The sequence below is a fragment of the Streptomyces sp. NBC_00239 genome, from assembly GCF_036194065.1.
GTDB lineage: Bacteria > Actinomycetota > Actinomycetes > Streptomycetales > Streptomycetaceae > Streptomyces.
In genome coordinates this window covers 8,068,420-8,296,125 of record NZ_CP108095.1, presented here as the reverse complement: position 1 = coordinate 8,296,125, position 227,706 = coordinate 8,068,420, and the positions used below count along the sequence as shown (strand labels likewise).

General features: G+C 70.7%; 208 protein-coding genes and 18 pseudogenes (2 of these 226 cut by a window edge). 98 read left to right on the top strand and 128 right to left on the bottom strand.

All coding sequences use genetic code 11. From position 1 onward, the window contains the following. The 5 genes and pseudogenes from OG764_RS36750 to OG764_RS36730 form a co-directional block, all read left to right on the top strand. Window positions 1-2,009: the 3' portion of an MMPL family transporter gene (locus OG764_RS36750; protein WP_328972670.1), read on the top strand. 256 nt of this gene lie to the left of the window's left edge; only the last 2,009 of its 2,265 coding nucleotides appear in the window; its start codon lies beyond the left edge, outside the window; its stop codon occupies window positions 2,007-2,009. 646 nt (window positions 2,010-2,655) lie between these two features. Further along, window positions 2,656-3,426, top strand: a complete 771-nt coding sequence (locus OG764_RS36745) for a VOC family protein (RefSeq protein WP_443056162.1) — start codon at window positions 2,656-2,658, stop codon at window positions 3,424-3,426. 96 nt (window positions 3,427-3,522) lie between these two features. Then, on the top strand, window positions 3,523-4,674 hold the full coding sequence (locus OG764_RS36740) for an FUSC family protein (protein ID WP_328972668.1): 1,152 nt from the start codon (window positions 3,523-3,525) through the stop codon (window positions 4,672-4,674). Beyond that, on the top strand, window positions 4,616-4,909 hold the full coding sequence (locus tag OG764_RS36735) for a Scr1 family TA system antitoxin-like transcriptional regulator (RefSeq protein ID WP_328972667.1): 294 nt from the start codon (window positions 4,616-4,618) through the stop codon (window positions 4,907-4,909). Before OG764_RS36740 ends, OG764_RS36735 begins: the two co-directional genes overlap by 59 nt. Beyond that, window positions 4,858-4,980 (top strand): annotated as a pseudogene (locus OG764_RS36730) (transcriptional regulator); the annotation flags it as partial. The gene OG764_RS36735 and the pseudogene OG764_RS36730, both read left to right, overlap by 52 nt. Here OG764_RS36730 and OG764_RS36725 read toward each other — a convergent pair. Then, window positions 4,961-5,193: pseudogene (locus OG764_RS36725) on the bottom strand (hypothetical protein); the annotation flags it as partial. The pseudogenes OG764_RS36730 and OG764_RS36725 sit on opposite strands and share 20 nt — an antisense overlap. 92 nt (window positions 5,194-5,285) lie before the next feature. Here OG764_RS36725 and OG764_RS36720 point away from each other — a divergent pair. Then, window positions 5,286-5,447 carry a hypothetical protein gene (locus OG764_RS36720; RefSeq protein WP_037789996.1) on the top strand — a complete coding sequence of 54 codons (162 nt, stop codon included), beginning with the start codon at window positions 5,286-5,288 and terminating at the stop codon, window positions 5,445-5,447. A 280-nt stretch (window positions 5,448-5,727) separates the two neighbouring features. Here the strand turns inward: OG764_RS36720 and OG764_RS36715 are convergent, their stop codons facing one another. The 5 genes and pseudogenes from OG764_RS36715 to OG764_RS36695 form a co-directional block, all read right to left on the bottom strand. After that, window positions 5,728-7,005 carry a peptide ligase PGM1-related protein gene (locus OG764_RS36715; protein WP_328972666.1) on the bottom strand — a complete coding sequence of 426 codons (1,278 nt, stop codon included), beginning with the start codon at window positions 7,003-7,005 and terminating at the stop codon, window positions 5,728-5,730. A gap of 136 nt (window positions 7,006-7,141) precedes the next feature. Further along, window positions 7,142-7,357 carry a hypothetical protein gene (locus tag OG764_RS36710; protein WP_328972665.1) on the bottom strand — a complete coding sequence of 72 codons (216 nt, stop codon included), beginning with the start codon at window positions 7,355-7,357 and terminating at the stop codon, window positions 7,142-7,144. A gap of 279 nt (window positions 7,358-7,636) precedes the next feature. Further along, entirely contained in the window at window positions 7,637-8,683 is a 1,047-nt protein-coding gene (locus OG764_RS36705) for a fatty acid desaturase family protein (RefSeq protein WP_328972664.1), read from the bottom strand. Between the two features lie 934 nt (window positions 8,684-9,617). After that, window positions 9,618-10,745: pseudogene (gene tal / locus OG764_RS36700) on the bottom strand (transaldolase); the annotation flags it as partial. Window positions 10,746-10,875: 130 nt separating this feature from the next. Continuing rightward, the gene (locus tag OG764_RS36695; RefSeq protein ID WP_328972663.1) at window positions 10,876-11,205 is read right to left on the bottom strand and encodes an STAS domain-containing protein; all 330 of its coding nucleotides are present in this window, start codon (window positions 11,203-11,205) and stop codon (window positions 10,876-10,878) included. Between the two features lie 464 nt (window positions 11,206-11,669). Here OG764_RS36695 and OG764_RS36690 point away from each other — a divergent pair, with 464 nt between their 5' ends. Together OG764_RS36690 and OG764_RS36685 are read left to right on the top strand one after the other, a co-directional pair. Then, the gene (locus OG764_RS36690; RefSeq protein ID WP_328972662.1) at window positions 11,670-12,845 is read left to right on the top strand and encodes a PP2C family protein-serine/threonine phosphatase; all 1,176 of its coding nucleotides are present in this window, start codon (window positions 11,670-11,672) and stop codon (window positions 12,843-12,845) included. Window positions 12,846-12,994: 149 nt separating this feature from the next. Beyond that, a complete protein-coding gene (locus OG764_RS36685; protein ID WP_328972661.1) occupies window positions 12,995-13,282 on the top strand; it encodes a hypothetical protein in 288 nt (95 codons plus the stop codon). A gap of 91 nt (window positions 13,283-13,373) precedes the next feature. Here the strand turns inward: OG764_RS36685 and OG764_RS36680 are convergent, their stop codons facing one another. The 6 genes from OG764_RS36680 to OG764_RS36655 form a co-directional block, all read right to left on the bottom strand. Beyond that, on the bottom strand, window positions 13,374-14,213 hold the full coding sequence (locus tag OG764_RS36680; protein WP_443056161.1) for a phosphatase PAP2 family protein: 840 nt from the start codon (window positions 14,211-14,213) through the stop codon (window positions 13,374-13,376). Window positions 14,214-14,374: 161 nt separating this feature from the next. Then, a complete protein-coding gene (locus OG764_RS36675; protein WP_328972660.1) occupies window positions 14,375-15,328 on the bottom strand; it encodes a YihY/virulence factor BrkB family protein in 954 nt (317 codons plus the stop codon). A gap of 74 nt (window positions 15,329-15,402) precedes the next feature. Further along, window positions 15,403-17,163, bottom strand: a complete 1,761-nt coding sequence (locus OG764_RS36670; RefSeq protein WP_328972659.1) for a diacylglycerol kinase family protein — start codon at window positions 17,161-17,163, stop codon at window positions 15,403-15,405. 361 nt (window positions 17,164-17,524) lie between these two features. Then, on the bottom strand, window positions 17,525-17,974 hold the full coding sequence (locus OG764_RS36665; protein WP_328972658.1) for a PRC-barrel domain-containing protein: 450 nt from the start codon (window positions 17,972-17,974) through the stop codon (window positions 17,525-17,527). Between the two features lie 250 nt (window positions 17,975-18,224). Beyond that, on the bottom strand, window positions 18,225-18,497 hold the full coding sequence (locus tag OG764_RS36660; protein ID WP_443056160.1) for a DUF4190 domain-containing protein: 273 nt from the start codon (window positions 18,495-18,497) through the stop codon (window positions 18,225-18,227). Next, window positions 18,494-18,682 (bottom strand): hypothetical protein, encoded by a 189-nt coding sequence (locus tag OG764_RS36655; RefSeq protein WP_328972657.1) that lies wholly within the window; start codon window positions 18,680-18,682, stop codon window positions 18,494-18,496. The genes OG764_RS36660 and OG764_RS36655 overlap by 4 nt, the downstream gene beginning before the upstream one ends. A gap of 101 nt (window positions 18,683-18,783) precedes the next feature. On the opposite strand from OG764_RS36655, the gene OG764_RS36650 reads away from it, so the two are divergent. Then, window positions 18,784-19,407, top strand: a complete 624-nt coding sequence (locus OG764_RS36650; protein ID WP_328972656.1) for a TetR family transcriptional regulator — start codon at window positions 18,784-18,786, stop codon at window positions 19,405-19,407. An 18-nt stretch (window positions 19,408-19,425) separates the two neighbouring features. Here OG764_RS36650 and OG764_RS36645 read toward each other — a convergent pair whose 3' ends face one another. The 3 genes from OG764_RS36645 to OG764_RS36635 form a co-directional block, all read right to left on the bottom strand. Then, window positions 19,426-19,611 carry a hypothetical protein gene (locus OG764_RS36645; protein ID WP_328972655.1) on the bottom strand — a complete coding sequence of 62 codons (186 nt, stop codon included), beginning with the start codon at window positions 19,609-19,611 and terminating at the stop codon, window positions 19,426-19,428. A gap of 399 nt (window positions 19,612-20,010) precedes the next feature. Then, on the bottom strand, window positions 20,011-20,961 hold the full coding sequence (locus tag OG764_RS36640; RefSeq protein ID WP_328972654.1) for an ADP-ribosylglycohydrolase family protein: 951 nt from the start codon (window positions 20,959-20,961) through the stop codon (window positions 20,011-20,013). A 382-nt stretch (window positions 20,962-21,343) separates the two neighbouring features. Beyond that, a complete protein-coding gene (locus OG764_RS36635) occupies window positions 21,344-21,679 on the bottom strand; it encodes a hypothetical protein (RefSeq protein WP_328972653.1) in 336 nt (111 codons plus the stop codon). A 411-nt stretch (window positions 21,680-22,090) separates the two neighbouring features. Here OG764_RS36635 and OG764_RS36630 point away from each other — a divergent pair, with 411 nt between their 5' ends. Continuing rightward, a complete protein-coding gene (locus tag OG764_RS36630; RefSeq protein ID WP_328972652.1) occupies window positions 22,091-22,495 on the top strand; it encodes a hypothetical protein in 405 nt (134 codons plus the stop codon). 360 nt (window positions 22,496-22,855) lie between these two features. Here OG764_RS36630 and OG764_RS36620 read toward each other — a convergent pair whose 3' ends face one another. Continuing rightward, window positions 22,856-23,635 carry a hypothetical protein gene (locus tag OG764_RS36620; protein WP_328972651.1) on the bottom strand — a complete coding sequence of 260 codons (780 nt, stop codon included), beginning with the start codon at window positions 23,633-23,635 and terminating at the stop codon, window positions 22,856-22,858. A 47-nt stretch (window positions 23,636-23,682) separates the two neighbouring features. On the opposite strand from OG764_RS36620, the gene OG764_RS36615 reads away from it, so the two are divergent. The 5 genes and pseudogenes from OG764_RS36615 to OG764_RS36595 all read left to right on the top strand — a co-directional run bounded on the left by OG764_RS36615 (window position 23,683) and on the right by OG764_RS36595 (window position 26,682). Then, the gene (locus tag OG764_RS36615) at window positions 23,683-24,195 is read left to right on the top strand and encodes a GNAT family N-acetyltransferase (RefSeq protein ID WP_328973288.1); all 513 of its coding nucleotides are present in this window, start codon (window positions 23,683-23,685) and stop codon (window positions 24,193-24,195) included. A 47-nt stretch (window positions 24,196-24,242) separates the two neighbouring features. Beyond that, window positions 24,243-24,491, top strand: a pseudogene (locus tag OG764_RS41855) (IS982 family transposase); the annotation flags it as partial. 575 nt (window positions 24,492-25,066) lie between these two features. Continuing rightward, window positions 25,067-25,240: a hypothetical protein gene (locus tag OG764_RS36605; RefSeq protein ID WP_328972649.1), complete on the top strand. Its 174-nt coding sequence runs from the start codon at window positions 25,067-25,069 to the stop codon at window positions 25,238-25,240. Between the two features lie 110 nt (window positions 25,241-25,350). Next, complete coding sequence (locus tag OG764_RS36600) at window positions 25,351-26,397, top strand: YihY/virulence factor BrkB family protein (RefSeq protein WP_328972648.1); 1,047 nt, start codon at window positions 25,351-25,353, stop codon at window positions 26,395-26,397. A 39-nt stretch (window positions 26,398-26,436) separates the two neighbouring features. Continuing rightward, entirely contained in the window at window positions 26,437-26,682 is a 246-nt protein-coding gene (locus tag OG764_RS36595; protein WP_328972647.1) for a hypothetical protein, read from the top strand. A gap of 399 nt (window positions 26,683-27,081) precedes the next feature. Here the strand turns inward: OG764_RS36595 and OG764_RS41850 are convergent, their stop codons facing one another. The 3 genes and pseudogenes from OG764_RS41850 to OG764_RS36590 all read right to left on the bottom strand — a co-directional run bounded on the left by OG764_RS41850 (window position 27,082) and on the right by OG764_RS36590 (window position 29,105). Continuing rightward, window positions 27,082-27,345 (bottom strand): transposase, encoded by a 264-nt coding sequence (locus tag OG764_RS41850; protein WP_443056270.1) that lies wholly within the window; start codon window positions 27,343-27,345, stop codon window positions 27,082-27,084. Then, window positions 27,302-27,458, bottom strand: a pseudogene (locus tag OG764_RS41845) (IS256 family transposase); the annotation flags it as partial. The pseudogene OG764_RS41845 and the gene OG764_RS41850, both read right to left, overlap by 44 nt. 78 nt (window positions 27,459-27,536) lie before the next feature. Continuing rightward, entirely contained in the window at window positions 27,537-29,105 is a 1,569-nt protein-coding gene (locus OG764_RS36590) for an MFS transporter (protein ID WP_328972646.1), read from the bottom strand. A gap of 86 nt (window positions 29,106-29,191) precedes the next feature. Between OG764_RS36590 and OG764_RS36585 the strand changes: the two genes are divergently transcribed. From OG764_RS36585 to OG764_RS36575, 3 genes are all read left to right on the top strand, one after another. Further along, a complete protein-coding gene (locus tag OG764_RS36585; protein WP_328972645.1) occupies window positions 29,192-29,851 on the top strand; it encodes a TetR/AcrR family transcriptional regulator in 660 nt (219 codons plus the stop codon). A 245-nt stretch (window positions 29,852-30,096) separates the two neighbouring features. Further along, window positions 30,097-30,378 (top strand): hypothetical protein, encoded by a 282-nt coding sequence (locus OG764_RS36580; protein WP_328972644.1) that lies wholly within the window; start codon window positions 30,097-30,099, stop codon window positions 30,376-30,378. Window positions 30,379-31,057: 679 nt separating this feature from the next. Next, window positions 31,058-32,137, top strand: coding sequence for an RICIN domain-containing protein (locus tag OG764_RS36575; protein WP_328972643.1), 1,080 nt, complete (start codon window positions 31,058-31,060; stop codon window positions 32,135-32,137). 149 nt (window positions 32,138-32,286) lie between these two features. Here the strand turns inward: OG764_RS36575 and OG764_RS36570 are convergent, their stop codons facing one another. From OG764_RS36570 to OG764_RS36555, 4 genes and pseudogenes are all read right to left on the bottom strand, one after another. Next, window positions 32,287-33,036, bottom strand: coding sequence for an alpha/beta fold hydrolase (locus OG764_RS36570; RefSeq protein WP_328972642.1), 750 nt, complete (start codon window positions 33,034-33,036; stop codon window positions 32,287-32,289). 122 nt (window positions 33,037-33,158) lie between these two features. Beyond that, the gene (locus OG764_RS36565; RefSeq protein WP_328972641.1) at window positions 33,159-34,343 is read right to left on the bottom strand and encodes a zinc-dependent alcohol dehydrogenase; all 1,185 of its coding nucleotides are present in this window, start codon (window positions 34,341-34,343) and stop codon (window positions 33,159-33,161) included. A gap of 226 nt (window positions 34,344-34,569) precedes the next feature. After that, window positions 34,570-36,036: an aminotransferase class I/II-fold pyridoxal phosphate-dependent enzyme gene (locus OG764_RS36560; protein ID WP_328972640.1), complete on the bottom strand. Its 1,467-nt coding sequence runs from the start codon at window positions 36,034-36,036 to the stop codon at window positions 34,570-34,572. 42 nt (window positions 36,037-36,078) lie between these two features. Further along, window positions 36,079-36,462 (bottom strand): annotated as a pseudogene (locus tag OG764_RS36555) (alpha/beta hydrolase family protein); the annotation flags it as partial. A gap of 164 nt (window positions 36,463-36,626) precedes the next feature. Here OG764_RS36555 and OG764_RS36550 point away from each other — a divergent pair. The 4 genes from OG764_RS36550 to OG764_RS36535 all read left to right on the top strand — a co-directional run bounded on the left by OG764_RS36550 (window position 36,627) and on the right by OG764_RS36535 (window position 39,684). Then, a complete protein-coding gene (locus OG764_RS36550; RefSeq protein ID WP_328972639.1) occupies window positions 36,627-36,905 on the top strand; it encodes a GlsB/YeaQ/YmgE family stress response membrane protein in 279 nt (92 codons plus the stop codon). A gap of 381 nt (window positions 36,906-37,286) precedes the next feature. Next, window positions 37,287-38,489 (top strand): amidohydrolase, encoded by a 1,203-nt coding sequence (locus OG764_RS36545; protein ID WP_328972638.1) that lies wholly within the window; start codon window positions 37,287-37,289, stop codon window positions 38,487-38,489. A 306-nt stretch (window positions 38,490-38,795) separates the two neighbouring features. Then, complete coding sequence (locus OG764_RS36540) at window positions 38,796-39,125, top strand: plasmid stabilization protein (protein WP_328972637.1); 330 nt, start codon at window positions 38,796-38,798, stop codon at window positions 39,123-39,125. 106 nt (window positions 39,126-39,231) lie between these two features. Next, window positions 39,232-39,684 (top strand): SRPBCC family protein, encoded by a 453-nt coding sequence (locus OG764_RS36535; protein WP_328972636.1) that lies wholly within the window; start codon window positions 39,232-39,234, stop codon window positions 39,682-39,684. Between the two features lie 347 nt (window positions 39,685-40,031). Here OG764_RS36535 and OG764_RS36530 read toward each other — a convergent pair whose 3' ends face one another. The 3 genes from OG764_RS36530 to OG764_RS36520 form a co-directional block, all read right to left on the bottom strand. Next, complete coding sequence (locus tag OG764_RS36530) at window positions 40,032-41,147, bottom strand: glutamate--cysteine ligase (RefSeq protein ID WP_328972635.1); 1,116 nt, start codon at window positions 41,145-41,147, stop codon at window positions 40,032-40,034. Window positions 41,148-41,579: 432 nt separating this feature from the next. Next, window positions 41,580-41,810: a DUF5133 domain-containing protein gene (locus tag OG764_RS36525; protein ID WP_328972634.1), complete on the bottom strand. Its 231-nt coding sequence runs from the start codon at window positions 41,808-41,810 to the stop codon at window positions 41,580-41,582. A gap of 219 nt (window positions 41,811-42,029) precedes the next feature. Then, a complete protein-coding gene (locus tag OG764_RS36520; RefSeq protein ID WP_328972633.1) occupies window positions 42,030-42,485 on the bottom strand; it encodes a DUF3592 domain-containing protein in 456 nt (151 codons plus the stop codon). A gap of 271 nt (window positions 42,486-42,756) precedes the next feature. Here OG764_RS36520 and OG764_RS36515 point away from each other — a divergent pair, with 271 nt between their 5' ends. Continuing rightward, a complete protein-coding gene (locus OG764_RS36515; RefSeq protein ID WP_328972632.1) occupies window positions 42,757-44,328 on the top strand; it encodes an alpha/beta hydrolase in 1,572 nt (523 codons plus the stop codon). A gap of 11 nt (window positions 44,329-44,339) precedes the next feature. Here the strand turns inward: OG764_RS36515 and OG764_RS36510 are convergent, their stop codons facing one another. Both OG764_RS36510 and OG764_RS36505 read right to left on the bottom strand, forming a co-directional pair. Then, window positions 44,340-44,456 carry a two-component response regulator gene (locus OG764_RS36510; protein ID WP_328972631.1) on the bottom strand — a complete coding sequence of 39 codons (117 nt, stop codon included), beginning with the start codon at window positions 44,454-44,456 and terminating at the stop codon, window positions 44,340-44,342. Between the two features lie 19 nt (window positions 44,457-44,475). Further along, window positions 44,476-45,978, bottom strand: a complete 1,503-nt coding sequence (locus OG764_RS36505) for an alpha/beta hydrolase family protein (RefSeq protein WP_328972630.1) — start codon at window positions 45,976-45,978, stop codon at window positions 44,476-44,478. Window positions 45,979-46,241: 263 nt separating this feature from the next. On the opposite strand from OG764_RS36505, the gene OG764_RS36500 reads away from it, so the two are divergent. From OG764_RS36500 to OG764_RS36490, 3 genes are all read left to right on the top strand, one after another. After that, window positions 46,242-47,390, top strand: coding sequence for a sensor histidine kinase (locus OG764_RS36500; protein ID WP_328972629.1), 1,149 nt, complete (start codon window positions 46,242-46,244; stop codon window positions 47,388-47,390). Continuing rightward, entirely contained in the window at window positions 47,387-48,049 is a 663-nt protein-coding gene (locus OG764_RS36495; protein ID WP_328972628.1) for a response regulator transcription factor, read from the top strand. The genes OG764_RS36500 and OG764_RS36495 overlap by 4 nt, the downstream gene beginning before the upstream one ends. Before the next feature lie 271 nt (window positions 48,050-48,320). Further along, on the top strand, window positions 48,321-48,647 hold the full coding sequence (locus OG764_RS36490; protein ID WP_328972627.1) for a nuclear transport factor 2 family protein: 327 nt from the start codon (window positions 48,321-48,323) through the stop codon (window positions 48,645-48,647). 70 nt (window positions 48,648-48,717) lie between these two features. On the opposite strand, the gene OG764_RS36485 is transcribed toward OG764_RS36490, so the two are convergent. From OG764_RS36485 to OG764_RS36460, 6 genes and pseudogenes are all read right to left on the bottom strand, one after another. After that, the gene (locus OG764_RS36485; protein ID WP_328972626.1) at window positions 48,718-49,242 is read right to left on the bottom strand and encodes a hypothetical protein; all 525 of its coding nucleotides are present in this window, start codon (window positions 49,240-49,242) and stop codon (window positions 48,718-48,720) included. A 139-nt stretch (window positions 49,243-49,381) separates the two neighbouring features. After that, window positions 49,382-49,624, bottom strand: a pseudogene (locus OG764_RS36480) (serine/threonine protein kinase); the annotation flags it as partial. A gap of 98 nt (window positions 49,625-49,722) precedes the next feature. After that, window positions 49,723-50,568 carry a MerR family transcriptional regulator gene (locus OG764_RS36475; protein WP_328972625.1) on the bottom strand — a complete coding sequence of 282 codons (846 nt, stop codon included), beginning with the start codon at window positions 50,566-50,568 and terminating at the stop codon, window positions 49,723-49,725. Window positions 50,569-50,810: 242 nt separating this feature from the next. Then, entirely contained in the window at window positions 50,811-51,137 is a 327-nt protein-coding gene (locus OG764_RS36470; protein WP_328972624.1) for a hypothetical protein, read from the bottom strand. A 355-nt stretch (window positions 51,138-51,492) separates the two neighbouring features. Beyond that, the gene (locus OG764_RS36465) at window positions 51,493-51,927 is read right to left on the bottom strand and encodes a hypothetical protein (protein WP_328972623.1); all 435 of its coding nucleotides are present in this window, start codon (window positions 51,925-51,927) and stop codon (window positions 51,493-51,495) included. A 220-nt stretch (window positions 51,928-52,147) separates the two neighbouring features. Then, entirely contained in the window at window positions 52,148-52,621 is a 474-nt protein-coding gene (locus tag OG764_RS36460) for a hypothetical protein (RefSeq protein ID WP_328972622.1), read from the bottom strand. A 620-nt stretch (window positions 52,622-53,241) separates the two neighbouring features. On the opposite strand from OG764_RS36460, the gene OG764_RS36455 reads away from it, so the two are divergent. Next, the gene (locus OG764_RS36455) at window positions 53,242-53,388 is read left to right on the top strand and encodes a hypothetical protein (protein WP_328972621.1); all 147 of its coding nucleotides are present in this window, start codon (window positions 53,242-53,244) and stop codon (window positions 53,386-53,388) included. Window positions 53,389-53,827: 439 nt separating this feature from the next. Here OG764_RS36455 and OG764_RS36450 read toward each other — a convergent pair whose 3' ends face one another. The 3 genes and pseudogenes from OG764_RS36450 to OG764_RS36440 all read right to left on the bottom strand — a co-directional run. After that, window positions 53,828-54,208: a toxin Doc gene (locus OG764_RS36450; RefSeq protein ID WP_328972620.1), complete on the bottom strand. Its 381-nt coding sequence runs from the start codon at window positions 54,206-54,208 to the stop codon at window positions 53,828-53,830. Between the two features lie 4 nt (window positions 54,209-54,212). Then, the gene (locus OG764_RS36445; RefSeq protein WP_328972619.1) at window positions 54,213-54,464 is read right to left on the bottom strand and encodes an antitoxin MazE7; all 252 of its coding nucleotides are present in this window, start codon (window positions 54,462-54,464) and stop codon (window positions 54,213-54,215) included. Window positions 54,465-55,020: 556 nt separating this feature from the next. Then, a pseudogene (locus OG764_RS36440) lies at window positions 55,021-55,271 on the bottom strand (helix-turn-helix domain-containing protein); the annotation flags it as partial. 261 nt (window positions 55,272-55,532) lie between these two features. Between OG764_RS36440 and OG764_RS36435 the strand changes: the two are divergent. The 3 genes from OG764_RS36435 to OG764_RS36425 all read left to right on the top strand — a co-directional run bounded on the left by OG764_RS36435 (window position 55,533) and on the right by OG764_RS36425 (window position 57,175). Further along, the gene (locus tag OG764_RS36435; protein ID WP_328972618.1) at window positions 55,533-56,384 is read left to right on the top strand and encodes an aldo/keto reductase; all 852 of its coding nucleotides are present in this window, start codon (window positions 55,533-55,535) and stop codon (window positions 56,382-56,384) included. 87 nt (window positions 56,385-56,471) lie between these two features. Then, window positions 56,472-56,831, top strand: a complete 360-nt coding sequence (locus OG764_RS36430) for a hypothetical protein (protein ID WP_328972617.1) — start codon at window positions 56,472-56,474, stop codon at window positions 56,829-56,831. Next, window positions 56,828-57,175, top strand: coding sequence for a flavodoxin (locus tag OG764_RS36425; RefSeq protein ID WP_328972616.1), 348 nt, complete (start codon window positions 56,828-56,830; stop codon window positions 57,173-57,175). Before OG764_RS36430 ends, OG764_RS36425 begins: the two co-directional genes overlap by 4 nt. Window positions 57,176-57,318: 143 nt before the next feature. Here the strand turns inward: OG764_RS36425 and OG764_RS36420 are convergent, their stop codons facing one another. From OG764_RS36420 to OG764_RS36410, 3 genes and pseudogenes are all read right to left on the bottom strand, one after another. Beyond that, a complete protein-coding gene (locus tag OG764_RS36420) occupies window positions 57,319-58,002 on the bottom strand; it encodes a maleylpyruvate isomerase family mycothiol-dependent enzyme (protein ID WP_328972615.1) in 684 nt (227 codons plus the stop codon). Between the two features lie 143 nt (window positions 58,003-58,145). Continuing rightward, window positions 58,146-58,403, bottom strand: a pseudogene (locus OG764_RS36415) (hypothetical protein); the annotation flags it as partial. Window positions 58,404-58,623: 220 nt separating this feature from the next. Continuing rightward, entirely contained in the window at window positions 58,624-59,787 is a 1,164-nt protein-coding gene (locus OG764_RS36410; protein WP_328972614.1) for a hypothetical protein, read from the bottom strand. 246 nt (window positions 59,788-60,033) lie between these two features. Between OG764_RS36410 and OG764_RS36405 the strand changes: the two genes are divergently transcribed. After that, window positions 60,034-60,606: an HAD domain-containing protein gene (locus OG764_RS36405; protein WP_328972613.1), complete on the top strand. Its 573-nt coding sequence runs from the start codon at window positions 60,034-60,036 to the stop codon at window positions 60,604-60,606. A 217-nt stretch (window positions 60,607-60,823) separates the two neighbouring features. Here the strand turns inward: OG764_RS36405 and OG764_RS36400 are convergent, their stop codons facing one another. Further along, window positions 60,824-61,270 (bottom strand): DUF1772 domain-containing protein, encoded by a 447-nt coding sequence (locus OG764_RS36400; protein ID WP_328972612.1) that lies wholly within the window; start codon window positions 61,268-61,270, stop codon window positions 60,824-60,826. A gap of 91 nt (window positions 61,271-61,361) precedes the next feature. Between OG764_RS36400 and OG764_RS36395 the strand changes: the two genes are divergently transcribed. Both OG764_RS36395 and OG764_RS41840 read left to right on the top strand, forming a co-directional pair. Then, complete coding sequence (locus OG764_RS36395) at window positions 61,362-61,940, top strand: TetR/AcrR family transcriptional regulator (RefSeq protein ID WP_328972611.1); 579 nt, start codon at window positions 61,362-61,364, stop codon at window positions 61,938-61,940. Between the two features lie 189 nt (window positions 61,941-62,129). Continuing rightward, a pseudogene (locus OG764_RS41840) lies at window positions 62,130-62,393 on the top strand (hypothetical protein); the annotation flags it as partial. A gap of 133 nt (window positions 62,394-62,526) precedes the next feature. On the opposite strand, the gene OG764_RS36390 reads toward OG764_RS41840, so the two are convergent. Together OG764_RS36390 and OG764_RS36385 are read right to left on the bottom strand one after the other, a co-directional pair. Then, a complete protein-coding gene (locus OG764_RS36390; protein WP_328972610.1) occupies window positions 62,527-62,880 on the bottom strand; it encodes a hypothetical protein in 354 nt (117 codons plus the stop codon). Window positions 62,881-63,156: 276 nt separating this feature from the next. Further along, entirely contained in the window at window positions 63,157-63,759 is a 603-nt protein-coding gene (locus OG764_RS36385; RefSeq protein ID WP_328972609.1) for a DUF6000 family protein, read from the bottom strand. 293 nt (window positions 63,760-64,052) lie between these two features. On the opposite strand from OG764_RS36385, the pseudogene OG764_RS36380 reads away from it, so the two are divergent. Continuing rightward, window positions 64,053-64,241, top strand: a pseudogene (locus OG764_RS36380) (transposase); the annotation flags it as partial. A gap of 155 nt (window positions 64,242-64,396) precedes the next feature. Here OG764_RS36380 and OG764_RS36375 read toward each other — a convergent pair. Beyond that, a complete protein-coding gene (locus tag OG764_RS36375) occupies window positions 64,397-65,602 on the bottom strand; it encodes a hypothetical protein (protein ID WP_328972608.1) in 1,206 nt (401 codons plus the stop codon). 68 nt (window positions 65,603-65,670) lie between these two features. Between OG764_RS36375 and OG764_RS36370 the strand changes: the two are divergent. Next, a pseudogene (locus OG764_RS36370) lies at window positions 65,671-66,096 on the top strand (IS5 family transposase); the annotation flags it as partial. Between the two features lie 168 nt (window positions 66,097-66,264). On the opposite strand, the gene OG764_RS36365 reads toward OG764_RS36370, so the two are convergent. The 6 genes from OG764_RS36365 to OG764_RS36340 all read right to left on the bottom strand — a co-directional run bounded on the left by OG764_RS36365 (window position 66,265) and on the right by OG764_RS36340 (window position 75,850). Next, complete coding sequence (locus OG764_RS36365) at window positions 66,265-68,880, bottom strand: hypothetical protein (protein ID WP_328972607.1); 2,616 nt, start codon at window positions 68,878-68,880, stop codon at window positions 66,265-66,267. A 402-nt stretch (window positions 68,881-69,282) separates the two neighbouring features. Next, on the bottom strand, window positions 69,283-71,319 hold the full coding sequence (locus OG764_RS36360) for an FG-GAP repeat domain-containing protein (protein ID WP_328972606.1): 2,037 nt from the start codon (window positions 71,317-71,319) through the stop codon (window positions 69,283-69,285). Beyond that, the gene (locus OG764_RS36355) at window positions 71,316-72,623 is read right to left on the bottom strand and encodes a VCBS repeat domain-containing M23 family metallopeptidase (RefSeq protein ID WP_328972605.1); all 1,308 of its coding nucleotides are present in this window, start codon (window positions 72,621-72,623) and stop codon (window positions 71,316-71,318) included. Before OG764_RS36355 ends, OG764_RS36360 begins: the two co-directional genes overlap by 4 nt. A 170-nt stretch (window positions 72,624-72,793) precedes the next feature. Continuing rightward, a complete protein-coding gene (locus OG764_RS36350) occupies window positions 72,794-74,161 on the bottom strand; it encodes an FG-GAP repeat domain-containing protein (protein WP_328972604.1) in 1,368 nt (455 codons plus the stop codon). A gap of 334 nt (window positions 74,162-74,495) precedes the next feature. Then, a complete protein-coding gene (locus tag OG764_RS36345; RefSeq protein ID WP_328972603.1) occupies window positions 74,496-74,663 on the bottom strand; it encodes a hypothetical protein in 168 nt (55 codons plus the stop codon). A gap of 170 nt (window positions 74,664-74,833) precedes the next feature. Beyond that, window positions 74,834-75,850, bottom strand: a complete 1,017-nt coding sequence (locus OG764_RS36340) for a helix-turn-helix transcriptional regulator (RefSeq protein ID WP_328972602.1) — start codon at window positions 75,848-75,850, stop codon at window positions 74,834-74,836. An 83-nt stretch (window positions 75,851-75,933) separates the two neighbouring features. On the opposite strand from OG764_RS36340, the gene OG764_RS36335 reads away from it, so the two are divergent. Then, window positions 75,934-76,212, top strand: a complete 279-nt coding sequence (locus OG764_RS36335) for a hypothetical protein (protein ID WP_328972601.1) — start codon at window positions 75,934-75,936, stop codon at window positions 76,210-76,212. Between the two features lie 688 nt (window positions 76,213-76,900). Here the strand turns inward: OG764_RS36335 and OG764_RS36330 are convergent. Further along, window positions 76,901-79,381, bottom strand: coding sequence for an NACHT domain-containing protein (locus OG764_RS36330; protein WP_328972600.1), 2,481 nt, complete (start codon window positions 79,379-79,381; stop codon window positions 76,901-76,903). 308 nt (window positions 79,382-79,689) lie between these two features. Between OG764_RS36330 and OG764_RS36325 the strand changes: the two genes are divergently transcribed. Further along, window positions 79,690-80,214: a GNAT family N-acetyltransferase gene (locus OG764_RS36325; protein ID WP_328972599.1), complete on the top strand. Its 525-nt coding sequence runs from the start codon at window positions 79,690-79,692 to the stop codon at window positions 80,212-80,214. Window positions 80,215-80,302: 88 nt separating this feature from the next. On the opposite strand, the gene OG764_RS36320 is transcribed toward OG764_RS36325, so the two are convergent. Genes OG764_RS36320 through OG764_RS36275 form a run of 10 tightly spaced genes read right to left on the bottom strand, consistent with a single transcriptional unit; the run spans window position 80,303 to window position 91,453 of the window. Beyond that, complete coding sequence (locus tag OG764_RS36320; RefSeq protein WP_328972598.1) at window positions 80,303-81,778, bottom strand: ABC transporter ATP-binding protein; 1,476 nt, start codon at window positions 81,776-81,778, stop codon at window positions 80,303-80,305. Further along, window positions 81,775-82,584, bottom strand: a complete 810-nt coding sequence (locus OG764_RS36315) for an ABC transporter permease (protein WP_328972597.1) — start codon at window positions 82,582-82,584, stop codon at window positions 81,775-81,777. Before OG764_RS36315 ends, OG764_RS36320 begins: the two co-directional genes overlap by 4 nt. Further along, window positions 82,581-83,528, bottom strand: a complete 948-nt coding sequence (locus OG764_RS36310) for an ABC transporter permease (protein WP_443056157.1) — start codon at window positions 83,526-83,528, stop codon at window positions 82,581-82,583. The genes OG764_RS36315 and OG764_RS36310 overlap by 4 nt, the downstream gene beginning before the upstream one ends. Beyond that, window positions 83,525-85,090: an ABC transporter substrate-binding protein gene (locus OG764_RS36305; protein ID WP_328972596.1), complete on the bottom strand. Its 1,566-nt coding sequence runs from the start codon at window positions 85,088-85,090 to the stop codon at window positions 83,525-83,527. The genes OG764_RS36310 and OG764_RS36305 overlap by 4 nt, the downstream gene beginning before the upstream one ends. After that, a complete protein-coding gene (locus tag OG764_RS36300) occupies window positions 85,087-85,899 on the bottom strand; it encodes a class I SAM-dependent methyltransferase (RefSeq protein ID WP_328972595.1) in 813 nt (270 codons plus the stop codon). Before OG764_RS36300 ends, OG764_RS36305 begins: the two co-directional genes overlap by 4 nt. After that, window positions 85,896-87,170 (bottom strand): MFS transporter, encoded by a 1,275-nt coding sequence (locus OG764_RS36295; protein ID WP_443056156.1) that lies wholly within the window; start codon window positions 87,168-87,170, stop codon window positions 85,896-85,898. The genes OG764_RS36300 and OG764_RS36295 overlap by 4 nt, the downstream gene beginning before the upstream one ends. Then, complete coding sequence (locus OG764_RS36290; protein WP_328972594.1) at window positions 87,167-88,225, bottom strand: dipeptide epimerase; 1,059 nt, start codon at window positions 88,223-88,225, stop codon at window positions 87,167-87,169. The genes OG764_RS36295 and OG764_RS36290 overlap by 4 nt, the downstream gene beginning before the upstream one ends. Beyond that, window positions 88,222-89,343, bottom strand: coding sequence for a PLP-dependent cysteine synthase family protein (locus OG764_RS36285; RefSeq protein WP_328972593.1), 1,122 nt, complete (start codon window positions 89,341-89,343; stop codon window positions 88,222-88,224). Before OG764_RS36285 ends, OG764_RS36290 begins: the two co-directional genes overlap by 4 nt. Further along, on the bottom strand, window positions 89,340-90,173 hold the full coding sequence (locus OG764_RS36280) for a Rossmann-like domain-containing protein (protein WP_328972592.1): 834 nt from the start codon (window positions 90,171-90,173) through the stop codon (window positions 89,340-89,342). Before OG764_RS36280 ends, OG764_RS36285 begins: the two co-directional genes overlap by 4 nt. Beyond that, window positions 90,170-91,453, bottom strand: coding sequence for an ATP-grasp domain-containing protein (locus tag OG764_RS36275; protein ID WP_328972591.1), 1,284 nt, complete (start codon window positions 91,451-91,453; stop codon window positions 90,170-90,172). Before OG764_RS36275 ends, OG764_RS36280 begins: the two co-directional genes overlap by 4 nt. Window positions 91,454-91,635: 182 nt before the next feature. Here OG764_RS36275 and OG764_RS36270 point away from each other — a divergent pair, with 182 nt between their 5' ends. Then, complete coding sequence (locus tag OG764_RS36270) at window positions 91,636-92,226, top strand: GNAT family N-acetyltransferase (protein ID WP_328972590.1); 591 nt, start codon at window positions 91,636-91,638, stop codon at window positions 92,224-92,226. 384 nt (window positions 92,227-92,610) lie between these two features. On the opposite strand, the gene OG764_RS36265 is transcribed toward OG764_RS36270, so the two are convergent. Next, entirely contained in the window at window positions 92,611-92,739 is a 129-nt protein-coding gene (locus OG764_RS36265) for a hypothetical protein (protein ID WP_328972589.1), read from the bottom strand. A gap of 241 nt (window positions 92,740-92,980) precedes the next feature. Between OG764_RS36265 and OG764_RS36260 the strand changes: the two genes are divergently transcribed. After that, complete coding sequence (locus OG764_RS36260) at window positions 92,981-95,563, top strand: tetratricopeptide repeat protein (protein ID WP_328972588.1); 2,583 nt, start codon at window positions 92,981-92,983, stop codon at window positions 95,561-95,563. A 282-nt stretch (window positions 95,564-95,845) separates the two neighbouring features. On the opposite strand, the gene OG764_RS36255 is transcribed toward OG764_RS36260, so the two are convergent. Further along, a complete protein-coding gene (locus tag OG764_RS36255) occupies window positions 95,846-96,697 on the bottom strand; it encodes a LysR family transcriptional regulator (RefSeq protein ID WP_328973285.1) in 852 nt (283 codons plus the stop codon). Window positions 96,698-96,792: 95 nt separating this feature from the next. On the opposite strand from OG764_RS36255, the gene OG764_RS36250 reads away from it, so the two are divergent. Continuing rightward, a complete protein-coding gene (locus tag OG764_RS36250; RefSeq protein ID WP_328972587.1) occupies window positions 96,793-97,524 on the top strand; it encodes an SDR family NAD(P)-dependent oxidoreductase in 732 nt (243 codons plus the stop codon). A 265-nt stretch (window positions 97,525-97,789) separates the two neighbouring features. On the opposite strand, the gene OG764_RS36245 is transcribed toward OG764_RS36250, so the two are convergent. Continuing rightward, window positions 97,790-98,695, bottom strand: a complete 906-nt coding sequence (locus OG764_RS36245) for a S41 family peptidase (RefSeq protein WP_328972586.1) — start codon at window positions 98,693-98,695, stop codon at window positions 97,790-97,792. Between the two features lie 57 nt (window positions 98,696-98,752). On the opposite strand from OG764_RS36245, the gene OG764_RS36240 reads away from it, so the two are divergent. Next, entirely contained in the window at window positions 98,753-99,295 is a 543-nt protein-coding gene (locus tag OG764_RS36240) for an ArsR/SmtB family transcription factor (RefSeq protein ID WP_328972585.1), read from the top strand. Between the two features lie 624 nt (window positions 99,296-99,919). Here OG764_RS36240 and OG764_RS36235 read toward each other — a convergent pair. Next, window positions 99,920-101,170: an esterase/lipase family protein gene (locus OG764_RS36235; RefSeq protein ID WP_328972584.1), complete on the bottom strand. Its 1,251-nt coding sequence runs from the start codon at window positions 101,168-101,170 to the stop codon at window positions 99,920-99,922. Window positions 101,171-101,923: 753 nt separating this feature from the next. Between OG764_RS36235 and ligD the strand changes: the two genes are divergently transcribed. Beyond that, window positions 101,924-102,265 (top strand): non-homologous end-joining DNA ligase LigD, encoded by a 342-nt coding sequence (gene ligD, locus OG764_RS41835; protein ID WP_443056155.1) that lies wholly within the window; start codon window positions 101,924-101,926, stop codon window positions 102,263-102,265. On the opposite strand, the gene OG764_RS36225 is transcribed toward ligD, so the two are convergent. The 4 genes from OG764_RS36225 to OG764_RS36210 all read right to left on the bottom strand — a co-directional run bounded on the left by OG764_RS36225 (window position 102,234) and on the right by OG764_RS36210 (window position 108,154). After that, window positions 102,234-103,217 carry an alpha/beta fold hydrolase gene (locus OG764_RS36225; RefSeq protein WP_328972583.1) on the bottom strand — a complete coding sequence of 328 codons (984 nt, stop codon included), beginning with the start codon at window positions 103,215-103,217 and terminating at the stop codon, window positions 102,234-102,236. The genes ligD and OG764_RS36225 overlap by 32 nt on opposite strands. Before the next feature lie 1,545 nt (window positions 103,218-104,762). After that, the gene (locus OG764_RS36220; protein WP_328972582.1) at window positions 104,763-105,854 is read right to left on the bottom strand and encodes a polyprenyl synthetase family protein; all 1,092 of its coding nucleotides are present in this window, start codon (window positions 105,852-105,854) and stop codon (window positions 104,763-104,765) included. A 494-nt stretch (window positions 105,855-106,348) separates the two neighbouring features. Continuing rightward, complete coding sequence (locus tag OG764_RS36215; protein ID WP_006376607.1) at window positions 106,349-107,080, bottom strand: DUF7873 family protein; 732 nt, start codon at window positions 107,078-107,080, stop codon at window positions 106,349-106,351. Window positions 107,081-107,299: 219 nt separating this feature from the next. Continuing rightward, a complete protein-coding gene (locus tag OG764_RS36210; protein WP_328972581.1) occupies window positions 107,300-108,154 on the bottom strand; it encodes a hypothetical protein in 855 nt (284 codons plus the stop codon). A gap of 425 nt (window positions 108,155-108,579) precedes the next feature. Between OG764_RS36210 and OG764_RS36205 the strand changes: the two genes are divergently transcribed. Further along, window positions 108,580-109,320 (top strand): class I SAM-dependent methyltransferase, encoded by a 741-nt coding sequence (locus OG764_RS36205; RefSeq protein WP_328972580.1) that lies wholly within the window; start codon window positions 108,580-108,582, stop codon window positions 109,318-109,320. Window positions 109,321-109,991: 671 nt separating this feature from the next. Here the strand turns inward: OG764_RS36205 and OG764_RS36200 are convergent. Both OG764_RS36200 and pip read right to left on the bottom strand, forming a co-directional pair. After that, entirely contained in the window at window positions 109,992-110,732 is a 741-nt protein-coding gene (locus OG764_RS36200) for an SDR family NAD(P)-dependent oxidoreductase (protein WP_328972579.1), read from the bottom strand. Between the two features lie 105 nt (window positions 110,733-110,837). Further along, window positions 110,838-111,800 (bottom strand): prolyl aminopeptidase, encoded by a 963-nt coding sequence (gene pip, locus OG764_RS36195; RefSeq protein WP_328972578.1) that lies wholly within the window; start codon window positions 111,798-111,800, stop codon window positions 110,838-110,840. Between the two features lie 422 nt (window positions 111,801-112,222). Between pip and OG764_RS36190 the strand changes: the two genes are divergently transcribed. The 5 genes from OG764_RS36190 to OG764_RS36170 all read left to right on the top strand — a co-directional run bounded on the left by OG764_RS36190 (window position 112,223) and on the right by OG764_RS36170 (window position 117,903). Then, complete coding sequence (locus tag OG764_RS36190) at window positions 112,223-112,894, top strand: formylglycine-generating enzyme family protein (RefSeq protein WP_328972577.1); 672 nt, start codon at window positions 112,223-112,225, stop codon at window positions 112,892-112,894. 397 nt (window positions 112,895-113,291) lie between these two features. Continuing rightward, window positions 113,292-113,951 (top strand): hypothetical protein, encoded by a 660-nt coding sequence (locus OG764_RS36185; RefSeq protein WP_328972576.1) that lies wholly within the window; start codon window positions 113,292-113,294, stop codon window positions 113,949-113,951. 63 nt (window positions 113,952-114,014) lie between these two features. Beyond that, on the top strand, window positions 114,015-114,638 hold the full coding sequence (locus tag OG764_RS36180) for a flavodoxin family protein (protein WP_328972575.1): 624 nt from the start codon (window positions 114,015-114,017) through the stop codon (window positions 114,636-114,638). A gap of 41 nt (window positions 114,639-114,679) precedes the next feature. Then, a complete protein-coding gene (locus OG764_RS36175; protein ID WP_328972574.1) occupies window positions 114,680-115,573 on the top strand; it encodes an SDR family oxidoreductase in 894 nt (297 codons plus the stop codon). 92 nt (window positions 115,574-115,665) lie between these two features. Next, a complete protein-coding gene (locus OG764_RS36170) occupies window positions 115,666-117,903 on the top strand; it encodes a catalase (protein ID WP_328972573.1) in 2,238 nt (745 codons plus the stop codon). Window positions 117,904-117,982: 79 nt separating this feature from the next. Here OG764_RS36170 and OG764_RS41830 read toward each other — a convergent pair. Continuing rightward, a pseudogene (locus OG764_RS41830) lies at window positions 117,983-118,081 on the bottom strand (IS5 family transposase); the annotation flags it as partial. A gap of 20 nt (window positions 118,082-118,101) precedes the next feature. Further along, on the bottom strand, window positions 118,102-118,917 hold the full coding sequence (locus tag OG764_RS36165) for a sulfite exporter TauE/SafE family protein (protein WP_328972572.1): 816 nt from the start codon (window positions 118,915-118,917) through the stop codon (window positions 118,102-118,104). 153 nt (window positions 118,918-119,070) lie between these two features. Between OG764_RS36165 and OG764_RS36160 the strand changes: the two genes are divergently transcribed. Next, a complete protein-coding gene (locus OG764_RS36160) occupies window positions 119,071-119,241 on the top strand; it encodes a hypothetical protein (RefSeq protein ID WP_328972571.1) in 171 nt (56 codons plus the stop codon). 143 nt (window positions 119,242-119,384) lie between these two features. Here OG764_RS36160 and OG764_RS36155 read toward each other — a convergent pair whose 3' ends face one another. After that, a complete protein-coding gene (locus tag OG764_RS36155) occupies window positions 119,385-119,858 on the bottom strand; it encodes a hemerythrin domain-containing protein (RefSeq protein WP_328972570.1) in 474 nt (157 codons plus the stop codon). 388 nt (window positions 119,859-120,246) lie between these two features. Between OG764_RS36155 and OG764_RS36150 the strand changes: the two genes are divergently transcribed. After that, window positions 120,247-121,494 (top strand): PP2C family protein-serine/threonine phosphatase, encoded by a 1,248-nt coding sequence (locus OG764_RS36150; RefSeq protein WP_443056154.1) that lies wholly within the window; start codon window positions 120,247-120,249, stop codon window positions 121,492-121,494. Between the two features lie 379 nt (window positions 121,495-121,873). On the opposite strand, the gene OG764_RS36145 is transcribed toward OG764_RS36150, so the two are convergent. From OG764_RS36145 to OG764_RS36135, 3 genes and pseudogenes are all read right to left on the bottom strand, one after another. Next, complete coding sequence (locus tag OG764_RS36145; protein ID WP_443056153.1) at window positions 121,874-122,440, bottom strand: SPW repeat protein; 567 nt, start codon at window positions 122,438-122,440, stop codon at window positions 121,874-121,876. A gap of 232 nt (window positions 122,441-122,672) precedes the next feature. Then, window positions 122,673-123,272: a hypothetical protein gene (locus tag OG764_RS36140; protein ID WP_443056152.1), complete on the bottom strand. Its 600-nt coding sequence runs from the start codon at window positions 123,270-123,272 to the stop codon at window positions 122,673-122,675. A 161-nt stretch (window positions 123,273-123,433) separates the two neighbouring features. After that, a pseudogene (locus OG764_RS36135) lies at window positions 123,434-123,685 on the bottom strand (deoxyxylulose-5-phosphate synthase); the annotation flags it as partial. Window positions 123,686-123,811: 126 nt separating this feature from the next. Between OG764_RS36135 and OG764_RS36130 the strand changes: the two are divergent. The 5 genes from OG764_RS36130 (at window position 123,812) to OG764_RS36110 (ending at window position 126,922) form a co-directional block, all read left to right on the top strand. Then, complete coding sequence (locus tag OG764_RS36130) at window positions 123,812-124,042, top strand: DUF6480 family protein (RefSeq protein WP_328972568.1); 231 nt, start codon at window positions 123,812-123,814, stop codon at window positions 124,040-124,042. Window positions 124,043-124,421: 379 nt separating this feature from the next. Further along, window positions 124,422-124,622 (top strand): hypothetical protein, encoded by a 201-nt coding sequence (locus OG764_RS36125; protein ID WP_328972567.1) that lies wholly within the window; start codon window positions 124,422-124,424, stop codon window positions 124,620-124,622. A 234-nt stretch (window positions 124,623-124,856) separates the two neighbouring features. Then, window positions 124,857-125,597 carry a class I SAM-dependent methyltransferase gene (locus OG764_RS36120; protein WP_328972566.1) on the top strand — a complete coding sequence of 247 codons (741 nt, stop codon included), beginning with the start codon at window positions 124,857-124,859 and terminating at the stop codon, window positions 125,595-125,597. A 294-nt stretch (window positions 125,598-125,891) separates the two neighbouring features. Further along, a complete protein-coding gene (locus OG764_RS36115; RefSeq protein WP_328972565.1) occupies window positions 125,892-126,269 on the top strand; it encodes a profilin in 378 nt (125 codons plus the stop codon). A 77-nt stretch (window positions 126,270-126,346) separates the two neighbouring features. Then, entirely contained in the window at window positions 126,347-126,922 is a 576-nt protein-coding gene (locus tag OG764_RS36110) for a DUF2231 domain-containing protein (RefSeq protein ID WP_328972564.1), read from the top strand. A 60-nt stretch (window positions 126,923-126,982) separates the two neighbouring features. Here the strand turns inward: OG764_RS36110 and OG764_RS36105 are convergent, their stop codons facing one another. From OG764_RS36105 to OG764_RS36080, 6 genes are all read right to left on the bottom strand, one after another. Next, a complete protein-coding gene (locus tag OG764_RS36105) occupies window positions 126,983-127,249 on the bottom strand; it encodes a DUF4235 domain-containing protein (protein ID WP_328973282.1) in 267 nt (88 codons plus the stop codon). 585 nt (window positions 127,250-127,834) lie between these two features. Next, a complete protein-coding gene (locus OG764_RS36100; RefSeq protein ID WP_328972563.1) occupies window positions 127,835-128,077 on the bottom strand; it encodes a hypothetical protein in 243 nt (80 codons plus the stop codon). A gap of 101 nt (window positions 128,078-128,178) precedes the next feature. After that, window positions 128,179-128,502, bottom strand: a complete 324-nt coding sequence (locus OG764_RS36095; protein WP_328972562.1) for a plasmid stabilization protein — start codon at window positions 128,500-128,502, stop codon at window positions 128,179-128,181. Window positions 128,503-128,666: 164 nt separating this feature from the next. Beyond that, entirely contained in the window at window positions 128,667-129,110 is a 444-nt protein-coding gene (locus OG764_RS36090; protein ID WP_328972561.1) for a DUF2267 domain-containing protein, read from the bottom strand. A 39-nt stretch (window positions 129,111-129,149) separates the two neighbouring features. Further along, on the bottom strand, window positions 129,150-129,545 hold the full coding sequence (locus OG764_RS36085) for a DUF2267 domain-containing protein (protein ID WP_328972560.1): 396 nt from the start codon (window positions 129,543-129,545) through the stop codon (window positions 129,150-129,152). Between the two features lie 96 nt (window positions 129,546-129,641). Further along, the gene (locus OG764_RS36080) at window positions 129,642-130,076 is read right to left on the bottom strand and encodes an Hsp20/alpha crystallin family protein (protein WP_328972559.1); all 435 of its coding nucleotides are present in this window, start codon (window positions 130,074-130,076) and stop codon (window positions 129,642-129,644) included. A 129-nt stretch (window positions 130,077-130,205) separates the two neighbouring features. Here OG764_RS36080 and OG764_RS36075 point away from each other — a divergent pair, with 129 nt between their 5' ends. Beyond that, a complete protein-coding gene (locus OG764_RS36075; RefSeq protein ID WP_328972558.1) occupies window positions 130,206-130,868 on the top strand; it encodes an HSP18 transcriptional regulator in 663 nt (220 codons plus the stop codon). A 63-nt stretch (window positions 130,869-130,931) separates the two neighbouring features. Here OG764_RS36075 and OG764_RS36070 read toward each other — a convergent pair. Next, window positions 130,932-132,070: pseudogene (locus OG764_RS36070) on the bottom strand (RNA-guided endonuclease InsQ/TnpB family protein). Between the two features lie 132 nt (window positions 132,071-132,202). Beyond that, window positions 132,203-132,652 carry an SRPBCC family protein gene (locus OG764_RS36065; protein WP_328972557.1) on the bottom strand — a complete coding sequence of 150 codons (450 nt, stop codon included), beginning with the start codon at window positions 132,650-132,652 and terminating at the stop codon, window positions 132,203-132,205. A gap of 419 nt (window positions 132,653-133,071) precedes the next feature. On the opposite strand from OG764_RS36065, the gene OG764_RS36060 reads away from it, so the two are divergent. Further along, window positions 133,072-133,347, top strand: coding sequence for an isoamylase early set domain-containing protein (locus tag OG764_RS36060; protein ID WP_328972556.1), 276 nt, complete (start codon window positions 133,072-133,074; stop codon window positions 133,345-133,347). A gap of 67 nt (window positions 133,348-133,414) precedes the next feature. Then, window positions 133,415-133,753 carry a PRC-barrel domain-containing protein gene (locus tag OG764_RS36055; RefSeq protein WP_328973281.1) on the top strand — a complete coding sequence of 113 codons (339 nt, stop codon included), beginning with the start codon at window positions 133,415-133,417 and terminating at the stop codon, window positions 133,751-133,753. A 196-nt stretch (window positions 133,754-133,949) separates the two neighbouring features. On the opposite strand, the gene OG764_RS36050 is transcribed toward OG764_RS36055, so the two are convergent. After that, window positions 133,950-134,429, bottom strand: a complete 480-nt coding sequence (locus tag OG764_RS36050; RefSeq protein WP_328972555.1) for a DUF6296 family protein — start codon at window positions 134,427-134,429, stop codon at window positions 133,950-133,952. 367 nt (window positions 134,430-134,796) lie between these two features. Here OG764_RS36050 and ppk2 point away from each other — a divergent pair, with 367 nt between their 5' ends. Beyond that, complete coding sequence (ppk2, locus tag OG764_RS36045) at window positions 134,797-135,783, top strand: polyphosphate kinase 2 (RefSeq protein WP_328972554.1); 987 nt, start codon at window positions 134,797-134,799, stop codon at window positions 135,781-135,783. A gap of 166 nt (window positions 135,784-135,949) precedes the next feature. Here the strand turns inward: ppk2 and OG764_RS36040 are convergent, their stop codons facing one another. The 4 genes from OG764_RS36040 to OG764_RS36025 form a co-directional block, all read right to left on the bottom strand. Then, window positions 135,950-137,275: a diacylglycerol/lipid kinase family protein gene (locus OG764_RS36040; RefSeq protein WP_328973280.1), complete on the bottom strand. Its 1,326-nt coding sequence runs from the start codon at window positions 137,273-137,275 to the stop codon at window positions 135,950-135,952. Window positions 137,276-137,321: 46 nt separating this feature from the next. After that, entirely contained in the window at window positions 137,322-137,483 is a 162-nt protein-coding gene (locus OG764_RS41825; RefSeq protein ID WP_443056150.1) for a hypothetical protein, read from the bottom strand. A gap of 190 nt (window positions 137,484-137,673) precedes the next feature. Next, window positions 137,674-138,099 carry a DUF6325 family protein gene (locus OG764_RS36030; protein ID WP_328973279.1) on the bottom strand — a complete coding sequence of 142 codons (426 nt, stop codon included), beginning with the start codon at window positions 138,097-138,099 and terminating at the stop codon, window positions 137,674-137,676. A 57-nt stretch (window positions 138,100-138,156) separates the two neighbouring features. Beyond that, window positions 138,157-138,522 (bottom strand): amphi-Trp domain-containing protein, encoded by a 366-nt coding sequence (locus tag OG764_RS36025; protein ID WP_328972552.1) that lies wholly within the window; start codon window positions 138,520-138,522, stop codon window positions 138,157-138,159. Window positions 138,523-138,759: 237 nt separating this feature from the next. Between OG764_RS36025 and OG764_RS36020 the strand changes: the two genes are divergently transcribed. Next, window positions 138,760-139,206: a DUF7144 family membrane protein gene (locus tag OG764_RS36020; protein ID WP_328972551.1), complete on the top strand. Its 447-nt coding sequence runs from the start codon at window positions 138,760-138,762 to the stop codon at window positions 139,204-139,206. Between the two features lie 404 nt (window positions 139,207-139,610). After that, on the top strand, window positions 139,611-141,224 hold the full coding sequence (locus OG764_RS36015; RefSeq protein ID WP_328972550.1) for an MFS transporter: 1,614 nt from the start codon (window positions 139,611-139,613) through the stop codon (window positions 141,222-141,224). A gap of 26 nt (window positions 141,225-141,250) precedes the next feature. On the opposite strand, the gene OG764_RS36010 is transcribed toward OG764_RS36015, so the two are convergent. The 7 genes and pseudogenes from OG764_RS36010 to OG764_RS35980 form a co-directional block, all read right to left on the bottom strand. Further along, entirely contained in the window at window positions 141,251-141,664 is a 414-nt protein-coding gene (locus OG764_RS36010) for an SHOCT domain-containing protein (RefSeq protein WP_328972549.1), read from the bottom strand. A gap of 121 nt (window positions 141,665-141,785) precedes the next feature. Then, the gene (locus OG764_RS36005; protein ID WP_328972548.1) at window positions 141,786-142,622 is read right to left on the bottom strand and encodes a class II glutamine amidotransferase; all 837 of its coding nucleotides are present in this window, start codon (window positions 142,620-142,622) and stop codon (window positions 141,786-141,788) included. Window positions 142,623-143,140: 518 nt separating this feature from the next. After that, window positions 143,141-143,782 (bottom strand): HAD family hydrolase, encoded by a 642-nt coding sequence (locus tag OG764_RS36000; protein ID WP_328973278.1) that lies wholly within the window; start codon window positions 143,780-143,782, stop codon window positions 143,141-143,143. Between the two features lie 181 nt (window positions 143,783-143,963). Then, a complete protein-coding gene (locus tag OG764_RS35995) occupies window positions 143,964-144,647 on the bottom strand; it encodes a GAP family protein (RefSeq protein WP_328972547.1) in 684 nt (227 codons plus the stop codon). A gap of 125 nt (window positions 144,648-144,772) precedes the next feature. After that, window positions 144,773-145,189: an SHOCT domain-containing protein gene (locus OG764_RS35990; protein ID WP_328972546.1), complete on the bottom strand. Its 417-nt coding sequence runs from the start codon at window positions 145,187-145,189 to the stop codon at window positions 144,773-144,775. A gap of 28 nt (window positions 145,190-145,217) precedes the next feature. After that, window positions 145,218-145,334, bottom strand: a pseudogene (locus tag OG764_RS35985) (class II glutamine amidotransferase); the annotation flags it as partial. 334 nt (window positions 145,335-145,668) lie between these two features. Beyond that, complete coding sequence (locus OG764_RS35980) at window positions 145,669-146,997, bottom strand: hypothetical protein (protein ID WP_328972545.1); 1,329 nt, start codon at window positions 146,995-146,997, stop codon at window positions 145,669-145,671. Between the two features lie 233 nt (window positions 146,998-147,230). On the opposite strand from OG764_RS35980, the gene OG764_RS35975 reads away from it, so the two are divergent. Both OG764_RS35975 and OG764_RS35970 read left to right on the top strand, forming a co-directional pair. Then, window positions 147,231-148,193, top strand: a complete 963-nt coding sequence (locus OG764_RS35975) for a hypothetical protein (protein WP_328972544.1) — start codon at window positions 147,231-147,233, stop codon at window positions 148,191-148,193. Window positions 148,194-148,394: 201 nt separating this feature from the next. Next, window positions 148,395-149,474 (top strand): carboxylate-amine ligase, encoded by a 1,080-nt coding sequence (locus OG764_RS35970; RefSeq protein ID WP_328972543.1) that lies wholly within the window; start codon window positions 148,395-148,397, stop codon window positions 149,472-149,474. Between the two features lie 406 nt (window positions 149,475-149,880). Here OG764_RS35970 and OG764_RS35965 read toward each other — a convergent pair whose 3' ends face one another. After that, entirely contained in the window at window positions 149,881-150,156 is a 276-nt protein-coding gene (locus OG764_RS35965; RefSeq protein ID WP_328972542.1) for an isoamylase early set domain-containing protein, read from the bottom strand. A 321-nt stretch (window positions 150,157-150,477) separates the two neighbouring features. Between OG764_RS35965 and OG764_RS35960 the strand changes: the two genes are divergently transcribed. The 4 genes from OG764_RS35960 to OG764_RS35945 all read left to right on the top strand — a co-directional run bounded on the left by OG764_RS35960 (window position 150,478) and on the right by OG764_RS35945 (window position 155,272). Continuing rightward, on the top strand, window positions 150,478-150,903 hold the full coding sequence (locus OG764_RS35960; RefSeq protein WP_328972541.1) for a hypothetical protein: 426 nt from the start codon (window positions 150,478-150,480) through the stop codon (window positions 150,901-150,903). A 111-nt stretch (window positions 150,904-151,014) separates the two neighbouring features. Further along, on the top strand, window positions 151,015-151,638 hold the full coding sequence (locus tag OG764_RS35955; protein WP_328972540.1) for a hypothetical protein: 624 nt from the start codon (window positions 151,015-151,017) through the stop codon (window positions 151,636-151,638). 256 nt (window positions 151,639-151,894) lie between these two features. Next, the gene (locus tag OG764_RS35950) at window positions 151,895-152,533 is read left to right on the top strand and encodes a hypothetical protein (protein WP_328972539.1); all 639 of its coding nucleotides are present in this window, start codon (window positions 151,895-151,897) and stop codon (window positions 152,531-152,533) included. 564 nt (window positions 152,534-153,097) lie between these two features. Then, window positions 153,098-155,272, top strand: coding sequence for a LamG-like jellyroll fold domain-containing protein (locus tag OG764_RS35945; RefSeq protein ID WP_328972538.1), 2,175 nt, complete (start codon window positions 153,098-153,100; stop codon window positions 155,270-155,272). Window positions 155,273-155,420: 148 nt separating this feature from the next. Here the strand turns inward: OG764_RS35945 and OG764_RS35940 are convergent, their stop codons facing one another. Together OG764_RS35940 and OG764_RS35935 are read right to left on the bottom strand one after the other, a co-directional pair. Beyond that, window positions 155,421-157,784, bottom strand: a complete 2,364-nt coding sequence (locus tag OG764_RS35940; protein WP_328972537.1) for an Orn/Lys/Arg decarboxylase N-terminal domain-containing protein — start codon at window positions 157,782-157,784, stop codon at window positions 155,421-155,423. Window positions 157,785-157,985: 201 nt separating this feature from the next. Next, the gene (locus tag OG764_RS35935; RefSeq protein WP_328972536.1) at window positions 157,986-158,675 is read right to left on the bottom strand and encodes an HAD family hydrolase; all 690 of its coding nucleotides are present in this window, start codon (window positions 158,673-158,675) and stop codon (window positions 157,986-157,988) included. A gap of 243 nt (window positions 158,676-158,918) precedes the next feature. Here OG764_RS35935 and OG764_RS35930 point away from each other — a divergent pair, with 243 nt between their 5' ends. Both OG764_RS35930 and OG764_RS35925 read left to right on the top strand, forming a co-directional pair. Next, window positions 158,919-159,932 (top strand): SPFH domain-containing protein, encoded by a 1,014-nt coding sequence (locus tag OG764_RS35930; protein WP_328972535.1) that lies wholly within the window; start codon window positions 158,919-158,921, stop codon window positions 159,930-159,932. Continuing rightward, window positions 159,929-160,825 (top strand): hypothetical protein, encoded by an 897-nt coding sequence (locus OG764_RS35925; protein ID WP_328972534.1) that lies wholly within the window; start codon window positions 159,929-159,931, stop codon window positions 160,823-160,825. The genes OG764_RS35930 and OG764_RS35925 overlap by 4 nt, the downstream gene beginning before the upstream one ends. Before the next feature lie 110 nt (window positions 160,826-160,935). On the opposite strand, the gene OG764_RS35920 is transcribed toward OG764_RS35925, so the two are convergent. Continuing rightward, on the bottom strand, window positions 160,936-162,231 hold the full coding sequence (locus OG764_RS35920; RefSeq protein ID WP_328972533.1) for an MFS transporter: 1,296 nt from the start codon (window positions 162,229-162,231) through the stop codon (window positions 160,936-160,938). Window positions 162,232-162,386: 155 nt separating this feature from the next. Between OG764_RS35920 and OG764_RS35915 the strand changes: the two genes are divergently transcribed. Continuing rightward, complete coding sequence (locus OG764_RS35915) at window positions 162,387-163,835, top strand: hypothetical protein (protein WP_328972532.1); 1,449 nt, start codon at window positions 162,387-162,389, stop codon at window positions 163,833-163,835. A gap of 106 nt (window positions 163,836-163,941) precedes the next feature. Here the strand turns inward: OG764_RS35915 and OG764_RS35910 are convergent, their stop codons facing one another. The 4 genes from OG764_RS35910 to OG764_RS35895 form a co-directional block, all read right to left on the bottom strand. After that, window positions 163,942-164,382, bottom strand: coding sequence for an alpha/beta fold hydrolase (locus OG764_RS35910; RefSeq protein ID WP_328972531.1), 441 nt, complete (start codon window positions 164,380-164,382; stop codon window positions 163,942-163,944). 175 nt (window positions 164,383-164,557) lie between these two features. Further along, window positions 164,558-165,010 (bottom strand): iron chaperone, encoded by a 453-nt coding sequence (locus tag OG764_RS35905; RefSeq protein ID WP_328972530.1) that lies wholly within the window; start codon window positions 165,008-165,010, stop codon window positions 164,558-164,560. Between the two features lie 129 nt (window positions 165,011-165,139). Then, window positions 165,140-165,592, bottom strand: a complete 453-nt coding sequence (locus tag OG764_RS35900) for a pyridoxamine 5'-phosphate oxidase family protein (protein WP_328972529.1) — start codon at window positions 165,590-165,592, stop codon at window positions 165,140-165,142. 8 nt (window positions 165,593-165,600) lie between these two features. Next, window positions 165,601-165,957, bottom strand: coding sequence for a VOC family protein (locus tag OG764_RS35895; RefSeq protein WP_328972528.1), 357 nt, complete (start codon window positions 165,955-165,957; stop codon window positions 165,601-165,603). A 154-nt stretch (window positions 165,958-166,111) separates the two neighbouring features. On the opposite strand from OG764_RS35895, the gene OG764_RS35890 reads away from it, so the two are divergent. From OG764_RS35890 to OG764_RS35880, 3 genes and pseudogenes are all read left to right on the top strand, one after another. Next, window positions 166,112-168,931 carry an ATP-binding protein gene (locus OG764_RS35890; protein ID WP_328972527.1) on the top strand — a complete coding sequence of 940 codons (2,820 nt, stop codon included), beginning with the start codon at window positions 166,112-166,114 and terminating at the stop codon, window positions 168,929-168,931. 97 nt (window positions 168,932-169,028) lie between these two features. Continuing rightward, a pseudogene (locus OG764_RS35885) lies at window positions 169,029-169,202 on the top strand (antibiotic acetyltransferase); the annotation flags it as partial. Window positions 169,203-169,369: 167 nt separating this feature from the next. Further along, window positions 169,370-169,663, top strand: a pseudogene (locus OG764_RS35880) (MarR family transcriptional regulator); the annotation flags it as partial. 62 nt (window positions 169,664-169,725) lie between these two features. Here the strand turns inward: OG764_RS35880 and OG764_RS35875 are convergent. Further along, window positions 169,726-170,316 carry a TetR/AcrR family transcriptional regulator gene (locus OG764_RS35875; protein ID WP_328972526.1) on the bottom strand — a complete coding sequence of 197 codons (591 nt, stop codon included), beginning with the start codon at window positions 170,314-170,316 and terminating at the stop codon, window positions 169,726-169,728. 72 nt (window positions 170,317-170,388) lie between these two features. Between OG764_RS35875 and OG764_RS35870 the strand changes: the two genes are divergently transcribed. From OG764_RS35870 to OG764_RS35835, 8 genes are all read left to right on the top strand, one after another. Beyond that, on the top strand, window positions 170,389-171,219 hold the full coding sequence (locus OG764_RS35870) for a class I SAM-dependent methyltransferase (RefSeq protein ID WP_328972525.1): 831 nt from the start codon (window positions 170,389-170,391) through the stop codon (window positions 171,217-171,219). A gap of 181 nt (window positions 171,220-171,400) precedes the next feature. Beyond that, on the top strand, window positions 171,401-175,297 hold the full coding sequence (locus OG764_RS35865) for an nSTAND1 domain-containing NTPase (protein ID WP_328972524.1): 3,897 nt from the start codon (window positions 171,401-171,403) through the stop codon (window positions 175,295-175,297). Window positions 175,298-175,557: 260 nt separating this feature from the next. Beyond that, window positions 175,558-176,196, top strand: coding sequence for an RICIN domain-containing protein (locus tag OG764_RS35860; protein ID WP_328972523.1), 639 nt, complete (start codon window positions 175,558-175,560; stop codon window positions 176,194-176,196). 368 nt (window positions 176,197-176,564) lie between these two features. Further along, window positions 176,565-177,143: a snapalysin family zinc-dependent metalloprotease gene (locus OG764_RS35855; protein ID WP_328972522.1), complete on the top strand. Its 579-nt coding sequence runs from the start codon at window positions 176,565-176,567 to the stop codon at window positions 177,141-177,143. A 589-nt stretch (window positions 177,144-177,732) separates the two neighbouring features. Further along, window positions 177,733-178,173, top strand: coding sequence for a VOC family protein (locus OG764_RS35850; RefSeq protein WP_328972521.1), 441 nt, complete (start codon window positions 177,733-177,735; stop codon window positions 178,171-178,173). Between the two features lie 164 nt (window positions 178,174-178,337). Continuing rightward, complete coding sequence (locus OG764_RS35845) at window positions 178,338-180,389, top strand: MMPL family transporter (protein ID WP_328972520.1); 2,052 nt, start codon at window positions 178,338-178,340, stop codon at window positions 180,387-180,389. A gap of 64 nt (window positions 180,390-180,453) precedes the next feature. Next, window positions 180,454-181,596, top strand: coding sequence for a sensor histidine kinase (locus OG764_RS35840; protein ID WP_328972519.1), 1,143 nt, complete (start codon window positions 180,454-180,456; stop codon window positions 181,594-181,596). Beyond that, window positions 181,593-182,249, top strand: a complete 657-nt coding sequence (locus OG764_RS35835; protein ID WP_328972518.1) for a response regulator transcription factor — start codon at window positions 181,593-181,595, stop codon at window positions 182,247-182,249. The genes OG764_RS35840 and OG764_RS35835 overlap by 4 nt, the downstream gene beginning before the upstream one ends. Before the next feature lie 85 nt (window positions 182,250-182,334). On the opposite strand, the gene OG764_RS35830 is transcribed toward OG764_RS35835, so the two are convergent. Together OG764_RS35830 and OG764_RS35825 are read right to left on the bottom strand one after the other, a co-directional pair. Beyond that, on the bottom strand, window positions 182,335-183,054 hold the full coding sequence (locus OG764_RS35830) for a GNAT family N-acetyltransferase (RefSeq protein WP_328972517.1): 720 nt from the start codon (window positions 183,052-183,054) through the stop codon (window positions 182,335-182,337). Window positions 183,055-183,181: 127 nt separating this feature from the next. Beyond that, window positions 183,182-183,727, bottom strand: a complete 546-nt coding sequence (locus OG764_RS35825) for a TetR/AcrR family transcriptional regulator (RefSeq protein WP_328972516.1) — start codon at window positions 183,725-183,727, stop codon at window positions 183,182-183,184. 145 nt (window positions 183,728-183,872) lie between these two features. Between OG764_RS35825 and OG764_RS35820 the strand changes: the two genes are divergently transcribed. Continuing rightward, window positions 183,873-184,418: a cupin domain-containing protein gene (locus tag OG764_RS35820; RefSeq protein WP_328973277.1), complete on the top strand. Its 546-nt coding sequence runs from the start codon at window positions 183,873-183,875 to the stop codon at window positions 184,416-184,418. Here the strand turns inward: OG764_RS35820 and OG764_RS35815 are convergent, their stop codons facing one another. The 6 genes from OG764_RS35815 to OG764_RS35790 all read right to left on the bottom strand — a co-directional run bounded on the left by OG764_RS35815 (window position 184,419) and on the right by OG764_RS35790 (window position 190,884). Beyond that, window positions 184,419-185,648 (bottom strand): IS30 family transposase, encoded by a 1,230-nt coding sequence (locus OG764_RS35815; RefSeq protein ID WP_328967823.1) that lies wholly within the window; start codon window positions 185,646-185,648, stop codon window positions 184,419-184,421. It lies immediately after the preceding gene. 196 nt (window positions 185,649-185,844) lie between these two features. Beyond that, complete coding sequence (locus tag OG764_RS35810; protein WP_328972515.1) at window positions 185,845-187,275, bottom strand: DUF2252 domain-containing protein; 1,431 nt, start codon at window positions 187,273-187,275, stop codon at window positions 185,845-185,847. Between the two features lie 42 nt (window positions 187,276-187,317). After that, window positions 187,318-187,956 carry an HdeD family acid-resistance protein gene (locus OG764_RS35805; protein WP_328972514.1) on the bottom strand — a complete coding sequence of 213 codons (639 nt, stop codon included), beginning with the start codon at window positions 187,954-187,956 and terminating at the stop codon, window positions 187,318-187,320. 246 nt (window positions 187,957-188,202) lie between these two features. Beyond that, window positions 188,203-188,799 carry an RICIN domain-containing protein gene (locus tag OG764_RS35800; RefSeq protein WP_328972513.1) on the bottom strand — a complete coding sequence of 199 codons (597 nt, stop codon included), beginning with the start codon at window positions 188,797-188,799 and terminating at the stop codon, window positions 188,203-188,205. A gap of 32 nt (window positions 188,800-188,831) precedes the next feature. Next, window positions 188,832-189,416 carry an RICIN domain-containing protein gene (locus OG764_RS35795; RefSeq protein WP_328972512.1) on the bottom strand — a complete coding sequence of 195 codons (585 nt, stop codon included), beginning with the start codon at window positions 189,414-189,416 and terminating at the stop codon, window positions 188,832-188,834. A 61-nt stretch (window positions 189,417-189,477) separates the two neighbouring features. Then, on the bottom strand, window positions 189,478-190,884 hold the full coding sequence (locus OG764_RS35790) for an AbfB domain-containing protein (protein ID WP_328972511.1): 1,407 nt from the start codon (window positions 190,882-190,884) through the stop codon (window positions 189,478-189,480). Window positions 190,885-191,877: 993 nt separating this feature from the next. Here OG764_RS35790 and OG764_RS35785 point away from each other — a divergent pair. Further along, window positions 191,878-192,333: an SSI family serine proteinase inhibitor gene (locus tag OG764_RS35785; RefSeq protein WP_328972510.1), complete on the top strand. Its 456-nt coding sequence runs from the start codon at window positions 191,878-191,880 to the stop codon at window positions 192,331-192,333. A 674-nt stretch (window positions 192,334-193,007) separates the two neighbouring features. Continuing rightward, window positions 193,008-193,748: an alpha/beta hydrolase family esterase gene (locus OG764_RS35780; RefSeq protein ID WP_328972509.1), complete on the top strand. Its 741-nt coding sequence runs from the start codon at window positions 193,008-193,010 to the stop codon at window positions 193,746-193,748. A gap of 89 nt (window positions 193,749-193,837) precedes the next feature. Here OG764_RS35780 and OG764_RS35775 read toward each other — a convergent pair whose 3' ends face one another. From OG764_RS35775 to OG764_RS35765, 3 genes are all read right to left on the bottom strand, one after another. After that, the gene (locus tag OG764_RS35775) at window positions 193,838-194,062 is read right to left on the bottom strand and encodes a DUF3117 domain-containing protein (RefSeq protein ID WP_328973276.1); all 225 of its coding nucleotides are present in this window, start codon (window positions 194,060-194,062) and stop codon (window positions 193,838-193,840) included. A 461-nt stretch (window positions 194,063-194,523) separates the two neighbouring features. Beyond that, the gene (locus OG764_RS35770; RefSeq protein ID WP_328972508.1) at window positions 194,524-194,964 is read right to left on the bottom strand and encodes a hypothetical protein; all 441 of its coding nucleotides are present in this window, start codon (window positions 194,962-194,964) and stop codon (window positions 194,524-194,526) included. A gap of 127 nt (window positions 194,965-195,091) precedes the next feature. Beyond that, entirely contained in the window at window positions 195,092-196,054 is a 963-nt protein-coding gene (locus OG764_RS35765; protein WP_328973275.1) for a WGR domain-containing protein, read from the bottom strand. Window positions 196,055-196,213: 159 nt separating this feature from the next. Here OG764_RS35765 and OG764_RS35760 point away from each other — a divergent pair, with 159 nt between their 5' ends. From OG764_RS35760 to lysA, 10 genes are all read left to right on the top strand, one after another. Beyond that, entirely contained in the window at window positions 196,214-196,684 is a 471-nt protein-coding gene (locus OG764_RS35760; protein ID WP_328972507.1) for a protein kilB, read from the top strand. Window positions 196,685-196,754: 70 nt separating this feature from the next. After that, the gene (locus OG764_RS35755; protein ID WP_328972506.1) at window positions 196,755-197,483 is read left to right on the top strand and encodes a helix-turn-helix transcriptional regulator; all 729 of its coding nucleotides are present in this window, start codon (window positions 196,755-196,757) and stop codon (window positions 197,481-197,483) included. 38 nt (window positions 197,484-197,521) lie between these two features. Continuing rightward, window positions 197,522-198,025, top strand: coding sequence for a nuclear transport factor 2 family protein (locus OG764_RS35750; protein ID WP_328972505.1), 504 nt, complete (start codon window positions 197,522-197,524; stop codon window positions 198,023-198,025). A gap of 381 nt (window positions 198,026-198,406) precedes the next feature. Continuing rightward, window positions 198,407-198,541: a hypothetical protein gene (locus tag OG764_RS35745; protein ID WP_328972504.1), complete on the top strand. Its 135-nt coding sequence runs from the start codon at window positions 198,407-198,409 to the stop codon at window positions 198,539-198,541. A gap of 103 nt (window positions 198,542-198,644) precedes the next feature. Beyond that, window positions 198,645-199,535: a DUF692 domain-containing protein gene (locus tag OG764_RS35740; RefSeq protein WP_328972503.1), complete on the top strand. Its 891-nt coding sequence runs from the start codon at window positions 198,645-198,647 to the stop codon at window positions 199,533-199,535. After that, window positions 199,526-200,374, top strand: a complete 849-nt coding sequence (locus OG764_RS35735) for a hypothetical protein (protein ID WP_328972502.1) — start codon at window positions 199,526-199,528, stop codon at window positions 200,372-200,374. Before OG764_RS35740 ends, OG764_RS35735 begins: the two co-directional genes overlap by 10 nt. Before the next feature lies 1 nt (window position 200,375). Further along, window positions 200,376-202,358, top strand: a complete 1,983-nt coding sequence (locus OG764_RS35730) for a glycosyltransferase family 4 protein (RefSeq protein ID WP_328972501.1) — start codon at window positions 200,376-200,378, stop codon at window positions 202,356-202,358. Window positions 202,359-202,480: 122 nt separating this feature from the next. Then, a complete protein-coding gene (locus OG764_RS35725; RefSeq protein ID WP_328972500.1) occupies window positions 202,481-205,945 on the top strand; it encodes an ABC transporter ATP-binding protein in 3,465 nt (1,154 codons plus the stop codon). Window positions 205,946-206,693: 748 nt separating this feature from the next. Then, window positions 206,694-207,047, top strand: coding sequence for an SAV_915 family protein (locus tag OG764_RS35720; RefSeq protein ID WP_328972499.1), 354 nt, complete (start codon window positions 206,694-206,696; stop codon window positions 207,045-207,047). 14 nt (window positions 207,048-207,061) lie between these two features. Continuing rightward, window positions 207,062-208,396 (top strand): diaminopimelate decarboxylase, encoded by a 1,335-nt coding sequence (gene lysA / locus OG764_RS35715; protein WP_328972498.1) that lies wholly within the window; start codon window positions 207,062-207,064, stop codon window positions 208,394-208,396. Between the two features lie 343 nt (window positions 208,397-208,739). On the opposite strand, the gene OG764_RS35710 is transcribed toward lysA, so the two are convergent. Further along, entirely contained in the window at window positions 208,740-209,069 is a 330-nt protein-coding gene (locus tag OG764_RS35710) for an NHLP-related RiPP peptide (protein ID WP_328972497.1), read from the bottom strand. Window positions 209,070-209,100: 31 nt separating this feature from the next. Beyond that, window positions 209,101-209,433, bottom strand: a complete 333-nt coding sequence (locus OG764_RS35705; RefSeq protein ID WP_328972496.1) for an NHLP-related RiPP peptide — start codon at window positions 209,431-209,433, stop codon at window positions 209,101-209,103. Window positions 209,434-209,551: 118 nt separating this feature from the next. Between OG764_RS35705 and OG764_RS35700 the strand changes: the two genes are divergently transcribed. The 3 genes from OG764_RS35700 to OG764_RS35690 all read left to right on the top strand — a co-directional run bounded on the left by OG764_RS35700 (window position 209,552) and on the right by OG764_RS35690 (window position 216,028). Then, on the top strand, window positions 209,552-210,799 hold the full coding sequence (locus OG764_RS35700) for a putative peptide maturation dehydrogenase (protein WP_328972495.1): 1,248 nt from the start codon (window positions 209,552-209,554) through the stop codon (window positions 210,797-210,799). 106 nt (window positions 210,800-210,905) lie between these two features. After that, window positions 210,906-211,376, top strand: a complete 471-nt coding sequence (locus OG764_RS35695; RefSeq protein ID WP_328972494.1) for an effector-associated constant component EACC1 — start codon at window positions 210,906-210,908, stop codon at window positions 211,374-211,376. Then, a complete protein-coding gene (locus OG764_RS35690; protein WP_328972493.1) occupies window positions 211,373-216,028 on the top strand; it encodes a caspase, EACC1-associated type in 4,656 nt (1,551 codons plus the stop codon). Before OG764_RS35695 ends, OG764_RS35690 begins: the two co-directional genes overlap by 4 nt. 138 nt (window positions 216,029-216,166) lie before the next feature. Here the strand turns inward: OG764_RS35690 and OG764_RS35685 are convergent, their stop codons facing one another. The 8 genes from OG764_RS35685 to OG764_RS35650 form a co-directional block, all read right to left on the bottom strand. Continuing rightward, window positions 216,167-217,066 carry a GNAT family N-acetyltransferase gene (locus OG764_RS35685; protein ID WP_328972492.1) on the bottom strand — a complete coding sequence of 300 codons (900 nt, stop codon included), beginning with the start codon at window positions 217,064-217,066 and terminating at the stop codon, window positions 216,167-216,169. 232 nt (window positions 217,067-217,298) lie between these two features. Continuing rightward, complete coding sequence (locus tag OG764_RS35680; protein ID WP_328972491.1) at window positions 217,299-218,573, bottom strand: MFS transporter; 1,275 nt, start codon at window positions 218,571-218,573, stop codon at window positions 217,299-217,301. After that, window positions 218,570-219,109, bottom strand: coding sequence for an ArsR/SmtB family transcription factor (locus OG764_RS35675; RefSeq protein WP_328972490.1), 540 nt, complete (start codon window positions 219,107-219,109; stop codon window positions 218,570-218,572). The genes OG764_RS35680 and OG764_RS35675 overlap by 4 nt, the downstream gene beginning before the upstream one ends. Window positions 219,110-219,279: 170 nt before the next feature. Further along, on the bottom strand, window positions 219,280-223,449 hold the full coding sequence (locus OG764_RS35670) for an endonuclease/exonuclease/phosphatase family protein (RefSeq protein ID WP_328972489.1): 4,170 nt from the start codon (window positions 223,447-223,449) through the stop codon (window positions 219,280-219,282). 21 nt (window positions 223,450-223,470) lie between these two features. Then, window positions 223,471-224,154, bottom strand: coding sequence for a C39 family peptidase (locus tag OG764_RS35665; protein ID WP_328972488.1), 684 nt, complete (start codon window positions 224,152-224,154; stop codon window positions 223,471-223,473). Further along, window positions 224,151-224,897, bottom strand: coding sequence for a M15 family metallopeptidase (locus OG764_RS35660; protein WP_328972487.1), 747 nt, complete (start codon window positions 224,895-224,897; stop codon window positions 224,151-224,153). Before OG764_RS35660 ends, OG764_RS35665 begins: the two co-directional genes overlap by 4 nt. A 54-nt stretch (window positions 224,898-224,951) precedes the next feature. Beyond that, window positions 224,952-225,425 carry a hypothetical protein gene (locus OG764_RS35655; protein WP_328972486.1) on the bottom strand — a complete coding sequence of 158 codons (474 nt, stop codon included), beginning with the start codon at window positions 225,423-225,425 and terminating at the stop codon, window positions 224,952-224,954. Continuing rightward, entirely contained in the window at window positions 225,332-225,769 is a 438-nt protein-coding gene (locus tag OG764_RS35650; protein WP_328972485.1) for a hypothetical protein, read from the bottom strand. The genes OG764_RS35655 and OG764_RS35650 overlap by 94 nt, the downstream gene beginning before the upstream one ends. On the opposite strand from OG764_RS35650, the gene OG764_RS35645 reads away from it, so the two are divergent. Continuing rightward, window positions 225,761-226,243, top strand: a complete 483-nt coding sequence (locus OG764_RS35645) for a winged helix-turn-helix transcriptional regulator (protein WP_328972484.1) — start codon at window positions 225,761-225,763, stop codon at window positions 226,241-226,243. The two genes, OG764_RS35650 and OG764_RS35645, sit on opposite strands and share 9 nt — an antisense overlap. Before the next feature lie 251 nt (window positions 226,244-226,494). Here OG764_RS35645 and OG764_RS41820 read toward each other — a convergent pair whose 3' ends face one another. Next, a protein-coding gene (locus OG764_RS41820) for a carbohydrate binding domain-containing protein (RefSeq protein WP_443056269.1) crosses the window boundary here: on the bottom strand, window positions 226,495-227,706 show its 3' portion. 342 nt of this gene lie beyond the right edge of the window; the window shows 1,212 of its 1,554 coding nt (coding positions 343-1,554); its start codon lies beyond the right edge, outside the window; the stop codon is at window positions 226,495-226,497.

Genomic DNA, 227,706 nt, shown 5'->3' with positions numbered 1-227,706 from the left:
TCGACCACGGCAGCGCGCGCACCGCTCTCACGCGGCTGCAGACCGAGGTGAAGCGGCTGCCGCACGTGCTCGGCACGAGCGACCCGGCGGGGGCACTCGACGCCCGCGGGGACACCGCCGTGCGCGGCGGCCTTGTCTCGGCCGACGGGCGGATCGCAGTCGTCCGGGTGCAGTATCCCGACCAGAGCCGGCTGTCGGCCGAAGACCTCGACGCCCTCGTCGATCTCGGCGACCGGCTGCGCGCCGAGGTGCCCCTTCGCATCGAGATGGGCGGGAACCTCTTCTACGCCTTCTCCGACCCCGACGGCGGCGCAAGCGAGCTGATCGGCATCCTCGCCGCGGCCACGATCCTGTTCTTGGCGTTCGGTTCGCTCGTCGCCGCCGCGCTGCCGATCGGCATGGCGGTCTTCGGGCTCACCATCGGAGTTGCCACGATGACGGTACTGGCGGGGGTGACGGACGTCCCGACCTTCGCCCCGATCCTGGGCAGCATGGTCGGGCTCGGAGTGGGCATCGACTACGCGCTGTTCGTGCTCGCCAGGCACCGGGAGTACCTTGCGCGCGGGCTCGATCCCCACGAGGCGGCGGGGCGAGCGGTGGCCACGGCGGGCAGGCCCGTGGTCTTCGCCGGCGTCGTCGTCGTCGTATCGATCCTCGGCCTGGCGGTCGCGAACGTGCCGTTCATGACGGTGGGCGGGCTCGCCGTCTCGATCGTCGTTCTGACCATGGTGGTCGCGTCGGTGACGCTTCTGCCGGCCTTCCTCGGCGCCGCCGGCCCACGCCTGGCCCGGCCCGGCCGGATCGGCCGGGCTCTGCAGACCGGGAAGCTGGGCCTCGCACGGCGGCGGAACACGGTGGCGGGCACCGCTCCCGCCGCCGGTTGGCGGCGCTGGATCGGGCACGTCAGCCGGCACCCGGTGCTGTACGCGATCGGCGCGGCGGGGCTGCTGCTGACCGCGACGCTGCCCGTGCTCGGCCTGCGCGTCGGCCTGCCCGACGACGGCTCAATGCCCCTCAGCCGTACCGAGCGCCGCGCCTACGACCTCGTCGCCGAGGGGTTCGGCCCGGGCACCAACGGTCCCCTCGTCATCGCCGCGGACCCCGCCGGTGATCCGCGAGTGCTGGACCGCCTCGTCGGGGCGGTCGCGGCGGATCCGGGCATCGCATCCGTCGCGCCGACGCACATCGATCGGGCCACCGGCATCGCGACCCTCGTGGTGTTCCCGACCACCAGCCCTCAGGACAAGGCCACGGCCGACACCATCGCCCGGCTGCGCACCGGCGTGCTGCCCACGGCGATCGGGCACGGCCCGGCCAGGGCCCACGTCGGCGGCGCCACCGCGAGCCTGTCCGATGTGGGCCAACGCACCAGCCAACGCCTGCCGGTGCTCGTCGCCGCCGTGCTGGCGATGTCGTTCCTGCTGCTGATGCTGGTCTTCCGCTCGATACTCGTACCGCTCAAGGCGGTACTGCTGAACCTGCTGAGCATCGGCGCGGCCTACGGCATCATGGTCACCGTCTTCCAGTGGGGCTGGGGAGGCGCACTCATCGGGCTGGAAGCGACGGTTCCGATCGTGTCGTTCATCCCGATGTTCCTCTTCGCCATCCTGTTCGGCCTGTCGATGGACTACGAGGTGTTTCTCCTCTCCCGCGTGCGCGAGGAGTACCTGCGCACCGGCGACAACGGCACGGCGATCGTTGAGGGCATCTCACGCACCGCCCGGATCATCACTTCGGCCGCCCTCATCATGGTGGCGGTCTTCCTGTCCTTCGCCGTCGCCGAGGACCCCTCCACCAAGATGTTCGGGCTCGGCCTGGCCACCGCGATCTTCATCGACGCCACTGTTGTACGCATGGTGCTGGTGCCGGCGACCATGACACTCCTCGGCCGGACCAACTGGTGGCTGCCGAGGTGGCTGGACCGGATGCTTCCCCGCGGCCGGGTCGGCACCGACGCGGACGCGGAATCCACGGGTGAGACCCCTGGTCCACGGCTGGTCGACCGTTGACTCATCTCCGGCCCGCCCTGGGCGTCCGGCACCTCAGCGCGTCAGGCCAGGGCGCCGGTGCCCGTACCGATCTCCAGGACCTCGGTACGCGCCCGGGGTCCTCATGGGCGAGTGCCGCGGCCAGCAGCCGTGGGTCCGCCTGCGGTGGTAAACGCCCGGCAGGGCCACCAGGCCGCCGGGCAGCGTGGTCAGGAAAGAGCAGTACTGGGCGCCGTACCTCCGGTCTCGCTGCGGCTCGCCGGCGAGCCGCAGCGATTGCTTGAGGTACGGCACCTGCCCTGATCCGTGCACCATCCAATGGAGCGTCGATCTTCGGAGGATCAGACCAGATTGGCGCCAACATTCCTCAGATCGTACGTCGACCTGGACCAGCGGACACGATGATGATTAGGGATTCAAAATTTCGATGCGAACGGCCGACTGCGCGAGAAGCGCAGATTTGCCTCTCGTTGCGAAACGCTCATCAAGATGGCGCATCGAATGCGAATCGATTTCGAAATGGGTACGGGATGGCTTGGCAGGCCGGTGCGTGAGGAAGGGGTCGCCGGACGGGGTGCCCCAGCGCACCGCCCGAGCCCTCCGACCGAGCTACGGTGGGAAGGTCTCGTACGAGGTGAGCAGCAGGATAGGCGGGCGGCCCGTAACAGTGTCCACGTCAAGCGATGAAGCCCTCGGCGCACCCTGCTGGGTGAGTCTGACGACCGCGGACCTCACTTCCGCGCAGCGGTTCTACGGTGCCGTGCTGGGCTGGACGTTCCGACGGACCCGGCTCGGCGAGTGGTTCTCTTTCGCCTTTCGCGACGGTGCTCCTGTGGCCGGTTTCGTGGAGAATCCATCGCTGCCGGCTGCATGGACGCCGTATTTCGCCGTCGAGGACGCCGACGTCACCGCCGCACGTATCCGCGAGCGCGGCGCAACCGTCGCGGTCGGCCCGCTGTCCTTCCGTCGGGGCCGGGCCGTGCTGGCCGCGGACCCCGACGGGGCGGTCTTCGGGCTCTGGCAGGGCGGAATCTTCAAGGACTGGGGGGTGGGCCGCGGCACCGCTCCCGCCTGGCTGGAACTCCGCACCCGCGACGCCTTCGCCGCCGCCATCTTCTACGGGGAGGTCCTGGACTGGGCCGGCGGATCGCCCACATCCTGCGTACCGGCCTACGAACACGACCACGTCGTTCTGCGCCACGGAAACGAGACGGTGGCACGGATCAGTGGCGGAGCGGTGGACACCGACCCCGACCCACAGGTTCGCCCTCGGTGGCACGTCCACTTCCAGGTGCCCGACCTGGAGGCCGCGGTCGAGGCGGCCACCACTGCCGGAGGAAGCATCGCCTCTCCGGTGGAGACCTCAAGCGCCAGCCGATGGGCCACCCTCCGCGACCCGGAGGGCGCCCTGTTCACAGTGCTGGCGCCACAAGGATGACACCGTCCCTTGTACACCGGGATGCTGCATGGGGGCGAAGTCGAGAAGGTTCCGGGGTGAGCTGGCCGGGCAGGCGCGCATCGGAGGTGATCGATCTTGCCCAGAGGGACGGAAGCGGTGCGAAGGATCTGGTCGGCGGCCACGGAGCAAGCCGACTATCTGCGCCGCGCGGTGGGGGGAGCCGGGAGCGAGCGGGACCAGGTGCTACTCGTCGCCAAGACCGTGGTCGCGGCGATGGCGGCGTGGGTCCTGGCCCGCTACCTGTTGCCGCCTGCCGTGTCTACGTTCGCGCCGTTCACCGCGCTGGTGGCACTTCAGGCGACCGTGTACCGGTCGGTCCGGGACTGCCTCCAATACGTGGTGGCCATGGCAGCGGGAGTCACGCTCGCCGCCACCCTGGCGGCCGTGGCCGGTATCCACGGCTGGACGTTCGCCCTTCTCACCCTGATCGCGCTCTGCATCGGCAGGATCCGGCGCTTCGGCCAGCAGGGCATCCAGGTCGCCATCGTCGGCTTCTTCGCGTTCTCCTCCGGCCAGGGACAGATCGACTACATCGGCCACCTGGTCGCGTCCGTGGGCATCGGGGCGCTCTGCGGTCTCGCCGCCCATCTCGTCCTCGCTCCCGCCCGGCACACCCACCACCGTCAGCAAGCCGTCACCGATCTCTACAGCACGATGTCCCGGCGCCTCGACGACCTTGCCGACACCCTCGAAGCGAACGATCCCGACCGGGGTCACCTGCGTCAGTGGCGCCGCGACTGGCGCAGCCTGTCCGCCGAATGTGAGCGCATCCGCCACACCATCGAAACCGAGATCGAGAACGGCCGCATGAACCCGCGCCCGGCCATCAGCGGATCCGGTAGGGCCCTCCCCCGCGCTCGGGAGGCAATCACCGTTGCCGAACGCAGCATGGACCACCTGCGTTCCATGTCCCGGACCCTGGACTACGCCCTCGACAGCGGCGAACTCGGGAATCTTCCCGCCGCTTTCCGGCCCGGCTTCAGCGCTGTCCTGCGCGCTGTGGCCACGGTGATGGAGGAGATGGGCCGGGTGTCCCCCACCGATCCGGAGCTCCTCGACGCGCGGATCGACGAAGCGGCCGCCGAACTCGACCAGGTGCAACAGCAGGAACGGACCGCCCGGGAAGCCTCTCCGGCCGTATACGCCTTGCAGGGCACACTCCTCACGGATGCCGGCCGCCTCCTGGCCGATCTCCGGTCGGGCCGGCAGAGCCTCGCCAAGACCTGAGGACCTCCCTTTCCGCTTGTGGGCCGTGCTGGACGAATCGGTACTGCACCACGTGGCCGGCAGTCCGGACATCATGCGCGAACAGCTTGAGCACCTGAATCGCCTCGGCACCCAGCCGCCCCCGGAAAGGGCACGGTGTATCTGGAACGGTTCACCAGCGACCTGTACCCGGAGAGACGATCCGACGTACAGCACTACAGCACCATGTACGAGCACCTCCAGGCCAAGGCGCTGAACCCGGGCAGCACCCGTCAGTTCATCACCCAAGCCGCCAAGTCCCACGCCCGAACGAGTGGTGCCGGTTGATGACGTTGCGGCCCACGATCTCGCGCTCGACCCGGGCGGCCTGCTCCGCGTAGCCCGCTTCCCGCAAGAGTCGCGCCGCGTCGCCGAGTTCGAAGTCCGCGGCCCCGTCAGCTGATGGAACCCGTAGAGGTGGCCATGGGCCCGCTCCTTGGTTTCGATGCATCGGCTGCGAGGCGGCTCCGCCGAAGCGGTCTCGTGGAATGCAGGCGAGATCTCCTGCCCAGCCACCGGGATAAAAAACACATAAGAATCGCATGCATGTCCTGGATACGGTCGGGCAGACGGTGCTTCGGAGGTTGATAACTATGGTTCCCCTGCTTCTCGTTCTTCTGCTGGTCCTTCTCCTCTTCGGCGCGGGTTTCGCGGTGAAGATTCTTTGGTGGGTGGCTATCGCAGTTCTGATCCTGTGGCTGATCGGTTTCGTAGCACGGCCCAAGGGCGGTAGCGGCCGCTGGTACCGCTGGTAGCCGTACCCCGGCGCATTTCTGACGCTGCATGGCGGTGGCCGGACACCCCTTCTTCGGGGTGTCCGGCCACCGCCATGTCGTTGTCGACGAGCCGTCACCGACACGGAACGAATAGAGGCGCGTATAGGGGGGCATCCGGACGGCAGCCGGGACGGTCGCCGTGACACAGCAGGGACCCTGCTCACCTCCAATGATCGACGGCCGCCCCGCCTGACCGCACCCCTCACCACGACGCCGGTCCCGGCACCCAGGGGGTGCCGGGACCGGCGTCGTGGTGAGGTCAGCCACCCTCGAATTCGAGAACCTCGGCCAAGGCGCTCTCCTGCTCCTCGACATCCCCGGCACTCCTGGCAATCACCACATACCGCCAGGAGCGGCCGTCGGGCGGTGCGTCCGCGTAGAGGACCAGGCCCTCGCCACGGTCCGGGTCGAAGGCGAGGCGGGAGGCGCGCAGCCGGGCAAGCACGTCATCGAAGTCCATGGGAGTCCGTGTCCAGCCCTTCGACACCGACCATGCCGGGTGTGCGTTGGCAGATCCCTCGGTCAGCCGGGTGACCATGGCGTGCGGTGTGGTGGTGGCCGTACGGCGGATGTTGCTCTCACTCGCGTACGCGACCCCGTCCGTGTCCACCAGCGCGTCGAGCCCGAAGGGCCCGGCGTAACCGTGGTCGGCCAGGTAGCGGCCCAGGGCCGTGCCCCACTCCTCCAGTTCGCCGGCCACGTGCGCGCAGGACGGCGGCAGCGGAGAGGTGTATCCCGTGAAGGAGCCCTGAACCGTGCGCATCGCCCCGCTGAAGAGCGCGCGCGTCCCGGAGGTGGAGACCTCCACTTGGACACTGACCGGCTGGGCCACGTCGAGGTGCTCCTCCACCACCCACAGGCCTTCGGGCCCACCGACCGTATCGAGCGGCAGGCCCGCCCCACTCCTCAGGTCATCGCGGGAGACGAAGCGCATCCCGTGTCCTCCGGCCGAACGGTCGGGCTTCACCACGACACGCTCGTGGTCCCGCAGGAGAGCGCGCGCCACGGATTCGACCTCCGGGCGCCGGCACATCCACCCTGTCGGCAGCCGCATGCCCAGTTGCTCGGCCGTCTCGCGAAAGCCGGTCTTCGTGTTGAGCAGCATGGTCGTCTTCAGGGCGGCCTCTGCGGCTTCGACCGAGGGGTACGGGTAGACGTCGATACCGATGTCCCGGGCGAATGCGATCGCCGACGCGTCCAGCGCCGTCGGCAGCAGCGCCGCACCCCGGTTGCCGGCGAGCGCCCGGACGTGTTCGACGAGGCCGGCCTCGCGCACTGCCCGGGCCAGCGGAACGGCTCCGGCGGGAGGCACTTCGATCACCGCCACCGATTCCGGGGACACCCCCGTCAGATCGCACACGTAGCGCAAGAACTCCCGGCTCACCCGCACGGGTGTGACGAACACGTCTCCCGCCCGAAGCAGCCACGCCTTCCGCGGCGCCTGCTGGGCCCACGTCGTCAGGATCTGACCCTCGTCGAGGTCCACTGCCAAGTCCGAGAGGAAGTTCGCGAACACAACGATCGGGCCCGTCTGCATCACCGCTCTGCTCCTCTGGTTGCCGCACGGCCGTCCACGGTCAGCCTGCGATCCCCCGCTCAGCCCATTCCCCGCGCGGTCGGGCCCGGGGCGGGGAGCCGCATCCCCTGCACTGCGAGCAGAACGGGGAGCCAGCTCAGGGAAACGGTTCCCACGCCTCGGGGCCAGCCCCCCGCCACTCCACGAAGTCGGGGTCGGTGAGGTCGATGTCCTCGGCGTTCTCCATACCGGCCGCGGCGAGGAAGGCTCGAACATCGGCCGGGCGATGCGCCACTCCGATGGCAACACCGTCATAGCGGACTCGTCGCCATCCCTGCTGGTCGGGCGGGTAGATGATCAGCTTGGCGGCCATGGGCCCAGCCTCTGCCGCACCAAGCTCATCGGCACCCCTTCACGTCCAAATGGGTGAGGTCCCACCGGGCGGCTATCGCCCTGGCGCCGTCTGCGGTCGCTCCACGCCACGCTCCCACCTTCAGGCCGGCCCCCGCCCTCGAACCTCACGCATCTCGTCCCGCCTCTGCATGCGTGAGGGCGGGTGGCGCTCACTGACGGCTGACCGATCAGCCGGTGACGAGCACGGAGTCGTCGAGGGCACCTGCGCCAGGCAGATGGTGGTGGGCGGCAATCAGAGTCAGGTGGTCTCCGGCGCTCTGAGAGGGGCTCCGGCCGCGTGCAGGCTGGCGAGGGTCTGCCGGTAGGAGTTGATCAGGCTGGTCTCCAGGTAGCTGACCCCGAGCTCCTGGCAGTACGCGCGGACGATGGTCTGGGCCCTGCGCAGGTGGGGGCTGGGCATGCTCGGGAAGAGGTGGTGCTCGATCTGGTAGTTGAGACCGCCCAGGACGATGTCGGTGAACCGGCCGCCGCGTACGTCTCGGGAGGTGAGGACCTGGCGTCTGAGGAAGTCGGGCCGCTCGTCACCCCGCAGGACGGGCATGCCCTTGTGGTTCGGGGCGAAGATCGAGCCGAGGTAGACGCCGAAGAGGCATTGGTGGACGAGGAGGAAGACGGCCGCCTTGCCGGGTGGCAGCATCAGGAACACCGCGCCGAGGTAGGCGGCGATGTGCGCGGCGAGCAGAGCCCCCTCCCATGCACGGTGCTTGAGCGAGCGGTCGAACAGCGACCGAACCCCGGACACGTGCAGGTTGAACCCCTCCAGCAGGAGTAGCGGGAAGAAGAGGTACGCCTGCGAGCGGCCGAGCAGCCGCGGCAGTCCCCTGGCCACGCGAGCCTGGTCCTGCGTCCAGACGAGGATGTCCGGGTCGAGGTCGGGGTCGAGGTCCTCGTGGTTCGGGTTGGCGTGGTGGCGGGTGTGCTTGTCCTGCCACCAGCCGTAGCCCATGCCGATGCCGAGGTTGCCGGCGATGCGCCCGGACACCTCGCTGGCCTTGCGGAGTCGGAACACCTGCCGGTGGGCGAGGTCGTGCGCGAGCAGGGCCACCTGCCCGAAGACGAAGGCAAGGAAGGCAGCCACCAGCAGCGTCCACCAGCTGTCGCCGATCAGGACGAAGGCCGTCCACCCGGCGGCGTACAGGGCCGTCACGGACGCGATGCGCCATGCGTAGTACCCGGGGCGCCGAGCCATGAGACCCGCCTCTTGGATCTTCCGGGAGAGTCGGGCGAAGTCGCTCCCCGAATCAGCCCGTACGGGAGGAGGACGCACCGTCTGGGAGGAATGCATGATCAGGGGTCGCTTTCTGGTCGGTCTCGGAGGAGCGGCCACAACAGCTGCGGAACTCCCTGTCCCGGGCCCCGCCGGCCCGCGGGTGTCGCTCCCCTCGTACTGCGCATACCCGGGATATCGACATTGACGGACTCCCAGCCCTGCGCCATGGTCCCGACCTCGGGCAACCCGCCCGTCGGCCCGGGGACCCGGCCGGGCCGGCACGGTTGCGCTGCCGAGCGGAGCCCCTGTCGGGAGTCTCTGCCCCGACTCGCTCTCGTCCCGAGGGCTACGCGGTACCGCTTGCGGGCCCCGGTATGATCCAAAGGCCTCAGAGACGGCGGAGCCCGGGCACCGCGCGTACACGGAGGGGCGTCCACTCCCCTCTCACGGCAGGAGCGGCGACTCCCCGGGTCTACCGCGTGCTGGGGGGTTGAGGGCGCAACGCCTGAGTGACTGCCGCTGTGCGCAGCTCCTCCAAGAGCGCGAGTTGCTTCTCGGCGCGCTCCGCCAGGGCGTCCAGGTGTTTGGCGGAAAAGCGTTCGTCGGTGTCGGCGAGGGTCCTCAGGGTCCGCCAGCAGGCCTTCTTGCCCTGGACGCCGAGGAGCATGGACTCTGCTTCCAGGACGTCGCTGAGGGGCGAGCGGGTGAGGAGGTGCCCATTGGTCTTGAGGCGGCCCGCCTTCTCGGCGAGCCAGCCCATGGCCGCCTTGGAGTGGCTGATCGGGACGTCCAGATCGGTCATGATCTGTGCCAGCGCGTCACGGTCCTCGTCAGCCTGACGGGTCAGTTCGGTCAGTACCGTGTGCGCTTCTGCGCTCGTCTGCGCCTTTGCGGCGCGCCGGAAGAGCTCCAGGCCCCCGGTAGCGGCCGAATAGTGGTCGTTGAGGTAGATCGCGAGCAGCTGGGCGCTTTCGGATCCTCCCTGCCGGCTTTCGGTGTCGTCGCAGGTGTCGACGGCTTGGGGGTGCATCTCGCGTTCCACCGAGGCTCCCAGTTCCTTCCAGCTGTCCTCGAACTTGGTGAGTCCTTCGCGCTCGAGGGTGTCGGTGACGTCGGAGAAGTCGACGCCGACGCGTCGCAGAGCCTCGAGGTGGGAAGCGGCGGCCGCGTAGTCGTCCACGGTCGGGGGGTGGGCAGGGAGGGTTCCGTGGTCTGCGAACGCGGCCAGGGTGGCGCCGGGCATGGTGTTCACGCTGCCGGGGATGACGAGTTCGCTGACGTACATGGTGTCGGGGTACGACGGGTCCTTCACCCCGGTGGACGCCCACAGGAGCCGCTGAACGCGGGCCCCGGCCGCGGCGAGGCGCTGCCAACGCGGTTCCGCGGTCATCTCCTCGAATGCCCGGTGTGCCAGCCGCGCGTTGGCGACCGCGGCCTTTCCCTTGAGTGCCAGGGCCTCCGGGGTGCCGAGGGTGTTGAGGCGGCGGTCGACCTCGCTGTCGACACGGGAGACGAAGAATGAGGCGACCGAGTGGATGACCGACAGGTCGCGTCCCGCTGCCTGCGCCTGCTCCAGACCGGCCTGGTAGGCGTCCATCACGTCGCGGTAACGGTCCAGGGAGAAAATCAGCGTGCCGTTGACGCTGATGCCCTCGGCGATGACGGCGGTGATCGCCTTGAGCCCCTTGCGAGTGGCCGGGATCTTGACGAACAGATTCGGCCGGTCGACTGTCTGCCACAGCTTTCGGGCCTGGACAGCGGTGGCATCGGCGTCTTGCGCCAGGCGCGGGTCGACCTCGATGGAGACCCGTCCGTCGATGCCGCCGGTGCGCTGATGGACGGGGGCGAGGACCTCGCAGCCGCTTCGTACGTCGTCCGTGGTCAGGGCGAAGACTGCGTCGTCGACACTGGTTCCAGCGTCGCCGAGGCGGCGCAGCTGCTCGGTGTAGCGGTCACCCTTGGACAGGGCGGAGGCGAAGATCGTGGGGTTGGTCGTGACCCCCACCACGTGCTTTTCCGCCACCAGCTCGATGAGCTCTCCACCGGCCAGGAGCTCGCGGGACAGGTCGTCGAGCCAGACCGCCACTCCGGCCGCGGAAAGTGCTGCAAGGGGGGCGGTGTCGGCGGGCACAGACATGTGAGACCTCCAGATGGTGCGGCGCCGCTCGCGCTGAGTCGCTTCTCACCCGACGGGCTTGCCGGCGGCGGCACTCGACACCGTGGTTCCCTTCGCGCATGCCCGCCCTGCCCGGCTGCAAGCGCGAACGTCATGGGGTGAGGCAGGGGCGCAGGTTGAAGAGACTGCGGGTGCCGGTGAGGTCGAGGACGCGCAGTGCCTGGCGCGGGACGCCGCACAAGTGCAGCACGCCGTGCTCGGAGCGGGCGCGGTTGCGCAGGGTGAGGAGCATGTTGAGGCCGCTGGAGTCCATGTGGGTCACGGCCGACAGGTCGAGGGCAAGGGTCCGACCCTTCAGGGCCAGGGTGTCGGTGGCTCGGGTGACGTCGGGGCAGGTGGTCATGTCGAGTTCGCCTGCCAGCGTCACGACCGTCACGTCCGGTTGCACACGGACATCGAGGTTCAGCCTGATGGGGAGCATCACTGGTCCGCCGTTCGGGATCTGAGCCCATTGCGGTCGGCTCCCGGCGTGCGCGGAGGAGGCCGTCAAGCGTGCAGCCGTCGGAAGGCCGCTCACAGCCGAGCGAGACCACCCGCACCGCCGGTCACCTTCAGGCGTGCGGGGTCTCCCACCAGACCAGGCTGGTTCCCCTTGAGCGTGTCACGCCGGGGCCGAGAACACCAGACCGCCCTGTCCGCCCGGGGTCTCGTGGTGCAATGTGACCGTGCGACTTCGCCTTGGCGCGGGTCTTACCGATCCGGGATGGAGTCCCGGCCGCCATCACGCAATAAGGGGTCGTTGTGACCGCAGGAGAGCCGGACGGCGGGCAGGAGTCTCGTCACTCCACCAGCCGGAACCGCCGGGGCAGGGCGATGACGTTGGCGGGGACGTTGGAGGCTGCGGAGGCCGCGGCGCCCGTGGAGTCGCTCGATGTGGTCGCGCGCATGCTCAAGGAGCACCTCGGGGCTGCCTCGGTGTCGTTCTTGATCGCTGACTTCACCGGCAGTTCGGTCGTGCGGCTGGGGGCTGCGGGCAGCGTCGAGACCGGTGAGCCCGCCCGGCGCATTCGGCTGCGGGGCACCCTGTACGACGACGTGATCCGCAGCCAGCAGCCGAGGGTGGAGGACAGGGGCAGGGGCGAGCTGGTGCGGGTCGTCGCCCCGGTGACCAGCCGCGGGGATGCCATCGGGCTCCTTGAGCTGTTCCTGCCCGCCGCCCCGGGCGCGGAAGTGATGCGGGAGATCGGTGAGACGGCGCACGCGCTGGCCTACATCGTCATCGCCAACCGGTCCCACACCGATGTGTACCAATGGGGCCGACGTACGAAGCCGCTGAACCTGGCCGCGGAGATCCAGCACCGGCTGCTCCCGGCGTCGCTGGCATGTGAGGCGGCTCAGTTCGCGGTCGCAGGGGCTCTGGAACCCGCCGACCACGTCGGGGGCGACACCTTCGACTACGTGATCGACCGGGATACGGTCCAGCTGTCCGTCACCGATGCCATGGGACACGACGTCGACGCCGCGCTGCTGGCCACGCTGGTCGTGGGTGCCCTGCGGCGAGCACGGCGGGCAGGCGCCGACCTCGAGGAACAGGCCCGCCAAGCCGACCAGGCCATGCGCGATCACGGCCGTGGCGGTTACGTCACCGGTCAGCTCCTGCGCATCAGTCTGCTCGACGGCCGGGCCGAGTTCGTCAACGCCGGGCATCCCTGGCCGCTGCGGATGCGGAACGGGCAGGTACAGGAGATCGTTCCCGAAGTCGATCGACCGTTCGGCCTCAATGTCCATGGATCACCGGCCGGCACCTACCGGGTGCAGTCGTTGGACTTGCGACCGGGTGACCGACTGGTGATGTTGACGGACGGCATGCTGGAGCGCAACGCCGAGAATCTCGACCTGTCAGACCTGATCCTCCGCACCCGCTCCCTGCATCCCCGCGAAGCCGCCCGCACCCTCATCGGGGCGATCGTGGACGCCGGTGACGGCCATCTGGACGACGACGCGACCGTCATGTGTCTGGACTGGCGCGGCGTGGGCAACTCCCAGCGTGACGCGGCCACCGGCGCCGACCTCGCGGACGCCTCACGACCGTCGATCGGACAGCTCTACCCTGGCGCGTAGGGGGCGGCAGTGCAGGAATGCTCCAAGGGACCAGAGCGAAACGCCCCCGTGCCACCTACACGGGGACGCCCTTCTCATCGGGTGGCCCGGATCGGGGGTCGCTGACCGGTGGAGTTGCTGCCCGCCTGACCGGCTGCTTCCTCCCCTACGTGGCGCAGTTCGTCGGCGGTTTCCTGACCGGCGTGCTGCGCGTGCTCGGTCGTGGTGGAGACCGCTTCCTGAGCGGTGTCCTTCACCGATTCGACAGCTTCGGCGACCGGCTCCTTCATCTCCTCACGGACCTCCTCGGCAGCGTGGATGGCGGTCTGCTTGACCGGTTCCAGCAGCTCATCGGAGTGCTCACGCAGTTGCTGACCCGCGCGCTCCTCGACCTCGGTGGTGGTGTGGGCCCGATCGGCGTCTACACAGCACTGACGGAGGGGCGCGTACGGATGTGACGGGGAATCCGAAGGATCTTTCCCGGCCCCTCCGCAGCCCGACCTGCGCCGTGCCCGGGGCCCGAAGGCCCCGGTCGCCGGGGGCGGGGGGTCACCGGGCGTGGGGCGAGCGGTCCGAGGCGTCGGGGATACGGGACCCGCCGAGGTCCGCTTCCGGGTCGGGGGCGGAGATCTCGGGCTCCAGGCCCTCGGCGACGCCAGTGCGGCGGCGGCCGGTGTCGGCCCGCCAGGCTTCGAAGACGAGTGTCGTGGCGGTGACCACGACGAGCCCGAGGAGCCAGCCCCCGACGACATCGCTGACCCAGTGCACGCCCAGCGCGACCCGGGTGTAGCCGACGCCGATCACGCTCAGCGCCGCCAGGGCCCAGGGCAGGGGCCGCCAGGCAGGGGGCACCAGAGGAAGCAGGGCCAGGAGGAGGACCGCGCAGGAGACCATGGCGGTCATGGCGTGCCCGGAGGGGAAGGAGAAGCCGGGTGCCTGGGCGACGGGGTCGGGCAGGTGGGGGCGCGCGCGTTCCACCGCGTTCTTCGTGAGGAACCCGATGACGGCGCCGGCCGTTTCGGTGACCGCGGCCCAAGCCGCCAGGCGCCATGCGCGGCGCCCCAGGAGCCATACCACGAGGACGGCCACCAGGAGCCGCATGGTCACCGGGTCCCACAGCACACCGGTGAGGAAGTCCAGGACGCGCACCATCCCGGGGTCTTCCAGGGCGGCTCGGTGGAGCCGTTCGGCCGTGTCCCGATCGAGGCGGTACAGCGGCGGCCACCGGGATTCGACAAGGACCAGGGCGAGTACGAACGGTACGGTCACGACTGCCGTCGCGGTCGCCGTCAGCACGAGCCGCATCCCGAAGGCCGCGTCGGGCCCCGAGTGTCTGGCCAGGAACTCGCGGGCTGCGCGGCGTCGGGTGCGGGGTGGGCGCTGTGCCATGGGTACGCGTCTTTCGGTCGGCGTCGGCGGGTCTGGGACGGCCGGGAGCGGCGGGCCGTCAGGGTGTCGTCTGGGTCTGGGAGTGGGTGTCGAGGTCGGGCTCCGGGGTGGGTTCGGGCTGGGGTCGGGTTCGGGGGCGGCGCGCGTTCGGGCGCCCGGCGTCAGACTCCGGGGTCCCGTGTGACGGGATCCCGCACACCGGCCCGTACGGCTTCCAGTTGGGCGGCGAAGGACAGGCCGAGGAACAGGGCCATCGAGGTCAGGTAGGACCACAGCAACAGGGATATGAGCGCGCTGAGGGGGCCGTAGACGCTGGTGAAGGTGCTGCTGGCACCGACGTACAGGCTGAGGGCCCACGTCGCGGTGGTCCACAGCACCAGATAGACGACGGCGCCGAACGCGAGCCAGGTGTAGCCCGGCTGGTCGCGGCGCGGCGACAGGCGGAAGATCGCACTGGTGGCCAGCACGGCGAGCAGGATCCCGACCGGCCAACGCAGGATGTCCCAGGCGCGGATGGTGCCCGGTGCGACGCTGTAGACCTCGGCGAAGGCGTGGGTGAGGTCGGCGCCGAGCACGGTGAGGACGAAGCTGAGCCCGAGGGGAAGACCGGCGAGGGCCGCCATGACGAGGCCGCGCGAGTACTTGAGCAGGAAGGGCCGGTCGCGTTCGTTGCCGTAGATGCGGTTGGCGCCGCGCTCGACCTGGCACAGGCTCGTGGTGACGTTGGCGAGGGAGAACAGCAGGCCCAGCCAGAGGGCGGCCTGGCCGCCGTCGCCGGCCTGGCGGCGGCTCTCGCGCAGGGCTTCGTCGACCACTTGCCGGCTGGGGCCGCTGGTGATCCGTCCGATGGTGAGTTCGGCGACACGGCCCAGGTCCTCGGTGTGCAGGACGCTGGACAGGCCTATGGCGGCGATGGCCAGGGGCACGATGGAGAGCACGGTCTGGAGGGCGAGGGCGCGGGAGTGGCTGAAGCCGTCCGCGTAGCGGAAGCGCACGAACGAGTCGCGGGCCAGGCTCCATCCTCCGTAGCGGCGCAGGGCGGCCCAGGCCTCGTCCGCGGACAGTTCGTCGTCCACCACGTCGCATCTTTGCGGTACCCGGGTCGCGGTTCCCATCGGCTTCCTGACTGTGTGTGCCCGGCGCGTGGTGTGCCGGTGGGGGTCCAGTGGTGCGCGCTGCCGGTGCTCGGTCAGTGGTGGTGCGCGCTGTGTGCGGGGGTGTGTTCGTCGGGATCGCCCGCGGTCGTTCCCAGGGCCCTGGGGAGGCGGATGCGCAGCGCGCCCTCTTCCACCTCGGCGAACAGCCGGGAGCCTTCCGTCATGGTGTCGCCGTCGACCTCCCGGGCCTGGGCGCCGACGAAACGGATCTCGATCCGGCGGGCGCTGAAGTACTCCAGGGATCCACCGGCCACCGTCCGGCCGCCGGCCGACGCGGTGTCGTCCGCCGCCGGGGAGCCCGTACGGACGACCCGCGCGGCCAGGTGGGCGGCCGCGGCGAGCCACCCCGTCGCGCCGTGCGGGTCGAAGAGCACGACTTCCAGCCGTCCGCTGTCCGGCCGTGCCAGCGGCAGGAGTTCGAGACCGCCTTGGAGCGCGCCCACGTTGCCGACGACGACCATCCGCGCCCGGCGCCGACGGGCCCGGCCCCCGTCCAGCCGTACGGACAGGCGCATGGCCGGATCTCCCAGGTGGCGTGCGGCCGACAGGACGTAGGCCGGCCATCCGAGACGGGCCTTGAGCGCGGGCGAGGCGTCGCGGACCGTGGCGGCGTCGAATCCGGCGCCCGCCATCACCGTGAACCGCGTCGACGGGAGGCCGTCGCCCCATACCCGTCCCACGTCGATCGGGAACTCGCCCCCGGCGAGGGCCTCTTCGAGGGCGGTGAGCGGATCCAGCGGAAGGTCGAGGTTCCGGGCGAGGAGATTGCCCGTCCCGCAGGGCACGAGCGCCAGCGGTGTGCCGGTCCCGGCTGCCACGTCCGCGCAAGCGCGGACCGTGCCGTCACCGCCGCAGACGACGACCAGGTCGACTCCGGGCTGCGCGCACTCCTCGGACAGGGTCCCGCAAGGCTGTTCGACGGAGGTGTCGGTCCACCGTTGATCGGTGTACCCGTGGTGGTCGAGGGTGAGGCGCACCCGCTCGGCCAGGTCATCGCCGCAGCCGTGCGGGTGGCGGACCACGACGGCCCGGCGAGGAGGGACCCCGTCGCGGGCGGCGGGCACGCGGGGGGCGGAGAGCGCGTCGCCGTGGTGAAGCACGTCCGTGCCGATGTCCGGGCGGTCGTCGGTGTCGCGGGTCCGGCCGGTCAGGAATGCCGAGCCGACGACGAGCAGCGTCGCGACGCCGTTGAGCAGGCCGCCCGCCACGTCGGTGGGGTGGTGCATGCCCCGGTACATCCGGGACAGCCCGACCAACGGGGGGACGAGGAACAGGGCCGCTGCCACGACGTAGCGCCACGGGCCGCGCAGTCGGGTCCACACGAGCGTGGCCAGGGCGCCGTACAGGGCCACGGAGGCGCCGACGTGCCCGGAGGGGAAGCTGGAGGTGGGCGGCGCGCCGTCCAGACGGGGCACGTCGGGGCGCGGGCGTTCGACGAACATCGTCACGACGAGGAAGACGGCCGACTGCACGGCGACCGACCCGCCCAGGAAGAGCGCGTCGGCGCGGCGCGGCGTGCGGGGCAGCACGAGCAGCGCGACGAGGCAGACCAGCGTCACGCCGATGATGCCTTCCGTGGAGGCGAGGACGGACAGCCACTCCGTCACGGAGTCCGCCCACGGCGTGCGGCGGGCTGCGAGGGTGTCCGTGACCCGGTCCTCCGCCGACAGCGGCAGCTGGTCCGCCACAAGACCGGTCACCAGTAGGCCCAACACCACCATCGCGGCGGCTTGGGCCGGGACGAGCCACAGCAGTCGTGAGCGTCTCGCGGCCGTGCCGCTTTCCGTTGCCATGCCACTCTTGTTGCCCGTGGCGGCCCGATGATGCGCTCGGGGTGACGCGGACCTCGTGACGGGTTGCTTCGTCATGTGCCGAAACGATGGGCCGTTCCTGTCGGCATGAACGAGTCGCACACCGGGACACCGGGGGCCGGTACGCCGCGCGAAGGCACCGCCCCGGCCGCTCTCCTGGCGGCGTTCGCCGCATCCTGACGCCGCTCCTTCTCACCGCTCCCAGAGCAACGGGCCGTACGTGTCGGCGCGGTACGTGGCGGTCAGGGCCGTACGTGGCGGTCGGCGCGGTACGTGGCGGTCAGCGCCGTACGTGCCGGTCGGCGCAGTACGTGGCGCTCAGGGCAGTACGTGTCGGCGCCGGCTACGCCCCCGGCTGGGCCCGCCTCAGCCGCGAGACGCCGGTCTCCATGCCCGCCGTACCCTCACGGATGGCCTGTGCGCGGTCCATGCCGCTCCAGCCCGTGCCCTTCTCGGCGTTGACCTCGTCGCGGGAGTCCCTGATGCCGTAGTGCCCGAACAGTTCCTGCTCCTCCGCCACGGACAGCACGCTCCCGCAGTCCAGCGCGGCGCACGGAGCTTCCTCGATGAGGGCCACCGGGTACGGCACCACGAGGCGTTCGCCGTCGAGTTCCGCCTGGCGCAGGGGGACGAACACGCCGCCGAGCCCCGAGGCCCGGTCGACGATCCGGGCCCACTCCGGCCTCCCCGTGGTGTCGTCGACCAGGACGTACTCCACCGCCCCGATGTGCTGGCCCCGCTCCGTGTAGGCCCCGGACCGGGCCAGCACCGCCATCTGCTCCTGAGTGATCATTTCGCCTCCTGGCCGAACGCTTCGCTGTCCACGCTCGGCTACCCACCGCTCGGCCCCCGAAAAGGGCGGAGGGCGATCGAGTCCGTTCCGGAAGGCGGAGAGGTCCGGCCGGGAGCGGGCTTCCTCCTCGAACAGCCCGCGCCCGGCCCCGGGGACGCCCAGGGGAGATGACCTGCCTCCGCCGTGTACGCGACCTCGCCCGCCACGGACTTGGTCGTGCGTTCCGATCCTGCCACCGCGTCCCGGTGCGTCAGCTCAGGCTCCACGACCACGTGCCGTCCGCGGTGACGAGGCAGGCGAGGACCACGAGGTCGGCCACGCCCAGGGCGATGCCGAGACGTGCACGGCCCGGCCTGGACGTGTGCCGCCGCAGGGCCAGAAGTCCGAGCACGACTGCGGTCGGGCCGAGGAGGAGGTTCATGACGAGGAGTCCGGCCAGGCCGAGGACGAAGGCGGTGACGGCCAAGGCGTCCGCGTCACGGGTCCGGTCCGGGGTCTTCACGGAGGCGGTCGGCGAGTTCACCGCAGACCTCCCTCGTGGTGGCCGCGGCGTCCGGCGCCGCGGCCCGACAGGCGTTCCCGCGCGGCGAAGAGGGCGAGCCAGAGGGCGATCGCGGTACCGGCGACAAGGCTCACCGGCACCGGGACGTGGGCCACGGCGCCGAGGACGACGCCCATGACCAGCAGCGCGGCTACGAGGAAGAGCATGAGAGTTCCTCCTACTTATAGGTAACAGTTGTTCACTGACTACCCAGTCCAATACGGCTCATGCTGGCGGACGGCAACTGTGACGCGGTTGACTGCCCCGCATGAGCCCGAACACCGGTGTCCGCGAAGCCCAGCGCCGTCGCACTCGACGCGCCCTGCTCGACGCGGCCCTGTCGCAGATGGAGGAACGGAGCCTCGGCAGCCTCGGGCTCCGGGAGGTCGCCAGAGCCGCCGGGGTCACCCCCACGGCCTTCTACCGGCATTTCGCCGGCATGGACGAGCTGGGGACCGCCCTCGTGGACGAGGCCCTGGCCAGCCTGCACGAGACCGTGCGCGGCGTCCTCGCCGCCACCGACGATGCCGAGCGGCGCGGCGACGCGGCGGTGCGCCTCGTCGCCGATCTGGTCCGCAGCCGTCCGGCGCACGTGCGCTTCCTCGTCCGCGAACGGCACGGCGGGGTCACTGCGGTGCGCGAGGCGATCGCCGCGCAACTCGACGAGTTCGCAGCCGAGATCGGAGCCGCGCTGGCGGCCGATCCGGTCAGCGCGGGCTGGGACGCAGACGACGTGACGATGCTGTCCCGGCTCCTGGTGGACCACATGTTCATGACGGCCTCGGCATGCCTCGCCGCGTCGTTGCGCGGGGAGGACGGGTCCGCCGCCACCGCCACGGCCCGCGGCCAGCTGCGCCTGATCCATCTCGGGCGCGTGCACTGGCTCGCGTGACCCGGGCGCCGGCCACCGTTACGCGGCCGCCGCCTCCGCCGCTTCCGCGTCGCACGCCACGACGAGGAAGGCGTCGCGCTCCAGGTCCATCACGACGCTCGCCCGTTCGCCCCGCGCCCGGCACTTGGCCGCGTACTCCTCCGCCGGCCAGCTGCCGTACGGATCACTGGCGGGAAAGGACTCCAACACCTTGGCAGTACGCACCGCCGCCACCTCCTCAGCCACGAACCGTCCCTGCGGCTCGTCTGCCCCCGCCCGCAGGAGCCATGCGCGGTGACGGCGCGCGCACGGACCGGTTCGGACGCAGCAGAGTCGGGCAGGGAGGCTCGGGGACGAGGCGGGGCCGGCGGGGACGGGGCGGAGCCGGCAAGGACGAGGCCGGGTCGTACACCGAGACAGACAGCGGGCCCCGGCGCCCGGCAGCCGCAGGGTCCCTCCGTGGGTTCGACGCGGGTGGGGGCATGGGGAGCGACGAAGAGCCGGGGCGCAGGCGTGAGCTGATCCGACCGATCGGCGAACAGGTCGTCGTGGTGCGCACGCGGGGTAGTGGGCTCGGCACCAGGTTCGGACGAGACGACGGCCCGCCGCCATTTCTGCGGGCTATCACGCCCGTCTCGTCGACGGCCCCTCTCCGAGACGGTGTGCGAGGCGCAGCAGGTCTGGCAGGTACAGCACTCGTCCGTCGAATCCTGGGAGGGGGACATGGAGCGGCTTGGTCCAGCGGGCGGGGATCGCGTCCAGCCCGTAGTACGCCCCCGCGAGGCCTCCGGTCACCGCGGCGACGGTGTCCGTGTCACCGCCCAGGTCGATCGCCGCGCGTATCGCGTCTTCGAAACTACCGGTGGTGCGAAGGGCCCAGACGGAGGAGCCCAAGCAGGGCCAGACGGCACCGTTGAACTCGGTCGCCTGATCGGGGTGCCAGTCGGGCGAGAGGACGGTGTCGTAGCGGCTGCGGTGGTCGGGGTGGATGAGAGCCAGGATGTCCGGGAGGGCGGTGACAGGGTCGGTGTCCTCGAAGGTGACGCGGATGAGTTCGTGGAAGATCGCGGTGCCTTCCCAGGCCGCGCGGTCCCCATGGGTAAGGGCAGCAATACGGCGGGCCGCGTCCATGGTGGCTTCTTGGCCAGCGGCCGCGAAGTGGACTGCGGAGGTCGATGCCCGCATCAAGGAGCCGTTTCCCGCTGCTCGTTGGTTGACCTGGAAATGGATCGCGGCGGCGAGGTCCCAGCGCATGCCGTTGGTCAGGACATCTTCGGTCTGCAAGCCGATGTCCTTGGGGTCTGATGCTGCCCACCGCTGGAAGCGGGCGAAGATGTCCGGCAGATCCAGCCCGCCCCGCTCCAGCAGCGACTCCGCGACCAGGACGGCCATCTGCGTGTCGTCAGTGGCCTCGCCGGGGTCCCAGCCACCGCCTCCGCACATCTCGTCACCGGCACCAGGCGAGGGAAACCGCGCGGAGAACGCTCCCTGGCGACCGAACTCAAAGGGGCCGCCCAGGGCGTCGCCCACCGCTGAGCCGACGATCGCGCCAGCGGCCCGCTGGATCCACTTCATTCGCGCAGGTTATCTGCGCTGCGCCGATGGCCGCGAGGGACTATTCCTTCCTCGGCTCCCCGAACCAGATCGTCGCCAGGACAAGCGAAGCTCCGAGCCTTGAAGGGGCCGATGGTCGGGCCCTCGATTGTCGGCCTCATTTCGTAGTTCAGAGAACTGACCCGCCCGAACGACTGATTCCCGGCCCAGACCGGACGAGCCATGACCAGCACCGCCTTCCGTATCGCCCCCTCTCGCCAGCTGACGGCTTCTGCTCGCTGTGACTGAGCACGGGGTTGGCCCGAGCGGCCAACCGGCGTGCGCAGCCACGGGTGAGCGTCCCGACCGCTGGCGCGGCGCGCCTGCTCGGACGGATGTGAGCGTGGACGGCACAACCCGCAGGTCACCTCGGAGTGCTGGGCGGGTTCCATTGGGGCCACGCCGCGGCGGGTAGCCGGGGAGTGCGCCGCTGACGGCTTTCGCGTACGAGGAAGGTGACTCCCGAGAACAGTGCCGCGGTGAACGACAGGAACATCATCGCCGGCCTCCATGTGCTGTCGGAGCCCAGCACGCCCAGCCATATCGCCGCCGCACCCGCCCCCACGGCCGGCAGCAAGAGGACTCTGGCCCAGAGCGGCAGCCTGCCGGTCGTCACGACGAAGAAGTACCCCAGCACCGCTCCCGGCGTGACAGCCACGAGCAGGGCCGCAACTGCGAACACAAGCAAGGCGATCACCACGTCGCACCAACCTTCGGATCTCAGGGCAAAGCCGTGGCTTGGGCAGTCGGGACCGCATTGCCCGCTGCACGGCAGGTTCCTCACGAGGCATACTGCCAGAACAGTTGAACGTGTTCAATAAACTTCTCTGGGGGTGCGGGGACGTCCCGAGCCCCACCCCCTCTGTCGGCGGAAACGGGGCCTTCAAGCGCCGGCTTTGGGTAGACCCGCGCCCAGCGCTTGCCGGGGACGCGCCATCCCCAAAGGCATTGCGGGCGGTCTGGAGCAGCACCGGCTCACGCGTGGCACACCGCACATCCGTCCTCTGCCGCTACGTCCCGAGCCAGCACGCCGGGTCACCAAGGACTCCTGACGGAATAACTCTCTGGGGTCGGTTCCTCGGCGTGGGGTGCTGTCGGGCAGCATGGGGTGATGGACTTCGATCAGCCGCTGCCTCGCGAGGTGAAAGTCATCGATTCGCCCTCGCTGCTCAGGTTGGAGGAGCGGGCGTGCGACCTCCGTCTGAATCAGCGGTTGGACCCAGCGTGGGTGCAAGCGAATACGGCGCCAGACGGTACTCACTACCTGTGGCCAGCCCTATGGAACAGCATGTCCCACCGCCAGGACGTTCCACGGCAGCTGCGATGCGAGCTGTTGATCACGTTGCGTGCGGGAGACCGCGTGATGAGCCTTCTGGACGTGCTCCCCGACGACTTCACCCCGCTGCCGCGGGTGACCTCACGCGAGGAAGGCATGCAGGTCAGCCAGCTCTTTGACCGTGCTCCTTCGGTCAGGGAATGGCTACTGCGGGAGGGCGAGGGCTCGGGGCAGCCGTGACAGGCGTCGCCAGCAGCTGAGCGCGCATCCGAGGGTGAGGAAGCTTCGTGGATGTCGTCGCGGATCTCCCGGCGGATCCGCACGCGGCGGAACCAGTGCAGGTGGGCGAAGGCCCGTTCGACAACCCAGCGTTGGGTGGAACAGGAACACCAGCCGGTCCGGATGCCGCTTCCGCCCCGGATGCCGGGCCCGACGCTCAACCCTGGGCAGCAGCGGCTCGATCACCGCCCACAACTCGTCATCGACTTCCCACGGCTTCGGCCGAGCCGCCCCGCACCCCCGATCAACGCTCCCGAAGTGATCCAACCGCCCCGAAGATCATTTCGTTAGGAGCTATCAGACCGGGCTGCTGCTCCGGGGTCAGGTGCTCCGCTTCCCTGCGCTGGGAAGGCAGGCTTGCGCCGGCTGCCTGACGTGGGTACACAGCCCGCACCAGTCCCAGGCCCTCCACACGCCACCCGTCACCGCGTGCCGTAGCGCATCGACCGCGGTCGCCAGGTTCTCGGCCCGCTCCGTAAAGCAGCGCGCGACCCAAACGTCTTCTTCGCCCCACCACTTGTGAAGCTTCAGATGAATCGCCGTCCCGCTGCCGACCCACCACCTGTCGGCGGGCCCAGTTGCCTCGACGTCGAGGTCAGGGAGGCCGGCGTCGGCGACCGTCGGCTCCTGGCCGGGTTCGGTGGCAACGGCGAAGGTCACATGGGGCCAGTCTCGGACCTGTGACAACTGGGCGGGGGCCTCCAGGCGCTGGAGGATGCTGCTGTTGATGACCCGGGGGCGTCCCGCGAGCGTCATGGCGGTGCGCTCGTCTGGGAGGACGTCGACCGACCAGGTCTGGTCACCATCGTGGATGCCTGGGAAGGTCCAGCCGTCGATGGTGAGGTAGACGGTGGCTTCGCCGTGCAGCCCGTGTTCCATACCGTTAGAGCCGAGGAGCGGGTACCACAGGCCGCCGTAGCGTTCCTCGAAACGAATCATCGCCTCGATGGCCTCAGGCGGCGCTGGCGCCTCGTTCCCGCGAGACGTCTCCGCGCGCGCCAGTGCACGTATGCGGTCAGCGGGCATCCCAGGGCCGCGCCGTGCCCGCGCCAGGAGAGTCGCGACGCGGGGTGACAAGCAGGGGTCATCGACGATGTGCACGTCAATACGCTAGACGAGTGGATCCGATGTCGGGGATGATCAGTGGCATGCGGACGGTCCTGCGCGGAGCCCTGGTGACGCTTCGCCCGTCGACGGTGGGCGATATCCCGGCTCTGGCCGCGATCCGGACCACGCCTGAGGTGTACGCGCGCTGGCGGGGCGGCGACGACCTGACGGCCGCGGTGGCCGAGGACCTCGAAGATCCCGGGGTCCGGACCTTCTCGGTCGAGCACGGCGGCAGGGTGGTCGGCGCTATCCAGTGGGGTGCCGAGGACGATCCGGACTACCGGCATGCCAACATCGACATCTATCTCGACCCGGCGGTGCACGGGCTCGGCCTTGGCACTGACGCCGTCCGCGCCCTGGCACGCCATCTGTTCGATGATCACGGATACCGCCGACTGGTGATCGACCCGGCCGCCGACAATGCCGCCGCCATCCGGTGCTACCGCAAGGTCGGCTTCCGCCCGGTGGGCATCATGCGGCAGTACGAGCGCGGCCCGGACGGCAGCTGGCACGACGGGCTGCTGATGGACCTGTTGGCGGAGGAGCTGGAGTAAGTCTCGTTCGGCTCCACCAAGGCGGCGAGGACCTCAATGATCCGTGTGTGACGTCTGACCTTGAGACCCTTTCAACCGCACTCTGTGTGAAGATCGCCGTCGAGATCGCAGGTAAGCGGTGGATGGGGCGACCGCCCCAGCTCAGCGATTCCGAACTTGTCTCCCTGGCGGTGGCCCAGGCACTGCTCGGCCACCATTCCGAGGCGCGATGGCTGCGCTACACACGCAAGCACCTGCTTGGTATGTTCCCGTACCTGCCTCAGCGTGCGGGCTACAACAAACGGCTTCGCTCGGCGCGCTTCTGCGTGGTGGGCTACCACCTCGGCGACGAGACCCCGAGCGTGCCGTGGGCCATCGCGGGAGCCGTCGTCGGGGCAGCGGTCGCGCTGGCGATCCGAAAGCACTCGCCTCCGCGCAGGTGACCGGTGGCCGGCTTCCTACGGTGGCCGGCTTCCTACCGGGCGCCGCCAAGCGTGCCCGTACGCCGGTGAGGCCGTCGCCCGTCGCCCTCCTCGCCGCGCTGGAGGGGACGTGGTACGGCACCCCCCGTGTCAGGGCCTCTCGCAGGGCGTGGGCGGTGGCCTGCGACCTCCCTCTCTCTGAGTGGCATCGGGGTCAAGGTCGACAAGGCCCCCGCAAGTCCAGCGGCATCGCAACGCGTTCCGCGCGGCCAGATCTCCGTCATGCTCCACGACGAGGTCGCCGCACGGCAGCGAGACGGCGGCCCCCTGCTCTGGACCCGCCGACTCACCTCCCGCACCGGCGAACGCTGCACGCTCCATTTGAGCGGGGTCGCGGACAACGCGACGCGATCTACGTACAGGCTGCCGACGGGGGCCGCAACTGGCACAGGCGACACCTGCCTCCGTTCGTGACCGCGTTCGACGTGCGCTCCGGCCGGGAGCTGTGGCGGTGGGAACACCCCGAGATCAGCCACCGCCCCGCCGCCCTGGTCGGCAACCGGCTGGTCCTGGCGTTGCCCGAGCCCACCGCCATCGCGGTGGGCGGTGACTGGCGGGGATCACACCCGTCGCTCTTCGCGTAGAAATATCTTTTGGTCGTATCGGCGCCTACCCCTCCGGCCTCCGCGCAACCGCTCAGACCCGGGCCTCGCGGTCGATGCATAAGGCGGGGGTGATTGGACAGCCGCCGGATATGACACGCACACCGGATCCCGAACATGGTGACGAGCGCGAGCCCACTGCCGGCGTCGGCGGGCGAGGCAGGGCGGGCCCCGACGAGGAGGTCGAGGAGCGGGCTCCGGATCGGCTCTCCGACCTGCCGAAACGGTCGTGGATGGCCGTGCTGCGCGGCACGCTGAAGGAGTTCAAGGACGACGAGCTGACCGACCGGGCCGCGGGGCTGACGTACTACGCGGTGCTGGCCCTCTTCCCGGCCCTGCTGGTCCTGGTGTCGCTGCTGGGCGTCGCCGGGGAGTCGGCGACCAAGCAGGTGTTGGACAACCTGCAGAAGCTGACCCCCGGCTCGGCCCGCGACGTGATCAGCAACGCGGTGCAGCAGTTGCAGGGCAACAGTGGTGTCGGCTCGCTCCTGGCGATCGTGGGCTTGGCCGTCGCGATCTGGTCAGCCTCCGGCTATGTCGCAGCGTTCATCCGCGCCTCGAACGCCGTCTATGACATGCCCGAGGGCCGCCCGGTGTGGAAGGTCCTGCCGCTACGACTGGCACTGACCGTCACGCTCATGATCCTGGCCGTGGCCAGCGCCCTGATCGTCGTCTTCAGCGGCGGACTGGCCCGCCAGGCGGGCGCCGCCCTCGGCATCGGCGACACGGCGATGACGGTGTGGTCGATCGCGAAGTGGCCGGTCTTGGTCCTGCTCGTCACGATCATGATCGCGCTCCTTTATTGGGCTGCACCAAACGCCAAGGGCCGCGGGTTCAAGTGGGTCACCCCCGGCAGTTTCCTGGCGCTGGTGATCTGGATGATCGCCTCGGCCGGCTTCGCGTTCTACGTCGCGAACTTCGGCTCCTACAACAAGACGTACGGCACCCTCGCCGGAGTGATCATCTTCCTGGTGTGGTTGTGGATCACCAACCTGGCGATCCTCCTCGGTTTGGAGTTCGACGCCGAGCTGGCCCGTCAGCGCGCTGTCGCCGGCGGGTACCCCGAGGACGAGGAGCCGTACGTGGAGCCCCGCGACACCCGTAAGTGGAGCGATGAAGACCGCCGCCGCCTGGAGTGAGCAGGGCGTGCAAGGCTGCGGTCGGGCAAGGGTCACGGCATGGGAATCCTGACGGCGCTACGCGACGACGATCACCGACTGACCCGGCGGATGGCTGCCTGGGATTCCGGCTGGGCCCGCCGGCTCCTGCCGCCGGTCGAGGAAGCAGCAGAGCACACGAAGCTGTGGTGGGCCGCCGCCGTGGTCATGGCGGCGGGCGGCGGATGGCGGGGCCGCCAAGCCGCAGCCGCCGGCATCACGGCGATGGCGGTGGCGGAGCTGCTCTCTCAGTCGCCTTACCCGTAGTTCATGAACCAGTGAGTATCGAAAAAGCGGGCCATCGTGAAGGGGTGATGCGGATCGATGAGGATGCGGCAGACGAACTCAGCGGCTTGGCAGTCGAAGGCGACGTCCTCACCGTTCCACGGTGCTGCGTCGAAAGCCGCCGCCGAACATGCGTTTCAGCAGCGGTTGCGCGCAGATGCCACCGTGGCGTGGGCCGGGTGCGATCAGGATGGCCAGGGGCCTGCCGCGGCCGTCGCAAGCAAGGGGGATCTTGGTGGTCAGCCCCCGCGGGATCGGCCACGCCGTGATCATCCGGTTCGTCCACCCGACGCATCCCTCTTTTCAGCCGGTGGCAGCCGCATGCTGATGCGCTCGCACGATGGTGGAGTCGATCTGGACGAGCCAGTCGATGTCGCCGCATCAAGCCTGGGCCTGGATCTGCTGAAGGGCCTCGGCGAGAACGCCGCTCAACGCGCAGCGACGGAAGGGGGTGCAGACCGTTTTCCATGGCCCGTTACGGTCGGGCACGTCACGCCACGGCAGGCCGGTGCGGATCTTGCAGACCATCCCGTTGATGACCTGCCGGGCCGTTCGCCCTCGGTCGGCCAGCCACGGCCCGGGGGTATGGGCGGAGCGAGGGCGCCCGCTCCAGCACGGCCTTGGTGATCTCCGTCGGCAGCCCACCCTCACCGAGGGGCGGCCCCTGAAGCGTCGGCGCCGCTGAGCAGCCGCTCGACAACCTCATCGACCATCGCGTCCCCGGCCGCCGAGGCGACCGGTCCTGTCTTGCCTGCCATGACTCGTCCGATCCGCCTGGCCCGAGAGCCCGAGGCCGAGCCCCGGGCCAGGCTGTCATAGCACGGACTCACGAACTCTCAGACACGCTCCGCCTTGTCCCTCTCCGGCGTCTCCTCGGCGTTGGCGGTCGGCTGCTCAGCGGTCGGTCGCCGGCGCAGCCAGGCGAGGGCGGCCGCGGCGCCGAGCAGGGCGACCAGGGCGCAGAGTTGCGTTCCGTGGTTCATCGCGGTGGTGAACGCCTCGTCCGCGGCGGCGACCAGTCGGCCGGCCGGACCGGGAAGCAGCTCGGCGGCGAGCAGGTGAGCGGATGTCAGGTCCTCGGCGGCCGGGGCAGGCGCGCCCGGCAGGGTGGTGAGCAGTTGCGACCGGTACGAGGCGGAGACGAGGGTGCCGACCACTGCGATGCCCAGGGCTCCGCCCAGTTCGCGGACCACGCTGTTCACCGAGCTTGCCATGGGCGACTTCTCACGGGGCACGGCAGCCACGGTCGCCGTGCTGGCCGGCGCCATGACGAGGCCCATCCCCGCACCCACCGCTCCCATGGTGAGTGCGAGCACCGCGAACGGCGTGCCGGCAGTGACGAGGGAGAGGCAGCCCAAGCCGGCGGCCATGACGGCAAGTCCGGCGGCGATGGTGTTCCGGGGGCCGAACCGGGCGGTGATGCGGTCACTGGTGGCGGCGGTGGCCGCCATCGCCAGCGCGAACGGCAGAGCGCCGAGCCCGGCCTCGAACGGGCTGAATCCGTGGACGAGTTGCAGGTACTGGGTGTAGCCGAACAGCACGCCGAACAGGGCGAAGAAGGTGATCCCGAGGATGCCGCTCGCGACGCTGAACGTCCGGTCGGCGAACAGCCGCACGTCGACCATCGGGTGGGCGGTGCGCAGTTCCCAGCAGGCGAACGCTGCGAGCAGCACGGCCGCCGCGCCGGCTTCGACCGCGGTGGCGGCCGTCAGCCAGCCGCGTTCGGGGCCCTGGACGACCACGTCGACCAGGGCGGCCAGGCCGGTTGCCGAGAGCAGCAGACCTGGGATGTCGATGCGGCCGGTACGGCGGCCCGGCAGAGCGGGGACCAGGAGCAGGGTGGCAGTGAGCGCGATGGCGACCAGCGGCACGTTGATCCAGAAGACGCTGCCCCAGGCGAAGTGGTCGAGCAGCAGCCCGCCCGTGACCGGGCCGGCCACGATGCCGATGCCGGCGGTCGCGGACCAGACGGCGATGGCCCTGCCGCGCTCCTGGGGGCCGAACAGCGCCACGATGATCGAGAGGGTGGCCGGCATGACGAACGCCGCGCCCAGCCCCATCACCGCGCGGAACGTGACGAGTTGCCCGGCCGAGCCGGACAGTGCGGCCGACGCCGATGCCATGGCCAGCACCGTCAGGCCGCCGACCAGCGCGCGGCGGTGCCCGAACCGGGCGCCGAGACTGCCCGCTGTGATCAGCATCGCAGCGAACACCAGGGTGTAGGCGTTGTTGATCCACTGAAGGTCTGCGGTGGAGGCCGACAGTTGCTCGGCGAGTGCGGGCAGGGCCGTGTTGAGCACGGTGTTGTCGATGGTGGTGACGACCAGCGCCAGACAGAGCGCCGCGAGTGCGGGCCTGCGGCGCGGGTGACCCGGTTCCGGGTCGGGTGTGCCTTCGATGCTCATAACGTCCTTACGGTCGTAACCTTACGAGTGTGAGGTTACAGACGGGGACGCTACAGCGGTCGGCTAACACCTGTAAAGTTGCGGTCATGAAGAAGGCCCCCACAGCTACCGACTTCCCCGCCGGCCAAGGGGAGGACGCTTCGCCCCGGGCTCGCAACCGGCGCGGTCAGGGCCTGCTACTGCGCGAGGAGATCATCCGAGCGGCGACCGCCCTCATCGTGCGCACCGGCTCCGACCAGGCCGTCACCCTGCGCTCCGTGGCCCGCGAGGCCGGCATCGCCGCCCCCTCGATCTACGCGCACTTCCCCGATCGGAACGCCATCGTCGAAGCGGTCGTCGTTGAGGCGATCACTCAACTCCACCAGGCGGTCACCGCCGCCGTCACAGCGCAAGACGACCCGGTCGACGCGCTGCTCGCAGGCTGCGCCGCCTACGTCGACTTCGGCGTCCGCGAACCCGCCCGCTACCGCGTCCTCTTCGGCTGGGCCCGCCCCAAGCCCGAAGCCCCCGCCGCCGACATCCCCGGCCGCCAGGGACTCGACGCCTTCCAGACCCTCGTCGACAACCTCGACGCCTGCGTACGCGCCGGCCGCTCGTCCAGCACCGATCCCTTCACCGACGCCGTGACCCTCTGGACGGCCCTCCACGGCCAGGTGACCCTCCGCGCCGACCTCCCCGACTTCCCCTGGCCCCCCACCGACACCGTCGAACAGATGACCCGTCGCCTCGGCCGCATCAACCCCTGAGCGTCCCACGCGCGGAGAGAGATTCCACATACCGGTGCGCCGGAACACGGCAACAACAGCCCGAACGGACCAACACACGACGGCGCTGCTCCGCCCCAGCCCGAACGACAACCCGGGCACCCGACTCATCGCCCCGGACCGTCCCGGGGGACTGCCCGTTCCGAGCGGCACGGAAGGCCCGCTACGTCTCGGCCTTCGGCAGCGCCTCGCACGCCGCCCAGGCGTTCGACCAGGTGCGTAGGGATTTGACGGACGACTCAGAGAAGACCCTCATGTCGTTCCCGTCCATGGGTGACACCAGTACGGCCTTCCGGTTCACCCCCGGCAAGACCACGGTCAACGAGGACGACGAATCCATCGAGGAGGCCGAAGCAGGGGCCCTTGTCGGAACGGTCGTCGTCTTCGTCCGCTACACGACCGCGGCAGGCGACCTGGAGCCGTCGCTCACCGCGCTCGGACGGATGATGGCGGACCGGGCACAGCAGGCCCAGAACGGGAGCACCCCCTCCGCCACCGCGCCCTTCTGATCCCTGCGACGGTGTTGGTGCTCCCCCGGGGGGGCGGGAGGCAGCGGCCTCAGCCGCCTGACGAGCACCGCGCAGGGCGGCAACGTCCACGCTGCCACAGCCGAGGGCGTAAGGCACTCCCGGCTCGACACCCGCACCGGGACCTGGACAGCGTGGGAGGCACTGAGCGGCGCCAACACCCCGCTGCTCGACATCACGGCAAGCACCACCGCCGACCGACCACACCGACCCACTCCGGCATCACCCAGAGCCAGGACGGCAGCGGGCGCCGGCCGGGGCCCCGGGCGCGGGGGCGAGCTCGACGCCGCGCGGTCTGTGAACCGGAACTTGACCGCGCCCTGAACCAGCACGAACAGCCCCACCTCGTCCGGCACGGGCAAACCCGGGCACGGTCCGCCGCATTCCGTCAGCCGGCGGTCCGCACCCGGGTTCCCTGGCTGGTCTGGCAGTTCAGGCCAGGGGTTCAGCAGCAGACCCGTTCAAGCCTCACGCAAGGCCGCCACCGGCCAACGGACAGCCAGGCCAGCACCCCGTGCAGGCCAAGCGCCGAACCACAGAACGGGTTGCAACCCCCGTCACTGTGGCCGGATGACGTTTGTCCGGAACCGGGTGTACCTCGGCGCCCCCTTCACGGCTCTTGGCGCACGTAGCTGTGCTCGCCACCCCTTGAGGAGAAGCCGTGCGTTCGAGAAGGAAACTGTCGGTTCTGGCCGCTGTCTGCGTGAGTGCCCTGGCGGTCGGGGGGCTGGCACAGCCCGCACTCGCGGACGGCTCGGTCAACGGGCCCGTCGAGAACTGCAACGCCGCGGCCGCCGTGTCGCCGGGGTCTTTCGGCACCGGCGCGCTGTCGTGGTGCATTCTGGCGTCCCAGCAGAGCGGTCAGGCCAAGAAGCTGGCTCGCGAGGGGTTCGTCAAGGGCCTGCTCGAGATGCTGACGAACCACACCGGCGGCAATTACAACATCATGATTTTCGACGTCAAGGGCAAGAACGCCTTCGGGGACCCCTGGTTCGTCCACCCCTACACCGCGAACCTCAAGGACGTGGCGTACCAGGGCGACATCGACTACAACGACGCGACCTCGCGCGAGGACCAGACCTACCGGATCTGGATCTTCTCCGGTGGCGGCAGCTTCACCAACCACGGCGACGGCGGATGGATCAACTGGGGCTTCTACGGCCTGTGGGACCGCAACGGCTCCACCGTCGACTTCCGCCCCACGATGGTGCCGGCCACGACCCCCGGTGTCCCCAAGGGCGAGACGCCCGGTCCCGGCGACACCCCCATCACGCCGGGCGTACCCGCACAGCCCGGCCCCCGTCCCGGCTTCCGCGCCGACAGCGCGGCGACGACGCCCTCCGGATCAGGCCGCCCGCCCGTCGGAGTCCCCGTGCGCCTGAAGACCGTCAACAACCTCGGGGCTGCCGCGACGAACGCCGCCTCCGGCTCGACGGTGGTCGCGGGGAAGCTGGGTGACACCAACTCCACGTGGACGTTCAAGGAGGCGGGCGGCGGCCGTTACGAGATCGCCAACGGCCTCGGTCCGGTCCTCACCGAGAACACGAGCACCTACTTCGCGTCCATCACCACCTGGAAGGGCGGCGCCGCCCAGAAGTGGGAGGTCATCCCCATCAAGGGCGACACCTACCAGATCAGGATCAGTGACCAGGACTGCCTGACCTACCACGAGGACTACAAGAAGCTCGGCGTGTGGACCTGCGACGGTTCCCAGGGCCAGCAGTGGACCATCGCCCGCTGAGCAGCACCCTCACGGGGCCCGCAGCCGCGCCGCCGCGCGCCTTCGGGCCCCGGCAGACAACCGCTCAGCCGACCGGCTCGGCCGGCTCTCGACAACAAGACTTCGCGATCAACGCCGGTCCCGTGGCATGGGATTCACCAGCTTTTCTGTCACCCGTTCCGATGGGGAACCCCGTCATCCGCCTGGAGCGACGGCCCTGCGGCCGGGCCGTCTCCCGGCGGCTGCAAGAAGTTCAGAATCTCCTCCACGAACACCGTCGGCTGGGCGTTGTGGATCAAGTGCCCGGCCGGAATGGTGACGACTCGCCCTTGAGGGACGCGGCGAGCCAACTCGGCAATGCCCTCCTGGGACACATGGCTTCCCGGACCGCCAGCTACTGCAAGGGTATCCGCTGTGATCTTGCTGAGACTCTCCAGCCATTCCGGATCAGGCGTGTCGATCTGCCGCTTGACGGCCAACACCATCTCCCAGTCGAACGTCAGCTTCCCATCCGGCCTGATCGGCGTGGACTGCTCGCGGGGTCGTGGCACCGGGACATCCTCCAAGACGAGCCGGTCCACACGCCGCGGGTACTCCCCGGCGAACAGATAGGCAACGATCCCGCCCATCGAATGCCCCATCAGATCCACCCGGTCAAGAGCCAGCGCATCCAGAAAACCGAGCACGTCGTCCCGCATCAGCTGCAGCGAGTAGTCCCCCGGCCAGTCGCTTCGGCCATGACCGCGAAGATCAAGAGCATGGACCCGCCAGCTGCGGGCGAGGACGGGCGCCACGACGTCCCAGTCCGCAGCACCCTCGCCCAGTGCATGCAACAGGACGAGCGGCGGAGCTTCCGGCGGGCCCGAGACCTGATAGGCGAGCCGAATCCCCCCAACGTCAACCGAGCGGTGATCAACCATGTCCGAAACCTAGCGGGGGGACCACCGTCAGGGACGCGGCGTTCACCAACGGCCGAACGGGCACCACCTGTGCACCGCTCAGCGAGCCGCAGGCGCGACCGTAGCGGTGCAGGGCAGTCGGCTCAGGGCGTGAAGAGGACCTTGACGGCGCCGTCCTGCTTCTTCTGGAACATCTCGTACGCGGCGGGCGCCTGTTCGAGGGGCAACCGGTGCGTGGCGAATTCGTCGACGCCGAGGGGGTCCCCGTCGGTGAGCAGAGGGAGGATGTCGTCCACCCAGCGCCGAACGTTGGCCTGGCCCATGCGCAGCGTGAGTTGCTTGTCGAACATGGTCAGCAGGGGCAGCGGATCGGCCGCACCTCCATAGACTCCGGACACCGAGATCGTGCCGCCGCGGCGGACGAGATCGATGGCGGCGTAGAGCGCGGACAGCCGGTCGATTCCGGCGCGCTTCATCATGGCCGCGGCCAGGGAGTCCGGCAGGAGGGTGGTGATGGCCTGCGCGGCGGCGGCGACACGGCTGCCGTGGGCCTCCATGCCGACGGCGTCGATGACGGCGTCGGGGCCCCGGCCTCCCGTCAGCGTGCGGACGGCGTCAGCCAGGCCTTCGCCGTACTGCTGGATGTCCAGGGTGTGGATGCCGCGGCGGCGGGCCCGCTCCAGGCGTTCGGGGACGAGATCGATGCCGATGACCGTACCGGCGCCGCGGTGGGCGGCGATGCGGCAGCTCATGTCCCCGATGGGCCCCAGGCCGAGGACGGCGACACTGCCGCCCTGCGGAACGGACGCGTATTCGACGGCCTGCCAGGCCGTGGGCAGGACGTCGGACAGGTAGACGAAGCGGTCGTCGGGCGGCCCGTCCGGGACTCGGATCGGGAGCGAGTTCCCGAACGGGACGCGCAGGTACTGGGCCTGCCCTCCCGGGACTTGACCGTAGAGCTTCGTGTAGCCGAAGAGCGACGCGCCTGTGCCGTGCTCGTGGACCTGTGTCGTCTCGCACTGGGACTGCAGCCCCCGGTCACACATGAAGCACGACCCGCACGAGATGTTGAAGGGGATCACCACCCGGTCCCCCGGCTTCAGGGAAGTGACGTCCGGTCCCACCTCCTCCACGATGCCCATGGGCTCGTGGCCCAGGATGTCGCCGGCGTCGAGAAAGGCACCGAGAACCTCGTAGAGGTGCAGGTCCGAGCCACAGAGACCGGTGGTCGTGATCTTGACGATCACGTCGTCGCGGTGGCGGATCGTGGGATCGGGCACGGTGTCCACGCGTACGTCCCGCTTGCCGTGCCAGGTGAGTGCCCGCATGACGCCTCCTCGCAGACTGTGCTGCTCCGCTTCTGTCAGTCCCTGTTGTGGCCGTGCCCCCACCGTGCGCGTGCCCTGCACCGGGCCGGTGAACCGGGCCCTTTGGAGCTTTCCGCCATCCGATTCAGCGCAGCGGCCGACCGCGAGCATTTCGCTTTCCGATAGCTCCTGGAGACCGAGCGACGCCGGCTGAGAAGTGCGACGCCGTTACCCGTCCGCACCGTGATCACTCTTCGCGGAGCACGCGGACGCTCGTGACCTCCGTGTCGACCGCGTCCGGCACGACCATGCCGGCTTCCACCCCGGTCCGCAGGTAGCGCAGGACGTCTGCGGTGAGGCGTTCGCCGGGCAGGGCCGCGGGAATGCCTGGCGGGTAGGGCGTCAGCATTTCCGCGGCGATACGGCCTTCAGCCTTCTCCCACGGCACCTGGTCGGTGGGACCGAAGAAGGCGTCGCGGGGCAGTGCGGCCTGTTCCAGCCTCAGCCTCGGCGGCGGCGGGACCTCCACGGGCTGCCCCGTGCGAAGTTCCGCGGCGTGCGCGGCCAGGTCGGTCAGGGCCGCCAGCAGCACCTCCGCCGTATCGCTGTCGTCGGCGTGGGTCAGCTGTGCGCTGATGCGGCGGTGGTCGGCGATGTGGAGGTTGATGCGGTGCTTGTCCCTCAGCCAGTCGGCGGCACGGTAGCCGGTGACCTCCCACGCGCTGATGTCGATGATGATCTGGAGGGGGTCCATGTCCGCCGCCCGGCCCGGCCCGCAGAAGTCGTCGCGGCCGTGCACCTGCATGCCGTCGATGCGGGAGATCCGCTCGCGGGTCTTCTGAGCGAGGGCGAGTGCGTGGTCGTAGAGGGCCTCGCCCTGCTCGACCATCTGCCGACGCCAGCCGTCCAGCGCCGCGTAGACGAGTGAAGAGGGGCTGGTGGTCCCCAGCAGGTCCTCACGGCTCTTGAGCACCTCCGGTTTGACCAGGTCACCTTGGAGGTGGAAGACGGAGCTCTGTTCGAGGCCGGAACCCATCTTGTGCACGGAGGTGACGCACACGTCGGCGCCGGCGTCCATGGCCCAGGTCGGCAGGTCCGGGTGGAAGGGCAGGTGGGCGCCCCACGCCTCGTCGACGATCAGGGGTCGGTGTCGGCGGTGACAGACCTCGGCGATGGCGGCCAGGTCCGAGCAGGTGCCGTACGGGGTAGGTGTGGTCACGAGCGCGCCGCGGGCGTCGGGGTGCTCGGCGAACGCCGCCTCGAAGGCCTCGGCGGTCGGCGGATGGGCGAGATGACGCTCGGCATCCCACTGCGGATCCACCCAGACGGGCTGGATGCCCGAGAGGATCAGACCAGACACCACGGATTTGTGCGCGTCACGGCCGACCAGCAGCTTTTCGTGCGGTCCGGCGACCGACAGCATGGCCGACTTCACCGACAGGGAGCTGCCGCAGGTGGAGAAGAACGCGTGGTCCGCCCCGACGGCGTCCGCCATCAGCGCCTGTGCTTCCTCCAGGACGCCGTGGGAGGACGTACGGTCGTCCAGGCCGCTGGTGGCGAGCACATCGGACCGGAATACCGCTTCGCCGAGCACGGCCCGAACCCTGGGGTCGGCGCCCCGTCCCTGTTTGTGGCCCGGGGGCGTGAACGGGGTCTGCCCGCTCTCGTGGTAGGCGGCCAACGCATCGAGTACCGGCGCTTTCGACTGGTCCATGGCTCGCGCCTGCCCCGAGACCTTCGGCGAAAACGGGCATCGTCACGGGACCGGACCGAGATGCTGCTCCAGCCAGTCCGCGGCAGCGCGCCGGTAGAGACGCCGGTTGTCCGCCCGCGGGAGCGCGTGGCCCTCGTTGCGCGGAGTCAGCTGCCGTGCCGGCACGCCGTGGTCGCGGGCCGCGCGGACGACCTGCTCCGACTCCGTCTGCGGCACGTTGGTGTCGTGCTCTCCGTGGACGGCCAGCACAGGGGCGCGCAGCTGATCGATGCGGCTCATCGGGGACAAGGAGCGCAGCAGTTTCCCGTCGTGTTCGGGGTGCCCGTACTTGGCGGCTACGGACTGCGCGATCCACGGCTCCGTACCGGCGAAGAAGGTGGCGAAGTCCGACATCCCACAGACCGCGCCCCCGGTCCGGAAGAGGTTTCCGGATGAGAGCGGATTTGAACACCGGCCGTTCCTGTTCACCACCGTCGTGAGCGCGGGCCGGCGGCTCTGGGTCCTCGGCGCGCTACGCACGTTTGAGAGCGCGAGACGGGCGCAGAAGCAATGTGACCCTGTCCCCATCTCAGGAAGCAGGAGGACGCATCGTGGGCATCATCGCGTGGATTCTCATCGGTCTGTTTGCCGGCCTCATCGCCAAGGCGATCATGCCGGGCAAGGACCCGGGCGGCATCATCATCACCATGCTCATCGGTGTCGCGGGAGGCCTCCTCGGCGGCTGGCTCGGCAAGGTCATCTTCGGCGTCGATTCCATCGACGGCTTCTTCGACCTCTCCACCTGGATCGCCGCCATCATCGGCTCCGTCATACTCCTGGCCCTGTACCGCCTGGCCGTCGGAGGCCGGCACTCTCACCGGCATGCCTGATTGCGGCTGCGGTGTGTCGGCGTAGAACGCCACGCCTCTTGGACGCCGTCCCCCGAGGCGCAGGGCCGGCCGCCCCCTGGAGGCGTTCTCCCTCCGGGCCCGAGCGGGACAGTCGCGCACCCCGGTCGTCGAGCGCCCGGGCCAGGGCCGCTCCCAGCCCGCGCGCCGTTCCGGTCACCACGACCGAGCGGCCCCGCAGGGGGCTGGCTGTCCCTCCGCATGCCCACGTGGCGCCACCGCCCATCCGCAACCCTGTCGTCCCCGGTCCTCCTGTTTTCAGGATGGGCCTGCTGAGCAGTGACCCGCAGACCGGCCGGGCGCAAACGCGCGTAATCGGCCGCCCGCTGGACAGAAGCGGGCACAGGGCTGCGAGGAGGCGACATGGGCGACGTGCGCGATCCATCCGATGAGCTGTACCAGCGGCTACGGCGGGAGTGCGGCCGCCGGGCGGACGATCTGTGGGCCGTCAGCCGCGCCCTGCACGAGGACCCCGAGCTCGCCTACGAGGAGCACCGTGCGGCCCGGCTGCTCACTGACGAACTTCGGCGGGCGGGGTTCGCCGTCGAGCCGGGGACCGCCGGACTCGACACGGCTTTCGTGGCCCGCGCAGGAAGCGGGCGGGGGCGGTGCGTGGCACTGCTGTTGGAGTACGACGCGCTGCCGGAACTGGGGCACGCATGCGGACACAACCTGATCGCCGCGGCCGGACTGGGGGCCGCGCTGGCGCTGGGCAGCGTACTGGAGGAGTTCGAGGGCACGGTGCTCGCCGTGGGAACACCCGCCGAGGAACGGGGCGGGGGCAAGGTCACCCTGGCCGAAGCGGGGGTGTTCGACGGTGTGGATGCTGCGTTGATGTTCCATCCCGGCGTGCACGACTGGTCATGGGCGCCGCTGACCGCGCAGACGCAGGTGCGAGTGGGCTTCCACGGCCGGGCAGCACATCCGACGGGGGATCCCACCGGCGGGATCGATGCCCTGGCCGCCCTCATCCAGCTGTTCAACACCGTCGCCGTGGTGAGCAGGCGGTTGCCGTCCGGCTCTCATGTCCAGGGGATCGTGACCGACGGAGGCAGCGCGACCAACATCGTGCCGGCCTTCGCCGAAGGCCTGTTCGGCCTGCGTGCGGCCACGAGCGCCGCCCTTGATGCGCTGGTGGCCGAAATCGGCGCCTGGGCCGAAGGGGTGGCGGCCGCGACCGGCACCACGGTGGAGGTGACCCGCCTGGGCAAGGGCTACGCCCACTTCCGGGACAACGACGTCCTCTCGGACCGGTTCGGCCTGCACCTCGCACGCTCGGGCATCCGACTCACCCAGCCCGTCGGCGGGGTATTCCTTGGATCGTCCGACATCGGCGACGTCAGCAGCCGCGTCCCCGCCATCCATCCGTTCGTCGCCATCCTGGGCGACGAGGCCTCGGACCACACCCCCGCCTTCGCGCGCGCCGCCGCCTCACAACGGGGGCGGGAGGTCATGCTGGCGGCCGCCGAAGCCCTGGCCTGCACGGCGGCCGACGTCCTCGCCGACGCCGAAATCGCCGCCCGGGCCTGGGCCCGCCAGCGGGAGAAGGCGGCAGCGGGCCTCTGACGCCCGGGCCGCGGCCGCACTGTGACGTCTCCACCGGCCGTACGAGAGCGCGGCGGTCCGGGGCCGGCGACCCTGCCGCTCCCCTCCATGCCCTGCGGGCACGGTGCGAGCCTGGCAGAGGCCCCGGAGTAACGCGCCCCCACACATCCCACAGGACGATCGGATCCCGGTCTCCCCATGTGCCGCAACGAACGGCACGACCCGACCTCGCGACGCGAGCTCCTGGTCCGAATTGCGCGAGATGCGGCGTGATCGGGGTACGCGCACCATGACCGTGACACCACACCGTCGATGAAGGGTTCCGTCATGCCCCGAGGTTCCAGCCCCAAGCGCGAGCGTCAATACGAACACATCAAGGAGTCGGGCGAGAAGCGCGGCATGTCGGAGGGCCGCGCGAAGGAGATGGCCTCCCGCACGGTGAACAAGGAACGTGCCCGTTCCGGGGAGAGCAAGACCGCGAGCCGCAGTTCCACCCAGGGCAAGTCTGCCTCGCAACGCGGCGGCGAGAAGTCCCGTGGGGGCGGCAGCTCCGTCGAACGCACCAAGGACGACCTCTACCAGGAGGCGAAGAAGCGCAGCATCGAGGGTCGCTCCACGATGACCAAGCAGCAGCTCAAGAACGCCCTCAGCCACTGACCGCGGGACGCACCCTCGGGGTCGGGCCGCGCCGCCCTCCCCCGGCTCGGGTCCTTCTCGTGCGATGCGCCCCGCCCGTCCGTTCCGGTAACAAGCAGGAGTTCCCGTGGCCGTCCGTCATCAACTCATCCGGCGCCCCCCTCGAAGTGTGTGGGCCGTACTCGCCGACCCGACCCTGTACGGAGAGTGGGTAGTGGGCCCGTCCGAGTCCACACCGCTCGATCAGAGCTGGCCGGAGGTCGGATCCCGGCTCCGGTACACCGTACGGCTGGGCCCTTGGTCGACCGAAGGGGTGACGACCGTCCGCCACAGGGAACTCGGCAAGGAGCTGGAGCTGGAGGCGTCGTTCAAGGCCCTGGGCACCGCGAGGATCTTCCTCCAGCTCCGTCCGTGGGGCGCGGAGACCCTCGTCATCTGCGACGAGCACCCCCTGCGCGGCCTGGGAGGGGCCCTGCACAACCCCGTCACCGAAACGGCCCTCCAGCTCCGGCACCGGGGCATGTTGGCCCGCTTGGCCAAGGTCGTGGAACAGCGGCCCGCCGAGGTGCTCCGTGCCTGACACGGTGGTGATCGACGCCGGCCCCAACGGGTCGGTGGCCGCGAACCTGCTGCTCGACGCCGGGTGGAGCGTGGAGAACCTGGAGGCACGCCTCTCCCCCCGGCCCGCTCCGGGCTCCGGTTGGCGGCGAAGCTGCGGCGCTCATGAGTCGCCTGCGCCGCCGCGTCCTGCGTTGCGGGGAGCGTGTCGCGTCCGTCGTCGGACGCGGGGACACGGCGGTCGGGGTCAGGACCGCGGGCGAGCCTGGCCACCTCTTCGGTCAGGGCGCCGTCCACACCCTCGACGGAAACGTGCACCGGGTGCGCATCGGCCCTGGCCAAGGGCCCTGCCCGAGCCGCCGCAGCGCCTCAGGGCTTGATCGTCAACTCCGCACACCGAGTGACAACGGATGCGAGTTCCTGCCCGTCGGCGTGCAGCCGGCGCTGCGTGCGGGCGCCGTTCCCCCGTTCGTGAAGGTGCGCGATGCCCTCCCGGACCCGCTCGTCATCGCCCTGGTCCCTCAGCGCCTCGCGCACGTGCTGGTACAGGGCCTCGACTGCGTCCTCAGCAGACGTCTCCCGCATGGTTTCAGGGTGCAGCAGAGGTCCGTCCAGACCGGAACGGCCGGCCCGCCAGGACGCCAGTCGCAGCAGACCCGTACCGACCCTGGCCGGAGGCAGTCCGTCCTGCCAGGCGCGCGCCGCCGTCTCGACCAGGCCGCGGATGAGGGCGGCGAGCAGGACCGGCGTGGAGGCGTCCAGGCAGACGTCGGCGACCCGGACCTCCACGGTGGGGTAGGTGGCCGACAGGCGGGCGTCGAAGTAGATCATGCCCTCGTCGCGCAGAACTCCGGTGTCGATCATCGCGCGGACCTGCTCGTGGTAGCGGTCGGCGGAGCCGAAGACGTCGACGGGGCCGGCGGACGGCCACCGGTTCCACACCCGGCTGCGGTAGCTTCCGTACCCGCTGTCCTCGCCCTGCCAGAAGGGCGAGTTCGCGCTCATCGCCATCAGGACGGCCATCCAGGGCCTGATGCGGTCCAGTACCGCGACGCCCTCCTCGTCCGACGCGACCGACACGTGGACGTGGCACCCGCAGGTCAGCTGCTCCTGCGCGGTCAGTCCGAACTGCTCGCCCAGCCAGCGGTAGCGTCGTCCGACGTTCAACGACGGCTTGACGTGCAGCGGGGAGGTCGCGACCGCCGCCACCACGGCTCCGGCACTCGCCGCGTGGTGAGCCGCCTCGCGGCGGATGCGGACGATCTCGTCCTGGAGCTCACCCATCTCGGTGACGGGTTTCGTGGCGAACTCCAACTGCTCCTTTTGCAGTTCCTTCTCGAACTCGTGGTCCCGCCGACCGCTCGTGCCGGGGCGCTGCCAGGCCGAGCGATCCGCGGCCGCCAGCACCGCCCCCGACACAGCGAGAGGGGCACCACTGTCCACGTCCACGAGCAGCAGCTCTTCTTCCACGCCTACGCTTCGCATGTCGCCGCCTGTGCATCGAACCATCAGATGCTCCGCACCTGCCCTGCCCCGCCCCGCCCATGCCGCCACCCTGCGCGTTCTCCCCATTGGAGGCCTCCAACGCCAGAGGTACCGGGCAGAGCCGCGCCTCGGGGTCCCGATGTGCCGTGCAACGGCCGTAGGCGGACGGACACGGCGCCAGCCCTGCTGGTCGGGCGGGTAGATGATCAGCTTGGCGGCCCTGGGCCCAGCTGCTGCCGCACCAAGTGCATTGGCACCCCTTCGCGTCCGAACGGATGAACTTCGCGGGGCAGCTGTCGCCATGGGCACCGCCCCTGGCCGGTCCACGCCGCACCGACCGCCCTCAATCTGGAGCGCGCCCACGAACCACACGCATCCCGCCCCGCCTCTGCCCGCTTGAGGCCCGGTAGCGCCTGCCTGCGGCTGGATCGATCAGGCGGAGCCGAGCACGGAGTCGTCGAGGGTACCCGCGCCGGGCAGGTGGTGGCGGGCGGCAATGAGGGCGGCGTGCACGTCCGTCGTGCCGGTGGCCACGCAGAGCGCCCGCTCGACGGCCTCGATCTCCCTGTGCACGGGCGATCCGCCTTCAGCGGCGTCGAGCACGGACAGCGCCCAGTAGCGGTCGACGAGGCCGGGGAGCACGGCCGGGTGAGCCATCAACATCGGTGCTTGCCTTTCGCCAGCGGATCCGGATCGTGTCCGTCGCCTACCCTTCCGATCACCGTTGAACCCGTCCGCTGCCTGTTCTTCCGTGCATGACGCTGATCGACATCACCGGCCGCCACCAGGCTCTGTCAGCTGGTCTTGAGCCGTAGATGCTTCTTCATGACCCTGGTGTACGGCCCGGGGGTGTTTCGCGAACGTTTCGCACGTCAAGGCCCCTTACGCCAGGCCCCCTAGGGCGAACCCCAGCCCCATCGCGACGAACAACGCACCCAGTGCGCTGAACAGCCACCAGAAGGCGGTGCCCTCGGCCGGGAGGATCCAGCGTGACGGGTCTGCCCGGTCGTATCGGACCTCGACGCGGGCACCGACGGGAAGGGTCCTGTCCCTGGGTCGAGCGATGTTCGTCCTGGTTTCCATTGCGCGGCCGTCGCCCGTGCTCCAGGTGATGACCGGGTAGTACACGGTGGTTCCGACGCTCCGGCTGGTGCTGCCGGCATCCGAGGCCGGCGCGATCCGGGTCTCCTCAAGACGGGTCACCACGCCCCGCGCAGTAGCGCCCTGCCTCAGCAGGAACCGGACGCGTCGGATCTTGAGGGAGGCGACGACGCCGATGACCGACCCCGCGGCGGTGAAGACCGATGCGAAGAGCAAGAGGATCTGGGAAGCGGACACAGGGTCGTCTCGATTCTGGAGCCGAAGAACTCCTGACAGCATGCCAGTGCGGCGATCTCCCCTTACGGCAGGTGCGTGGCCGGGACGGCCCTCAGCGCAGCCCCGCCGACGGTCTCCTCCCGGAGGAGGACGCCGGACCGGGCCTCAGGTCCCGGATCAGGGGTGGGCGGGACCGGGGTCCTCGTGCCCTTGGGCGATGTGCCGTACCAGGGCGGGTTCCTAGCCTCGGGGCATGCGATCACACGAAGCGGACGATGCTCAAGGAGACCCCGTGACCACTGTCAGCCCCGCCGCACGCCGCGCCTCGGCCGTGGGCCTCACCCTCGCCGCCTGCCTCATGTCCTCCCCCGTCCTGGCCACGGCCGCCGGGACGCCCGCGCAGGACAGCTCCGGGGCCGGACTGGACCGGTACTACCGCCAGCACCTCGGCTGGGGCAGCTGCATCGAGGGCCCCGACGACACCACGGGCCGCGATCTGGACCGGGCAGGTGTGCAGTGCGCGGACGTGACCGTGCCCCTGGACTACGCCGACCCCCGGGGGCGCACGATCACCGTGGCGATCTCCCGGCTCAAGGCCACCGACACCCGCCACCGCATCGGCGCGATCCTCCTCAACAACGGCGGTCCGGGCGGTCCCGCGCTCCAGTCCCCGCCGCAGGCCCGCGCGTCGATGAAGGGGGTCGGCGCGCGCTACGACATCGTCGGCTTCGACCCGCGCTTCATCGGGCGCAGCACCGCGCTGGACTGCGGCTTGCCCGTCGGCATGACCTGGCTGTCCGCCGGCACCGGCCGGGCGGGCTTCGACCGCCAGGTCGCCCTGCAGAAGAGCCTGGCCGACAAGTGCCGGGCCACCGACGCCGCGGTGCTCCCGCACATCACCACCCGCAACACGGCCCGCGACATGGACGTCATCCGCGGCGCGCTCGGCGAGCGGAAGATCTCCTTCCTGGGCTACTCGTACGGCACCTACCTGGGCACGGTCTACACGCAGATGTTCCCCGGCCGCCACGACCGGATGGTGCTGGACGGGGCGATCAACCCGAGCGACTACCGCCCCCGGCTGCTGAAGGGCACCGAGCGCGAGAACGAGAAGGCGCTGTCCGACTGGGCCGCCTGGGCCGCGGAGCACCACGACACCTACGGCCTCGGCCGCAGCCGCGCCGAGGTGCTCTCCGCCGTCGACCGCATCGTCGCGGCGGCCGCGCGCGGTCCGCTGACCATCGGCGCCGGCGCCGATGCCTTCCGGATCGACGAGAGCCAGGTGCCGCTCCTTCTCTTCTCTGGCATCGCGGACGACACCGTCCCGGCGCGGGCGTCGTTCGGCGAGCTGATTTCCGTACTGGCCAATGCCGCGGAGGGCCGGCCGACGACGGTGCCGCCGATGCTGGTCCCGGAGCTCCGGTACGTGCTGCGCGGTGAGGGCGAGCCCACCGGCGCGCAGTCCGCCGTCATCTGCGGGGACGTGGCCGCCCCGCGCGATCCCGAGCTCTACTGGCGGGACATCGAGCGCAACCGCACCGCGCACCCGCTGTTCGGCGCTCTGACCAACAACATCAACCCGTGCGCCTTCTGGGACTCGCCGCGCGAAGAGCCCACCCGGGTGCGGCGCGATGCCCCCGCCCTGATCGTCGCCGCCACCGGTGACCCCCGTACGACGTACAAGGGAAGCGTCGAGCTGCACAAGCAGCTGCCGAGCTCCAGGCTGGTGACCCTCGAGGGCGCCAACCGGCACGCCCTCTTCGGGCACTACGGCAACGCGTGCGTGGACGACCAGGTCAACCGGTACCTGGCCACCGGCAAGCTGCCGGCGAGGGACCGGACCTGCGTCAAGCAGGCGGGGTAGCGGCCCGCGGTTCACGTTCCGAGTGCGCGGGCCAGCAGCATGCTGCGGTTGTTCGTCGCGGTCTTGGCGAACACCGACTTGAGGTGGTCCCGCACGGTGTACCCGCAGACCGGCATCTGGCGGGCCACCGTGTGGCTGTCCCGCCCTTCACGGGGTAGGCGTCGCAGTTCCCCGAGCCCCTGATGATGAGACCGTGCCGTAGGCCCGGAGGGTGTCGGCCGGGTCGCCGGGGCGGCCTCGCAGGGTGGCGTCCAGAAAGGCGAGGGTGGCCGCGGCGACGACGCGCGGGCTCTCGGTGCGGCCCAGGGTGCCGACGATCGAGGGCACCGGCGGCAGGTAGAGCGGGCCGTCCATGAAGGTGAGGTGCCCGGCGCCGGGGACGGTGAGCCGGTAGCTCGTCGCGGTGCTGTGCTCGAGGGCCTCGGTGAGCCGGGGCAGGTAGCGCGGGTCGGTGCCGGCGGTGATCTCCTGGGTGAGCGCGAGCGCCGGCTGCTCGAGGGCCGGCGCCGTGGGGCCGTGGGGGTAGCCGTCCAGGTCGACGACGGCGTCGAACCGGCGGTCCTGCCGGGCCGCCTGCAGGGCGGCGGCTCCGCCCAGGGAGTGGCCGGTAACCGCGGCGCGGCCGGTGTCCAGGCGTCCGGTCAGCGGGTCGGCGGTCTCACCGCGGTCCAGTCGCTCCAGCTGGGTGAGGACGAAGCCGAGGTCGGCGGCCCGGACGGCGGTCCAGCCGGCGGCCAGCTCCTCGTCCCTGTCGCGGTCCCCGGAGGAGGCGGTGGTGGCGCGGATCGTGCGGCCGTCGGCGAGGACGACGACGGTGGAGTCGTACGGGTGGTCGAGGGCGGCGACCAGGTAGCCGTGGCTGGCCAGCTCCTCCGCCCAGGCGGTGTTCTGGGTCCGCACTCCGCCCGACCCCGGGGAGAAGAGGACGACCGGGAACCGCTCTCCCCCGCCGGCCACCGGGGCGTCGACGACCGCGCGGCTGCGGGCCCTCGGGAGCCCGTCGACCAGGAATCCGGGCAGGCCGACTCCGCCGGCGAGGGCCTCGGAGACGGTCCGCGCCTCGTCTTCCGTGCGCCCCAGGTACTGGGCCCGGGGGACGCCCGCGGGGCTCTTCTGCGCCGGGTACCAGAGCTGGACCACGACCGTGCGCCGGTCGTCCGGATCGGAGGTGAAGCTCTCGGGGCGGAGCGGGTCGGTCCACTGCACCACCCGGGTGCCGACCGCGAAGTCGCCCGTCGGCTCGGGGAAGACGGGGACGGGGAAGGCCCAGGCGGCCACCGGGCCGGTGGCGATCAGGCCGGCGCAGGCCAGCGATCCCGGCAGGGCCAGCCACCAGCGGGCCCGCCGCGCCGGTCGGCCTGCACCGTGCCGCAGCAGGGGCGGGAGGGCGAACGCCGAGGTGACGGCGGCGCCGGCCAGGACCGGCAGCATCTGCCAGCGGATCCCCACGATGCCCAGCACGATCGCCGACGGTACGAGGACTGACACGGCAGCGAAGGTGACGGGCCGGCGGGCGGCCGGGGGGAGCCAGCGCGCCACCAGCAGCGCGACGGCGCCCAGCAGGACGAGGACTTCCGGAAGGGACAGGAACAGCCCCGGGATGGTTTCGGTCACCCGGCCATGCTCGGCGCCGGGCCCGCGCCGCCGCATCGGCCCCGGGTCGCCGCCGACTGCGACCGGCGTGGCAACCGGGGCGGGCCGCGGTACGACCGGAGTGGCAACCGGGCACCCCGGACCGGCGGCCGGCCTGCGACCGTGGGAGGTATCGGTCTCCTCCTGTGGTCGTACCCCGGCCCGGTGCGCTCCGACGCGGGGCTCATGTGCGGCGCGGGCCCGGCACCTAGGCTGCGGCTGTACGCGGTGGCGGGCCCGGCCGGGCCGCCACGACGACCGATCGGCGGAGAGGTGTGACGGTGCGTCACCGGGACCGGGTACCGCCCCTGGTGTGGGACTCGGTGCTGCCGGCGCTGCTCCTGCTCAACGTCGTGACCACGTACCCGGCCCGGGAGCTGCCGGTGGCGGCGGCGCTCACCATCGCCCTGGCGCTGCCCCTGGTGTGGCGGCGCCGGGCCCCGCTCGCGGTGTTCGCCGCCGTGGTGGCCGCGGCCTTCGTCCAGTGGCTGGCGGACGTCCAACTGCCCGCGGACATCGCCCTGCTGGTGGCCCTGTACACGGCGGCCGCGCACGCGGGCCGGCGCGGCACGCTGCTCGCCGCCGCCGTCGTGGAGGGCGGGGCCGTGCTGGCCTGCCTGCGCTGGGCATCGGACGGCGCGTTCCTGACCCCGTTCGTCGCGCTCTCCGCGACGGTGGTCGCCGCCGCCGTCCTCGGGGTGAACGTGCGGACCGGCCGGGCCTACCTCGCCGCCGTGCAGGAGCGGGCCGAACGGCTGGCCCTGCACCAGGAGCAGCAGGCGCGGCTGGCCGTCGCCGAGGAGCGGGCCCGGATCACCCGCGAGATGCACGACATCGTGACCCACAACCTGTCCGTCATGGTCGCGCTCACCGACGCCGCCGTCTACGCGCAGCACAGGTCCCCGGACCGGGCCACCACCGCGATGCTGCAGATCTCCGAGACGGGCCGGCAGGCCCTCACCGACATGCGGCGCTCGTTGGGCGTCCTGCGGGCCGACGAGCCGGACGCCGAGCGGCACCCGCTGCCCGGCATCGCCCAGCTGAAGGCGCTCGCCGACCAGATGGCCGCCGCCGGGCTGCCGACCGGCCTGGAGGTCCGCGGCGGTCACGCCCATGTGCCGGCCACCGCCCAACTGACCGTCTACCGCCTGGTGCAGGAAGCGTTGACCAACACCCTCAAGCACACCCCCGCCGGCACCCGCGCGACGGTCCTGGTCGAGTGCTCGGCCGGGAGCGTCGGTGTGGAGGTCACCGACAGCGGCCCCCGGCCGGCGCTTCCCGCCGCCGCACCGCCGGGCCACGGCATCCCCGGCATGCGCGAGCGCGCGGCCGCCTACGGGGGGACGCTGCGGGCCGGACCGCTTCCGAGCGGCGGCTGGGGCGTGCGGACCCGGCTCCTGCTCAACAGCGTCGGGACGGGCGCCGTATGACGATCCGCATCGTGATCGCCGACGACGAGGCGCTGCTCCGGATGGCCTTCGGCACGGTCCTGGAGGCCCAGCCCGACATGGCGCCGGTCGGCGAGGCCGCGGACGGCGCCCAGGCCGTCCGCCTCGCCCGGGAGCTGCGGCCCGACGTCGTGCTGATGGACGTCCGGATGCCCGGGACGGACGGGATCGAGGCGACCCGGCAGGTCGTCGAGGTCTCCCCGGGGAGCAGGGTGCTGATCCTTACCACCTTCGACCTGGACGCGTACGCCTTCGCCGCGCTCGGCGCCGGGGCCTCGGGCTTCCTGCTGAAGAACACCCGGCCCGAGGAGCTGCTCACCGCGATCCGCAACGTCGCGGCGGGCGACGCGGTGCTCTCCCCGCGGATCACCCGGCGCCTGCTGGAGGACTTCCGTCCGCACCTGGCCGACGGGGGCACCGCCGTCCGCGACGAGCGGCTGGACCGGCTCAGCGCCCGGGAGCGCGAGGTGCTCGTCGAGGTCGGTCGCGGCCTGTCCAACGCCGAGATCGCGGCCGTCCTGTACCTCGCGGAGGCGACCGTGAAGTCCCATCTGGGGCGGATCCTGCTCAAGCTGGAACTCCGCGACCGGATCCAGGCCGTGGTCTTCGCCCACGAGAACCGCCTGGTCCCCGCGGCCTGACGCCGGCCGAGGGCTCAGAGCAGCGGCCGGACCACGGCGCGGCCAAAACCGTTGCCGCTGCCGGGACGGCCAGAGCCGGATTCCGCCACCACGGTCGGCGAGCGGGACCGTCACCTGATCGCCCGCCGGCTCGGCCCCCGACGACGCGCTCACCCGCCTTCCCCGGACGGAAGATCGCACAGAACAGCGCCACCACGAGCAACGCCGACGGCAGGACAGGTAGTCCCGGATTTCCCTGGACGAGCGAGGGAACACTCTGCATGATCAACTGGTGATCACCCCAGAGAGCGTCGTCGAACGCCAGCTCGCCGCCTACAACAGCCATGACCTCGAGGCCTTCGCGGCGACGTACGCCCCCGACGTCTGCATCACCCGCCGCAGCAACGACCGCCTGCTCGGGCGCGACGCCGTGCGGGAGGCATACGCCGACCAGTTCGCCGCGGGCCGCTGCCGGGCCGAGATCGTCGGCCGACTCACCGAGGGCGACTGGGTGGTGGACCACGAGATCGCCCACGGCATCACGGACGACCCCCTCCGCGTGCTGGTCGCCTACCGGGTCCGCGACGGTCTGATCGACCGCGTCGACTTCCTCGGCTGACTGCCGGGCCTCCCCCGATCAGGCGCCCCTGAGCACAGCGCCTTGCGGTCGCGCCCCCAGATGCGCCAGCTCAGCGAGAGCGACGCCGGCGGTGGTACGCGAACGTCAGAGCCAGCAGCAGGGGGCCCCACAGGGTGAACAGACCGCTGACCGTCATCGCCAGCACGTCCCAGCCTTCGGCGTACGGGAAGCCGTCAGCACCGCCGAGGCGGAAGGCCCCGAACGCCCAATGGACCATCAGGGCGGTGAAGAAGAGGCCACTGACTGCCGCGGGGAGGATCGCTGCGAAGGGCGGTATGCGTCTGCCGCCGAGCTTGGGGATCCAGGCGGGCACTACCTCTCCCCACCGGCGGACCAATCCGAAGCTGAGCAGTGCGAATGCTTCGGACAGGACGCTGAGTCCCACGACGTAGGGGATGTTCCAGGGTGAGGGTGGCAGGACCTCCCCGCCCATGCCGTAGCCGAAGGCGATGGGCAGACGCCATAGGCAGACGGGCAGCGCGACCAAAGGCATCGCATGGGCCGCAACGGCTGCCCACCGGGGAACAGGCCGTTCTGTCGCTGTCGTGTCGATGTGCGCCGTGTGGGTTGTCATGCCCTCAATATTTCTGGGCGGCTCCCGGACCTGCATCGACTCCGCGGACGATCCGCCTCCCCCGGTAGGGCGAGGAGGGGGCGGTCCACAAGTGTGACTCCGCCCCTGCGATCACCCACGTCATCACCAGGTATGACGGAACGGGCGCGGTCCACGCCCCGCCGATCTTGCCGGCGGCTTCGATCTCCCGCCGGAAACGCGTCCGGAACTCCGCGTTCCCGGCGACATCGGGCCTGACCACCTTCACCGCCACGCGGCGCCCGCTCCGCGAACTGCCCAGGTAGACCTTGCCCATACCGCCTTCCCCGAGTACCCCGAGTACCCCGAGCAGCCGGTAAGGCCCTATGCTGCGCGGATCCCCGTCACCCAGACCTGTGACCATGCGCGCTCCCCCGCAGCCTCCCAAGCCCTGCCCCGAATGCATCCACGGCAGAGGCCCCCGTGATGCGCACTCTGATCCAAACGAAACGGCCTCAGGGGCTACGCGGCGGTGGACTCGTCTATCGGCCAGGCGATCTCCATACGGTTGCCCGGGGCGTCCGCTGTCCCAGTCCACCGGCGGTAGACCATCCGGACCGGGCCCGCGAAGGCGAAGCCGTGCTCGGTGATCCAGTTGGCGACGGCATCGTACGCGCCGAGAATCTGCGGGAACGCGGCGGCCGCTCCCTCAACCTCCGTGCAGGCGAGGGTGCTCTCGGGCAGCTCGCGCACGATCATGCCCTCGGGCAGGTCCATGGGCTGCGCGCCGTCCTTCCAGAACGGCAGGCACGCCTCGACGAGCGTCTCCGTCTCGTCGTCGCACACTCCGTGGAAGCGGACGAAGGCAGGCCCGGTGAAGGTGAGGGGGCCGCGGCCCGCAACCTCGTACATCTCCTGGTAGGCACCGCGGAGGAAGGCGTCAAGCCCGGAGTTGTCCAGGGTCGCCCCGCGGACGAGGATCCGTTCGGCGGCGCCCTGGCGGACGGTGACGCGGTGGGTCATCTCTGCTCCTTCGGTCAGTCGGCTCAACAGGCTGTGGACCAAGGAACGCTGTACGTCCAGCCGCCGTTCGGATGCCCGCAGATGGGACTGCACAGCGGCGATCAGCTGCTCCTCGCCGCCGCCGAGCAGTCGGCGCACCTCCTCGACCGGGATGTCCAACTGCCGCAACGCCCTGATCGACTGCGCCGTACGCACCTGGTCACGCCGGAAGTACCGGTAGCCGCTCACCGGATCGACGAACGCCGGCACCAGCACGCCACCGGCGTCGTAATGCCGAAGCGCGGTGACCGAGAGGCCGCTGGCCTGCGAGAACTGCCCGATCGGCAGCAGATTTTTCCTGTCCACGGCATTGACTGTGCCCTCTCACGTAACCCGAGAGTCAAGCCCGTCCACGAATGACGGCCTCACCGCCGCCGCGGTGGAGGAGATCGTGCCAGGGGTGACCGTGCGCGGCTGGTCGACTGGGGGTGGAGGCGCCCGAGTTGGCCTGCGACCTGGGCTTCTTCCCAAACCGGCCCCTGCGCCCGGTGACCTGTTGACTGCACGGTGAGGCTCCCCGATGTAAAGAGGGTGCCTTGGGGGCACGTTCACACCTCTCGGTGCCTCACGACGAGCACGGCAAGTGCAACTGCGATCAGTGGCCAGAGCGCGTACACGGTCCAGGAGCCGGGGACGGCGGCGGTGTATCCCAGGGATCCGGGATCCGGCTCCCAGTTCTGGACCAGGCGCTTCCAGGCGGCGGACACCATCGCGTGGTTGATGTCCGCCGACCAGCGCTCGCTCTCCGAGAACATGGGGGGCAGCATGAGAAGGGTCAAGACGGCGGTCACCATGGTGGCGGCGCCGTGGCGGAGCAGGACGCCGAGGCTCAGACCGATCAGGGCGCAGACCGGGGCCAGCGGCGCGGATGCCACCAGCGCCCGGAGTGCACCGGGGTGGGTGAGGGGGACCCCGGCATGCCGCCCGCTGAGGATGGCCTGGGAGACCAGGAAGGCGCAGCCAGACGGGGCAGCGGCCCGCCGGGTCGTCCACGATCAGCACCAGTCTTCCGGCCGAGCGCCCTTTCGGGACGGGACCACGGAGCCCGCGGGGGTCGTATGGGTCAACCTCGGCACGGCCGGCGGGTGGCCACCGGTGCGCACTGGGGGATGGTCGCTGCATCGCGTCCGACCACGACCACCAAGAGCGACGACACGTAGTCGGGCAAGGTCAACGATCCAAGCGGAGACGCTTTTGGTCTCGGGTGCCGGGCGGACCGCGGTCGGCCGGCTACGGGAGAAGCGGCGTGCCGTACTCCTGGTTCGTCAGATCCTTGACCATCCGCCAGCCGTCGCCGGCCTCTTCGAAGAGGAAGACTCGGCTGGACACGTAGGGGGTGTCCGGCTGCGGGTCAGTACCGGACCGGGTGGTCGAGTAGGGAGTGGTCAGCTCCGCGACCCACACTTTGGCCTGTGAATCCAGCATCTGCACGCGTTCGAGGCGGGCCTTCGACTTCGCCTCGCTCCACATCCGGTTGCGCGGCAGTGGGCCCTTGCGCCATGAGGCGCTGCTCGTGTCAGCTTTCTGCTGGAAGATCTCTTCGGCGGCCAGCCGGAGCGACTCGCGCTCGGCGTCCTCCCGCCAGTCCTGCACGGCGTACACGAGCCCGCCAACCGCAATCGCGCCGGCGACCACAGCCGCCGCCGTCTTGTGCTTCTTCAGCACGGTTTCCCCCTAAAATTGATAGTCGACGCAGCCTAAATGATCACTGCAACTACTTCGCGCGGGCTCTGACGCCCGGCAACCGGGCTCCGGGGGTTGCCTGGCGCCATTGCCCCCAGTCGGAACCAGGGTCTGCCCCGACGGGGGTTGGGTAGCTCTTGGACGGCCAGCAGGTCGGGTACCGCCCTCAGGCCGCGGCCGCGGGAACCAGCCGGGGGCGCGTTCAGACGCCTCTGCTTGAAGCCCCCTGCCGCGCCTTGGCTATTTCGGTCAGGTCTGCAACGTCGGCGGCTGGCGGCGGCATGATCTTCTTTGCCTTCCCGAACGACTTGAAGACCACGGAGATGTGCGCGGTCCCGAGCCACTGGGCCATCTTCACGGGCATGCCCTGCGCGTCGAGCCCGTCCACATCGGTGTCGCCGGAGGCACCGCCGACCGGTATGCCCATCTTGGTGAGCTTCTCGTTCATCAGACTGTTGTCCGCGCTGCCTCGGTAGCGCGTCGCAACGCGGCCGGCGATGGTCTCCTCGCCGTACTTCCTGATGTTCTTGAGCGTGCTCAGCTGCTTGAGGGAACCCACGAAGTCGGCGCTGCTGCCGCCACTCGTGCCGCCGTCCACGAGGGCCTTGGTGTCCATCTTCAGCCAGTAATTACCCTGGCAAGGCTTGTCGATCTGGTAGTAGAGGACGCTGTCCACCTGGCGGCTGGGTGATGACGCCGCCGGAGTCGAACTGCGTGTAGGCCGCGCCGAGGACGGCTGGAAGGACCGGCGCGGTGCGTCCTGCTCGCGACCAACGCGAGCAGGGCGCACGACAGGCCTGCCGACGAGCCCCTCCGCGTCCTGCCACGATGTGGAGGGGACTCGGCTCTCCCCTGCGGATGCCTCAGACAGCGGGATCTCGTACGCGCCCGGGCGGGCGCTGGTGACGGGATGAACGAAGCTGTGGTCTGTACGGATCAGCAGGCCCTTGCCCGACGGTGCGGTCTCGTACTGATCCGGCCCTGGATCTTCACCCGATAACGGTTCTGCGAGAGCTCCGCCGGGTCGAACCGGGTGACCAGCGCGGTCGGGTTCCGTGTCAGCGTCGCGAGGGCCGGGGACGAACATTCGAGCATCGCCACGACCTCGGAGGCCGGCGTCCGCTCGAGCCGCCACCAGGAGCTCCTTGGCCTGCTGCGAGGCGTCCGCGACCTGGGTCTGGGACAGGCCGCCGACCGCGCGGGCCGGCGGCAGCCCGATGGCGTCCTCGCCCTCCGCCCAGGCCGCCGCGGGCATCCACCACGACGCGGACGTGGAGAGTCCTCACGACGAGCGGTGTGCCCTGGGGCTGCCATCCCTGGACGAAGGCCTTCTGCCGCTCGGCCAACATCACGGAGCCGCAGCGCGGTGTCTTCCTGTACACCAACGTGACGGGCTTGGCCCTGATCCCGGTCGCGAACGCGACCGTGGTGTCCGGCCGCTAGGCCTTCGGGATCAGCGCCGCGGAAGACGGAGTGTCGAACAGGCAGCTCGTACGACGCGTCGCGACCTGTCCAAGTACTCTCGCCCCTCATCGACGTGACGCACATCGGGCACACCGACTGACTGCCGGCGGCCGCCGCTCGTTTCGGAAGGTGCTGTCCCGGTGCGGCCCTACGTGTGTCAAGCGAGGCTGCGGCGTGGTGGCCGAGCACTGCTCGACCGCCTGCCCGCCCCACATGCAAGGTGGGCCATGGACTGGGGGGGACGTGCCGACATGGGCAGCGCTCGCGCTCTCCATCACGGCGGTCATCATCACGTGGAAGGCTGGCGGGGACGGTAAGCGTGGTTGACGCTGCTGAATCCTCTGCCTCGGCATCCGTTCGATCCGCAGTCGCTGCCGAGCGCGCTGGAGCCTCAGCTACTCGACTGCTCCGCTGCCGTTCAGCGGCTCTGCCGCATCGCGCGCAGGCGGTCGGCGATCGCGTACGAGTCCAGGTGCAGGGTGCGGATGTCGTTGATCAGGTCGCGCCAGGGGTCGTACGTCTCGTCGACGCGTTCGCCCGAGGCTTCCAGGTAGGCGAGGGCGATGCCGTAGCCGTACGCCTCGTTGCGGGCGGGGAGGGGGCGTAGGAGTACGCACTCCTCCAGGAAGACCGCGGCGCGCCAGAACGCGTCGGGGTGGCTGTGGTCGAGGCGGGGCGGGTCGACGCGGTGGCGGGCCGCCATGCCGACGAGGACGCTGAGGTCGTTGACGGTGAGGTCGTTGGTGAGGATGTCTTCCTGGCGGGCCAGGAGCCATCGGAAGTCGACGAGCAGTTCCACAGGTTCAGGCCGCCCGGGGGGTCTGGCGGCCGGCGGCGCGGGGCACGCCCCCGAAGTCGGCGTCGAAGCGATCCAGGATCCCGGGTACACCGAGGACGCGACGGAAGGCCGCGGTGGCGGTCTCGAGCGCCTGCTCGTGCTCCTTCTCCGAGGCCACACGGGCGAGGTAACCCTTCATGGACATGCCCGCCCCGTCGGCCACGGCCTTCAGCTTGTCCCTGGTCACGTCGCCGATCTTGACGCTGGTATCTACCACGCCTTCGAGTATGCCGCGCGGTATACCGGCGCCGCCACCCCTTCACCGAAAACGCTCTGACCTGTACCTATCCCGCAAGCAAGGAACGAGGTGCTGCTGCCTCAGTGGCTGCGGCTGTGCCTGTGGCTATGGCAGGCGAAGGGGCGACCAGTACGCCCAGCGCAACAGTCAGAGCCGTGATACGGCCTACGTGTTTCGTTCTCGGAACTCCCAGAACAGACAGGATGGGCAGGCGGACGGATGTTGCCGTCGACCGCAGAGCACGGATGATCACTTCCGTCTGAGCGAAGCATACGAAGCTGCCGCGCCCCTGCTCACGTCCCTGCCACCAGGTGGGACGTGGTCGGCTTCCCGTACGACCACATCCCGGCCGACTCCCTGCAGATCGCCGGATACGCAGGACTGATCAACCTGCCCCGGGCCGCCCGGAGCCGGAGGCGCGGACGTGACGATGCGCCATCCCGAGGGTGTCGCTCAGCACTCGGCGATGTCGCCCCCGGACAGGCCGGCGCCCCGGCGCAGTCCGGCGAGACGATCCGCCAGGGCCTGCCGGGCCTATGTGCAGGGCGCGGGCGAGGGAATCGAGGACGGCGGGGCTGGCGCGGGTCTCCTTGCCGTGTTCCAGGCGCACGCAGAAGTCGATGCTGATGCCGGCGAGGGTGGCCAGCTCCTCGCGGGCAAGCCGGGGGTACGGCGGATGCCGGCGCCGACGGTGAGACTGACACGCTCGGAGCTGGTCTGGGTGCGGCGGGCGCGCAGGGAAGCGGCCCGCTCGGCGCCCTCGCTGTTCGCGCTCTCGGATGCCATGACCCCAGTCTCACCCGGCAGCCAGCCGCGCCTCAGACGGGAGGGGGGCCCTGTCATTACCCCGGAAGAGCCCGCCCTGCCCACACCCGAGAAATCCGGGCGACGGTTGATGAAGAAGACGCTGCCCCCTCGGTGTGTCCAGGCTTCGACCGGCACGACCTGGCGGGCCGGGCGAGAGTGAGAGGACAGTCATCCGCCCTGACCACCCGCCCCCACCCGCGCCCACCCGCGCCCACCCGCTCAGCGAAGGACATCCCGTTCATGCAGACCGTCACCCTCAACAACGGCGTCAAGATGCCGCTCCTCGGCTTCGGCGTCTACCGGATCCCCGCCGAGGACACCGAGCGCGCCGTCTCCGAAGCCCTGGCCACCGGCTACCGCCTGCTGGACACCGCCGCCGCCTACGGCAACGAAGAAGCCGTCGGCCGCGCCATCAAGTCCAGCGGCGTCCCGCGCGAGGAGCTGTTCGTCACCACCAAGCTGTGGGTCCAGGAGGCTCCCGCCCAGGAAAACACCCGCCGCGCGTTCGAGACGTCCCTGACCAAACTGGGCCTGGACCACCTCGACCTGTACCTGATGCACCAGCCCTTCGGCGACGTCTACGGCCAGTGGCGCGCCATGGAGGCGCTCCACCGCGAGGGCGCGGCGAAGTCGATCGGCGTCGCCAACTTCTACCCCGACCGGCTGATCGACCTGATCATCAACAACGAGATCGCCCCGCAGGTCAACCAGATCGAGACCCACCCCTTCTTCCAGCGCGCCGACTACCAGGACCTCATGCGCGAGCACACCGTGCAGATCCAGTCCTGGGGCGGGTTCGCCGAAGGCAGGAACGACCTGTTCACCAACCCCCTGCTCGCCGGGATCGGCAAGCAGCACGGCAAGTCCGTCGCCCAGGTCGTGCTGCGCTGGCTCACCCAGCGCGGCGTCATCGCCATCCCCAAGTCGGTGCGGGCCGAGCGCATGGCCGAGAACTTCGACGTCTTCGACTTCGAGCTCACCGACGAGCAGATGGCCCAGATCGCCACCCTCGACAGCGGCCGCTCCCTGTTCTTCGACCATCACGACCCCGAGATGGTCACCCGGCTCGCAGGACACCGCCTGGACAGCTGAAGGCCCTCTTGTCGGCCGCGGTGCCCCGAACGCCAGCGGCACCCGCCCGGCCCCGCACTCTTCACGGCGCACCGGGAGCCGTCCACCATGATCACGCCGCAGCACCGTGCCGCCCTGCCGAGCAGGCGCACCGTTCTGCGCGGCGCGCTGCTGACAGCAGCCGCCGCTTCGAGCACGACCCACCTGACGGGCTGCTCACCGTCCTCACCACCACCCAGCGCCTCCCCCGCCCCCTCCCAGTCCGCCGCGACGACCGGAGGCCCTGTGAAACGAGTCCTGCTGGCCTACTTCTCCCGCGCGGGCGAGAACTACTACTACGGCGGGCGTACCGACCTGAAGGTCGGCAACACCGAGGTGCTCGCCGAGAAGATCACCGACCGCATCGCCTGCGACACCTATCGGATCCAGGCCGCCGCCCCTACCCGTGGGACTACGACGCGACAGTGAAGCGCAACGTCCGCGAGCAGGACACCGACGCCCGACCGGCCATCGAAGGCCGCCTGCCCTTCCTCGACGGCTACGACACCATCCTCCTGGCCAGCCCCGTCTGGAACGTCCGGGCACCGATGATCATGACGACGTTCACGGAATCCCTCGACTTCCGCGGCAAGACCGTCCACCCGGTCACCACCCACGCCATGAGCGGCCTGGGCACCACCGAACGCGACTACGCCGTCTCCTGCCCCGGAGCGACCATCGCCGAGGGTCTCGCAGTACGCGGCGAAGAGGTCAAGGACGCCGGCACCGAAGTCGAGGCATGGCTGCGACGCATCGGGCTGCCCGCCCGGTGACCACTCTGCCGAGCACGCCCGGTAGGGAATGTCAGCGCCCTCCCCGTCTGACCAAAGTTCCGTGCAACCTGGGTCTGTTGAACGTGGGCAGCAATCGTTCCGAGCTCTGTCGAGGATGATCTTGTTGCAGTGGAGCGCAGGTGTCATCCCAGGGCGAGCCATCGGATGCCGAGCTGTTCGACCTGCGCACTCTCTGATTCGGCCAACGGCTCGCGGCCGGTAGCTTTGCGCAGGAAATGCGGTTGGCTCCAACCCAATACGTCGGCGGCCGCCATCTGTTCTGCGCCGAGAAGCAGCTCCAGCACGGCGCCACCGGCTGACGGGGTGAGCCAGGGTTCGCATCCGAGTGCGTCAGCCAGGTCAAGGCCGTGGACGGCGACTTCGACGACTCGGGTGAGCAGGAACTCCGACAGGAGCATGGCGTCACCATGGCGTGTCCACACGGTACGGCTGGCCGGCTGTACCCGGCACAGCCGGTCGACCCGCCGCCAGGTCGCGGTGAAATCCTCGGCGAAGGCGGCACCATCGGCCGGCTCTGCTGCCCGGCCCTGAGCCAGAGCGATCCGGGCACTGTTGGTCTGGGGTGAAAAGCGGTCGTCCGGGCGGTAGTAATCCGCAGCGGAAACACTGGCCTCACCCGGGGCCCGCGCGTCCAGCATGCCCGGAAGCCAATCGATCACGACGCACACGTGCCCGAGTAGGTCACGTACGGTCCAGGGGGTGCAGCGTGTCGGGAGGTTCCACTCAGCTTCGGACAGTCCTGACACAGCGTCAGCGAGGGCCCCGGATTCCCGACGAAATGCTTCGAGCACACGATCTTGATTCATGGCGGTGACGCTACCAACCGGGCGCAATCAGGCACCCGGTTGCCCTGACCCGGCGCTCAGCACGCGAGATTCTCTACTGCGCAGACGCGTCCGCCGACAAGGGTCGTCCCGTCAGAGCCGGGGCCGCCATGATCTGCGACCCGCGGCAGCGCTCCCCGCTTCTTCTTCCACTCCGACATCCCGGCCCGCTGCCGCACCGGCAACTGATCCTTGACGTCCTTCAGCGCCTTGGCCCGGGACTTCCCGAAATCCCGGGCCACCTGCTGCTGCGGAACCGAAGTCCCCTCGCGGAGCCAGGCGTTCTGGGGACGGGCTTCGGTCAGCATCTTGTCGAGCTGGGCCGGGCCGCAGGTCCTGTGCACCGGCGCCCAGATCGGCTTCAACTGCGAAGTCACCGCCAGCCTCGTCGCAGAAGGCGCCGCCCTCGGACACCGGATCGGCGTCAACCACACGATCCTCGGAGCCCGAGCTCACCTGTCCGCCGATGTCACCGTGGCCGCGACCATGGCCATAGCGCACTTTCCGCCACAAAGCGCAACAGGTTGTCGTCCCCAATGCGCCGGCCCCCTCGTCCTCATCGTGGTGAAGGGGCCGACAGCTTGTCCGGGGTCGCCATGCAGATCAGGATTCTTCCGTGGTCACGCTGTCGCGTTCAACGCCGTGCGGCTCGTACTGAAGCGTGTGCGTGCCGTCGGCGGAAATGTCGATGTAGTCGGGGCGTTCGCGCCGACGGGGAAGGAAGCTGTCGAGCCAGCTGCGCTGCTCGGCATCGGCGGGGTAGATGTCGACGGCCGCCAGCACGTCGAGCTGCTCCCGGGAGAGGAGCTCGGTCCAGTCCGACGGGTTCAGGGCGCTGCACCACAACTGCAGCTCCCCCTGCTCGATGACCACGCTGACGGGGGTGTTGCGCTGCCCGGGCTGGTAGCGGCGGTCCTGGAGGCCGGCGGCGGCGTTGCGGTTGAGGTAGACACGCGCGACGCGGGGGCCCGCCGCCCACGGGTGGTCCTGCGGCCGGTCGAGGATCTCGTCGGTCCAGGCTCGCAGTCCGAGGGGGTCACGGGCGTTCCGGCTGGGGCTCGCGTGCGGCAGGGCGGCGCGCAGGCGTGCGACGAGGCGTTCGCCGACGATTTCCAGGTTCCCGCCGCAGTGGTACAGGGACTGCTCGCTGCCGCGGAGGACGCCTCGCTCGATGTCGAACTCGACGTAGAGGTAGCGGAAGGCCTCGCGGGCGACGTCCTCGCTCCAGCCGAGGTCTGTCAGCAGGCGCACGGTGTTGCTCGGGCCAGTGCCGCCGTACCCCGCCAGGCACTCCTCCACGCCCAGGAGTTCGCCTTCGCCGTTGCGCAGCAGCAGGTTCGGAGGCGAGATGCGGGTGCCGTCGGCGAAGGCCCTCGGGTGCCGCCCGGACTCCATGAGGATGTCGGCCTCGCTCATGGCGACCATCGCTCCGGTGACGTAGCCGAAAGCCCCGCTCTTGACGTAGTCGGTGGCCTGCTGAGCAGAGAGGATGGGTACCAAGGGCGACTGATTGATGAGGGAGTAGGAGTTCTTCGCCGCCCGCTCGACCATGGCCGAGATCGCCGGATGGGTGACGCCGAGTTCTCGGGCGAGCGCCCGCATGCTGGCAGTGCCCCGTGCTTCCTTGCGGGCTTGCGCGTACGCGTTCACGTCGGCGACATCGCGATCCCGCTGACGCTCGGCGGCCCGCAGGTCCCGCTGCAAGTTCCCCACCTGCCGGTGGGTGGTGCGCATCTTGGCCATCAGGCGGTTCAACTCGGCTTCCATCATTGGAAAGTTAATCTTCCGTCAGATGGAAAGCAAGATTTCCACGCTGTGCACGCCGCAGCAGCGTTCACCACTCCCCTGCAGGACCAGCTACGGGTCCTGGGACCCGCCCACGAAGTAGAGCTTCCGGGGTCCCCTTCCCGTCGCCGTTCCAGTCGAGGAACACGATCACGTCGGCGAAGACGGCCGGTCAGCGCCTCCCCGGCGCGCCCGACGGTGTCGGCGACGGCTCGCTACGGTGGTGTCATGACCGGTTCTGCTGTCCAGCGCCCGCTGCTCTTCCTCGACGTGGACGGTCCGCTCATTCCCTTCGGCGCGACGGAGCCGTACCCGACTTACCCGGCGGGCTCGGAGCCGCCCGGGGGCGACGCTCACCCGCTGCTCACCCGACTCGACCCGGGACACGGGGCGCGACTGGCGATGCTGCCCTGCGACCTGGTGTGGGCAACGACCTGGATGGACGACGCGAACGAGCTGGTCGCGCCGCGCATCGGCCTGCCGCGGCTTCCCGTCGTGACGTGGCCGGAGCCGTCCGCCATCGACGGCCAGGACGAACGGCTCGGCCTCCACTGGAAGACCCGCACCCTCGTCGAATGGGCCGCCGGACGCCCGTTCATCTGGGTCGACGACGAGATCACCGGCATCGACCGGGCCTGGGTCGCCACACACCACCGGGGACGAGCCCTCCTCCACCGCGTCGACGCCCGCCAGGGCCTCACTGACACCGACTACGTCTCCCTCGACGCATGGCTTCGCGAGGCAGGTCCCAGCACCACGGTGCGGCACAGCCCGGCCGGCGGGACCCGATCGCGCGGGTGATGTCGGAAGAGGTCCCGGTCCTACCGGAAGGCGGCACCGCTCATCGGGCGCACGAGAAGACTTGGTCATCCGCGTGTCAACTTCCGTTGAGGCACTGCGGCCCCGTGCATCGAGTCCGCCGTAGACATGGGCCCTTGGGCAGTGGGGGGCGTCAAAGCCTGAGGCTTCACCGCGGCCTCGGTGCTGCCTGGGTCTCCCACCGGGATCGGCCCGCGGTTCAGACGAGGGCGGCGGCCAGCAGGGTGAAGGCGGCGATGATGACGGCGACGCGGGCGTAGTGGTAGCGGTCCCAGCGGTTCGACTGCTCCTTCCAGTCGGCGGGCCGGTTTTCGGGGGTCCACGTCTTGCTCCGGTTGTTGATCGGGACGAGCAGCAGGATCGACATGATCACGCTGAGGATCAGCAGCGCGCCGGCGGTGACGACGAGTCCGGCGCCGTCGTGGTGCCGTCCGGCGATGGCCCAGACCGCGACGAGGACGAGCGAGCCGATGTACCAGACCGGCATCACGGCGCCGAGCATCCGGCCCCCGTGTGCGCGGCCGAGTTGGCCACTGTCCTCCGGGAGCGCGTTGAAGATCCGGTTCATGACGAAGGCGACGGAGAACTCCACCCCCACCATCACGCCGACGACCACCGTGGTGAAGACCTCGAGTGCGTTGAGCATGATGACCCTTCCTGGGATCTAGCGTTGCTAGCTGATGAGGCAAAGCTAGTACTACTGCCGCTCGATTGTCTAGCGGTGCTAGAATCGATTCATGTCGGTACAGGAACGCAAGCAGCGCGAACGGGCGGACCGCGAGCGCCTCATCGTGGCCACGGCCCGCGAACTCGCCGAGCAGCAGGGCTGGGACGCGGTCACCACCCGCCGGCTCGCCGAGCGCATCGAATACAGCCAGCCCGTCCTCTACAGCCATTTCCGCGGCAAGCGCGAGATCATCGGCGCCGTCGCCCTCGAGGGCGCAGCCGAGATGGCCGCGGCACTGCGGGCCGCGACCTCCGCCGCGGACGGCCCGCGCGCCCGGGTCACCGCCCTCGCCCGCACGTACCTCGACTTCGCCGAACGCAACCCGGCGGTCTACGACGCCATGTTCCAGCTCGATGGCGGCCTGGCGTTCGCGCACGAGGACACCCCCGAGCCGCTGAAGGACGCCTTCGCCGCCCTGCTGGAAAGCCTCGGCGACGTCGCCGGGGACGGCATCCACCCGGGACTGTTCACCGAGGTGTTCTGGGCGGCCCTGCACGGACTGGCCACCCTGACCCGGGCAGGACGGCTGCCGTCGGAGGACGCCGAACGGAGGGTAGAGCTACTGGTGGACCGGCTCGCCGTCCTCTGACCACCCGCCCGCCAACCCAAGCGCTCAGCGCGCCGCCAGGCCAGGCACCAACTCGCCAGGTCACGCGCCGAGTCACAACGGCTGTGACTTGGCGTCGTAGTCGGCCCTGCCGGCCAACTACGACGCTTGGGGTTCAAGCCCTGGTAGCCGCGAGCGCCGTTGTCAGAGTCAGTTGGCAAGATCGCCGCTATGAACAACGCCCCGACCACTCCGCCGCGGCCGTTCGACGTCACCGCGGTCTTCCCTCAATTGGCTCCGCTGGCACGCACGGCGACCCGGTTGCACCCGCCCCGGGTCTCCGTCACCGCAGGACAGCTCCATCGGCGGACCGCTGCTATGGCCAGCCGACGAGCCGTGGCCGCACTGCAACGGACCCCATGTAGTGGACGGAATCAACCCGGCCCTGCCCCCGCGGACGTGAGGCTGGAACGACGGATCCGTGCCGCCTCGCACGGGAACATGGGATTTCCGGGGTGACGTAGAGCCGAGAACCCCTGTATGCCCACCTTGCGGCCTCCCCGGTGACTCAAGCGCCGACAGGCGACAATGCCCTCGATCGGCTCCCCCGCTCCCCCCGCTCCCCCGCTCAGTGGAACTCGTGGATCACCTGGATCTCGCCGACGATGTGCGCGTTGAAGTCGTCGAGGTCCTCGGCAGGAACCCAGAGCTCGAGGATCGTCTGCCCGCCGGCCTGCTGGACGGGGTACCGGCTCACGAACTCCGAGTCGATCTCGAAGCGGGTGACGAAGCCGGCGCCGTCGTGCTTCACGTTCCAGTCCCGCGCGATCCTGATCGCGTAGTCCTCGTTGAGGACCGGGTAGAAGATCGGCTGCTCGGGCAACCGCGGCGGCCACGCACGCCAGTTCAGCTCACGGACCAGGTCCAGCTCCTTGGGGCCGGTGGGGCGCCACAGGGTCGTCGTTGCTTGCCGGCTGGTCATGTCGATCGTCGCTCTCTGGATGCCGGCCGCGCGTACCGCGGCCCGGGAAGTCGGACCATACGGCACCGCGCACTCGGCACATACTCGGTTTCCGCACCCCGGACCGGACGGCTCCTGCGCCAGGGCCAGGGCCAGTAGAGATGTGCCGAGCCCTGCGGGTCGAACGAAACGGCTCGCCTACTACAACCCGATGGCCCTCGGCGCTACGGACTTCGAGAACCTGCACGTCGGGCCAGCCTGCTCGGCGACGCCAAGGCTGAACGAAACCAAAGGGGTTCAGGTGTTGGCGCATTCGTCGACGACGGTGCAGGCGAGGCGGATGCCGCCCAGGTAGGTGGAGATGCCATCATCGCCGTGCATGTGGGGCGCGTCCTGCCACCACTGCGGCCACAGACCGCCTTCCTGGAGGAACTGGCCGGCCCGGTCGCCGTGCAGGACGGAGTCGGTGTACGCCAGGGCGCCCATGGCTGTGGGCTGGTCATAGGCGAGGTCGGGCCGACGCAGGTAGCGATCCAGGTAAGCGGCGAGCAGGTCGGCGTCCCGTGCGGTGCCGAAACTCGCCAGCGCCACGCAGTAGGCCCCACCCGCGCAGCACACCTCGCTCTCCAGCAGCAGTGCTCCCAGAATCTCGCGGAAGTGGTCACGGCGCGAGACGGCGGCGAGCCATGCCGCGGTGCGCCGCTCTCTCCAACTGCCTTCGAAGAGGATGGTGAGTTCGGCGTCGGAGACGGCATGCGCATCAGCGGCCAGGGCGTGAACGAACGGCTCGTACTCCTCGCGCGACATACGAAGTACCGATCCGCCGAGCTTCAGGTAGCGGCGCGCGGGCGCGCAATAGCGGCGGAACAGAGCCTGTATCTCAGGGTCGTGGCGGATCACCACCCCATCCTCTCTCAACAAGCACGCAGATAAGGGTGCGGGGCGGAATACGCCTGCGGATCCCGGGACGGGGGAGACGCCGCCTGGGACCCGGGTCGGGGTGAGCGGGGGTGTGGGCAGCACCCCACAGAAAGGCCCCCCGAACTCGAACGACACTTCGGACAGTGGCACCGGCGGCGGGGACAAGGGCTCACCCCTCAGCCCCTTGACTGGCGGCCTCAACTGAGCCCCTGCCTGAGCACTCCCCCCGGGGGCGAAGGGGTCGCGCCAAGGCCTGTCTGATGATTGATCTTGTGGCAGGTCGAGGTGAGTTGACGGAGGCGGCGTGGGAGTGGATAGAGCCCTTGTTGCCGCAGGTGGATGGGCGTGGTCGGCCGTGGCGTGATCACCGGCAGGTGGTCAAAGGTGTGCTGTGGCGGTTGCGGACCGGGGCTCCGTGGCGTGACCTGCCCGAGTGGTGTGTGCCATGGCAGACCGTCTGGTCGTACGCCGCCGCGGACGACCACGGAGTCGTCGAAAATCCGGGATGAAGAGTGACATGGCGGCTCCTGGTGCCTGGTGCTCCTGGTGCGCGGATGGCGGAACACCCCAGTCGATCCCCCCAGGGCGCGCCGCGCACGCCCCGGGAGGCCGTGTGTCAGCTCGGGCGCTCGTAGTTGGTCAGGACGCAGCCCTCGACCTGGGCCTTCTCCAGCCGGTAGCCGGCCGGCGCGGTGAAGCCGGTCTCGCAGTTCAGGTACAGGAACTGGAGCTGGTACAGCCCGCGGCGGACGTTCGCGTTGTTGGTCTCCACGGCGATGTTCGTGCCGACCAGCAGCTTGCTCGCAGTGGCCTTGAGGCGCCCGTCGTCCTGCAGGTCGGCCAGCTGCGCCGCCTTGGCCTTGGTCTGGAGGGTCTTCATGTCGGAGACGGTGTCCAGCCAGTTCAGGTTGTGCGCGCGCTGCTCCCCGCCGAGCTGGCCGCAGACCGCTCGCTGCTTGACGCCCCAAGCGCTCGCGGGGCCGTCGACGACCGGCATGTAGTCGATCGACTGCACTTGCTCGTCGGTGACCTTCATGCTCGTGCAGTCGACCGTGTGCGGGCTGACGAGCGTCTTCAGCTCGGCGATGCTGCCGGCGCTCGGCAGGCCCAGGCTGCCGGTGGACGGCTGGCCCGGCTTCGCGGCTCCCTCGGTGGAGGGGTCGCGGACCGCCCCGCGGTGGGGGCTGCCCTGGCCGTCGGGGCTGTTGACGTAGTCGGTGAGGAAGCAGCCCTCGACCAGGGCCTTCTCCTTCTTGAACCCCTCCGGAATGAAGATGTCGGGGTTGCAGCTCAGGATGCGCAGGTCGGAGTTGGGCGGGTCGACCAGGGACACGGCGGTGGCGGTCTTGAGCGCGGTCAGGGCGAAGGTCTTGCCCACGACCGTGCGGCTGGCGAGGTCGGTGTCGACCCGGCCCTCGGCGAGCAGCTTCGCGGCGTTGTCCTTGGCGGCCTGCTGGAAGGCCTTCATGTCCGGGGTCGGGAAGAGGACGATCTCGCCCCGCGCCTTCTCGTCCGTGCAGACGCCGCGCTCCGTGATGCCCCAGTCCCCGGCGCCGATGAACCCGCTCAGCGGCACCCGGCTGTCGTTCGGGTCGGTGCTGAGGTTCTCGCAGGACGTGTACTGCTGTACGTGGGCCTGCGCCCCGGCCAGCGTGGCGGGCGCGGCGCCGGCGGCCGTGGGAGAGGCGGGGGCGGCGCCCCGAGCGCTCGCGGAGGGGCTCGCGGCGGGCGGGCCCGGCTTCGGGGAGTCCTCGCAGGCGGTGGCGAGGGTGGTGAGCGCGGCGAGGGCCGCGGTCGCGGCGGATATCCGCTGGAGGCGCATGGGTGTCTTCCGTCGGCTGGACAGGGCGCGGGGGATGGCGTGCCCATGCTAAGGCCTGTCTTGATCTTGTGGCAGGTCGAGGTGAGTTGACCGGAGGCGGCGCGGGAGTGGATAGAGCCCTTGTTGCCGCAGGTGGATGGGCGTGGTCGGCCGCGGCGTGATCACCGGCAGGTGGTCAAAGGTGTGCTGCGGCGGTTGCGGACCGGGGCTCCGTGGCGTGACCTGCCCGAGCGGTATGGGCCGCGGCAGACCGTCTACGAGCGGTTTGCCCGCTGGGAGGCGGACGGCACGTGGGCAAGACTGTTGGAGCACGTGCAGGTCCGTGACGACGCGGTGGGCCGGGTGGAGTGGACCGTCGCCGTCGACTCCACGATCAACCGTGCTCACGAGCACGCCGCCGGCGCACGTAAGAGGGGGCTGCGGACGGGGAGGAACTGGAGGATCCGGTCGGCTCGCAGGCGCGCCAGGCCCTCGGCCGGTCCCGAGGCGGGCTGGGGAACACCGTCGAACGCCTGATCAACAAGATGAAGGCCTGGCGAGGCGTCGCCACCCGATACGACAAAACCCGGACAGCTACCTCGCCGGCCTCCGCCTCCGCGCCGCAATGATCTGGATCGACGACCTACTCAAGACCACCGAATGATCACGACATCACACAGGCCCTAGTGGATGCCGCCGGTGTAGACCTGCCAGCCGGTGCCGATCCGGACGGGCTTCATGATGTCGTCCAGGGGGATCCGCCAGATCGTGCCCGAGGTGTCGCGGGCAACGAGGTCGTGCGACTCGTCACCGAAGTAGTAGGAGCCGCCGCGGCCGACGTGGTCGCCGGTGAGGTCGCCGATGTTGACCACGGCGTTGTACGACGCACCCCAGTTCTCCGCTCTGAGGGAACGGGCCCCGAACTTCCCGGAGCCGTCGCTGTTCATGCGCCACAGCTCGTTGCCCTTGTCCTGCAGGAGCAGACCACCGCCCCCCGCTCCTACGATTTTCTTGTAGTCCTTGAAGCCGGAGCCGAGGGAGACCCGCGGGGCGAGGATCCCGGAAGCGGTGGTGGTGTACAGGTACAGGACGCCGGTCTTGGGGTCGCGGGCGACCAGGTCGGGACGCCCGTCCTTGTTGACGTCGCCGGGCGAGGTCATGATGTCGTACGCGTTCCAGCCCTTGCCCAGGACCTTGTGGCTGGTCGTCGGCTTGAGGGCGGCCCCGCAGGCGGGGGTGTAGCGGCGCATCTCGCCGTCGGGGAAGCGGATCAGGGTGTCGTTGCAGCGGTCGCCGTTCATGTCGCCCATGGGGACCGGGCGGAAACCCTTGGGCCAGCCGGTCGTGGTCACGCTGCCGCTGAAGTTGTCGATGCCGGAGTGCCCGTACGCGGTGCGCAGGCTGGTGCCGTTCACGGACATGATGTCGCCGGTGCCGTCCGGGGCCTCGGTCTTCGCGCCGTAGTCGCGGAACACGGCTGCCCCGCCGGACATGGTGACGGCGCCCGACGCGAGGAAGATCGGGACCGTGCCGCCGGCCGGGGTGGCCTTCAGCGTCCATGTGAGCGGCCCGTTCGGGGTGATGGCCTTGTTGTTCGTACGGCCGTTCCAGGCTGCCGTGATTTTCTGGGCCTGGACGCTGCCGCCGAAGGTGCGGACCTCCTCGCCCCGCTCGGCGTCGGTCAGGGTCACCGACCACGAGGACACGGGCCGGTTCAGGGTCCACACAGGGGCCCAGGCAGTGCCGGTGGCCTTCCCGCCGAGCACGGCCGTCGCGGGAACGGCGGAGCCCGTCACGGCGAGGGACGCCAGGGTGTCCGAGGTGTGGAGGACCTGCCAGTCCCGCCTCCAGATCGCCGCGGCCGAGCCGCCGGTGCCGGCGGCGACGGCGGCGTTCTCCCCGGCGCCGTACCGCTGCTCGGGGTTCCGGGCGGAGCCGGGCAGGACGGCAGGGGCGGTCCAGGCGTTGTCGGAAGTGGTGCGCGTCGCGTGGCCGAGGACCCGCTGCGGGACGCCGCCGACGGTCGTGTCCTCCTCCCACAGCACGCGCACGGTGCCGTCCGGGCCGATGGCGGCGCTCTGCAGCCGGGTGTCGCGGCCCTGCAGGTCGAGGTACTTGTCCTTGGCCCAGGTGCCGGAGCCCGCGGTCAGGGTGGCCGTGGAGACGCCCGAGGTGACGCGCTCCGCGTCGCCGCTCCAGTCCTGCCAGGCCAGGGTCACGTCGCCGTCGGGAGCGATCAGCGGTTCGGGGGCGTCCACCGACTCGACGAGCGCGTTCGCCGGGACGCCCAGGACCGGACCCCAGTCCGCCGCGCCGGTCCTGCGGACCGTCGCGCGGATGCCGGCCTCGGCCGTGCCGTTCGGGATGCCTTCCAGCCAGGTCATCGCGAGGGAGCCGTCCGGTCCGGAGCCGAGGTTGGGTCCGCGGGTGGCCTTGCCGGGCGCGGACACCACCACGGGCGCGCCCCAGGCGGCCGCCGGTCCGGGCCGGGTGACGGTCTTGACCGTGTACCGGCCGTCAGCGCCGTCGGCCAGGTAGCCGATCACGGCCGTGCCGCTGGCGTCCACGGTCACGTCGGGGCTGCCCACCCGGCCGTCCGCGTCGGTGTCGATGTCGATGTCGACCGGTGCCGACCAGGTGCCGTCGGCCGCCTGGCTCGCGGTGGTGATCGTCCGCGCGGTGTTCTCGACCGCGTCGGCCGGGTTCGGGGACGACTCCCACACGGCGGTCAAGGTGCCCCGGGGGCCGGCCGCGAGGCCGACGGCCACGATGTCCTTGCCCGGAGAGGCGCCTTCGTGCTTCACGAGCGCGTGCTTGCTCCAGGTGCTGGAACCGGGCGCCAGGGTGGCGGCCACCAGGTCGGCGGGGCCGGACTCGCCGAGCGGGTCGTACCAGTGCTCGGCCCACAGGACCGTCACGCTGCCGTCGGTGCCGGACACCAGCCGGACCGTGGACTGCGGAGTGTGATCGGAGCTGAGCACGCGCGGGGCGCTCCAGTTCCGCTGGTGCGGCGGCCGGACGGACACGTACAGGTAGGGTCCGTACTCGTCGTCCGGGTCCTCGTTCCCCCGCCACACCGCGACGGCGGTCCCGTCGGAGGCGATCGTGATCCACCTGCCGACGGGGGAGGCAGAAGTGCCGGGTATTTCGGCGGGCCGATTCCAGGCCGGCGGCGCCACCGCGGCCGCCGCCGGACCCGCCGTGAGCAGCGGCTGCACGAAGCCGCCGGAGACGATCAATGCTGCGGTGGCCACCGTGGCGGCCAGCCGGCCGCCGTGGTCGCGGGCATGTACGCCCATCAGACAGGGTCCTTCCCCCGAAAAGCAGTGTGGATCAGGGGGTTGGACTGCCGACACGGACAGAGGGTTGTACGGAAGTCCCGGCTAGTGCTGCGTTCCTTCCGGCTCCGCGCGACCTGCTTCCCACCCACGCTCAACCGCCCCTGGAGCGCCTTGACCTGTCGCTGTCCGACCCGAACCACGGTCAGGGCCCCCGCCCGAGGGAATCGGAGGCCTGAATGTGCGGTGCACGCTTGAGGGAGTGCTCCGCACGATGCTCTGTCACCAGCCTCACGGCCTGGAGCGGCAGAGAAATCAGAACGGTTCGCTCATCCCGGGGCGGTGGTGTGTGACGCATACAGGCCCGCGGAGTCGGGATGCCGAGCCGGTCCTGAGCTTCTGGCTCAGGACCGGCTCGGCGGGCTACCAGTTCGACCCGATCTGGACGCGCGGTCCCAGGGTGTTCGCGCCCGTTCCCGGATAGAGGTAGAAGGGTCCGCCCGTTGTGGGCGGGGCCTGCACCGTGACGATGTCGCCCTTGCCGTCGGCGTTGAAGTCGGCACCGGCGAGCTGGCGCATGACCTGCCAGTTGCTGCCGATCTGCGCGCGGTCGCCGAATCCGCCGGCACCGGTGCCGGGGTAGGCCCACAGCAGGCCCTTGCGGTCGACGGCTACGAGGTCGGCCCTGCCGTCGCCGGTCAGGTCGCCGGGGCTGGCGAGTTCGTTCATCGAGTCCCAGCCGGCTCCGATCGGGGACGGATTGGCCAGCGTGCTGTTCCCATTGCCGAGGTATGCCATCAGCGCCCCCTCTGGGGTGATGGCGAGCAGGTCGGGCCTGCCGTTGCGGTCGACGTCGATCACGGTCAGGTCCCGCTTCCCTCCCCAGTCCGTGCCGATCTGCGTCCGAGCGCCCAGGCTGCCCTGCCCGTTGCCCGGGTACAGCTGGAGCGTGCCGGTCGCCTTTTCGACGGCGACCAGATCGGCGTCGCCGTCGCCGGTGAGATCGCCTGCGGCGAGCTTGCCCATGGTGCCCCAGCCGACGCCGATCTGCGTGCGCGTACCGAGGGACCCGTCTCCGTTGCCCGGGTAGAGCCACAGCTTGCCCGTGGCCGCCTCGACGCCGACGACGTCCGCGCGGCCCTCCCCGGTGAAGTCCGCGGCGGTGAGGTGGATCATGCCGGCGAGCGCGGGGGGCTCCGGCCAGGCGGTGTGGTAGGCCATGCGGTCTCCCGGACGCTCGTTGACCATCCACAGCTCGCCGGTGTCGGGGCGGTAGGAGAGGTTCTGGTTGTAGATCGCGGTGCGCGTCATCAGCCACACGGGTTCGTCCAGCTCGCCGTGGTAGAGGCAGCTCGGAAGATGCGTGTCGCCGCCGTCGACGTACTCGGGGCAGGGCGCCGAGAGCGTGAACCGGCCGTTGTTCATGGCCACGCCCTGGGTTCCCCCGATGGGTGACCTGTATGCGTCCTGAGCCTGGACGACCCCGGCGGTGGCCTTCAGCACCCCGGTCGTGGGGTCGATGGGCCAGCGTACGAGGGGTGATGCGGACCGGTCGAAGCGGTCGCCCACGTTCCCGGGGTCCATCTCCGCGGTGACCAGGGCCGGCTTGGACCCCGAAAGGTCGAGCGAGAGCGCGGAGATGCAGGGGCGCTGCGGCAGTGAAGCGGGCGAGTAGGTCCCGCAGCCGGTGCCGGCCCCTGTGTACTGGTAGCTGCCGATCCGGGGCAGCACGTACGTACCGGAGTCCGTGCGCCAGATCCTGGTGGTGTCGAAGACGTTCAGGGAACTTCCGAGGCTGGCGACGTAGAGGCGGGTGCCGGCCCAGACGACTCCGTTGGCGTGGCCGTCGCGAATCGCGGTGTAGCCGCTGCCGTCCGCGGTGAGCGCGACGAGTTGCACATTCCGGTAGCGCACGGCGGACGGGTCCGTGGCGTCGGCGACGCTGATCCGCTCGGTGCCGCCCGGCCCGTACCAGCTGGTCAGGACGGCTTTGCGGCTTCCCACAGTGCCGTGCGTGACCCCTTGCGGATACCAATACGTCGTGGCGTCGTCCGTCTCCGACCAGCAGAAGCCCTGGGCTCCGTCGATGTGGGTGTTGTGGCACAGCGGCCGGGCGGGGGTGGTGTGCGCCGTGTCGGTGAGCACATCGGCGAGGGTGGCGCGGGTGACGCCGGGGTGGGTGGTCGGATAGGCGTCCACCCTGGGCTCGTCCGTGCGGCTGAGGTCTTTGAGGCCCATCCCTGTGGTGGCGGTCTTGGTGATCGCGTTCGGGGTGGCGATCGAGGCGTCGGGGACGTGGGGGATGGCCGCCGCGGCCTGCGAGGCGGTCACGATGCCGACGACGGCGCAGAGGAGGGTGCCGAGGGTCGCGAGGGCTGTGGCCCGTGTACGCCGGGGGGAACGGGCCCCGCTCCGCATCGCTGTCCTTTTCGTCCTGGTCGTGGGCGGATTGCTGCTCATGAGGTGAAGTTCCAGCCGCCGCCGTTGTCGACGCGGGCGCCGAACTGGCCGTTGCCCAGGCCCGGGTAGATCCACAGGTGCCCGTCGTTCTCGCGGGCCACGAGGTCGGCCTTCCCGTCACCGGTGTAGTCGCCGGCGCCGCTCACGCTGGACATCACACCCCAGCCCGTACCGGCCTCGACACGGGATCCGAGCTGACCGTTGCCCAGACCGGGGTAGAAGAAGAGCTTGCCGCCGGCCTCCTCCACGGCGACGACGTCACCCTTGCCGTCGCCGTTCAGGTCGCCCGTGCCGGACACGGTGCTCATCGCGTCCCAGTTGGAACCGATGGCGACGCGGGTGCCGAAGTGCCCGTTGGTCTGCCCGGGGTAGAGGTAGAGCGTGCCGGTCTCCTCCTCGGTGGCCAGCAGGTCACCTCGGCCGTCGCCGTTCAGATCGCGGGCGCCGGCGATGCGCATGGTGTTCCAGCCGCCGCCGTTGTCGACGCGGGCGCCGAGGTGGCCGTTGGACTGGCCGGGGTAGACCCACAGCTTGCCGGTCGACTTCTCCACCGCCAGGACCTCGGCTTTGCCGTCGCCGGTCACGTCTCCGACGCCCGAGACCTGGTCGATGCTCCCCCAGCCGCCGTTGTCGATGCGCGTGCCGAGGCGGCCGTTGCCCAGGCCCGGATAGATCCACAGGGTCTTGTCGCCCGTTCCGGCGCGAGCCACCACGTCGGGCTTTCCGTCACCCGTCAGGTCCCCGACCGCCGACACCGGAGCCGGCGAAGGTGTCTCAGGGGAACCGCAGTTGGCGCTGGTGAACGTGCGGCTGGCACCCGTGAACGTCACTCCGTCGAAGACGGCGGGCCGGCCCTCACCGTTCAGCGTCTGTTCGAAGTGCAGGTGTGGGCCAGTGGACTTGCCGGTGTTGCCGACGCGGCCGATGAGCTGGCCGGCTTGGACGGTCGCAGCTGCGGATATCTCCGTACGGGACAGATGCGCGTAGTGCGTGGTCCAACCGCCGCCGTGATTGATCCGTACGTGGATACCGGCCCAGCCTCCGCTGTTGCCCGCGACCTCCACCGTTCCGGCGGCACTGGCGACCACGGGGCGGCCCGTGTCGTCACCCGGGTAGTGGTTGAGGTCGACCGAGTACTGGGGGTCGTGGCCGGGGTATGTGGCGGCTGACCAGGTCTCACCGCAGGGCGCGGGCAGTTGGAAGTCGGGGCGCTCGGCCGCCTGGGCGGCCGACGGGAAGGTGATGACCGTGGCGGCGACGGTGGCTGCGACGGCGACGGCGGACTGGAGCAGACGCTTGGACATGGGTGACTGACCACTTTCGGGCAGGGAGAAGTTCAAGAGGTGAGAGAGGACTGCTCGGCGCCGGGACAGGGACGCCGGGGCAGTAGGCACAAGGCTCGAAGGCAGGGGCCCGGGGCAAGGGGCCCGGCGAGGGGCGGGGGCCCTGGCGTGAAGCCGGGCCCCCGCTGCGGTCAGCCGGTGAAGTTCCAGCCGCCGCCGTTGTCGACGCGGGCGCCGAACTGGCCGTTGCCCAGGCCCGGGTAGATCCACAGGTGCCCGTCGTTCTCGCGGGCCACGAGGTCGGCCTTCCCGTCACCGGTGTAGTCGCCGGCGCCGCTCACGCTGGACATCACACCCCAGCCCGTACCGGCCTCGACACGGGATCCGAGCTGACCGTTGCCCAGACCGGGGTAGAAGAAGAGCTTGCCGCCGGCCTCCTCCACGGCGACGACGTCACCCTTGCCGTCGCCGTTCAGGTCGCCGGCCCCTCCGACCGTACTCATCGAGTCCCAGTTCGAGCCGGCATCGATGCGGGCGCCGAAGTGCCCGTTCGACTGGCCCGGGTAGACCCAGAGCTTCCCGGTCTCCTCCTCGACGGCCAACAGGTCGCCCCGGCCGTCGCCGGTCAGGTCACGGCTGCCGGCGATGCGGATGTCGCCCCAGCCGCCGCCGTTGTCGACGCGGGCACCGAGGTGGCCGTTGGACTGGCCGGGGTAGACCCACAGCTTGCCGGTCGACTTCTCCACCGCGGTCACATCGGACCGGCCGTCGCCGGTGACGTCGCCGACGCCGCTGACGCGCTCCATCGTCGACCAGCCGCCGTTGTCGATGCGCGTGCCGAGGTGGCCGTTGCCCAGGCCCGGATAGATCCACAGGGTCTTGTCGCCCGTACCGGAGCGAGCCAGCACGTCGGGCTTTCCGTCGCCGGTCAGGTCCCCGACCGCCGACACCGGAGCCGCTTCCTGGGCGGGGCTGGGGCTGTCGGCGATGCCCTTCGGGCCGATGAATCTCAGTGCCCTGCCGGCGCCGACCGGGCTGCTGTTGGTACGCCAGTCGAACCAGTCGTGGTTCCGGACGCCGCCGCTCTCGTTGCCACCCACCGTCTTGATCCTGCGGCCGTCGGCGGAGACCGCGACGACCAGGTTGACGTGCTGGGCCTCGCCGTCACTGAGGCTGCCGTCCGAGTCGTACAGGACGGCGTCACCGACCTCGGGAGTCGAGTGGAAGGTGCCGTTCTGGCTGCCGTACGTGTTGAAGCTGATGGCGGCGGCCGTGAGCGTGCCGGTGCCCTCGGCACCTGCCTGACCCCACACCCAGCGGGCGAAGTCGGAGCACCATGCGCTCGGATGGTTGCATCCGTAGTACGGCGAGCAGCCGTTGCCCACTTGGCTCAGTGCGATCGAGGCGACCGTGGGTGCGGTAGCGGACGCCGTCGTGGCCCCCGTCACCGTGAGGAGGGGCGCGGCAACGGCGGTGGCCAGGGCCAGACCGGTGAGCTTGCCGCGGAGCTTGTGGGAGAGCCGAGAAGGCGAAGGCGACGAAGAAGAGGAAATGGACATGCTTTAACCACCCCTGAATACGATTCGGAAGAAAATGTCGCGAGAAGCGGCCCAGAAATTCCCGGCGCGTGCGGAAGTCGCGGAGCCGGTCGCGGAGAAAGTCACTGGTGGCCGGCAGGCCTACTGCCGGGTTTCCAGGCCGCATCGAGCGGTCTCAGACACAGCGACGGAGCCGAAGAGTGAGTGCGAAGGCTGCGAGGGCACTGTGAGCGGCGTGGATCGCCATGCCCGGGTCGGGAAGCCCGCTCCGGGTCGACGCGTGGTCACGCCGTTGTCGGGAAGCGTCACGCCGTTGTCGGGAAGCGTCACGCCGTTGCCGGGGAAGCCTGGGTTACTAGCTCCAGCCCCAGTCGTCGCCCGTGGCGACTCCGCCTTCGGCCACGAACGGTGCGCTCACCACGGATTCGGCGCTGGTGGATTCTCCCTCGACGAACTCGGCGCCTACGGCACCGAAGGCCATCAGGGACAGTGCGCCGGAAGAAACGACGATCAGCGACTTCATAGCGTTCACTTCTTTTCCCACCCCTGGTCTGTTCTGTCTGCGCGGCCGCTCCGGGCTGCTGATGAATATCTTGTCCTCGATGGAAGTCCACGACTAGAGCATTCAGCTGGCACAAAAGGCGCCTGACACTTTCGTGTCAGGCGCCCTGTGGCGCGGCGGGGGGGGAGGGCTCAGAGCAGTCCCAGCTCCGCGGCGCGCTGGCCGAGCTGGAAGCGGCTGCCCGCCCCCAGCCTGTTCGACAGATCGGTGATCATGCGCCGCTCAGTGCGGAGCGAGACCCCCAGCTTGCGGGCGGCGGCCTCGTCGGTCATCCCGTCCGCGAGCAGCTTGAGCAGGGTGATCTCCTGTGCGGTCACCTCGGGACCGCCTCGGGCCGGCGCCTCGCCGAACGGGGTTGCGGACGCCCAGACCTGGTCGAACAAGGCGCAGAACCCGGCCAAGGCCCCGACCTCGTGGATCACGACCGCGCCTTTCGAGGAATCCTGCGGATCAAGCGGGACCAGGACCACCTCCCGGTCGATGATGTGCATGCGCATCGGCAGTGAGGGCGCCGTGCGGATTTCCGCGCCCGAGGCGGCCAGCCACTGCGCGTGCTCACGGCTCCTCTGATCGTTGACGACGCTGTCCAGATACACGGTCCTGAGCCCGACGCCCCGCTTCAGGGTCGCTTCCGCCAGCGGCTTACCCGCCTCCCGGTTCGCGGCGGGCTGGGGCCCGCCCGGGGCGAAGGCGAGGGCATCGCGCCGCGCCCGATAGGCAAGCTCTTCCAGCCTGGTGCGGATGGCGTCCAGCCCGACCAGCCGCTCCACACCTCCGGCGCGCTGTCCGACGCGCAGTACCGAATAGTCGGCGAGCAGCCCCGCGACGGCCACCCGGCTCTGCTCGATCTCCTGCTGCTTGCGCGCGAGTTCGGCTTGATGGCGGGCGAGCAGGGCTTCCAGCGCCAATTCCGGTGGCACCGCACGCAGGCAATTCGGATCGTTCAGCGAGGGCCGTAGCAAAGCGAGATCGGCGAGCCGGTCGAGCGCCGCGTTCACAGCGGACCGCTCCCGCCCTAGGACTTCACCCATGTGATCGATCCCCATGGAAGGATTTTCCAGGATGAGCCGGTATACCGCTTCCGTGTCGTCATCAAGTCCCAACGGCCCCAACACTGCCAGGTCCCCTTTCCGTATGTGCTCCACCATCCCCTGACACGTTTGTGCCAAGGCACGGACGTGCCGCGCGAAGTGCCACCGTCCGCACTCTGGACGTCTGCATAGTTCGCGGTGTGCATCTCGTCGAGTTCGTACTGACCAAACCCCTCATGGCACCGCAGGCTCTTGAGCGCGCCTCTCTGAACGCGCTGCGGTCCGTGTGTCTGCCCCAGGACGGGGTGGAGCACATTCGGATACATACGTCGCGGGCCGGCGCCCGCGGCGTCTTCTTCTGTCACGCGCCGGATCTGGAGCACGCCGTCAGTCGCACGTACGCGGTATGCCGTCGCGCCCTCGAGCTGTACCCGGAATTTCGCGACTGGGAAATCACACGGGTCACCAGCATGCTGTGAGCCCGGCCCCGTCAGCGGCCCGGCGGCTGCGGGCCCCCGCAGCCCCTCCAACCGGGTCGTCAGGGTGTGGGGCACCCCGCCCGGGCCGACTCCGCGTTACCGGGCAGCCAGGCCGAGTTGTCGTTCTCCTCGACGTCCGCCGATCTGGCCGGCCGGCATCAATGCCGCGACCGGCAGGGGCGTCCAGAGTGCGGGGACGACCGATTCCCCGCTCTTCCACCGTGCAACGAAGCCATTCTTCGGATCATGTTGAGTCCTCTGCTTGTCGACAGTGGTTCCTCGCTGCCTGTGCCCGACGCCCCATCAGTACGACGACGTAGCCACCGGGAATGTGAGGTGGCGTACGGGCCTCCGATTCGCTGAGGTGACTTGTGGTTCACGGTGAGGGCAACCCCGTCGACAGCGATCAAGCGGCCGTCTCGCGGAACATTTGGAGGAACCCGCCGCCGACCGGGCACAGCTGCTGGCCGTGCTCATCGGCTCCCTCACCGAAGAACTTGGTGCGGACGACCCGCTAACCGTAAGGGCCGCCCATCACAGAGCCATGTCCGTACGCCACGAGACCCGCTCCTGGCTCGAGCGGATCCTGCCGCGCATGCCGCGGGTCCTGGGCGCGGGTCCTGCGGCGAGGAGTGGCGGGAGGAGCGAAGGACGGGGCGGCGCTGCGCTGCATCGCGCGGGGCCCCGCTCACCGGGCGACCTCGCTCTCCCCTCTGCTCGCGTCGGCTGCTGAGCGAGTAGGTACGGATTCTCCGCCGGCCACCCGGCGCTGCAGTTCCGCGTGGCGGAACTGGTAGACCGCCCCGACCTGGCGCAGAACGCCTCGCTGTTCATGAGCGTCGGCCAGGAAGTGCATGAGCCGCCACGGCAGCCGTCCGCGCAGGGCCAGCCAGCAATGGGCGAGGCGGAACGTCCCGCTGGCTGCCTGGGTGAAGGCGATCGCGAGTCCCGAGATGACGCCCATGGCGGCACCGGGAACGAGGCCGGCGGTGAGCAGCACGGTGGGATCGGTGGCGAGCTGCAGTTCGGTGGTGACGGCCAGGCCGGTCACCAGATCGACGACGGTCCCGATGGCGAGCGTCATGGCAAGGAAGATCAATGCGAAGGTGCGGACGTCGCGACGCAATACCGCCCTGGGGTCTCCCGCCGCGGTCAGGTCCGTAGGAGCTCCAGTGAGCCCGGCGATGAGCGTGCCGACTGCTCCGGTGACGAGGCCGACCATGACCCCGGCAGCGAGCCCCGCGACGAGTCCGGCCGCCAGGGCGAGCGCGCACCCCACCGCGAGGCCGCCGGCCGCGCCGACGGGCGACCAGCGCAGTCTCTGTGCCGGCTCGTTCCGTCCCGCGCGCCAGGCCGTGAGTCCGACTGCCAGGCCGATGCCCACGCCGTTGATGATCCCGGACGGCAGTCCAGGGCCGATACCGGACATGAGGCCGGCGGTGGCCCCGCCGACGGTTCCACCGACCAGGCCGCCTTTGGCGCCGCTGGCGGGCCCGACCGCCAGTCCCACCCCCATTCCGGCCGCGATGCCTCCCGCCGGTCCGACGGCGAACCCGATGTCCAGCAAGCTCGCCAGCCCCGACAGCAGACCGCCCACGAGCCCTCCGGCCAGGCCACCGGCGAGTCCGCTCAGGGCGCCATGGCCGGGCCCGCTGACCCGTCGGACCGGCAGCGCGACCACGAATCCCAGGAGGATGCCACTTCCCAGACCGGCACCGAAGCCGATGCCGATGTCCGCCCCGAACCCGGCGACAAGCCCACCGACCAGGCCACTCGTGACCCCCATCAGAAGGCCGACGAGAGGCCCTGGGGCGGAGTGCCGCAGGTGCCACCACGCGAAGTCGGTGGTTCCCTGCAGTCGCGATTCCAGATGGGCGCCGAGGAAGGCCAGCCAGCGTTGAGCGTCCGCGGCCTGCCAGCGGGGGCGCTTCCGGGGATCCGGGTGGGGCCGGTAGGCCGCCGGGATGAAGGCGTTGAAGAGGTACTGCTGGATGCTGCTCGCCGTGGGGAAGCGCGTCGCGTCACACAGTTCGGCAGGATTCGGGAGGGAGCCGGTCTGTTCGCCGGGACGGGGGTTGTAGAGGGTGCGGGCCAAGAAGAGCATCAGCGGCGTGCTGAGAGCCTGGGCAAGAGCGGTGTCGCCACTGCCGAGGTGGCTCGTCACGGGCGCCCAGCGCGCGGCCGCGGCCGTGCCCGCACCGCCCGAGTCACGCAGCAAGTACTCGGCCGCCACCTCGTGGTTCACCGGCTGAAGCGCCACCCCCGCTGCCCCTGACAACTTCGACGGGACGGACGTGGTGGGGGCCAGCGCCTCCCGGAACTCGCGCTCCCTGCTGGACAGGACGATTTTCCCACCCGGGGACAGAGCGGCGTTGATCTGGCTGAGCGCCGCCGGGCGTACGGCTGCGGGAATCTCGTCGAGCCCGTCCAGGACGGGAAGCAGCAGGCGGTGCGCGATCAGTGCCTGTGCCCAGTTCATGCGTTCCAGGGAGCCGTGGACCGGTGCGCGCAGTGCTGTGTAGTCCTGGAGGAGTTGCTCACACATCCAGCTCTCCAAGTCCTGCTCGGACGGATTCCATGTGGAGAGGGAGAAGAGGACCGGCACAGCACCCCCGGGCGGTCGCTGCTCCAGCGACGAGAGGACCAGGCGAAGCAGCAGGACGGTCTTGCCGGAGCCTGGTGCGCCGAGCACGACCAGCCGACCGGTAGGGACTCTTTCCAGTACGTTGTCGATGGCGCCGTCGGTGCCCGCAAGTGCGGTGGGGCCCGATGCCCAGGCGCCTGGGTCGCTGTGCAGCCCGCCGGGCCATGCGGCGGCTGCCGACGTGATGTGCCGCCACTCCGCCACCAGGTCTCCGGGCGCCGGCTTCCAGGACACCGGCAACGTATAGGGATCGTTGAGCCGCCGAACGCGCGCCTCGGCTTCCCACTGACGGCGGACGGCGACAGCCAGCTCGTCGGCGATCTGCTCCAGTCCTCTGCCCGCGGCGGCTTCGACGCGGTCGGCCCGGAATGCCGCCCAGGCCAGGTAGGTACCGGCAAGCGTCGGAAGGAGACCCGCGGCTGCCGACGCCACTCCCGACCCGGTCACGACGGCGATCGCCAACGCCCCGCAGACTCCTGCCAGGAACAGCCCAAGAACGACCACACCCGTACGTCGTGTCGGCACCTCGAGGCTCTCCTCACCATGGCCGCGAAGGGCCACCGCCAAGTTTGTGATCAGCTACGAGTTTGGCCCCGACGTACGCGAGTCGGAAGGTGTTGCCCGGGAATCAGCCGGAAGTGATGGTGGCGGGCGTCCTGCTGGTCACGGTGAACTGGCCCGGATCCGGCGGGCGTTACGGCTGGGTCGTGTCCGGGCGATCACGGTCTCGGCGGAGGGGTGGACAGATGGGGGGCACCGAACCGTGCGTGGCTCACTGCCTGTAGGCGGAATTCGCTGGAGGCGCCCACACACGCCGTGGTGCAATGCGCTCCATGATTCCTGGAGATCTCGTGCAACTGCGTGCGCTGGCACCGTCCGACGCGGAGTCGTTGTGGCGGTGGAACAACGACCCCGACGTGATGCGTTGGATGGACTCGTATTACGACCAGCACCTGGAGGGGGTGCGCAAACGCCTCGATGGACGGGGACCGAACACGTACGGGGACACGCTGTACGGGATCGAGGTACGTGACGGGGAGACGCTGATCGGATTGGTGCGGCTGCGGGGTGCCGAGCCGGAGACGGGCTGCGCCGAGCTGGACGTCTACCTGGGCGAGAAGGATCACTGGGGCCGCGGGTACGCCACCGACGCGCTGCGCACCATGTGCCGGTACGGATTCGACACCATGCGGCTGCACAAGATCTCCCTCACCGTGGTCACGGAGAACCATGCGGCTCACCACATCTACCAGAAGGTCGGCTTCGTCGAAGAGGGCCGACTGCGTCAGGTGTTCCACCGGGAGGGCGTGTGGTACGACCAGTACGCCATGGGGATGCTGAAGGACGAGCTGCGCTGAGGGCTGGCCGGCGTCCATGTCCGGAGCCAGATGATCAGGGTGGCGGCCCGGCGCGTTCGGCATCGCGGCGCGTGGTCCGGCAGTGCCTTCAGCCCTTCAGCGAGGCGGAGAGGAGTTCCTTGGTGATGGTGTGCTGCGGCATCCCGATCAGCTGATCGGCCGGGCCGGCCTCGACGATCCGCCCTGCGTCGAGGACCGCGATCCGGTCCGCGAGGACGCCGGCGGCGGCGGGGTCGTGGGTGATGAACACCAGGCTGAGTTCATCGCTTTCCCGCAGGCGGCCGAGGGCGTCGAGGATCGTGGTCCGGGCGGTCGGGTCGAGGCCGGAGGTGATCTCGTCGCAGATGAGGACGTGTGGCCCGGCCAGCAGGGCCCGGGCCAGCGCTGCTCGCTGGAGTTCGCCGCCGGAGAGCTCTCCGGGGCGGCGCCCGGCGAGGCTCTCGCCGAGGCCGAAGTCGCCGAGGGTGTTCAGGGCCGTACGGCGTGCCTCCCCCGGTGCGGCTCCGCGGAGCCGTACCGCGGTGCGGGCGACTTGGTCCAGGACCGGCCGGTGCTCGTCGAAGGCAGCCTTCGCGTCCTGGAACACGTACTGGACGGCGGCCAGTTCGGCACGAGTGCGGGAACGGAGACTTCGCGGCAGCGGCATCCCGTCGAGCAGGACCGTGCCCTCGTACCCGCGGTGCAGCCCGGCCAGGCAGCGGCCGAGGGTGGTCTTGCCGCTGCCCGAACGGCCGACGAGCGCCAGGCACTCCCCCGCCCCGAGCGAGACCTCGATGTCGCTCAGCACCTCGGTCGCTCCCTGCGCGGTGCGGTGCCGTGCGGTCAGGTTCCGGGTCTCCAGACGCTTCGGGCCGCAGGGGCGGGGGGGTCGCGCAACGCGCGGCTTCTCCGGTACGCGACCGTCCAGGACGGTTGACGCGGGTCCGCGGTCCACGACCTTCCCCGCCCGCATCACCACGACCTCGTCGGCCAGCTCCCGTACGACGTCCAGGTCGTGGCTGAGCAGGATGACGGCGACGCCTTGTGCGGCGACGGCGGCCAGCTCCGCCACGATGCTCTGTTTCGTGAGGACGTCCTGGCCGGTGGTGGGTTCGTCGGCCACGATGACCCGCGCGCCCAGCAGCAGTGCCTGGGCCAGGACGACCCGCTGCTGCTGTCCGCCGGAGAGCTGGTGGGGAAAGCGGCGCAGCACGGCCTGTGGATCCGGAAGCTGAGCGAGCCGCAAGGCCTCTTCGACACGGCGCCGGCGTTCGATCCGGTCTCCTCCCTGGCGGGCGGCGACGTCGGTGAGGAGCGCGCCCACCCGGCGGGCGGGGTTCAGGACCGAGGCCGGGTGCTGGGGGACATAGCCGACCGGGCCCTCGGGTGTACGGACCTCGCCGTCGACGAAGGCGCCGGCCGGGTACTCGCCCAGGAAGGCAAGCCCCGTGGTGGTCTTACCGCTGCCGGACGGGCCTATGACAGCGGTGATCCTTCCCTCGCGCGCGGCGAGGCTCACACCGTCCATGATCGCCCGCCCGCCGATCTCCACGCGCAGGTCCCGTACCTCTGCGACGAGGGTCATCGCCTCGCTCCCTTCCGGATGGTGCGCCGTTGGAGGACGGCGTCGAACAGCAGGTTGGTGCCCATCGACAGGCCTGCGATGAGCAGGGCGGGCACGACCACGGCCCAGGGCTGGAGGAAGAGGCCGGTGCGGTTGCGGTCGACCATGACCGCCCAGTCGGCGGCGTCGGGCTGTACTCCCACGCCGAGGAAGGCGGCGGTCGCGACCAGGTAGAGGGCTCCGGTGAGCCGGATCCCGGCGTCGGCGGCGAGGGTGCGGCGCATGGAACGGGCCACGTAGCCGATGGCTGTCCGCCACCACGACTCCCCCTGCATGCGCAGTGCTTCGACGGCCGGCCGGGAGGAGATCTCGACGGCCGCCGCGTGCACGACGCGGGCGGCGTCGGGTACGGCGGCCAGGCCGACCAGGACGGTGAGCCCGGCGGGTCCCGGGGTGAGGGTGGCCGCGACGAGCAGCACCAGCAGGAGCGAGGGCACCGCGATGACCACGTCCAGGGGGCGCATCAGTGCTTCTTCCAGCCAGGTGCGGCGGGTGAGGGCTGCGGTGAGGCCCAGCGGGATGGCGACGAGGTAGGCGAGGGCGGTGGCCGCGATCGCCACGAGTACGACGGAGCGGCCGCCGAGGAGCACCTGTTGCCACACGTCGCGTCCGCTGGAGTCGGTGCCGAGCCAGTGCCCGTCGCCGGAGGCGAAGGAGACCGAGCGGGGGCCGGCCGGGCCCGCCACGAAGGGTCCCACCAGGGCGAGGAGGACGGGGAGGCCGATCAGTCCGAGGGCGAGGAGTGACCTCGACGGTTCCTGCTTCATGCCGCCACCTGGGACCGGGGTGCGAAGCGGCGGGCGGCCAGGTCGGCGGCGAGGTTGACCGTCACGGTGACGATCCCGAAGACCACGGCCATGCCCTGCACGACCGGGATGTCACGGGCGGCGACGGCCTCGATGAGTACGGTGCCGAGGCCCGGGATCACGAACAGGGCCTCCACGACGATCACTCCGCTGAGGAGCCAGTCGCAGGTACGGGCCAGTTGCTGGGTGGCGGGGGCGAGCGCGTTGGGCAGGGCGTGGGTCCAGGTGATCCGGGTGCCGGAGACTCCGTAGCGGCGGGCCTGGGCCACGTACGGCGATGCCATGGCGTCGATCATCCCGGCGCGCACGAGGCGGCTGATGGTGCACACGGGCCGCGACAGCAGGACGACGACGGGCAGGATCAGGACGGCGGGCTCGGTGAACACGTCTGCGCCGACGGCGGTGGGCGGCAGCCAGCCCAGCCACAGTCCGAAGACCGTGGCGAGCAGCACCCCGACGGCGAATTCCGGTACGGCGTGCACGGCGAGGGTCAGGGCGCTGACGGTCCGGTCCAGCGGGCCGCCCTCGCGGCGGGCCGCCAGAACCCCGAGGCCGATGGAGAGCGGGACGAGCAGGGCGAGGGTGGCGGCGGCCAGCAGCAAGGTGGGGCCGAGTCCGGCGGTCAGGTATCCGGTGACGGGCCGTCCGCTGATCAGGGAGGTGCCGAGGTCGCCGTGCAGGAGGCCGGCGGCCCAGTCGGCGAGGCGTTCGGGGGCGGGCCGGTCCAGGCCCATCGTCTCGCGGATGCGGGCGATGCGGGCGGGATCGGGATGGTCCCCGGCGAGCGCGACGGCCGCGTCACCGGGCAGCGCCTCGGTGAGGGCGAAGATGAACAGGACGACGGCCGCCGTCTGCCCCAGGCCGAGGAGCAGGCGGCGGCCGATCCACGAAAGGGGCGGTGTCACGCCAGCCAGATCTTGTCGAAGCGGGCCCAGTCGAGGGTGTTGGCGGGGGCCTGCTTCGACACCCCGTGCACCGTGGGCGCGGTGGCGATGATCCAGTCGGCGAAGCCCCAGATCAGGAAGCCGCCCTCGTCGTGCAGCCGGCGCTGCATCCGCTCGTAGAGGGCGCCGCGCTGCGTGACGTCGCGGGTGGACTGGGCCTGCCGGTAGAGGTCGTCGAAGTCCTTCTGCTGCCACTTGGTGGCGTTGGTGGTGGAGCCGGTCAGCAGCCGCTGGGAGATGTGGGACTCTATGGGCATGGCGCCCGAGCGGTAGGAGGCGAAGGTTCCGGCGTTGAGGATGTCCTTCCAGTAGGTGTCCTTGTTGCCGACCTTGATCTCGACGGTGACTCCGGCCTTGGCGGCCTGCTCCTTGAAGATGCCGGCGGCCTCGACGAAGCCCGTGGCGGCGGGCGCGGTGTCGAGGGTGACCTTCAGCCCCTCGGCCCCGGCCTCCTTGAGCAGGGCACGGGCCTTGTCGAGGTCCTGGGTGCGCTGCGGGAGACCGGCGGGGTAGTACTGGTAGCCCTTGCCGTACAGGTCGTTGCCGATCTCGCCGGCGCCGGAGAGGGCGCCGTCGACGAGTTCCTTGCGATCGGCGATGAGGAAGAAGGCCTGGCGGACCCGGGGATCGTCGAACGGCGGCCGGTCGGTCTTCATGACGAAGCCCTGCATCGCGCTGCCCGGGAGCCGGACGATCTCGATCTTCCCCTTGCCCTCGTGGGTGCGGGCGGTGGCCGGGTTCAGCTCGTGGGCGTACTCGACCTGGCCGCCGAGCAGAGCGCTGACGCGGGCCGACTCCTCGCCGGCCACGACGAATTCGAGCTCGTCCAGGTGGGGGGCGCCCTCCCAGTAGGTGTCGTTGCGCTTGACGACGAGGGAGCTGCCCGGCTTGAAGGAGACGAAGCCGAACGGTCCGGAGCCGATGGGCTCGTCGAAGGCGGTGGCGTCCCTGGGCACGATGTACGCACCGAATGCGGCGAGGACGTTGGGGAATTCGGCGTACGGGCGCTTGAGCTTGAACTCGACGGTGGCCGGGTCCAGGGCGCGGCTGGCGTCGAGGTCGATCGGCTCCAGGGATGCCTTGGCCCGGAAGGTTGCCTTGGGGTCCGCGATGCGGCGGTAGCTGTAGAGGACGTCCTCGGCGGTGACGGGCCTGCCGTCGTGGAAGGCGGCCTTGCGCAGGGTGATGCGCCAGGTGTCGAGGGCGTCGTTGGGCTCCCAGCGCTCGGCGAGCCTGGGGACGGCGGCGAGGTCGGCGCCGAAGTCGGCGAGCTTGTCGAAGAGGGCCTTGGCGCGGGCGGCGTCGACGAACAGGTTGGCGGCGTGCGGGTCGAGGGTCTCGTTGGCGCCGCCACCGGCGAAGGCGGCGCGCAGCTTGCCACCGCGCTTGGGGGCTCCTTCTGCGGCGTTCTTGGCGTCCGGGGTGGTGGCGCCGGTGCCGCAGGCGGCGGTGAAGGCGAGGGCGGTGGCGCCCGTGGCGATGAGGAAGCCTCTGCGGGCGAGGCTGGAGCGGGCGTCGTTCATGCGGGGGTGTCTCCGTTGCTGGGGTGGGGTGTGAGCCGGGCGACGAGATGGAGGCGGTCGGAACTCGTGGTCCCGTGCGGGGCCTCGCCTTCGCTCCACGGCGGTTCGGTGCGGGGTCCGGGTCCGTCGTGCAGTGCGAGGACCTCGAAGCCGGCGGTGGTGAGGAAGTGCCGCAGCTCCTGGGGGAAGAGGAGCCTCCAGGCGGAGTGCTGCTCGTCCGGCGGGGAGCCGTCGTCGGCGGTCCAGGTCCTTCGGCGGCGCAGGAGTTGTGCGCCGTGATCGATCCACAGGGTGGTGCGGGAGGTGTACGTGGTGCCGCGCCAGGTGAAGGTGTGGGTGCGCGGGCCGTCGAGGAGTTCGGTGGTGCCGAGGAAGAAGGCCCCGTTGCGCATCTCGGCGACGAGCAGCCCGCCGGGGGTGAGGTGGGCGCGGCAGCGGGCGAGGAAGGCGGTGAGGTCCTCGTTGGTGTGGCAGTAGAGCAGGGCGCTGTCCAGGCAGACGATCGCGTCGAAGGTCGTGCCGAGGTCGAAGTCGCGCATGTCGGCCAGGTGGTAGCCCGGGCCGGGGTGGTGGGTGCCCGCGTGGGCCAGCATGGTGTGCGAGGTGTCGATGCCGGTGACTTCGCGGCCGGCCCGGTGGTGGATCCAGGCGGCGTCCCGCCCGGTGCCGCAGCCGACGTCGAGCACGCGGGGTCCGGCTCCGTGGCGGGCCAGTGCGTCCTCGGTCCAGCGGGCGGCGAGGCGTTCGGGGTCGGGGAAGCGTTCCTCGTAGAGGGCGGGGTGGTCGGTGAGCAGGTTGCCGCTGGTCATCGGGGCTCGCTTCGGGGGTGTGCGGTGGCACGAGGGGGCGGGAGGTCCGGGGCCCGGTCGGCGGGCAGGGCCCGTCTTCGGTTCAGGTACGTCACGGCCGCGGAGGAGGTCAGGCCGAGGGTGAGGCAGCAGACGTACGGCAGCCAGGTCAGGCCGGTGTGGCCGGCGGTGTCCATGGACCAGCCGATGGCCACGCTGCCGGCGGCCGCGGCGACTCCGGAGGCCGCGTAGAAGAGGCCGTAGAACGTGCCGGTCAGGGTCGCGCGCCCGAAGGCCGGTATCAGCTCCATCACGAAGGGCTGGGCGACCATCACACCGAGGTGCAGCAGCAGGGTCCCGGCGAGCACCGGCAGGAGCCGCAGTGGGTGCGCGGCGGCGGTGCCCGCGACGAGCATCGGGGGCAGGAATCCGAGGCCCATGACGCCCAGGCCGGTGGCGATCCAGCGCCCCCTGCTCCCCCGGGCTTTGAGTGCGCGGGTGATGCGCAGCTGGAACAGCAGGTTGGCGATGGTCCCGGTGAGGAACAGCAGGCCGACCGAGCCTCCCCAGCCGGAGGCGTCGGTCGCCGCGCGGGGCAGCAGCAGGTACAGCTGGTTCTCCAGGCCGTACATGCCGACCATGGCGAGGGAGAACGCCAGGAACCGACGGTTGCCCGCGGTCTCGCGCCAGTCGGCGAGGACGCCGGTGTCGGGGGCCGGTACCTCACGGGCCGGCAGCACCAGCAGTTGAGCGAGGGTCAGGGCGGCGAACACGCCGGCCGCGGTGACGGCGGCCGCCCGGAAGTCCACGAGCAGCAACAGGGTGCCGAGCAGCGGGCCGAGCAGCGCCCCGGTGGTGGCGAAGACGTTGAACAGCGCGAACGCCTCCGCCTTGCGCTCCCCGGCCTCCTGGGCGACGTACGTCCGCACGGCGGGGTTGAAGAGGGCCCCCGCCAGCCCGCTGAGTATGGACGCGGCGATCAGCAGCGGCAGGCTGTCGCCGAGGGCGAACAACCCGAATCCCACCGTGCGCAGGGCGCAGCCCGCGATGATCACCCGGCGTGCGCCGAGCCGGTCGGCGGCCGAGCCGCCGATCAGGAACAGGCCCTGCTGGCTGAGGTTGCGCAGGCCGAGGACGATGCCGACGACGGCGGCCGAGAGCCCCAGGTCGTCGGTGAGGTGGGTGGCGAGGTACGGGATGAGCAGGTAGAAGCCGGTGTTGACGCCGAGCTGGTTGACCAGGAGCAGTCGTACGGCGAGGGGGAAGCCCCGCATCGCGCTGGAGATCCTCACCTGACGACCGCCGTAGGGGTGCGCCGGACTCCGAGTCCGGCCCGGTCGGCGGCCCGTACGGTGCCGTCCGCGCCGCCGATGCCGGTCCACGGGTCGTCGGCGAGCAGCAGGTGTCCGTCGAGATCGACCCAGCGGGCCCGGTCGGCGAGCTGCACGGCGGGAGCGATTCCCAGCGAGCTGGCGGTGAGGCAGCCGAGCATGAGGTCGGTGCCGCTGCCGCGCAGGGCCTCGTGGATGCGCAGGGCGGCGCGTATCCCACCGCACTTGGCGAGCTTGACGTTCACTCCGTGCACCTGTCCGGCGAGGGCGACGGCGTCCTCGTAGGAGACGGCGTCCTCGTCGGCGATGACGGGCACCGGGGACTCCTTGGCCACGCGGGCGAGCGCGTCGGGGCTGCCCGGCGCGATGGGCTGCTCCACGGCGGTGACGCCGAGGTCGGCGAAGCGCGGGAGCAGGTCGTGGGCCTGGCGTTCGGTCCACGCTCCGTTGGGGTCGAGGAGCAGGCCGGCGTCGGGCGCTCCGGTGCGCACGGCGTCCACCCGGGCTAGGTCCTCCGCCGGATCGGGCGATCCGGCCTTGATCTTGATGACGGTGAAGCCGCTCATGGCGAGGCGCGCGGCCTGCGCTGCCGCCGGTATGGGCGCGACGATGCCGATGGTTCGGGCCGTCTGTGCGGCCGGTGCGGTGTGCGTACCCAGCAGTTGGTGGGCGGGCCGGCCGGCCCTCTTGCCGACCAGGTCCAGCAGGGCCGCCTCCACTCCGGCGAGCACACCGGCCGGCAGTTCCGACAGGCCGGGCAGCGCGACGGCCATGTGCGCGTGCCACGCGGTCTCGGGGTCGGGAAGGCGTTCGACCGCGGGACGTGCCGTGGTGAGGTGCCGGACGATGCGGGGGGTGGGCAGGCCGAGGTAGTCGCTGCTGACGACCTCGCCCCAGCCGGTGAGGCCGCCGTGTTCGATCGCGACCCAGACCGCGTCGCGACGGGCCATCACCGAGCGGGAGATGCGCAGCGGTTCGGCCAGTTCCAGCTCGGTGGCGTGCCAGGTGAGTCTCATACGTCTTCTCCCCGTGTCGGTGCGGGCAGGTGCGGCCGGGCGGCCGCGCGCGGGGCGACGACGGTGCGGCATCGGGTCCAGCCGACTGCCTCGGTGGCGTGCGGGTGTGCGATCTCCAGGGGGCGCGCGGCCGGTTCGGCCCGGTCGAGGCCGTGCGTGTGGCAGAAGTCGTCGTCGTAGACGGTGCCGAGGTAGCGGTGCGGGCCGTCGGGGAAGACGGTCGCGACGACTGCGCCGGCCTCTACCCGGGCGGCCCAGGCGGAGACCAGGGCGACGGCGCCGGTGCTCCAGCCGCCGCTGACGAAACTGGTACGGGCGAGCCTGCGGCAGGCGTCGACGGCTTCGGCCGGGCCTACCCAGTGGACTTCGTCGAAGGCGTGGTGGGCGACATTGCGGGGGTGGATGCTGCTGCCGAGCCCGCGCATGAGGCGGGGGCGCGCGGGCTGGCCGAAGATGGCCGAGCCGACGGAGTCGACGCCGATCACCCTCAGGCGCGGCCAGCGGCGGCACAGTGGGCCGATGAGCCCGGCACTGTGGCCACCGGTTCCGACGCTGCACACCAGGACGTCCAGGTGGTCGAGCTGGGCGCAGAGTTCGGCGGCCATGGAGAGGTATCCGGCGGCGTTGTCGGGGTTGTTGTACTGGTCGGGCCAGTAGGCATCCGGGATCCGGGCCAGGACCTCGCGGAGCCGGGCGATCCGCGCCGCCTGCCAGCCGCCCTCGGGGGCGGGCCGCTCCACCAGCTCCAGCTGTGCACCGTACGCGCGGAGCAACTGCCTCATGGACGGTTCGAGTTCGCGGTCTCCGACGAGAACGACCGGATGTCCGAGGGCCTGTCCGGCGAAGGCGAGACCGACCCCCAGGGTTCCGGAGGTGGACTCGACAACGGTGGCGCCCGGGCGGAGTTCGCCGCGCTGTCGGGCACCGCGCAGCATGGACACGGCGGACCGCGCCTTCATCCCACCGGCGCCGAGGCATTCGAGCTTGGCCCAGAAGCCCGGGTGGGCGTAGGGCAGTTCCGTACGGATCCGTGCGAGCGGGGTGCGGCCGACCAGGGTCAGCAGCTCCGCGTCAGTGCTGTGCGCCGGCGGACGGTACAGCGGGGGCGCGAGGGTCACCGGTTGCCTCCGTAGCGGTGGATGACTCCCGGGCCGCCGTCGAGCCAGAAGAAGGGGTAGGGCTCGGCGGACACGGCGCTGACCCCGGCGCCCACGAAGCGCGGGAGGACCGCACTGCCGGTCTGCGCGAACATGACCAGGGGCTTGCCGGTGGCGGCGGCGTGGTCGAGCAGCGGCTGGAAGGTTCCGTTCCCGAGGGTCATGCCGGACGCGAGGACGGCGTCGCAGTGCGCCAGCTCCGCGAGGGCGTCGGTCCGTACCGGCTCGCCCCACTCGGTGGCGCCGCCCTTGAGGTCGCAGGGCACGTAATCGGTGCCGCGCTCGCGCAGTTGTTCCAGCAGGGAGTTGACCACCCCGATGACGAGCACCCGGCGGATCCCGGTCACCGGCAGCAGGTCGATCACTGCGCGGGCGCGGGCTCTGGACCGGTGCAGGGAGCTGCCGGCCGGCAGGGGGTAGGGGCGGGCGCCGTGATCGGGAGTGTGGGGGCGTACTCGGCTCAGGTATGCGTCGAGCGCAGCGATCCGTACGGGAAGCGTCGGGTGGTCGAGGAGCTCGGCCACCGAGGCTCCGACACAGTCGTCGAGTGCCGCCGCCGGCAGCGCGCCCGGCTCCACGGCGCAGGATCCGACGGCCGCGTCGAGGCGCAGGCTGAGCACCTCGTTGCGGTATCCGCTGCTGCGGCCTGCGTGCCGGACCGCCTGGGCGGTGGTGAAGGCGAGCGCGATGCGTTCCCGGGCGGGGTCGGGTCCGTAACTGCCGGTGCGGACCGCCTCGATGAGCTGGTCGACGGTGCGTACGGCGGGCTCGTGCAGGGCGGGTGCGGTCATGCGGGCACCGCCGACGGTTCGGCCGAACACTGTTCGTACGTGGGGTGCAGGTGCGCGATGAGCCGCTCGGCGGCCTCGCGGGCCCCGCTGCCCCGGGTGTCGGCCGTCATGATGTGGCCGAGGTACTCGTTGTTGCTGGTCGCGGCACGGACGGCACGGCCCGGCTCGGCGAGGGTGAGTTCCAGCACCCCGGGCTGCGACCGGACCTCGTCGGCGCCCTGGATGCCGGTGAGGGTGCCGGTGGTGTCGGGGAGCAGGAAGGCGATGGCGGCGCTGTGCACGCCGGTCGGGCGCGGCGTGAGGTCGGGCGTGCGGCCGAGGGCGACGTCCAGGCAGGCGGCGGCCAGGTCGATGCCCGTCACGTGCCGGACGAGTTCGGTGATCCTGTTGCCGGCGGGCCGGGGGTTGACCTCGACCACCTTGGGGCCTTCGGGCGTCAGTTTGATCTCGGTGTGGCAGACCACGTGGTCCAAGCCGAGGGCTTTCACCGCGGCCACGGCCGTGTCGACCGCTTCCCGTTCCGCCTCCGGTGCGATGCCCGCCGGGAACATGTGACCGGTCTCGATGAAAGCGGGCGCTCCGCCGATGCTCTTGTCCGTGACACCGACCACGCCCGTGGCACCGCCGGAGGAGACGGTCTCGACGCTGACCTCGGGGCCGGTGAGCAGCTCTTCGAGGAGGACGGAGGGCGTACGGTCCTGGCCGCGCGCGTTGACCGGGAACTCGGCCAGCGCCCGGCAGGCGAGTTCCAGCTCGCGCTCGTCGCGGACCTCGCGGACCAGCATGCCGGCGCACAGGTCCACGGGCTTGACCACCAGGGGATAGCCGATCTCCCGGGCGGCGGCCGCGGCCTGCGCGGTGTCCGTGCAGAGTGCGTAGCGGGGGCCCGGCACCCCGGCCTCGGCCAGTACCAGGCGGGTCAGGTCCTTGCGGCAGGCGCCCTCGACGGCTTCCACGGTCGGGCCGGGCAGTCCCAGCCGGCCTGCGATCCGGGCCACGGCCGGCAGGTAGTAGTCGCAGGAGGAGACGACCCCGTCGAAGCCGAGCACCGCGTGCAGGCGTTCCAGGTGGGGCAGCAGCTCGTCCATGTCGTTCGTGTCCGCGGTGATGACGTTGCGCGCGGCCAGCAACGGGTGCGGGCCTTCGGACCCGGCGGCCCGCAGGTAGTGGTGCAGGTCCCGGGTGACGAAGGTGAACTCGTGCCCGCCTTCTCCGATCGCCCTGGGCAGCAGCCTGCTCATCGACCCCACCCAGCTCTCGACAACCAGCAGATGCGCCAAGGGACTTCCTCTCGAAATGCCGCCACGACCGTGGGGCATACCTGCGAAGCGGGCCGCCTGACGGCAGACGTCCGCACCAACCGAGCAGGAAGCTACCGGACATCGTTTTCATTTCCAATAGCGCGGATTTCCGGTAGCCTGCCGCTCACGAGACCGGAGCGACGGAAGGGAGTCACCGAGCCATGAGGGACCTGACGCAGGGGCAGGAGATCGGACCGTACGTGGTACGACACGCCAGGCCCGAGGACGCACCCGGCGCGCGGAGCGTCATGCTCGACACCTTCTACCGGGAGTTCGACTACGGGTACGTACCCCAGTGGCACGACGACGTCGTCGACATCGACAGCACCTACCTCCGGCACCCACGCCACACCCTCGTCGTGGCCGTCCTGGGCGAAGAAGTGGTCGGCACCACCGCGCTGAACTCCCGCGGGCCCGCCCACCCCCCGCACCCGCGCCGGCTCACCGAGCGCTACCCCTCCGGACGCACGGCGCAGCTCCTGCGGGTGTACGTGCGCCCGGACCACCGCAGGCACGGACTGGCACGCGCCATGGTCAGGACAGCCTGCGAGTTCGCCGCCGGCGTCCCGGGCTACGACACGATCTACCTGCACACGAACGTCGACATCCCGGGCGCGGAAGCCTTCTGGCGCAGCATGGCCGACGAGGTCTGCGACGCCCGAACGACCGGCGAGCACGGCGGCTACGGGACGGTCCACTTCGAAATCCCGATCCCCGTGGCGGCCACCGCCGGCCGGCTCAGCGGCCCCTGACCTTCAATGGGGTGTCGTACGAGCCCGGCCATGGATCTGGGGCAGACCCGCACCACCCACCCGACACCTGCAACGCCGCCACGTCTGTGCTGGTCAGGTCCTTGTCCAGGGTTGTCTTGGACAACGAGATGGCAGCGACCGGGCGCCGGCAGCCGCGATGGGGTGGTTCAGAGTCGCCTCGGACCAAGGGTTCGCCGCCGTGCCCCCCCCCGGTGCCATCCTCGGCCGGCGACGGCTCAGACCGATCCTCGTCGCGGCCGATGACCGTGCCGACGATCGTGACCGGTGCCCCGGGGAGGTCTTGCGGCTCCAGGTGCGCCTGCTCCACGAGGTCGGCAAGTTCCTCGTCGGCTGGGCGGGCGGCGCGGGGGCGGGCCGAGGCTGTCACTCCTGGGTGTCGTCGCGGGCGGCCTTGCCCGCTTCGTTACGGGCACGGCGGACTTCGAAGGCAATGCTGATGGACGCGCCGATGAGGGCGAAGACATCGGCGGCGATCGAGATGATCTCGTTCATGTGGATCTGGCCTTCCGTCGGAGGCCGCGGTGTTGCGGCACAGGCCAGACCTTCGTGGGCAGTTGGGTTGTCCGGACCTCTTCGGCGGAACATCGCAGGTATGTTCCGGATGCAGAGGTGTTTGTCCAGAACACCATGGGCAACTGGTACAGGGGGGCGCCGGATGCCGGGCAGGGGTGCTGCAGGCGGGCGGCCGTGGGGGCCGATCCGCCCGGAGAATACGCAGGCCGGAAGACTGGCGATGTTCCTGCGGGCACGCGTGGACGAGTCAGGCAAGACGCTTGCGCAGCTGGCCGCCGAGGTGAACGTCTCCAAGTCTCAGGTCAGTACCTACCTGGCCGGGAAGGTCCCGACGCAGCAGTTCGTGGCTGCGTTGATCACGGCTACCGTGCCGCCCCAGTTACGCGAGCGGCGGCAGGGAGAGGCGGCCGGGATGCTACGGGACGCGATGCGCCCTCCACGCCACACAGGAGAAGTGCTCACCCCGCGGCTGCCGGGTGGTGTCGTGGATGTGGCCGCCGCGCAGGCGCGACAGATCGAGACCTACGACCGGCTGACCCGCTCGCTGGAACAGCAGAGCGAGCTGAGGCAGGCAGCCGACAACTCCGCAAAACTGATCATGGTGCTGCTGGGCATGATCTACAAGCTGCAGGAGCGTGTCACGGGGCTGACCGCAGAGCGCGACCAGCTCAAGAACGACGCCGCAGACACAGAGGTCAACGCAGCCGACGAACGGCTCAGCCGCGCCCTCAGCCAGAAGGAAGAAGCCCAGGAAGAGCTGGAGCGGGCCGAGGAGAAGAAGCGCCAAGCCGAAGCCCTCTCCTCCCGGCTGCAGGAGCAGATCGACCATCTCACCGATGAGCTCGACCGCCTGCGCGAACCCAACTCCCCCTCACACGAAAGCGTTCCGGCGCCGACGCAACCCGCCGGCGGACCGCACTCAGGAGCGGACAGGGCGCCTCGGGATGCCGAAGGCGACGACATCGACGCTGCCCTGGCCCGTGTGAAGGCCGTCAACGACACCGACGACGACACGATCGCCCGTATCAGCACCGAGCTCGGTCTCGACCCCGTCGCGCACGGCAGCATCCCGGACAATCCCACCACCGGCAAAAACGACACGGACAACCGCAGCCTCGAACAGCTGCGCGCCGCCGCGGAGACAGCGGAGGCGCGCGAAGACGCCGCCGAGGCGGCGGCCGCCTACGGCGCACTCGCGCGCGCCTCCACCCGGCTGCTGGGCCCCACCTACCCCGACACGTTCGCCAGAAGGTACAAGCACGCCTACTGGACCGGGAAGACCGGAGACGCCGCTGCCACCCGCGACCTCTATGCGGGGATCCTGCGGGACGAGACCACCGCCCTGGGCCCCGACCACCACGAGACCCTGGAAACCCGGCACGCCCTTGCCTCCTGGACGGGGGAAGCCGGAGACTCGGCCGCCGCTCGCGACCTGTACGCCGCACTCATCACCGACCGCCAACGCGTCCTCGGTGCCGACGACCGCAACACCCTTCTCACACGCCACAACCACGCCAACCAGACAGGGAAGTCCGGAGACCCGGCCGCCGCACGCGACCTCTACACCGCACTCATCACCGACAACGAACGCGTGCTGGGCCCTGAGGCTTCCGGCACCCTCAATGCGCGCCACAACCACGCGTACTGGACGGGCGAGGCCGGAGACCCCACCACCGCACGCGACCTCTGCGCCGCACTCATCCCCCACCACGAACGCGCCCTCGGGGCCGACGATCCCGACACCCTCACCGTGAGGGCTCTGTTCGCCCGCTGGACGGGTGAAGCCGGAGATGCGGCCACCGCACGCGACCTCTACACCGCACTCATCACCGACTACGAAGGCGCCCTCGGGCCCGACCACCTCGAGACCCTCACCACGCGCCACAACCACGCGGACTGGACGGGCGAGGCCGGAGACCCCACCACCGCACGCGACCTCTGCGCCGCACTCATCACCGACCACGAACGTGCCCTCGGGCCCGACAACCTCGAGGCTCTCGCCGCGCGCCACAACCACGCGTACTGGACGGGCGAGGCCGGAGACCCCGCCACCGCACGCGAGCTCTGCGCCGCGCTCATCACCGACCGCGAACGCATCCTCGGTCCCGACGACCCCGGCACACTCGCCACCCGGCGCGGCCTCGCCCGCTGGACGGGTGAAGCCGGAGACCCCACCACCGCACTCGACCTCTACACCGCACTCATCACCGACCACGAACGCATCCTCGGTCCCGACGACCCCGGCACACTCGCCACCCGGCGCGGCCTCGCCCGCTGGACGGGTGAAGCCGGAGACCCCACCACCGCACTCGACCTCTACACCGCACTCATCACCGACCACGAACGCGCCCACGGAGCCGGCGCCCCCGGCACACTCGCCGCCAGGGCGGGAATCGCCCGCTGGACGGGCCGCAGCGGCAACCCCGCGGACGCACGCGACCTGTGCAACGCGCTGCTTGCCGATCTCAACGGAAGCCTCCCTCCCAGCAAGGACGCCACCCTCGATGCCCGCCACGACCAGGCGCACTTCACCGGCGAAGCCGGAGCACCGGAAGAAGCACGCTCCCTTTTCGAGGCGCTCGTCCCCGACCTGGCCCGGCTCGTCGGGGCAGACCACATCAGAACCCTGTGGAGCCGCCACAAACTCGCCCGCTGGACCGGCAGATCCGGACACCCCGCCGCCGCACATGCCCTGTACGGCGACCTGATCAAAGACCAGACCCGGGTGCTCGGCGCCGACCACCCCCACACTCTCACCAGCCACCGCGAGCACTCCTACTGGGCGGACAAAGCCAGCCTCTGAACCAGCCCGACAGCCCCGCGCCGGCGCGAAGTCCCACCGCCACCCGCAGACGACCCCGCTGCCTCGGCCTCCCCAACAACCCCTGAACGCACCACAAGACACGCTCCGATCGCACATTGAAGTAACTGCCGGACTGCCCCGAGGGCGCAGCTACGCCTTGAACTGGATGCGACCGAGATTTCCACCCGGCGGCGAGCGCAGTAGTTGGCGGTTCTTGCTTCCGTAACGCTGCGTTGTGGTGAGCCGGGTCACGGTAGGTGGGACCGGGCCAGGCATGGGGAACTACTGGAGATGCGTCGCAATCCTGACGAGGTCGGAGACGGCTCTGGACCGGCTGTGCGGTGGCCAGGCGATCACGGTGGTGACTTTCGGCGCGTCCAGCACGGGCACGGCGGCGAGGTCCCCGTGCAGTTGGGCTCGGCACGACTCCGGTGAGACCGCGCAGGCCCGGCCGAGCGCGACGAGCTGCAGCAACTGGGCGTGGTCGCGGACCTGCGGGCCGGGGCCGGGTGGGTAGGTGCCATCGGGATTGGGCCAGCGTGGCAGGGGCAGGCCCGGCAGGTCGGTGATGTCGGTCATGTGCACATGGGCCCGAGCGGTGAGCGGATGTCCGGCCGGCAGGACCACCACCTGGCCCTCCGTGCTGAGCTCTTCGGCGTGGAGCCTGGCCGTGGAGTCGAACGGCCTGTGCAGCAACGCCACGTCGGCCCGGCCCTCGCGCAGCAGCCGTTCCTGCTCGGCCGGGCCGCACAGGATGACCTCGACGGGGACCGCGCCGGGTTCGGCGGTGTACGCGTCGAGCAGTTTCGCCAGCAGTTCTCTGGACGCGCTGGCTTTCGTCACCAGGACCAGGCCGGGTCGGCCGGTCGCCGAAAGGGCGGCCCGGCGGGTCCGGCGCTCGGCGGCGTCGACCGCGTCGAGGGCGGCCCGGCCCTCGGCCAGCAGCACCGAGCCGGCCTCGGTCAGCGTGACGGTGCGGCTGGTCCGGTCCAGCAGTACTGCCCCGAGCCGGCGTTCGAGCTGCTGGATCGCCCGTGACAGCGGCGGCTGCGCGATCCCGAGCCGCTGCGCGGCGCGCCCGAAGTGCAGCTCCTCAGCGACAGCGACGAAGTAGCGCAGTTCCCGGGTCTCCATCCGGCCACGGTACTCCGAATCCATACCCTGACGGTATCGTCGCCCACCCAATCGGTCTTGGACCCCCGCCGGAGACCAAGGGCAGCATGGTCTCCATGAGCGAACGAACGATTGCGCTGGTCACCGGCGCGAACAAGGGAATCGGCCACGAGATCGCCGCGGGCCTGGGCGCCCTCGGCTGGAGCGTCGGCGTCGGCGCCCGCGACGACCAGCGCCGCAAGGTCGCGGTGGAGCGACTGCGCGCGGCCGGCGTCGACGCCTTCGGCGTACCGCTGGACGTGACCGACGACGCGAGCGCGACCGCCGCCGCACGGCTGATCGAGGAACGGGCCGGGCGCCTCGACGTCCTCGTCAACAACGCCGCCATCACCGGCGATTGGCCGCAGGAGCCCACCCGGGTCGATCCCGCCACCATCCGAACGGTCGTGGAGACCAACGTTATCGGCGTCATCCGCGTCACCAACGCGATGATGCCGCTGCTGCGCCGCTCCGCCTCACCACGGATCGTGAACATGTCCAGCAGTGTCGGCTCCCTCACCCGGCAGTCAGGACCCGCCGCAGAGCATACGACGGGCCCGATCGCCGTGGCGTACGCGCCGTCGAAGACGTTCCTGAACGCCGTCACCCTCCAATACGCCCGCGAGCTGAGCGGCACGAACATCCTGATCAACGCCGGCTGCCCAGGCTACGTCGCGACCGACCTCAACGGCTTCCGCGGCGTACGCACCCCCGAACAGGGCGCGGCGGTCGCCATCAAGCTCGCGACCCTCCCCGACGACGGCCCGACCGGCCAGTTCTTCAACGACGCCGGCGTCGTGCCCTGGTGATGTGCACGGCGGTCATCACCCGCCAGGTGAGGCCGCTTCGCCCGCGCCTCTCGGACAGGTTCATCGGCACCGGCCGCTGCCCCGGCCGACGCTCCGCACCGCTACTGGTTCCAACTACCGCGTCCCGTCCCATGTGGTCAGTTCCGAGGACCGGGCCGTCAACGCCGATCTCGCCCAAGGCCGGCTCGTACGGAAGCGGGCCCGGCCTGTTCCGGGCCCCTTCGTGAGGCTGCTGCGTAGCACGCGTCACCTCCCCTCGACTGGGTCAGCCCGCGAGACGGGCGAGGGCCAGTGCGTGTGCGTGGTCGAGGGAGTCAGCAGCAGCGCAAGGGACGTCCGGCTGCACGCCGGTGCCTTCCCAGTTCGTCTGGGAGACGGGGTTGACGGCGCGGCCCGTGGGGACGGTGACTTCCAGGTGCGGGTGCACGGTCCAGCCCTTGCACGGATGTGCGCCGCCGCGAGTGCGCTCGCCGACCACTACGGCGCGGCCGAGCTGCTGGAGGTCGTACGCCAGCTCTTCGGCGGCAGAGAAGGTGCTGTCGCTGGTCAGCAGGTACAACGGCTTGCTGCCGCCGAAGCGCGCGCCGGGAACGTGCGGCAGGCTCCAGGATTGCTCGGTGCGGTCGCCGCGGCGCCAGTGCATGGTGTTGAGGTGGGTGCGCTCGTCGAGTAGGTAACTGCAGACGAAGGCGACCGTGTCCGGGTCGCCGCCCCGGTTGGCGCGAAGGTCCACGATCAGCGCCTGGGCGCGGGAGGCCAGGGTGAGCGCGGCGCCCAGCGGTTCGGCGGCCCACTCCAGTGGAAACAGCATCGGCGCCATCTCCACCAGGGCGACCCCGCCGTCGAGCAACTGCACCCGGGGCGCGCCGCCCAGCGAGGCGTCGAAGTCTCGGCGCATGGCGTCCAGGCTGGCCGCCCCCTGCTTCGGAGAGACCGGGTCGACGTGGTGCTTCAGTCTCAGGTGCCGGTCGTCGTTGACGGACTGCAGGTCCGCGGTGACCAGCCGGGCGAGCTCCTCGGCGCCGTCGACGTCGTAGGCGCCCTCGGCCAGGCGTTGTTGCAGCAGGCCGGCGAGCTGCTCGGCTACCTCCGGGAAGACGTAGTGCTCGGTCAGCAGCCGGACCGTCTCATCGATGACAGGGGCCGGCGAAAGCTTCGTTGAAGTAGTCATGACAGGGAGTAGAGCACTGCCCTTGCGAAAGCGTCAAAGAGTTTGGACACTTTCGGTATGGGTGATCAGCCTTCCTACCTGCCGCCTCATGAAGACGTCCTGGAGATCGGTGCGCCTGAGCAGTTCGCGGCACTCGCCCACCCGTTGCGTCAGCGGTTGCTCTTCGCCCTGGGCCACCGGCCTGCCACCGTCAGACTGCTTGCGGCGCAGCTCGACGCGAAGAAGGGCAACGTGGCCCACCACCTCCATGTGCTCCGTGATGCCGGGCTGGTCCGCGTCGTCGAGACCCGCCAGGTCCGCGGCGGCACCGAGCAGTACTACCAGCGCACGGCCCGTCACATGGTCGTCGCCGAACCTCAAGCGGCAGGCACCGCCGCGATGCTCGCCGCGGTCGCCCAGGAGCTGGACCCCTCTCCCGCTGAGACCCACCTGACACTGCGCCATCTGCGTCTCAGCCCCGCGAAGGCAAGAGAACTCGGCGAGGCCCTCACCAGACTGGTCGACGAGGCCGAGGAAGAGGCTGAAGGCCTGCCCCTGCACGGCGTGTTGGTGGCGCTCTATCAGCAGGCTCTGCCGGCCGGCACCACCGGCTCCGCCTGACCCGGCCCAAACCGGTACAGCCACCCAGCACCGCCAGTGCGAACGCCCCCGCGGCTAAGGGCTGTCCCGTGGAGCGCTGCGAGCTGGGAGGCTGGCTCGCGCCACTCTCGGCCAATGGGGTCCGAGAAGTCGAGCGAGTGCACGCTGGGGGAAAGGGTCCTGGCGGTGAGGGAAGACCACGAACCGAACACCGGACGCGTCGCCTTGGAGCGCTCGTTCCCCACCGGTCGGGTCCGTGGTGAGAGCTGGGCTGGGGATCTCCGCCTGACCTCAATGTGACGATCTTGGTGTGGCTGGTGCGATCACGGCGCCGGAGCCGCCCTGGCCAGGCCCGGCGCGCCGGGCAACTCAGGCAGGCGGTGACGGTGAGCTGCTCGTGGCGCGCGGTGGACGAGACAGTGAGGCCCGCCCGAGACCACAAGGAGGGCGGCAAGACCCCCAAGCGATCACTCGCGGACGCCGCAGCTGAGACACCGTCGTGCCCGCCCAGAGATGGCGGATTCCGGTGGTCGTCGCAACACGTGACCACGGGATCCGCTGTGGCGGCGTCGGTGCATTGAAGGGGCCTGCGGCCGTCAGGCCGGCAGGCCCCTTCAGACTGTGTATGCGCGTCCCGGCTGCCGGTTACGCGTCCTTGAGCTTGGTCACGATCCATTCGCCGAGTTCTCGGGTCAGGACGGTGTGGCCTTCGTTGGTGGTGGCGCAGCGGAAGTCGTGGAGGTAGCTGTCCTCGGCGTCGATCTTGCGGTAGAGGGCGTCGTTGTTGTCGATGTCGGCGGCCGCGACGGCGCTGATGGTGGGGACGAAACAGGAGGCGTTGTATACGGGTTGCGTGGCGGCTTCGTTGAGAAGGTTGGCCAGCATGTTGGCCACGCCGAAGTTGGAGGCGCCGCCGAGGAGCTCGGGGAAGAGACCGCCGGGAGCGCCGTCGATTTCGGGGAAGCCTGTGGTGTTGATCGAGACCTGGTCCGGCCCCTGCATCTCGGCGACGGTCTTGCGTCCCTCGCCCTGGGTACGCAGCTGCGCGACGACCACCGGTCCGGGGGCGTCCATCGCGGGGCTGTCGGCGGGGATGTTGTTTCCGGCGCCGGTGCCCGTTCCGTTGGCGACGCCGAGCAGGCGGGGGATCTGGGGCCAGTCGCCCATCCGCTCCAGTGCGTCCAGGAACTCGGTCCGTGCCTTGTCCTGGCCGGCGGCGACGTCGAGGGTGGTGTCGGTTGCGGTGTCGAGGTGCCAGCGCAGCATCTCGCGTGCGGCGGGGCTGTTGATCAGGTCGGAGTAGAGGTTGTAGAGCTGCTTGCCTTCGCCTCCCCAGTGTTCCTTCACGTAGTGGGCGAACGCCTGGACCCCCAGGGGCAGCCACGCGCCGCGGTGCGGAGTGTCGTAGGAGAGGTAGGTGGCGGTCTCGTGGTTCATCCGCTGGCGCTCCAGCTTGGCCAGGGCGTAGCGGGTGACCAGGCCTCCCATGCTGAAGCCGCCCACCGTCAGCGGGGCGTCGCCTTCACGCTCGGCGATCGTCCGCATGATGCACTGGATGGCGACCTCGGCATTGTCGAGGACGGACGCGGTGCGGTCGGCGAAGCCCAGCACAATGACGTCGAAGCCGGCCTGACGCAGGTTGGAGACGAACGGGTACTCACCCTTCTCCAAGCCGTCGTACAGGTGGTCGATGTCGGTTCCTCCCGGAGCGAAGCCGTCGGCGAGGATCACCGGCCGGTTGAGGACACCCTCGCCGGGTGACCTGTAGAAGACCCAGGCGGTTCCGCTGACGTTCCTGGTGCTCAGATCCCACTTGGTGTCCCAGGGGGCGGGCTGCACGGCGGCGAGTTCAGACCCCGGAGGGGTACCCCAGATGTTGACGACAGGCTTGGACATACTTCGACGTCTCCTTCGTGTCGCGGCGATCATGCCGAACACAGCCATCGTCCCGACGCGAGCACCCGCGTCCCACCCGAATCCGGGGAGATCACTCTCATGCGCATGAAACGGCTCGATTCATACCTCCCAGGCACGAAACGGCTCGATTCATACCTCCCGCGCGCCTCTCGCACGCGGGCGCACCATAGCCAGAACGCCGACGTGACGAGGCGAAGGGGTCAACGTGATGCCGTCACGCGACCGCGCAAGATCACCCGACCGCACAGGCAACGCTGTGGCGGCTCCCTGAACGAGCTGCACGGCCATGCACCTCGGCCAGATCGGTCGACCTTCCCCGAGAAAGGACAACTCGGCCGCGGTTGAGCGCGGTACCCGGCCACGGTGGCCGGGTAACGCGCTCAGTTGGCAGAAGCGTGATGCTCCTCCACTGAAGCGGGTAGTCGTAGGTCTTAAGTACGGATTCCAGCCCACGTACGCCCCGGGGCTGGATCACGAGCGCTGCCACGTAGGTCGCCAGGAGGTTCCCGTCGGTGTCCCGGACAGCGAGCTGTTCGGGGAGCACGGTGCCCGACCTGACCGTCAGCAGGGGGCGCCCTCCTGGTCCTCCAGGGCCAAGGCGGCCTTGTCCGCGGGATTCACCTCGGACGCCGGGATCACCAGGACGCCACTCTCGTCCGGTGTACTGGTGGGCGGCACTACACGGGTGCCGTCGGGGGCCAGTGCGGTCAGTTCGGTTCGGGCGGCCGCGTAGTGGACCTGCTGGTCGGTGACGGACCGGAGCGCGACGTCGATCAGACCGCCGTCGCCCCCTACGCCGTCCGCGCCCGCTCCGGCGCCCCCGTCGCGGCCCCGCTGGCCTGGAGCGATCTCGACGACCCTTGCGCCGAAGCGGAAGGGCTGTTTGGAGAATCCCGACCCGGGACCTACGAATTGTTCGGCTGGGTTCCACAAGCAGAAGTGGGCGGCTGGGTCGGCAACCGGGTGGGGCTGGTGCCGGACGATGAGCGCGGGGCGGCCCCGGGATGCCGTGGCGTCCCGGGGCCGTACGAGGGCAGGTGGGTCAGCCGTCGATGGCCGCGAGCCACTCGGTGAGGAGCGTGCTGATCTCGCCCGGGCGTTCCTGCTGGAGCCAGTGGCCGGCGCCGTCGAGGATGTGGGTGGCATGGATGTTCGGCAAGGTGTGCTCGAACGCTTTGACGACGTCGATCTGCATCATGACGGTGGCGTCCAGGGCACCGCCGATGAACAGCGACGGCTGGGTGATCGGGGCCCCCGCATACGGCTGGAGGTCTTCCCAGTCCTGGTCGAAGTTGCGGTAGCGGTTCAGCCCGCCGACCAGTCCGGTGCGCTCGAACTCGCCCGCGTACACGTCGAGGTCGGCGTCCGAGAGCCATCCGGGCTGCGTCCTGGGGAAGCGCTCGCGCATCCGGTGGCCATGGGGGACCAACACGACCGGGGGCTCGGTCGGGCCGGCCATCGTGTCGGGGGACATGGAGGCGTAGAAACCGCGCAGCCAGCCCCGTACGTCGGGCTCGATCTCCGCCTCGACGCGGCCGGGCTCCTGGAAGTACGCCACGTAGAAGTCGTGCCCGGGGGGCGCCAGTTGGGCGAACACCTCACTCGGCTTCGGCCCGCCCGCCGGCGCGTAGGGGACGGACATCAGGGCGACGGCGCGGAAGGTGTCCGGGGCGAGGAGCGCGGAGTTCGCGGCGATGACCGCGCCCCAGTCGTGGCCCACGACCACGGCCTGCTCCTCGCCGAGGGCCTTGACCACGGCGACGTTGTCCGCGACCAGGTCCCCGATGCGGTAGCCGGACACGTCGGCGGGCTTGGAGGAGCGGCCGTAGCCGCGCACGTCGATCGCGACGGCCCGGTATCCGGCCGCGGCCAGCGCAGGGAGCTGGTGGCGCCAGGAATACCAGGACTCCGGGAAACCGTGCAGCAGCAGGACCAGCGGGCCGGCGCCCTGCTCGACCAGGTGAATCCGGCCGGCGGGGCCCTCGACGGTGCGGTGGACGGGTTCGGTGGTGACGCTGTTCGCCATGAGGATCATCCTCCAACGGTGATGTGACACAAGGCAGTCAAGCCGGTGCGCCAGGTACTCGCCATGGCCGGCAGGTGCGGAAGGCCGCTCGGATGCGCGCTACCGCCGCCCTTCGGCCACACCTCGCTTCAGGTATCTGGACGGAGCGTACGAGTGCCGCCGCCGGGCCGGCGGACGACCCGGACGGCACCGCGTGCGGGACTCCGGCCGGCAGTGTCCCCCTCACGGGAAAGCAGGTGTCGGCGGTTGTCGTAGCGCTCCTGAGCGGCCACCAGGACGGCGCGGCGGACCTCGGCGGGCGGCGGGCGGGCGGCGACGGTCACCGCCGGGTCCGCGTCGAGGGTTCGGCGATGCGACTGGGGAGCAGCTCCCCGGGAACGATGTCGTCGCCGGAGCCTTCGGCCGACCGGTCGGAGCGCTCATCGTGCCGCGGGCAGTGCCGCAAGCACGCACCACGGCACGCGGCCAGCGCTCGACACCGCCGCCTTCCAGCGAGCTGCCCACGGGTGAGCTGCACGCCGCCCTGACCGCCGGTCTCGGTGATCTGGCCTGCGCCGGCTGATGGCCGCCAGCAGCGCGCCACGGGCTTCGGTCACAGCCGGCGCCTGCGTCACGGTGATCGTCGCGGGGGTCTGCTGCCATTCCTCGTTGGCGGTGTTGGGCTGCTCTTCACTACCGGTGGGAAGGTCAGCCACGGCTTCGTGGTCCGCCGATCCCGTTTTCTTGACGGGGCGAACATGGACGACGTGAGCGGGTCTGCCACCGCTGTCGGGGCGCTCATGCTGCCGACAGGACGAACGGACAGCCGTGACGAGGCCCGGCCGTGGTGACTACAGGCCAGGGCCGGGCCCCGTTCTCATGGCGGAGCCACCGCGGCTCACTCCCCCACCCTCACACGCACCCCGCCGGCCTGCACACGCCACAAGGCGAACGAGTGACGGGTGCCGCAGCACGCGTGACAGCCGCCGGCCAACCCCTCCCGACTCGCGGGCGAGGGCAGCGGCGCTCGCGGCGATCGATGAGGGCTGGAACCCGCCGAGCTCGGGTGGACGGTGGACTGGCAGGCACGTGCCGGCGCCCCGCTCGTGTGGAACACGGGCTACGTGACCGTCGCCTAAGGTCGAAGGCCGGGGATCCAGCAGACCGGGCTCAAGGCGATCACCCAGAACAGCCCCGGCGTACCCGGCGTCGCCGAGATCAACGACGAGTTCGGTGTGGCGATGGCCAACGGCGACTTCAACGGGGACGGTTACGCGGATCTCGCCGTGGGCGCCGCGCCGGAGAAGGCCGGAGCGAACTGGGGGCCGGGAAGGTCACCCTGCTGTGGGGCGGACCGTCCGGCCTCAAGAGCGGGGCGAGCGTGCCGGACAACGCGCCGGTGGCAGCCACGGCACCGTCCCGGACGCTCCTGGCCCCCGCGGACCCGACGATCACCGACCACACCCGCTTCGGCCACTTCACCTGCTGACACGCCCCCTCGAGAAGGGAAAGGCGTAGGGCCAGCCGACGGCCCAGCCCCGGCGGAGGCACCTGTCCGGTCACTGGTCAGGGCATGATGCGTTCCGCGCTCCACACGGGCAGGCGCTCGAAGAACGTGACCGCCTCCTCCCGCCAGCGGGGGCGCCAGGTGGCGGCCTCGGCGGCTGCCAGCTGTGCGTAGTGCTGCACGTCTTCCCGGATCTTCTTCTGCACCCCGCGGCGCAGGGCGATCTCACGGATGGTGTCGATCGTTTCCGGTGAGCAGGCCCCATCGCCGAGTGCCGCTTCCACCATGGCGCGCTCGGGCCCGGAGGCGGCTGCCAGGAGGGTGCTGACGGTGTAGTTGCGCCGCCCTTCGCGGATGTCGCCTCCGGTCGGCTTCCCCATGGCCCTCGCGTCGCCGAACAGGTCCTGGTAGTCGTCGCACATCTGTCCGCTGATGCCGACCAGCCGGGCGTAGCGGCGCAGTTCCTTCTCGAAGGGGGCCGGGTCCTCGCCCGCGGCGATCAGCCCCAGTCGCAGGGGGGCCAGAGCGGAGTAGCGGGCGGACTTGTATTCGGCGACGTCGTGCAGCACGTCCTGGGTGGGGACGGGGGTGAAGTCCCGTTCGATGTCGGTGATCTGGCCCACGAAGGTGTCCGTGGCCGCTTTCAGCTGTGCCTCGACCATGGCCTGGCGCACCGGGAGGGGGGCCTTGGAGTCAAGGAGGACCTGGAGGCACAGCCCGAAGGCGAGGTCGCCCGCGAGCACGGCAAGCCCGAGAGCCGTCTTGGGCTGGTCGGGGAACCGCTCACGGTAGGCGTAGTAGGTCGAGGGCCCGCCCCGGCGGGTGGGACTGTCGTCGATGATGTCGTCGTGGATCAGGCCGTGGGTCTGGAGCAGCTCGATGCTCAGCGCGGCCGCGTCCAGCCCTTCGACCGGATCGGACGTCACCAGGCGCGCGGCCTCGAAGAGGAGCGCCACGCGCGTCCGCTTGCCCCCGCGCAGGGACAGATCCCGCACCAGGGCCAGGCACTCGGGCGTGAACCTGCTGAAGGCCGGAGCGTCCAACGTGGCGGTCAGGCTCCGGAAGTACTCGTCGAAGAGCGCCCCGAACCGGTCCTCGTAGCCGACAAGACGAGCCCGGACCTGCCGGGTGAGGACGGCCGTGTCAGTCACAAGGGAACTCCTGTCGGTCGGGGAGACAGACGCGCAGCGAAATCCCGTGCGCGCCGCTCGGGCAGAGCAGGGCAGCTCGGAAGTGAGGCCGCGGGCCGGAACGTGACGGAGCCCGGGAGCATGTCCAGCTCCCGGGCTCCAGCTTGCCACCCATTTGCGCACACCGGCGGCGTTTAAGAACCGCGGGTCACGTTGAGATCGACGTGTTCTGCCTTTGAACTACAGCGCCACGAGAGAGGCGCCGAGGGGACTTGAACCCCCATCCGTCGATGTTCGCCCACGTTCGGTCGATCCGGTGTTCGGCGGCGAATACTGAGACTGGAGCGAGAATCTGAGTTTCACGGGGCCGCCTCTGCCAGGCTTGGGCCACCCCCGCACGTGGTGCGGGGGGAGGGATTCGAACCCCCAACTGACACCCCTTGATCAGCTTCAACATCAGTTTCAGCTTGCGCTCATCGCGCACCCTCCGCTCGCGACGGAGGGCGTATGTGGGGCTACCGGAAGAGGTAGCCGAAGACCGCGTCGCCGACCCGCTGGTCGGTGACCTCGGTGTTGTTCGCCTCCTCGCGGGCGAACTTGACGGACTGCTGGAGCTTCTCGACGCGGTCGAGGAGCTCGTTGACCCGCCGGGCGGGCAGCGCGCCGGAGAACTTCACCGTGGTCCAGTAACCGACCGGGACGTCCTCGTAGTACACCTCGACCTGCGCCGGGTGCTTCTCCGTGGCCTCGGCCTTCACGTGGTTGCGCGGAACCTTCTTCGTGCGGATGGTCCGCACCGGGTCCGTCTTCCACGAGTCCGTCGAGGGGTCCAGGTTCCACGACTCGGAGGCGTCGAGCACCGGCAGCTTGCGCACGAAGGTGTGCAGGTCGGTGAGTTGCTTCTCCAGGAACAGCAGGTACGGGACGGGCACCTGCGGCAACAGCACCGTACCGTCGACCACCACGTCCGCGACCGCGGACCGGTTCGCCCAGTCCTTCGTCGCGGTCACGTCGAAGAGCCGCGTCAGCGTCCCGGCGGTCGCCCGCAGGGCGTCCTCGGCCTTGATCTGCACGCGCGTGGACTCGGGCGGCAGCTGCTCGCCCTCCTCGTCCTTGGGCTGGTAGGTCCGGGAGATGCCGGCCAGCAGGGCGGGCTTCTGCACGTCCTGGTGAGCCTGAGTGAGCTCCTGGAGGGCCTTGGACTTGACGCCCTTTTCGACTGCGATGATCTGATTCAGCTTCGGCACACGGCGAACCTAACAACCCTGCGCCGCACGCACATCCGATTTAATGCGTGCCCCGTCCCGTCCGGCCGCGAGGACGGGGCGGCGAATGTCGGCCCGGACCGGGGCGCGGAGGCCGCCGGCCGCAAGGAGGCCTCCCGGCCGACGGCCCCAGAGGCCGCCTTCTCCCCCGTCGTGTTCCCGCTCTGGCCGTGCAGCGCGGTGGTGGACCGTCGGTCGGCGTCAGCGGGAGCGTACTGCCGTGACGGTGAAGCGCTCGACTTCCGTCAGGTGGCCGCCGGTGGAGGCCACGATGGTCAGGACCGGGTCGGTGGGGCGGGTGTACGAGACGGTCGCGGTCCAGGGCTGGTCCGAGCCGCCGGCCGGGGTGCAGCAGGCGGTGCCCAGTGGCCGCGCCGACGACGGCTGGCGCACCTGCACCCTGATGCTCTCGTCCACGCCGGTGATCCGTCCGCCGACCCGGATCGGGGAGCGTGCCAGGGCGCCGTACGCGGGCACGGTCAGCGTGAACGTCGTGTCGTCGGTGCCCACCACCTCCCAGGGGGCGTCCGGTCCCGTTCCGTACCGCACCAGGTGGATGACCGCCGCAGTGCTGCGACGGGCCTCCTCGGGAGCGCTCGGGCCGACGCCTATCCGGGCATGCCGGCCGCTCACGGAGCGCGAGGAGATCCGGCCGATCTCCCCGAAGCCCAGGTAGCCCTGGACGAAGGCCAGCGCGGTCCGGTCCGCGTCCAGGTGCCACGGCTGGTGGCCGCCTTCACGGTAGGACCGCTGCCAGTCCTGCACCTGCGCGGGCGTGGTGAACGGCCACAGCGGCTGGAGACCCGCCCCGAGGGCCGGTTCGGACGCTCCGGGTGCCGAGGTGGCAGGGGCGGGAGCAGGGCGGGTCGAGGTGGGCGCGGTGGGCTCGGAGACCGCCGACGGGGAGCCGGAGGGCGTACGGACTGTGCCGGTCGGCTGGCCGGTGGGCGCCGGGCGCTCCGGGGCGCCGTCGTCGCAGCCTGTCAGCAGCAGCCCGGTGATCGCCGCCGCGGTGAGGAACCGATGGGGCCGGGTGGGCCGGAGCCTGATGTTCATGGGGACTCCAGGACGGTGACGCCGGACGAGCACACCCCCACGCTGGCGGGTACCGCCGGTGGCGTCATGGTCCCACCGGACCGCTCCGCTGGGAAGCCGAGGCGCCCGCCCGACCACCGCCGCCAGCCTTCAGGGCCTCACCGGCGCCGTCACCCGGCCCGAAGCGGAACAGCTGCGCGGCGGCGTTCATCGCGCCGGGCAAGGGCCTGGAAGGGGACTGGAACAGAGATGGAAGGGAAACGGAACACGGTGGCTCGTTGAATTCCGCTGCGTACGGGGCTGGTTGGAGGGACCTCCGCACATCGACGGGGGTCGCTTTTTGGATCTTTCGCCAGTACGAGGTCGGTCCGCTGTCGGATGAAACTTCCTCCACGGGCCGCGGCTCATTTCGGAGCCGACGCCACAAATCGAGGGGAACCGCCACGATGAGTGGTCAGCTGTACGACGGTATCGGGGAAGCCTTCGAGGGCTTCAAGACCCTGCCCATCATCCGCTACGCCGAGGTACCGGGCTTCCTCGCCCTGGCGGGCGACGTCACCGGGAAGTCCGTGCTGGACATCGCCTGCGGGACCGGCTTCTACAGCCGCGAGCTCCGCCGCCGCGGTGCGTCCCGGGTCTTCGGGTTCGACATCTCCGGCGCGATGGTCGACGCCGCCGAAGCCATCGAGCAGGCGGACCCCCTCGGCATCGCGTACGAGGTCGGGGACACCGCCACCCTGCGGACCTTCGAGGAGCCCTTCGACATCGCGGTGGCCGTGCAGGCGTTCAACTACGCGAACGACGTGGCCGAGATCGAGCAGATGATGCGCAACATCCGGCGCAGCCTCAACCCCGGCGGATCGTTCTTCCTCTTCGTGCAGAGCCCGGACTTCGACTTCGACGGCCCGTCGCTGGCCAAGTACGGCTTCCTGTGCGAGTCGACCGGCAAGGACAACGAGATCGGCAGGGGGATCCGCCTCACGGCCCTGCTGGAGCCGCCGGTGTCGTTCGAGGCCACCGTGCCGTCCCGGGAGACGTACGAGAAGACGCTGACGGCGGCCGGGTTCACCGCGGTCGAGTGGGTTCGCCTGGACGTATCGGAGGCCGGCGTGCAGGAGTTCGGCGAGGAGTACTGGCAGGACTACGCCGGGAACCGCCCGCTGACCATGATCCGCTGTACCGCCTGACCGGTCCGCTCCGGCAGCACCGGAAGCGTCCCAGGTGACAGCACCGTGCCCGCGGCCGACCTGCGAGAGAGCAGCCTCGCTCCTCACCCGGGAACTGCCGTGGCCCGGCTTTCACTTGCCGGTCCCGTGTGGAATGCCTCCGGGCGGGCACAAGCGGCACATGATCCTGATGCTGCTGCTCCTGCTGCCCCTGGGGCTGGCCCTCGTGCTCCTCGCGACCGCCGAACCCCCGCACCACGGCCGGCACCGCAACACCTCTTGACACCATCGCCTCTGGCACAGAGGTCACGGGACACGCGAAAGGCCCCGGTCTCCTCAAGGGAGGCCGGGGCCTTGACCGAGCGCTGGGCAGGCCTTGCACCTGCATCCCCCCACGGGAAGTGGGGTGCCTTTCCTTGGACCACCAACGCATGCCCCGCCATCCGGAATTCCGGCCGCGGGAACAAGATCAACCATACGCCATGGATCGCCCTGCCGGCGCCAAGGCAGATACACGGGCGCGCGAGGAGCTGACTGGGGGCCGGCGACGGGAAGTCGACGCGCCCGCGCCGTCACATCCCCACGGTCGCCAGCCGACTCGTCCACGCCACGGCGGCCACCACCGACAGCCGCACAACGTCGCCGGCCACCCTCGCCGGCGACAGACTCTGCCTGATCGGCGACTCTGGGCTTCAGGTCAGATTCAGTCCGCCGTCGAGCACGATGACCTCGCCGGTGAGATAGGCGCTGGCGATCACCGTCGCCACCAGGTCGGCCACGTCGGCAGGCTGGGCCGGGCGGCGCATGGGCGCACGGTCCCGCCACAGCTCGTGCGCCTGAGCCCAGTCCTTCGTCATCGGCGTGTCCACCAGCCCCGGCGCCACCGCGTTGACCCGCACCTCGGGCCCGAGCGCAGCCGCCAGCAGCCGGGTCACGTGATTCAGAGCGGCCTTGCTCGCCGCATACGGCACCGACGAGCCCTTGGGGCGCACCCCGGCGTGGCTGGTGACGTTCACGATGCTGCCGCCCACAGGGGATCGACGAAGAGCCGGAAGTGCCGCCGTGCACAGCACCCACGGTGCGATCAGGTTGACCTCCAGCAGCTGCCGCCAGTCCGCCGGTGTCGCCGCGGCCAGATCGTCGTGCGGGATCGGCCAGCTGATGCCCGCGTTGTTCACCAGCACATCCAGCCGCCCGAAACGGTCGAGTGCCGCCTCGACCAGCCCTCGGGCCTCTTCCTCCACCGCCAGATCCGCCCGCACGTACGCGCCGCCGAGCTCCGCCGCCAGCGCCTCCCCGGCCTCCGCACTGCGCCGCGAGTGCACGACGACCCGCATCCCGTCCGCAGCCAGCCTCCGCGCGACGGCCTCCCCGATCCCCGACGTGGACCCGCTGATCAGGGCAACGGGCCGATCCGCTCGTTCAATCCTCATGCCCGCGCATCCTGTCACGGCTCCTCTGTGACAGGTCGGCGGGTATGGCTGGCGCAATCGGTGACCCGGATGCGTCGATGCCTCGGCGGAGGTCGCGGTCTGGTTTCATCCCTGGCGAGCGAATTGGTCGAGGGCCTTGAGCACATGGGCGCGGGTCGTGTCGCTGCCCAGGTGGCCTGCGTTGCCGACGACGGTCAGCTCGGCATCGGGCCAGGCGCGGGCGAGTTCCCATGCGGTGTCGAGCGGGCCGGCCAGGTCGAGTCTGCCGTGGACCAGCACACCCGGGATACCGGCCAGGCGGTGCGCATCGCGCAGGAGAGCGCCTTCCTCCAGCCAGGCGCCGTGGGAGAAGTAGTGCGAGCAGATGCGGACCAGGGCCAGTTGTGCCGCCGGGGGGCGGTCGCCGTACGGATGGGAGGCGCCGTTCGTCTCCCCGGACAGGACCGCGTCCTCCCAGGCGCACCAGTCGGCCGTGGCCTTCTCCCGTACCGCGTCATCCGGATGTTCCATCAGCCGGGCGTAGGCCGCGACGATGTCACCGTCCCGTGGTGTGCCGCCGGCTCCCGCTAGGAAGCGTTCCCACTGCTCGGGGAAGAACCGGCCCGCACCTCGGTAGAGCCAGTCGATCTCGGAGCGCCGGGTGGTGGTGACGGCGGCGATGACGATCTCCGACACCCGCTCCGGGTGAGCCTCGGCGTAGGCCAGGATCAGCGTGGATCCCCACGAGCCTCCATAGAGCAGCCAGCGGTCGATCCCCAGGTGATTGCGAAGCCGCTCCATGTCGGCGATCAGGTGCCGGGTGGTGTTGTGGCGCATGTCGGTCGTGGGTTCGCTTGCGTGGGGGGTGCTGCGGCCACAGCCGCGCTGATCGAACAAGACGACCCGGTAGCGGTCCGGGTCGAAGTATTGGCGTGCCCCGGTCCCGCATCCGGATCCCGGTCCGCCGTGGACGACGAGTGCCGGCTTGCCGTCCGGGTTCCCGCAGACCTCCCAGTACACGAGGTTGCCCTCGCCGACGTCGAGCATCCCCTGCTCGTACGGCTCAACCGGCGGGTACAACTCGCCCATTTTCCAGACCTCCTGGCAACCAGATCCAACACGAACAAGGTCTTGTAGTAGACAACATGGCCGCCTGCCACGCCGAGTTCAGCCGCGATCCGGACCTCCTGCACCCGAAGCTCCTCCGCCCGCGCCCGGGCAGCGGCCTTCCGTTCCTGCATCGGCCCCTTCACCGATGCCACTGGTCATCTCCACATCGCCGACAGCCGAGAACGAACTGAACGTCCGAACTCTCCCGCGGCGACACCGAAACCATGCCTGAGCAGCGGAAACTCAACCATCACATCCGGGAAGACAACGGCTTCTGAGGCGCGTGCTCGCCAAGAGTCTTACTTGGTCTGGTCCCAGACGCTTGGACGACGGTTGCCGTCTCAGTGGAACTGTTCCGGCCCGCCGTGGCGTACTCACAGTCTCGGTAGGATCTCCTGATCATGGACATGGTTGCGGGAAGCGAGATGGTCTCCATCCCGCCGGGGCAGGTAACGCTGTCGGACCGGCGGACACAGTGCAGTTGGCCGGTCGAGGTCGCGCCGTACCAGCTCGGGGCATTCCCCGTCACCCAGGCGTTGTATGCGCAGATCACCGGCCGGCGGCCGAGTGCCGCCCACGGGGACCAGTTGCCCGTTGAGTGCGTTTCCTGGTGGGACGCGGCACGGTTCTGCAACGCACTGTCCCTGCGCGACGGCTTCACACCCGCTTACGACCTCCGTGCCGACAGCGAAGGCATCGAATGGGACGCGTCCGCCGACGGGTACCGGCTGCCGACCGAAGCCGAGTGGGAGTACGCCTGCCGTGCCGGTACGACCGGGCCGCAGTACGGGCCGCTCGACGAGATCGCCTGGTACCGCGGCAACTCGCACGAGCGCATCCACGCCGTGGGCGGAAAGCACCCCAACCCGTGGGGTCTTCACGACATGCTCGGCAATGTCTGGGACTGGTGCTGGGACGTCTACGACGCCGAGGTCTACGGCACCTACCGGGTGCTCCGTGGCGGTGGTTGGTTCGATGAGCACTGGAGTTGCCGGGCTTCTGCACGGCGCCGCAGCCACCCGACATTCCAAGTCGACGACGTAGGGTTCCGCATCGCGCGCTCCATCCTCTGACGACGGGTTCCCGCGCGTCGTAGCAAGCGCCGTCCGCCGCCTCCGCCAACGGACGGCGCACCTCTCATCCGTGATTTGTGACACCGAAGATGGACCGCCGCAGGCCAGCGCGCTGCGTGAACCTTCGCCGAAGCGGGGCGCGGCGCTCTGCCGCTTCCCGAAGCGACTGTCCCGTGTCACGAGAACTTGACCGGCCCCGGTGGTCATCATCAGGGGGGAGGCCGCTGCTGCGGTCTCGCATCCCACTGTCGGGCCGCGCTTCTGACCAGTGGGGTCGGACGGTTGGACAACCCAGCCTGTCGGGTGATCAGGGGCCTCTTCAAGTCCTCCCTCAGCCGGCGCACCCTCCCCCCGCAGGGGGAGGGCAGCCCGCCGTAGCGGTTGATGTGGAGCACCCGTGCCCGAGGCCAGCATGTACGTCATGACGACAGTCGACGCTCCCCTCCCCGCCTTCGCACCCGCGCCTGTCTGGGCTCGCCGCGCCGCCCACGCCATAGCCCTCTGCGCAGTCCCGTCCGGTCTGTGGCGCATCGCCATGGCCTCCGGTGTCTATGTGGGCTACAGCGACCAGGTGCTGCGCGACGTCTTCGGCATCCCGGGTTGGGGCATCGCGTACGTCGTCGGTCTGTCCGTCCTTGCCGAGGTAGCCGCTCTGTTTCCGTTGCTGCTCGTCAGCGACCGGTGGCGGCCGCTGCGCCCCGGGGCCCTCGCCGCGCTGGCCTGGACCGCCTCGGGCGTCCTGCTCCTGGTGGCGTTGTGGCAACTCGTGGTCGCTTTCACCGTCGAAAGCCAGACGTACATGTCGAGCGATACGGCTCTGACCGTCTGGTGGCTCGCTTTCGCCCCGCTGTTCGCCATCCCTGCCTTGATGACCATGGTGACCTGGTCGTATGCAAAACGGCACCGGGAATCTGGCCGACACCTGACAGGGGTGCGAATCGCCCGGCACGACGCACCCGGCGCAGCACCCGCGAGTCCAGGTCACGCAAGCGCTCCACCGTGTTCAGCCGCAGATCAAGCGCAGGGTTCTGTACTCCAAACACGCCCTGCCGACTGAGCCAAAGGGTATGAATGGGACCGCTTGCGACATCAAAGCGGGGTGTGCGGGTAGCCGGACATCATGGACCCCAACAATCACACTCCGCTCCGTGCTGTCGCGCTCGTCTGCACCCTCTCGCCCTCGCCCGCTCCGTCCAGCTCGCAGCTGCTGGCCGAGCAGACGATGGCCGCCCTTGCCGAGCACGGTGTGACGGGCAAGACGATCCGGATCGCCGACCATGACGTGAAGCCCGGTGTGAAGACGGATATGGGCGACGGGGACGCGTGGCCGGAGATCCGCGACACGATCCTGGGCTGCGACATCCTCATCCTGTCGACCCCGATCTGGCTCGGCCACGCTTCCAGCATCGCCCAGCGGGTCCTGGAGCGCCTCGACGCCGAGATCTCGGAAACCGACGACGAAGGCCGCATGCTCACCTACGGCAAGGTCGCCGGCGTGTGCGTGGTCGGCAACGAGGACGGCGCGCACAAGGTCAGCGCCGACCTCTTCCAGGGCCTCAACGACGTCGGCTTCTCCCTCGCCCCGAACGCCGTCACCTACTGGGTCGGCGAAGCCATGCAGGGCACCGACTACCAGGACCTCGAGAAGACCCCCGAGAAGACGGTGGCCACAACAGCCACTCTCGCCGCGAACACCGCCCACCTCGCCCGACGCCTCAAGGCAGCCGCCTACCCGGCGAGCTGACCTACAGCTCGCCTTGTGTGCCCCGTAGACCGGAGAAACGAATGTCGCCCCAGAGAGAACCCCGCGTTCCCGACCCTGTCACCCGCTACCCGCGCCCTCCCTTCCCCGATCAGGATCAGGAACCCCCTGGCTCGACGGAGGAGATGGACCCCCGCCCGGACCACGGCGAGAACTCCTACCAAGGCCACGACGTACTCCTGGACCGGGCGGCCGTCATCACCGGAGGCGACTCCGGAATCGGCCGGGCCGTGTGCCTGGCCTACGCCCGGGAGGGAGCGGACGTCGTCTTCACCCACCTCCCCGAGGAAGCGGAGGAGGCGGCCGAGACCGCACGGCTGGTCGGCGACGCAGGCCGCAAGGCCGTGCCCGTCCAGTGCGACATCCGCGACGAGGAACAGTGCGAGGCCCTGATCAACCGGGCCGTGGACGAGCTGGGGCGCATCGACATCCTCGTCAACAACGCCGCCTACCAGATGTCCCAGCCCGACGGGATCGAGGCCATCACCACGGAGCAGTTCGACCGGGTGATGAAAACCAACCTGTACGGGATGTTCTGGCTCTCCCGCGCGGCCCTCGCCCACATTCCGCGCGGCGGGTCGGTCATCAACACCGCGTCGGTGCAGGGCTACCAGCCCAGCCCGCACCTGCTCGACTACGCGATGACGAAGTCGGCGATCATCTCCTTCACCCACGGGCTGGCGCAGATGGTCGCCGAGCGCGGCATCCGCGTCAACGCTGTCGCCCCCGGGCCGGTCTGGACGCCGCTGATCCCGGCGACCATGCCCGACGTGACGGAGTTCGGCAAGCAGTCGCCCCTGGGCCGCGCGGCCCAGCCGGCGGAGATGGCCCCTGCCTACGTCTTCCTGGCCTCCCCCCAAGCCAGCTACATCACCGGGGAGATCGTCAACGCCACCGGCGGCACGCCCCTCCCCTAACCTGCCGCGCTCGAACGCGCAGGTACCGCGGGCCGCATCAAGGCACTGCTGTTGCCTCCACCACAACGCCGCCGCCCATAAGGAGAACGACCATGACGAAAAAGCAGCAGCCAGCAGAGGACACCGCCGGGAACGAACTGCCGGGCCAACCGGGCCCCGTCCCCCCGTCCCTGGCCGAACCCATGCAGCCGGGGGAACCGCTGCCCCCGAAGCCGGACCAGGACGGCCCCGAGACCGTGAGCCCCACCGGGCAGCCCACCGGCGCCGACCAGGCCCGCGTCGCGCAGAGCGGCGCCTACCTCACCACCGCCCAGGGCGCGCGTCTGCCGGACACCGATCACTCGCTGAAGGCCGGAGCCCGCGGCCCGGTTCTTCTCCAGGACCACCATCTCCGCGAGAAGATCACCCATTTCGACCACGAGCGGATCCCGGAGCGGGTCGTCCACGCACGGGGCGCCGCCGCTCACGGTGTCTTCCAGGGGTACGGCACGGCCGGTGAGGTGTCGAAGGCGGCGTTCCTGGCCAAGGACGTGGAGACGCCGGTGTTCGTGCGGTTCTCCACGGTCCTCGGCTCGCGCGGATCCGCGGACACGGTGCGCGACACCCGCGGGTTCGCCACGAAGTTCTACACCGATGAAGGCACCTTCGACCTGGTCGGGAACAACATCCCGGTGTTCTTCATCCAGGACGCGCTCAAGTTCCCCGACGTCATCCACGCCGCCAAGCCGCATCCGGACCGCGAGATCCCGCAGGCGCAGAGCGCGCACGACACGTTCTGGGACTTCGTGTCCCTGCACACCGAAGCCACCCACCACACCCTCTGGAACATGTCCGACCGCGGCATCCCCCGCTCCTACCGGACGATGGAGGGATTCGGAGTCCACACCTTCCGGCTGGTGAACACGGCCGAGGAGAGCGTGCTGGTGAAGTTCCACTGGAAGCCGAAGCTGGGCGTGCACTCCCTGGTCTGGGAGGAGGCGCAGCTGATCAACGGAATGGATCCCGACTTCCACCGCCGGGACCTCTTCGACGCGATCGAGGCCGGCGCCTTCCCCCAGTGGGAACTGGGCATCCAGGTCTTCCCCGACACCGACGACCAGACCTTCGAAGGCATCGACCTCCTCGACCCCACCAAGATCGTCCCGGAGGAGCGCGCGCCGGTCCAGCCCATCGGACTGATGACCTTGAACGCGAACACGAAGAACTACTTCGCGGAGACGGAACAAGTCGCCTTCCATCCCGGCCATCTGGTCCCCGGCATCGACGTCACCGACGACCCGCTGCTCGCCGGCCGGCTCTTCTCGTACCTCGATACGCAGATCAGCCGGCTCGGCGGCCCCAACTTCGGCCAGATCCCGATCAACCGGCCGCACGCCCCCGTCAACGACATGCTCCGCGACGGCATGCACCAGACCGCCGTCCACACGGGTGTGGCGCCCTACCGGCCCAACAGCCTCGATGGCGGCTGCCCGTTCCTGGCCGGAGCCGACACGGGCGCCTTCGTCGAGACGCCTGTGAAGGTTCCGGCGGCGAGCAAGGTCCGCGAGGCGCCGGCCTCGTTCTCGGACCACTTCTCCCAACCGCGCCTGTTCTGGCTCAGCATGACGCCGCCCGAGCGCGAGCACATCATCGCCGCGTACACCTTCGAGCTGAACAAGTGCTACGAGCGGGCCGTCAAGGAACGCACCCTCCAGGTCCTCGCGAACATCGACCCGCAGCTGTGCGAACACGTCGCCACCGGCCTCGGCCTGCCGGCCCCCTCGGCCACCGAACCGCTCGCCGAGCCCGACCCCAGCCCGGCCCTCTCCCAGATGGGCGGGACCTGGCCGACCGACGGTCGTGTCGTCGGCATCATCGCCGACGCGGAGGCCGACCTGGACGGCGTACGGACCGCACGGCAAGCCGTCCTCGACGCCGCCATGGTGCCCCTCGTCATCGCCCCGACCGGCGGAACCCTCGACCCCGACGGCGATCCGATCACCGTTCAGCGGACCTACGCCACCGCCCGCTCCGTCGAATTCGACGCCCTGCTCCTGGCCGGGGAACCACAGGCGGGCGCAGATGCCTACGGCGCCCGCGACGCCAAGGCCGGCACCGCCCGGCCCCCGCAAGCCGCCGATCCGCGCGTCCTGCTGCTCCTCACCGAGGCGTACCGACACGGCAAGGCCATCGGCGGCTGGAACGGCGCGGAGCGCCTCCTGGAATCCGCCGGCATCACGGCGGACGATCCGGGCATCGCCACCGGCGAAACCAGCACCGCGACCGTGGAGGAGCTCACGCGGGCGCTCGGCGAGCACCGCGCATGGGACCGCTTCCCTGCCGACCTCTGACGAAACGGCGGCGGCCTCGCCGGTCCACCACCCAGATCGGGGCGGGGACCGGCGAGGTCGCTCACATCAGCGGCCCGCCCCAGAGGCCGTACCGCTCCGGAACGTCACGCCACGGGACGCCGGTACGGGTCCGAAATCGTATGCCGATCAAGACCCTGGGCGAGTACGCGCTGCCCCGTCATGCGCCGAGCGGCGACGTCAGTCGTGACGGGCGAGCTTGGCTGCGGAGATCAGCAGGATCACGGCGAGCAACGGGATGAGCACCAGGTCCGGGATGGCGCCGAGGAACAGCCCGCCCAGCACCGCGCCGACGAGGGAACCTGCGGCCATGATCGTGGTGAAGCGGAGGTTCGCGCCGAGGACGGCGAAGCTGCCGTCGCGGCTGTAGCGGGCGAAGGCCACCAGCATGGTCGGCAGCGATACCAGCAGGGACAGGCTTCCGGCCGTTTTGATGTCCTGGCCGAAGAGCAGCACGATCGTCGGGATCAGGAGTTCGCCGCCGGCCACGCCCATGATCGCCGCGACCACCCCGATGCCGAACCCGGCCACCACGCCGCACGGCACCTGTGCCCACCCGGGCAGGGCGAGCGTGCCCAGGGCCGTGGTGTGGGTGACCAGCAGAGCGGCCGCCATGAACACCATCAGGGCGGCGAGCACTTTGTAGAGGGTGGCGGGGCGCATGCGTACCGCCCAGGACGCCCCAACCCACGCCCCGACCAGGCTGCCGGCCAGCAGGTTGACCGCGACCGGCCAGCGGGCGGCCACCTCCGCGGCCGAGACCGCCGCCAGGCGGGTCGCAAGCGCCACCAGGACCACGACCAGGCTCATCGCCTTGTTCAGAATGACGGCTGAGAGCGCCGCGAACCCGAACAGGCCGACCAGCAGCGGCAGACGGAACTCCGCGCCACCCAACCCGATCATCCCGCCCAGAACCCCGATCGCGGCCCCCGCGCCGAATACCACCGTTGCCGACTGGGTCGGGCGAAAGGGAACGAGGTCCTGGTCAGCGGTCATGACCGGCATCCTGGCTGGTCACGGCTCCGTTCTCTACACTGCGACCCCACCTTCAGGGAAAGGCACCGGGCGTCCGCTCGCGATTTGTCCGGACCTCCGAGCCGTGGCGCCGACGCCTGAGCCCGCCCTCTCTGCCCTCACGCACTGCCTGTCATGGCTCTTCTCCTGGTGCTGCTCATCGCAGGGACCACCCTGGTGATCATCGGCGCGAGCGTCGACGGCATGCTCTACCAGCTGTCCATCGGCGTACTGGTTCTCGTCGCCGCCCTCCTCTACTACCTGGCCCGCTCGATGTGGCGCACCACCCACCGCCCAGCCCACTGACGTTCTCGGGCAGGCCTGAGGAAGGGGAGCCGGGGCCCGGCAGGGCGATCTGGTCCATCTAGCTACTCGTCACCAACGTCCTGCGCCAGGGGGGCGGCCGCTCCATGCTCCGTGTCCCGAGCAGGAGGCGAGCCTGCGGTCACCTATTTCTTCGCGCTGGGGACGGCGAGAGGCTCACCCGGGGCCTTCTTCTTCGCCTTCTCCATCTGCTCACCGAGCTCGGTGAGGCGGTTGCGGCCCATCGCCTTGCGGACGTCGGGGAACCACTCCTTCTCTTCTTCCTCAACGTGGTGGCGGACGTTCTCCATCAGGACGCTCATCTTGGCGTCGAAGCGTTCGTCCTTCGGGTCCAGGTCTTTGAGCTCGGAGAGCATCCACAGCACGACGTGGTGCTCCTCGACGCTTTCCAGGACGTGGTCCTTCGTCTCGGGGGCGGCCTCGCGGGCGGCCGGGTAAAAGATCTTCTCCTCGATCCAGGTGTGGGTGGTGAGTTCCTCGATCACCTGGTCCGCGATCTTCCGCTTCTCGGCGTGCGCGTTGTCGCCGGCCTTCTCGAACTGCTTGAACAGCTTCTCGACCGTCTTGTGGTCTTCCTTGAGCAGCACGATCCCGTCCACCAGCGCCTCCTCGGCATTGCCTTACCGGGCGGCGCCGCCCGCCACCCGGACGCCCTGTACCCGGCGTACGGTCGTGTCGCTCGCCCCGGACGGAGGATTGACCCGAACAGGCAACCCGCCTACGCCGTCCGCCGCAGACCGGGAGGATGACCAACACCGCTCCCAACGGGCCGGACGCCTGCTCTCCAGGCTGCTCCGGCACTCCGCGGCCACAGCGACACATGCCGCGTGAACCGCGGCCGCCCCGCTCGCTCCGGGCGGCGTCCGTCAAGGAATCGCGCCACCCCCACGCCGTGACACCTTCGACGTGGTGTACAGGGGGCCGCCAAGCCGAGGCGTCCGCAGCGTGATTTCCGTCGTGCCGCAGGGAAGGGAGCACCCACAACGTATGGAGGTTGACGTGGCGGGTGAGCGGATCGGACTGGCCGAGGTACTGGCAGCGGCTGAGGACGCGGCGCCGGTGCGCTCGCTCGATGTCGTGGCGCAGAATCTGCGCGACCGGTTCGGTGCGCGGTACGTGTCGTTCCTGTTCGTCGACGTGGTGGGCCGGCGCCTGCTGCGTGTCCACGAAGAAGCGGATACGTTCCAGGAACGCCGCGCCGACCAGGTCCCCCTCGTAGGGAGCAGTGTGTACGACGAGGTCCTGCGCGGCCAGAGACTGGTGCAGGAACGGGAGGGCGAGCGCGGGCAGCGGGTACTGGCGCCGGTGACGAACCGCGGCGACACGATCGGTGTCCTGGAGCTGTTCCTCACCCGCGTAACACCGGATGTGCTGACGCAGGTCGAGGAGGCGGCGCACGCGCTGGCGTACATCATCGTCGCCGACCGCCGCTTCACCGATCTGTACCACTGGGGCAACCGCACCACCACGGTCAGCCTGGCCGCGGAGATCCAGCGCCAGCTCCTGCCCTCGGCTCCCTCCTGCGATGCCGCCGAGTTCGCCCTCGCCGGCGCCCTGGTCCCGGCATCCGACATCGCCGGCGACACCTACGACTACAGCCTGGACAGCGACACCCTGCACTTGTCCATCACCGATGCCATGGGCCACGACGTCGATGCGGCGCTCATGGCCACCCTCCTCGTCAGTGCCTCCCGCGGCGCCCGCCGCGCCGGATGCGACCTCGCCGAACAGGCCCGCCAGACCCACCAGGCCCTCCTCGACCACGGCCACCGGTCCTTCGCCACCGGCCAGCTCCTACGCATCGCACTCGACGGGACCGGAGCCCAGCTGGTCAACGCCGGCCACCCCTGGCCGCTGCGGCTACGCGACGGCGCCGTGGATGAACTGCACCTCGCGGTGAACCTGCCCTTCGGCCTCCCCGGCCAAGGCGCCTACCAGGTCCAAGACCTCGATCTGCGCCCCGGCGACCGCCTCGTGCTCTACACCGACGGCATGCAAGAGCGACAAGCCGCGACAGTCGACCTGCCCGCACTCCTGCGCAAGACCGCCACCGAGCACCCGCGCGAAGTCGTACGTACCCTGGTCGCCGCCGTCACCGGCGCCTACAACGGCCAGCCGCCGAAAGACGACGCCACCGTCCTGTGCCTGGACTGGCACGGCACCGGCACCGCCACCGCCACCGGCACCGGCACCCGCACCCGCACCCGCACCGCAGCCCGCCACATGAACCCCTGATCCCGCTGCATCACATCTGCCACATCCCCGCGCACACCCCGCAGAAAGCGTCCCCGGCCTGCCCGACGGCAGCAGGTCCGTGCCCATCATCACCGCCCCGCGACGCCGCCATCCCCTGGGCCCAGCACACACAGCACCAAGAAGCCGCCGAACAGCGAAGCCGCGCGCCGAGCGCACCCCGACCAGCTTGCGGGCTCGGCCTCAGGCGGGCCCTCTGAAAGGGGACTGCTACGGCGCCCGCCTCATGGGCGGGCGCCGTAGCGTCCTGATCTCCTGATCTCCAGGATCCGCCGGGGGTTGCGCGGCATCTACCCGGGGTTCCCCGGGCGCGCCGGGGCTGCCCTGGCCAGCCAGTCCGTTCACCTACCGGGCGGGCGTGTCAGCGGTCGCCGGGCATGGAGCGGTGCGCCCGTGCGCCGGGCCGGTTGTCGGCGCGGTCGCGGGCTCCGGAGGCCGCAGCGAGGGCGAGGAGCGTGGCGATGGCTCCGGTGATGAGGTTGCTGGTGATCGAGCGGGTATGAGCGACGTCACCGGCAACCACCCAGGGCGCGACACAGGTCCAGATGCCAATCGCGGCCGCGGCCCAGGCCATGGAATGGGTCCGCTCGTAGGAGCTGCCCAGACCGCCTAGAAGGAGCGTGTAAGCAATACCTGCGATCAGATTGGTGACGGCGAGTGTGGTGAACCCGTTGAAGCCGACTATCCATGGAGACGCCGCGAGATAGAGGCCGGTGACCACAGCGAGGGCCTCCACCATCTGAGCGCGAGGAGTCGCGACGGCGCGGTCGTGCCGGGCCCGCAGTTCCATCAGGTCAGGGTGTTCCTCGATGGGTACGCGATGGGTCGACGCCATGATGACCTCCAGAGAAGGAGTGATTTCCGCACGACGCCTACCCATAAAAACGGGATAAATGAGTGGAAAAAGCAATTTTCCGATCACGACCATCGCGGTCCTCCAGGCGGCGCAGCACACCTACCCAGGGCCAGCCGCGCCGGGCATCAGACGGCGGGCGCCGGCAGCCCGTCGCTCAAGTCGCCGGCCGCGCCGACGGGACCGGGCAGGTGTCAGCGGGCAGGTGTCAGGCGGGCGCCGGCTCCCATTCCGAGGGAGCCGAGCCCGGGTGCTGTGAGCGAGGGAACTTGTCGAAGTGGCCGTGGTGCTGCGCGGGCGTGCTGGTTCAGGTGGGGTAGCCGATCTCGGTGAGGTCCTGGGCCAGGTCGGCGAGCTCGACGTCCGGGTTGAGGGCGGCGATGATCTCCGGTGTCAGCGGGTGTTGGGCCAGGAGGGCGCGGACGACTTCGACGTCGACGGATGTCTCGTAGTACTCGCAGGCCCATGCCGCGTAGGCGTCGGGCGTGCGGTCGACGAGGAGCTCGAAGAGCGTGTTCGCGCCGTCGGGGTCACCGTCGCCCCCTGTGGGGAAGGCGACGGTCCCGGTGCTCCAGGCGGCGTCGCCCGTCCCTCGCCACAAGCAGCACGTGAGCGTGGGGGTGCCGTCTTCCTGGCAGAACGCGGGCTCGGTGACGTACGGACGGAAGACTTCCGGCACGTCGTCCAGGACGCCCGGCCACACCTGGGGGACGCCCATACGGGCCCACGGGCTCATGAGGGATTCCCGGTCGAAGCCCCGAACGTAGGCACCGGCAGGCGAGAACACGATCGAGTACTCGCTGCCCATTCCGTCGCGCATCGACGCCATCTGCTCGCCCTCGTCCCAGTGAGCGTCGAAGGAGTAGAACCGCGCGTCCCACTCCGGGCTGAGCACGGCGTCCAGCATCGCCAGGCCACGGCAATGTGCGCGAAGATCCTCAATGCCCGGAAGAAGCCGGGCCACATCGTGTGCGGTCACCCGCCCATTCCACCCCATCGACCGCCAGCAGCCGCCCCGCGCCCTCACAGCACGCCCGCGCGCAGCCCTCGCAGGCCGGTTGCAAGCCGCTACGGCAGGTCCCGCTGTACGAGGGCCACAGCGACCGGCACGCCAGTGCGGTGCGCGTGCGCCATCCGTTCGCGCACATCGCGCAGAGTTCGGGGCCGGTATCCGGGCCCACCGCAGTAACGCTTGTGGAAGCCGATACCGGCGTTGAGCAGCACGGCCAGGGTCCGCCACGCTGCGGTGTCCCGCCGACGGGGCGTGGCGAACGCCGATCCTGCCTGAATCATGGGCTTCGCACAGCGCGGACAGATCCGCTACGTGCACGGCGCGAGTGTCCTGACCCCGCACCGACAGACACCGCATGCTCACCGACCGACACATCATGGTGGCCGCCCCCGTGGGGCAGGCATGCTCGCCCTGATTCCGGGGACACGCCGAATATGAGTACCAACAGTCCGGATCCTGATCCCCGCACCACCCCCGGTCTGGAACCAGGCGGCTCGGTGCCACCCGGCGAGACCCCTCCAGCCGAGGCCAGCACCGCCTCCGGCGCCGGTCCGTACCGCCCGCTCAAGCGCGGCTGGTCCAAGGGGCCACTCGTGATCATCCTCGCCGTCGCGGCGGTCGTGGCCCTGTTCTTCCTGGTCTACGGGATCGTGCTGGCCCTTTAGCGAGGCACCAGGCCCGCTCCACGCCGCCGGCCCGACGACCGGCTTTCAGCTCTGACCCGGACGACCGGGAACGTCGGCCGGGGCGACGAGCCGTCGGATCGCGAGCACCACACCCCCTCGCACTGCCGGAGGGCGGCCGGGCACGGCGCCGCCCTCCATGCGTATCCAGCGTGAGCTTCAGTGCCGAGCAGTCCGCCGCGCTGAGCTGCGACGAGCCCTCCGGTCCTCCCAGGTGGCCATCACCTTCGCCGGCACACACTGGACTCGACGAGCGACGTCAAGCCGCCCCTTAGGGAGTCGCGTTGCCGCAGACCGCGTACACGTTGACGAAGTCGGCCTGGCCTGGGTGCGGCCGCCGTCATCAGGGACAGCCCGGACGATGAGCGTCCTCAACCACGCGTCCCCGTCCAGCGGCGGGCTGGCCGGCCTCCTCAAGGTCCTGGCCGTACTCCTCCTCGTAGGTGGCCCGGTGGCATCGCTCGCCTGGGCGCTCAGCCTGCTGCGCCGGTTCACCAGCACCCCACTGCTGGCAGCAGCGATCCTCTCCTCGCTACTGCTCCTCAGGCTGCTCCTGCGGTAACCAGCAGGCCGGAAGCCATCGCTTGCCCCTGCTCGGAGCAACACGCGCGTTGAGGTCCGAGGTCCGGGTGCCCGATCGTCTCGCGCACCCGTCGGGTCCGGACCGCCGGCCAGCAGGGACCACGACGCCGGCGTGCACGCAGCGATGACCACGAGGCTCGTGTCGGTGGGCCGAGGGCCGGCCTGCGCCCTAATCGGGTTGACCGCCCCCGGCAGGCAGTGCTGGAGTCGGCACGTGGACAGCATCCCCGCCAACCGGCGGTTCTGGAACCAGATCAGCAGCGCCTACCAGCACGAGCACGACCCGCAGATCGGCGCCACACCCCGGCTGTGGGGCATGTACTCCATCCCCGACGCGCACCTGCACGCCCTGGGCGACGTCACCGGCAAGCGCGTCCTCGAACTCGGCTGCGGCGCCGGCCAGTGGTCCAGGGCGCTCGCCGCCGAGGGCGCCACCGTTGTCGGGCTCGACCTGTCCGAAGCCCAACTCGCCGCAGCGGCCCGCGCGATGGGAGCGGCCCGCTATCCGCTCGTGCAAGGCGCCGCCGAACAACTCCCCTTCACCGCCGAAAGCTTCGACCTGGTGTTCTGCGACTTCGGCGGGCTCAGCTGGGCGCCCCCGCACCTGGCCGTCCCGCAGGCCGCACGCGTCTTGCGCCGAGGCGGGCGCCTGGTCTTCAACGTCGCCAACCCATGGTTCGAAGCCTGCTACGACGAGGCCGCCGGCCGCGTGACCACGACGCTGCAGAAGGACTACTTCGGGCTGAACACCATCGCCGAAGGCAACGGCGCGATCAGCTATCAACTCACCTACGGCGACTGGGTCAGGATCCTGCGCGGCGCGGGTCTCATCATCGACGACCTCATCGAGCCGCGACCCGAACGCGGAACACCCAACGGCTACAACGAAACCGAACCACCCGACTGGGCACATCGCTGGCCGGCGGAACTCCTCTGGGCAACCCACAAGCCGTAAGTTCCGCCGCCGAGACGTGCAGGGGCGGCTTGCCGGGAGGGACACGCCTCGTCGCCGCCCAGGTGGTCCGGCCGGGTGCGCAGATACCTTCCCCGGGTGGTGGACGGTGATGCGTTCCATGACCGGGATGAACTGCGGGGCGTCGCCCCCACTGGCCCGGCGAACGCCCGCGAACGCGCCCGAGATCTTTCGCCCCTGCCTGTGTTCGCGGCTCGCCCCGGGGAAGGCGCAGGGTGCCGGTGCCACTGCCGGTGCCACTGCCGGTGCCGGTGCCGGCGGGAAAGGGGTGACGAGATGGACGGGGCGGCGGAACTGCGACGGGGCCTTGACTCCGGCTGTGTCGCGGAGGCCGAGATCCTGCGGATGGACGGCACTGTACGCACGTCGACGGCCGGGTTCCTGACCACGGTGCAGGAGGGAAGACGACTCGTGGGGCTCTTCGAGGCACCGGCCGATGCCCTCGCCGACGGAATCTCGGTCGGCGGTGAGCGCTACGTGGCCGCCGAGGCGAGCCGGCACCTCCTGCACGGCAAGCGCGGGGGCCGCGGCGTCGTCGCCGTACGGCGGCCTCCGTTCGTAGTGGTGGGTCTGTATCGGGAAGGCCAGCAGTCAGGGGACGCCCTCTTGGCCGTGGACCAGCTCGCCGCACTCCTCGCGGCGGCTTCCCACTGAACACGCCCCGGCAGCGCGGCAGCCGGGAGCCCCGTGACACGCAGGCAAGGCGGAGCGAGGCTGGGTAGGTGACACCCATGGACACACAGATCACGACCGTGAAGACGGGCCCGGCGGCGGCCCTGGAGACGGCGTCCGCAGCGTGGCTGAAGACCTTGGACCGCATCGAAGGCGCCACGGTCGCGGATCCGGTCGTACGCGGCCTCCAGCGGGCCGTACGGGCTGTTCCGCTGGGCGGCGCACGCGATGTGCTGCGGGGCAGGCCGCTGGGTCACCCGCTGCATCCCGTACTGGTACAGGTGCCGGTCGGCTGCCTGCTGTCGGCCGGAATCATGGACGTTGTGCCCGGCGGGCAGCCCGCGGCAGCGACGCTCACGGCCGTGGGTCTGGCCGGAGCCGCGCCCTCGGCCGTTGCCGGCTGGGTGGACTGGGCGGATCTCCCCTTGGAACAGGCTCGGGTCGGGCTGGCCCACGCGGTGTCGAACGTGGCCGTGATCGCTTGCTACACGGTGTCTCTCGGAGCCCGGGTGCGAGGTCACACGGTCAAGGGCCGCATGTGGTCCCTCGCGGGGCTGGCGGCACTCGCCGTGAGCGGCGCGCTGGGCGGGCACGTAGCCCACCGGCGGGCGACGGGTCCGGACGCGCCGTCCTGACGCTGTGGCCCGGACGCAGGCCAGGCGGAAGCGTAGGACACGCCCGCACGGTGGAACAGTTCAGGCGGGCCAGGTGCCGGTGACCCGCTTGGCGGCCACGGCTCCGCCCCGGTCGATCAAGGCCTTGACCGTGGCGAAGACGGCACCCTGCAGCGCGGCGGCGATGAGCACCTCCCGCCAGCTGCGCCCCTCGTCGGTGGCGTTCGGCGCGTCGTCGTCGTGGCCGAGCCGCTTCCAGACCTGCTTGAACGCGGTACTGGCCAGCGCGCCACCGGCGGCGCCGAGAACCAGGCCCACGGGTTTGTACGCGATCTTCGATGTCTTCACCATTGCCTCCGTCCGGGCGATCCGCTGCGTCGAGGTCCCGCCGTGTGCGGCGAGCCCGGGACCGGAACGCGTCGGGTGGCGTCTGCCCGGTGTCGCCCCCGGCTAACGCGGCGATCCGGAGCAAGCAGCGGGCGGGCATCCGTACGCCTGCTCGCCAGGGTGCCCGCGAGGGGGCGATGCTGTACCCGCACAACGCCGCCCGGGCGAGGGCGCCGGCGGCAGCCTCGGTCCGGTGGAGCGGGGTGTGGAGGAAAGTACCGAAGAGTGCGGCGTCGCCGACGTCGCACGCCACCCTGCACAGGGTGGCCGCGCGGCGCGTCTCGGTGGTCGTGGCGGCCAGCATCCCGAGCCCGATCACGGTGTCGCGGGCCGCGAGGGCCCTTATCAGGAGCGTGCTCTCGGCCGGGGTGCTGCCGTCGTCCTCGGTCACCATGCCGCAGGGCATCGCCAGCCACTGGGGCTTCGCCAAGATCGCCGCCCCGTACAGGGCGGTCGCCCCGCCGAGCAGCCGGGAAAGTCGTTCGTGCACGGCAGACTCCTTCCAGTCGGGCCCGGGCGCGCCCCGCCCTCCCGCGGCGAGCCCCTTCAGGCGGAACGGCCGTCGTCTCTCCCGCTTCCGCTTCGGGACTTCGCGGCCGCGCCGCGCTGTGCCTCGGTGTTCGGCGTCAGCGCATCGCCGGCTTCGCCGTCCTGCGTGCGGGGAAGCACTGCCTCTTCGGCTTCCTTGCGGGCTTCCGGGTCGCCGCTCTCGCCAGGCGCCTGTGACGGAGGGGTCGGCTTGCGGCTGTGGTCCTTGCTGCTCATGCCGCTGTGGTTCTTCCCGCTCATGGTGGGGCTCCCGTCCTCGGCTTCCGTTCCGTTTCGTGGCATCACGGCCCGCCCCCGCGCGGCTCCCGGTGGCCCCGGGAGGCGCGGGCGGGCATCGACGTTCAGTGGCCGAGGGCCCGCTTGAGTTCGGCCTTGTCCATCGTGGAGCGTCCCTCGATGTTGCGCTGCTTCGCCTCGTTGTACAGCTGCTCCTTGGTGGGGCCCTGCGAGCCGCTGTGCGAGCGCTGGCCGCCCCGCTTCGACGAAGACATGTCCTGTGTCGAGGACCGGCTGGCGGTCTTCGACTCGCCGGAACGGGCGCGTTCCTTGTTGACCGTGCGGGCCGCGATCTCCTTCGCCCGCTTCGTGCTCTCACCGCGCTGCTCGGCGCTCTCCTTGATGTGCTCGTACTGCCGTTCGCGCTTGGGACTGGAACCGCGGGGCATGGCCACTCCTCGTCTCGTGCCTGCCCGGTGGTGGCTCCACCGGGCCCCGCCGTGCGCCTGCCCGTACGAACGCGGCTGACACCCGCAAGCCGCCCCGCGCACAGAACGGGCCCCGGCCGGTTGGCCGGGGCCCGGCCTGGTGCGCGGAGGGCGGCCGGGTGGGATCAGCAGGCGTGCTGGTGCTGCCGCAGCTCTGCCTGGCCGAAGAGGAGGGCGTAGCCGCCGGGGAGCTGGTCGAGGATCCGGGCGAGGAGATCGGGCCCGGCCAGGCGCGCCACGATGGCGAGCACGGCGCCGGTGTCCCAGCGGGCGACGGCCGGTGAACTCCCGGTGCGGGAGGCCATGTCCTTGACGAAGCCCCAGCCGGTGAGCTGTTCGGTGTCGGGGACCTGGGCGGTCAGGGCGAGGGCGGCCTCGACGGGCAGGCACTGGGCGAGGTCGACGCGTTCGTCTCCGGTGATCTGCCGTCCGAGAGCGGCCAGAACGGTGCGGGCAGCTTCCTCGGCGCGTTCGCGGGTGGGGTAGGCGCCTTCGTAGCGCACGCGTTCCAGCATCTGTTCGAACGTCATGGCCGTGAGGGACGGGTTCGGTCGAGGCTGGTCGTACATCGTGCTGCGGTTGCCTTTCTCTTCATTGACGGCGAGCGATCAGGTGGGGTGGGGGTGGCCGAAGAGGAGGTCGTAACCGGGCGGGAGCTGGAGCAGGACCTCGCGCATGAGGGCGTCGCCCGCCGCGGCGGCGACGGTGGAGAGGACCGCGCCGATGTCCCACAGGGCCGTCTTCTCGGTGGCGCCTTCGATCCAGGCCGCGGTCGCACGCACGAAGCGTTCGGGCGAGAGCGGTTCTGCTGCCTGCAAGGGGTTCAGAAGGATCAGGGCGTACGTCTCGGGGAGACGGGCGGCGAGCTCGGCCCGCACGGTGCCGACCAGGTGGGCGCCCAGCAGGCCCAGGACTACGCGGGCGACACGATCGGCCTCGTCAGCCGTTGCGTACTCGCCGCGTTCTCGGACGTGGTCGAGGAACGCTTCCCGGCGCATCGACATCACGCCACCTCCCAGGGAGGGGTGAAGGGACATGGGGTGCGGAGGACGGATCCCGGGGGGGGCGGGGTCCGTCCTCCGCTGCCGGCGACGGGTGGGTCAGCCGGAGATCTCCCTGCGGCCGGACTCGCCGCCAATGGCGATCTTGCGGGGCTTGGCGCGCTCGGCGATCGGGATCCGCAGGGTCAGGACACCCGCGTCGTAATCGGCTTCGATGCGCTCGGTGTCGAGGGTGTCGGCCAGCATGATCTGCCGGGAGAACACGCCCAGGGGCCGCTCGGAGAGTTCCATCTGCACGCCCTCGGACTTCCCCGTGGGGCGGCGCTCGGCCTTCACGGTCAGCATGTTCCGCTCGACGTCGATGTCGATCGCCTCGGTGCTCACGCCCGGAAGGTCGAAGGCGATCACATACGTGTCGCCCTGCCGGTAGGCGTCCATCGGCATGACGGACGGCTTCGACCAGGTACCCGACGTACCCGAGAGCTGCTGGACGATCCGGTCCATCTCGCGGAACGGGTCGGTGCGCATCAACATCGCGAAACACCTCCAGTTGGTTCAGGCAGGAACTGCCAATGCGCTTCAACGTGCTTCCGTTGTAACATGTCATCGAAACGATGACAAGTAAGGTGTCATCCAACGGATGACAGAGGTGCGGAGAACGCCATGCACGAGGCCCCCGAGCCGACCGCGGCAGTCCCCTTCGGTGTCGCCGAGGCGGCACTGAAAACCATCGACCAGGCCCTCAGGGACGCGCAGCACCCTGCGCGACCCACGGCCCCGCCGGGGCCGGCAACGGATTCGGGCCCGCACCCCGCACTGGCGGCCCTGTTGATGCTGCGCGAGATCCGCGAGCAGCTCGCCGGCTGGGAGACCGGCCTGATCGAAACCGCCCGCGGCCGGGGTGCGAGCTGGGCCGACCTCGCAGGACCTCTCGGTGTCGCCAGCCGTCAAGCCGCCGAACGCCGCTACCTGCGACTGCGCCCCGGAACCGCCGGAAGTACCGGCGAGCAGCGCGTTCAGACCACCCGCGACTCCCGCGCCGCCGACCGCACCGTCACCGCCTGGGCCCGTCACAACGCAGCCGATCTGCGCCGCCTGGCCGGCCAGGTCACCTCCCTCACCGGGCTGCCAGCCGACGCCCAGGCAGCTGTCGACGAGCTGAACGCGGCCCTCGCCGACAATGACGCCGCCCGCCTCGTCCAACCCCTGACCGGCACCCGGCCCCATCTGCGGCCCGAGGACGCCGACCTCGCCGGACGCATCGACGCCATGACCCGGCGCACCGACCAACTCCGCCAGGACACCCACGACCAACGCACCACTTGAATCCTCCCCTCCCTGAAGGGAGGGCCTTCCTCACCCTCGAGGGCTGATGTGGGGATTTCTGGCTCACGCTGCCCGACGAGGCTGCGCCCCGTCGGGTCTTCTGCGATCGGCACCAGCCGGGTTGAGACCAGCCCGGTCCAGCATCACGTGTGCGGAGTTCTTGTCCCTGGGGGACACGCCTCCGCACACGGTGCACGTATACGTTCGTTCTGAGAGAGGTAGTGCGTGCTTGGTTCTCGCTCCGCACTGCGCGCAGTCCATGGTGGTGTGCGCGGGGTGCACCAGGTGCACGGCCCTGCCGTGCTTGCGGCCCATCTCGATCAGGGCCGTCTTCGTCGCACCGATCGCCGCGTCGGCGGCCTTTCGGGCCATGGTCGTCTTGGCGAAGAACTTCGGGCGGAAGTCCTCCACCGCAATGGCGTCGTGGTCGCGGACCACGCGCTTGGCCCACTTACGGCCGGTGTCCTGGCGCTGCCGGGCCACCTTCTTGTGCAGCTTGGCCGTCTGCTTCTTCGCCCGCTGGTAGCCCTTCGAGCCGGGCTTGCCCTTCGCCGGTTTCCGGCGGGACATCATCCGCTGGTACCGGGTCAGCTTCGCCTGAGCCCTCTTCCCGTGCCCGGCGTGTGGAAGGTCGTGGGCATCGCTCGTGGTGGTCGCGGTCTCGCTCACACCCCAGTCGATACCGATCACCGCACCCGTCTCCGGGAGCGGCTGCACCTCGGCGGGGACGACGAACGAGCAGTACCAGTGCCCGAGACCGTCCTGATAGACCCGCACGCTGGACGGGTCGGACGGAAGGTCCCGTGACCACACCACCGCCAGTACGATCCCGGCCGCCAGGTGCAGGCGCCCATCCTTCAACCGGAATCCGCGCCTGGTGTAGTTGAGGGACGGCAGCGCTTCCCGCTTCTTCTTCCACTTGGGCATCCCGGCCCGCTGCCGCACCGGCAAACGCTCCTTGACGTCCTTCTGCGCCTTGGCACGGGCCTTCCCGAAGTCCCGGACCAGCTGCTGCTGCGGAACCGAGGACCCCTCACGAAGCCACGCGTTCATGGTGCGGGCTTCGGTCAGCAGCACTCGTTCCACACCCAACGGCACCGGGCCCACTCACCCATCAGGGCAGCATGCCCGATGGACGACACCCGGACGCGGAAGGTCCACCGGGCATGCCCGGCATCCCCCACCAACGCTGTCGTCACCATCCCCACCAGCTATCCCCGACCACTGACAACAGCTGCGCTCCGGCACCGCGGCGGCCGCCGCGCGTGGTCTGCGCGGCGGCCGCGTGGCCTCTGCCCCGAGCGGGGCCCACCCTGCAGGCGGGTCAGGCGCTGTCAGACCTGGCCGCGCCACTGTCCGGTGGCGGTGCCCCGGTCTTCGATGAAGTGCTTGAAGCGCTTCAGGTCGCCCTTGACCTGGCGGTCGACGAAGCCGAGCTTGTCGCCGATGCTCTCCGCCATCCCCTCGGGGTCGAAGTCCATCATCAGCGTGACCTGCGTATGGGTGGGATCGATGGGCTGGAAGGTCACCAAGCCGGACTGTTCGCTCTCACCGCCGACGGTCACCCACGCCACCTTGGTATCCGGGATCTGCTCCGTGATCTCCGCGTCGAACTCCCGCTCGACACCAGCGATCTTCGTCACCCAGTGCGTGAGCGTGTCCGTGCGCTGCTCGATGCGCTCCACCCCCTCCATGAACTCCGGGAACGACTCGAACTGCGTCCACTGGTCATACGCAGTACGGACCGGAACGTCGACCTCGATGGACTCCTTGACGTGCGACATGGCTGCCTCCTTGATCTGGGAAGCGGGAGCCGGGCAGTCTCGGGCCTGTCCGACTCCCGCCGGTACACCCACATCCGTGCCCGCTCACCGCACGCCTGCCCCGGCAACCAGGAAGTGACTCCCCGAACGAGCCCACTTCCCGGACCAGGCAGCCCCCAGCAGTCGCGATCCAGGCCACACCTGAAACCTGGGTCATGGACGGAGACGCGTGAACACGCCCCGGAGTGGTGAGGGTCGGCCACACCCGTTTCCCCGCGCCACCCTCCGGATCAGCACCTGAGCGTGTCCTGCCGCCGACGGGCGGGCAGCCGTCCGGGTGGCAGCAGTGGCAGCTGGCGTAGTGGCGCGATGCCTGCACCCTCGCAGCGGGCATCAATGGCCAAGCCATTGGGCCCCGGACATGAAGGAGCTGACCGTCGATGCTTGAACGCACCCGGCGCAAGAAGCGCACCGAGATCACGTTCGTCCTGCCCGCCGGCCATCCGGCCGGTGAGGTCAGCGTGGTCGGCGACTTCAACCAGTGGCGGCCCGGCGCCCACCCGATGACCGAGAGGCCGGACGGGACCCGCGCGGTCACGGTCGCCTTCCCGGTGAACGAACGCCACGGGTTCCGCTACCTCGCCCACGGCGGTCACTGGTTCGACGAAGAGGAAGCCGACGGCCACGACGGCCGCAACAGCCTCCTGCACACCTGACGCGCCGCGCACCATACGGCCCCCGTGCGGCTCCCACACCCCAGAGGAGAGAACACGCGTGACTGACATGTGGAGCTACAACCCCGAATCGCACTACACGCCCGGCACCAGCCTGGTCGGCTTCAAGGTCGAAGCCAGCGACGGGCACATCGGCAAGGTCGACGAGCACACCGAGGACGTCGGCTCCTCTTACATCGTCGTCGACACGGGCCCGTGGATCTTCGGCAAACACGTCCTCATCCCCGCCGGCACCGTCGTGCGCGTCGACGTGAACGAGGAAACCATCAACGTCAACCTCACCAAGGACCAGATCAAGGACTCCCCCGAATACGACAAGGAAAAGCACCGCGGCGACGCCGCCTACCGCAACCAACTCGGCCAGTACTACGGCCGCGACCACACCTGACCCCCGCATCCCGCAGCCGCTGCGGCTCCCCACCACGCACAGGAGCCGCAGCTCTGCAACGCGGCGACCCGCTCTCGGCCGCTCCCCCGGGCAGACGGGCCGCGGCGGGCGCCGACCGGCGCCACGTCATCCTGGGAACCGGTCGTTCGGGTCGGGAGGCGCGGCGGCGAGCGGCCGCGCCTGGTCGCGCGGATCGTCAGTTCGAGGGGCGCGCCGTGACCCCGTGGGCGGGTTCCTGGCCGGCGCCGGTGGCCAGGACGCGCACTTCCGCCTGGTCGCTGATCTCTGCCTGGATGATGCCGGTAACGTCCTCGTAGATGGGGTGGCCTCCGGGCCCTGTCCGGCCTGTGATGGTCACCTCCACGAGGTCTTGGCCGCCGTCAAGCCCGCCGGGGAAGACCAGCTCGTATTTTTGCCGCGGCCCGGCTCCCGGATCGTCCGTGGCGGGCGCGGGAGGCGGGGACGCGCTGTGGAGGTCGCCGGCGACTGGTTCCCGCGTGTTGGCTTCGCGGACCCGCTCAGGGTCGACCGGTGGTGCGGTTGACCCCGTTCCCACCCGCGAGGGTGCTCCTGGAGCCCGTCCGTGATCATCGGCAGTACCGCCCTGGTGCTGCAAAAGAGGAGCCGGCGTAGAGCTGCCGGAATCCGGGGGCGTACCTTCAGCCGTGTCTCCCATGCCTCTCTCCTCATCTCCATCCTGCCCGGGCTTTCGTGCGGACTCTGAGCCTGCGGGGTGTCCCGATCCGTGCGGCTCCCCGGCGTGGATGATGTCGGAGAACTTGATCGCGTCCTGGACGAGGAAGGCGGGGATGGTGTTCCGCCGGTACTACGGGCGGGGCTCTTCGCCACCCTGATCATTGTCGGGGGTCTCCCACGATACTGCGCGCGTTGCCGTCCGGCGGGATTCTGCGGCCGGCACATCTTCAGCATGCTCACGCGGCCCGGTGCGGCGCCGACCGTGGCCGAGCCGGCTCGTGACCCCCGGCTCCGGCCGGAAGAGTGCCTTCGCGTGCCCCGGCGCGTCCAGTGGGTAGGGGCGCGGTATGAACGAGCGGGAGCGCCCGGAATCCGAGGACTTGCTGGCAGGGCTGAGCGTGGACGATCACCGGCCGGAGCAGCCGGTGCTGCTGGACTCGGTCGGCGCCCCGATCCGGACGTGGCAGGAGAACTATCCGTACGACCGGAAGATGCGGCGCGCGGAGTACGAGCGGACCAAGCGGATCCTGCAGATCGAGCTGCTCAAGCTGCAGCGCTGGGTGAAGGACACCGGGGCGCGGATCGTGGTGATCTGCGAGGGCCGGGATGCAGCCGGCAAGGGCGGCACCATCCAGCGGTTCACCGAGCGGCTCAACCCTCGCGGGGCTCGCATCGTCGCCCTGGACAGGCCGACCGACCGGGAGGCCGGGCAGTGGTACTTCCAGCGCTACACCGCCTTCCTGCCGACGGCCGGTGAGATCGTCTTCTTCGACCGTTCCTGGTACAACCGCGCCGGCGTCGAGAAGGTGATGGGCTTCTGCACCGACGAACAGTACGGGCTGTTCCTCCGGCAGTGCCCCACCTTCGAGGCCATGCTGGTGGACGACGGGGTCCTGCTGGTGAAGTTCTGGTTCTCCGTCTCGCGCGCCGAACAGCGCACCCGCTTCGCGATCCGCCAGGTCGACCCGGTGCGCCAGTGGAAGCTGTCCCCCACCGACCTCGCCTCCCTGGACCTGTGGGACGCGTACACCGCCGCCAAGGTCGACATGTTCCGGGCCACCGACACCCACCACGCACCATGGACCGTCGTGAAGAACAACGACAAGCGGCGGGGCCGCCTGGAGGCCATCCGCAGCCTCCTGGCGCGCATCGACTACGACCGCAAGGACACCACGGCGGTCGGCCACCCCGACCCGTTGATCGTGGGCGCCGCGGACACCCTCCTGGAGCCAGGAGAGGAGTCCACCACCACTCTGTCCCCCACCGCGCTCGCCGGTCTTCCCCTCGGCCCCGGACGCCATCCGCAGCAACCGCCCCCGGCCGATCCCGGATGACCGACCGTGCACGGTCCTCCTGATGCCGGTGTGGGCGGAGCCCGGCACAGGCGGCACGCGCACTCGGTGAGCCCGCTGCGGACGACGGCCCCGAGATTCGCCATCGCCGGTGAGGACGACCGCGGAGCGATCCCCGGCACGCACACGGAAAGCGGCGGGGGCGCCGTCAGGAAGGGGCACGCGTCCCCGAAGGCCCTGGGCGGCCGCCGACGGCCGCTCTGCCCATCGTCAGCGCCAGCCTGCGCACCCCGGACCAGTCCATCGGCACCCCGGCCTTGACGCCGGGCCGGTGCCGGGGCACCAGGACCCGCAGGACGCCCGGTTCCACGCGGCAGTGCACCGGTGCGGGCATGGTCAGCGACTCGCCGTCCACTCCGACGCGCACGAGCGGACCGTCCGAGTCGACGACGACCTCCCGGGTCGTCAGCGACGTCAGACCGCCGGACCCCTCGTGGCGCAGGATGCCGGCCGCCTGGGCGGCGTTGTTCACCTTCACGCTCAGGACGCCGAGGGTTCCGGTGTCCAGGCGGGTGCGCCGCCCCAGCCCCGCCGTGTCACCGCGGCCGTAGGGATTGTTGCTCACCAGCACGGCCTGCGGTTCCTTGACGGTCGTGCCGTCGGCGCGCACGCTCAGTCTCGGTCCGCCGCGGCGCGCGAGCAGGTCGGGCAGCAGCGCCAGAATCGTACGGATCTTGTCGTCGCGGTACGCCGGGCTCTGGACCACTTCGGCGTACGCGCCGAAGGACGCGTTGTTCACGAAGGGACGCCCCTCGATCCTGCCGAGGTCCACCCGCACCTCCACGCCGTCGGTCAGTGCGTCCAGGCAAGCCGCCGGGTCGCCCCGGTCCAGTCCGAGGTCCAGTGCGAAGTGATTGCGGGTGCCCGCGCTGATGACCAGGAACGGGACGTCCCGCTCCACCGCCACGCCCGCGACCAGTGCCTGGGTGCCGTCGCCGCCCGCCACGCCCACGAGGTCGGCGCCCCGGTCCACCGCCCGGCGGGCGAGCTCGGCGACGTCCTGGGGGTGGTCGGAATCCAGGAGCACCACCTCGGCGCCCAGCGCCTCGGCCTTCTCCCGCAGGCCGAAGGCGCCGACCTTCCCGCCGCCGGAGCGCGGATTCATGATGATGAACGGCCGCTTCGGTGGCACGACCGGATGCTCGGGCATCCGGGTCCGGCCCTCCTCGGCGAGCGCGGATCGACCCGCCGCCACTGCCAGGGACCACAGGAGCAGCGTGCAGAGCACCACCCAGAGCAGTCCGACGCGCGCGTACCAGAGGATCACAGCCGCGGGTACCACCACGCACAGCAGCGCCGCCAGCCACCTGACGGGGCCGCGATGGGCCAGTACCAGCCACACGGCGGCAGCCGTCACGGCCACTCCGGCCAGTCCCACGACGACCAAGACGACGCTGCGCAAGCCGGCGAACACCAGCATGACGATCAGCGCCGCCGCGCCGGACAGCAGTGCCACGCGCGCCTTGGCATGCATGCTCACGTGGTTGGCCTCCGCTCCACCACAGGTCGTAGCCGCACTTTCAGGAGTTGAGGATGCGGTCCTTCTGCACCGCCAGTTCCGCTTCGGTGAGCACGCCCTGCTCCTTGAGGGCGGCGAGCTCCTTCAGCTGGGCGATCTTGTCGTCCATGCTGGGCGCGGCCGAGGGCGGCGGGGCGGCCGGCTCCGGCTGGGCCTGGGCCACCGCAGCGTCGTTCTGCTGGGACCAACGGCCGGCCTGACGGCGTGAGACACGATTCGAGACGGCCGTTGCCGTCCCTGCGATGGCGGCGGTTCGCACGACACCGCGCAGTAGTCCGGGCATGTTTCCTGCCTCAGCTTCGGTGCTTCTCTTCGTGGTCTGTGTTTCCCTGTTGCGTTTGCCGTGGTGTCTTTCAGGCCGCGGCGTCGTCGAGCGCGTCCAGCACCTCGATCAGGTCCTGCGGCGACACCCGGCCGCTCGCGACCATCCGCGCGTCGGCACGGCGCAGGGCGGCGGCCAAGGGCGCTGCCCAGAGGTTCTCGTAGAGGAGGACGGCCGCGGAATCCCCCGGCTTGAGCAGCGAGCCGGCTTCGGCGAGGTCGTCCTCGCCGAGCAGACCCGAGGAGACTCCTTCGAAGAAGGTGAGGTCGAGGTTGCCGTCTCCCGTCACGTCCGCGAGGGCCAGGCCCCGCACCGACCCGTCTTCCTGCTTGGCCAGGAAGGTCAGGTCGAGGATGCGGATGATGCCGCGGTCCACGAGGTCGACGAGCAGCGGCATCCCTTCACCGGTCAGGCGGCTGCCCGGGAATTCGACGACGAGGTAGTCGATGGGCCCCATCTCGTCGAGCCCGTTGTCACTGGTCACGTCAGTCCTCTCGTGGTGCGAATCCGTCACTCATGCGCGTTTCGCGGCGGAACGCCGCGGCTTGGCCGCCGTCGTGGCCTTCCTGGTCCGCGCGGGGCGCGCCGGGGCGCTGGGGGCCGGTTCCGGTTCCTTCGCGGCCTTCTGCGCGGGGCGGGCGACCTTGCGGGGTCGGCCGGTGGTCCACTTCAGCTCGATCTCCAGCTCGATCTCGTCGCCGTCCACCTCGATCTCCACTTCGCTGTGGAGCTCGTCGGGGACGCGCAGGCTGAGTACGCCCGAACCCAGCTGCACCTCCGTCTTCCCACCCTCTCGGAGCGCCTGGGCGAGCGCCGCGAGCTGGTCGGCGGCCTCGACGCGCGACAACGAGCGCTTCTGCTCGAACTTGAGGTCCGTCATGGCTTTCTCCAGGGCATGGGGACGCATCTGACCGAACGGACCAGACACCAGCCATGCTCCCCGCCGTGCCGTGATCCCGCACGGCCGGCCGTGCCGTCGGGTGAACACCCCCCGCGCACACGCAGCCGGACACAATTCACCCGAATGGACGCGCCCGGGTGTCCGCCCGCCGGGCCCGGCGGGACGCTGGGCCCGGTAGCCCGACCGCAACGCTCGGGCTGGCGAAGGGAGCTCCTCGTGACGCAGACATCCCCCACCCCTCCTGCCGGTGCGCCCCGCGGCAACAGGGCGCACGACGACCGATACGGCTGGGCAGCGGGGGGCACCGTGTTCGCCGGTATCCTGCTCCTGGTCGACGGCATCCTCGGCGTGCTCAAGGGCATCGCCGGCATCGCCGAGGACGACGTGTACGCGCGCCTGGGCAACTACGTCTTCGAGTTCGACGTGACCGCCTGGGGCTGGATCCTCCTGATCCTCGGCGTCATCCTCATAATCGTGGGCATCGGACTGCTCAAGGGCGCCGCCATGTGGGCGCGGGTCCTCGGCGTGGCAGTGGCAGGGTTCAGCATCATCGTGAACTTCATGTGGCTGCCCTACACCCCGGTGTGGGCCCTCATCTCGATCGGCATCGGCGTCTTCGTGATCTGGGCCCTGTGCACGAACGACAGGCACTCCACCGCCTGACCGATCGGGGCCGTACGTCCGGTTCCCGGCCGCGGCCGGCACACCATCCAGGACTTCCACGCGCACTCGAACCGGTCCGACCGCCCGGCCCCCCGGTCCGGTCGGACCGGCCAACCCTCCCGGGCCCGCGCTGCCGCCGAGCGTGACCCGCCCACCACCACCCCGTGGGGGTCTAGACGCCGGTGGTGGCGGTGATGACGCCATCGGCGATCGCCGCGGTGAGCAGGGCAGGCGCGGGGACATGGTCTCCACGACGGCCGAGCCCTTCATGTCGCGCAGCTGGCGCCCGTAGAAGTGGCGTCCGTTCGGTCCGGTCGTCCGCGCACCGCACGGCCACCCCCATCCGGCTGACCATCCAGCGGGTCTGCGCGCGCTGCGTCGCAGGCACTGGGACCGTACCTGCCATGGCACCTGCGGCAGGCACTTCCGGACCGTCGGCGCGCGCGGGGCTCGTCCTGTTGACACTCGCGTCCGGGCAGTTCCTGATGGCGCTCGACAGCTCAGTCATGAACGTGTCCATCGCGACGGTGGCCGACGACGTCGGCACGACCGTGACCGGGATCCAGGGCGCGATCACGGCGTACACCCTCGTGATGGCGATGTTCATGATCCCCGGCGGCAAGGTCGGCGCGCTCATCGGCCACAAGCGAGCGTTCCTCATCGGCTGCGTGATCTACGGCTGCGGGTCCCTGACGACCTCGCTGGCCCCGAACCTGCCGGTGCTCCTGCTGGGCTGGTCATTCCTGGAGGGCATCGGGGCCGCGCTGATCCTGCCCGCCATCGTCGCCTTGGTCGCCGCCAACTTCGCGGCGGAGCGCCGGCCGGCCGCCTACGGGATGGTCGCCGCCGCGGGTGCCGTGGCGATCGCTGTCGGACCCATCATCGGCGGCGTCGCCACCACGTACTTCTCCTGGCGCTGGGTCTTCGCCGGCGAGGTCGTGATCGTGCTCGGCATCCTCGTGCTCGCCCGCCGGACGGCGGACGCACAGACCGAGGGAAGCCCGCGCCTCGACCTGGTCGGCACCGCGCTGTCCGCCCTCGGGCTCGGGGCGTTCGTCTACGGCGTGCTCCGCTCGGGCGCATGGGGCTGGTTCCAGCCGAAGCCCGACGCACCCGCCTGGCTGGGGATCTCCCTGGTGGTATGGCTGATGCTGGCCGGCCTGCTGCTGATCTGGCTCTTCCTGCGCTGGGAAGCCCTCGTGGTGGAGCGCAACCGGGAACCGCTGGTCGACCCGGCCCTGCTGCGCAACCGTCAGCTCACGGGCGGCTTGACGATGTTCTTCTTCCAGTACCTGGTCCAGATGGGCGTGTTCTTCCTCGTCCCGCTCTACCTCTCGGTTGCGCTGGGTCTGTCCACGCTCCAGACCGGTGCGCGCATCCTGCCGCTCTCGCTGACCCTGCTGGCCGCCGCGATCCTGATCCCGCGCCTCCTGCCCGACGTCTCACCGCGGCGGGTCGTGCGACTCGGTGTCCTCGCGCTGCTCGTGGGAGCGCTGGCCTTGCTGGCCGCACTCGACGCGGACGCGGGCCCCGAGGCCGTCACCGTCCCGCTGCTGCTGATCGGGCTCGGCATGGGAGCCCTCGCCTCGCAGCTGGGAGCCGTCACCGTGTCCGCGGTGCCGGACCGGCAGAGTGCCGAAGTCGGCGGTGTCCAGAACGCCGTCACCAACCTCGGCGCTTCGATCGGAACGGCTCTGGCCGGTTCGATCATGATCGCGGTGCTCGGGGCCTCGTTCCTCACCAGCGTCGAGCAGAACCAGGCCATCCCGGCCGAGGTCAAGAGCCAGGCAACCGTAAGGCTCGAAAGCGGCGTGCCCTTCATGTCGGACGCCCAGCTCAAGGCCGCCCTCGACGAAGCGGGTACGAGTCCCGAGCTGTCCTCGGCGGCGCTCGACGCGAACGCCGCCGCGCGTCTCGCCGGCCTGCGCGCCGCACTCGCCGTCCTCGCCCTCGCCGCGCTGGTCGCGCTGTTCTTCACCCAGCGAATCCCGAACACCCAGGCGCGCTCGAAGACATGACGGGCCGGCAGGCGCCCTTCAGGAGGTCAGATCGCGAGGGCTTTGGCCTTGGCCTGTTCGTACTCGGCTGCCGTGATGTCGCCGCGGTTCTTGAGTTCGGCGAGCCGTGTCAGTTCCTCGGCGGCGCTCGCGGGTGTGGCGTTCTCGCGTACGTAGGAGCGGAACGCCTGCTCGTTCGCCTGGGCCCGCCTCAGCTCGCGTTCGCCCATCCCGCGCCCGCGGGCGATGAGGTACACGAACACGCCGAGGAAGGGCAGGATGATCACGAAGATGGTCCATCCGGCCTTTCCCCAGCCGTTCAGCTCGTCGTCGCGGAAGATGTCGCCGATGACGCGGAAGAGGAGCATGAACCAGAGGACCCAGAGGAAGACCATCATCATGGTCCAGAACATGTTCAGCAGCGGGTAGTCCACTGCCAGGTTCATCACCGAGTCGTTCATGGCCGGTCTCCTCCCGGTTGTGACGGGGCGCGGCTACCTGTTCGGGACCGCGAGGCAAGCGAGACGCCCGCCGTCGTCTGCGGCCTCTGGAACAGCCCGCGTAGGGGAATGCGACGATGTGTCATGCCGGTTCCGGGTTGAAGGGACGCAAATCGTCGGCCCCGGCGTGCACGACGCCGTAGCTGCTCTCGGGTACCTCGTTCCAGGCACCGGGCAGATCACCGAGAGGTTCGGACACCACCAGTCGGGTCTCGTCGGACACGTCCTGGAGGAAGGCCATGTCGGGGTGCAGTTTGCGCAGTGTGTCCACGCGGGTGCTGTAGAAGAGCGACCGTGAGGCGCCCTCGCTGGAGTAGCGGAAGGCCCACACAGTCGTCCCGTCACTGACGGCGACCGTCATCTGCATCGGGTGCTCGACGCCGTGCTCGCGGCCGACGCGCTCCACCACCCCCACCATCCTGGCGACGGCGCCCGGCGGGTCCTCCTCCAAGCCGAAGGTGAGCGCCAGGTAGAACATCGTCTCCGAGTCCGTCGTCCCTTCGATCTCGGAGTACAGCACGGGGTCGACGAGCAGGGTGAGGTCGCGCCGCATCATGTGGAAGCCGGCGATGGAGCCGTTGTGCATCCACATCCAGCGGCCGTGCCGGAAGGGGTGACAGTTCGTCTGCTGCACCGCCGTGCCCGTCGACGCCCTGATGTGGGCGAAGAACAACGGGGAGGTGACGTGGTCCGCGAGTTCCCGCAGGTTGCGGTTGTTCCAGGCGGGACCGACGTCCCGCAGGAGCGCGGGGGTGCCATTGCTGCCCTCCGGGTACCACCCGACGCCGAAGCCATCGCCGTTCGTCGTCTCCACGCCCAGCTTGGAGTGCAGGCTCTGGTCGATCAGCGAGTGGGCCGGTTTGTAAAGGATGGTGTCGAGCAGCAGGGGTGTTCCCGAGTAGGCCAGCCATCGGCACATGAGCGATCACCTTTGTTCCTACCTGTACCTGCGGGAATGCTGCTGTGTCCCGCTTGCCCCCGGCTTCCCGAGTCTTCCGACGAGTTCGCCGTTACCGCGCGGCCGCGCTCCGCCGCCCTGCCGGATCTTCCTTGAGCGCGTCGAGGATGGAGCACCGCCTCCTGGTCTGCCGGCGACGCCTTGTCCGCCGGTCGGGTGACTCTCATCCGGTCAGTCTCATTTTCGCCTCCCCTGCGTTGCATCGCCATGCGGGCGCGGATCGTCCACTTGGCGCGGTACGCCTGCGTCGGGCTCGACGTGGTCGCCTGCGCGGATGCCCGAGCCCGGCCGACGGGTCGCCGGAGTCGTCCTGACCACATTTGCCGGTGCCCGTAGGGCATGGCCTACGCCGAGCCGGCGGGCCTGCCACCCACTCACCGGCTCGGAACGGTCGTTCGGCCCGGGGATGCGCTGGTGGCAGGGACCTCCCGGGTGGCTGTCATGTGGCCTGCACCCGCCGGAGACCGGCCAGGCCGACGTCATCCGAGGGGGACGCGCGATGGGACCAAGGGCCCGGCGTTCAAGTGCGCTGCGATACGCGCGATGGTCCCGGCATTGTCCTCGAACAGATGCGCCTGCATGCCCGCCGCCTGAGCGGCCTCGACGATGACTGGGACATCGTCGATGAACAGGCAGTTCTCCGGTTGCACGTCCAAGCTGGCGCATGCGACCTCGAAAGCACGCGGGTCGGGCTTCTCGATGCCGATCTCGTGCGAGTAGACGATCTGCTCGACCAGTTCGTCGAAGTGATACAGCGTCGTCTCCCGCTCCCTGGCGCCGACGAAACTGTTGCTCAGGATGCCCAACTTGCACCTTCCGCGCAGCCCTCGCACGTAGTTGATGAGCTCCACGTTCGGCGTCCCCAGATACTCCGCCCAGAGATCAGCCATGAAGGCTTCAACCCGCGGGGCGTCGAGGCCCAAACGGGCCGCCACTTGCTCGTGCACCTCTCGCTCGCTGATGCCCCCTACGCTCCCAGCCCGCCACACGTCGCGCATCCGCTCGTGGACGGTGCCGGGTAGCAGGTCCAGCCGCTCTTCCCACCGTTGCACCCATCCCGTTTCCGGCGTGTTCTCCAGCACGCCGCCGATGTCGAGAATGACGCAGGTCGCGGTCGCGATCACGCGAACTCCCCCCTCTTCGTCCTGGTCTGCCGGGCGGACCCAGACAGCCCGCTCAGGTGGTCGGCGGAGACACTGTCACCTCTCCCCCTGGGGCAAGGTCAAGCGATCTTCGAAGCTTGTGACAGCCCCGTCGCAACCGGACGCCCCGGCTCGCCCCGATCAAAGACGCTCCGCTCGTTCATCCCGTGAGCTGGTAGAGGCTCCTGCTGACGAGCCACAGGCCGAGGACGAGGCAGGTGACCACGATCGCCGGGTCCTTGTGGAGTTCGAGCCATTCGCGCAAGTTGGTCAGGGCGAGCTGGGCCCTTTCCGGCGCGAACACCATGTACAGCTCCATGGCCAGCAGGCTGGAGGTGGCCAGCAGGCAGAACGCCGCCAAGGCCAGATAGGACGCCGCGTGGGAGAGATCGGCTTGCACGACGGTGGCGGCAGCAGCGCCGACCATCCCCCAGGGCTGCAGGAGCACGGCGAGCGCGGCCGCGGACCATCCGGTGGCGTCGTCCATGCGTGAGGACAGCGACGTCCTGGAGGCATCGGACTGCTCCCTGTCGGAGGAACCAGGCGTCGTCGCGGTACGACGGCGGCGACGGCGTCTCCGCTCGCTGTAGACGATCAGGCCCACGCCGATGATCAGGGTGGCGACGAGTGCCGCGATGGAGGGCGGGGAGCGGGGTGCGGGCGGCTCGCCGCCTGTCAGGAACAGGACGATCGCGATGACGGCCACCAGACAGGCCAGCCAGGCCAGGATGAAGGCCAGCCCCTTCCTCACCCCGCGAGGTGCGGAGACGACCAACACGAAGGCCATGATCGGCAAGGGGAAGAGGGTGACCACCAAGCCGATGAGGAGCAGGTCAAGCACCATGGCGACGCACCCCGCACCCGTGCTCCGCCCCCGCCGGGAGGCAGGGGCCGGCGGTGACGACAACCCGTGTCGCTCTCATGGTGCGCGCCTTGCGTGCGGGTGCCCTCCGGCGGCCGGTTCGGCCCTCAGGACGCGAGGAGGACCTTGGCCTTGGCCTGCTCGTACTCGGCTGCCGTGATGTCTCCGCGGTTCTTGAGCTCGGCGAGCCGGGACAGCTCGTCGGCAGCGCTCCTGGCTCCGGCGCTCTCCTGTACGTAGGAGCGGAATGCCTGCTCATGCTGCTGAGCCCTCTTCAGCTCGCGTTCGCCCATCCCCCGCCCCCGGGCGATCAGGTACACGAACACGCCCAGGAAGGGCAGCAGGATGACGAAGACGGTCCATCCGGCCTTTCCCCAGCCGTTCAGCTCGTCGTCGCGGAAGATGTCGCCGATGACGCGGAAGAGGAGCATGAACCAGAGGACCCAGAGGAAGACCATCATCATGGTCCAGAACATGTTCAGCAGCGGGTAGTCCACCGCGAGATCGAGCATCGTTCCGTTCATCGCCGGTCTCCTGTCGGTTGGGGCGGGGGCTGGTTCCCAGAGCGCACTTGGCGTGCAGGCTCTGGTCGATCAGGGAGTGGGCCGGTTTGTACAGGATGGTGTCGAGCAACATGGGGGTCCCCGAGTAGGCGAGCCATCGACACATGTGCGATCACCTGTGTTCCTACTGCCGCCTGCTGACGTGCTGCCACGGGCAGAAATGCGCTTGGGTCCCGCGCGGCCTCGCTCGGGATCGCCGGCAGTCGGCCATCACCTCTCTGCAGCGAGGTGCCGACTCGGAGCCCCTGGGCCGCATCCGAGGACAGCCGCGGGGGCGTCTCGCTCCGTCTCGCGACGCTGCGGGCACCCAGTCCGTACGAGCCCGCCGGGCGGCTGCTTCGCCAGCCCCTCCATTCTCCTGGCTCCCTCAGATGATCGCCACGCAGGCGGCGGCCCGGTCCCGGTCCCCCTTCAAGGGGACGGTGCTCACCGGGTGCCGGCTATCGTTCCGCCGGACGCTCCGCCTCCGTGCTCACCCGGCCGCCGGCCGCCAGCAGCGCCAGTACGGCGAGCACCGCGAGGAGGATGAGGACCAGCAGCAGGACCGTGAGCACCGTGGGGTGGTTCCACAGGGCGAACACGAGGGCGAGGACGAGCAGCACGCCGGTGGTGAGCCAGCGCCGGCGGGCTTGCACCCACGTACCGACCCGGCCGGTGTGTACCCCGTGGGAGGAGCCCCAGCCGGCAGCGGAGTCCGCCGCGCGTTCAGCCGTGCCTCGCACACCGCGTGGCAGCCGCCCTCCGCCGGACAGGTAGGCGCCGATGGCCACCACGACTCCGAGGACCATCGCAGTGCGGAGGCTGACCCTCAGGAACCGCACGAGCGTGTCGAAGATCGCCGCTGCGGCGGCAGGCGACTGGACCTGCTCCGGGAGGTGGTCGAGGTAGTAGCGGCGGGCGACGACGAGGCCGATGGCGACGATCAGACAGGCAGCGGCTGCGCACAGCATGGTGGTGACCAGCGCACGGCGTCGGCGCCGTGCGACCAGCACCCCGATGGCGCCGAGGACCACCGTGAGCACGGGAAGCCAGTTGCCCAGGACGTCGAGGAGGTGGACCGCGCCTCTGATCTTCGCAAGCTTGTCGGACTGGAAGAGCACCATCTGCTTGTCGACCGCGGGGATCTTCTCGGCAGGAGCGATCCCCGCCTTCACGAGGTCCTGCTTGACGGTCTCCACGGCAGCCCCGACATCGAGCGTGACGGTGCCGCCCTCGACTCCCACAGCGCCACGGCCCTCACCGGTCAGCGCGTGCACCACGGAGGAGTGAGCAGCGCGGTTGGCCGTCGTCCAGACCCTCTCGAACCGGTCGCTCTCCACGAAGCGGGTCGCCACCTTGGAGACAGCCGCATCGGCGGCGGAGTCCAGCTGCGGGCCCAGCGCCTTGACCGCCGTGCCGACACGGGCCGGCAGCCCCTGCGATTCGAGCCATTGCGCGAGGTCGGACGCTACCTGGGCCCCGTCGACCCGGACGTCGGCCGCCTCGGTGATACGGCGCGCGGAGGCCGCTTCGATCGCCGGGTCGGAGGCGAGGGGAGCGACGGTGGACACGTACCGGTCGGTGTCCAACACGATGTCGTGCACCCAGACGGTGAGGATCGAGAGCGGTACGAGGATGCAGGTGAGCGTGATCAGCACCGCCGAGACGGCACTCGTCACGATCCGCCGGCCACGCGGTCCACCCGCCCGAGCCGGTGCGGGCGCCCCGGCGGGCGGCTCGGGCGGCTCGGGCGGCTCGGGCGGCTCGGGCGGCTCGGGCGGCACACTCATGACACTCCCTGGGGACGGCTGTGGCGAAGGCGGGCTCCCGGCCATTGGACACGCGGCAGCGCAGGTCCGCGCGTTCAGTTGCGCCCATCGTGGGAGGCACCAGGCCGGACCACCGGTGGCTCGTTAGGCTGGCAGGTAGACGTTCGGCTCCATCAGAACTCCGTCAGAAGCCCAGCTTCCAACGGGCGCCGAGAAGCTTCGGCTCCGCACCACTCGTACGACTGGAGCGTCGCGTGTCATACCGCCTGCGGCCCAGCCTGGCGCGAACGACCGTTGTGGCCGGCTTCGCGATTGCCCTGGCCGCTGCGCCGTCCGACCCCGCGCACGCGTTCACCGGTGGCAACCACGAGACCATCACACGGGCAGCCCTGCCTTGGGAGCCGGCCACCCTGTTCGAGATGGCTGATGCGCGCGACGGGGCGATCAACGCAAATGACCACGGCGGATACTTCCTCCTCGGCCCTCTGCACTGCGACAACGCCGACTACCTCGCACCCCGCTACGTCGAGGACTACCCCCGCAGCCGGGACGAGGCCACCACCGAGCTCCTCGCCTGTATCCGTACCTCCGTCGCCCGCTTCCGGAACGCGGTCCGAGCGGCCGACGGCTTGGTCGACGTACACGGCAAGGTCCGGGCCGACCAGACCGACCTGTCGTCCCCCTGCACCTCGAAGGAGACTCCCGACCGCGCCAAGTGCGACGTGCTGGAACAGCTCGGTCGCGGCTGGCACCAGCTCCAGGACTTCTACTCGCACTCGAACTGGTCCGACCGGGCCGCGCCCGGCCCGGTCGGCCCCGCCGACCCTCCCGGACTGGGACGCACCGATGTGCCCGCCTTCTTCGACATCCGCCGCTACAGCACCATGACGGACGCCGACTGGACATGGGAAGCGCGCACCCGGATACCCGTGGACCTCACGACCGGCTGCTACTCCGACTTCGATTCCACCGGTGTCAAGGACGACTGCGTCGGCCGAGTCGCGCACAACCGCGCCCTGAACAAGGACACCGCCGCGTCCCGCCGCTCCAAAACCGATGCCAACTTCAACCGCGCCATTTCCGGGGCCACCGCCGAGACCACCCGTCAGTGGAACGACTTCAAGGCCGAACTGCTCAGGACCTATCCGGACGACCGGCGCGGCGAGCAGATGATCTGCGCCCTCGTCCACGACGACCCGCAGTCGAGCTGCCCCTGAACGGTCACGGCCGTGCAGCAGTCGTCCCCGGCGGGTGTCGAGGAGGCGTGATGACCCGGCTCTGCGGCATCCGACGGCGCCGGCAGCATTTCACCCGCAACGGACCCGCACTGACGCGGCGAGCGTCCGTTTGCCTCCCTCCTTTGCGTCGAAACGGCGCTTCTCCTGGGTGATCGCAACGGTTCGGGGTAGTCACATATCGTGATCACTTTTGGGGTCGAGGAGGAGTACCTGCTGGTCCACCCGGAGACCCTCCTGCCCACTCCGCTCGTGCAGGAAGTGCGTGCCGCGGCCCGCCTTGCGCCGATCGCGGACGAGCAGGAGGTCCAGGACGAGCTGCTGCAGGCGCAGATCGAAATCGCCACCCCGGTGTGCACAGCGCTGGAGGAGGTGGGGGGCCATCTCCTGCGTCTGCGTCATGCGGTCGCTTCCGCCGCCCGGGCGAACGGCTGCCGCATCGCGATCTCCGCCACTGCGCCGGTCAGGGACGTGGCACCCGTGCCCGTCACCAGCACGGCGAGGTATCTGAAGATGGCGGGAGAGGCCCGCCTGCTGGCCGACGAGCAGCTGATCTGCGGGATGCACGTCCACGTGGGCGTCCCGGACCGGGAAACCGGAGTGGCTGTCCTGAACCGGCTGCGGATCTGGCTTCCGACACTGCTGGCGATGTCGTCGAACGGGCCCCTGTGGGACGGGCGGGACACCGGGTACGCCAGCTGGCGCACGATCCTCTTCGGCCGGTGGCCGGTCAGCGGCCCACCGCCGTACTTCTCAGGAATCGCGGACTACGAGGCACGGGCCGACGGACTGCTGGAATCGGGGGTGGTCCCGGACCGCGGGCAGTTGTACTGGCACGCCCGGCTCTCGGAGCGGTACCCGACCGTCGAGGTGCGCTGCTGTGACGTGCAGCTGGAGGCGGACGACGCCGTCATGCTCGCCGGGGTCGTCCGCGCGCTCGCCGCCACCGCGATCGCCGAGGAGAAGGCGGGCGCCGCCCCGGCGATGTGCCGGTCCGAGGTCCTGCAGGCCGCGACGTGGCATGCGGCCCGGCACGGGCTGGGCAGCACTTTGGTGGACCCGGCCGGGCGGATGCGGAGCAGCGGGGACGTGCTGTGCATGCTGCTGCGGCACATCACGCCCGCTCTCGAAGAGAGCGGCGACTTCCGCGAAGTGAGCGCGCTCGTCCACCGGCTTCTCCAGCAGGGCACCGCGGCCGACCGCCAGCGCCGGGCGTTGGCCGAAGCCGGTCTACCGGCGGTCGCGGCCCTGATCACCGCATGATTGATCCGCCATCGCGTGGGTTCACGGGTGCGGGAGCGGAGCCGACGGCCGCCCGGCTGGATACCGTCTCGCCGTTCGCCGACGCGGCCGGCGGTGCGCGTTCAGGCTGCTGTCGCGTCGCCGGTGTGGTCGCATCTCCTCATGAAAGATCCGTTCGCGTGCGACGACCCGACCGTCTTCTCGTCTTTCGCCCCGGCTGACCGTGCGGCGGCTCGCCGTACGGTGGCCGCGCATGCCCAGAGTCCGGCGGAGTTGGAGATGCTGCTCGACATGCTCGGGCTGGTTCCCGATGAGAAGCCGGTACGGACGACGACGTCAGGACCAGGACCTGAACGCCTGGGCGGTTGACGCCTCCTGCTCGGCACGTTGTCGTCCGTCTCCCGGCGGCTACCAGGGGCAGTACCCCTCAGGTGTGCAGGCGGCTGTTGATCCCGTCGTGGGCGTCCGCGGCTTCGTCGTCGAACCAGTAGTCCCCCGCGGCCAGGTAGCGGAAGGAGTGGACGCTCTTGCCGGGCAGGGCCACGGTGACGGCGCGCATGCCGTCGCGCCGCGGGGCCAGGGTGTGGGTACCGGGCTGCCAGTCGTTGAAGTCGCCGACGACGCTGACCGGGCCGGGCGGGGTGTCGGCGGGCAGGACGAAGGTGACTTCGGTGCGGTCCTTGCGCTGCTTGCGTTCGAGCACGGGAAGGGCTCCTGACTGCAGGGCGGGCGACTGTGTGTGCCCATGTTCGGGCTGCCGCGGCGCTCTGCCGACGGACGCGGCCGGGACGCCGCTGCGGCTTCACTCGCCCAGAGCTGCCCCGGACAAACGTGTCTGCGCGCGATCGGCAGCGGGGGTGGCCGGCATGAGCCGAGGTGAACCGCCACCCCGCACCAGCGAGCACCGCCATTCGCGAGATCCTGATGGTGAGCGTGGGGGTGCGGAACGTGCTTGATCGTGCGTATGTGGTGATGGGTTCCGCGTGGATCCGTACGGCTGAGCCATCTCACTTGAGGAGTCCCCATGAAGCGTCTTCCCGTGATCGGCATGCTCTGCGCTACCGCGCTCTTCGGTCTCACCGGCTGCTCCGACGACAGCTCGCCCTCGGAGGAGGCCTCGAACGCCGCGAGTGAGCTGTGCACCGACCTGTCCGAGCTCAAGGCCGACAACGCCAAGCTCAGAGCGCTCAACCCGTCGTCCGCGACCAAGGACCAGGTGCAGGAGGCCTACGACGCCGTCCAGGACGACTGGGACAGCGTCAAGGAGAACGCGAGCCAGCTCAAGGAAGCCGAGCGCTCGGCCGTCCAGACCGCTGCCGAGGACCTGAGGAAGGCCTACGACGCCCTTCCGGGCGAGACCACGGGCCAGGACGCGCTGGCCAAGCTGCAGCCCCAGATCCTCAAGCTGGACGAGGCCACCACCTCAGCGGCCACCGGTCTCAGCTGCTGACAACGGCTTCTCCCTGCAGCCGGTGGGAGGTTGAGGCCGGGAGCCCACAACGGCAGGGTCCGCCAGGGACCGCTGCCGCGCCTCTGGACCGAGCCCCGTTACTCTGCCCCCGTGAACGATACGGATCAGGCGCGGGGTTTGCCCGACTGGCGGGTCCTCGTCGTCGGGGGTGCCTCGGGCATGGGGAAGACCGGCGTCAGCCGGGCCTTGGCACGACGCTACGACGTACCCGTCGTGGAGGTCGACGACATCGTGGAGGCCCTCCTCGCGGTGACACTCCCCGAGCACCTGCCGGACGTCCACTTCTGGCGCACCCACCCGGACGCCTCCCGCCGGACGCCCGAGTCGGTGGTCGAGCGCCAGATCGCGATCGCCGAGGCGCTGACGCCGGCGATCGAGGCGGTGGTCGCCAACCATGTGGGCACCGACACCCCGGTGATACTCGAAGGGGACTACGTCCTGCCCCTACCTGTGGCGCCCGAAGGGCCGGTGCGTGCCGTCTTCCTCCACGAGGACGACACGGCGCAGGTGACGGCCAACTACCTGTCCCGGGAGCCGGAGGCCGGACCTCAGTGCCACCGTGCACGCGCCAGCGTGCTGTACGGCCGGTGGCTCGCCGCGCGGGCACGGGCGGTTGGCGTACCGGTCATCGCTCCGCGTCCGTGGGAGGACTTGGCCGGCCGTGTCGCCGAGGCGGTGGAGAATACGGGGCGGCGAGGGTCTCCCGCTGCGTGACCGAGGCCGGATACGGGCCGACCGGACCTCCTCATGCCCCTCCACCGGCGGCCGGCCCAGTGCGTTCCGTCCGATCAGATGATCCGTCGGCTCGGCGCGGCGAAAGTACCGTCATCCGCGGTAAAGGGAATGCATGAGCACCCCATCCACACCCGGACCGCCGCGCGGACCCTTGCACCCCACTTCGGATTCCCAGCCGACGGCTCGGCGCCGTCGGTGGCGCACACTTCCCGCGGTCGCAGGCGCCGCAGTCCTCGTGGCTGCCCTGGTGGCGGGGGTGGTGTACTTCATCGGCCAGGGGGAGGGGGAGGACGAGAAACCCGCAGCGCTCTCCCCCACGACCGCCCGGGAGCTCGCACAGCGGGTGACCCTGACGCCGGCGGACTGGGGTCCGGTCTTCACCCAGGGCGATCCGTACGAGTACGACGCGATGTTGGAACAGTTCACCGACCACGAGTGCCGCTATGTGACCCAGCCCGTGCTCAAAGCGCTGACCAGCCTGCGGCGCTTGACGCAGCAGACGGGCGAATCGGTGATTGCGTCATCTTCTCTCATCGTTTACGAGACGGCGGGCGCCGCGCAGGCCGATGTCGACCGGCGCCGGGACGACACCTCACGGTGCGCGACGGTGCAGGACGCATCGAGCGAGAGGCAGTGGACCGGTATCGGCATGGTGGAGGTTCCCGCCCTCAAGGGTTTCGACCAGATCGTCACCGAGGAAGGCAGGGAGACGATCAGCGAATCCGGCGAGAAGAAAGATGGCTATTACAGCTACTTCAGTGGACGCAAGGGACAGTTCCTGATGACGGCCTACGTTGCCCGCGACGGCACACAGGAACAAAACCGGGAGCGGGCGGCCAAGGCCCTCCAGCTCATGCTGAGCCGCCTGCCCTGAAGCTCCGAAAGACAGCACAGCAGGGGCTCCTGGACGACCTGGCCGCCGGCCGCGGGACAAGGTACGGAGCCGGCAATGGTGCAGCGGCGCCCTGCGTCGATACGCCTCGACCCGGCAGGCTTTTCTCTCGATTCAGTAACGGACACGGAGGGGAGGCCCGAGGTGCAGCTCGCCCGCCGGCACAACTCTGCTATTTCCCAAAGAGATTGACGTTACATCAGCTGTAATCGGCGGGTAACGGTCAGGCGTCTCGCCCCGAGTTACCGTTTGCCCGAATTCTCCGGCGTTCCCCTCTGGCACCCTTTCGCCGACACCCTCCTCCAATCCGGGATCTTCGAGGTACTGATGGTGACCGAAAGACGTCGTGAAGGACACGAGCAGCGGCGCGAGCCGGGCGATCACCCCGGGCTCCCCGGACTCCCCCGACCTCTCGGGCGCGTCGGGCGTGTGGGGCGCGGACGCAGAGGGCTGAGGACCGCCCTTGTCCTGTCGCTGGCGGGCGCCGGTGTCGGCGTCGGGGCGGGCTTGGTCGTGACGCCGCAGGCCTCGGCCGTCACGCCGCCCGTGTCCTTCACCGCAGACAACCTGCCCGCCTGGCAGACCAACGGCATCGTATGGGCGATGGCGCAGGTGAACGGAACGGTGTTCACCGGTGGCACCTTCTCCGAGCTCCGTCCGCCCGCCGGTGCGTCCGGCGCTCCGCAGCAGGCGGTGAACTTCGCGGCGCTCGACGCCGCGACGGGCAGTCCCACCGCGTGCCGGCTCTCCTTCACCGCCACCAGTGGCACCGCGACCGTGCGCGCCCTCGTCGTCTCGAAGGACAAGAAGACCCTCTACGCGGGGGGCCGGTTCGGCGCCGTCAACGGCATCAAGGTCTCCAACGTCGCCGCGATCGACATAGCCGGTTGCACTCCGAAGGCGGCCTTCCGCCCGGGGTTCTCCGCGACCGTGCGCGCACTCGCCGTCTCCGCCGGCGCACTGTACGCGGCGGGCGACTTCGGCACCGTCCAGGGCAAGTCCCGCGGTAAGTTCGCCGCGGTCGACGCCGCCACGGGAGCCCTCAAGCCCTTCACGGCGAACGCCGACGAATCCGGCCGCGCCATCGAGCTCACCCCGGACGGCAAGAGCGTGCTGCTCGGCGGCGAATTCTTCACCGTCAACGGCGCCGGCAGCCACGCGCTCGCCGTGGTGGACGCGACGTCCGGTGCGGTGAAGAAGACGTACGACACCTTCCACCGCCTCTCGTGGGTGATGGACATCGCCACCGACGCGAACGGCTTCTACACCGGCAACCAGGGGAACGCCGGAGGCGTGTTCGACGGCCGCGCCTCCTTCAGCCTGAGCGACTTCGGCGAGCGGTGGCGCGACCGCTGCCTGGGGGCGACCCAGAACGTGCTGCCGTACGAGGGCGTGCTCTACGTCTCCTCCCACGCGCACGACTGCGCCACCGAAGGCGAGTTCCCCGACGACGGAAAGCGCCGCTACCTGATGGCGCAGCCCACCCGGCACGAAGGCACCTCGCCGGCACCGGTGGACGGATTCACACCCGGCCCGCGCAAGCTCGGCTGGTTCCCTGCCGTCAACGGCGGGATCGGCGAGGGCGTCGGCCCGCGCGTCATGGCCGTCGCGGCGAAGGGCGGCGCGTTGTACCTGTGGGTGGGCGGTGAGTTCACCACCGTCAACGGCAAGCCCCAGCAGGGCCTCACCCGCTTCGCGTCAACCGGCGACGTCGGCGCACCGACCACTCCGGTCGTGAGCGTCGGCGGCTTCAAGCCCGGCGAGGTCCAGGTCCGCTGGCGCACCAGCTACGACGCCGACGACAGCAAGCTGACGTACCGGATCTACCGCAACGGCTCGGCCACCCCCCTCCACACGATGACCGCCGACTCCCTGGAGTTCGAGCGGCGGCAGGCCTCCTGGACCGACACCACGGTCACGTCCGGCCAGACCTACACCTATCGGGTCACGGCCACCGACCGTGCGGGCAACACGAGTGCACGGTCGACGACCGTCTCCGTGACGGTCCCGACCTCCGTGCAGGCGTACCCGAACCAGGTCCGTGCCGACGGCGCCGGCCTGTACTGGCGCTACGACGACACCGTGAGCCCGTACGTGGCGGACTCCTCGAACGGCGGCGAGACCAGCGGCATCCAGGTGGGAGCGCCGGCCCTGCGGCAGACGCCAGGAGCCGTCACGGGCAGCAGCACGGCCATGGGCTTCAACGGCACGAGCCAGCAGGTCCACAGCGACCACCGCCAGAAGGTCGGCAGCTCCTACAGCATCGAGACGTGGTTCAAGACCGGCACCGCGCGCGGCGGCAAGCTCATCGGCTTCGGCAGCCACACCACATGGCTCAGCAGGCAGTACGACGCGCACCTCTACATGACCGACACCGGTCGTCTGGTGTTCGGCGTCTACCCCGGATCGGTATCCGTCATCGCCACGCAGTGGTACGAGACGTACAACGACGACCGGTGGCACCACGTCGTCGCGACCCAGGGCCCGGCCGGAATGGCCCTGTACGTCGACGGCCGGATCAAGGGCACGCTGAACGTCGCCGCGCACGGGGACTACACGGGCTACTGGCACGTCGGCGGCGACAACCTCGCCGGGTGGCCCGGCCGGCCGCCGAGCGATCTGTTCGCCGGCCTGCTCGACGAGACGGCCGTTTACCCGAAGGAACTCACCGCCGCCCAGGTGAGGAACCACTTCGACTTGGCGACGACGCCCTCGCGGTGACCCCGGCCGCCGCGCATCTTCTGCGCGGCGCCGCTCGGGCCGGCGATCCCCCGCACCTCCCCGCCCGCACCGGGCGGGGAGGCAGCCGCCGTCAGGCCCGGGGCCGAGCCCCGCGACGGGCTGTCACACCGCGGACTTACGCCGTTTTTCAGACACGCTCCACGCCGTCGGCATCGGCGTCGCGCAGGCACTCGATCAGGTAGTCGCCCGTCTCCGGGTCGACGGTGACGCCGTGGGCCTCGCTGCCGAATCCCGGGAAGGCGCGGTCGAAGGCTTCGAGGGCGCCGAGGTAGCGCAGGAGGGCGCCGTCGGGGGTGCCGAGGGATTCGCCGGGCATGAGGACGGGGATGCCGGGCGGGGTGACGGTCACCATGGCGGCGGCGACCCGGTGTGCGGCGTCGGCCAGGCGCAGGCGTTCGGTGCCGCCGCGGATCAGCTGCTGGTAGCAGTGGCGGGGCGGGTGGACGGGCTGGGGCAGGTCCTGGAAGGCCTCGTCGAGGGCGTTGATGAAGGCGCCGCGGGTGAGGTGCTCGTGCATGTGCGCGCACAGTTCGCGCAGGGTGGTGTCGCGGTAGCGCGCCGGGTGGCGGGCGGTGAGGGCGGGCAGGACGCGGTCGAGCGGGGCGTCGGTGTCGTAGAGGGTCTTGAAGTCCATCAGGGCGTCCATGAGGGTGCCCCACTTGCCCTTGGTGATGCCCATGGAGAAGAGGATGAGCGTGGTGTAGCTGTCGGTCTTCTCGACGACGATGCCCCGGGTGGCGAGGTACTCGGTGAGGACGCGGGCGGGGATGCCCCACGGCTGGGTTTCGCCGGTGGCGGTGACTCCGGGGCAGGTGAGGGTGACCTTGACGGGGTCGAGGAGGGCGTAACCGTCGACGAGGTCGCGGAAGCCGTGCCAGGGCGCGCCGGGTTCGAGCTGCCAGCAGGCGGGCTCGATGGCGAGCAGCGCGGTGGGGGCGTCGGCGAAGGGGATGCGGGAGCCGGTGGCGGGGTCGGTGACGTGCTCGGGCTGCCAGACGCCGAAGAACCAGTCGGGCCGGTCCGCGGCGGCGGAGATCCGGCGGCCCGTGCGTACGACGGCCTGCCGGAAGCGGATCGCCTCGGTGACGGCTTCGTCGATCAGCCAGCGGCCCTGCGGTCCGTCCATCATCGCGGTGGCCACGTCCAGCGAGGCGATGCCGGGGTAGAAGGCGGAGGTGGTGCCGTGCATCATGAACGCTTCGTTGAAGCGGTCGTGTTCCACGGGTGCGCGGGGTGCGGGCCGTACGTGGACCATGGCGCACTGCGAGAGCGCGGCGAGCAGCTTGTGGGTGGAGTGGGTGGCGAACACGGTCGGCCGCTCGGCCTCTTCGAGGGTGTCGGGGCCGACGGCCATGCCGTACCGCCCCCGGTAGAGGGGGTGGAAGCGGGCGTAGGCGAACCAGGCCTCGTCGAAGTGCAGGCGGGGCGTGCTCTGGGCGAGGGCGCGGGCGGTGGCGACGGTGTCGTAGCAGAGGCCGTCGTAGGTGGAGTTGGTGATGACCGCGTACTGCGCGTGCGGTGAGACGGCGCCGGCGGTGAGCGGGTTGGCGGCGATCCGGGCGGCGACGGCTGCCGGTGCGGTGGCGGTGGGGGGCACCGGTCCGGCGAGTCCGTAGCCGTTGCGCGTGGGGACGAGGTAGACGGGGCGGGCGCCGGAGACGACCAGTCCGTGCAGGACCGACTTGTGGCAATTGCGGTCGACGAGGGCGATCTCGTCGGCGGTGACGCTGTAGTGGCCGACCATGCGGTTGCAGGTGGAGTCGCCGTGCAGGACGAAGTAGGTGCGTTCCGCGCCGAAGACGCGGGCGGCGTTGCGTTCGGCCTCGCCGATCGGTCCGCTGTGCTCGTAGAGCGAGCCGAGTTCGCCGACCGAGATGGACAGGTCGGTGCGGAAGAGGCGCTCTCCGTAGTAGTCGAAGAAGGCCCGCCCGGCGGGCGACTTCAGGAAGGCGACGCCGCCGGAGTGGGCGGGGGTGTGCCAGGAGTACTCGTGGGCGTCGTCGAAGCGGCGCAGGGCGCGGAAGAAGGGCGGCAGCACCTCCTTGAGGTACGTACGAGCGGCTGCCGCGACCCGGCCGGCGATGAAGGCGGGGGTGTCCTCCAGCGGCCAGATGTAGCCGACGACGGTCTCCGACACCCAGAGCGGCAGGTGTTCCAGGTCGTGGTCGGAACTGTCGGTCATCAGCAGGAACACCGGCAGGTCCTTGAAGCGGTGCCGGATCCGGTCCAGCACCTCCGCCCCGCCGGTCGGCAGGGCCGCTTCCCCGGCCGGGGTGCCCGAAGGCAGGCGCGGCAGGTCCCAGGCCACCACGGCGGCGGCGAGTCCCGCCTCCGTCTGCAGCATCGCCCGCGCGTCGCGCGCATCGGCCGCACGCCGCAGTTCGAGCCCCCGGTTTTCCAGTTCCTTCCCGATCCGACGCAGTTGCTCGGCGCTCACCCCGCCGCCGAGGGGGTCCTCACGCAGTGCCAGCAGCACCGTGCCGTTCGCCATGGGTCCGTCCGCCTTTCACCCGGAGCGCCCCGTCAGCCCGGGGCACGAAAACCGCCCCGCCCCCGGCCACGGACGGCAGGTGGTGGGCGGCCCACAGTCTGGCGGGCGCACCACCCGCGCGACGGGACGATTCCACCGGTTCACCCGCACGAAGCCACCTGCCACCCGCACTTGACCCGGTCATATGAATCAGGGTGTCCCTCACAGCTCCCGCAGGACCTCCGTCAGAGCGCCGGGCCGCTGCTCGACGGGCAGGTGCTCGACCAGGTGCACCCGGCATCCGAGGGCCGCCGCGCCGCCGTCCGCCTGCCGGCTGTCGCCGACCATCAGGACCTCCTCGGGCGGCAGGCCGAGCGCCTCGCAGGCGGCCGCGAAGAGCCGCGCGTCCGGTTTCTGGACGCCCTCCTCGTACGAGAGCAGGTACGCGTCGACGAGCTCGTACACGCCGTGGTGGCGGAACACCGGCCTCAGGTCCCAGCCGATGTTGCTGACGACGGCGACGGGCACCCCGCGCCCGCGCAGGGCGCGCAGCGTCGCGTCCGTGTCCGGGTACGGGCGCCAGGCGGCCGGGGTGTGGTGACGGTCGTACAGCGGCTCCACGAGCTCCGGCCAGGGCAGTCCGGCGCCGCGCGTGAGCGCCGTGTACACCGAGCGGTGGGCCTGGGGGCTCAGGTCGCGGGTCTCCCACTCCTGCACCAGGTGATGCGGCAGCCGCGCGGGCGAGGCGCCCCCCGGCAGCGCTCCGGCCTCCTCCAGGCGGGCGGCGCACGCGGCGAGCTCCGCCTCCGTCGCCTCGACTCCTGCTGCGTCCACGACGGCGCGCAGCCAGTCCGCCGTCGGCTCCACGCGGAAGAGCGTCCCCGAGAAGTCGAACATCACGCCTTTGATCATGACCTGATCCTCACCCCCGACTCCTCGCGGGCACAAGCCCCTCGGACCCGGCGCCGCTCGTCGGCGCAGGCAGCCCGCAGGCCGGAGCTCACACTTTCCGATCCCGCGGGCGGCCGGGCCGTGTCGTGAGGGTCCTCGGGCGCCCGCGGTTCAGGCCGACCCGGAACGAATCTTTTTCGTCCTCTTGACGATATCGATACACGGCGATTATCGTCACGATGACGAAATAGAGGGGGGTCCACCATGGCCGACATCACCCGGCGCTTCGGCTGGCGTCATCTGCGATCCGCGCCCACCGCCCACATCCGCCACCACAAGCGCGGCCGGCTCGCCCATGACGGCCGGGGGCTCAGTTTCTGGTACCGGTCGCTGTCAGCGGCGCTGTCCGAAGTACCCGTCGACGACCGGGAGCTGGCCATGGCCTTCCATGCCCGTACGGCCGACTTCCAGGACGTCACCGTGCAGGCCACCGTCACCTACCGGATCAACGACCCGGCCGCGGCCGCGGACCGGCTCGACTTCTCCGTCGACCCGGACACCGGCACCTGGCGCGGCGCGCCCTTGGAGCAGATCTCCACCCTTCTCACCGAGACCGCGCAGCAGCACACGCTGGACGTGCTGGCCCGGACCCCGCTGGCCGGCGCCCTGGTGGACGGAGTCGCCTCCGTACGGCAGAGCGTCGCCGCCGGTCTCGCCGCCGAGCCCAGGCTCCCGGCCACCGGCATCGAGGTGGTGACCGTGCGGGTCGTCGCGATCCGGCCCGAGGCCGAGGTGGAGCGCGCCCTGCGCACACCGGCCCGCGAGCAGATCCAGCAGGAGGCGGACCGGGCCACGTACGAACGGCGGGCCGTCGCCGTCGAACGCGAGCGTGCGATCGCCGAGAACGAGCTGGCCAGTCAGATCGAACTGGCCCGGCGCGAGGAGGAGCTGGTCGAGCAGCGCGGCATCAACTCCCGCCGCGAGGCCGAGGAGAAGGCGGCGGCCGACAGCGTGCGCACCGAGGCCGAGGCGGCCCGCAAGGTCCGTCTGGCCCTCGCGGACGCCGAGGCGGCACGCGCGACGGGCTCGGCGCGCGCCGAGGCGCAGTCCGCCTGGCTGGCGGTGCACGGCGAGGCCGGCCCGGCCACGCTGTACGCGCTGGCGGCGACCCGGATGGCGGAGAACCTGCCGCGGGTCGAGAGCATCACGCTCTCCCCGGACGTCCTCACCGGCCTCCTCAGCAAGCTCGGGCGTCCGGACTCCGGGGCGGACGCGTGAGCCTGGCCCCGCGCGCGGTGCTCGTGCACCGCAGGACCGAGTACGAGGAACTGGTCGCCCGGCACGGGACACACGGGCAGGCCGCGTTCTTCCTGTCCAGCCGGGGCCGTTCGATCAGCGAGGTGGTCGAACGCCACGGTCGGACCCGGCAGGCGCTGCGGGAGGTGGCGGCGGCGGTACCGCTCACCTGGCGCAGCTCCCAGGTGGAGCGGGCGGACCTGGACCGCTTCCTGTTCGGGCCGGAGGACGTGGTGGTCGTGGTCGGGCAGGACGGCCTGGTCGCCAACACCGCGAAGTACCTGACCGGACAGCCGGTGGTCGGCATCGACACCGACCCGGGACGCAACCCCGGAATCCTGGTCCGTCACCGCTGCGCCGACACGGCCGCCCTCCTGCGTACCGCGAGCACCGGGGGGCAGACGGAGGACCTGACCATGGTCGAGGCGGTCGCCGACGACACCCAGCGCCTTCTCGCACTGAACGAGATCTACCTGGGGCCGCCCGGCCATCAGACGGCCCGCTACCGCCTGGGCCCCGACGGTGAGCAGGGCCCGGGCGAGGCCCAGGCGTCCTCCGGGGTGCTCGTCGGCACCGGCACCGGGGCCACCGGCTGGCTGCGCTCCCTGTGGCTGGAGCGCGGCAGCACCGTACGACTGCCCGCACCGTGCGACCGCCGGCTCCTGTGGTTCGTGCGCGAGGCCTGGCCGTCGCCCGCGACCGGGACCTCAAGGGTGGCGGGCGAGTTGGAATCGGAGCAGGGGCTGCGGCTGACCGTGGAGTCGGACCGGATGACGGTGTTCGGCGACGGGATGGAGGCCGATTCCCTGCAGCTGACCTGGGGCCAGAGCGTACGACTGGGCATCGCCGCAACATCGCTGCGCCTGCTGACGTGAGCGTCCGGCCCGGCCGGCCGTATCGCTCTCCTCCCTTTCCCCGCTCGTTCGAAGCGCCGCGGCCGACGGCTCCGGACGCGGCCGCCGCCGGGAAGCCTTCGGAGCACCGGTCAGGCGGCCGGGGTCGGGGCGGCGGGCTCGCGGGCGGCGCGGCGGCGGATCGCGTCCTCGTCGGTACGGGCGTCGTACGTGAACAGTTTCGGGAGCAGCGCGGACAGGACGGCCACCGAGGCCACGCAGGCCACGCCACCGGTCCAGAACGCGGAGCGGGTACCGGTCCAGCCCGCCGTCGTGCCCGCCCGGACCTGGCCGAGCTGCGGGCCGACGCTGTACGAGAGGACCTCGATGCCCGCCAGGCGGCCGCGCAGCTCCTCGGGGATGGTCTGGTTCCAGATCGTGGCGCGGCCGAGACCGCTGAGCATGTCGCCCGCGCCCGCCACGGCCAGGCAGGCCAGCACCACCCAGATGCTGCCGGTCCACCCCGCCGCCGCCACGGCCAGGCCCCAGACGGTCGCCCCGCCGATCACCAGCAGCCCGTGCCGGTGGACCCGGGAGGTCCAGCCGCTGGTCAGGCCCAGCAGGAGGGAACCGACCGCGCCCGCCGCGTACATCAGGCCCAGGGCCCACACCGCGTCCAGTTCGTCCGCGAGGAACGGGAAGATCGTGTTGGGGAAGGCGAAGAACATCGCCGCGAGGTCCACCGCGTACGTGCCGAGCAGCACCGGCCTGCTCCACGCGTACCGGGCGCCCTCGGCTATGGAGCGCAGCGAGGGCCGTTCGGCACCGTGGACGGGGGGTGCGGGCGCCAGCCGGGTGCACAGCAGGACGGAGACCGCGAAGCCGATCACCGTGATGGTGTAGGCGGAGGCGTACCCCGCGTACGCGACGACCACGCCCGCCAGGGAGGGCGCGGCGATGGCGCCGACGTTGTAGCGCAGTGAGTTCAGTGCTGCCGCGGCGGTCATCTGGTCGTGCGGGACGATCCGGGCCATCAGGGAGTCGAGGGCGGGCCGTTGGAGGCCCGCGAGGCCGGAGACCCCGGCGGCGACCACGTACAGCGGCCACAGGAGGGGGGTCGGGAGCAGCGCGTTGACCAGCAGGATCAGGGCCAGGACGCCGAGTCCGACCTCGGTGAGCAGTATCAGCCGCCGCCGGTCCACGGCGTCCGCGAGTGCCCCGCCGTAGAGGCCGCAGACCACCATCGGGATCAGCTCCACCGCGCCCATCGCACCCACCGCGAGGGGCGAGTCCGTGAGGTGCTTGATCTGGAGCGGCAGGGCGATCATCGCCATGAAGGAGCCGAAGAACGTGACCGTGCCCTGCCAGAACAGCAGCCGGAAGTCCCGGCTGGAACGCCAGGGGGCCAGGTCGGGCAGGAGGGCGGCGAGGCGGCGGGGGGTACTCACGACGGATCATCGTGCGCGAGTCAAGGGAATCGGACAAATCATTTATGAGGCCGTCCTGGACGACACACCGAGGCCCGATCCCCCGACTTCCGGCGTTACCGTTTCGTGATCTTCGGGGCCACAACTTCGCGCACCGCTCGCGGATCCAACCCGGCATGAAGAAGATCCCGCTGCTGACCGTGGCCGCCGTGGCGGCGCTGGGCCTCGCGGCCCCGTACGCGCAGGCCGTACCGGGCGCCGAGGCACCGGCACCGGCGTCCGTACCGGCACCGGCACCGGCGCCGGCCGCAGCGGGGGCGGCACCCCGCGAGCTCCGCCTGACCGCCGCCGCCGAAATCGCCGTACCCGTGCACGGCGGCGTCAAGACGCCGCCGTCGAAGACCTTCACCGTGAACATCCGCGCCAGCGTCGAGGGGAACAACACCCCCGTCAAGCGCACCGTCACCCTCGACTTCGGCTCCCTCAAGGGCAAGGCCGACTGGGGTGTGAGCAGCCGCAGTTGCCGGCGCACCGGGGACACCGCCGTCTGTGAGGACTCCGACGCCATCCCCACATCGCGGGCCGTGTCGAGCGTATGGGTCCGCGCCGCCAAGGGCGCGAAGTCCGGCGTCACCGGCCGGGTCGAGGTCACCGCCACGGCGGCCGGCGCCACCGTCAAGCCGTGGACGGTCAAGGTCGACGTCGGCGGCCACGACCTGCGGATCACGCGGGGCGACGTGCCCCAGAGCATCCCGGCCGGCTCGTCCCTGCCGCTGCCCGTCTCCTTCTCCAACAAGGGCACCGAGCCGGCCAAGGGCCTCCTGGTGTGGCTGCGCACGACCCGGGGACTCGGCTTCGCCAAGCGGTACGGCAACTGTGCCTACGGCGTGTTCGCGGACATCAAGCGCAACGCCGCCCTGTGCACGATCCCGGGCACCGTCGCCGCCGGCTCCACCTGGCGGCTGACCGAGTCGCCCACCGTCAAGGCCGGCCCGCGGGCCGACTCCGAGTGGATCGACTACGGCGTCTTCGCGGACACCAAGGAGACGCTCGCCGCGCTCCGCAAGGGCGGCACCTGGGCCCAGGGCACCGGCCCCGCCCTGACGGTGACGAAGGTGCGCACGGCGCCGCTGGCCGTGGACCTGGAGGAGACCGACAACTGGGCCGCCGCCTGGCTGACCGTCCAGGACCCCGCGGAGTTCGCCGCCGTCGGCGCCGCCGTCCGCGGCCGGGCGGGCCGGACCGTCGGCGCCTCCTTCGGCTTCGACTTCAAGGGGCCCGGCGCGAGCGCGACGGACGACAGGGCCCGGCTGGTCACGCGGGTGACCCTGCCCGACGGCGTACGTGCCACCACGCTGCCCGCGCAGTGCCGGGCCTCGACCCGGCAGGGCAGGATCCACTACCTCTGCGTACAGAGCGCCCGCACGTACACAGCCGGCGACAAGCCCCGCTTCGCGTTCAAGCTGAGGATCGACCGGATGGTGGCGGGCGCCAAGGGCGAGGTGTGGCTCTACCGCGAGTACGCGGCCGGACACCCGAACGCTCCCGGCCCCGGCCCCCAGCGCCCCGCAGGCGACACCGACCCCAAGGACGACCGCGCGGCCATCACCGTCGCCGCGCCGTAGACCGGACCGGGACGCTCAGGCCATCGGCGCGTCCGGCCGAGGCTTCTCCCTGATGCGCGGGACAGCGCAGAGCGACCCCCGCACTCTCGGAGCCGTCCTCGGAGGCCTATTGGAACTCTCGCAGGGCGCGGGCGGTGGCCTGGGCGAAGGCCTCCGGGTTGTCCAGCATGATGTTGTGCCCGCAGTCCGCGATCGACACCACCTCGACTCCCGCCTCGGTGAGTTCCTGGGCTCCGGGAAGCGGCGGGTCGGCCTCCGGTCGCAGGCAGGCACGCGGTATCGGCAGGGCCGTCAGCACGTCGCGGATCGCAGGCTCGGTGACGAGCGCCCGGTGCACCGCACTGCGGTACAGCGCCTCTCGACCGGCCAGCCGCATGGTGGACCACCAGTGCGGCCCGGCGCTCTCGCGAACCTGGCGCCATCCGCCGGCCAGGAACTCCTCCTCGGTACGAGCGGCGATGCCGCTCGCCCCGGGCCCGCCGTGCACCGCCCGCGCCACCTGCCGCACCGAGCTGCGCTGGCTGGACACCACCCTGAAAGCGCTCACCTCCGGGGCCGAAACACCCTGACGCTCGGGCCCGTCCGGGGCACTCGAGGCCGTCCCGCCCCGAGGTGGCGCCGTGGCCGCGCAGGCCTCGGCACCGCCCGGCTGCACCACCTTGATCCCGCGGGACAACTGCCGTTGCGTACGCGGCAGATGAGGGCCACCTACCGGGCGCGCCTCAGCTCACCGCCTGCTTCACGAGGGCGGCGATCCGCGCCTCCGCCTCGGCCGTCACCTCGGTCAGGGCGAAGGCGGCCGCCCACATCGGGCCGTCGTCCAGCTTCGCCTGGTCGCTGAAGCCGAGCGTCGCGTAGCGCGCCTTGAACTTCTCGGCGCTCTGGAAGTAGCAGACGACCTTGCCGTCCAGCGCGTACGAGGGCATGCCGTACCAGAGCTTCGGCGCGAGGACCGGGGCGGTGGCGGTGATGACGGCGTGGACGCGCTCGGCCATGGTCCGGTCCGCGTCCTGCATCTCCGCGATCTTCGCGAGCACGTCCTGGTGCTCCTGCGCCGCCTTGTCCGCCTTCGAGCCGCGGCGGGCCGCCTTCTTGAGGTCCTGTGCGTGGTCCTTCATCGCGGCTCGCTCCTCGGCCGTGAATCCCTCGTGTGCGCGGTTGTCGGTGCTGCTCATGGTGGATCTCCTTGTGAGGCTCTGGATGTGTGGATCTTGAAGCGGGGCCCTACGGGCCCGTGTTCGGGGGCCGTGCCACCGGCTCGGGAGGGCTTGGCCCCCGGCCGTGCGGCGGGAGCGGGCGGGGCGTCAGACCAGCCAGCGACCGTCGCGCATCAGCTCACAGTCCGCCAGCTCATTCTCCTCCCGCCAGGCCCGGATGCGGTGAGGAGTGATACGGAACCAGCGGTACCGGGTGGCGAGGGAGCGCGGGTCGAAGCCGGTGCGTGCGGCGAACCGGCCACCCAGGTGCGGCGGCAGGGCATCGATGGCGAGGACCTCGACGTGACCCTCGATCATGGCGACGTCACGGGTGTGGCCGAGGGCGAGCCGAGCGGTCCGGGTGGCGGCCAGGTTCCGGCCGGTGGGGCTTTCCGCCGGGGTGGCCGCCAAGAGCACCTCGCCGTCCCAGTCGAAGGACAGCGGTACCAGGTGTGGGACGCCGTCCGCCGAGGCACTGGCCACCCAGACGTCGATGTCGCGGCCGAGCCGGTGCTCGGTGTCGCGACGACGCTGTGCGCGGGAGCGGGGTGGGGTGCTCATCGGGGTGCTCATCGGTCCTGCACCAGTCCGATGGGGTTGCCGTCGGGGTCGATGGCGGTGGCCACCAGGCGGCCGCCGCCGACGTCGTGCGCGGGCTCCTTGACGGTGGCGCCCGCGGCGGTCAGTTCGGCGAGCTTCGCCTCGATGTCCGACACGTGCCAGTAGGCCAGCGACGCCGTCAGGCCCTGCGGCCCGCCGCCCGGGAGGAGGCCGACGTGCTGGCCGGCGGCCTCGAAGCCGACGTAGTGGGGCCCGTCGGTCTGCGGGGCGACACCGAGCAGCGCGGCGTACACCGCCTTGGCCTGGGCGAGGTCGGACACGGGATGCAGCACGGTCTTCATCCCCTGGGTGGAAGAGCTGGTCACGGTCACTCCTGTCGTCGCGGAACCGATCCGCCCGGTGTGGTCCGCCGGGCTCGTTCCCTGTGATCACAGCTTCCCCCGGGCAGGGTACGGAGCGCCTCCGTGCTGGCCACGGAATGCACTACGGATACGGGGAAGCACTACGGATAATGACCCGGTGTCCACTCCAGTGATCTCAGCTCGGGAAGCCGACGTGCTCGCGCTGCTCGGGGAGCATCTGAGCAACGCAGAGATAGCCGCGCGGCTGTTCATCTCCGTACGGACGGTCGAGTCGCACGTCTCCTCGCTGCTGCGGAAGTTGGAGGTGCCGGACCGGCGGGCGCTGTCCCGGCACGCGCCCGAACCGTCGCGTGCCGAGCAGGCGCGCCCGGCACCCGCGCTCCCGGCCCCGCTGACGGCGTTCGTCGGCCGGACACGGGAACGCGGGGAGCTGGCCGCGGCGGTGACGGCACGTCGGCTGGTGACCGCCGTCGGTCTGGGCGGGGTCGGCAAGACGCGGCTCGCGCTGGCGGTGGCGGCTGACGTGGCGGGCGACTTCGCCGACGGGGTGTGCTTCGTCGACCTGGTCCCGGTCACCGATCCCGGGCGGGTGGGCGCGGCGGTCGCGGCGGCCATGGGCGTGGGCGAGCAGCCCGGGCGCGGCATCGACGACGCCCTGGTGGCCGCGCTGGCGGACCGTCAGGCGCTGCTGGTACTGGACAACTGCGAGCAGGTGCGCGACGGGGTGGCGCCGTTCCTGGAACGGCTGCTCGTGGCGTGCCCGGGGATACGGGTGCTCGCGACCAGCCGGGCCCGGCTGATGGTGCCGTTCGAGTGGGTCTTCCCGGTTCCGCCGCTGTCGCGCGTCGGCGGCGGCGAGTCGGACGCGGTGGCCTTGTTCCTGGAGCGGGCGGCGGCGGTCGGCAGGGCCCCGGCCCCGGCGGAACGCGACCGGATCGCGGCGCTGTGCGAACGGCTCGACGGCATGGCGCTGGCCATCGAACTGGCGGCGGCCCGGTGGTCCACACTCGGTTTGGACGGCCTGGCGGCCGGCCTCGGCGACCAGCTCCGGATCCTCGCCGGCGGCCCCCGTGCCGACGGCAGGCACCGGTCGGTGCGGGCCGTCCTCGACTGGAGCCACGACCTGCTCGAGCCGCAGGACCGGGCACTGCTGCGGCGGGTGTCGGCGTTCGTCGCTCCGTTCACCGCCGAGGCGGCCGCCGAGGTGGCCGAGTTCGGTCCGGCGGGGGCGGCCGCGGTCGCCGACGGGCTCGGCAGGCTCGCCGAGCAGAGCCTGCTCGCCGTGACCCCGTCCGACACCGGCACCCGCTACCAGGCGCTGGAGACCCTCCGTCAGTACGGCACGGAGCGGCTCGCCGACGCCGGTGAGCTCGACGATGTCCGGTCGCGCCACCTGGCATGGTGCCTGGCCGGTGCGGCCGGCCTCCAGGAAGGCGGCGGCTCGGACTGGCGAGTGCGGTTCGATGCGGTCGCGGAGGACCTGCGGGCCGCCTTGACCTGGGCCGCGGGCCGGCCGGAGCAGCGCGCGGACGCGTGCCGTCTCGCCCTGGCCATGGCTGAGCTGGCCTTCACCCGGAACCTGCTGGGCGAGGCCCAACAGCGTTACGAGCAGGCGGCCTTGCTCACTGCCGACGCCGACGCCGCAACCACATTGCGGCAGGCCGCCGGGGTGGCGGGGTGCCGCAGGCTCGGCGACGACATGTACCGCCTGCACCAGGCCGCCGCCGAAGCCGCCCGCCGGGCCGGGGACGGCGCCGGGGCCGCCCGCGACCTGGCGGCTGCCGCCACCGCCGCGTACCGCTTCTCCAGCACGTTCGTCAGCCGGGTTCCGTCCGCGGAGGAGGTGACCGGCCTGCTCGCGGCGGCGCGCGAGCAGGCCGATGACGACGACCCGGCCGCCGAGGCGGCTCTCGCGCTGGCCGAGGCCGCGGTGGTCGCGGACGCGTTCGGCGCGGTCCAGGGGGCTCCCGACAACACCGCACCGGACACCGTCGCGTGCGCCGAACGGGCCGTCGAACTCGCCCGGCGCGCGGGCGACCCGGTGGCACGGTCCGCAGCCCTCGACGCGCTCTCCGGCGCCCAGAGCTGGGCGGGTGAGAGCTTCGCCGCCGCGGCCGCCGCCCGGGCCCGGATCGGCATCCTGACCTCGGCACCGAGCGCCCCTGCCCGGACGCACGAGCTGATCGACGCCCTCGCCATGGCCGCCGCGACCGCCGTCGGTACGGGCGAGCTGTCGGCGGCCCGCCGGTGGGGCGACCAGCTCGCGGGCCAGCCGCAGCTGGCCGAGGTGGGCGACCACGCCACGTCCTGGCTGCTGGTCGCGGACGCGTTCGCGGGCCATGCCGACGCGGTGCTCACCAGCAGCGTGCGCTTCCTCGACGCGTGGGAGCAGTCCGGCCGGCAACGGTCCTTCTCACTCGGTCCGGCCGCGGCGTCCGTCGCGATGATCCACGGCTTGCGAGGCGACGACGAGGCCCGGGCGACCTGGCTCACGATCACCGACCGGACAGGCAGCAAGGAAGACCACCACCACGGCCACGGCGCCGTCTTCGACGCCATGGTCCTGCTCCACCACGGGGACGCGGACGCGGCCCTGGAGCGCATCGCGCCCGAGCCGGAGCAGGTGTGGAAGTGGGTCTGCTGGGTGTGGCTGCACTGGTACACGGCGCTCCGGGCCGAGGCAGCGGTCCTCGCCGGGCACCCGGACGCCCGGGCGCGGGTCGCCGCCGCCCGGGCCGTGGTCGCCGGGAACCCGGTCGCCACCGCCCTGGTGGACCGGGCGGAGGCGCTGCTCGGCGAAGATCTGCCGCAGTTGCTCGCCACCGCGTCGGCCTTCGAGGCGGCCGGCTGCCGCTACCAGTGGGCGCGCACGCTCCTGCTCGCCGGGGGCGCGCACGCCGCGACCGGCGCGTCCGCCCTGGCCGACCTCGGACTCGCACCCATGGCCTCCCGGCAGCCGCCCCACTGGCGCCCGTGAACAACACGTCGCCGCTCGGCCCGGGACGGCCGTCACGTTCACCCGCAACCCGAAGTCCCAGTCCGCGCACCCGCGATCGCCGACCTGGAGTGACTGAATGAATCGTCTCCCCGCCGACCCGACGGTGCTTCACCCGTTTCCCGAACAGCCGCGCGTGGTCCTGCTGAAGCCGCTGGTGACCTCGCCGCTGATCGAGGTCGGGGAGTACTCCTACTACGACGACCCCGACGACCCGACCGGCTTCGAGACCCGTAACGTCCTTTACCACTACCGGGTCGTCATGTCCGGCACGGTCGACGAACTGGAGGAGATCGCACCCAGGGCCTGAGCCGGCCTCCGCCCCCCTGCGCCGGCGCAGGGGGCGAGCCGGTCCCCGCTCCAGGACCGTGACGGTGGCGACGACCTGACAGCGTGGTGGAGGCCTTCTCCTCTCTTGACGGCCTCGCCCACGAGGCCGTGACCCGGCACCTGCGTGACGCCATGGCCAGAATCGATGCCACCCCGCCTCAGTACTGGGTGCTCAACCGCGTAACCGACGGGCCGGCGGCACCCGGCCGGGCAGACGTGATCGCCCAGCTGCCCCCTCTTGGCAACGGGCAGAACGAGATCTCCCGGGTCATCGACCGGCTGCTCCACCGTGGCTGGCCACGGATCGACACCGGACAGAACCTGCACCTCACCGATGCCGGCGACGCTGCCAGGGTCCGGCTGCGCACGATGATCGCCAAAGTCGAGGGAGGCGGGGTCTCCTGACCACTTCATCCGTCCGGAGCCCTCATCCCACGCGCGGGCCGTCAGCTCGTCCTCGGCGAGGTCAGGGCTCCGGCGATGACGGTGATCACCATCTTGCGGACGGCGGCGGTCTGCGGTGGGGCGCTCGTCCGGTCGGCGAACAGCAGGTGCCCGGCCCCGACGAGGGTGGGGGCGAGTGTGTCGATGTCGGCGTCACCGGCCAAGCGCCCCGACTCCCGCTCGGCGGTGAGGTACGCGGCGATCATGGCGGTGCCCTGCACAGCCAGCGGGATGCCGGTCAGACCGGCCTCGCACAGCCGGGCACGGAGGCCGCCGCGGAAGGCGATGAGCGCGACGATCGCCACCGTGACCGGCCCGAACAAGTCCTGAAGTGCGTCGGAGAGGTTGTCCACCACGCTTGCGGTGCCGGCGGCCGCGCGCAGAGTCGTGGTTCGGTCCTCGATGCCGCGGACGCGGTCGAGGACCAGTTCCGCCAGGAAAGCGTCGAAGTCGGTGAAGTGCCGGTGCAGCACGCCCTTGGCGCAGTTCGCCTCGTCCGTGACCGCCCGGCTGGTCAACGCGTCGGGCCCGTCCCGAAGCAGGACGCGCTCAGCGGCTTCGAACAACTGGCCTCGCGCGTTGTGGATGTGCACCCCTGTCGGCATTGTCTCCCTTTCCGCCCCGTCCCGCTCAGCAAGTGGGCGACTGCCCACTATTGTGGGCGCATGCCCACTTTATCGCAGGGACAGCCGGACGAGTCCGGACCCGAGCCCCACCTCCACCGGCAGACGGCCGAGTCGTTCGGTGTGGACGCCGAACGCTACGACCGCGCCCGACCTCCGTACCCCGAGGCCCTGGTGGACAGGATCATCGCGGCGAGCCCCGGTCGGCACGTCCTCGACGTCGGAGCCGGTACCGGCATCGAGGCCCGGCAGTTCCAGGCGGCCGGCTGCACGGTGCTCGGTGTCGAGCCCGACGAGCGGATGGCCGCCTTCGCGCGACGCAACCGTGTCGATGTCGAGGTCGCCAGGTTCGAGGCCTGGGAGCCGGCCGGGCGGCAGTTCGACGCGGTCATCTCCGGCACCGCCTGGCACTGGGTGGACCCCGTCGTCGGCGCGGCCAAAGCGGCCCGAGTGCTCCGGCCCGGCGGCCGGCTCGCCCCCTTCCACCACGTCCCCCAGCTCCCGGCCGAGGTCGTCGACGCCCTCGCGACAGCACTCCGACGGGTCGCCCCCGACATCCCGTTCAACCCAGGACTGCTGAGCGGATCGGCCATGGACGCCTATCGGCCACTGTTCGCGAGAATCGCCGACGGGATCCGGCAGACCGGCAGGTTCAGCGAGCCGGAACAATGGCGCTTCGCATGGGAGCGCACTTACACCCGGGAGGAGTGGCTCGACCAGCTGCCCACCTTCGGCGGCCTCACCCGACTCCCCCCAGACAAAATGGCGGAAGTCCTGGACAGCGCCGGGACTGCGATCGACAGGCTCGGCGGCCACGCCACCATGCCCTACACGTCCGTCGTGATCACCTCGACCCGCTCCCCTACGGCCTGACCACCACGGAAAGCCCGCAGCCCCACCGGCCCGCGCGGGACCGCTCGGATCCCGCCAGCCCCGACACCACCCGCAGCACCGTCCCGCACACGGCGCGAACGCGCCTTGTGACGGCCGACCGCCTGCCTGTTGGGTGCATGATCGGGGCGGACCGGTGGGGCCCGCCGACAGGGGGGCGGGCGTGGGGCGTCTGGAAAAGCCGCTGGACCCTGCGGGCGGGCCGACGGCCGCGCTGGCCGCAGCGCTGCGGGAACTACGGCGTTCGGCCGGCAGCCCGACGTACGCGGCGATGGCCCGCCGGGCCGGAACGTACTCGGTGGCGACGCTCTCACGGGCAGCGTCCGGAGAGCAGCTCCCCACCCTGCCCGTGCTGCTCGCCTACGCGGCCGCCTGCGGCGGGGACCCCGATCATTGGCGCGCCCGCTGGCAGCACACGGCCGACGAGCTGGCCGCCCTGGCCGCCGAGCACCACGACGAACCCGCCCCGTACCGCGGCCTGGCCAGGTACGAACCAGGCGACCGGGACCTCTACTTCGGCCGCGACCGGCTGGTCGACGACCTGACCGCGCTCACCCGCGAGCACCGGGTCGTGGCCGTCTTCGGACCCTCCGGCAGCGGGAAGTCCTCGCTCCTGCGGGCCGGGCTCGCGCCCCGGCTACGGGCGCCGGGGAGCACGGCGACTGCGGTCAGGCTGCTCACCCCCGGAGCCCGGCCGCTGGACCGGCACCGCGGAAACCTCGCACCCGCCGACGGGCCCGGCGACACCTGGCTCATCGTCGACCAGTTCGAAGAGGTCTTCACGCTCTGCACCGATGGAGACGAACGGGCCCTCTTCATCAAGGAGTTGCTGCACACGGCACAAGGGGACACGAGCCGGGTCCGCGTGGTGCTCGGCATCCGGGCGGACTTCTACGCCCACTGCCTCGGCGACCCCGCGCTGGCATCGGCGGTACGCGCGGCCAGCCTGCCCGTCGTACCCATGACCAGGGACGAACTGCGCCAGGCGATCGTCGGCCCGGCGGCCGCCCGGTCCCTCGTGGTGGAGCGGCCCCTGACCGCGCGCCTGGTCGACGAGGTCCACGGCAACACCGCCGCCCTCCCGCTGCTCTCCCACACGCTCCTGGAAACCTGGCACCGCCGCACGGCCCGCCGGCTGACCCTGGAGGCCTACGAACGAACCGGCGGGGTGCACGGCGCCATCGCCCGCACCGCCGAAACGGCGTACGGCCGACTCGACGCCACGCAGGCCCGCATCGCCCGTCGCATCCTGCTGCGCCTCGTCCGACCGGGAGGCGAGGGGCTCCCCGACACCGGCCGCCCGGCCCACCGGGCCGAACTCGGCCCGGATGACGAAGTACGGCACGTCCTCGACGCACTCGCCACGTCCCGGCTGGTGACCTTGGACCGAGACACGGTCGAACTGTCCCACGAGACCCTGATCGCCTCCTGGCCGCGCCTGCACGACTGGGTCGACGACAGCCGGGAACAACTGCGCCTCCACCACCGGCTCACCGCGGCCGCCGAAAGCTGGGAACAGCTCGGCCGCCACCCCAGTGCCCTCGCCCCGGCCGCGCTGCTCACGGCACTCGCGCCGCTGCTCCCGGATGCCGGCCCCCAGCGGCTGACACCCTCCGAGACCGAGTACCTGACGGCCAGCACACGGGCCCGTACCCTCGCGGCGGCCCGCCGCAGGGCCGCCCAGGCGCTGCTGGCCCTGATCTCCGTACTGGCCCTGATCGCCGGCACCGTGGCCTGGCAGGCCGGCCGGACGGCCCGGGAGCGCCGCGACACGGCGGTCGCGCTGCGCACCGCCGCCGTCGCCGAGGGCCTGCGCGCCACCGACCCGCGGACGGCGGCCCGTCTCAACGTCGTGGCCTGGCGTCTGGCGCGGACCCCGCAGACCAGGGCCGGTCTGTTCGCCGCCCTGGGCGACCGGACCGAGAGCGTCCTCACGCTGGGAGACGGCAACGGCCGTGCACGGAGCGAGTTCGCGAGTGAGGACGGCCGCACTCTGACGGTGGTCGGGCGCCAGACGGTGGCGCTGTGGGACCTGCGTGCGCGCAGCCGACTGTCCTCCTACCGCCTGCCGATGCCGGTACGGGTACCCGTCGGCCCGTACGCGGTCCCGGAACTCCTGCCCCAGTCGGAACCCGGCCCCTCCCGACCCCCGGAGCCGGCATCGGTGCAGCCCGTTCCGGCGGATCCGCCGGAACGGGTGCGGCCGAGCCCGGACGGCACGCGGTCGGCCACGATCAGCCAGGGCGGGGGCCCGGCCAACACCACACGCCGTTGGGCCGAAGTGCGGCTGCGGGACCTGCGGACCGCCACCGAGACCGCGCTGGTGCTGTACGGCGTGCACGCGGCGACCGGCCTCGCCTGGGGCGGCGGCCGGACACTGGCCGTGGCCGCTCCCGGGACCGTACGGCTGTGGGACGTCGGCGGCCGCCGCCCGCTGTTCGCCGTGCCCGCCGCCCGGGCCTCCACCGGCGTGGCCCTCAGCGCGGACGGCCGACGGGCGGCGCTCTGCGGGCGGCGGGGCATCGAAGTGTGGGACGTGCCGGGGCGGCGCAGGCTCGCGGGCGGTTCACCTGCCGTCCCGCACGTCCCGGCGGGCACGTGCGGGACGGATTCCATGCGTTTGAGCCCAGACGGGGCCTGGCTGGCCGTCCGGCTGGACACCGGCGTCCTTGTCTCGTCCACGAAGCACGGCGGTCCGCCCGCCCGGGTGCTCCCGGCAGCCGGCGTGACCGGCTTCTCCTTCAACCGGGACGGCACTCTCCTGGCGGCCGTGACACCGCAGGCCGCACGCGTGTGGCGCACGGCCGACGACCGCCCTGTCCCGCTGGCCTTCTACCAGGACCTGCGCCACGACCGGCCCACCGACGTCCGCATCGACGACCGGGCCGGGCTGCTGCGGTACGTGCACGCCGACCAGCGCCGCGTGGGAGCGCTGCGGCTCGGTCCGATGCACGACGCCGCCTGGTCCCCGCAGGGCTCGGACGCCGTCCACCCGTCGCCGGACGGCTCCGCCACCATCGTCCTGCGGCGCAAGGGCGGCTCGGTGGTCCCCGAGCTGTACGCCGGTGCCGCGGGCACCGGCGGCCGCGGCGACCCGCTCACCGCGTCCGCCCGCCCCACGGCCAGGCTGCCCGTCCTGTCCCGGCAGGCCGCCGGCGCGCACACCGGCCCGGTCACAGGCGCGTTCAGCCCGGACGGCCGCCTCTTCGCCTACGGCCCCACGGCCCGTCGGAAACCCCTCACGGAGACCGTGAAGGTGTGGGACGTGCGCCGCGGAAAGCCCCTCCCGGACGTGGTCGTGCCGAAGACGGCGCCAGGGGTCCCGGGCACGCTCACCGTCACCGCACTCGCACCGGTACTGCGCGACGGGAAGCCGGTGGTGTACGCGGGGTGCACAGCGGTGGCCGACCGTTCGGCCTGGCTCTGCGACCTCACCGGGTCCCGGCTGGTCCACCCGCTGGGGCAGGACACCGAACGGATCGTCGTCCGGCCCGACGGCGGCGCGCTCGTCCTGCCGGACGGCGCCGTGTCCGCCTTGCCCGGCGAGCGCACCGACAAGGTTGCCGGGCTCGTCGGTTCGGAGTTCGCGGCCGCCTTCCGTCCGGACGGAAGGCGGCTGGCCCTGGCCGACGGCAGCGGCCGCGTCACCCTCTGGGACGACCCGCCGGCCGGGGCCCTCGCCGTCCTCGACGGCGGCGCGTACGGCACGGACGGTACTCCGGGCTGGTTCACGGCCGCGGCGTTCTCGCCGGACGGCAGCGTCCTCGCGACCGGGGACGTGACGGGTGCCGTCCGCCTGTGGGACATCGCGGCCCGCTCGCCGCTGGGTGCCCCACTGCCCGGCACCGGTGAGCCGGTGTCCCGGCTCACCTTCACGCCGGACGGTGCCTCCGTGGTCTCCCAGGGACGGCACACCGCACCGGTGGTCCGGTCGGCCGGAGCCGAGGAGGCCGCGGCGGCCCTGTGCGCACGCCACGGCGGCGGTGTCGAACGGTCCCGGTGGCGGGCCCTCATACCGGAACTCCCGTACCGCAGTACGTGCCCCGTCACGCACCGGTGAGGTGACCGGACTCCCGCCCGCGCGTCCGTCCCGGATTGTTTCAACCCCAGTGACGTGCAGCGCAACAACCGAGCGACCGACGAGCCTTGCTCTCGACGGGGACCGCCGCCGACCGGGATCCCCACCCGGCACAGGGGGGCGGCGGTCCCCCTCCGGCGCACCTCGCCCCGGGCCAATCCCCGGGCGAGTCATCTCGCTCAACCCCACCCCGGTCGCATCGACTTCGATCACAGGGAGAACCCATGAGGTACCCGGTACGCATGAGCACGACTGCGGCCCTGGCCGCGCTCCTGCTGGGCGGGCTGATCGCTCCGCAGACCGCATCGGCCACGAACGGCTCCGGTGGCTCTGCGGCCTTGACCAACGCCCGGCAAGGCGCCGCCGCCGCGCCGGCGCCCGGGCCGCAGGCGGCGGGCTCGGTGCGGATGTCGGACACCGCTGCATCCGCTCAACTGCTCCAGATCAGGGCCGTGCACAGCGGGAAGTGCATGGACGTGCAGGGCGCCTCGCCCAGCAACGGCGCCGACGTGTTCCAGTGGGACTGCCTCTCCTCCACGCAGTACAACCAGCAGTGGTACCTGGAGATCAACTCCGACGGGATCATGCGCGTCAGGGCCGCGCACAGCGGGAAGTGCCTGGATGTGCAGGGCGCCTCGCACAAGGACGCGGCCAATGTCTTCCAATGGGACTGCCTGGCGGACACGTACCGCAACCAGCGGTGGTTCCTCGCCAATGAGAGGGTCCAGAACGGCCGCTACACGTACAACATCATCGCCCAGCACAGCGGGAAGTGCCTCGACGTGGCGGGTGCCTCGCACCTCAACGGGGCCAACGTCTTCCAGTGGACGTGCCTCGGCGACGACCAGCTGAACCAGCGGTGGAGCTTCCACGTCGTATAGGCCCGGCCCCCCGTCCCCGCCCGGCCCGATGCCGCCGGGTACGACCGGAACTCGCCCGTAAGCGGTCCGGCAGGGCGGCCACACCGGCCGCCCTGCGCAGGCCCCGCCCTGGTCTCGTGTCGGCAGTTCGGATCCGAGTTGCTGAGCGCCTGCCCCGGCCGGGACGCCCGCTGACCGGGCAGCGGCCTGAGCACGTACTGGAAATGGCTGGCAGGTGCATGACGGAAAAGTGGGGTGCGGGGCTACCTTCTTAGGGCTTCGGAGGGGCGGCTGTCCGAACGTGCGGGCCACCGGCGGGCGGTGGCGGCGCCTCCGCGCCCCGGCTCCGCCGAGGGGCTGGGTCCCCCCACATGTGAAGGAGCACGTCCATGTCCCTGGGCACCTGGCTGAAAGCGGGCACCTCTGCCGCCGCGCTGGTCCTCGCCGCGGCAACCGGCGCGACCGCGGCGCCCGCGCCCGTGGCCGTACCGGACGCCGCCGCGGCAGTGGTGACGCTCCGTTATGACGACAGTCGGGCAGGCGGTTGGGAAGCGGCCATCGCGGCCGGGGTCGCCTCCTGGAACGCGAACGTCAGCAATGTACGACTGGTGGAGGCCGCGCCCGGAGTCCGGGCCGAGATCGTCATCGTGGCCACGACCGGCTGGCCGCAGGCCACCCTCGGCCCGGTCCGTCCGGGGCGGCAGGTGCGGGTCGAACTCGGCGCGCAGGCCGTGAGCCAGGGGTACGACAAGACGCGCATCGCGGCGCACGAGCTGGGCCACAGCCTCGGCCTCCCGGACACCAAGCCGGGCCCGTGCACCCAGCTGATGTCCGGGTCCAGCGCCGGGACGGCCTGCACCAACGCCGTGCCGAACGCGACCGAGCGCTCCCGCGTGCAGGCCGCGTACGCGAACGGGCTCGCGGCGGCAGTGCCGACCGACGGCCGGGTCCTCGTCGACGCTCCCTGACGAGCGGAACGAAGGGGGCGCCTCCCCCGGGTCGTCACAGGCCGGGTGCACGGCGTGCACGTGTTCCCGGCCGAGGCCGATTCCTGGCCGAGGCCGGGACATGGCAGGCGCGGAGCGCGTCCCCACAGTGATCCCCCCGTCCGGGCCCCCGCCCGGGCCCGCCGACCGCGGGCCCGGGCGCGGGGGCCGCCCAGCGCGCGCCGACGACCGAGAGCCGCGAACACGTCTGGCCCCGTCACACGGCGCCATCGACACCTCCACCGGTCCCGGCACCGGCCTCCACCACCTGCGCCCCGAAGGTGTCTCGGTCAACGTCGCACGCGGCAACCCGGACTCGCCCCGGCACCTCACACCCCGAATACGTGCGAGCCATCGACCCGGCCGACGACCGGCCGGTCCCCGGCGGTTCCGTCAGCCCCGAGCGTCCGCCGGGGAGGCCACCCGCGCCGTACGGGAGTGGCCCGGCAGCGTGAATCGACAGGGGAGACGCGACGCCGGAGCGCTCACCCTGCGCATCGACGCGGAAGTATCCGGCAGCGGGGACAGCAGCGGCCGGCGCCGGCCGCGCGAGGAAGAAGGAGAGGCCGATATGGCGATTCAGCGGATGGACAACGTCGGCATCGTCGTCGAGGACATCGACGCCGCCATCGCGTTCTTCGTGGAAGTCGGTATGGAGCTGGAGGGCAGGGGCGAGGTCGAGGGCCTCTTCGCCGACCGGTGCACCGGGCTCGACGGCGTCCAGTGTGACATCGCGATGCTCCGGACGCCGGACCGTCACAGCCGGATCGAGCTGGCGAAGTACCGCAGTCCGGCGGTGATCAGCGACGGGCCGCGCGACCGTCCGCACAATGTTCTGGGCACGCACCGCGTCATGTTCGCCGTCGACGACATCGAGGACACCGTTGCCCGCCTGCGCCCGCACGGCGCCGAACTCATCGGCGAGATCGCCCGGTTCGAGGACAGCTACCTGCTCTGCTACCTCCGCGGTCCGTCCGGCATCATCGTCGCGCTGGCCGAGCAACTGGGCTGAGGCGCTCCCTCGCCGCGGAGCCCGCGCCGTACTCCCCCGGGAGTAGTCCCCGTGGTGCACCACCCCCGGCAGTACCCCTCAACTCGGCCGTCAGTGCGACGAACCGGCCTTCCGCCGGCGGGAGTCTGGGACAGACCCGATGAGCACTGATGAAGGGGGCCCCGATGGAAGGCCGAAAGAGGATGGTCGGGTGGGGGGTGCTGGCCCTGTGGGTGATGGTGATCGCCCTCGCCGCACCCCTCGCCGGAAAGCTCGGAGACGTACAGCGCGACCGCGCGGTCGACTACCTGCCCGCGAGCGCCGACTCCACCCAGGTCGCGAAGATCAGCGAGCGGATGCCCGGCGGCGACTCGACCGACCTCGTGCTGGTCTACCACCGCGACGGCGGACTGACCGCCGAGGACAAGGCGACCGCCGCCCGGGAGGTGGGGCAGGTCGCCGCCGAACACCCCCTCACCGCGCCGCCGCAGGCCGTGCCCTCCCAGGACGGCAGCACGCTCCTGTACGCCGTGTCCAGCACCGAGCCCGGCACGGACGAGGAGGCCAGGGACGCCTTCGTGCACGACATCCGTGAGACCGTGAGCGGCGAGGTGGGCGGCCCCGGCGCGCTCGCCACCGACGCGAGCGAGGTCTACAACTCCCTCGACGGGCCGCTCCTGTACACCACCGTCGCCGTGGTCGCCCTCCTCCTGATCATCATCTACCGGAGCCCCTTCCTCTGGCTCGTCCCACTGATCGCCGCCGGCATCGCCGACTACCTCTCCATGGCCGTCACCTACGCCCTCCACCAGGGGTTCGACATCAGCGTGTCCGGCCAGAGCACGGGCGTCATGACCATCCTGGTCTTCGGCGCGGGCACCGACTACGCCCTCCTCCTCGTCTCCCGCTACCGCGAGGAACTGCGCCGCACCCCGCGCTCCCACGACGCGATGGCGGCCGCCCTGCGGGGCTGCGGCCCCGCCGTCCTCGCCTCCTCCGGCACCGTCGCCCTCGGCATGCTCTGCCTGCTGGCCGCCGACATGAACAGCAGCCGGGGGATGGGGCCCACCGCCGCCGTCGGTGTGCTGTGCGCACTCGTCGCGATGATGACGCTCCTCCCCGCTCTGCTCGTCGTGCTCGGCCGGCGGGTGTTCTGGCCCCTGATCCCGGCGTACGGCAGCGAGCCGAAAGCGGCGCGCCGCTCCTTCTTCGCCGCCATGGGCTCCTCGGCCGGTCGGCGGCCCCTCGTCGTCCTCCTCGCGGGCGCCGCCGCGCTGGCCGCCCTCGCACTCGGCGCGCTGAACATGCCCGGGGCCCTCAAGCAGGAGGATTCCTTCAGCTCCACCCCGGAGGCCGTCGCCGCGATGAAGACGCTGGCCACCGCGTATCCGGAGCGGGGAACCCAGCCCATCACCGTCGTCGCCCCGACCTCCGCCTCCGCCAACACGCTGGAAACCGCCCGCGCCACAGAGGGGGTCGCGAAAGTCGAACGGGGCCGCAGCGGGGAGGGTTGGATGGAGATCTCGGTCATCGCCGCGCACCCGCCGCAGTCACCGGCCGAGACCTCGACCATCAGGGAGCTGCGTTCCGCGCTCGGTGACGGCGTGTACGTCGGCGGGCCCAGCGCCGAACAGCTCGACCTGACCGACACCAACGCCGGCGACCGGAACATCGTCGTCCCGCTCGTCATCGTGGTCGTCCTGCTCGTCCTGATCGTGCTGCTGCGGAGCCTCGTGGCCCCGCTGATCCTGGTCGCCGCGGTCGTCGCCGTGTGGGTCGCCGCCCTCGGCATCGGCGGCCTCGTCTTCGAGCCGCTCTTCGGCTTCGAGGGCACCGACCCGGGCCTGGGGCTGCTCTCCTTCGTCTTCCTCGTCGCCCTCGGCGTCGACTACGGCATCTTCCTGATGCACCGGATGCGCGAGGAGTGCCTGGAGGGGGTGGAGCCGGGCGCCGCGGCCCTGACCGCCCTGCGCACCACCGGCGGGGTGATCGCCTCGGCGGGACTCGTCCTCGCCGCCACCTTCGCGGTCCTCGTCAACATGCCCATGGTGCAACTGGCCGAACTCGGCTTCGTGATCGCGGTCGGCGTCCTGCTCGACACCTTCCTGGTCCGCACCTACCTCGTCACCAGCGCGAGCGTGCTGCTCGGCCGGAGGGTGTGGTGGCCGGGCCCATTGGCCAAGAAGCCGGCGCCGACCGCTGGTTCGGACACCGAGCGAGATCCCGTACGGGTCTGATCAGGGCGCGGTCAGGGGCTCCCCGGACTGTCAGGAGCCCCTGACCGCAGGGAGGATGGACGCCATGGACTTCGCAGCGGCTTTCACCCGCGACCCGCAGGCCGCGCCGTACCCGGTGCGGTGCGACGCGACGGTCGCAGCAGTCTTCGCGGTCATTGCGGCGCTGCTCGCTCTGACCGTCGACGACGGCCGTCGCCCGGACGCCCTGGGCTGGGCACTGCTGCTCGCCGCGCACGTCCCGCTGGCGTGGCGGCGCAAGGCGCCCATGGCGGTGCTGGTGGCCGTGGTGGCCTGCGTCACCCCGTACCACGCACTCGACTTCATGCACATGGCGCCCATACCGGCCTCGATGACCGCGCTGTACACCGTCGCTTCGACCGGCCGGCCGAAGCGCACGGTGGTCGTGGGGTTCTCGATCACGTCCATCACCCTCACCATGCAGCTCTTCGCCAACCCGCACGAGATGGTCGAGTTGCTCAGGGTCTCCGGCTGGGTGATCGCCATGCTGCTCTTCGGCGCCAGCATCCGGCTCTACCGGCAGTTGGTGGCGGGAGTGCTCGAGCGGGCGGAGCGCGAGGCGGAGCGCAAGGTGGCCGAGGAGCGGCTGCGGATAGCCAGGGATCTGCACGACCTCCTCGCACACTCGATCACCCTCATCGGCGTGCAGACGTCGGTCGCCGCGCACGTCCTGGTCGCCGACCCCGACCGGCTCGACCGGGAGGCGCTCGTCCGAGCGCTCGACGGGATCGCGGAGACCTGCCGCGAAGCCCGCTCCGAGGTGCGGACGACCCTGAACGTGCTGAGGGCCTCCCCGGAGGGCCCACTGCCGGACCTGGCCGCGCTGCCCGATCTCGTACGGCTTTCCGGCGCGGACCTGACGGTGAGGACGGGAGCGGCGAAGGTCCCGGCGGCGGTGGGCGCGGCGGCGTACCGGATCGTGCAGGAGTCCCTGACCAACGCCGTGCGGCACGGGTCACCGGGCGCGGACCTGCGGGTCGACGTCGTGCTGGAGGAGGAGGTGTTGACGGTACGGGTGACCAACGGCGGCACCAGGTCCGGTGGACCGGGTGGGTCCGGATACGGGATCCTCGGGATGCGTGAGCGGGCGAGGAGCGTGGGCGGCACACTGAGCGCGGGCCCGCGCGATGGCGGGGGTTTCGAGGTCACGGCAGCGCTGCCGGTCTCGAGGAGAGGGGTGACGGTGTGATCCGGGTCCTGCTCGCGGACGACCAGACGCTCGTGCGGGCATCGTTCGCGATGCTCGTCGAATCGGCGCCGGACATGGAGGTCGTGGGTCAGGCGGCCAACGGCAGGGAAGCCGTGGAGCTGGCTCGTTCGGCCCGGGCCGACCTGGTGGTCATGGACCTGCGCATGCCCGAGCTCGACGGAATCGGGGCCACGCGGCTGATCGTCGCCGACGAGGACCTGGCCGGGGTGAAGGTGCTGGTCCTCACCACGTACGACACCGACGAGCACGTCATGCAGGCGCTACGAGCGGGCGCCTCGGGTTTCGTCGTGAAGGACATCCACCCGGCGGAACTCCTCGCCGCCATCCGCACGGTCGCGGCCGGGGAGGCCCTGCTGTCGCCCGGCCCGACCTCCCGGCTCATCGCCCGGGCTCTGTCCTTTCCGGAAGTCCCGGCCACGGCCGGCCCGGAAGGTCTGTCGGGCCGCGAGCGCGAGGTCCTCGCTCTGGTGGCCCGCGGCCTGAACAACACCGAGATCGCGGAGACGCTGGGCCTCTCGCCCCTCACGGCGAAGACTCACGTCAGCCGGATCATGGGGAAGCTGGCCGCCCGGGACCGGGCCCAACTGGTCATCATCGCCTACGAGTCGGGCCTGGTGCTACCGGGCGCTTGACCGACTCCCCCACGTCGCGCCTGCGCCGTCCTCCCTCCCGCGCGCCTCGGCGGCCCCGTCCCCAGCGGCTGGTCACCGCACCGTCTCAGTCCCGCAGCGCCGCGCGCAGCGCGGACAGCGAGCGCTGCTGGCGGCCGTCGGCGTCGAAGTTGTCCTCCGCCAGCCACGCCCGGAACGCCTTGCGCAGCAGCGGCCAGTCCCGGTCCAGTACGGAGAACCAGGCGGTGTCCCGGTTGCGGCCCTTGTAGACCAGTGCCTGGCGGAAGATTCCCTCGAACGTGAACCCCAGGCGCTCCGCCGCCCGGCGGGACGGTTCGTTGCGGTCGTCGCACTTCCACTCGTAGCGCCGGTAGCCGAGCTCGTCGAAGGCGTACGACATCAGCAGGTACTGCGCCTCGGTCGACAGCGGGGTTCCCTGCATCAGCGGCGAGAACACCACGTAGCCCACCTCGATCACTCCGTCAGCCGGGTTCTGCCTCATCAGGGACAGCGTGCCCACGGCCCGGCCCGTCGAACGGTCGATCACCGCGTAGTGCAGCGGGTCGTCGCCGGCCGCAGCTCCCAAGGCCCACTCGCGGTAGTCCTCGGCCCGGTCGAACCGCTCGGTGGGCAGGTAGGTCCAGTCCCGCCCGTCCGGCGCGGTGGCGTAGGAGGCGAAGAGGTCGTCCGCGTGCCGCAGTGCGTCGAGCGGCTCCAGCCGGCAGCGGACGCCTTCCAGGCAGACACGTGCCGGAGCGGGCCGGGGCGTCCAGTCCGGGACGGGCTCGCCCACGGGCTGACCAACGGCGTTGAGGTGTTCCGACATCACTGCTCCAAAACGGGACTCGCCCGGTTTCACGGGCACGGGCCTGGATCTTCAGTATCAGGCAACCGTTCGACTCCACCCCCGCGGGTGAGCGGGCGCGATCTCCATCGTCGCGCGGCCTCGCTCTTCACGGCTTCGCCCCGACCGCTTCCACCAGGGTGGTCATGACCTCGACTGCCGCGCGGTCGGTGAGTCCTTGTTCCCGGCACAGAGAGCGCCAGGTCGAGAACGCCGCGGCATGGCCGATCACCGCCCGCCGGACCGGGGCGTCCGCCGCGGGCCAGGCACTGGCCAGCGCCTCGACGTACCTCCGGGTCGTCTCCTCCCGGGACCGGCGGATCCGTTCGGGTACGGCGTGCTGGTCGCGGATGACCAGCGTCAGCATCTGCTCGCCCGCACGGTAGAAGCGGTAGATGTCGGCGAGCCCGGCCGCCAGCCGCTCGAGGGGGGTCTCGTATGCGCCCCATTCCTCGGGCCGGGGCAGCCTCTGCCGCGACAGCCAGTGCCCCGAGCACGCCTCGAACAACGCCGTCTCATCCGGAAAATGCCGGTACACGGTCAGCCGCGTGACCCCGGCCCGCTCGGCGATCGCCGAGATGCTCGTCGACGCCGGGCCCGCGGTGCCGTGCAGATGCACGGCGGCCTCGATGATGCGCTCTCGTGTCCGTCCCACGTCCGCGGCGCGTTTGCGCATCTCGTAGCCACGCGATTTCGTTGAACGCTGCTGTTCACTCATCTCTTGACGCCCCGGGATCCACGGTGGAGACTTTTTAAGAGAACATGAGTGTATCTCCAAATACTGTCGAGAAGTGATCGTCATGACAGAGCCGCTGGTCCCGCCGCTCACCATCGTTCGCCCCGGCGAGGGGGCCGAGGCCTTCCTCGGCTCGATCGGGGTCGCCTTCAAGCTGTGGGGGGAGGACACCGACGGCGCGGTTTCCGTCGTGGAGCACCCCTTCCCGGTCGGGGCACTGGTGCCGCCGCACCTGCACACCCGAGAGGACGAGTACTCGATCGTCACCGAGGGCGAGATCGGCTTCCGCTCGGGCGATCGCGAAGTCGTTCTGGGCTCCGGCGGCTACATCACCAAGCCGCGCGGGGAACTCCACACGATGTGGAACGCCGGCTCCGTCCCGGCCCGCATGATCGAGATCATCAGTCCGGCCGGCTTCGAGCACTTCTTCCGCGAGCTGGCCGAGATGCTCGCCGACGGGCCACCGCCGACGGAGGACGCAGTTCCGGTGCTCGCCGCCAAGTACGGGCTCGAGTTCGGGCGGCCCGTCTGGCTGCCCGATGTCATCTCCCGGTTCGATCTGACGCCCCCGCCCGGCGTGGCGGATTCTAGGGATCGTCGCAACACGTGATCACTGACGTGTGGTGGCGAGCAGTTTATGCAGGCGCTCGGCTGGGGTTTCCCAGCCGAGCGTTTTGCGTGGGCGGCTGTTCAGTTCGGCGGCGACTGCGTCCAGTTGCTCGCTGGTGTGGGCAGCGAGGTCGGTGCCTTTGGGGAAGTACTGCCGCAGCAGGCCGTTGGTGTTCTCGTTCGAGCCGCGCTGCCAGGGACTGCCGGGATCGCAGAAGTAGACCGGCATTTCGGCAGCGGTGGAGAAGACGTGGTGGCTCGCCATCTCGTTGCCCTGGTCCCAGGTCAGCGACCGCCGGAGGTGGGGCGGGATCGTCTGGACGGTGCTGGTCAACGCGTGGTGGAAGTGCTCGGCCCGGTGGCCGTCGGGCAGGTGGACCAGCATCAGGAACCGGGTGGAGCGTTCGACGAGAGTGCCGATGGCGGAACGATGGCCGGCGCCGACGATGAGGTCGCCTTCCCAGTGTCCGGGGATGGCACGGTCAGCGGCTTCGGCGGGTCGTTCGCTGATCATCACCATCGGTGAGGTGAAGCGGGGCTGGCGTTTGTTGGACTGGCGGTGTGGCTTGCGGCGAGCCCGTCCCGTTCGCAGAGCGAGGGCGAGTTCCCTGCGGAGCTCGCCGCGGCCCTGGACGTAGAGGGCCTGGTAGATCGTCTCGTGGACCACGTGCATCTCCGGCCGGTCGGGGAACCGCCTGCGCAGAGCGTGGCAGATCTGTTCCGGGCTCCAGTGCCGACCAAGACGGTCCTGGATGAATTCTCGCAGTTCGGGGGTGGTGCCGATCTTTCCGGCTTTGGGCCGGGGCCGGCGTGCGTCGGCGCGACGCTGGGCGGCATGGGGCCGGTAGTACCACCGCCCGTTGGGCAGGACCGTGCGATTACGGCGTATCTCTCTGCTGACCGTCGACGGACTGCGTCCCAGCTCGGAGGCGATGGCGCGGACCGTCGCCTTCTCCCGCACCCGGTCGGCGATGTGAAGACGCTCGGACTCCGACAGAAAACGAGAAGCGCCCGGTGGCGCCCGCACGATGTGTGCGGGCGCCACCGGGCGCTTTGCGCGTCCCTCAGGCCGTCCATTGCGCCACTCACGGCCGGTCCTGGGGTTGATGCCGACGAGGCGACTGGCCTCGCGGTTGCCGTATCCGAGTCCCATGAGCCGGAAGTATTCCTCCCGCTCCCGGCTCAGCTTCCCCCGGGAGTGCTGCTTTGCAGGCCGAATCTCGAAGTCCATCGCATCCCCTGAGCTGGGGTGTTGCGACGACCACTAGAACGGAAGCGTCTGACCGGGGCCCGGTGACCACAGGAAGGCGAACCCACGCCTTGGGGTGCGAGTAACGAATCCCCTGAGGCGTGGGCCGGGCGTGGGCTGAAGCGCGCGGTCAGGCCGTCAGGCCGCCGGGCCGTCAGGCCGCCGGGCCGTCAGGCCGTCAGGCCGCCGGTGGTTCTTGGGTCGGCAGCCGTCCTGCGCGGACTGCGTCGAGCAGGGCTTGGTGGTCGCGTTCGTTCTGGTCGGCGTAGGCCTCGGCGAAGGTGACCAGTGCCTGGTCGAAGGTTTCGCCGCGGCCCAGGTAGGCGGCGATCGCGATCCGGTCGCCCGACCGTGCGTGGGCACGGGCAAGGGTGCCGCCGCACATCTCACCGAACGTCTCCAACTGCCCGGGCGACATCGTTTCCGGCATGGCGATCCCCTTCCAGTCCCGCAGTTGGCGGACGTAGAAGTCGCGCTGCTTGCCGTCGATCCCCTCCATCCGCTGCCAGCCGAGGAAGATGTCGCTGGCCGCCTGCATCAGCCGCTGTCCCGCAACCACCCGCTCGCCCTGGTTGTCGTACCGGCTCGCGCCGACGTGGGCGGCGAGTACGGACGTGTCGGCTTCCTTGGCCTGTAGGAGGAGCGGGTCCCCGCCGTCGCGGCCGAGCAGCAGCAGGATCCAGCAGCGGGTGCCTACGCTGCCGACACCGACCACCTTGCGGGCCATGTCCGTCAGCCGGTAGTCCTCCAGGAGTGTCTGCCGGTCGCTCGACATGGTCCGGCCGTAGTGGTCGAGCAGGCCGCGGAACCGGTCCTCGAGCGCGCCGCGCTCGACGTCGGGCATGAGGTCGGCGATCGGCACGAGCAGCGGCGGGTCCGCCGCGATCCTGGGCTGTCCGCCGACCGTTGCCGTGAGTTTCTCGAAGGCCTGCAAGGTGTCGTGACTGCGGGCCTTCGCCAGCGCGCCGGCCAGCTTCTTCCGACCGCTCTTGTCGAGCTGAGCCGCGGCCAGGGCCTCCAGGCGGTCCGCGTCGATCTTCGCGTACCAGACGGCGAGGTTGCCCATACCGGCGAAGCCGCGCATCGCCTCGCGGTAGGAGCGCACGGCGGACCTCACGATGCGGGCGCGCTCGGCGTCGTCGAGGCCGTTCGCCCGGGCGGCGATCACGAGACTCGCCGACAGCCGTTTGACATCCCATTCCCACGGCCCCGGCAGCGTCTCGTCGAAGTCGTTGATGTCGAACATCAGCCGCCGCTCCGGAGAGGCCAGCAGCCGGAAGTTCAGCAGGTGCGCGTCCCCGCACAGCTGCGCGGTGATCCCCGAGTCGGGACTGCCTGCCAGGTCGGACGCCATGATCGCGGCGGCTCCCCGGTAGAACCGGAAGGGAGACTCCGACATCCTGCCGTAGCGGATCGGGACCAGCTCGGGAACCCGGGCCGCGGACTGCGCCTCCAGGATCGCCAGCGGGTCAGGTCTGTCCGGAGACGGCCGGTAGCCGGCGTGCTGCGACCGGGGCGTGCGGCGCCGGGCCTCCTTGCCGAGGGCCGCGCGTTCCTCGGGCGTGCTGTGGGGCACCGCGCGCATCGCGGTGGTCGAGGTGTGGGACATCGGTGCACTCCTGCCTGGGGTCGTGCAGATCAGCTCCGGGGGTCAGTCCCGAGGCACGGGCGCGGGCGCGGGCCCGCGCCCGGCAGCGACCCGTCGGGTGGCGGAGCGCAGCGCGAGGGCCATCACCACTTCGAATACGCCGAGCAGGACGAGCCACAGTCCCAACAGCCGTGTCAGGGCGACCGCGGAGTCCACCGGGAAGCAGAGCACGACGATTCCGGCGACGGTGCCGAGGGCGCCCAGGGCGAAGAGCAGGCCGCGGTGCACGAGCGCGCGGTCGGCGATCGCGACATAGGCCGTGAGCACTCCGGTCAGCAGCCAGAAGACCCCGACGATCAGGGACAAGGCGCCGATCGTCTGCATCGGATGGCGCAGTACGAGGACGCCCGCCAGGAACGCCAGCATGGCGATCAGGACGGCCGCCAGTCTGCTGCCGCCCCGGTCGCCGCTGTGCGAGAAGGCCGTGACGAAACGGAAGACACCCGCCACCAGGAGCTGCAGACCGATGATCACGGCCAGGATGTGCAGCGTCTCGTCCGGCCACACGAGCACGAGGATGCCCGGGATGAGAGTCGCGAGGGCGACGCCGAGCGCCCAGTGCCAGGAGCCTCCGAGCCGCTGGAGCACGTCCTCGGGATCACTCTGGGTGTACGTGGGCGCTGCGTCGGACGGTAGGGCCATGACGCCTCCAGGGCCAGCCGAACGGCCCGCGGGGGCACCTCTGGGCCGCCGAACATGCCTTGCTTGCTTGTCAGGCTCAGTTTAGGTCGTCGTCGTACGGCCCGCCGCTCCAGCCGGGCGAACGCCACCCACCGGCCGTCAGCGGCCCCCGGGGCCCCGGACGGCAGATGCACGAAGGCCCCGCCGGATTCGTGAATCCGGCGGGGCCTTCCGACCGGTGCGCTCACGCACCCCGGCGAGGTCGGCCTACTTGACCTTTTCGACCTTCCACAGCTGCGCGTCGCTGCGGTTGCAGGTCCACAGCTGGGTCTTCACGCTGTCCTGCTTGGAGCTGCCGGGGATGTCGAGGCACATGCCGGGGGCGTTCATCGGCTGCACCTCGTACAGCTTCCGGACCTGGTCGACCAGGTTCAGCTGCCAGCGCTGGTGGGCGCCGCGGCCGCAGGTCCACTGGTCGATGACGGCGCGCTCCTGGGTGCTCTCCGACTGCACTTCGAGGCACTTGCCGCTGACCACGGAGCGCAGCTCGAAGCCGCCCTCGGGGGCGGCGACGGCGGCCCACTTCTGCGCGTTGCCGTCGTGGCAGGTGAACTGCTGGATGTTGACGCCGTCCGAGCCCCAGCCGCCCTCGACGTCGAGGCACTTCTCGCTGGCGGCGTTCACGAACCGGATGACCGTCTCGGGCATGGCGGCGCGGTTCTGCGCCTGGGCTGCCGCGCCGACGGCGCGCTGGGCCGCCTCGGCGGCGGAGTCCTCGCCGCTGGCCTGTACGGCGGTGGCGGTGCCGGCGAGCGCGACGACGGTGGCCCCGATGGCAAGGGCGACCCGGGTGATCTTGGACATGTGGGTTCCGTTTCCTCTCACGTTCAGGGGGTTCAGGCGGCCGGAGCCACGGACCACTTCTGGGCGGACGTGCCGTTGCACGCCCACAGGCGGACCGCGGCGCCGTCGTCCTTGCTGGACGTGGTCACGTCCAGGCAGAGCTTGCCGGTCGTCGGGAGGTGGGCGGGGACCAGCTCGTACTGGTCGTTGGCGATGTCGGTCAGGATCATGCGCCACTGCTGGTTCGGCTGCCCGCTCAGGCACCAGAACTGCTGCACGCTGGTGCCGGTGGTGGTGCCCCAGCCCTGCACGTCCAGGCACTTGCCGGAGTGCTTGAAGCGCAGTTCGAAGGTGCCGGCGCCGGTGGGCACCATGTCGATCTGCTGGTTCAGGGCGCCCTTGGCGCACGGGGACTGCACGGCGCCGACGCCGTTGCGCAGGCTGAGCTGGGGGACGGTCAGGCACTGGCCGCTGTGCTGGGGCTTGATCTGCACGGCGGCCGGCGCGGCAGCGGCGGCGATCTCGGTCCGCGGGGCGGTCTGGGTGGTGCTCTGGGGGGTGACGGCGAAGGCCACGCCGGCCGCGATGGCGGCGGTGCTGGCCCCGATGGCCAGGGCGGATCGCAGGATCCGGGACATGGGGAGTTCCGTTCTTCTTCGGTCTGAAGGAATCAGGAGGAGGCTGGAGGAGGGTGCGGGGTCAGCGGGCGAGCGGGACGGCGATCTTCCAGGACGCGTCCTGGACGAACTCCGTCTCCGTGTCGAAGCGGTTCGCGCCGCCGGCCTTGTTGGCGGCGAACAGGTCGCCCCAGTGCTGGCGCAGGAAACGCCCCGGCTCCCCCGCCGACTCGAACGACGTGCCCGAGCCGGACAGGCCCGGCTTCGCGCACCAGGTCGCGTCCTTGCGGAACTGCGCGCTGTCGTCGCTCGCCGTCAGGCGGACCCGCAGGTCCTTCTGCATCAGGTAGTGCCCGGGCTTGCGCGCCGACTCGAACGAGTAGCAGCCCGCGTCACCGCCCAGACCCGGCACGACGACCCAGGTCGCGTCCTCACGGTCCGTCTGCTTCGAGCCCGCGGCCACCGGCGCGAGGAACGCCTCACCCGCGTCGACGGAGGACTGGCGGATCACGAATCCCGCGTTGCCGGCCGCCGGGACCAGGGTCTGGCGCTTGGCGCGGTACAGGTTCTCCTCCTTGAGGAATTCCGACACCGCCACGTCATCCGCCGCCAGCGCCTTCTTCGCCGCCGCCACCAGGTTCGGGTTCACACCCGTCTTCTCCGCGGCCGCCTGGATCTGCAGCACCAGCGCACGGTTCGCCTCCGCGATCTTCTTGCGGCGCGCCTCGTCGTCCTTCTTGTACGCCTCCTCCGCACCGGTGTGGATGTACGCCTTCCACACCGCCGGGTCCGAACTCAGCACCGCACGCTGCGCCGCCGCGAACAGCTCGCTCGTCTTCGTGTCGGCGGGCGCCGTACGCAGCAGCTCGCGGATGAAGTTGTCGTCGCTGAGGGCGAGCATCGCCTCGGTCGGCGTGATGCGGAACAGCGCGGCGGCGTTCGTCCGGGCCGTGACCTCCTTGCGGCGCGCGGCCTCCGCCGCGTCCTTCTCCGCAAGCTCCTTCAGCTCCCGGTCCACATCCCGCTGATGCGCCTCGCGGGCACCGCTGATGATGAACGCGTGCCACGCCGTCGCGTCCTCGGCGAGGGCCTTCGCCGCGGCCGACCGCACCTCGGGGCCGGAGGCCGTATGACGCATCACCGCACGGATGAAGTTGTCATCGCTGAGACCCAGCAGATCGGGGGTCTGCGGGATCCCGACGACGATCAGGACCTGCGCCTTCGCCTGACGCGCGGCCCGCGCGGCGTCCGCCTTGTCCTTCTCCCGCTGCTTGTCGACGGCGTACGCCGTGTGGATGCCGGTCACGATGAACGCGACGTGGTCAGCGTCCAGTTTGCTCGCCATCGCGGCCTCCGCGGCGACACGCACCGACTCGAAGGTCTCTCCGCCGTCACGGGCCTTCTGCCACAGAGCGAAAACGAAATCGTGGTCGCTCAGCAGCAGCACGTCCGGAGAAGGGTCCAGACGCACCACGGCGGCGGCATCCACACGCTGCTTGTCATCCGTCCCGATACCGGCAGCCGCGGCAACGGCACCGGTCGGCGTCGCAACCACGATCAGCGGCGCGGCAACACCGGTCACAGCGGCCAGCGCAGTTGCGGTCACAAGCCCGCGCGTCACGGCCCTGCCCATGCGAGCGGAGCTCGGGTGGCTCTTCATCATTCTGTTCTCGGTTCCCCCTGCTAGATCCCGCCCCCGGTTTCCCCACCGGGGAGCGAGGTGGTCGGGCGGCAGTCTTGAAGATCACCACAAGGGCGTCAAAGCGGAACTTGAGGCTCCTGTCCCCTCAGCAACCGATTTAGGAGAATATTGGTCGAGTTGACGCCAGCTTCTGGCCGGAATGCGACTTGCGTACGGCCGGGAGTGCCATCCAGTCGGCAGGAATGGCCGGTTCCATTCGCTGCGGCAGATGCTCGCTTGCCGCTGGATTGCAGCGGTGCCCCGGAGTAACAGCGACCACCGGCAGCCCGGTGTGGCCCGACACACATCAGGATTTGGCACCTTTTCAGCGGGGTAATATGCGCCGCGATTCAGACAAGTGACATGACCAAGTGGCATGACCAAGCGGCATGGGCAAGCTCGGACGCGCCGCGGCGCGGGAGCCCGTGCGGGCCCCGCGCCGCGGCAGGCGTGTCCGGAAATCGTCAGGTGCGGCCGAGCCTCCAAAACGAGCCGTACGGCGGACGGGCCGCGACCGGCAGCCGGCGGTGACGGCGCACTGTTTCAGCCGAAAGTCTTTCAACCTTTCGCGATCACGCGCGCATTCCACCTGGTCAGAGCCGCGCACCTTGGCCCGGACCAAGCCTTGTGACGCCGAGCGGGGAGCCGCCGACCCCGCTCCGAGCTGCCCAAACGACCGTTCGGGCGGCACTGATCCGCGGCAGTGTCCGAAGTCCGGCGGGGCCGTTGGCCCCCCGCCACCGCCTGGGCCAGACTTCCCACCGCAACCGACCCGCTCCCCTCAGTGAAGGAGAACTTACAGTGCGTCACATCGCGAAGGTCCTCGCGCCCCTCGCCTCGGCGGCCGCCATAGCCGGTCTCGCCGCGTTCGCCGGTCCCGCGCAGGCCCAGCCGACGGCCGGCCGGCCCGCACCGGCGGGTCTCTACGCCCCCTCCGCGCTGGTGCTGTCCGTCGGTGTGGGCGAGGAGGCCTCGGAGGCGACGGTGACCAGGGCAGTGGTGCTCAGTTGCACCCCCAGCGCCCGCGGCACGCACCCCGCCCCGCGCCGGGCATGCAGCAATCTGCGTGCGGCGAACGCCGAGTTCGACCAGATGCTGCTCAACGACCGCGACCGCATGTGCTCGGTCGAGTGGGAGCCGGTGGTGGTCATGGCCGAGGGCGTCTGGCAGGGGAAGCGGATCTCGTGGCAGCAGACCTTCGGCAACGCCTGCAAGATGGACGCGGCACTCACCGGTAGCCCCGTCTTCTCGTTCTGACCCCACCGTCCCGTTCCGGCTCACCGCCCGTGCGGTCCTGCCGATCGGCGGGCCTTACGACCGCGGCTCCCGACGGGCCGTCCGCGCGCCGCCGACTCCGGTACGACACGGCGGCGTTCCTGGCGGACGGGCGGCCCCGGGAGCCGCACCCCCGCGCGGTCGTCTGTAGGCCAGGACGCGGTACGGGCGGCGCGACGGCACCGGACGGGCGGCGGAAGCCGGGCACTGCTCACCGACGGTCGCCCGACCGCCACTGATCGGGTGGGCGCGCCTCCTGCGATCAGCGGGGCGCGTCCAGGGGGCTCAATCGTGCGGCGCCCCGCCGCTCACCGAGAGCCGGCCCGATGCGCTCGTCGAGGGGCTGCGCGATGCAGGCGCACATCACGGCCGCGGACGGCCCGACGCCCTTGCCGGCGATACGGATTTCTTCGCCCCGATCGCGCCTCCGCCCCGAACCCTCCATTCCTCTGGACCGCCCCTCGCGCCGCTGCCACCATGCCCCCATGCGCTTACGCCCTGTGCAGATCGCCGCCCTGGCCCTGCTCCTCCCACTGGCCGGCTGCGGCTCGAACACCGATGACGACGGGGGCCGAACGCAGACGTCCTCGAGACCCTCGGGAAGCCGACCGACGCCGGCGAAGGAAGCACCACGTCCCGGCGACCAGACGCTCACCATGACCTGGAAGGGGCAGAAGCGCGTCTACACGGTCCACGCGCCACCCGGCTACACACCGAGCAAGCCACTCCCCCTGGTCGTCGTCATGCACCCCTACCCGGCCGACGGCGCCTACGCCGCCCAGCTGACCGGCTTCAACGCCAAGGCCGACGAGGAGGGCTTCCTCGTCGCCTACCCGAACGGAGTGAACCAGGGGTACAACGCCCTCGTCTGCTGCGGCAGCGAGGACGACGTCGGCTTCATCGGGGCGATGACCAAGCGCCTGGTCGACACGTGGAAGGCCGACCCTCAGCGCCTCTACGCCACAGGCATCTCCAACGGCGCGGACATGTCCTTCAGACTCGCCGTCGAGCTCCCGGGCACGCTGGCCGCGATCGCCCCGGTCAGCGGCGGCTACATCGGCACGGCCGCACAAGATCCCGCGTACGTGCCGAAGACCCCCGTGTCAGTGGCCACCTTCGTCGGCGGTCGCGACACGTACTCCGAGCAGTTCGAGCAGGGCATCAAGTCCTGGGCGGCACGCCTGGGTTGTAAACCGGGCAGACCCGAAAAGGTCAAGGGCGACAACACGCGCACGCGGGCGACGTGCCGCGACACGTCGGAGTTCCTGACGTACCGCCTCCCGGACATGGGCCACAACTGGCCGGGCAGCAAGGACCCGAGGATGGGCGAGGAAGCGACGGGCGTCACCGCGACCGATCTCATCTGGAAGTTCTTCGCCGAACACCCCAAGAATTGAATCCTCCCCTCCCTGAAGGGGAGGGAAGGATTCAGGAAGGATTCACCCTCCGCGGGCCGGCGTCTTGCCCTTCGCTCTGGACCGCTTGGTCACGGTTCCTCGGTTTGCTCGGACTGCTCGGGTTCCGCCGGATCGTTGAGTGCGTCGGCGAGGGCTTCAGCCTCATCCGGGGTCAGTTCGACGACGAGGCGGCCGCCGCCTTCGAGCGGCACGCGCATGACGATGTTCTGCCCCTCCTGGGTGACCTCGAGCGGACCGTCACCCGTCCGCGGCCTGATCCTGGCGTTAGGGAATTCACCGTCGTTGAGGGACAGTGCCAGCGTCGCGTTTTCCTCGGCCTTGACTGTGTACGCCCCCACAGCGGGCGTCGCAGTGGCCGCAGGCGTGAAGACGACCGTGGCCCCCAGCAGCAACGATGAGGCGACGAGCGAGACGACGGCGTTGCGTCGGATGCGCCGAGCCATGATGGGTGTCCTCCCTCGCGATGAGTGGAGGGCGCCGCGGAAGCACGGGGGCGGGTCGCCGCACCAGCGCTCCAGGAGTGGTCCCTCCAGCCACAGCGCGACGCCGGATGTACCGCTGTGGCGCTGCTGCGGCGCCGGACCGATCGGAAGGGCGCCGCATCCATCCTCCCCCTGACCGAACCGGGTGTCGACCGGAGAGCCGTGTGACCCGGACCGGACCGGCGGACAGGCCCGGGAGCTCACCACAAGGCAGCTTGACGGCTTGGCTTCGCGAGGTGTCTACCGCTGCCCACAGCCCCCAGGGCCCGCGCTCAGCGGCGACCGGTGGCCAGGGTGACGAGGAACTGGCCGCCGCCCGCGTCGATGTTGGCGGTCACCGGCAGCCCCGGCACCAGTCGGGAGAACCGGTCCACCAGCCAATCCGCCGCCTCCTGGGCGTCCTTCCTGGTCGGACAACGGCCCACCATCTCGCGGCCCCCCTTGCGCTCCAGCCTCTCGGCAACGGCGATCAGGGGCGCGGGTTCGACCACGTACAGGCGCTCCGGCCAGGCGATGACCACCTTGACCGCACCCTTGCGGCTGTTGCACCCGCGGTGCGCGAGCCGCTCGGCGACCTTGGCCTTCCGGTCGGCGGTCCGGCTGTCGACACTGGGCCCCCGCGGGTCGTTCACCGACTCGTCGGGGTCGACCGGTTCGTCACACACCCAGCACCGCCAGCCGTCGCGCTCGGCCACATCATCAAGAAGACTCATCCAAACAACCTAGCCTGCCCGGCCACCACCCGCGCACAAGGGCCCCGGCACCGAGCCCGAGGCCGAAGTGGACTTCGGGCACGTGCACGGCGTGCCGGCCGGGATCCGGCGGCGGATTCGTGTCGTATCAGCCGAGGAGGAAGGAAGTCCCCTCTGCGACGGACGGTGCACTGTCGGGTGTGAATCGCCTGATCTCACCTCGGAACGATCGGGCTTCCAGCCAGCTCTGCGGTGTCGCATCCGGCAGCACGGCCATGAGTCGTTCGAAATCCGTCGGCCGGTAGACCTTGAACGTCTTCGCTCGCCCGTAGTCAGAGGGCTCCATGTCGAACCGGAGGTCAACGACCGGCTGCGGGTCACGGCTCCAGTCGCTGTAGGACAACGCGCCGTGACCGTGAATGCGAGCGTCGACCAGAACCTCAGGGTCCGCATCGCCGATCTCGCAGTCGAACATGGGGAAGACCGTCGCGACCCGGGATGCGACAGCCGGGTACGCCCGGTACGCCTGACCGAGAGACGGTGCGCAGAACAATGCGTGGGTGAATCCTCGGACCGGCCTCGGCATGGGCACCTTGTGGTGGGATCGACCGTCGAAGGCCAAGTCGCGCCGAGCACACACGAAGTCCAGGAAGGCAGACGCCTCGCCGGCCTCATGGCTCTTCCCCCGTACGACGAACCGTACGGCGCTCCGTCCCTGCTCGCGCAGGATGACGTACTCGTGAAAGCCCATCACATGGCCGGAATGGGTCCGGCAGTACACCTCATCGAGGCCATCGACCGGCAGATATTCGGGGACCGGGCCGGCCGCTCCGGAGCCGGCTCGGATCACGTCGAGGACGGGCGACGTCTGATCGAGTTCGGCATCGTCACGCAGTGGCTCAACCTCGATGAAGCCCTTCCGCAGCAACTCGTTGATCTTGCGTGCGGCATGACGTCTCGCGTGTTCCTCATCATTGAGCGTCGAGGCACTGGCCTTACCGCTTCCGCCGACGGACCCCCACCGGATGAAACAGCGGATCCCTTCTTGTTTGATCTCTCGGTACGCGCGCTTGCCCTCCGCCAAGAGCTCGAACCGCCGCCAACCCGTCATCACGCCCTCCAACGTCTGCGCGGCACCATGCGACCAAGAGCGCCCCTCACGCAGACACGCTATCCCGCGACTGCCCGCTGCCTCCCACCCGTGGCAGCGGCCTTACTGCCCGCCGACCTCACCACCGGAAACCGACTACCCGGGAGGACCCAACACCTCATGGCCATATGGACTTCGATCGTTGCCGTACTCGGTACCCTCGCCGGCGCGCTCACCGCCGGACTCCTCCAGCATCGTTCGGCACGCACCGCACGCGCCGAGCAGCGCGCCGACAGCCACCGCCAGGACCAGCTCGGCGCCGTCACCGACTTCGCGGCCGCCCTGGACGCGCACCGCTCCGCGATGTTCCACCGGGAGCGTCTGGCCCTGGCCGAGGCGGGCGCCGAGCACCAGTTGGAGGCCCAGACGAGGTCCCACGACACCCGGACGGCGATCACCGCGCCCCACATCCGCCTTCAGGTCCTGGTCCCCGAGCTCACCTCCGCCGCCCAGCAGGCCGCAGATGCCGCGTACGCACTACGGAAGGCCACCGGCCGCACCGAGCTGGACGCCCAGCGGCATGCCGCCAAGGAAGCGTCCGCGGCCTTCGTCGCCGCGGCCGCCACACTCCTGAGCCCCGACAACCGCTGACTGAGCGCGACCACTGCCGCGAGAGGCCTGTCCCGCCGTCGTGCCGGGGACTGGGTTACGGTCATTCCTCGTGAACCGAACCGATCGTCTGTATGCCCTGGTGGAGGAACTGCGCGCGGCCTCCCCCCGGCCGCGCAGCGCACGCTGGCTGGCGAGCCGGTTCGAGGTCAGCACCCGGACCATCGAGCGTGACCTCGCCGCGCTTCAGCAGGCCGGAGTCCCCCTCTACGCCGAGACCGGCCGCACCGGCGGCTACGTGATCGCCAAGGACCAGACCCTCCCGCCGCTGACGATCACGTCGGCGGAGGCGACTGCGCTGGCGGTGGCCCTGCACTCCCTGGCCGGCACGCCGTTCGCCCGGGACGCCCGGTCCGCCCTGCAGAAGATCCTCGCCGTCATGCCTCCGCGCGAGCGACACGGCGCGGGCGAACTGGCGGGCCGGGTCCGGCTCGCCGCGCCCGCCCGGCAGCCCGCCGACGTGCCCCACGTGCTGCGCGAGGCGCTCTCGATGCGCCGCGTACTGCGCCTGTCCTACGCCGACGCGCAGGGCTCAGCCACCGACCGCTGCGTGGAACCCCAGGGTTTCCTCGGCGGCGACCACTGGTACCTCATCGGCTGGTGCCGGCTCCGCTCCGCGGTACGCGGCTTCCGGCTGGACCGCATCCGGCACGTCGAGGTGCTGGCCGAGACGGTCCCGCCGCGCGCCCTGGAGCTCGCCGAACTCGACACGCTGGGCTGGCAGTTCATCGGCCTCGACGAACTCGTAAACACCGACAGGGGGTTGTCGCCCGAGGCGTAGAGGATGGTGCCCGACCGACGACAGGAAGGCACTTCCCCATGACCCGTACGACCGCCGCCACCACCACCGCCGCCGCCGCTTCGACCGCCGCAGCGAGGGCTACCGCCCCGACCGAACCCCCGGCCGAGCCCCCGACCGGAACGGACCCGCTGACCCGCGCACAGGGCATCGCACTGCTGGACGGGTGGACACGGCTGTGGAACAGCGACCTCGCCCTCGCCGACGGCCTCATCGCGCCCGAATTCCGGCTCCGCTTCGCCAACTCGGTTCCCGGTACCGGCTCCGGCGCCACGCTCGACCGCCCGAACCTGACCGCGTTCATCCGCGCCCACCGACAGGAACACCCGGGGCTGATGTACGCGGTCGACGGTCCGCCGGTCGTCGACGGTGCCCGCGCGGAAGTGGCCGCCCGCTGGACCGCCACGTACACCGACGGCGCGGGCCATCCGGTCACCAAGAGCGGCATCGACCTGCTGGCGATCACCGACGGCCGTATCGCGGCCGTCTGGTCCCTGACCGGAGACCGCCGCTTCGCACCGTAACGGGGACGGTTCCCACCCGCCGTCGTAGCCGCCCGTAGGGGGGCCGGGCCTCCCGAGCTCCCGTCGTTGCCGATCACGCCGGCCTGAGCCGACCTCGACCGCGGAGGTCCCACCGGGTGACATCCGCACCGGGAGACAGGCAGGCCCAGGGCCGGCTCCGAATATCTCCGGCGGGCCGTGATTCCTCGAGGCTCGGAAAATGTCCACCTATGACGTTGTAGGTTCCGGCGCGGAGGGCGATCGGCGAGCATGCGTGTGTCGGTCGAAGGAGTCTCGTGGTCTCAGGAGAAATCGACCTGACTTTCCGAGACCCGGAGCTGTTGATCGCCGACCCGGGCGGGCGTTCCGCTCGATGCTCCAACAATTTCCCAAGGAGGGAAAATGGCTGTCGCGATGACCGAGATCACTACCGCGGTGAACATCGAGGTGGAGCTGGACCTCACGGTCGAGCTGCTCCCCGAGAACCCGCCGACCGACCCCAGCATGAACAACTACTGCTCCTGCTCCTGCTGGTAGTCCCGGTCTGGGTGGCCCGCCGGCCGATGTTCCGAGCCGGCGGGTCACCCGCACGGCCGGTGAGCGATGGATCCCGAGAATGGTGGAAGAGAGGCGTTCGGTCGTGCATCTGGTCAGGGACCTGGGGATCGGTATCGGATATCGCGAACCGCTCAAGAGCGTAGTGACCTCGTCGGGCTTGGTGGGCTGGATCGAAGTCATCTCCGAGCACTACATGGGTGACCGGGAGAAGCGGGAGGCGCTGGAAGTTCTCCGCACCGAATTTCCGGACCTGCCGGTGATTCCGCACGGAATAGAGATGTCCATCGGAACGGTCGGGGACGACTCCCGGTGGCGTACGTATCTGGCCGAGCTGGCCACCGTGGTCGAGGCCTTCGACGCTCCGTGGTTCAGCGACCACCTGTGCTTCACCCGGACCTCCACTGCGGAGCTCGGCACCCTGATGCCGGTACCGCGTACCCGGGAGATGGCCCGGCACGTGGCCGACCGGGCGCGCATGGCCATGGACGTCGTCGGACGGCCGTTCCTGCTGGAGAACATCGCCTACCACTTCTCCTGGGGCGACGAGCTCACCGAGGCCCAGTTCGTCACCGAGGTGGTCGAGCGGTCCGGCTGTCACCTGCTGCTCGACCTCACCAACCTGACGTACAACGCGGAGAACCACCGGTTCGACCCGCGCACCTTCATAGACTCGATCCCCTACCAGCGCGTGCTCCAGGTCCACCTGGCCGGCGGAGTCGAGCAGGAAGGCACGTACTACGACACGCACTCCATGCCCGTTCCGACCGCCGTCTGGAGTCTGCTGGGAGACCTCCTCGCCAGGCACCCGGTCCCGGCGGTCATGCTGGAGCGCGATCAGCGGCTCGACCTCACCGACGAGATCACGGCCGATCTGCGGACGGCGAGTGCACTGCTCACTTCCTCCCGAACACGCTCGCCGGTGGCCCGGATGGCGATCGCCCGCGCGGAGCCCCGGAGCGACAGATGGTCGTGAACCCGGGCTTCAGGGTCGTGTCACTGCTGATGACGAGCAGTCAGGAGCGTCTGCGCTACGCCGCAGGCCCGACCGAATACCTCATGGCCGAGCACCTCAGCGAGGCAGAGGCGCTGGCGTTCCAACGCACCGTCTCCGCGGAACAGATGGCCAACGCCGCCCGGACCACGGTGCGCAAACGGTTCTCGCGGGCACAGGCTGTGCACCCGACCCTCTGCCAGATCGTCGACGCCCTGGGAGACCGGTCGGAGGAGGCCAAACTGGCGATTCCGTTCGGTCTGACGGATTCGGACCGCTTCCGCCGCGAACTCCTCGGCGTGAGCGCGGGTCTGGGTGACACGTGCGGCAACTGCCTGGGGGAGGCGATGCGGTTCGATGAGGACCGCACGCGCCTGATCGCGATGGCGCAACTGGCCCGGGCCATCGACGGAACCGCGTACCGGCGCACGACCGCCCTGGCCCCCACCATCGTGCCCGGTGGGCCGGAAGACCGAACTGCTCCGGACATCACCGGCGTCCACCGGCTTGCGAACTCCGCGCTGCTCTGCTCATACCGCAGCCATCTGCCGTCGATCCTGGCCGGCTTGCACCGGGAGACCGGCGACGGCGCTCCATCCGCCGCGTTCGCCTGCCACCCGGAGCCTTCCCACCTGCTGCTGGTGCGCACCGGACGCTCGGACGTCTCGTCCATGCGCCTCGGCCCGGATGCACACGAGATCATCGGCCTCCTGCAAGAAGGGCTGCCCGGGAGAGCCGTGGTCGACCGGTACGGGGCAGCGGCGGCCAAGCTGATCGCCGACCTGACCTACCTGAACATCCTCCTACCTGCGGGAAACTGACATGCGCATCTGCTTCGTTGTGAAGTTCCCGCCGACTCAGGGCGGCGTCGCCCTGCGGGCCGCACTGCTCGCGGGCGAGCTCGCGCGACTGGGCCACGAGATCCACGTGGTGACGAACGCCTTCGAGGTCGCGGACGCCTACCGGATCCGGGACAGTACGGCTGCTGCCACTTCGGTCACCGTGGTCCCCCTGGACGCGCCCGACCTGACGATGCGGCACATACCCCAGACCGACGCGACCGTGTCCCGGCTGGCCGGAGAAGCGGCACGGGTCATCCGCGAGGCGGACTGCGAGGTGGTCTACTCCAACTACCTGGAGCCCTGCGGGGTCGCCGCCCACATCGCCTCGTTGTGGACCGGTGTACCGCACGTCGTCCGGTCGGCCGGCACCGACCGGGTCCGCCTGATGAACCACGTGAACCTCCAGCACACCTACAAGGAGGTTTTCCTCGGTGCCGCCGCCATCGTCGCCGCGCCGGCCGCACTGCCGGGTCTGGGAGTCGAGCGCTCCCGTTTCACCGGGGTGATCCAACCGGTGGTCCCCGCCGACCTCTTCCGCTCCACCGCCGCACCGCTGGAGCTCGCAGAACTGGCCGCCGCTGCCCGGGACTCCGGCTCCGAGCTGCCCGACCCCGCCCGGCTCGCCGACGGCAGACCGGTCATCGGCTACTACGGGAAGGCAAACTCCAAGACCGGTCTTCGCCACCTGGTGGAGGCCCTCCCCCTGCTGCCGGAGCCCCGACCGAACGTGGTGGCCCTGGTGGGCGAGAGCGTGCCGACCGAACTCCGCCGGCGCATCGGGGAGCTGGACCTGAGCCGTCGGATCTGGCTGCTCCCGTTCATCCCGGGGCACCAGGTTCCGGGGTTCCTCCGCGCCTGCACGGCCGTCGCGCTGCTCGAGCACGACTTCCCCATCCGTCAGCACATCCCGACCAAGTTGCGCGAGTGCTTCGCGACCGGCACCGCGGCCGTCGCCACCCGTGAGCTGATCGGGAAAGAGGAGTCCCGGAACCTCGCGGTTCACGGCGAGAACCTGTACGCGGTCGAGGACCCCACCGACCGGGAGGCACTTGCCCGGGTCCTCGCCGAAGCCGTGGCGAACCCGACGAGGACCCGGGCCGTAGGAGCGAACGGCCGGCAGCTGCTCACCGGGGAGACCGACCTCACGGCCTGGTCCGAACGCTATGCCGAGCTCTTCCAGGCCGCCGCCCGACGAGGCGGCAGGTCGACGACGAAACGGGCTGACACCCAATCACATCCGGTCGACCCGGAGGAGGTGCGGCTGCTCCTGCCCCTGCTGGCCGAGCTGCTGGGCCCGGACTTCGAGCGGGAGTTCACCGAGTTCGTCCAGGACGGCGGCGCCGGCCGCATGTCCGGCAGCCCGGCCCGGGACACCGTACTCGCGGCGATGGCCTTCGCCCACCACTTCGCACTGACCGGGCCGCAGCGCCGCCCCGAGGTCGTCCCGCTGCTCTGGCGGGCACAAGCCGCCTTCGCCTGGCTGACCTTGGACGCCGGGCACCATCGCGGGACCGCCTACTTCCCGGGTCTGCCACCGAGCCCCGGCAGGCCATCGGCCGAGGGGTTCCCGGTCAGGAGCGGATACGTCAGGCTGCTACACCTCCCGGCCGACGAACTGCGCTCTGCACTGGCCACCGGCCCGGCGAGCGAGCTGCCCCGACTGCGCGAAGCACTCGCGACCTGGAGCCGAAGCGACGAATCCGGACCGGATGGCCTTCGCCTGCTGCTCCACCGGCTGCCCAACCTGGAGACCCGTACCTACCGGCTCGGCAGGACCGCTGAGGAGTGCATCCGACTGGCCGACGGAAGCACTCCGCTGCAAAAGATCGCCGCCACTGTCGGAGCACCGGTCGAGGCGGTGGGCCGGCTCCTGGGCGAACTCGCCGGACGGCAGGCGGTTCGCTTCCTGCCGGAGCCCACCGCCCGGGCCGCGGCCCTGCCGGACCTGGAAGTGTTCGCGTGAACCGGGAGCCCGGCCACCGGCCGCTCCCGGCCGCTGCCTCAGGTTGGAGCAGACGCCTGTTGAGGCACTGCCGACGCCACCCCCGCGAACTCCTGATCTCCTGCGGCGCCTCGGTTGCCGGAATGGCCACCATCGTCACGCTGCCGCAGATCCAGCGGATCACCGTCGACGAAGCCGTGCTCACCGACAACCGGCCGATCCTCCCCCTCGTGCTCCTCCTGCTGACCGCCGTCCTGGGCAACTACTTCCTGTCCTACCAACGCAGGCAGCAGTCCGCCCGGCTCTCCCTGGCGGTCCAGCACGACCTGCGCAAGGAACTGTTCGACGCGCTGTCACGACTCGACGGCGCCTACCTGGACCAGATCCGTAGCGGTCAACTGCTGTCCAGAGCGGGCGCCGACACCACCCTGGTGCAGAGCTACCTCAGCATGGCCCCCACCCAGCTCGGCAATCTGCTGATGGCGGCCTCCGCACTGGTCCTGATGGGCCTGCTGTCGCCGCTGCTCACGCTGGTCACGCTGGCCACCGGCCCCGGGCTGTGGTGGATTGCCCTCCGGGCCCGCCGTCGCCTGTTCCCCGCCGACCGTGCGGTGCAGCAGCGGATCGCCGAGCTGGCCGAGGTGGCGGACCACGCCATCACCGGTGTCCGGGTGGTGAAGGGGTTCGGGCAGGAGCAGCAGGAGATCGAGAAGTTCCGGGCCTCCGCCCAACGGGTCCGGCAAGCCAGGTTGCGAGTGGCCGGACTGACCGCACGGTTCGACCCGGCCCTGCGGGCGCTGCCGGGTGTCGGGCAGCTCGGCACCCTTGCGCTCGGCGGCACCCTGGTCATCGACGGTCGGCTCACCCTCGGTACGTTCCTCGCCTTCACCAGCTACCTCGCGCTGTTGGTCAGTCCGATCCGGATGCTGGCGACTCTTCTGACCGCCACTCAGCAGGCCAGGGCGGGTGCACAACGGGTGTTCGAGGTCATCGATGCCCACCCGGCGGTGGTCGAGGCAGCCGATGCCCGTCCACTGCAACCCGGGTCGGCGCCGACGGTGGAGTTCGACGAAGTCGACTTCGGCTACCGGGAGGGCGTGCCGGTACTGCACCGGCTCACCCTCGCCATAGCGGCCGGCGAGACGCTGGCCGTGGTCGGACCGCCCGGGTCCGGCAAGTCGACCCTGGCTCTTCTGCTCACACGCTTCTACGACGTGGGCACCGGAGCGGGTGAGGGTGGCGGCAGCGTCCGGATCGGCGGTCAGGACGTCCGGGAGCTGACCTTGGACTCGCTTCGCGGTGCGATCGGTCTCGTGCCCGAGGACGTGTTCCTCTTCGCCGACACCGTCCGCGCCAACATCGGCTACGGCCGGCCGGACGCGACCGACGAGCAGATCGTCATGGCGGCCCGGGCCGCCGAGGCCCACGAGTTCATCACGGCATTGCCGGACGGGTACGAGACCCTGCTCGACGAAGGCGGACTCAACCTGTCGGGCGGCCAGCGCCAACGGCTCGCCCTGGCCCGAGCCTTGCTGACGGATCCCGGGATCCTGGTGCTCGACGACTCGACATCCGCGGTCGACAACCGGACCGAGGCGGAGATCCACGCCACCCTGCGATCGGTCTTGGCCGGCCGGACCGCCGTTCTGCTCGCCCGCCGCCGCTCGACGGTCGCCCTCGCGGACCGGATCGCCGTCCTCGATGCCGGCCGGCTGGTGGACGTGGGCACCGACGCCGAACTGCTCGGGCGCTGTCCGCAGTACCGCAGGCTCATCCCCACTCCGGGCGGCCGCCCGGTCGTGCCCGAGCCTCGGCGACGGACCACGGGCACCATGCCCGACACCGCACCGAGCACCGGTCCTGATGCCCTGCCCGAGCCCGACCCCGGGTTCGGACTCCGGCGGCTCCTGCGCCCACTGGTCCGCCCGGTCCTCCTGGGGCTGTTCCTGGTCTGCGCCGACTCCACCTCGGTACTGCTCATGCCGCTCCTGGTGCGGACCGGGGTGGACACCGGGGTCTCGCAGGGCCGGCCGGCTGTCGTCCTCGCTGTCGCCCTCCTAGGCCTTGCGGTGCTGACGCTCGGCGCATTCGCCCAGGCAGCGGCCATTCGCAGTACCAGCGCGACCGGGGAGGAACTGCTCTACCGCCTGCGGACCACGGCATTCGCCCACCTCCAGCGCCTGGGCCTCCCGTTCTACGAGAAGGAGGGAACGGGACAACTGCTGACGCGCCTGACCACCGACGTGGATTCGATGGCCGCTTTCCTCCCGGGCGGCCTGGTCCAGGCCCTGATGGGGGTACTCGCGCTGACGGGCACCGCCGTCGCGATGCTCTGCCTCGACCTCGGTGCCGGGCTGGTGGCCTGCACGGTGCTCGCCGTCATGGTGCTGGCCACCCTGGTCTACCGCCGGGGAGCCGCCCAGGCGTACGCGCAGGCCCGGATCCGGGCCGGAGCCGTCAACTCGGAGCTCAGGGAGAACCTGGCGGGCATGCGGACCACGCAGGCGTTCCGACGTGAGGAGCACCAACGGACCCGGTTCGCGGCCCGCAGCGACGAATACCGGCGCAGCCGGTCCCGGGCACAGCGCAACCTTGCCCTGTACTTCCCGCTCGGCCAGCTGCTCTCCGGTACCGCCTCCGCCCTGATCCTCCTGGTCGGCGGGACCCAGGTCCGCAACGGCACCCTTTCGGCAGGTGCGCTGATCGCGTGCCTGCTCTATCTCGACCTGCTGTTCGCCCCGGTGCAGCAGCTCTCGCAGGCGTTCGACGGACACCAGCAGGCCCAGGTGGGCCTGTCCTGGATCAAGGACATGGTGGGGGCCCCGAGCAGCCCCGCGAACCGCCCTCGTCCGATGGCCGTCCCGGGCCGACTGAAGGGCGAGCTGGTTTTCGATGCGGTTCAGTTCGGCTACGACCCGGATCGGCCGGTGCTCTCCGGGATTTCCGTCGTCGTCCCGCCTGGCGGGAGCTTGGCGGTCATCGGTGCGAGCGGGGCGGGCAAATCGACCCTGGCCAAGCTGATCTCCCGGTTCTACGACGTCACTGCCGGCGCCATCCGGGTCGACGGAGTGGACATCCGCGAGTACGACCTGGTCGGGTACCGCCGACGAGTCGGTACGGTCCCGCAGGAGAGTTGGCTGGCTCCCGGCAGCGTCCGCGACACCATCGCTTACGGCCGCCCGCTCGCTGAGGACGCCGACATCGAGGCAGCTGCTCGTATCGTCGGGGCGCACAGCATGATCGTCGCACTGCCCGACGGCTACCACCATCAGATCACCGACGGCGGTGGCGATCTGTCGGCGGGGCAGCGCCAGCTGCTTACACGGGCCAGGGCCGAACTGACCTGCCCCGACATCCTGGTCCTCGACGAGGCGGCCGCCGCCCTGGACCTTGCCACCGAGTCCCTCCTCATGCCCCCCGATGCCCAGGGAGCAACCCGACCGACCACCATCGTCATCGCTCACCGCATGGCCACCGCTGCCAGGGCCGATCGCATCCTGGTACTCCACGAGGGCCGGATCGCGGAGTACGGAACCCACGTCGAACTCCTGGCGGCCGACGGCCATTACGCCCACCAGTGGCGGCACGAGCACCTGCCCGTCGCCTGATGGACGCGATGTGCAGCGCACGTAAACCGCGCCGTGCACGCCAGCCGCCATCCGCCTCCCGGGGTCGGATCCGCTGTTGACCGGCGCTGTCCCACGGACGGTTGGCAAGGTGTCGTCGGAAATCGAGGTGCCGAATCGGTACACGGCACCAACCCTCCGGAGCATGCTGTGCCGCTCATGGGCGTCGGCCAGGAAACCCATGAGGTCGCGGGCCGCCCTCCCCCGTACTGCGAAATACCAGCAGGCAACGGTGAGGGCCGGCGAAGCGGTTTGGCGGAAGGCGATCGCGACCCCCACGTAGGGTCCGAACAAGGGGAAGCCGAGCAGGACCCATGCCGCTTCGTAGAGGGCGTCCCACCCCTCCGTGAGCAGTCCCACGGTGGCCAATCCGATGGTGGTGAGGAGCGCTCGCCCGTGACGCGCACCGCTGCTTCTCATGACGACGTGTTCCCCCTCGGAAGCTCGCCGTACTCCTGCGCTGCAGACAGAGGCGGGGAGGACGGGCCTGCACGCCCGGCAACCGGGCGCGGCTTCCGGTTGCCACGGGTGCCGTTGGGTGGGCGGGCCTTCCGGCGACACCGCGTTTCGGCGTCAGGGATGCGTCAGGACTCGGGCTCGCGCCGTATGGGTCGCGTTACGGGACGGGCGCGGGTGTGGGAGTGCGGGGATAGCTTCGGTGCCGTGCCCCGGATTGCCTCCCCGCACCCGGGGCCTCACCTGCCACTCGTGGTTCCTCTGGGAGGGCCCCATGTGTTTGTTCCAGTACGACGACGACCCCGAGCCTGAAGAACGGATCCCGGCCGGGCCTCTTTACGTCCCGGTCCGGCCGGGTGGAGCGGAAGTCGTGGTGCGCCTGTTCCGCACCCCGCTGGGAGCTCGTACCGCTGTCGGTTTCACCGGCCCGGACCGGCTGGCCGCCACGTTCGGCGGGGAGCAGCCGTGGATCCGGCTCTCCGAAGCCGCGCTCCGTGCGCTGACCGAGCCGCTGGGCGCATCTCTGCTGACCGTCGACCCGACGTTCACCGCTCCTGCGGTCGCCAGGGAGCCCTCCGTCGCGGGTTCTCTGCCGGAGGAGTCTTCGATCGCGGCCCGGACCGCCTGATGGGGGATCATGCGATGACTGCCGCCGTCCTCTCCGAGGGCCGGACCGTCGCGGACGATCTGTCGATCTGGCCGGCCTCCACGACGCGCCTCCCGCACGGCGGGCTGGCCGTCGGCGGCGTGTCGCTGGCGGAGCTCGCCGAGCGGTTCGACACCCCTGCCTACGTCCTGGACGAGGGCGAGGTCCGCGGGCGCTGTCGAACCTATCGGGATGCCTTCCCCGACGCGGAGGTGCTGTACGCCGCGAAGGCGTTCCTGTCCCGGGCGATGGTGCGCTGGGTCGACGAGGAGGGCCTCGGGCTCGACGTGTGCTCGGCGGGCGAGCTGGAGCTCGCCGTCACCGCCGGCTTCCCGCCCGAGCGGATCGTGCTGCACGGCAACGCGAAGTCGCCCCGTGATCTGGAGTCGGCGTTGCGTCTCGGCGTGGGGCGGATCGTCATCGACGGGCCGTCCGAGATCGCCCGGATCGCGGCCGCCGTCGGCCCCGACGGGCACCAGAAGGTCATGGTGCGGGTGGTGCCGGGAGTATCGGCCGGCGGCCACGACAAGATCCGTACCGGTACGAACGGTCAGAAGTTCGGGCTCTCCCTCACCGATGGCGGCGCGCAGCACGCGATCAGCCGGATTCTCGGTCAGCCGCAGCTCGAACTGACCGGGCTGCACTGCCACATCGGCTCCCAGATCCTCGATGTCAAGCCCTACCTGGTGGCCCTGCGCCGGATGGTCGGGCTGATGGCCCGTGTCCGTGACGCGCACGGAGTCGTCCTGCCCGAGCTGGACATGGGCGGCGGGCACGGCATCGCGTACCGGCCGGGCGAGCCCGCCCTCGACCTCACCGCGCTCGCGCGGCGGGTGCGGCGCGAACTCGTCAGGGGCTGCGCAGCCGCCGGGCTGGCCGTGCCCCGGCTGGCCGTCGAGCCCGGGCGGGCCATCGTGGGACCGGCCGGGGTCGCCCTGTACCGGGTGCTCGCCGTCAAGCGCAGCGGCGAGAAGGTGTTCGTCGCGGTCGACGGAGGCATGAGCGACAACCCCCGGCCCGCTCTGTACGGGGCGAGGTACGCGCCCCGCCTCGTGGGCCGTCACTCGACGGCGGCGCAGTGCACGGCGACCGTCGTCGGCCGGCACTGCGAGGCGGGCGACATCCTCGCGGCGGACGTGGAGCTGCCGAGCGATGTCCACCCCGGCGACCTGCTCGCCGTACCGGTCGCGGGCGCCTACCAACTGTCGATGGCATCCGGATACAACCTCGTCGGCCGTCCGCCGGTGATCGCCGTCGATGAGGGCACGGCCCGGCTCCTCGTCCGGCGCGAGACACTGGAGGACTTCCGCAGCCGGGACATCGGGGGGTAGGGCCGGTAGACAGGGTCCATCGCCGTCGCCGTCGCCGTCGCACCGATGAGCCCCAGACGGCCACGGCGGTGAAAATCCCGCTGGTTCCTCCCCCACGGGAGGAACCAGCGGGATTTCCGTCGGGTTCCTGACGTCACCCGGCGTGGCCGTGGGGGCGGCGATCGCGGTCCGGTTCGGCCTCGGGGGTGACCGGGGCGACCGCCCTGCCCGAAGAGACTGGTCCCGCCGGTCGCTGCTCAGCGCGTGCGCAGGACCGCCGTCATGCGGCCGGCCTCCAGGGCATGCGGATCATGGTGGTTGCCGCCGTTGGTCAGATGTGCCTTGAATGAAGGTGCGGATCCGGTCAGCTGGTGCGCAGCACCGTGGGGATCGAGTCGGCGGCCAAGAGGAACACGATGGTGTGCGCCCCATGGGCCAGCAGGTAGGAGCGCAGCTGGTCGCGGGCGGCGGCGATGGCTTCCTTGTCGGCCAGTTGATCCACGGTCAGGCACCAGAACGGCGAGCCCGCGCGCAACTGCTCTTCGGACAGCTCATATCCGGCCTGGACCAGGGCGGCGTGGCGGTTCTGCTGGAACAGCTCGCGGAAGGCGTCGTCGGTGGCGAGCAGATCGAGCAGTCGATCGACGACTTTCGGCGGGATCCGCAGCTTGGTGTCCTGCACGGTCGATGACATCGTGTTCCCCCCAATGAGTGTGGATGGAGCGTCAGTTGTGGCGCAGTAGCGCGTGCATCGCCCCGGCCTCCAGGGCGTGCGGGTTGCTGTAGGCCGCGTCGGCCAGTAGGTACGTGCGCAGTTCTTCGCGAGCACCGGCGATGGCTTCCTTGGCGGCCAGCCGATCCACGGTCAGACAGCTGAACGGCGAGGCCGCGCGCAGCTGCTCTTCGGACAGCACGCAGCCGGCCCGAACCAAGGCCGCGTGGCGGTCGTGCGTGAACAGTCGGCGGAAGTGGTCGTCGGTGCTCAGCAGATCAAGCAAACGGTCGACGACGGCGGCCGGAAGGTGCAGTTTCTCGTTCCCCAGTACCTGAATCTGCATGATAAAAAACCATAGCTGACCATTACGCGACACGGGAGTCTCTCCGTGGCGCAGTAGATACCGGATCCCGCACTCCGGATCCGCCATCCGCCATCCGCCATCCGCCGAACGGATCCCGATGCGTATTCGCCGTTGTGCAGTGCTGTTTCTGGAGCCTCGCGAGGACGTGGACTTCGACATGGACTCGCTGCTGACCGGCGGTGCCGGCCTGAGCCGGAGCCGGCGCTGGCTGGCCTTGGCCGCGCATCTCGATGCGGAGGTCGAAGTCGACGCGCCGCAGCGCGAGTTGCTCGGCCGGCTGAGCCCCGGTGAATGGCTTGAGACCGACGCACTGGACGCCGATGAATCAGCCCTGGTGGCCGAACTGATCGACAGCGGCCTGGTGATCGCCGACGACGAAGGCCATGTCGCTCATCGTGAACGCGACGACGTACTGCGCGCCGGTCATTGGTGGCCGCCCGCAGCGATGATGCACCGGCTCGCGCGGTGGGAGGGCCTGGACAGCGTCAGCAGCATGGAAGCCAACGAGATGACCACCGCCGCCGAGCTGCGGCGCAAGCTCGGCCCGCCGCCCGCGCACGTACTCGCGCGCAGGGACGCATCGGACCGGGTGTTGTTGCCGCGCATCGACGGCAACGAGTTCGATGCGATGCTGGCGCGGCGTGCGACCTGCCGCAACTTCGACGGCGAGCGGGCGTTGCCGCTGGCGTTGTGCGCGCACATGCTGCAGCGCGTGTTCGCCGCACAGTCGCAGGTGCGCGTCGACGACGACACCGTGTTCCTGAAGAAGCACACGCCTTCCGGAGGCGGTCTGCATCCGACCGAGGCCTACCTGATCGTGCAGAACGTCGACGGTCTCGCGCCCGGGCTGTACCACTACCACGCGGTCGATCACGCTCTGGAGGGCCTGCCCGCCCCGGACGAACCGCTGGAGAAGTTCGCGCGCCGCGCCCTGGCCGGTCAGCACTGGTTCTCCAACGCACCCGTGCTGGCGGTCCTGGCGCCGCGTTACGCGCGCAGCTTCTGGAAGTACCGTCAGCACGCCAAGGCCTACCGCGCTCTGGTACTCGACAGCGGGCACCTGTCCCAGACGCTGTACCTGAGTGCGACCGAACTCGGCCTCGGCGCCTTCGTGACCTCGGCGATCAACGAGATCGACATCGAGCACGGCTTCGGCCTGGACCCGCTGGCCGAAGGCCCGCTGGCGGTCTGCGGCTTCGGCTGGCGCGCGCACACCATGACCACCAGCGAATTCGATCCGGCCGAGGAGGTCTGGCTGCGAACGGCGGACGCGGCCGAAGAGGATCCGGTCAGGAACTCCTCCACCGTCGAGGTGTTCGTCGCTCCTCCGCCCACGTTCCGGTGAGCGTGGCGCGTGGTGTGGCCGAAGCCGGGAAACGACTGGGCGAGCGGGCCGCTGTCAGTACAGTGAGGGGCAGTTGGTTCCTCGGACGACTCACGGCGGGAGAACGATGCAGATCGCCATCACGGCGCTGGACGACGGCGGCCGGGTCGGCACGGACGACCTCAGGGGATGGTTGGGCCGCCAGCGCGAGTTGCGCGGACGTGTGAAGCGGGGCTCGGGGCAGACGCCGGCCCCCGGCACCATGGGCACGGCCACCGAGTTCGTCACCGTGCTCCTGGAACCGGGAGGCGTCGTCGCCGTGCTGGCCGCGGCGGTGGTCACCTGGGTGCAGAACCGCAGCGGCAGTCAGACCGTGACCATCACCCGGCCGGACGGCACCGAGATCACCGTGACCTCGGACCGCGTCAAGGGCCTCACCGCCCAGGAGACGGGTGACCTCGCCCGGCAGATCGCGGGAGACCTCGAAGAGCGGGCCCGGCGCGGCGAAGCCGAATCCGGCATTGAGCCGGCTCCCGGGCCGGATGCCGCACCGGGCACCGGATCAGCCGACCCCGAGGTCGACGGCCGCCGTCCGTGACCGAGCCGCGCCGGACCGGCGACCTCGCGGGCCCCGGTGCGCGCGCCGTGGTCGTCGGTACGGCCGCGCACTCCACCGGCTCCGGACTCCCGGGGCTCCCCAGCGTCGAAGCCACCGTCCGGGACCTCGCCCACGCCCTCCACCAGATCTGCGGCATGGATCCCTCGCGGATCGAACTGCTCCTCGACCCCGCCGACGGCGCCACCGTCGTCGAGGCCGTCGAGCAGGCCGTCGAAGAGGCCCGCGGCCTGGTGCTGTTCGCCTTCGTCGGGCATGGCCTCCTCGGCCCGCAGGACCAGCTCTACCTCGCCACCGCGACCAGCTCCGCGAACGGCATCGCGCGCTCGATCCCGTACCAGGTCATCAGGGACACGCTCAGCAACAGCGGCGCCCGCGTCGTCGTCCTCCTCGACTGCTGCTTCTCCGGCATGGCGCAACCCGCCTCCCGGGGATCCTTCCGCGACCCGTACGTCACCGCCCGCCCCGACGGCAGCTTCCTGCTGACCTCCGCCTCGCTCTACGAGGTCTCCTTCGCCCCGGAGGGCGACCGGCACACCCTCTTCACCGGGAAACTCCTCGGCCTGCTGCACCGCGGCGACCCGTCCGCGCCGGCCTGGCTGACCCTGGACGGCGTGTACGCCCACCTCGACCGCCAGTTGCAGGACGGACCGGTACGCCCCCACCGGCAGAGCGAGGACCGGGCGGGCGAGCTCGTCGTCGCCGCCAACCGGGCCTACCCCGCCCCCTGCGCGCCCAGCACCGAGCTCGCGCACCCGGCCGACGGCACGGCCTGCCCGTATCCCGGTATGGAACCGTTCCGCGCCGAAGACCACGAGCGGTTCTTCGGCCGCGAGGAACTCGTAGACGGCCTGCTCGCCGAACTGACGCGCCCCACCGGCCCGCCGGACGGCGCGGACCGCACGCCGGTCGTACTCGTGGGCGCCTCGGGCGTCGGCAAATCCTCGATCCTGCGGGCCGGGTTGCTCGCCGGCCTCGAACGCCGCTACGAGTCCGACCCCGACATACCCTGGCCCGCCCTACTGCTTGCGTCCCCCGGACCACACCCCGTGCGAGCCCTCGCCGACCTGTGGGCCCGCGCCTCCGGCACTCCGCGTGAGGAGGTCGAGCGGCAACTGCACGAAGGCCGGCTCCCCGACGACGGGACCTGCCGGGTGCTGGTCGTGGACCAGTTCGAGGAGATCTTCACCAACTGTCGCAGCGCAGAGGAGCGCACCCGGTTCATCCGCGCCCTCTGCCACACCGCGAACACCGGCGCGGGCGCCGGCAGCGGCCCCCGCGTCGTCCTGGGCCTGCGCGCCGACCACTACGGCAACTGTCTCGAACACCCCGAACTCCGCCCCGCCCTCCAGCGGCAGTGGAACGTCTGGCCCATGGACAACGACGCCCTGCGCGCCGCGATCGAGCACCCCGCACACGACGCCGGTCTCCGGCTGGAGACCGCACTCGTCGACGTACTCCTCAAGGACACCCGCGAGGGCGGCGGCCGCGACCACGGCTCGGCGCTGCCGTTCCTGGCCCACGCCCTGCGCGAAACCTGGGTACGCCGCAGCGGCGCGACCCTCACCCTCGCCGGGTACGCCGCGACCGGCGGGATCTGGGAATCCGTGGCCCGTACGGCCGAGGACATCTACGAGGGATTCGACGGGCCGGGCCGCGAGGCCGTCCGCGAGCTGCTCCTCACCATGGTGATGCTCGCCGGCAGCGGCGAGGAGGCGGTCCGCCGCCGGATCGGCCTCGACGAACTGCTGGCGGATCGGCCACAAGCACGCCGGGACACGATCGTCGGGGTCCGCGACCGGCTCGCCCGGGCGCGGCTGATCACCGTGGGCCGGACGGAGGCCCAGATCTCCCACGAAGCGCTCCTGCGCGCATGGCCCAGACTCCGGCGCTGGATCGAGGAGGACCGGGCCGGGCTGGTGACCCGCCAGCAGCTGACCGACGCCGCGGACGCCTGGCACCGGGCCGGGCGCTCCTCCGAATACTGCTACCGCGGTACGCGACTGGTGGCGGCCGCCGACTGGCTGGGCGAGCAGCGCCACGCACGGCTCGTACGCCCCCTCGACCACGAGTTCGTGACCGCCAGCCAGGAACTCGACCGCGCCGAACACGCCCGCGAGCGGCGCCAGTTGGAGGAGGAGAAGCGCCGCACCCGCGAGCTCCGGGAGGTGCTGGGACGGGAGCGGGACCAGGCCCGCAGGCTCCACCAGGCTTCGGTACGGCAGCGGGCCCAGGCACGCCGCCTGAAACAGCTGCTCGGCGCCGTCGGCGCGGTCCTGTGCCTGGCCCTCGTCGCCGCGGGAGTGGCGCTCCAGCAGCGCTCGCACGCCCGTGCCAACGGCGAACAGGCCCAGAACCGCCAGCTCCAGGCGGCCGCCCGCGCCGGCATAGGCGCCGACCCGAGAGCCGCGCTGCTGCTCGCCGTGGCCGCGTACCGCAAGGACCCGTCACCGCAGAGCCGGGCCACGCTGACGGACGTACTGAGCGGAGCACAGTACGCGGGCTCCCTCGACGCGTCGGGCTGGGTCGACAACCTGTCCTACAGCGAGGACGGCCGCACCCTGGCCGTCGGCAGGGGCGACGGGGCCGTCGGCCTGTGGGACGCGTCGCGCTCCGGCGAGCCGCGCAAGCTCGCCGAGGTCGTGGCCAAGGAGACGAGCTTCTTCGGAAAGCCCGCGGTCTGGATCGGCGGCGACGGTACCTCGCTGCTCCTCACCGGAGCGGACACCGACAGGTCCGTGGGCAGGTTCTCGCTCGCCGACCGCGGCCACCCGCGGCCCCAGGGCAGGATGGCGCTGCCGCTGCAGGGGTTCGTGGAGCAGGCGGAGTTCAGCCCCGACGGCCGGATGCTGCTGACGACCACCAGCACGGTGACCAGGCTCTGGTCGGTGGAGCCGGGGCGGGGGGCCGTCCGCGCCCGCGGCTCGCTTCCGCAGCGCAAGAGCAACGTCCAGGCAGCCGCTTTCGGCCCGGGCGGGGCCGTCCTCGTCCTGGGCTGGCAGGACGGCACGGTGGAGGTGTGGGACGTCGAGGAGCCCGACCGCCCGCGCCGTCTCGGCACCCTGAACGGCACCGGCGGCCCACCGCGCTCCATGGCCGTCAGCCGTGACGGCGCCACCCTCGCCGTCGCGTCCGGCGACGCCCAGGTCCGCCTGTGGGACATCTCCCGTACCGCCGGCTGCCGCCCGGCCACCGCGGCCGACTGCCGCCCCAGCGCCGTCATCAGCGGCCACGGCGGCCCGGTGGAGGCGGTGGCGCTCAGCAAGGACGGCCGCCGGCTGGCGCTGGGAAGCACCGACCACTCGGCGAGCGTGTGGGACATCTCCGGGTACCGACCGGTCCGTTCGGCCGTTCTGACCGGTCATGCCACGACCGTGTCGGCCCTCGCCTTCTCACCCGACGGCCGTACGCTCGCCAGCGGCGACCACGACGGCGCCGTGCGCTTCTGGTCCCTGACGGACCGCTTGGCCCCCACCGTCGCGGCGCGCCCCGTCAGGGTGCCCACCCCGGACTTCTACCGGTGGTTCGAGTCGGTGGTCCCGTACGTCCTGGCCCCCGACGGGCGCCTGCTCGCGCTGGCCACGGGCGAGCGGGAACTGAGCCTGATCCCGCTGACGGGACGCTCGGCGGGCCGCCCGGCAGGCGTGGCCCGCCTGGACAAGGACGGATACTTCTCGAACCAGGCGCTGTGGTTCTCACAAGAAGGCACCCGCCTGGCGGTCGAAGGCCCGCGGGGCACCTTGACGATGTGGAACGTGAAGGACCCCGCGCACCCGGTACGGCAGTTCCGCCTCAAGGCTGGAGGGTCCGACAGCACGCTCGGCCTGGAGGTCGCGATCCGGGGCGACCTGATGGTGACCGGCTCAGAGGGCGAGGCCAGACTGTGGGACCTCTCCCGGCCCACGCACCCCACCCGTCTCAGCAGCATTCCGTACAAGCGGAAGACCAGCCGGGACGTCCTGTTCGCCCCGAAGAGCCGCCTCCTCGCGATCGGCGAATCGCTGTACGACGTGTCCGACCCGCGCACACCCGACCACCTGTCGGACCTGCCCGCCCCGGACAAACGCCCCTTCTACCCCAGACCGCGCGCGTTCTCCCCCGACGGCGGCAAACTCGTGGCAGCTCAGTCCGGCGACTCGGGCGGCCTGCTCTATGAGGTCTCCGACCCCGGCAGTCCCCGGTTCCTGAGCGGCCTCCCGCAGAGCAGCGGCACGGGCCCGTACTCCTTCGGCAAGGACGGCACACTGCTGACGGGCAGCGGCTCCGGCACCCGGCTGCACGTCTGGGACGTCTGGGACCCCACTGCCCCGCACTCCGTCGCCTCCTTCACCCTGGACAAGGAGGCGACCGCACTCGGCATGTCTCCCGACGGCACCGTGCTGACCACGTACAACTACCCCGGCGAGACCATCCACTGGAACATCGCCCAGCTCGCCGCAGCCCTCCGCGACCCCGTCGGCCGAGCCTGCCGGCTGGCCGTGACGAACCCGACCCTGGCCGAATGGAACACGATGGCTCCGGGCATCCCGTTCCGGCGCGTCTGCCCCACCCTCGCCCCCGCGCCCTCCCCGCCACCGGCGGACGCCTTCCCCATCATCCCCCGCATCCCGCAACCGCTCCCCGCGGGGAAGTGAGCCCGTCCCGGCTGCCCCGGGCCCGGCGCCCGGCCCGGGGCACGCTCGGGCCCGGACGACGGCCCGGACGTCGACCCGGACGGACGGCGGCCCGGAGCTGTCCTCGCACCGGACCGCTCGCCCGCGTGTTAGTCCTCGCTAGGCAGTGTGGCCGGTCGGGTGGAAGTTGATGCGTTCACTGGTGACGGGGAAGCCGGCCTTGGCGAAGTTCGCGGCCATGGGGAAGTTGCTCCGGTCCGTCGCTCCGCTGATGGACTCCGCGCCCTGCTCGACGAGGAAGTGGGTGCATTCCGCGAGGAGGTCGTAGGCGTAGCCGCGACCGCGCTGTTCGGGGACGACTCCGATGAAGCCGATGGTCGGGCCGGAGGGATTGTGGGCCGGGATGTGGATGCCGGCCAGGTCGCCCTCCGGTGTGTACGCGATCTGCCACCACTGCCGTGGGGAGGGGCACCAGTGGAAGAAGTCGAGTTCCTCCTGGGCGGCCTGGTCGAGGCCGCCCTCCTCGATGGCCCTGAGCGCGTGGGCGTCCAGGGTGACGGAGTGGATCCGGCGCAACGCGTCCAAGAACACGGTGTCGTCCGCTTCGGCGCTGAAGCGCAGGCGTCCGGGCCGCTCGGGCAGACCCCGCTCCGGAGTCCAGCGGTACAGGAAGCGTTCGACCAGAAGTTCGTACCCCGCGGCTCGTGCGGCGGCGAAGCGTGCCTCGGCGCCGGCGCGCAGTTCGGGCTGCTCCCGCCAGCCGCCGGGCAGGTTGATTTCGAGTTCGACCTGCCAGGGAGCGGAGCGCAGGAGTTCGGCCCCGGCCTGCTCCTCGCCCTCGGCCACGTCGAACCAGTTGATGTTGACGGGCTCCGAGTCGTCGGGGCCGCCCCACCACGCGCCGCGTGCGACGACTTCACCGTCGCGCAGGGCGACGCGCTTCCAGTCGGGGCGGAACGCGGTGCGCCGATGGGCTTCACGGGCACCGAGGGGGTCGGGGAGTGCGTCGAAGAGATGAGCGTCGCTCGTGGAGAGCGCGTGGATGACCGGATCGGTCATGGATTCCTCCGGGATAAAGACTGCTTGGAACGCTCCCGGTCAGACCTCACGAACCACGCCGGGGCAGCGGAAAAGGGAGCGCTGGAAAGGTGTGAACTGCACGGCACTCGCCTCCTTCCGTCCGTCTCAGGGCGTGGAGCCACACCGTACGTGATCTTCCTCGGATCCGTCCACGGATTTCCGCGGGCGCTGAAGGGCGGAGCCGGTGTGTGCGGTCCTCGCCCGGAAGGCGTCAGCGCACGCTGTCGTCGGCCGGCGCCGGGGAGGGGGCGTCGGCCGGGGCGGCGGCATGCAGCGCCGCTTCGACGCGGCGGTTGTTGGTCATGGATGCCGTGACGGCCGTCATCGTCAGGAGGAGGCCGGCGGCGGCGTAGAGCGGGGTGCGGATGTCGTAGGCGGTGGCCAGCCAGCCGCCGAGGAAGGCGCCGAACGGGGCGGCGCACATGGAGAGCATGCGGGAGGTGGAGGCGACCCGGCCCATCAGGTGGGCGGGGACGACCGCCTGTCGGAGGGAGGGGGCGAGCACCATCGTGGCGCCCACGCCCGCTCCGCAGACGGCGAGCGCGAGGCCGGCGACGTACGGGCTCGGGGCGGCGGCCAGGACCAGGATGGCGAGCCCCTCGACTGCGGCCGTGCAGGTCAGCGCGGTGCCGGTGCCGAGTCGTCGGCCGAGGAAGGAGGCGATGCCCGCGCCGAGCAGACCGCCGGTGGCCTCCGCCGTGAGGAGCAGGCCGAAACCGAAGGTGTCGATGCCGAGACGGTCGTGCGCGAAGAGGGCGAGTACGGTCTCCACGGCGACGAAGGCGATGTTCCCCACCGCCGGACGCAGCGCGAGCCCGAGCAGCAGCCGGTCCCGGAATACGTACGAGGCACCGGCCCGCGCCTGCCGCAGCAGCGAATCGCGGACCTCCGGTACGGGCCGGGGCATGGCGGGCAGCGACCGTACGAGCAGTGCGGAGAGCGCGAACGACACCGCGTCGGCGAGCAGGGGAACCGCCCGGCCGAGCGCGAGCAGGGCGCTGCCCGCGGGCGGCCCCGCGAAGCCTGACGCGGCGGTCTGGGTTCCGCGCAGGCGGGAGTTGGCGCGCTCCAGGAGTGCGGGGTCGCGGCCGAGCAGGTCCGGCAGGTAGGCCGTGGCGGCGGTGTCGAAGAAGAGTCCGCCGAGGCCGAGCAGGAAGGCGACGGCGGCGAGCAGGGGAATGCTCAGCACGTCGAGCGCGGCCGCTGCCACCGGTATGACGAGCAGTGCCGCACGCGCCGCGTCCGCGATCCACATCGTGCGCCGGCGGTCCCAGCGGTCCACCAGCGCACCGCCGAGCACTCCGAAGAGCAGCCACGGCAGTGTTCCGGCGGCGGTGACGACGGCGAGCGCCATCGGATCCCGCGTCAGCGTCAGCGCGAGCAACGGCAGTGCGGCATGCAGCACACCGTCACCGAGTGAGGACACCGTCTGCGCGGTCCACAGCCGACCGAACCCGGTAGGCAACTTCTGTATGTCCGAGGTCACTTGGCGTCCCCTTCGGTCTGCTGGCGCGATGCCGGGTGGAAGAGCGCGAAGACGAGTGACGCGTCCGGCAGCGACGGGTCCGAGAGCTCCCGGTACTCGTCCGCCAGTGCGTGCATCCGTGCCCCCAGCTCCGCGAACTGCTCGTCGGTGAGCCGCAGATGCGCCATCCGTACGTGCCGCTCGCCATCCGCCGGCGACGCCTCCAGGTCCGCCACGGCATGGCGCATCAGCACGTCCGGCCCTCCCTCGCCCGGATCCGGCAGCGCGATGGACCGCGCGGCCATCGCGTAGTACCGCTCGGTGACCCCCCGGACCTTCCGCGTCCGTACCACCTTCACCAGGCCGGCCCGCTCGAGCAGCCGCACGTGATAGCTGGAACTCCCCTTCGCGAGGCCCACTCGCTCGGCGATCTGCGTGATCGTCGCCGGCTCGAAGCGGAGCACGGCCATGATCCGGTGGCGCGTGAGGTTGGAGACGGCGCGCAGTTGCTCGTCCGTGGTGACGTGGAACGTCTCGGGAAGATCATCGGTAGGCATGTGAGTAATGGTCAACGTTTCTTGACCATTGTGCAAGGGCATTTCGCGGGGACTCCCGGAAGTTGCTGTCCGGCCCGGGTGTCCCGGACCACCCCGCCTGCTCTTCCCGGACGAGGCGCGCACGACCGAGGCCCCCCGGCGCGTGCCGGGGGGCCTCGGTGTCGGGAGGGCTAACGGGGTTGTCGGGACTCGGGGAGGAACTTCAGGAAGAGGGAATCGGTGCCGTTGCTCAGGGAGTCGTTCACGCCCAGGCCACCGGTGTAGTCGTGGTTCTCCATGTCGGCCCAGTCGAAGATGGCGGTGCCGAACTGCGTCAGGTGCGTGAACCTGCTCGCGTCACCGGCATCCGATCCGAACTGGAAGACCTTGTGCGAGCGCGAGTAGGGGTTGTAGTCCTCGTACGCTCCGCCCGCCTTCGTCTGCTTGGCCAGGGTGTTGTGGAAGAAGACGTTCTGCGGGCCGCTGGATCCGGACCACTTGACCGCCTTGTTGCCCGCGGCCCAGTAGATCGGCCACCAGGTGCCCAGGTCGCTCGCCCCGCCCTCGCCGCCGCAGTTGGCGCTGCAACTCCCCGACCTGTGCTCGAAGGGGACCCGGACGGCGTTGTTCTCGAAGAGGTTGCGGCGCTCCCAGCCGCCGTGGAGGTTGAGGTCCGAGTCGAAGTCGTTGCCGATCACGACGTTGTTGGAGGCGGACCACTGGAAGGTGAAGTGGCGCAGGTTCCGGGTCGTGTTGAAGGCGTAGAGGGAGTCCCACACGCGCGAGCCGCGGAGGTAGCCGTTGCCGCCCTTGCCCTTGTTCCAGGCGCCGTCGAACCGGTTGTGCTCGATCTGGAGGTTCTTGGCGACCTCGGTGACGATCGGATGGGAGCCCGTCATCTCGCCGTGGACTCCGCGAACCCAGGAGTCCGCGGCCCACTTGAAGACGATCCCGTGCATGGCGTACTCGGGGGCGAGGTTGCCGTAGTTGTGGGTCGGGCAGCTCGCCGCCCCGGTCGCGCAGTCCCCGCTGACCTGGTAGGTGCCCCCGCCCAGCTTGGGCATTTGGTCGAGCTGCTGGGTGAAGGCGAAGTCCTCGAACCCGACGTCCGTGATCATCCTGAGGGGGGTGACCTTGCTGGCGTAGGGCGGGGCGCCCGGGGTCAGCGGCGGCGATCCGTCGGAGACCGAGTTGACGGGTACGTCGAACTCCAGGGGCCTGTCGATGGTGACGGTGCGCTGGGCGGCGTCGACCGAGGAGATCGTGAACACCTGCTGCCGCATGTGCAGGTCTTCGAGGGGGCTCTTCGCGGTGTCGACCTGCTGGAGCTCGTAGAACTTCAGGCTGTTGGCGGCGCCGACCCACAGGTCGTTGCCCGGCCTGAACTGGGGCATGTCCGCAGTGGACTTGAGCTGGATCGTCCGGTCGCCCTGACGCGCCGCGTAGAGGGGGTCCGCCGCGGTCCCGGCGACCTCCACGCCCGATTCCCAGTGCTGGTTGATCGAGCCTTCGAAGATGTCCCGCCGGTTCTCCGGCACACCGGACATCGGGCCGCACATGCGCAGGTGCTTGGCGGACACCTCACGCGTCTGCACGCGGAACAGGCCGCGGCCCGGCCACATCCAGCCGCCCTTGCCGCGGATTCCGCCGCCGAGTCTGGCCGGGCACTCGTGGACCATGGCGTCCTGGTCCCACCGTGAGGGGGTCGGCTCGTTGCTCCCCTTGTACAGGGTGTCGTAGCGGGTCGCGGCGTCCGGCCGGAAGACGATGCGGGTGCCGCTGCCGAAGCCGGCCCCCTGCCCGCGGATGACGAGGTAGGAGGCGTCCACGCTCAGCTGCTTGCTGACGTCGACCGTGCCGCGGGGCAGTTCGATCGAGGACAGTCGGCTCCGGGAGGCCTGCGGAGTGCAGTCGGTGCGGATGTGGTCGATGGCCCGCTGGATGCCCGCCGTGTCGTCCTGCCCGTCGTCGGGCCTCACCCCGTACTGACTGGCGAGGGCCCCGGGGGTGATGCGGCAGCGAGGGTCCTGGCTGCGGGCCGAGCTGCTCGGCAGGCGTTCGCCGCCGTGGTATCCCGCGCGGCTCCAGTCGGGCAGTCCCTCGACGGGGCCGCGCCGGTTGCCCCTGGCGAGCAACTGGCTGGTGTCGTCCAGGCTGTCCGGGGGGACACCGGTCCGGCCGGTGCACCGCGAGGTGACGGGGAAGGCGTCGAGGGCTCCCACCATCTTGGTGAGGCAGGCGGCCAGCGCCTGCTGTCCGTAGTGGTTGGGATGGACGGCCTCCTGCTGGTTGCCCTGGGCCGTCCAGCCGATGTCCTTGGTCTCCTCGCTCAGGTAGGGGACCCACCGCACCCACTCGGCGCGCGCCGCGTCGAGCGGGCGGGCCGTGGTGTGGGAGGTGTCGGCCTGCTGCGCGGTCTTCGCGCACAGTTCGTGCCCGGTGAAGGCGTTCTGCAGGTCGAGGAAGGACACCTGGGCCCGCTCGGCCGCACCCGCGAGCATGGTGCTGATCCTCGGGATGACCGAGTCGTGCGCCCAGTCGCTGTCCTTGTCCAGGAACGGGCAGCCGCCCTGCCAGTAACGCCCGTACTTCTGGAACGGGTTGGAGGAGTTCTCCGGGTAGCGGTTCTCGGCGCCCTTCGGCAGCGGGTTCGGGTAGGACTGCAGCACGATGTGGTAGCTGTCGTCCTCCTGTCCGGCCGCCCGCAGGGTCGCGCGGATCGCCTCAAGGGACTTCACGACGTTCGCCCCGACCGTTCCGAGCGCGCCCGCGAAGGTCTCCTCCTGCGCGGCTATGCACCCCTTGTTGTTGAACGAGGGGTACAGGTAGGCCTTCGCGCAGTCGGCGAGGATCTCGGAGAACCGCAGGTCGTTGCCGCCGACGGACAGCACGACCAGACCGACCTCGTGCCGGGCCGCGATGTCGCGCAGTTCCTCGATCTGCGGCCGCTGGCCCTTGAACGGCTCCGACAGGACGTTCGCGGTCGTCGCTCCGGAGCACGAGATGTTGTACCGCTGGGCTCCGGTGAGACCGCCGAGTTCGACGCCCTGGATCTCGGCGGAGTCGGAGCGGTCGCACGCCGCGCCCGGCTTCTGCTCGTACGAGGTGTCACCGTAGACCCGGGCCAGGTCGTGCTTGCAGGTGCTTTCGTCCGCGTTGCACTCGACGGCGGAACGGTCCGTGCCCCAGGCCGAGCCCTCGGCACGGCTGTTGGCGTTGCCCGCCCACCGGCCGGCCTCACCGGAGATGTAGCTGTCGCCCATGGAGACCACCGCCGGGGTCATGCCGCAGGCGTCGGCGTCGCTGCCCGTGGCGGCCGCGGCGGCGCGGGAGGCCACCGGGGTGCCGGCTCTCGGGCTGTACACGGTGGGTGTGTCGCTCCAGCCCCAGCCGCACGTCGGACTGTTCGCGTGGGCGAATCTCACCGGATAGTGGTCGGACCCGCCGTTGTTCGAGCTGGTCGACACGGCGAGGTTCGCCATCGGCTGCTTGGAGAGCATGTAGTCGAGCGATGCGCCCTTCGAGTACTGCGTGGGGGAAGGGGCGCCGAACGGGTTGCCGTCCACCTTCGCGTAGTACGGGGGGAACACCGGGATGGTGGTGGTGGCCACGTTGTTGAAGTCACCCAGGGCGCGCCACGGCTGGCCCGCCATCTCGTGGTCGATGGCGGCCACGAGGGCCGCGCTGTGGGCGTTCAGCGCGTCGTCCGTGCGGATCGAGGCCGCGTGGATGTTGAAGTACCACACCCCGTCGACCTTCAGGCCGAACGCGGGACGCGAGCGGATCCACTTCTTGTTGTCGCCCTGCGGCGTGATGATCTTGATCTCGGGGTTGGTCAGGGGGGTGCGCACCCATATCGCCATGGACTTCTGCGCGTTCACCATGGCGTCGGGGTCGACGTCGCCGCCGCCGGGGCCGCCGGGCTGGCCCCATTTGTCCTTGTCGAGGATGTTGAGGTAGTAGAGCTCTCCCTGCTGTACGCCTTCCTCCCGGCCGGGCTTGCCCCAGCCGTTCTTGTACAGCTGGTACTTGAGGCTGGGGAGACCGGTCGCCGTGGTCGTCTGGTCACCGTTGTTGCTGAGGATCGACTGGCTCTGGGTGTAGTCGCCCGGCGGGGTCGTGGCCTCCTGCAGGGCCACGAGGTCGGCGTTCTTGATCAGGCTGTCCCTGACCGTGCCCCACCGGGTGCCGCCCTGCATGTTGAAGGTGATGGCGTTCAGCGTCGGCTCGGGGAGCGCGGCGTGCGCCCGGTCGGGCCTCAGGACGACGAGGGACGTGGCGAGCATCAGCAGGCACACGAGTTGCGTGACGGTGCGTGCTCTGGGCCGGATCGGCCCGGATCGAGATCTCGGGGTGGGCATGGGAGTGCGTTTCCTCTCGGTCTACGTGGATGCGGGCGACGACCGGTCGCCCGGCCCGAGCAGTACGCCGCGTTCCGCGTAGTACCGGCGCATCACCGGCCAGGGGACGGCGGCGAACTCCTGCGAAGTGCCGTGCCAGCCGGACGGGTTGTGGATCGTGACGGATTCCTCGTCCGCGCCCACCGCCAGCACCAGGTGCCCGCCGCGCTGCGGCGGTTCGGCGTCGGCGCTGCGGACGCCGGGATGCACGGAGAGCATGACGAGGCGGCCGGCCCGCAACTGCTGCGCCACCTCGCTCAGCGGGAGGTGGGGCCGGGATTCGGCATGGAGGCCGAAGCGGGCCCGGGTGTGGCGGGCGAACGGCTCGTAGATGAGCCCGTGCAGGCCGCCGTCCTTGGGGACGTACGCGCCGGCTTCCAGGTACTCCTTGCCGAGGGTGACGTTCGGGGGCGCGTCGATGCCCCAGTGGGTCAGCGCCATCCGCAGGCAGGCCATGCCGCACACCCGCCAGGACCAGAACCGGTACTCCTCGGGCGAATCGGCTCCGGAGGCACGCCAGTTCGGGTCGTCTGCCGCGTCGAGGCGGTCCGTTACGATCTCGGCGACCAGCTCGGGCGTCTCCCACTGCGCGAAGTACGGGACCTCGTGGCGGACCGGGCGGAACGGGGCGGGGGACGCGGTGGGAGGGGGTGTCGTGGAGGTCACCGGGCGACCTCGTCGACGGCGCCGTCACCGGTCGGGGGCGAGGGGTCCGGGTCGCGCAGGACCGGCCCGTAGGGGGCGCTGTCGCGGCCCGTGCTCAGGGCCCAGTAACGGTCCCCGTACGACCAGTGCCACCACTCGGTGGGGTAGTTGACGAATCCGGCCGCGGTGAGGACGCTGCCGAGCAGCTCCCGGTTGGCCCTGCTCTGCGTGTCGATGTCCTGGGCCGCCGTGTAGCAGCGCAGGCCGCTGTCCTCGGGCGAGGCGTTGACGGTCGTGCCCATGGGCAGTTCGAGGCCGTCTTCGGTGCACAGGGTCAGGTCGATGGCGGAGCCGGCCGAGTGCGGTGCGATCTCCGGGGGTGACACGTACCGGCTGGCCGCGAGGTGCAGCGCGGACTCGTCCAGGTCGGGCCGCAGGTCCCGCAGTCGGTCGCGGTAGGCGGTGAAGTAGTGCTGCTGGAGGTCGGGCGGCCGGTAGCCCTCGACGAAGAGGAAGGCCAGTCCGGCGGGGAGCATGGCGGCGGCGTGCGCGAGGCGGCGGGCCACGTCCTCCCGTACGTGCGCGTAGTGCCCGTACGGGTCGGCCTTGCGCGGGTCGACGCGCACGTACGGCCGGGTGCGCAGGTCGACGAGTACCTCGTCGGATCCGGTGACCGGGATGGCCGTCACGCGGGGGTCCGCCATCAGGATCGGCGGCCCGGCGGGGGCGGGTCGGGGCACGGGGTGGGGCGGGTGATCGGTCACGTGGTCGTCCTCGGTGATCGTCCGTGGTCGGGGCGGGGCAGTGGGGGGATCGTCTTACTCGATCATGTTCCTGACGTCCTTGACGAGTAGCGGAACGGTCATTGCGAGCAGGGACAAAGCGGCCGCGCAGACCAGGGTCAGGGGCACCCCGCACGCCGCGGCGACCGGACCGATCAGGGCGGTTCCCAGCGGCCGCAGTGCCATCGAGCCGAAGCGGTTCACGGCGTCCACGCGCGAGAGGAGTTCGCGGGGCACTTCCTTGGCGATCGCCGCCGATTCCACGGCGGTGAAGACGGCGATGGCCATGCCGGAGACGAACTCGGAGACGGCCAGGACGTACAGCGGCGCGGGCACGGCGAAGAGGAGCAGGGTGGGGCCCGCGCCCGCGAGCATGGCCACGTAGCCGGTGAACAGGGGCCGCCTCATCCGCAGTTTCAGGGACAGGGCGGTGCCGCAGAGCCCTCCCGCGCCGAGCGCGGCGACGACGAGGGCCCAGGCGGAGGCGCCTCCGAGGTGGTCCAGTGCCACGACGGGTCCGTGGAGGCCCTCAACGACAACGTCAGCGAGGAGTTCGGCACGGGGTGGTGGGCCGAGCGCAGGACGAACCAGACGCCGAGCAGCACCGCGGCGGCCAGGCCGCCGAGGGTGCCGGCGCTCGTCCATCCCCAGTCCGGAGCCTTGACCAGGCCGAACGAGAGCATCGCGATCGAGCCGGTGAGAAGGGCGGCGCCGAACAGGTCGGGCAGCGGACTCTTCTCCGCCCCGGCACGCGCGGGCGATGGCTGCACCTTGACGCCGAGCACGAACGCCGCGATCCCCGCCGGCACGTTGACGATGAACACCCAGCGCAGGGCGAGAACACGGTGCCGCACCCCGAGGTGCCCGGCCGGCCGTGCTCCGCGGCCGCCGCGCTGCAACTCGTCGGCGAACGCTGGGCCCTCCTGGCGATCCGCGAGATCTTCTACGGCAACCGGCGGTTCGACCAGATCGTCCGCAACACCGGCGCCCCCCGCGACCGTCTCGCCGCCAGACTGCGCGCACTGGAGGAAGCGGGCGTCGTCGAGCGCCACGCCTACAACGAGCGCCCCTTGCGCTTCGAATACCACCTCACGGAGGCCGGCCGTGATCTCGCACCGGTCCTGCACGCGCTGCTGGCTCGGGGCGACCGCTGGGCGGTGGACACCCCTCCGGTCGCCTTCCGCCACCACGGCGGACCCGGCTCCGAGCACGACCTCGATCCGACATCGACGTGCCGGACCTGTGGCGAGGAGCTCGCGCCGGGAAGCCTCACGATCGACGTGCGGGCACCCGGATGGGACCGGACCGGGCCGAGCGAAGGCTCCTGACCTCAGCAGCGATCCAGCTCAAGTCCGTTGGATCGACCTCGGGTTGGACGTGAAGTGCGCACCTTCCCGAGTGATCGGCTGCTTCCCGGCAGCTCGGCCGGGCTCTCGCCGCGGTGGAGCAGGTCACCATGGCGTCGTGCCGCAGGCCGGAAGCGAAGCCGTCGGACGGCCGCCCCGATTCGGGGCGGCCGCCGTGCCGTGGGTGCACCTCGTCTCAGCGTGCGGGGTGGTGCGGGGCGGTGTGCGGGCGGTCAGCGGGCCTGGAGGGACTTGACGTTGTCGCCGAAGCTCCAGCCCTTCGAGCCGTCCCAGTTGAGCGACCAGGTCATGAGGCCCTTGAGCGAGCCGCCGAAGGCGTTCCACGACTGGCCGACCAGGTTCGGTGTCATGTGGCCACCGCCCGCGCCGGGTTGGGCCGGCAGGCCGGGCACCTGCTTGTCGTAGGGCACCTTGATGGTGGTGCCCTGGATGACCAGGCCGTTGTTCAGGCAGGTGGTCTGTGCGGTGAAGCCCTGCACGGTGCCGGCCTGGTACGAGTCGCCGGAGCAGCCGTACATGCTGCCGTTGTAGTACTGCATGTTCAGCCACCACAGCCGCCCGTTGTCGGCGTACTTCTTGATGATCGGCAGGTAGGAGCCCCAGATCGATCCGTAGGTGACGCTTCCGCCCGTGACGTACGCGGTCTCGGGCGCCATGGTCAGGCCGAAGCCCGCGGGCATCTGGGCCAGCACCCCGTCGATGATGCGGATCAGGTTGGCCTGGGAGGCGGACAGGGTGTTGATGTTGCCGCTGCCGGACAGGCCGGTCTCGATGTCGATGTCGATCCCGTCGAAGTTGTACTTCTTGAGGATGGGGACGACGGTCGCCACGAAGCGGTCCGCGACGGCGCTGGAGCTCAGGTCGATTCCGGCGGTGGCGCCGCCGATCGACATGAGGATCGTCGCTCCGGCCGCCTTGGCCCGGCACATCTCGGCGGGCGTGGCGACCTTGACGCCGGTGTCCATGCCGTCCTGCCACAGGACGGTGCCGTCCGAGAGGATCACCGGGAAGGCGGCGTTGATGACGTTGTAGCCGTGCGCGGCGATCCGGCTGTCCGTGATGGGGATCCACCCCATTCCGGGGTGGACGCCGTTCGCGGCGCCGTCCCAGTTCTCCCAGTACCCCTGGAGGACCTTCCCGGAGGGCCTGGGCTTCGTGGGACAGGTCTCGCCCGGCGGCGGAGTGGTCGGAGGCTGGGTGGTCGGGGGCGTGGTGGTAGGCGGCGGGGTGGTCGGGGGCGCAGTCGTGGGCGGCGGAGTCGTGGGGGGCGGGGTCGTCGGCGGCGCGGTGGTCGGCGGGGTGGTGCCGCCGGGGCCCGTGAGCGACACGTCGTCGGCGTGGTAGGCGGGCTGGCCGTACCAGCCGTGCAGGTAGACGGTCACCGATGTGGTGCTCGGCCCGGTGGTGAAGCCGACGCTGAGCCG

Coding starts and splice junctions, on each gene's coding strand:
- OG764_RS35820 (WP_328973277.1), top strand. CDS start 183,873: ATGACAGAGCCGCTGGTCCCGCCGCTCACCATCGTTCGCCCCGGCGAG.
- OG764_RS35995 (WP_328972547.1), bottom strand. CDS start 144,647: ATGGTGCTTGACCTGCTCCTCATCGGCTTGGTGGTCACCCTCTTCCCC.
- OG764_RS36125 (WP_328972567.1), top strand. CDS start 124,422: ATGAGCGTCCTCAACCACGCGTCCCCGTCCAGCGGCGGGCTGGCCGGC.
- OG764_RS36250 (WP_328972587.1), top strand. CDS start 96,793: ATGAGCGAACGAACGATTGCGCTGGTCACCGGCGCGAACAAGGGAATC.
- OG764_RS35840 (WP_328972519.1), top strand. CDS start 180,454: ATGGACTTCGCAGCGGCTTTCACCCGCGACCCGCAGGCCGCGCCGTAC.
- ppk2 (WP_328972554.1), top strand. CDS start 134,797: ATGAACGAGCGGGAGCGCCCGGAATCCGAGGACTTGCTGGCAGGGCTG.
- OG764_RS36495 (WP_328972628.1), top strand. CDS start 47,387: ATGACGATCCGCATCGTGATCGCCGACGACGAGGCGCTGCTCCGGATG.
- OG764_RS36180 (WP_328972575.1), top strand. CDS start 114,015: ATGGACCCCAACAATCACACTCCGCTCCGTGCTGTCGCGCTCGTCTGC.
- OG764_RS35710 (WP_328972497.1), bottom strand. CDS start 209,069: ATGTCATCGACCGTGCAGGACACCAAGCTGCGGATCCCGCCGAAAGTC.
- OG764_RS36315 (WP_328972597.1), bottom strand. CDS start 82,584: ATGAAGCAGGAACCGTCGAGGTCACTCCTCGCCCTCGGACTGATCGGC.
- OG764_RS36015 (WP_328972550.1), top strand. CDS start 139,611: ATGGCACCTGCGGCAGGCACTTCCGGACCGTCGGCGCGCGCGGGGCTC.
- OG764_RS35810 (WP_328972515.1), bottom strand. CDS start 187,275: ATGTCCCACACCTCGACCACCGCGATGCGCGCGGTGCCCCACAGCACG.
- OG764_RS36265 (WP_328972589.1), bottom strand. CDS start 92,739: ATGAACGAGATCATCTCGATCGCCGCCGATGTCTTCGCCCTCATCGGC.
- OG764_RS36365 (WP_328972607.1), bottom strand. CDS start 68,880: ATGGGCGTACATGCCCGCGACCACGGCGGCCGGCTGGCCGCCACGGTG.
- OG764_RS36210 (WP_328972581.1), bottom strand. CDS start 108,154: ATGAACATCAGGCTCCGGCCCACCCGGCCCCATCGGTTCCTCACCGCG.
- OG764_RS36100 (WP_328972563.1), bottom strand. CDS start 128,077: ATGAGCGGGAAGAACCACAGCGGCATGAGCAGCAAGGACCACAGCCGC.
- OG764_RS36030 (WP_328973279.1), bottom strand. CDS start 138,099: ATGGGGCCCATCGACTACCTCGTCGTCGAATTCCCGGGCAGCCGCCTG.
- OG764_RS36175 (WP_328972574.1), top strand. CDS start 114,680: ATGTCGCCCCAGAGAGAACCCCGCGTTCCCGACCCTGTCACCCGCTAC.
- OG764_RS36280 (WP_328972592.1), bottom strand. CDS start 90,173: ATGACCGCACCCGCCCTGCACGAGCCCGCCGTACGCACCGTCGACCAG.
- OG764_RS36140 (WP_443056152.1), bottom strand. CDS start 123,272: ATGCTGGACGCCGTGCTCAGCCCGGAGTGGGACGCGCGGTTCTACTCC.
- OG764_RS36190 (WP_328972577.1), top strand. CDS start 112,223: ATGGACATGGTTGCGGGAAGCGAGATGGTCTCCATCCCGCCGGGGCAG.
- OG764_RS36145 (WP_443056153.1), bottom strand. CDS start 122,440: ATGGTCGTGATCGGAAAATTGCTTTTTCCACTCATTTATCCCGTTTTT.
- OG764_RS36110 (WP_328972564.1), top strand. CDS start 126,347: ATGGACACACAGATCACGACCGTGAAGACGGGCCCGGCGGCGGCCCTG.
- OG764_RS36395 (WP_328972611.1), top strand. CDS start 61,362: ATGTCGGTACAGGAACGCAAGCAGCGCGAACGGGCGGACCGCGAGCGC.
- OG764_RS36340 (WP_328972602.1), bottom strand. CDS start 75,850: ATGGTGGAGCACATACGGAAAGGGGACCTGGCAGTGTTGGGGCCGTTG.
- OG764_RS36675 (WP_328972660.1), bottom strand. CDS start 15,328: ATGGGAACCGCGACCCGGGTACCGCAAAGATGCGACGTGGTGGACGAC.
- OG764_RS35930 (WP_328972535.1), top strand. CDS start 158,919: ATGGCCGACATCACCCGGCGCTTCGGCTGGCGTCATCTGCGATCCGCG.
- OG764_RS35870 (WP_328972525.1), top strand. CDS start 170,389: ATGCCCACTTTATCGCAGGGACAGCCGGACGAGTCCGGACCCGAGCCC.
- OG764_RS35915 (WP_328972532.1), top strand. CDS start 162,387: ATGAAGAAGATCCCGCTGCTGACCGTGGCCGCCGTGGCGGCGCTGGGC.
- OG764_RS36560 (WP_328972640.1), bottom strand. CDS start 36,036: ATGGACCAGTCGAAAGCGCCGGTACTCGATGCGTTGGCCGCCTACCAC.
- OG764_RS36010 (WP_328972549.1), bottom strand. CDS start 141,664: ATGAACGACTCGGTGATGAACCTGGCAGTGGACTACCCGCTGCTGAAC.
- OG764_RS36360 (WP_328972606.1), bottom strand. CDS start 71,319: ATGAGCAGCAATCCGCCCACGACCAGGACGAAAAGGACAGCGATGCGG.
- OG764_RS36430 (WP_328972617.1), top strand. CDS start 56,472: ATGATCACGCCGCAGCACCGTGCCGCCCTGCCGAGCAGGCGCACCGTT.
- OG764_RS35805 (WP_328972514.1), bottom strand. CDS start 187,956: ATGGCCCTACCGTCCGACGCAGCGCCCACGTACACCCAGAGTGATCCC.
- OG764_RS35765 (WP_328973275.1), bottom strand. CDS start 196,054: ATGACGGGTTGGCGGCGGTTCGAGCTCTTGGCGGAGGGCAAGCGCGCG.
- OG764_RS36205 (WP_328972580.1), top strand. CDS start 108,580: ATGAGTGGTCAGCTGTACGACGGTATCGGGGAAGCCTTCGAGGGCTTC.
- OG764_RS35990 (WP_328972546.1), bottom strand. CDS start 145,189: ATGAACGGAACGATGCTCGATCTCGCGGTGGACTACCCGCTGCTGAAC.
- OG764_RS36720 (WP_037789996.1), top strand. CDS start 5,286: ATGGTTCCCCTGCTTCTCGTTCTTCTGCTGGTCCTTCTCCTCTTCGGC.
- OG764_RS36305 (WP_328972596.1), bottom strand. CDS start 85,090: ATGAACGACGCCCGCTCCAGCCTCGCCCGCAGAGGCTTCCTCATCGCC.
- OG764_RS36600 (WP_328972648.1), top strand. CDS start 25,351: ATGACACGCACACCGGATCCCGAACATGGTGACGAGCGCGAGCCCACT.
- OG764_RS36505 (WP_328972630.1), bottom strand. CDS start 45,978: ATGCGGCGGCGCGGGCCCGGCGCCGAGCATGGCCGGGTGACCGAAACC.
- OG764_RS36585 (WP_328972645.1), top strand. CDS start 29,192: ATGAAGAAGGCCCCCACAGCTACCGACTTCCCCGCCGGCCAAGGGGAG.
- OG764_RS36435 (WP_328972618.1), top strand. CDS start 55,533: ATGCAGACCGTCACCCTCAACAACGGCGTCAAGATGCCGCTCCTCGGC.
- OG764_RS35695 (WP_328972494.1), top strand. CDS start 210,906: ATGCAGATCGCCATCACGGCGCTGGACGACGGCGGCCGGGTCGGCACG.
- OG764_RS35940 (WP_328972537.1), bottom strand. CDS start 157,784: ATGGCGAACGGCACGGTGCTGCTGGCACTGCGTGAGGACCCCCTCGGC.
- OG764_RS36665 (WP_328972658.1), bottom strand. CDS start 17,974: ATGATCACTCAGGAGCAGATGGCGGTGCTGGCCCGGTCCGGGGCCTAC.
- OG764_RS35850 (WP_328972521.1), top strand. CDS start 177,733: ATGGCGATTCAGCGGATGGACAACGTCGGCATCGTCGTCGAGGACATC.
- OG764_RS36400 (WP_328972612.1), bottom strand. CDS start 61,270: ATGCTCAACGCACTCGAGGTCTTCACCACGGTGGTCGTCGGCGTGATG.
- pip (WP_328972578.1), bottom strand. CDS start 111,800: ATGGGCGAGTTGTACCCGCCGGTTGAGCCGTACGAGCAGGGGATGCTC.
- OG764_RS36355 (WP_328972605.1), bottom strand. CDS start 72,623: ATGTCCAAGCGTCTGCTCCAGTCCGCCGTCGCCGTCGCAGCCACCGTC.
- OG764_RS35770 (WP_328972508.1), bottom strand. CDS start 194,964: ATGAGTCTTCTTGATGATGTGGCCGAGCGCGACGGCTGGCGGTGCTGG.
- OG764_RS36290 (WP_328972594.1), bottom strand. CDS start 88,225: ATGAGACTCACCTGGCACGCCACCGAGCTGGAACTGGCCGAACCGCTG.
- OG764_RS36615 (WP_328973288.1), top strand. CDS start 23,683: ATGCGGACGGTCCTGCGCGGAGCCCTGGTGACGCTTCGCCCGTCGACG.
- OG764_RS35815 (WP_328967823.1), bottom strand. CDS start 185,648: ATGGACTTCGAGATTCGGCCTGCAAAGCAGCACTCCCGGGGGAAGCTG.
- OG764_RS36005 (WP_328972548.1), bottom strand. CDS start 142,622: ATGTGCCGATGGCTGGCCTACTCGGGAACACCCCTGCTGCTCGACACC.
- OG764_RS35980 (WP_328972545.1), bottom strand. CDS start 146,997: ATGAGTGTGCCGCCCGAGCCGCCCGAGCCGCCCGAGCCGCCCGAGCCG.
- OG764_RS35670 (WP_328972489.1), bottom strand. CDS start 223,449: ATGCCCACCCCGAGATCTCGATCCGGGCCGATCCGGCCCAGAGCACGC.
- OG764_RS36240 (WP_328972585.1), top strand. CDS start 98,753: ATGGGTGATCAGCCTTCCTACCTGCCGCCTCATGAAGACGTCCTGGAG.
- OG764_RS35720 (WP_328972499.1), top strand. CDS start 206,694: ATGTGTTTGTTCCAGTACGACGACGACCCCGAGCCTGAAGAACGGATC.
- OG764_RS36630 (WP_328972652.1), top strand. CDS start 22,091: ATGGACTTCGATCAGCCGCTGCCTCGCGAGGTGAAAGTCATCGATTCG.
- OG764_RS35795 (WP_328972512.1), bottom strand. CDS start 189,416: ATGTCCCGGATCCTGCGATCCGCCCTGGCCATCGGGGCCAGCACCGCC.
- OG764_RS36080 (WP_328972559.1), bottom strand. CDS start 130,076: ATGTTGATGCGCACCGACCCGTTCCGCGAGATGGACCGGATCGTCCAG.
- OG764_RS35960 (WP_328972541.1), top strand. CDS start 150,478: ATGAAGCGTCTTCCCGTGATCGGCATGCTCTGCGCTACCGCGCTCTTC.
- OG764_RS36300 (WP_328972595.1), bottom strand. CDS start 85,899: ATGACCAGCGGCAACCTGCTCACCGACCACCCCGCCCTCTACGAGGAA.
- OG764_RS35800 (WP_328972513.1), bottom strand. CDS start 188,799: ATGTCCAAGATCACCCGGGTCGCCCTTGCCATCGGGGCCACCGTCGTC.
- OG764_RS36245 (WP_328972586.1), bottom strand. CDS start 98,695: ATGACTACTTCAACGAAGCTTTCGCCGGCCCCTGTCATCGATGAGACG.
- OG764_RS35845 (WP_328972520.1), top strand. CDS start 178,338: ATGGAAGGCCGAAAGAGGATGGTCGGGTGGGGGGTGCTGGCCCTGTGG.
- OG764_RS36095 (WP_328972562.1), bottom strand. CDS start 128,502: ATGCCCCGCGGTTCCAGTCCCAAGCGCGAACGGCAGTACGAGCACATC.
- OG764_RS36055 (WP_328973281.1), top strand. CDS start 133,415: ATGTGGAGCTACAACCCCGAATCGCACTACACGCCCGGCACCAGCCTG.
- OG764_RS36345 (WP_328972603.1), bottom strand. CDS start 74,663: ATGAAGTCGCTGATCGTCGTTTCTTCCGGCGCACTGTCCCTGATGGCC.
- OG764_RS36325 (WP_328972599.1), top strand. CDS start 79,690: ATGATTCCTGGAGATCTCGTGCAACTGCGTGCGCTGGCACCGTCCGAC.
- OG764_RS35675 (WP_328972490.1), bottom strand. CDS start 219,109: ATGCCTACCGATGATCTTCCCGAGACGTTCCACGTCACCACGGACGAG.
- OG764_RS36060 (WP_328972556.1), top strand. CDS start 133,072: ATGCTTGAACGCACCCGGCGCAAGAAGCGCACCGAGATCACGTTCGTC.
- OG764_RS36375 (WP_328972608.1), bottom strand. CDS start 65,602: ATGCGCCTCCAGCGGATATCCGCCGCGACCGCGGCCCTCGCCGCGCTC.
- OG764_RS35900 (WP_328972529.1), bottom strand. CDS start 165,592: ATGAGCACCCCACCCCGCTCCCGCGCACAGCGTCGTCGCGACACCGAG.
- OG764_RS36200 (WP_328972579.1), bottom strand. CDS start 110,732: ATGAGGATTGAACGAGCGGATCGGCCCGTTGCCCTGATCAGCGGGTCC.
- OG764_RS35855 (WP_328972522.1), top strand. CDS start 176,565: ATGTCCCTGGGCACCTGGCTGAAAGCGGGCACCTCTGCCGCCGCGCTG.
- OG764_RS35725 (WP_328972500.1), top strand. CDS start 202,481: ATGGCCACCATCGTCACGCTGCCGCAGATCCAGCGGATCACCGTCGAC.
- OG764_RS36570 (WP_328972642.1), bottom strand. CDS start 33,036: ATGGTTGATCACCGCTCGGTTGACGTTGGGGGGATTCGGCTCGCCTAT.
- OG764_RS35780 (WP_328972509.1), top strand. CDS start 193,008: ATGACCTGGAAGGGGCAGAAGCGCGTCTACACGGTCCACGCGCCACCC.
- OG764_RS35830 (WP_328972517.1), bottom strand. CDS start 183,054: ATGTCGGAACACCTCAACGCCGTTGGTCAGCCCGTGGGCGAGCCCGTC.
- OG764_RS35745 (WP_328972504.1), top strand. CDS start 198,407: ATGGCTGTCGCGATGACCGAGATCACTACCGCGGTGAACATCGAGGTG.
- OG764_RS36170 (WP_328972573.1), top strand. CDS start 115,666: ATGACGAAAAAGCAGCAGCCAGCAGAGGACACCGCCGGGAACGAACTG.
- OG764_RS36165 (WP_328972572.1), bottom strand. CDS start 118,917: ATGACCGCTGACCAGGACCTCGTTCCCTTTCGCCCGACCCAGTCGGCA.
- OG764_RS35935 (WP_328972536.1), bottom strand. CDS start 158,675: ATGATCAAAGGCGTGATGTTCGACTTCTCGGGGACGCTCTTCCGCGTG.
- OG764_RS36485 (WP_328972626.1), bottom strand. CDS start 49,242: ATGACAACCCACACGGCGCACATCGACACGACAGCGACAGAACGGCCT.
- OG764_RS36655 (WP_328972657.1), bottom strand. CDS start 18,682: ATGCTCTTCCTCGTAGCCGCGCTGCTGGTCATGGGCGTCGTCCTCGGC.
- OG764_RS36320 (WP_328972598.1), bottom strand. CDS start 81,778: ATGACCCTCGTCGCAGAGGTACGGGACCTGCGCGTGGAGATCGGCGGG.
- OG764_RS36735 (WP_328972667.1), top strand. CDS start 4,616: ATGCCGGCCGCCTCCTGGCCGATCTCCGGTCGGGCCGGCAGAGCCTCG.
- OG764_RS36565 (WP_328972641.1), bottom strand. CDS start 34,343: ATGCGGGCACTCACCTGGCACGGCAAGCGGGACGTACGCGTGGACACC.
- OG764_RS36525 (WP_328972634.1), bottom strand. CDS start 41,810: ATGTTGATGGCTCACCCGGCCGTGCTCCCCGGCCTCGTCGACCGCTAC.
- OG764_RS36075 (WP_328972558.1), top strand. CDS start 130,206: ATGCACGAGGCCCCCGAGCCGACCGCGGCAGTCCCCTTCGGTGTCGCC.
- OG764_RS36040 (WP_328973280.1), bottom strand. CDS start 137,275: ATGCATGCCAAGGCGCGCGTGGCACTGCTGTCCGGCGCGGCGGCGCTG.
- OG764_RS36595 (WP_328972647.1), top strand. CDS start 26,437: ATGGGAATCCTGACGGCGCTACGCGACGACGATCACCGACTGACCCGG.
- OG764_RS35905 (WP_328972530.1), bottom strand. CDS start 165,010: ATGAGCAGCACCGACAACCGCGCACACGAGGGATTCACGGCCGAGGAG.
- OG764_RS36225 (WP_328972583.1), bottom strand. CDS start 103,217: ATGGCGAACAGCGTCACCACCGAACCCGTCCACCGCACCGTCGAGGGC.
- OG764_RS36115 (WP_328972565.1), top strand. CDS start 125,892: ATGGACGGGGCGGCGGAACTGCGACGGGGCCTTGACTCCGGCTGTGTC.
- OG764_RS36350 (WP_328972604.1), bottom strand. CDS start 74,161: ATGTCCATTTCCTCTTCTTCGTCGCCTTCGCCTTCTCGGCTCTCCCAC.
- OG764_RS36085 (WP_328972560.1), bottom strand. CDS start 129,545: ATGTCGATGCGCCGGGAAGCGTTCCTCGACCACGTCCGAGAACGCGGC.
- OG764_RS36690 (WP_328972662.1), top strand. CDS start 11,670: ATGCTCAAGGAGCACCTCGGGGCTGCCTCGGTGTCGTTCTTGATCGCT.
- OG764_RS36390 (WP_328972610.1), bottom strand. CDS start 62,880: ATGACCAGCCGGCAAGCAACGACGACCCTGTGGCGCCCCACCGGCCCC.
- OG764_RS36160 (WP_328972571.1), top strand. CDS start 119,071: ATGGCTCTTCTCCTGGTGCTGCTCATCGCAGGGACCACCCTGGTGATC.
- OG764_RS36670 (WP_328972659.1), bottom strand. CDS start 17,163: ATGGCAACGGAAAGCGGCACGGCCGCGAGACGCTCACGACTGCTGTGG.
- OG764_RS36420 (WP_328972615.1), bottom strand. CDS start 58,002: ATGAATCAAGATCGTGTGCTCGAAGCATTTCGTCGGGAATCCGGGGCC.
- OG764_RS36270 (WP_328972590.1), top strand. CDS start 91,636: ATGAGGGACCTGACGCAGGGGCAGGAGATCGGACCGTACGTGGTACGA.
- OG764_RS36025 (WP_328972552.1), bottom strand. CDS start 138,522: ATGACGGACCTCAAGTTCGAGCAGAAGCGCTCGTTGTCGCGCGTCGAG.
- OG764_RS36545 (WP_328972638.1), top strand. CDS start 37,287: ATGGGCGACGTGCGCGATCCATCCGATGAGCTGTACCAGCGGCTACGG.
- OG764_RS36090 (WP_328972561.1), bottom strand. CDS start 129,110: ATGTACGACCAGCCTCGACCGAACCCGTCCCTCACGGCCATGACGTTC.
- OG764_RS36050 (WP_328972555.1), bottom strand. CDS start 134,429: ATGGGAGACACGGCTGAAGGTACGCCCCCGGATTCCGGCAGCTCTACG.
- OG764_RS36235 (WP_328972584.1), bottom strand. CDS start 101,170: ATGTCCAAGCCTGTCGTCAACATCTGGGGTACCCCTCCGGGGTCTGAA.
- lysA (WP_328972498.1), top strand. CDS start 207,062: ATGACTGCCGCCGTCCTCTCCGAGGGCCGGACCGTCGCGGACGATCTG.
- OG764_RS36130 (WP_328972568.1), top strand. CDS start 123,812: ATGAGTACCAACAGTCCGGATCCTGATCCCCGCACCACCCCCGGTCTG.
- OG764_RS36065 (WP_328972557.1), bottom strand. CDS start 132,652: ATGTCGCACGTCAAGGAGTCCATCGAGGTCGACGTTCCGGTCCGTACT.
- OG764_RS36255 (WP_328973285.1), bottom strand. CDS start 96,697: ATGGAGACCCGGGAACTGCGCTACTTCGTCGCTGTCGCTGAGGAGCTG.
- OG764_RS35730 (WP_328972501.1), top strand. CDS start 200,376: ATGCGCATCTGCTTCGTTGTGAAGTTCCCGCCGACTCAGGGCGGCGTC.
- OG764_RS36695 (WP_328972663.1), bottom strand. CDS start 11,205: ATGCTCCCCATCAGGCTGAACCTCGATGTCCGTGTGCAACCGGACGTG.
- OG764_RS36530 (WP_328972635.1), bottom strand. CDS start 41,147: ATGCGAAGCGTAGGCGTGGAAGAAGAGCTGCTGCTCGTGGACGTGGAC.
- OG764_RS36590 (WP_328972646.1), bottom strand. CDS start 29,105: ATGAGCATCGAAGGCACACCCGACCCGGAACCGGGTCACCCGCGCCGC.
- OG764_RS35760 (WP_328972507.1), top strand. CDS start 196,214: ATGGCCATATGGACTTCGATCGTTGCCGTACTCGGTACCCTCGCCGGC.
- OG764_RS35750 (WP_328972505.1), top strand. CDS start 197,522: ATGACCCGTACGACCGCCGCCACCACCACCGCCGCCGCCGCTTCGACC.
- OG764_RS36540 (WP_328972637.1), top strand. CDS start 38,796: ATGCCCCGAGGTTCCAGCCCCAAGCGCGAGCGTCAATACGAACACATC.
- OG764_RS36405 (WP_328972613.1), top strand. CDS start 60,034: ATGACCGGTTCTGCTGTCCAGCGCCCGCTGCTCTTCCTCGACGTGGAC.
- OG764_RS35860 (WP_328972523.1), top strand. CDS start 175,558: ATGAGCACGACTGCGGCCCTGGCCGCGCTCCTGCTGGGCGGGCTGATC.
- OG764_RS36640 (WP_328972654.1), bottom strand. CDS start 20,961: ATGAAGTGGATCCAGCGGGCCGCTGGCGCGATCGTCGGCTCAGCGGTG.
- OG764_RS36260 (WP_328972588.1), top strand. CDS start 92,981: ATGTTCCTGCGGGCACGCGTGGACGAGTCAGGCAAGACGCTTGCGCAG.
- OG764_RS36710 (WP_328972665.1), bottom strand. CDS start 7,357: ATGGCCGCCAAGCTGATCATCTACCCGCCCGACCAGCAGGGATGGCGA.
- OG764_RS35700 (WP_328972495.1), top strand. CDS start 209,552: ATGCGTATTCGCCGTTGTGCAGTGCTGTTTCTGGAGCCTCGCGAGGAC.
- OG764_RS36715 (WP_328972666.1), bottom strand. CDS start 7,005: ATGCAGACGGGCCCGATCGTTGTGTTCGCGAACTTCCTCTCGGACTTG.
- OG764_RS36650 (WP_328972656.1), top strand. CDS start 18,784: ATGAGCCCGAACACCGGTGTCCGCGAAGCCCAGCGCCGTCGCACTCGA.
- OG764_RS35685 (WP_328972492.1), bottom strand. CDS start 217,066: ATGACCGATCCGGTCATCCACGCGCTCTCCACGAGCGACGCTCATCTC.
- OG764_RS35735 (WP_328972502.1), top strand. CDS start 199,526: ATGGTCGTGAACCCGGGCTTCAGGGTCGTGTCACTGCTGATGACGAGC.
- OG764_RS36705 (WP_328972664.1), bottom strand. CDS start 8,683: ATGCATTCCTCCCAGACGGTGCGTCCTCCTCCCGTACGGGCTGATTCG.
- OG764_RS36150 (WP_443056154.1), top strand. CDS start 120,247: ATGGAGGTTGACGTGGCGGGTGAGCGGATCGGACTGGCCGAGGTACTG.
- OG764_RS36410 (WP_328972614.1), bottom strand. CDS start 59,787: ATGGAAGCCGAGTTGAACCGCCTGATGGCCAAGATGCGCACCACCCAC.
- OG764_RS35705 (WP_328972496.1), bottom strand. CDS start 209,433: ATGCAGATTCAGGTACTGGGGAACGAGAAACTGCACCTTCCGGCCGCC.
- OG764_RS36680 (WP_443056161.1), bottom strand. CDS start 14,213: ATGGCACAGCGCCCACCCCGCACCCGACGCCGCGCAGCCCGCGAGTTC.